This window comes from Paraburkholderia sp. ZP32-5, from assembly GCF_021390495.1.
GTDB lineage: Bacteria > Pseudomonadota > Gammaproteobacteria > Burkholderiales > Burkholderiaceae > Paraburkholderia.
Map to the genome: position 1 here is coordinate 457,543 of NZ_JAJEJP010000002.1, position 230,686 is coordinate 688,228.

Here is a 230,686-nt window from a genome sequence, read left to right on the forward strand (position 1 = left end):
CCGGCCCGTCTTCCGTCAGGTACAGACTCTCGCATGCAGGCAGGAACCACACATTTCGCGTTACCCCTGCGCGCCGAAGGGTGTCGGCCAGGAACGGAAAGCCGCCCACTTTCGGTCGACCGGACATCGCACGTTGCTGCGCGGCCTTCAGATTCTCAATCGCCTTGCTCATTGCTACTCTCCTCATTATCGGAACGCTGCGGCCGGAACGCGCGGCAGACGTCGCGTGTCACTCCGCGGGTATGTTGTGCATTTGATGAATATCGGCCAGCTTCTTCAGTAACTTTCGAAGCGTGGCTCGTTCGGTAGCACTCAGCGCACCGAAAAAATGCTCATCGTTGCCGTCGGCAATGGTTGTTAGTTCGGGCAAAGCGCGTTTGCCCTGTCGAGTCGGCGCAAGTAGCTGAACGCGGCTGTCTTCTGGACTCGTCGCGCGGGAAATCCATCCCTTGAGTTGCAATTTGTCCAGCACTTTTGAAATGGCCCCGCGAGTCATGCCCATGGCGTCGGCGAGATTGGCGGGAGTCAAGGCCGTCCCCCTCCCGATCTGATTCAGTGCGACCCACTCGGCGACCGACAGGCCTTGCTCCTGCAGCGCGCGGGCGAACTCGCCGGAAATGTGGTTAGAAACGAGTCTTAACCAGTAGCCCAAATGCGTTTCGAGAACGGGTGCCGGTTGTACCGAAGTCGCATTGTCCACGGGATATTTCCTTGCAAGTAATTTCCATGGAAACCATTATTGTTTCCGTGGAAACTATTGTCAAGGAAATCGGGGGTGTGCCGAGTGTGGTCGACCTTGATGTGATCTTGTCTCTACCTCGCGCCGATTCGAAAGAGCATGCCGGTCCTGCGTTGGCTGAAGCGGGCAAGAATCTGGCGGGCGATGATTGGAACTGCCGACCGGCAGTGTGAGCCCTGAGGCGCGGGTACAGGCGGCCCGTCGACGGCGACGTCCAGCGATGCCGAACTCGGGACGGTCCTGCGGACCGGAGGGCCATCATTCTATGGCTGCGTGTGCGACCTTCGATGTAGCGCATTTGTGCTACATCGGGCCTCGGCCTGGATCAATATAATCCGCCCCATTCCTTCATACGAAACGAACAACTTCGAACGACCGATTGCGCCAGCCGCGTTCGCCCGCGCGCTGACGCCGGTTCTGTCGCAGCCCGGAACGGCGTACCCGGGACGGCGGCGATCGATAAGAGCGGGACAAACCTCGCAGCGCTGACGGACATCAACGATCAACGCGCGCTCGCGAGCGCATCGACCAGACACCCGCCAGGCAACGAACAAGAATTCCTATACGTCTGCGTGCGGCGGCCGTCGTTATTGCGCATACACCTGCCGTGACAACCGCACCCAGCGCACCGGCAGTCTGTTGAAACTGCAGTGCAGTCGCAAAGATAAAAGCCACCAGAAGTCAATCAAGGCCACAACGCAATGAATCACGCATACCGTGTCGTCTGGAATGCCAGTCAGGGGATCTGGCAGGCCGTATCGGAACTGGCTCGTGCCTCGGGGGGCAAGAGCGGCCGTAGCAAGGCCGCGCGCCGGACTCGTGCCATGGTCGTGGCCTTGTTCCCGCTAGGCGTTGCGTTGCCCGCGTGGGCCGCCGGCATCGGCGCGACGGCTCTGCCCACGGGCGGGACCGTCACATCCGGCGCGGCCGGCATCAGCCGCAGCGGTTCGAGCCTGACCGTGAACCAGACGAGCCAGAATGCTTCGCTTGGCTGGCAGAGCTTCAACATCGGCTCGCAGGCGACGGTCAACTTCGTGCAGCCGAACGCGCAGGCGGTGGCGGTGAACCGCATCGGCGGCAGCAACGGCAGCGTGATCCTCGGGCATCTGAACGCGAACGGCCAGGTGTTCCTGATCAACCCGAACGGCGTGCTGTTCGGCAAGGGCGCGCAGGTCAACGTCGGCGGCCTGGTGGCTTCGACGCTCGATGTATCCGACGACAGCATCGGCAGCGGCTCGCTGACGTTCAGCGGCAGCGGCACGGGCAGCGTCATCAATCGCGGGACGATCACGGCGGCACCGGGCGGTTATGTGGCGCTGGTGGGCAATCGCGTGATGAACGTCGGCACGATCGGCGCGCAACTGGGCAGCGTGGCGCTCGCGGGCGGCAGCGCCGTGACGCTGAGCTTCGATTCGAACCGGCTGGTGAACGTGCTGGTCGATCAGAGCACGTTGAACAACCTCGTGAAAAACGGCGAATTGATCGAGGCCGACGGCGGGCACGTGTGGATGACGGCGGGCGCCAAGGACAGCCTGCTTGCGAGCGTGGTGAACAACACGGGGAAGATCAGCGCGCAAACGGTGCAGAACCGGAGCGGCACGATCACGTTGCTCGCGGGGATGGAGGCCGGCACGACGAGCGTGGGCGGCACGCTCGACGCGAGTGCGCCCCATGGCGGCAACGGCGGCGCGATCGAAACGAGCGGTGGCACGGTGCACGTGGCGGATGGCACGAAGGGAACCACGCTGGCGTCGTTGGGCCTGGCCGGAACATGGCTGATCGACCCGAACGATTTCACGGTCGCGGCGAACGGCGGCGACATGAGCGGAGCGGAACTGTCCAGCCTCATCGCGACAAATGGTGGCTTCACGATTGAATCGAGCACGGGCAGGACGGCGGGCAGCGGCAATATCAACGTCGACGACAACGTGAGCTGGTCGGCGAATACGCTGACGCTGACGGCCGCGAACAACGTCAACGTCAATGCGACGATGACGGCGAGTGGCTCCGGCGGGCTCGTCATCAACACGGCGACGGCTAACGGTTCGGATGCGGCCGTGGCTGGCGGCACGCTGAATGTCGGGATGGACGGCAACGGCTTCACGGGCCGAGTGCAGTTTACCGGCACGGATCAGACGCTGATGATCAACGGCAATACGTACACGCTGATCGGCGGCAATTACCTGAACGGGCAGTCGAGCGCGGCCGCGGCGTTGCAGGCCGTGGGGTCGACCGGGTACTACGCGCTGGCGAGCAATGTCGATTTGAGCAGTATTGCGAACTTCACGCCGATCGGGACTTTCATGGGCGTGTTCGACGGGCTCGGAAATACGATCAGCAATCTTACGATCAACAGCGGCGACCCGTACGTCGGCCTGTTCGGTCAGATCGGTCAGAACGGTGAGATTGGCGGCGTCGTACGCAACGTCGGGCTGGTAGGCGGCCGTGTGGCCGGCAGCGCTGGTAACTCATTCGTCGGCGCCCTGGCGGGCTGGAACTACGGCACGATCAGCAATGCCTACGCGACGGAGGCGGTCTCCGATGGGGCGTACATCGGCGGCCTGGCGGGCGTGAACTTCGGCACGATCAGCAACGCCTACGCGACCGGGGTGGTCTCGGGTGGTTCTATCGACGGTGGTCTGGTGGGTTGGAGCATCGGCACGATCAGCAACGCCCACGCGAGCGGGGCAGTCTCGGATGGTTCTGACACCGGTGGTCTGGTCGGCGCGAACGACGGCACGATCAGCAACGCCTACGCGACCGGGGTGGTCTCGGGTGGGGGAGGAGACACCGGTGGTCTGGTGGGCGAGAACGGCGGCACGATCAGCAACGTCTACGCGACGGGGGCGGTCTCGGGTGGGATGAACGTCGGCGGCCTGGCGGGCGAGAACGGCGGCACGATCAGCAATGCCTACGCGACGGGGGCAGTCTCGGCTGGGACGTACAGCGCCGGTGGTCTGGTGGGCAGGAACGACAGCACGATCAGCGACGTCTACGCGACGGGGGCGGTCTCGGAGTCGGGTGGACTCTGGGGCGTCGGCGGCCTGGTGGGCGTGAACTTCGGCACGATCAGCAACGCCTACGCGACCGGGGCGGTCTCGGAGTCGGGGCAGTCCTCCGGCGTCGGCGGCCTGGTGGGCCAGAACTACAGCGGCGGCACGATCAGCAACGCCTACGCGACAGGGGCAGTCTCGGCTGGGGCGAACTTCGCCGGCGGTCTGGTGGGCAACAACGACAGCACGATCAGCAACGCCTACGCGACGGGGGCGGTCTCGGTAGCATCGTATGCACTGGGCGGTGGTCTGGTGGGCGCGAACTACGGCGATGGCACGATCAGTAACGCCTACGCGACGGGGGCGGTCTCGGGGCCTTCGTCTGTCTATGTCGGTGGCCTGGTGGGCGTGAACAACGGCACGATCAACAACGCCTACGCGACGGGGGCGGTCTCGGGTGATTTCTTCTCAACTCTCGGTGGCCTGGTGGGCATGAACAACGGCGGCGGCACGATCAGCAACGCCTACGCGACGGGGGCGGTCTCGGGCGGGTTTGGTTCACTCGTCGGTGGCTTGGTTGGCTCGAACGGCGGCCCGGTCAGCAACAGCTACTGGGACATCACGACCACCGGTCAGAGCAATGGCAGCGGAGACGTCGTGCCGTTGTCTGGCGCGACAGGCCTGACTACCGCGGACCTCGAGGCGGCACTGCCAACCGGCTTTTCCTCATCGATATGGGGCAACGCAAACAACCAGACGACACCGTACCTGCTCGGCCTCGCGGGCAACCAGGTGTTCACCGTCAACGATACGACCGCTACGCTCTACACGGTTATCCAGAACGCCGCGCAACTGCAGGGCATACAGGGCAATCTTGCCGGGTATTACGTGCTCGGCAATGCAATCGACGCAGGCGCAACGAGCGGCTGGAACGGTGGCGCCGGATTTGCACCGCTGGGCAATGGCACCACCTCTTTCACGGGCGTATTTGACGGACTCGGCTTCACGATTGGCAATCTCACGATTAACGACAGCAGTGATCAGTTCGTCGGCCTGTTCGGTGAGATCGGCAGCGGCGGCATCGTACGCAATGTCGGGCTGGCAGGCGGCAGTGTGGCTGGCAGCGCTGCGAACGCAGACATCGGCGGCCTCGCGGGCGAGAACAATGGCTCGATCAGCAACGCCTACATGACGGGGGCGGTCTCGGGGGCTTCGTTTACGGAGGTCGGTGGCCTGGTGGGGGTGAACGGCGGCAGCGGCACGATCAGCAACGCCTACACGGCAGGGGCGGTCTCGGGTGGGATCTCGTCAGATGTCGGCGGCGTGGTGGGCATGAACAACGGCGGCGGCACGATCAGCAACGCCTACGCGACAGGGGCGGTCTCGGGTGGTATCTCGTCAGGGGCCGGCGGTCTGGTGGGCGAGAACAATGGCTCGATCAGCAATGCCTACGCGACGGGGTTGGTCTCGGGCCGGCAGGCTTCATCCGTCGGTGGCCTGGTGGGCTGGAACAACGGCACGATCAGCAACGCCTATGCAACGGGGGCGGCCTCGGGTGTCTCGTCAGATGTCGGCGGCCTGGTGGGCGTGAACAACGGCGCGATTAGCAGCAGCTACTGGGACATCACGAGCACTGGTCAAAACGTCGGAGTTGGCGGCGGAACGTCAGGCGGCACGGGCCTTACCACCACGCAATGGATGACAGACGGCCCGATCGCTACGGGTGCGAGCGGTTGGGACGCGGCCACCTGGGTGCCCGGTTATCCGTATCCGGTGCTGGCATCGCTGCCCTACATCGTGATCACGGCCTCGGGTACGCAAATCTACGGTGCGGCGAGCGCAACAGCCGCCATTTCCAGCATCGCCGACCAGAACGGCAACGACGCGAGCAGCGTTGTCGGCACCGGCAGTCTGATGTGGCTCGGCTTGTCCAGTAATGTCGGCACCGGCAATCTGGGCGGTGCCGGTGCGACAGCGAGTGGGTATCAGATAGCCTATGAAGGGGCGGACGCGATCACGCCGGCACCGCTGACGATCACGGCCAGTAGCGACACCATGACGTATGGCGGTGCCGTGCCGACTGTCACGGCAAGCTACAGCGGGTTCGTGAATGGCGATACGTCAGCGAGCCTGACGACTGCGCCAGGCGTATCGACAACAGCCACTGCATCAAGTTCGGTTGGCAGCTACGCCACGACGGCCAGCGGCGCCATCGACCCGAACTACACGATTACCTATCAGTCCGGCACGGTGGCGATCACCTCGGCGCCGCTGACGATCACGGCCAGTAGCGGCACCATGACGTATGGCAGTGCCGTGCCGACCTTCACGGCGAGCTACAGCGGGTTCGTCAATGGCGATTCGGCAGCGAGTCTGACGACGGCGCCGGGCGTATCGACGGCCGCCACTTCGGCGAGTTCGGTGGGGGCCTACGCCACGACGGCCAGCGGCGCCATCGATCCGAACTACACGATCACCTATCAGTCCGGCTCGCTGACGATCAACCCAGCACCGCTGACGATCACGGCCAGCAGCGGCACCATGACGTACGGCAGCGCTGTGCCAACCATCACCGCGAGCTACAGCGGGTTCGTGAATGGCGATTCGGCAGCGAGCCTGACGACGGCGCCGGGTCTGTCGACAACCGCCACGTCGGCGAGTCCGGTGGGGACCTACGCCACGACGGCCAGCGGCGCTGTCGATCCGAACTACACGATCACCTACCAGTCCGGCTCGCTGACGGTCAATCCGGCGCCGCTGACGATCACGGCCAGTAGCGGCACCATGACGTACGGCAGCGCTGTGCCGACCGTCACGGCGAGCTACAGCGGGTTCGTGAATGGCGATACGGCGGCGAGCCTGACGACGGCGCCGGGCCTATCGACAACAGCCACCTCGGCGAGTTCGGTGGGTAGCTACGCGACGACGGCCAGCGGCGCCATCGATCCGAACTACACGATCACCTACCAGTCGGGCGCGGTGACGGTCACGCCAGCACCGCTGACGATCACGGCCAGCAGCGGCACCTCGACGTATGGCAGTGCCGTGCCGACCTTCACCGCGAGCTACAGCGGCTTCGTCAATGGCGATTCGGCAGCGAGCCTGACGACAGCGCCGGGCGTATCGACAACAGCCACCGCATCAAGCTCGGTGGGCACCTACGCTACGACGGCAAGCGGCGCCCTCGACCCGAACTACACGATCACCTATCAATCCGGCACGCTGACGGTCAACCCGGCACCGCTGACGATCACGGCCGGTAGCGGCACCATGACGTACGGCAGCGCCGTACCGACCTTCACGGCGAGCTACAGCGGCTTCGTCAATGGCGATACCGCAGCGAGCCTGACGACGGCACCGGGCGTATCGACGACAGCCAGCGCATCAAGCTCGGTGGGTAGCTACGCCACCACCGTCAGCGGCGCCATCGATCCGAACTACACGATCACCTATCAGCCCGGCGCGCTGACGGTCACCCCCGCACCGCTGACGATCACCGCCAGCAACGCGAGCACAACCTATAACGGTACCGCCTACAGCGGCGGCAACGGTGTCACGTACAGCGGCTTCGTCAATGGCGACACCGCGTCGAGCCTGAGCGGCTCGCTGGTCTACGGCGGCACGGCGCAGGGCGCGGCGAACGCACGCAGCTACACGCTCACGGCGTCCGGCCTGTCGGACGGCAATTACAGCATCACGTATGTGGGCGGCACGCTGACGATTGCCCCGGCCGTGCTGACCGCGACGCTGACCGGCACGATCAGCAAGACCTACGACGGCACGACGACGGCGGCACTCGGCTCGGGCAACTACGTGCTCAGCGGATTCGTCGGCGGACAGGGCGCAACGGTGACGCAGACCTCGGGGGCGTACAACAGCGCCGACGTGGCAACCGCCGGCACCGTCACGGCAACGCTGGCCGGTGGCGACTTCATGGCCAGCGGCGGCACGAACCTCGCGAACTACGTGCTGCCGACCTCGGCCAGCGGCACGGCGAGCATCACGCCGGCCACGCTGACGGTGACGGGCACGAGCGTGAGCAGCAAGACCTACGACGGCACGACAGCGGCAGCGCTGACCGGCGGCACGCTGTCAGGCGTCATCGGAGCGGATAACGTCACGCTCGCCCAGTCGGGTGCCTTCGCATCGCGTGATGCAGGCACCGGCATCGCGGTCACTGCGTCGGATACGTTAGGCGGAGCTGCCGCGGGCAACTACACGCTGCTGGAACCCACCGCCCTGACCGGCACGATCACCCCCGCCACACTGACCTACACAGCGAACCCGGCGAGCACCCACACCGGCCAGCTTCCCGCGGACCTGGGCGGCACGGTCACCGGCTTCGTCAATGGCGACACACTCGCGAGCGCCACCACCGGGACGCTGGAGTGGACGACCCAGGCCACCGGCAGCAGTCAGCCGGGCCACTACGCGATCGACGGCGCGGGCCTCGTGGCCAACGACGGCAACTACGTCTTCACCGAGGCCGCCGGCAATACCGATGCACTGACGGTCAAGCCGGCCGGTCTGCCCATCGGCGCCGCCAACGCCGTCGCCACGCTCCAGCAGTTCGCCTTGAAGGGCAACGCTGGCGAGGCAGCGGAACAGACGGTGGAGCAGGCGTCCGCGGCGACTGCCACGCCGGACGACAGCCACGCCTTCAGATCGCTGCCCGGCATGCCGGCGGACCTGTTCTCGCCGGCGCTGCAGGTCGTCAGCGGCGGTGTGCGCATGCCGTGACGCCACGGCGCATGGACAGCGACGGCAGCGACTCAAACGACTACAACAACTTCGGCCTTTTAACGTGACCTCATCCGCTTTGCGTTTCCGTCCGCTCGCGCGGGCGTGTCTCGTCATGACTTGCGCACCGCTGTCCGTGCTCGCAGCGCCCGGCGTCCCCAACGCCGGCCAGCTTCTGCAACAGGTCCAGCCTGCCGCCCCCGCTGCGCCGAACACGAACCCGGACCTGACGATCACCGCGCCCGCCGCGACGAGTTCCACCGACACGACCCCGATCCCGGTCAAACGCATCGATCTGACCGGCAACACGGCGTTCGACACCGCGACGCTGCACGGCCTCATCGCCGACGGCGAGGGCAAGACGCTGACGCTCGCCGAACTCGACGCGCTCGCCCACCGCATCGCCGACTACTACCACGCGCACGGCTATCCGCTGGTACGCGCCTACCTGCCACCGCAGCAGATCGACGACGGTACGGTGCGCATCGCGATCCTCGAGGCGCGTTATGGCCAGGTCCGCGTCGAGAACCGCGGCCGCGTGAGTTCGCGGCTGGTCGACGCGACCCTCGCGCCGCTCGCCGCGGGCGCGCCGGTCGCCCAGGCGCCGCTCGACCGCAGTCTGCTGCTGCTCGGCGATATCCCGGGCGCGAACGCGCACGCGACACTTGGACCGGGCGCGGCACCCGGCACCTCGGACCTGAGCGTCGCGCTCGAACCCACGCCGCCGTTCGCGGGCCAGGTGCAGGTGGACAACGAGGGCGACCGCTACACGGGCCGCGTGCGCGGCAGCGCGGACCTCGCGCTCACGAACCTGCTGCACCAGGGCGACGTGCTTTCGCTCGACGCGCTGACAACCGGCCCCGGCATGACTTGGGGCCAGCTGGGCTGGAGCATGGTGCTCAATGGTCTCGGCACCCAGGCGGGCGCGTCGTGGTCGGCGCTGCGCTACCGTCTCGGCGATACGTTCGAGGCGCTCGACGCCCACGGCACGGCGCACGTGGCGAGCGCGTGGCTCACCCAGCCGTTGATCCGCGGCCAGACGCTGAACCTGAGCGGGCGGCTCGAGTTCGACCATCGCCAGCTCGACGACGACATCGAGGCGTCGTCGCTGCACGACGATCGCCATCTGAACAGCGTCACGGCGAGCCTGAGCGCCGACCGCAACGACACGTGGCTGGGCGGCGGCGTGACGCGCGCGACGCTCGGTGTAACCCAGGGCACGCTGGCCTTCGACAATGCGCCGGCACAGTCCGCCGATGCAGCGACGGCCGGCACACAGGGCAGCTATACGCTGTTCAATGCGGGCATCAACCGCCTGCAGCGGCTGACCGATGCGACGCGTCTGTATGTCGCGTTCAGCTACCAGCACGCGAACCGCAACGTGGACACGTCCGAGCAGTGGCTACTCGGTGGACCGGGCACGGTGCGCGGCTATCCGGTGAGCACGCTGGGTGGCGCGTCGGGGTTCCTCGCGACGGCGGAGCTGCGTCACGATTTCGTGTTGCCGGTGGTGGGCAAGGTGCAGGGCGAGGCGTTCGTCGACAGCGGTGAAGTCACGATCAATCAGGACCCGTGGCAGCCCGGCGTGAACCACGCGCATCTGACGGGCGCGGGCGTGGGGCTCGACTGGAGCGGCCCGCGCGGGATCGTGGCGAAGCTGCAGGTGGCGGTGCCGGTGGGCGCAACACCCGAACTGGCCGGACCGCGCCCGTCGATACAGGTGTGGGCGCAGATCGCGATGGGGTTCTGAGCGAAGAGATGGTGAAGCGGATCGGAGCGCCAACGCCGCGCTCCATCGTCAATTAATACCTTTTTCGACCTAATCGAGCCGAAAAAATATATTGGACGTCTTACTGGCGTTCTTGCACTATTCGATCCCAGCGCAGACCCTGCGCCCCTTTGCGATCCCCACCGCCCGCAAGCCAAACGCCACGGCGTCGCCGAGACCGGCATCCAGCGTTCAACCAAGGCCATTGCGGGCGCAAATCGAACCTAAAACAGCCATCCCTGAGGTACAGATGCCCCACTATCGCTCACGCACTTCGACCCACGGCCGCAACATGGCCGGCGCCCGCGCACTGTGGCGCGCGACCGGCATGAAGGACGACGATTTCGGCAAGCCGATCATCGCGGTCGTGAACTCGTTCACGCAGTTCGTGCCGGGCCACGTGCATCTGCGCGATCTCGGCGCGCTGGTCGCGAAGCAGATCGAAGCGGCCGGCGGCGTGGCGAAGGAATTCAACACGATCGCCGTCGATGACGGTATCGCGATGGGCCACGGCGGCATGCTGTATTCGCTGCCGTCGCGCGAACTGATCGCGGACTCGGTCGAGTACATGGTCAACGCGCATTGCGCGGACGCGATGGTCTGCATCTCCAACTGCGACAAGATCACCCCGGGCATGCTGATGGCCGCGATGCGTCTGAACATTCCGGTCGTGTTCGTCTCCGGCGGTCCGATGGAAGCGGGCAAGGTCAAGTCGCCGACCGACGGCCAGGTGATCGCGAAGATCGACCTGATCGACGCGATGATCAAGGCCGCCGATCCGAAGATCAGCGACGCGGAAGTCGCCGAAGTCGAGCGCAACGCGTGCCCGACCTGCGGTTCGTGCTCGGGCATGTTCACCGCGAATTCGATGAACTGCCTGACCGAGGCGATCGGCCTCGCGCTGCCGGGCAACGGCACGATCGTCGCGACGCACGCATGGCGCAAGGGCCTGTTCGAGCAGGCCGGCAGCCTCGTCGTCGATCTGTGCCGCCGCTACTATCAGGAAGAAGACGTATCGGTCCTGCCGCGCAGCATCGCGACCAAGCAGGCATTCGAGAACGCTATGACGCTCGACGTCGCGATGGGCGGCTCGACCAATACCGTGCTGCATTTGCTGGCCGCCGCGCAGGAAGCGGGCGTCGACTTCACGATGTCCGATATCGATCGCATCTCGCGCAAGGTGCCGTGCCTGTGCAAGGCCGCGCCGATGACCGACAAGTACCACATCGAAGACGTGCATCGCGCGGGCGGCATCATCGGTATTCTCGGCGAACTCGCTCGTGCGGAACTGCTCGATCTGTCGTGCGGTAACGTGCATAGCGGCACGCTCGGCAACGCGATCGCGAAGTGGGACGTGGCCGGTGACGCGGACGAGGAAGCGCGGAAGTTTTTCCGCGCGGCGCCGGGCGGCATTCCGACTACCGTCGCGTTCAGCCAGGAAGCAACCTTCACGACGCTCGATACGGATCGCAAGAGCGGCTGCATTCGCAGCAAGGAAAACGCGTATTCGAAGGACGGCGGTCTCGCGGTGCTGTACGGCAATCTCGCGGACAAGGGCTGTATCGTCAAGACCGCTGGCGTCGATGAATCGCAGTGGTTGTTCTCGGGCCGCGCGCGCGTGTTCGAAAGCCAGGACGATGCGGTCGATGCGATTCTCGGCGACAAGATCGTGCCGGGCGATGTCGTGGTGATCCGCTATGAAGGTCCGAAGGGCGGCCCCGGTATGCAGGAAATGCTGTACCCGACGTCGTATCTGAAGTCGAAGGGTCTCGGCAAGAGCTGCGCGCTGTTTACCGATGGCCGTTTCTCGGGCGGCTCGTCGGGCCTCGTGATCGGCCATGCGTCGCCGGAAGCGGCTGAGGGCGGCACGATCGGTCTGGTCGAAGACGGCGACGTGATCGAGATCGACATCCCGCAGCGCAAGATGCATCTCGTCGTATCGGACGAAGAACTCGCGCGCCGTCGCGCGGCGATGGAAGCACGCGGCGACAACGCATGGCAGCCGGTGAATCGCGAGCGTGTGGTGTCGCAAGCGTTGCAGGCGTATGCGGCGTTGGCAACATCGGCTGATCGCGGCGCGGTGCGTGATATCTCGCAGTTGAAGCGCAAGTAAGGCGCGAAGTGAAGTAAAAGGGCTTCGACGTGGCGACACGAGCGGAGCCGTAAAGAAGAGGCCGGTATGCGGGGGACTGCATACCGGCCTTTGTGTTTGTGCGGGCGAGCAAACGCCTGACGAATGAATGGCGTTGCGAAAAAAGACCAACAGCTCAACCCGCGTTTCACGATCACTTGCTCCGTGATCAGGAACGCTAAGGATCAGCTCGGCAATCGTATTGCAAATCGGCTGCTAAATCCGGGCATCGTTTGATACACGCGGCACACAGCCGCATTGATGCCGCGCTGATGCCGCGATACGCGGATTATTCACAATCCATCTGCGAATAATTCAAGTCGCCAGTCGGCCTGCGCGAGTAGACGCAAGACACATGAAATTGCCGCGAACGTGGGGGCTTCGTCAGCGAATCGGGGTGAAACGTAACGGATGGCTAAGCAATGTCGACAACTCGACATCGCCATCGTGGTGCTTCGCCGGGTTGTCGTCAAAAAATCGGAAACCTAATCTCGGCTGCAACTGAAAGGGCATGTGAATACACAGCCTCCGACTGCGCCATCGCGCACCGACTCAGTGCCTCTATATGTCGGCGCAATGCGCCGGCATAAGTTCATTCGCACCGTGAGGATCCAATGGAAGAGACCAAAACGATCGACGTTCAGGCGTTTATCAATGAACACCGTTTTTCGCCGTTTCAATGGCTGATTTTTGCAATGTGTTTTGTCATTGTTCTGATGGATGGCTTTGACACAGCGGCAATCGGCTTTATCGCTCCATCACTTCTGTCCGGGTGGCAAATCAGTAAAGCCGCACTGGCGCCGGTTCTCAGTGCCGCGCTGCTCGGGCTCGCGCTCGGTGCAATGACCGCGGGGCCGATAGCTGATGCATGGGGACGCCGTCGTGTGCTGATCGCCGCGGTGTTCCTGTTCGGCGCTGCCAGCTTCGTGTCCGGCTATGCGAGCAATCTGAGCGAGTTGACGTTGCTGCGCTTTGTCACCGGAGTTGGCCTGGGTGCCGCAATGCCCAACGCGCTTACCGTGATGAGCGAGTTCTGTCCCGATGGCCGCCGGGCCACGATCGTCAGCATGATGTTTTCAGGGTTCCCGTTGGGAGCCGCGTTCGGAGGATTCGTCGCGGCCTGGATGATTCCGCACGTCGGTTGGCGTGGCGTGCTGCAATTCGGCGGAGCCGTGCCATTGGTGCTCGCGATACTGCTGGTGCTGCTGTTGCCGGAATCGATTCGCTATATGGTCGCGAAACAGCATCCGGCGGAAAAAATCAGAAGCGTGCTCTCGCGCATCAGTGGCGACGCGCGCTTTGCAGCCTCCTTCACGATGAACGAGCGTATCGCGCACGATCGGCGCCGCGGCGGCATTCGTGTGGTTCTGTCGCGGTCGTACATCGTCGGCACGTTGATGCTTTGGATCACGTATTTCATGGGCCTCGTGATCTTCTACGGCTTCATGAACTGGATGCCGTTGCTGTTCAACGAAGCCGGCATTCCGGCTCAACGCGCGTCGATGATCTCCGCGCTGTTTCCGCTTGGCGGCGTGACGGCAATCTTCTGCGGCATGTTGATGGATCGCCTGAACGCCGACCGTGTAGTCGCGACATGCTACGCACTCGCCGCCGTCAGTGTCTATGCAATTGGACATGCGCTGGGCCAGATGGGTGTGCTGATCTGTTCCGTCATCGCCGCGGGCATTCTGGTCAGTGCGGCGCAGGCGTCATTGCCCTCTCTTGCCGCCAACTTTTATCCGACCGCCGGTCGCGGTACAGGCATCGCCTGGATGCTGGGCGTGGGCCGCTTTGGCGGAATCGCGGGATCGTTTCTCGTCGCCGAGTTGGCCCGTATGCAAGTCAGTCTTCCCGGTATTTTCGCGGTCTTTGCCGGCGCGAGCCTGATTGCCGCGGCCGCGCTCTGGGTCAAAAAGATGGCCACGAATACGGCATCCGTTGCCGACGTCCCGACGGAAAGCGAATCGCTCGCTCACTGAAAGCCCGCATCACCAATCGGTTGATGTTCCCACGCAGGACCACGCGTCTGAAATCGGGTGGGCGATACATCGCGCGACTTCGAATTACGAATCGGCGCGTGAGGTCTTCTAACAATTAAATGAAATCAGGTTCGGAGATATCATGAAAAGCAGCAGTATCGTTGTGATGCTGGCGGGTTTGGCCAGCATGCCTGCGTTCGCGCAAAGCAGCGTGACGCTCTATGGAATTCTCGATACCGGCATCGAATACGTTTCACATGCGAATGCCGCGGGCGATCATCTGATTCGTATGCCGGGTGTGACCGGGCAATTCCCCTCTCGCTGGGGCATTCGCGGTACGGAAGATCTCGGTGGCGGCCTTGCCACGACATTCGTGCTGGAGAGCGGTTTCAATCCGCGCGGCGGCGATCTGGGGCAGGGAGGACGACTCTTTGGCCGTCAGGCGTGGGTCGGGCTGCAGGGCAACTGGGGCACATTGAGCTTTGGCCGCCAGTACACGATGACTTATCAGGCGCTGACGGATTCGGACATTCTCGGTCCGGACATCCACGGCATTGGTACGTTGGATTCATATCTTCCCAATGCAAGAAGCGACAATACGGTCGCATACAAAGGCACATTTAAAGGACTGACAGTTGGCGCGACGTATTCGTTCGGACGCGACAGCGCCGGCACGGGTAATTCGCCCGGTCAGGGCACCTGCGCGGGACAGGTGCCGGGCGATATAAACCAGTGCCGCCAATGGAGCGCTATGCTCAAGTATGACGGTACCTACTTTGGGCTTGCGTCGGCCTACGACGAACAACGTGGCGGCACGAATGCCGCCGCCAACTTCTTCGATGGCGTTGCGCCGGCGGCGATTCCATCGAGCGGTGCAAAGGACGCACGTCTTCAGGCAAACGGCTATGTAAGGCTGTGGGACGTGAAAATCGGTGGCGGCTGGATTGGCCGTCGCGTCGAGCCGGATACGGCGGTTGCGAGCGTTCGCTCGAATCTCTTCTATCTCGGTGCGCAGTACTACGTCACGCCCGCGCTCGCGATCGATGGCGAGGCATATCGGGTTCTCGTGCAGCAACACGACACGAGAGCAACGTTGGCTACGCTTCGTGCCACCTACTTCCTGTCGAAGCGGACCGCGGTGTATGGAAATATCGCGTACCTGTGGAATAGCGCCAAGGCGCGCTTCTCGGTAAGCGCGGGCGGCGGAGGCACGACGCCCGCGGCGGGTGTTGGACAACTCGGCGCGATCGTCGGTATCCGGCACATGTTCTAACCTGGGAGTCCGCGAGACCGATGAGATCAAGGTCTCGCGCAGCGATCAATTGCACGACGAACCAGCACGCTACCGCGCATGCCGAAATCGCTGATTGACGCTAATTCGAAGCCCCCCGTTTTAGCAATCGCCGATTTAACAATTAAAGCAATTCAAATAACGGCCACCTAAAAAACTTTCATTTAGAAAGCCTTTGCAATTCAGGTAGCGATTGCATTTGCCATGCGCTACACTGCGCGAAATTAAGAAAGTAGATCATTACGGGGCAACCCAGCCGGGGGGCTTTGATGACTCAATTCAAGTACTAACGGCGATCGACGTTATCGCTGGTTCTTCCGCGTATATCTTTTCCGCGTGAACTCGAATATCACGCGGGAAGCGTAGCTGCGCGCGCGATTCGTCACATCCGACTTCAAACGGACATTCGCGGCGGGAATGCTGGTTCGCCACGATACCTGGCATACACGAACAAAAACATCCTTCGGGACACGTCATGCACCGCAAACAACAATCGCGTCCACGAATGACGCGTCTGGCCGCCAGTCTTCTTGTTGCCTTCGCGCCGCCGATGCTGTTGCTCGGCGTAAGCCGCAGCGCGTTCGCGGACTGTACGCTAACGGATGCCACCACGATTACCTGCGCGGCCGGCACGAATACCAATAGCCAGGCGTCGGCCACCAACGACGTGATTTACAACGTGGACCCGACCGCCGTCATCAGCGTTCCGCCGATCGTCGGTGGCGCGGCGCTGAACCTGTCCGGCAACGGCATCACGCTGAACAACCAGGGGTCCATCGACCCGGTGACCAACGGCGGCAAGAGCATCGTGGCGTCCGGCGCGGTGCTCGGCACCAGCGCGCCCAATGCGATCAACGTCAACAACGAGACGGGCGGCGTGCTCAACGGGTTGGTCAACATAGCGAGCCTGATGGGCTTTGGCGGTCAGGCACTGATAATTCAGAACGGCGCCGGCGCGACGGGCATTGCAATGATCGACAACGCCGGCTCGATCGGTATGTCGATCTTCGGCGTCGGCACGTTTACGGCGGCCGATGCACCCGCCATTCTCAGCTTCGGTGGTGGCGAAACCAGCTTGACCAATACCGGCACGATTACCGGTCGAATCGGCTTTGCCGCCCCTTCCACGTCCGGTCAGCACAATACCTTGACCAATGCCGGCACAATCAATGGCAGTGTCTATCTGGGCGACACCACGGGCGGCAACACATTTACCGCGGTGTCCGGGTCGCAGGTCGTCGATGCAGGCGTCGCAACCGCCGGCACGATGACCGTCGGCGCGTCGAGCGTCAAGTTCGCGGCGGCCGGGATCGTCGACGCGGGCAGCGGCAGCGGTAACACACTCATCCTGCAGAACTCCGCGAGCGGGACCGGCTCCGGCACGACGGGGCCAGTGACGACGATCAGTTCGAGCCAGTACCTCGATTTTCAGAATCTCGTCGTCAATAGCGGCACATGGACGCTGCAGGGCGATCTGGTCAGCGGCGGCGCGACGATCAACGATGGTCTGGTCAGCTTCAATAGCGCGGGCGCATTCGGCAGCTCGCTCACGGCAAACGGCGGCGGGATCGAATCCGCGACAGCGGGGGAGGATCTATTCATCCCTATCGCGCTGAGCGGAGCCAGTTTTTCGCTGCAAGGCACGAATCCATTTACGCTCAGCGGCAACATCACGGGCGGCGGCGCGTTGAACATCAGCGATACCGCACCGGTCACGCTGAACGGCGCTAATACGTTCGGCGGCGGCGTCACGCTGTCGAGCGGTGGTCTGGTGCTCGGCAACCCGGATGCATTGGGATCGGGCACGCTGACGGTCACAGGTACCGCGACGTTGGACACCACCGGCGCTTTCCCGCTTTTCAACGAGGTGGAGCTCGATCCAGGCGCGTCGCTGACACTGCTAGGCTCCCATCCGATAACGCTCCTGGGTTTGGTGGAGGGTAGCGGCGATCTTGGCTGGAGCGGCTCCGGCACGCTGAGCCTGTCTGAGGTCGATTTGTCGTCGGGCGCCTTCACCGTCCTCGACGGCACCCTCGCTGTCAGCGGGGGGGGCGAGCTTTCGCCGGTCGGTGCGTTGAGGCTCGCGCCCGGCACCACGCTGGATATTACGCTGGGCGGCAATCAGCGCGTCGGCTCGCTGGCCGGCGCCGGTGGCACGGTGAATCTCGGCGTCAATACGCTGACTTTGAATGGCTTCGGCGATACCGAATTCGACGGCACCATCGTGGGCCTGGGCGGGTTGATCAAGAACGGCAGCGGTACCCAGACGCTGGGTGGCGCCAACGTCTTCAGCGGCGGCGTGCAGTTGAACGCAGGCGGGCTGGCCGTCGGCAACAACGCCGCGCTCGGCAGCGGCGCGCTGAGCGTGAATGGTCCAGCGACGCTTGCCGCGAGCGTGAACGGCATCGATCTGACCAACACCATCACGATCGGCACCGGCGATTCGCTGACGGTGCAAGGCGGCAATGCACTGACGCTCGGCGGCACGATTCTCGGCAGCGGGACACTGAATCTGGCCGGCCCAGGAAGACTGACCTTGTCGGGCGTCAACAGTTATAGCGCGACCACACTGAGCGGCGGCACGCTGATGCTCGGTAACGCCAACGCTATCGGTGCGGGCGCCGTGACGGTCAACGGCAGTGCGTCACTCGACACGAGCACCGATCTCACGCTGAACAACGCGATCGCACTGAACGCGAACCTGAGCCTTACCGGCACGAACAATCTGACGCTGGACGGCGTGCTGTCGGGCACTGGCGGCCTGATCAAGAACGGCGCGGCGACTCTGGTGCTGGGCGGCACGAACACCTTCAGCGGCGCGCTGACCGTCGAGGCGGGAACGGTTCAACTGACCGCCACCGGCGCACTGTCCGCGTCGAACGACGTGAATCTGTTGAACGCGGGCGCCGACCTCGATGTGAGCGGCGTTTCCGCGCCGACGATCGGCGCGCTGAGCGGCGTCGGCGGCACGAGCGTGCTGATGACGAACGGGTTGACGCTGGGCAGTGCCGATAACGGCACATTCGCCGGCACGATCGATGGAGCAGGTGGCATCGTCAAACAGGGCAGCGGCAAGGAGACGCTAACCGGTACCAATAACTTCACGGGCACTGTGACGATCGCGGACGGCACGCTGGCGATCGGCGTGGGCGGCCTCATCTCGCCGGGCAACGCGGTGACGCTGACCGGCACGGGCGCGACGTTCGATATCAGCGGTGCGTCCGGTGATACGACGATCAGCGATCTGTCCGGCACGGCCGGCACCGTCGCGTTGGGCGCCCATACGCTGAGCTTCGGTACCAGCGCGGATCAAACGTTCGGCGGCGCGATTACCGGCACCGGCGGCATCATCAAGCAGGGCAGCGGCACCGAAACGCTGAGCGGCGCGAACACGTTGACCGGCACTGCAACGGTCGATGCCGGCACGCTCGCGTTATCCGGCGCGGGCACGCTGACGTCGACCACCGGCGTGAATCTCGTCAACGCGGGCGCGGCGTTCGACGTGAGCAACGCTACCGGCACACCGACGATCGGCGCACTCACCGGCGTGGCGGGCACGAACGTGACGCTCGGCGCCACGACGCTGACGCTCGGTGATACGGAGAACGCTACGTTTGGCGGCACGATCGACGGCACCGGCGGCATCATCAAACAAGGCAGCGGTACCGAGACGCTGATTGGCACGAACACCTACACCGGCGGCACGACGATCGATGCCGGCACGCTGGCGATCGGCGCGGGCGGCAACATCGCCGCCGACGGCGGCGTCACGTTGAACGGCACGGGCGCGAAATTCGACATCAGCGGATCGGGCGCGAATCAGACTGTCGGTGCGCTATCGGGCGTCGCGGGCAGCACGATCGCGCTGGGTGGCAACACGCTGACGTTCGGCGACGCGACGAACCAGACGCTGGCCAGCGATGTGACCGGCACCAGCAACAGCGCCGCGCTCGTTAAACAGGGCGCCGGCGACGAGACGTTGAGCGGCAACAACAACTTTAGCGGCGGCACCACGCTCGATGCGGGTGGCCTGATCGTCGGCAGCAACAATGCATTGGGCACCGGCGCGCTGACCGTCAATGGCGCGGCCACACTCGGCAGCAGCACGGCAGTCGAACTCGGCAACGATGTCGTGCTGAATGCGGGGCTGACGTTTGCAGGCGCGAACGACCTGACGCTGGACGGCGCGCTGTCGGGCACCGGTGGTTTGACGAAGCAAGGCACCGGCACGCTGACACTGAACGGCGCCAACACCTACACCGGCGGCACGGAAATCGACGTGGGCACGCTCGCGCTCGGCGCGAATGCCAGCCTCGCGGCGCTCGGCATCGTCGACATTGCGAGCGGCGCGACCCTCGACCTGTCGGCCGGCAGCGGCACGCAGACGGTCGGTACGCTGACCGGCGCCGGCACCGTCGATCTCGGTGCCGTGGTGCTGACAGTTGGCGGCGCAACCGACTCCACGTTCAGCGGATCGATCGGCGGCAGCGGCAGCCTCGACAAGGTCGGCACCAGCACCGAGACATTGACCGGCGCGAACACCTACACCGGCGGCACGACGATCGATGCCGGCACGCTCGCACTCGGCGCGGGCGGCAGCCTGGCCGCCGATGGCGCCGTGACGTTGAACGGCGCGGGCACCGCATTCGACATCAGCGGCTCGGGCGCGAATCAGACCATCGGCGCGCTCAACGGCAGCGGCGGCGACGTGACGCTCGGCGCCAATACGCTGACCTTCGGCGATGGGACGAATCACACCTTCGGCGGCTCGATCAGCGGCAACGGCGACATCGTCAAGCAGGGCGCGGGCATCGAGACGCTGACCGGCACGAACACCTACACCGGCGGCACGGCGATCGACGCCGGCACGCTGGCACTCGGCACTGGCGGCAGCCTCGCGAGCGGCAGCAACGTGACGTTGAACGGCACGGGCGCGGAGTTCGACATCAGTGGGTCGGGCGCGAATCAGACGGTCGGCGCGCTATCGGGCGTCGCGGGCAGCACGGTCGCGCTGGGCGCGAACTCGCTGACGTTCGGCGACGCAACGAACCAGACGCTGGCCAGCAACGTGACGGGAACCGGCGGCCTCGTCAAACAGGGCAGCGGCGTCACGACACTGAGCGGCAACAACAACTACAGCGGCGGCACGACGCTCGATGCGGGCGGCCTGATCGTCGGCAGCAATACGGCGCTCGGCACCGGCACGCTGACCGTGAACGGCGCGGCCACGCTCGGCAGCAGCACGGCAGTCGAACTCACCAACGACGTCGTGCTGAACGCAGGGCTGACCTTCACCGGAGCGAACAACCTGACGCTGGACGGCGTGCTGTCGGGCACCGGCGGCCTGACCAAGCAAGGCACCGGCACGCTGACGCTGAACGGCGCCAACACGTACAGAGGCGGCACGCAAGTCGACCAGGGCACGCTCGCGCTCGGCGCGAACGCCAGCTTGCTGGCGAGCGGCACCGTGAACATCGCGAGCGGCGCGATTCTCGACCTGTCGGCCGGCAACGGCACGCAGACGGTCGGCACGCTGACCGGCGCCGGCGCGGTCGATATCGGCGCGAACCTGACGACGCTCGGCGGCGCAACCGACGGCACCTTCAGCGGCTCGATCATCGGCAGCGGCAGCGTCGACAAGGTCGGTTCCGGCACCGAGACGCTGACCGGCGCGAACACCTACACCGGCGGCACGACGATCGACGCCGGCACGCTCGCGCTCGGCGTCGGCGGCAGCCTCGCGGCGAACGGCACGGTGACGCTCAGCACGGCGGGCGCGCGCTTCGACATCTCCGGCGGCGGCAACCAGACGATCGGCGCGCTGAGCGGCGTGGCCGGCACCACCGTCGATCTGGGTGCGCGGACGTTGAGCGTCGCGGGCAACGGCGCCGCGAACTTCGGCGGCTCACTGGCGGGCCTCGGCGGCTTTACGGTCGCCGGTGGCCAGCAAACGCTGTCCGGCCTGAACACCTATAGCGGCGCGACGTCGATCGCGAGCGGCGCGACGCTGTTGCTGACCGGCACGGGCAGCATCGTGCCGTCGAGCGTCGTCGCGGACGCGGGCACGTTCGACATCTCCGGGGCGACGACCGGCGTGGTAATCACGAATCTCTCCGGTGCCGGCGTGGTGAAACTCGGCAGCCAGATACTGACGCTGTCGAGCCCGAGCGGCACGTTTGGCGGTACGTTCAGCGGCACCGGCAGCCTGCGGCTGGCAGGCAATGATTCTCTGCTGCTCACCGGCAATAGCGGCGCGTTCGGCGGTTCGACGGTGCTGATGTCAGGGCAGCTCGAAGTGGGCGACGCCAGCACGCCTACGGCGGCGCTCGGCGGCACTGTGCGGATCGATCCGGGCGCGACGCTGCGCGGTCATGGCACCGTCGGCGGCGACGTGACGAATAACGGCACCGTGATGCCGGGCGGTTCGATCGGCACGCTGACCGTCGGCGGCAACTACACGCAGACCAACGGCTCGACACTCGCGATCGAGGTCAGCCCGACAGCCGCGTCGCAACTGAAAGTGAACGGCAGCGCGACGCTCAACGGCGTGCTGGCGATCACCTACGACCCGGGCACTTACACCGCGAAGTCGTACACGCTGGTGTCGGCGGCCGGTGGTGTAAGCGGTACGTTCAGCAGCACCACGAGTACCGGTACGTCGAATCTCGGCACGCTGGCGCCGAGCATCAGTTACGGTGCGAACGGGGTCGACCTGGCACTGGCGAATGCCGCGACCGGCACGGGCGGTTCCGGCGGATCGACACCGCAGGTCGTCGCGCCGGTCGATACCAGCATCTATACGGCGCTCGGCACGACGGCGATCCTCGGCGCGCACGCGCAGGGCGGCGCGCTGCTCGAACGGTTGAGCCATAGCGCGGTGGTCACTTCATCGGCCACCCCAGCAACGCCGACCGGCTGGGTCAACGCGACGGGCAGCCAGACGAACGTCGGCGGCACCAACGGCGCGCCGGGCTTCCAGAGCCAGCGTTATGGCTTCCTTGCCGGCCTCGAACGGAAGTTGGGCGACTACACGGTGGGCGTCGCGGCCGGTTACGACCATGCCGATATCGACGAACAGAACACCGGCGATTCAGGCACCACCGATACATTGCGGGCCGCGCTGTATGGCGCGCGCAGTGTCGGCGCGGTGAATCTGGCCGCCACGCTCGGCGTCGGGCTCGACTTCCTGTCGCAGAAGCGTCCGTTCGGCGCGCTCGACGCCGAAGGCGATCACATGGGCCAGGAGTTCAACCTGGGTGGCCAGGCCAGCCTGCCGATGCAGCTGGGCAGCGTCACGGTGACGCCGAGTCTCGGCCTGCGCTATGCGTACTTTCATGCGAACGGCTTCAGCGAGAGCGGCGCGGGCGGCCAGGATCTGAACGTCGGCACCGACAACGTCCGCAGTCTGCAACCGTATGCGCAAGTCGCGCTCGATCATGCGTTCGGCGACGCGTTCCGGCCGGTGCAGGTCGAGGTGCGGGTCGGCTACGCGCATGAACTGCTCGACGCCAATCGCGCGATCAGCGTGGCCGCGCAGGACGGCACGCTGTTCACCGCGCCCGGCACCACGCTGCCGCGCGGGTATCTGACCGCGGGCGCCGGCGTCACGATGCATCCGGCTGCGAACCTCGACGTATCGCTGAACTACGACGGCCTGATCAACACCACGCACGCGTCGGCGCAGCAGGGCAGCATTCGCGTGAATTACCGGTTCTGACGCCTTCGAAGAGGGTGGCCGGGGTGCTCGCCGGGCGTGGCGGGCACCCCAGGTGACGATCGTCAGTTGCTAGCGCGGGCTTATCCGGTTTGCGCCCGCTTATAGCAACACGGCGCTGTGGATGGCGGACAGCGTCTGCTGCCAGCCCGCGCTGTCCTGCTCAGCCTGGCCATTGGTAAGGAAAGGCTTCAGCAACGCAAGCAGATCTGTCGACTCGGACGTACTCGTTGGCGTAGTGACATCCGATACCAATACCGCGTGTTCGTATTGGGAGACTTCCGTGGATTGAGACGACGACCGATTGAGTGTTGCCTGGATGATGTTGTTGCGCTCCGTCGCGATGTTGACGGTGCTGCTCGAGTCGGCGTTGACCTGCACATACTGGTAGTTTTGCGACGCCGCCGATGTGGTGAGTGCCAGCGTGTTCCCGGCCAGCGGCTCGTGATAACTCGCTTTCAGATGCGCTTGCTGGGTTTGAGAAATCTTGCCGTTCATCAGATCGCCTTCGGTTTTGGTGTTCTGAGAGACCTGATAAGAAAAGTTATCCGTTTGATCCGGCACATACGGATTGGACGACACCGGATTATCGGTAATCGACGCGTTAAAGTCGGCGAGACCCGTCAACATCGCATGATCCGATTGCGCGAGCCAGGGCGAGTAAGTCGTACCCGGAAGCTGTTGCGACGACGTCCCATAGTTGCTGTTCATTTGCGTGAACGCGTCTTTGAACATCGACATCAGCGCGCTGCTTCCGTGGCCTTGCGCATCGGCTTTGTCGAACTGCGTCAGATAGCTCGCAATAGCCTGGTTCTGCTGCGCGCTCGACCCCCAAATGGCGGAATCACTCGTGTCGACGCTGACGTTAATCTTGCCGGTCGAATCCGCGAGTTGAATGCTTCTCGTCGAACTGTTCAGCGCAATATTGGCTGATACATCGTTGAATCCGTCGTTTGTGACATTGAACTGCATTTGCACCGACGACAGCACCGACGTGTCGTATTGCGTCAGACCGTTGAGATTGAGCGCCGGCGGCGAAGAGGTCAGACCGTCAATGGCCTGCTGAAAGCTGTCGGCCAGTTTGGCCACCGCGCTACGGTCGGCGTCGCTCAGCGGCCCGCTGCTTTTGACGTTGACCGATAGCGTGCCGTCCCCGCTATACAGTTCAATACCCACCGTCGCGCCGCTTTTGGTCTGAACGGTCAGTTTGATATCGCCTTGCGGAGTTAGACCGGATAGTTTCAGTGCATCGGGGCCGCCCACCGGGCCGACCGTGACCGACTGCGAGAAATTGCTGTCCGTGGTGTTGAAGCGATCGAGGACGGCGCTTCCCAGATCGTAGAACTGCCCGGACATCGTACCGGCCGCGTAGTCGCCCGCCATCACCCTGGAAACTGCATCGGTGTTGTTCTGCGCCCAGGAGACGGTCGGTTCCACTCCAGCGAGCGTTCCTTCCGGCGTGTACACGACGGGAGACTCGACCTGCGGTGAAGGAATCGTGACAACGGTCGACTCGGCGATGGCCTCGGCGGATAAGTTGCCGGAGGTTGGCGTAACACTCGCCGCGCCGGTCAACGAAGCCGTTGGAAGAATACCTGCGTTTAATGACGAAATAGTGGTCATGATGCGGTGCTTTGTGATTCCGCTGGGAGAGGGTGGACACCTGTGCGACAAATGCCCTTGTTCGAGATATCGGCAGTAAGTTGAGTATCTTTACTGAATTTATTCCGCATTTGACGATTGGGCGTGGCGGCTTCTTACTCCCGCTTCAATCGAGCGCTCCGCGAGCGCATTCGAACTCGCAAAGCGCGAGCCGTGCATTGATCGGCGGTTGTGATGAGTCGATAAAAAATCGCTGATTCCCCGCGCCTTAACGCTTGTTTACACTCGCCGCTGGAGACCAGCCGCCAGCCGAAGAATCGTGTTCGGCCCGGGCGGCACGCGCACGTGCCGCCGCCACGTCAAACCACAATTCCAAACATGTTATGACGCCCCATCTCGCCGCCGAGAGTCCCGATTCCATTGACGACGCAACCACGCAGCACGTGCCTGCGCATACCGTTGCACGTGCGCCGCGCGCGAAGGGCATGTCCCTGCAGGCACGGCTCGCATTCACGATCGGCCTGCTGGCCGCGCTGATGACCGGCATCGGCGCGCTCGGCCTCGTGGGCGCGTGGCGTGCGAACCGGGCGAATCAGGACACGTACCAGAACAAACTGACGGCGGCCGTGCATATCGGCAACGCGGAGCTGTTGATCGGCCGCACGCGTCTCGTGCTGGGCGGCGCGATGGCGCAACCCGACAGCACGCGCGCGCAGCAGCAGATCGCGCACGCGAGCGACTTCTTCACACAGTCGGACGACGAATGGCGCGCGTTCGTCGACGAACCGCACGAACCCGGCGAAGCGCCTTTGATCGAAGCGGCGAGCCAGAAGCGCGCGCCGATGCGCGACGCGATGCGCGCGTTCATCGACGCGTTGAAAGCGGGCGACCGCGACGCCGCGCAACGTATCGGCACCGTGCAACTGAGCCCGCTGTTCAACGCAATGAGCAGCGCGAACGACGAGTTGAAGCACACGCTCTATGCAAACGCGAAGCGCAGCTATGACGACGCCGAGCGCTACTTCCAGCTCTTTTTCGCGGTATCGGTGGCGATGATCGCGTTCGGTATCGCCGCCGCGGCGTTCAGCTGGATCGCGTTGCGCCGCGCGATCATGACGCCGCTGAACGAGGCGCTGACGCACTTCGAAGCGATCGCGGCGGGCGATCTGCAACGCACGATCGTCAGCCGTCGCGCCGACGAAATGGGCCGCCTGCTCGACGGCTTGCGCACGATGCAAACGCAACTCGCGCACACCGTCACCGCGGTGCGATCGAGTAGCCGTTCGATCGGCAGCGCGACCGCCGAGATCGCGGCGGGTACGCTCGATCTGTCGTCGCGCACGGAAGAGCAGGCGGCCTCGCTGGAGCAAACCGCCGCGAGCATGACCGAGCTGACCGAAACGGTGCGGCAGAACGCAACCCATGCGCAGCAGGCGCATGCGATTGCCGATAGCGCGGCGAGCGCCGCAAGCGAGGGCAGCGACGCGATCACACGCGTGAGCGGTACGATGGGGCGCATCGAAGCGAGCGCGCGCAAGATCGCGGACATCACCGGCATCATCGAGGGCATTGCGTTTCAGACCAATATCCTCGCGTTGAACGCGGCGGTCGAAGCGGCGCGCGCGGGCACGCATGGGCGCGGTTTCGCGGTGGTCGCTTCCGAAGTGCGTTCGCTTGCGCAGCATGCGGCAGCGGCTGCGAAGGACATCGGCGATCTGGTCGGCGATGCGGTTCATGCGGCATCGGATGGCACGACGATGGTTGGCGAGGCCGAGCGCTCGATCGAACGGATTCTCGACGCGGCGCGCAGTTTCGCGGACATGATGGGTGGCATCGTGTCGTCGGCCGAAGAGCAGCGCGCCGGTATCGAGCAGGTCGATACCGCGGTCAATCTGATGGATGCAATCACGCAGCAGAACGCCGCGCTCGTCGAGCAGGCAAGTGCCGCCGCGCAGGCACTCGATCAGCAGTCGCGCGAACTGGAGCGGCAAGTGGCGAGTTTTCGGGTCGCGTCGTAGCGCAAGGACTAGGACTAGGACTAGGACTCGCTGACCACGCCGCTCAGATTCGACAGATCGAACGGTGCCATTCTGCGCAGCGCGAGCCGAAAATCGCGTGCGATCGGTGACAGCGCCGCATCGCGCCGGCGAATCAAGCCGATGGTTCGCGCCACCGTCGGATCGACCAGCGGACGGATCGCGATACGCGCATGCGGGTCGCGCGGCGCCGCGCAACGCGGAATGATCGAAATGCCGAGCCCCGCTTCGACAAGCCCCAGCGACGTGGTCAGATGCTCGATCTCGATCAGCCGGTCGGGGCGCCAGTGAATATCCCTGAGCGCGGCATCGAGCATGCGCCGGTTGCCGCTCGATGAGCCCGACACGATCAGCGGCCACGGACGCAACTCGGGCCACGTCACATGTTCGTTCGCGGCCAGCGGATGATCGGCGGGGCACGCGAGCACATACGGATCGACGAGCAATTCGTCGACGGCGAACTCGGGTGAATCGTTGACCATGAATGCGATGCCGAACTCCGCATCGCCGAGCGCGACACGCTGCACGACCGTCGCGAGATTTGCTTCGATGAGCCTCAAGCGCACTTCGGGACGCCGCCGGTGATAACGGCTGACGATCGTCGGCAGCATGAATTTCGTCACCGTCGGAATGCAGGCGATGGTCAGTTGACCCATACCCATCCGCGTCGCTTCGCTGACCAGTTCGAGCGACGCCGCGAGATCGCGCAGCACGCCCTGTGCGCGCGGCAACAATAATTCCCCCGCATGAGTCAGCGCGACGCTGCGCGTGGTGCGCTCGAACAGCATCACGCCGAGCGCGTCTTCCAGACGTTTGATGCGGCGCGTCAATGCGGACGCGGACAGGTTCAATTCGATCGCGGCGTCATTGAACGACGCATGCGATGCGACCGCGACGAAGGCTCGCAATGCGTCGAGATCGACAGTCGGAAAACGGTTCATCGGTACTCCGCTGACTCTTGCACGTGACGCAATAATAATCACGTCGTGTGCAATTCACAAACGCCCTGGCGCTGCTGATACTGAATGCGCGGCATTTCCGTGCCAGCTCATTCATTCAACGGACGTTCAGGCAGATGAACCAGCACAACGACATAGGCGCAAACCCTTATACCGGCGGTATGGCCGCGTTCGTCGCGGGCTTGCGATACGAGGCGATACCGGACGAGGTGCGCGCGCGCATCAAGCTATTGATCCTCGATTCGCTGGGCTGCGCGATCTTCGGCGCGGGACTGCCGTGGAGCCGCATCCTTGCCGATACCTTGCAGCGCGTTGACAGTACGCAGGATTGCCGCGTGTGGGGCATGCCGTTGCGTTTGTCCGCGCCGCACGCGGCGCTCGTCAACGGCACGCTGATCCAGAGCTTCGAACTCGACGACGTGCATCGCGTCGGTGTGCTGCATGTCGGCGCGGTGACGTTGCCCGCGGTGCTCGCAGTCGCCGAGTTGTTGTCCGGCAATGCGCCGATGACAGGACGCGAATTCCTGCGGGCCTGCGTGGCAGGCTATGAAGTCGGCCCGCGCGTGGGCATGTGCATGGGACCGGAGCACATCGCGCAGGGCTGGCATTCGGGCGCGACGGTCGGCGTATTTTCCGCGGCGGCGGGTGCGGCTGCGGCGCTGCGGCTCGATGCGCAACAGACGGTGCATGCGCTCGGGATCGGCGGCACGCAGTCGGCCGGCTTGATGGCCGCGCAGTTCGGCGCGATGGTCAAACGTATGCATGCGGGCCGTGCCGCGCAAAGTGGCCTGTATGGCGCGTTGCTCGCGCAAAACGGCTTCACCGGTATCGTCGATGTATTCGAGAACCCGTATGGCGGGTTTTGCAGCACGTTCTCGCGTTCGTCGGACCGCTTCGATCTGATGCAACTCGTCGATGGTCTCGGCGAGCGCTTCGAGACGATGCGGATCGCGCTGAAGTTCTACTCGTGCGTGGGCAGCAATCACACGACGCTCGATGCGATCCGCGCGATGCAGGCACGTCATCCGTTCGGCGCCGACGACGTCGAGCGCATCGTCGTGCACGGTTCGCGCGTGACGGTCGATCACGTCGGCTGGAAGTACGTGCCGCAGGGGCTGACCTCGGCGCAGCTGAACCTGCCGTATTGCGTCGCCACACTGCTGCTCGAAGGCGACGTATTCGTCGACCAGTTCAGCGACGACATGGTTGCGGACCCTCAGCGCATGGCGCTGTCCGAGCGCGTTCAGGTGCTCGAAGATCCGGCGATCACCGCGCGCGGCGCACAGCTGCGGCATATGGTGCGTGTCGAGGTACTGCTGCGCGACGGCACGCAGCTCGAAGAAACGGTCGAGGCGCAACGCGGCAGCGAACACGCGTTCGCGAGCGAAGCGGAGATCGTCGGCAAGATGAGAAAGTTGGCCGAGCACCGGATCGACGCCACGCAAATCGCCCGCATCGTCGACTGGGTGATGCACGCCGAAGACCAGCCGGATGCCGGCGAACTCGCGCGGCTTCTCGCGCTCGCTGCCTGAGGAGCCGTCGTGGCCGCCAGCGCACATACTCTGACGTTATCCGCTACGCGCGCCACGCGGCGCGAGCAGTTGCGCTCGATCATCGGCGGCAGCGCCGGCAACGTGATCGAGTGGTACGACTTTCTCGCTTACTCGATCTTTTCCATCTACTTCAGCAAGGCGTTTTTTCCGGGCGGCAATCAGACCGCGCAACTGCTGAACGCGGCGGCCGTCGCCGCGATCGGCTATGTGGTGCGGCCGCTCGGCAGCTGGGCAATCGGCGCGCTCGCCGACCGGCATGGACGGCGCATCGCGCTGAGCCTGTCGGTTGCGATGATGAGCGTCGGCTCGCTGATCATCGCGGTGACGCCGACGTATGCATCGATCGGTGTGGCCGCGCCCGCCGTGCTGATCTGCGCGCGCTTGCTGCAGGGCTTCAGCATGGGCGGCGAAGCGGGCACCAGCGCGACCTATCTGAGCGAAATGGCGCCGACGGGCCGACGCGGCTTCTTCGTCGGCTTCGTGCAGGTGACGGTGGTGATGGGGCAACTGCTGGCGCTCGCGCTGATGCTGGTGCTGCAACGGCTCGTGCTGACGCCCACGCAACTCGAACAGTGGGGCTGGCGGATTCCGTTCGCGATCGGCGGTGCGCTGGCGGTGTTCGCGCTCTATCTGCGGCGTGGTATTGCGGAAACCGAAGCATTCACGAGAGAGCACAGCGGCGCTTCCGAAACGCAAACCCAAACGCAGCGTGGCAGTCTGCTCGCGCTGCTGATTCAGCACCGGCGGCAAACGCTGTGGACGATCGGCATCAGCATCGGCGGCACGGTCGCGTTCTATACGTTCACGATCTATCTGCAGAAGTACATGGTCAACACCAGCGGCTTCAGCCGCAATACGGCGACGCTGGTCGCGACCTTGTCGCTGTTCATTTATATGGGCTTCCAGCCGCTTTACGGCTTGCTGTCCGATCTGATCGGACGGCGGCCGGTGATGATGATCTTCGGTGTCGGCGGCACCTTCCTGACGGTGCCGCTGATGCATGCGCTCGGCTCGACTCATAGCGCGCTGACGGCGTTCGCGCTGAATCTCGCGGCGCTCGGCATTCTGAGCGGCTTTTCGTCGATCCACTGGCTCGTCAAGTCCGAGCTGTTTCCGGCCAAGGTTCGCGCGCTCGGCGTCGGCCTGCCGTTTGCGATCGTGTCGTCGGTGATGGGCGGCACCACCGAATATCTGGCGTTGCGCTTCAAGCACGCCGGGCACGAGTCGTGGTTCTTCTATTACGTCAGCGCGTGCGCGGCGATTTCGCTCGTCACTTATGTGCTGATGCCCGAGACGCGCCATCGGTCGATCATCGACGAGGAAGCGCGCCGCTAATCAACGGAGACGTTTGCATGCAACCGGCTTCATCCGCGGCACCCACCGCGGCACAGTCGTTGTCCGACTATGCGCTCGGCGTGCGCTTCGAGCAGTTGCCCGCCGACGTGGTGCGCCTCGCGAAAGACTGCCTGATCGATGCACTCGGCGCGGCGTTGTATGGACACGAAGTGGAGGCAGGCCAGGCCGCGCTGCGCTATGTCGCCGATGCGGCCGCGGGGCCGTGCGCGATTGTCGGCACGAGCCGGCGCGTCGCGCCCGATGCGGCCGCGTTCGCGGGCGGCGTGCTGGTCCACGCGGCCGAACTCGACAGCCTGCGGCAGCCCGGCGCCGGCGTGCATCCGGGCGCGGCGCTGGTGCCGGCCGCGCTAGCTGCCGCGCAGGCCGGCGGCGCATCGGGACGCGAGTTGCTCGCGGCGCTCGTGGCCGGTATCGAAGTGCTGTTTCGGATCGGCAGCGCGACGAAGCACTCGGCCGAAGCGCGCGGCTTTCATGCGCCGGGTTTGACCGGGCCATTTGGCGCCGCGATTGTCGCGGGCAAGCTGGCCGGTGTCGATGCGCCCACGTTGTGCCGCGCGCTGGGCATTGCCGGTTCGCTCAGCGGCGGGCTGCTCGAATTCGCGAAGTCCGGCGACGGCGGTCTCGTCAAACGTCTGCATCTGGGGCGCGCGGCGCAAGCGGGCATCGTCGCGGTGAAACTGGCGCGCGCGGGCTTCGACGGGCCGTCGAGCGTACTCGAAGGGCACCATGGTTTTCTGCACGCGTATTGCGAGTCGTCGGACGCCACGCGCCTGACCGACGGTCTCGGCACGCGCTACGAAATATCGACGTTGTGCCTGAAGCGCTACGCGTGTCACATCGTTGCGCACACGCCGGTCTACGCGGCGCAGCAGATGCGCGCCGCGCACGATGTCGACGCGCGCCGGATTGCCGCGATCCGTATCGAAGGCGCGCCGCGCCTGGCCGCGAATCACGATATCAAGCTGCCGGCCAATCAGGTGCTCGCGCAATACAGCGTGCCGGTTTGCGTGGCGGCGGCGCTGCTGCACGATGCCGACGATCCGACGACCTTCGGCGCGCGTCTGCTGCAGGACGAAGCGATCCGCGCGCTCGCGCAACGGGTGACGGTGGTCGCGACGGACGCTGTCGGCCTCGCGACTGTCACACGCATCACGCTTGATGACGGTACCGTCATCGAGCAAGCGCAAACGGACTATCCGGGCTGCCCGTCGACACCGTTCACCGCGGCGCAGTTGCGCAGCAAGTTCATGCGCATGACGAGACGGCTCGGCGCCGCGGCGGACACGCTGTTCGAGCGGCTGGAGCGGGTGGAACACGAAGCGGATCTGCACTGGCTCGACGCGATGCCTGTTTCACCGTCCGCTTTGGCGACAGAAGGAGAGCGTCGATGAGCATCGCGAACATTGCCGGCGTGCTGGGCGAACGCATCGCGGCGTTCGGCTGGAACGACGTGCCCGACGAAGCATTGCGTTGGGCGCGTATCGGCATCATCGATACGATCGGCGTGACGCTGGCCGGTGCGGCGGAACCGTGCGCGCGAATCGCGCGCACTGTAGCGGCGCCTTCCAACGGCGCGGCACTCGTGTTCGGCACGCGCGAGCGCATGAAGCCGAGCGACGCGGCGCTCGTCAACGGCACGGCCGCGCATGCGCTCGACTTCGACGATTGCAGCAACACGCTCGGTGGTCATCCGTCCGCGCCGATCCTGCCGGCGCTTTTTGCGCTGGCCGAAGACGCGCATGCGAGCGGCCGGCAACTCGTCACCGCCTACGTGGCGGGGTTCGAAGCGCAGGCCCGCATCGCGCACGCGGTCAACTTCCACCACTACGACAAGGGCTGGCATCCGACCGCGACACTCGGCGTGTTCGGCGCGTGCGCGGCGTCCGCGCATCTGCTCGAACTGGATGCGGCGCAGACGGCGACGGCATTGTCGATTGCCGCGTCGTTCGCGTCCGGCATCAAGGCCAATTTCGGCACGATGACGAAGCCGTTGCATGTCGGCCATGCGTCGCGTAATGGACTGATCGCGGCGTTACTAGCGCGCGGAGGATTCAGCGCGGGCGATGCGGCGTTCGAACATCGGCAGGGATTCTTCAACGTCTACAACGGTGCCGGCCATTACGACGCGGAAGCCGCATTGACGCATTGGGCCGAACCGCTCGACATCATCGAGCCGGGCATCGCGATCAAGCAGTACCCATGTTGCGGCAGCACGCATCCCGCCATCGACGCGATGCTGATGCTCGTCAGCGACTACGGCCTGAAGCCGGACGATGTCGAATCGGTAACGTCGTGGACGCATCCACGCCGCCTTCAGCATACGAATCGCCCGCAGCCGGCCAGCGCGCTCGACGCCAAATTCAGCGTGCAGTACTGCGTGGCCCGCGCGCTCGCGCACGGACGCGTGGTGCTGTCCGACTTCGAGGGCGACGCGTTCCTTGATCCAGCGATTCGTGCGTTGATGCAGAAGATCGTCGCCGAGCCCGATCCGCTGGCGGACCAGCAGCCCGATCATTTCGGCGCGGAAATCGTGGTGCAGTTGCTCGATGGGCGGCGTGTGTCACAACGCGTCGCGCGCGCGGCGGGCAGAACCTCGGCGAATCCGCTGCCGGATGCGCGGATCGAAGCGAAGTTTGTCGACTGTGCGAATCATGCATTGACGCCGGACGCGAGCCGCGACGTGTTGGGCATGCTGTGGCGTATCGATGGTCTGGACGACATCACCACATTGACCGCTTTACTCGAAGCTGGTTTGCGGCACTGACGCTTCCCGTCGGGCCCGGTGGACGGCTTCATCGGCAAGAACAACCGCGCGGCTATGACCGCCGGACTGAAAGGAGACAGGCATGAACGACTTACTCGTCGCCGCGCGCGTCGACCGTTTGCCGAACTCGCGGATGCATCGCGAGTGGATGTTTCTGTTCGCGATTCCGCTGTTCTTCGATAGCTGCGATATCAACACGTTTGCATCGGCGGCACCGGCGCTGGTGCGGCATTGGCATATTGCGATCAACGAGATTGCGCTGATCACGTCCGCGAGTTTCATCGGCATGTTCTTCGGCGCAACGCTCGGCGGCTTGCTGTCCGACCGGCTCGGACGCAAGCGCTCGCTGATGCTGTTCGTGCTGATCTCGTCGCTCGGTTCGCTGGCCACCGCGGTCGTGCCGAGCGTGCCGTATCTGTTCGCCGCGCGGGTCGTCACCGGCTTCGGCATTTCCGCGGGCATGGTGACGGTGATGACCTATATCGCCGAGCTGTTCCCGGCGCGCTCGCGCGGCACCTGGCAATCGTGGGCGATGGTGATCAACCTGTGCGCGATTCCGTTGACGAACCTGGTCGCGCGGTTGCTCGTGCCGTACGGCCCGGACGGCTGGCGCTGGGTGTTCGTATGGGGCGCGCTGGGCATCGCGTTTCCGCTGTTCGCGAAGCGGCTTCCCGAGTCGCCGCGCTGGAGCGTGCGAGCGGGGCGCTTCAGCGACGCGGAAGCGGCGCTCGCGGCGATGGAGGCACGCAGCATTGCCGAAGGCAATGTACTGACTTCGCCGCAGGTCGTCGCGCGAGCGCCCGAACCGCGCGAACCGTGGACGACGATGTTCAACTCCGTGTACCGCCGCCGCACGTTCGCGCTGTGCGCGATCTGGCTGCTGCAGACGATCGGCTTCTACGGTTTCGAAGCGTGGGTGCCGACCTTGCTGGTGCATCACGGCATCACGATTGCGCGCAGCCTCACGTATTTCACGCTGATCAACGTGGGTGCGCCGCTCGGCGCATTGCTCGCGGTTTATCCCGCCGATCGTTTCGAACGCAAGCATCTGATCGCGCTGGTCGCGTTGCTGATCGCCGGATTCGGTCTGCTATACGGATTGAGCTTTAAACCCGTGCTGATCGTCACGTTCGGCTTCGCGGTCGGCATGCTGACGCAAACCTTCGCGACGCTGCTCTATGCGTACACGCCCGAGCAGTTTCCGACCGGCGTGCGCAACAGCGCGACAGGTCTCACCTACGGCGCGGGCCGGATCGCGAACGTCGCGAATGCGTTCGTGATCGCCGCCGTCTATACGAACTACGGCTACGCGACGGTGTTTATGTATATCGCGGGCGCGTGGTTCCTGACCGCGCTGATCACGCTGGTGTTCGGCCCGAAGACGACAGGCCGCAGCCTCGAAACCTTGAACCCGGCCGTGGATGCCGAGGGCGACACGAGTGCGTTGTCGCCCATCGCCGAATACACGCGGCGCTAGGGTTTGCGTATATCTGGAACTGGAGAGCCAACTGATGACCATCGACACATTCAATGATATCGACGTACTCGTAATCGGCGCGGGCAACGCGGCGGCCAATGCGGCGTTGTCCGCGCGCGAAGGCGGCGCGAAGCGCATCGTGCTGCTGGAGAGCGCGCCGCAGGAAGCGCGTGGCGGCAACTCCGCATTTACCGGCGGCGCGTTCCGCTTCGTCTACGAATCCGTCGACGATCTGTTGAAGCTCGCGCCGGATATCGCGGAACTGGACTTGCCGAATATCGATTTCGGCACCTATACGAGCGAGCAGTATTTCGACGATATCGGCCGTCTGACGGAGTTTCGCGCCGATCCGGATCTGACCGAGGTACTGATCGGCAACAGCTATGACGCCGCGCTATGGCTCAAGCGGCACGGCGTGCGATTCCAGCCGGCGCTGGGGCGCCAGGCGTTTCGCGTCGAAGGCAAGTTCCGCTTCTGGGGTGGCCTTGCCTGCCACATTCTGGGCGGCGGCACGCATCTGGTCGAAACACTGCATCAGGCGTTGAAAGACGCCGGCATCGAAGTGGCTTATCGAACCCAGGCAATGGGCCTGCTGCATGGCGACACGGGTATCGAAGGCGTACGCGCGATGCGCGATGGCCGGCCGGTCGAAATCCGCGCGAAGGCCGTGGTGCTCGCCTGCGGCGGTTTCGAATCGAACCCGGAGATGCGCGCGCGCTATCTCGGGCCGAACTGGGACCTCGCGAAAGTGCGTGGCACCCGCTACAACACCGGCTGGGGCCACAAGATGGCGATGGAAATCGGCGCGGCGGTCACCGGCCACTGGTCGGGCGCGCATGCGGTGCAGTGGGACATGAACGCGCCCGAGTACGGTGACCTGACGATCGGCGATCGCTTCCAGAAACACAATTACCCGTTCGGGATTCTGGTGAATGCGAAGGGCGAGCGTTTTCTCGACGAAGGTCTCGACTTCCACAGCTACACGTACGCGAAATACGGGCACGAAGTACTGCGCCAGCCCGGACTTTTCGCGTGGCAGATCTTCGATCAGAAGGTCGTCAAGCTGCTGCGCGACGAGTACCGGATTGCACGCATCACGAAAGAAACCGCGAACACGTTCGAAGAACTCGCGCAGAAACTGACGGGCGTCGATCCGGAGGGCTTTCTGCGTACCGTGCGCGCGTATAACGATGCGCCACGGCCCGATGTGTCGTTTAATCCGAACATTCACGACGGTCTGCGCACGAAGGGGCTCGCGATCGATAAAACCAACTGGGCCAACCGGCTCGATACGCCGCCGTATGAAGCCTATGGCGTGACCACCGGCGTGACGTTCACGTTCGGCGGTCTCAGGGTATCGACCGAGGCCGAGGTGCTCGATGCGTCGGGTGCGCCGATTCGCGGGCTGTTCGCGGCGGGCGAGATCGTCGGCGGTCTCTACTATCACAACTACGGCAGCGGCACGGGGCTCGTCGCTGGCGTCGTGTTCGGGCGGCGTGCCGGCGCGGGGGCAGCGCGGCTCGCCGCGCGCTGATTCGCAAGCCCGGAGACTCGCTACGATGCTGCTGATAGATAACGATTGTGTGGCCCGTGTACTGACGATGCGCGCTTGCATCGACGTGCAGGAACTCGCGTTCGCCGGGTTGCCGGGGGGCGCGTCGATTGGGCGTCCGCGTATCGACACGTATGTGCCGACACGCGACGACGACAGCTATTACCGTTTCGGCTCGGTCGATGGCGCAACCGACGGCATTCTCGCGGTCCGCCTCAAATCGGACGTGATGGTATGGCCGCGCGACGCCGACGGCCGCGTGGGCAGCGAGCAGAAGTACTGCGTCGAGCCCGGCACGTACTGCGGGCTGGTGATGCTGTTCAGCACCGACAACGGCGCGCCGCTCGCGATGCTCAACGACGGCCATCTGCAACATATGCGCGTGGGCGGCGCGGCGGGGCTCGGCACCCGGCTGCTGGCGCGCGAGGACTCAAATGTGGTCGGCATGATCGGCTCGGGCGGCATGGCGGAGACCTTTCTCGAAGCGCTGATCGCGGTACGCGATATCCAGCGCGTGCGTGTGTTCAGCCGTCGCGAGGCGAACCGTGTGCGTTTTGCGCGCGACATGCAGGCGAAATTCGGCATTGGTATCGAAGCAGTGGGCTCGGCCGAACAGGCGGTGCGCGGTGCGGATATCGTCGCCACCTGCACCGACAGCATGACCCCCGTGCTCGACGCCGACTGGCTGGAGCCGGGCATGCATGTGGTCGCGCTGACGCCGCGCGAATTCGACGCAAAAGTGGCCGCGCGTTTCGACGTGTGTATCGCGCAAGGTCGCGAACGGTTGCCGCTGGCGGAGAGCGAGCGCTTCAGTCAACGCGTGTCTGGCAGCCCGAATGCGTTCATCGGTGGTAGTGATGAGGAGCGCAGGCGTTTGCCGGTGTCACGTGGAGAACGTGTGGATACGACGGACTGGCCGATTTATACCGATGTGATTAGCGGCCGTGCGCCTGGTCGTACGGATGATCGGCAGATCACGTTCTACTACACGGTGGGTAATTGGGGCGTGCAGTTCGCGGCGGTGGGCGGGCATGTGTATCGGGAAGCGTCGCGGCTGGGGCTCGGCATGTCGTTGCCGGATCACTATTTTTTGCAGTCGATCAGGAATTGAGTGGGTGTTGCTTGAGCACCACCTGAGCGCCGTCTGAACGCTTAACGACCATACTGACTTCATCCGGGCTTGCCGTCGGCTCGGGCGAGCACCAGCCACGGCGCGTATCGAACGCAATAGAGAATCAGCGCGGCTGCCCAGCATAGACCGGATGCGTAGATCCAGTTCATCGAGAATCGCGGTGCGAACCAGGGGCCGAACACGCGGATCAGCGTCGCCAGAATCAACAGGCCGTAGCAGGCGAGTTCGACGCTGCCGGCCACCAGCGGGCGTCCGGTATGTCCGCGTGCAGTGCGCGTGATCATCGCGATGATTGCGCAACTGATCACGCCGACCGTGAACATATGAATCGCGGCCGAATGCGGCGCGACGCCGAGCACGGCGAGTGCCAGCATCACGAAGCCCAATGGAATGCCCGCGTAGGCGATATGGAGAATGAGCAGGATCGGGCGATTGCCAACGCGCCATGAACGCCATCCGGCGAGCCGCAGGCCATGAACGAGCGCCGCCGCGGCGGACACGGCAACGATCGCCAACCACGGCGCGCCTAGCGCATCGAGCAGAAACGCCAGCAAAGTGGCCGGAATAACGGTCGCTTCGACGGCACGCCAGCGCTTTGCGCTGAAACCCGGCACCGCATTAGCCGTGAACGACGGAATGATGCGCCCGCCGATGATCGTCACGAACAGCACCAGCATACCGACCGCGAACCAGCCGCCGCGTAATGCCCAGTCGCTGTGACCATGGCTTGCCCATACGTGGAAGAGCACGTTGAGCAGCGCGAGCAAGCCGAGCGCGAGCGGCAAAAAGACATTGTGACGATTCTTCGCCGTTAGCAGCACGCGCAACAGAACGAGCGCAACCACGGGCAGAAACGCGACGTCCACGATGGCGCCGAGCGGATTCACGCCGCGCCACATCAGAAGCCGGCCCGCGAGCCAGAGCAGCCACAGCGCGGCAAGACCGGCGCCATGCGCGGGATTCACGCTGGTCCACGCGCGCACGGCAGTCAGCAAAAAACCCACGACGATCGCGGCGCCAAATCCAAAGATCATTTCATGCACATGCCACAGCGTTCCCGACATGTATGACGTGGAATTCAGCAGCGGCCAGCCGGCCAACGCGCCGAGCCACAGCAGCATCGCGATGCCGCCGAACAGCGCGCCGGCCAGGTAGAAAGGTCTGAATCCGAGTGCCCATAGCGCAATGCGTGGGGTGTTGTTGACTCGGTCCGATTCGATGTTGATGGCCGGCTTCATGGCTGCTCCAAACGGCGACTAGGCGTTGATTCATCTTATACGTCGGCGTTTTTCGTCGCATGCGACGAATGTTCGCGATAGGGCGCGCGGTGCAACGGGCATGTCGGTGTTCATCGGAGGGGCGTTTTGTCGGCGAGCTTCACGCCGTGCGTTGGGACGTAGTGCATTCAAAACCGCGAAAAGCCGGGGAAATTTTGTAGGCAAAATTGGCCAATCGCCGGCAATGGTAAGACGAGAAAATCAGGCAGCCAGCCCAGATGAATTCAATTCATCCGCTAAATAACGCGGGTAAACGATTGTCGATCTGGTCAAAACTCGTCTTGACCGGCCAATTTTTTGTCTACAAAATCGTCACTGAAATTGATAAAACACATCTCTTCCCCTCATCCGGTACTACGATGAAAACGCAATTCGCCGACATCGATGGCCTGATCACGCGGTATCTGATTGCCGGCGAAGGCCCGTTGCTGCTGCTCGTGCATCCGGTCGGTTATCCGGCCGAGATTTACGCGCGTAATCTCGATGCGCTCGCCACGCAGCGCACGGTCGTCGCGATGGATTTGCCGGGCCAGGGCTTTTCGGCCGCGCCTTCGGCCTGGGCACCCGCGCCGCAAGTCGTGATGGCGCGCCACGCGGCAGCGCTCGCGACGCATCTCGGTCACGAACGCTTCTCGATCGTCGGCAGCTCGCTCGGCGGACTGGTCGCGGCGCTGGTTGCATTGAATGCGCCGGAGCGCGTCGAGCGGCTCGTGCTGATCGGCACCGGTTCGGTGTTCAACGAGCCGCACGGCCAGCCTGAAGTGCTGCAGCGCGTGTATGCAAACGGCTCGCGCGTGTACGCGGATCCGTCGTTCGCGACGCTGCGCGCGCGTATCGCCAACACCTGCTTTATCGCGCCCGAAGCCGACGACATCCTGCTCGCGCATATGACTGCGTACGCGTGGCCGGGCGCGGCCGATCACTATCGGCAAATCGTCGACACGCTTGCCGCGACGATCGCCGATCCCGAATGCAACGCCTATCCGCATCTCGAACGTATGACGATGCCGACGCTGATCGTCGCCGGTGACGAAGACACGCGCACGTCGATCGACGCGCATCGGCGCGGCGGCGCGCGGATGCGCGATGCGCGCCTTCTGACCTTCGCGCGCTGCGGACATCTGCCGTTTCTCGAATGCGCGAGCGCATTCAACGAAGCCGTCGATACCTTCCTGCGCGGTGGCGAAGTAGGCGAACGTCTTGCTTGAATTCATGGTGACGCCTCGCGTCGCGCAACCTCGATAGCCTGTGGAGAACGATATGCAGCAAGCCGTAGTGCGACCGCCGACGCATAACAGCGCCGACGCGGACCTTGCAATCGACGATCTGGTGCGCGACGACCGCGTGCGCGCCGATGTGTACACCGACGCGCATCTGTTCGATCTCGAGATGGAACGCGTCTTCAATCGCGCGTGGATTTTCATGGCGCACGAGAGCCAGGTGCCGAATGCAGGCGATTTCGTGACATCGGCGATTGGGCGTCAGCCGGTGATCGTCGTGCGCGATGCGAAGGGTGCGATCAATGTGTTGTACAACCGTTGTCCGCATCGCGGGGCGATCGTGTGCCGTGAGTCGGAGGGCAATACGCACCGCTTCGCCTGCCCATATCACGGCTGGAATTTCCGCATCGATGGCGAGCTGTCCGGCATTCCATTTCGCTCCGCGTACGACGACGAATTCCTGCAAAGCGAGGACTTATCGCTCGCGCGCGTCGCGCGGGTCGAAAACTATCGCGGCTTCGTGTTCGCGTGCGCGTCGCACGACGGTCCTTCGCTCGTCGATTACATCGGCCCGCTAAAAGACGGCATCGACAATCTGCTCGACCGCTCGCCGAGCGGCGAGGTATTCGTGTCGGCGGGCGTGCATCGCTATCGCTACAAGGGCAACTGGAAGATGCAGCTCGAAAACGGGCTCGACGAATATCACCCGCCGTTTTCGCATGCATCGACGGTACGTCCCGGCGGTCAGCAACTGCAACGTGCGTATGCGGCGAAGACCGGCTACAAGGTGCTGTCCGACAAGGACCCGAACGAAGCCGATGCGAAGTCGCACTACGACCACGGCGAAGTGCACGGCGCGCGCTACGGCCAGGCCTATCTGACGATTCCCGATGCAACACGCCGCAGCGAACTCGAAGTGCCCGAATACCGGCAAGGTCTGATTGATCGGCATGGCGAACAACGCGCGCTCGAGATCATCGAGAACAGCAATATGAGCAACGCGGTGTTCTACCCGAGCCTGATCGTGCGCGTCAGCGGCAACATGCATATCCGCGTGGTGCGGCCGATTTCCGTCGGTGAAACTGAGGTACTGGTGTGGCCGATGCAAGTGAAGGGCGTGCCGGAGCAGGTCAACAAGGGCATCGTGCGCTACGCCAATGTGCACGTATCGGTCAGCTCGTTCGTGCAAACCGATGACCTCGAAATTTTCGAGCGCGTGTACGAAGGGCTGCAAGCGCGTCAGCCGCAGTGGGTGATGCTCGCGCGCGGTGTCGGGCGCGAATGGGACGGTCCGTATCCGGACGAGAAGGTCGGCTACGCGACATGGGAAACCGGCATGCGCGCGCAGTTTCGTTACTGGAAGCAACTGATGTCGGAGAACACGTGATGGCGACGCTGACCGAAGACGCACCGGCGATCCGCTTGCCGGTGCCCGCGAGTGCGGATGTGCAGGCGTTTCTGCTGCTCGAAGCCGATCTGCTCGATCGCCGCGAACTCGACGCATGGCTTTCGCTGTATACGAAAGACGCCGTCTACTGGATGCCCGCCGAGCCGGGCGAACCCGATCCCGAGCAGCGCATTTCGCTGTTCTACGACGATCGCTCGATTCTCGAAGATCGCGTCTGGCGGTTGGGTCATCCGAAGATGTTTTCGCAGAATCCGCCGGCACGTCAGGTGCGCGTGTTGTCGACACCAGTGCTTGCCGATGTAGATCCATGCGCAAACAGCGATACAAACGGCAACGCCTCGCGCGTAACCGTGCGCACCAAGTTCGTGATGTTCGAACATCGTCTGCGCGAGCAGCGCACATTCGGTGGCGAATACGTGCATACGCTCGTCGATCACGGCGACGGCTGGCGCATCGCGCGCAAGCTCGTGCATCTCGTGAATTGCGACGCGGTGTTGTGGAATATCGGCGTGCCGATCTGAACCGGAGATATCGATGACGATCCGCTTTCATCCGCGCCGGCTCGGCCACGTCAATCTGTGGGTACACGATCTGGAGCGCTCGATCCGTTTCTACGAAACCGTGTGCGGTATCGCGCTGGTCAGGCGCGAGCGCGACATCCTGATTGGCTTCCATTCGAACGGCAACACGCATCACGATATCGGTCTGATCGAGACGTCGAAGGGCTTTGATCGCATTGGCCGCGACGGCAGCGTGCAGATTCCGAAAACGCGCGGCGTTGCGGTCGGGCTCAATCATCTCGGCTGGGAAATGGAGAACGAGGCGGAACTGGTCGCCGCGTATCAACGTGCGCTAACAACAGGCGACAGGTACCGCGCGCTCGATCATCTGATTTCGCACAGCATCTATCTGTCCGATCCCGACGGCAACGGTCACGAGTTTTACGCCGATGCGATTCCCGACTGGCGCGTCGTGTACAACCTCGATCGCGACGACGAGGTCACCGCGCATTGGGATCCGCTCGCGCAGCCCGCCGACGCCACGCCGTTCTATGTTGAGCAGGCGCCGATTTCGCGGGTCGACGGCGCGCCGCTGCATCCATCGCATCTGTGCGGCGCGACGATCGCGACATCGAATTTCGAAGCGATGTGGGCATTCTTCGCCGAAGTGGCCGGCCTCACGCCGCTCGATACGCAACGCCGCGATGGCAAACGCCGCGCGCAGTTCGCGGGCGGTGTCGGCCGCGTCGATCTGACGCTCGCCGAAGTGGCGGGCGACGCGCGTCGCGGCCTGCAGTCGTTCACGTTCGAACTCGATGAGACCGGCGATCTGATGGCGCTAGGCCGCGCGTTGAGCGCACGCACCGGCATTGCCGCGCGCGTCGATCGCGATGAGCGGCGCGAAGCGCTGACATTCGACGATCCGGACGGCTTCGCGCTGCGCTTCGTCAATCCGCTGCACGCGCGGCAACGCGCGCCGGCCTGATACGTTCAATCGACTACGGGGTCCGCGATGAGATCAAAAACCACGATGATATGCAGCCTGTTCGCCGCATCGCTGCTGACGGTTGCGCAAGCGGCACGCGCGCAGGAGTACAAGGGGATGACGCTGCAGGTGCTCGGCGTCAATTCCGACATCAACGCGATCTATATGAAGACGGTCGGCGAGCCGTTCGAGAAACTGACGGGCGCAAAGCTCGTGATCGTCACCGGTTCGTCGACGGGCAATCTGTCGAAGGCATTGGTCGCGAAAGGCAAGACGCCGCCGTTTTCGGTGATCGCGCTGGAAAACCTGACACAGGCGCAAGCGATCTCCGCGGGCGCGATCCAGAAGCTCGACTACTCGAAGCTGCCGAACGCGAAAGACCTGGCACCAGGCGCGGTGCCGGTCGCCGGCTATGGTCCCGCGTTCGATTTCTTCCGCTTCGGCACCTGCGTGAACGTCGCGCAATACAAGGCGCACGATATCGCGTTGCCGAAGAGTGTCGACGACTGGTTCAACCCGGCGATCGTGGGGCACAACATCCTGCCGACGCCGTCGAATTTCTGGTGGTCGACGGGGATGCAGGCGATCGCCGAACATTACGGCATACCGTTGTCGGACCCGACGCCGCTGTTCACGAAGTTGAAGACGATGAAGCCGATCGAGCTTTACACCGCTTCCGGTGACGCACAGACGCAGTTGCAATCGGGCGCCGCGTGGCTCGCGCCCACTTCCGATGGCCGTTGTTACGCGTTGAAGCTCGCGGGTCAGCCGGTCGATTTCTTTCCGCTGAATCTGCATATCAAAGGCAAGACGTATCTGTACGCGATCGGCGTCGACACGTTCGAGATTCCATCCGGCGTGACCGGCAAACAGCTGGAACTCGCGCATATCTTCATCAACCTGAGCCTCGATCCGTCCGCGCAATTGCCGGTCACGCACCAGTTCGGCTATCCGCCCGCGAGTTTCACCGGCATCAAGCTGGCCGAAGCATTGCCGGAGGCGAAGAAAGCGAATATGTATGGCGACAGCTTTTCGTTCGACTCGCTGTATACGCCCGATGCCGCGCAATTCCTGCCGGTGATGAACCATTGGATCGAGCTGTGGAATCAGACCTTCGCGCAATAAAGCCGCGCGCGTGGGGGTATCATCGATCTTCCGCTTGTACCGCGCTGTATCGCGCGACGCCGCTTTCTTATCGTTCCGACATGACCCGAAACACTGCTCCTCAATCTCACGCCGATGCCGACGAACTCGCGCTCGCGGCCGACAACGATGCCGACGCGGAAGATCTGCTGCCGTCGCTGATCTACCGGCAACTGCATCAGGACATCGTGTCGGGCGTGCTCGCGTCGGGCAAGGTGTTGCGTCAGGAGGAACTGGCGCGCCGCTTTCGCACGAGCCGCGTGCCGCTGCGCGAAGCGCTGAGCCGTCTCGAAGCGGAAGGCCTGATCGAATTGCGGCCGCGGCGCGGCTATGCGGTGGTCGAACTCGATGCGCAGGCAATCGTCGAGATCTACGAACTGCGGATGGTGATCGAGGAGCATGCGGGCGCGATCGCGGCGCGGGCACGCACGCCGGAGGACATCGCGGAGGTCGAGCAATTGCTGATCGCGATGCGCAGGCTCGATCGTGCGTCGCCGAATTACGCGCAGGAGTGGACCGCGCTGAACTACCGCTTTCATTTGCGGATCATCGAAGCGAGCCGGCGCAAGCGGCTGCTCAGAATCGCGCGCAATCTGCGCGATTCGGTGGAGGCGTATCTTGCGGTCGATATTTCGATGATTGCGTCGTTCGAAGACGCCGACGAAGAGCACACCGATATCTTCGAAGCGTTTCGCGCGGGCGATGCAACGGGCCTCGCCGAACTGTGCCGCAAGCATGTCGAGGATGCGTCGCGGCGCCTGCTGAAAATGGTGCGCGCGAGAGCGATCGCCGCGCAGTCACGGGACCGCTAACGCGCGGCGGTCCGTCTTATTCGCGCACCAGCGCTCGCTCGTATTCGTCGCGCTCTGCTTGTGCTTCCGCATGCGCCCACGCACGAAACGCGGCAACCGCGTCGCGGCGTGCTACATGTTCATTCGACACGAGGTAGTACGTCGATTCGAGCGTCAGCTCGAACGGGAAAGGTTTGACGAGCTTGCCGGCTTTCAGATGTTCGCGTGCCAGCGCGGGCGTGCTGACCGTGATGCCGAGTCCATCGACGGCCGCTTCCAGCGCGAGGATCGAATGAGAAAAATGCGGACCCGGCTGCGTATCCACATTCATGATGCCTTGTGCTTCGAGCCATGCATTCCAGTACGACTGCGGTCCGTACATCAGGCCGCGATCATCGTGTAGCAACTGATGACGGCCCAGCGTTTCGAGCGTCAATTCCGGTGGCGTGTCGAGCAGTTGTGGCGCGCATAGCGCGGTAATCGACAGCGGAAATAGCGGCGTGACCGCAAAGCCCGGATAGTCGCCCGCACCGAAAGCGACGACCACGTCGAGTTCGTCGCACCACGATTGCAGCGAATCGGTTTGCACCGCGCGCGTGCCGCCGAGCGAGCGGTACGCAAATTCACGCGTGCGCGTCGACACGCGAATATCGACGCCTGGGTACTGCATCGCAAAGCGATGCAGACGCGGCATCAGCCAGCGCATCGCGAACGACGGCGGTGCGAGCACCGTCAGCACATCGCCGCCGCTCGCGCTGCCGATCAGCTCGATCGCATCCTTCAGCTTGCCGAAGCCGTCCTGCAGACACGGCAGCGCGACTTCGCCCGCGCTCGTCAGTTCGAGTCCGCCGGGCAGGCGGCGAAACAGCTTGGTGCCGAGCGTTTCTTCGAGATTCTGAATCTGATGACTGACCGCGGTCGGCGTCACGTTCAGTTCTTGCGCGGCTCGCTTGAAACTCAGCAGACGCGCGGCGACTTCGAAAGTTTTAAGCGCAGTGAGGGGTAGCGGACGGCTCATAGGCAGGTGAATTTTTCTTTATCAGCGGATGAAAAATGATCGGGTGACGCGAGCTTATTGCACCAATAATCTGATGCCTAGTTGAAGCGATTTTGAATCCAAAAATCGTCAGGCGTTCAACCGGGTCGTTGCGGATAGGGTTTTCACCAAGTCCCCTGTACGCAAGCATTTGCCGCGAGGCGGTGCGATCGGCGATCTGCCGTTGACGCTGAAACAGGCATGCGAGTACCGCGAATCTCTGTAGACAATATTCAGTGTACGCACTCGCAATCGGTCTTACACCTCATCACTCTGGAGCGTTGATGCTCGACGATCTGCCATTCGAATTCGAAGGACATGCGGTGGCCGGCTATACCGGCGCCGAGGCTGGACGTCTGCCCTTATTGCTGATGCACGGCCTGGGCCCGGGCGCGTCGATCGCCAGTGCGTTCGGTTCGGTGATGCCGTTTCTGACCGAGCACTTTCATGTGTTCGCAATGGACTGGATCGGCTTCGGGCGTTCGGCGCGCAAGCAGAGCGCGCCGTATTTCGATTTCGAGTTCTGGGTCCGTCAGGCACGCGCGTTGATCGAACGGATGCCGGCCGGGCGGATCGGCGTATTCGGTCATTCGATGTCGGGCGCGGTCGCGTTGCGGCTCGCGGCGAGCGAGCCGCGCGTCGCGGCGGTGATCACGACCGGCTCGGTCGGCACGCGCTTTCCGGTCAACGCGCATTTGCAGCGGCTGTGGACGTATCCGCGTTCGCTCGACGATCTGCGTATCAGTATGAAGAGTCTGATTCACGACACGTCCGCGATCACCGACGATCAGCTCGCCAAGCGCTGGGCGGTGCTGTCGAACGGCGACTATGGCGATTACTTCACACAGATGTTCGATCGACCGCAACCGCTGGCGGACACATGGGAAATCAGCGACGAAGATCTTGCGCGCATCCGCGTGCCGTACACGCTCGTGCATGGCCGAAATGATCTCGCGTGTCCTGCTGAAGAAACCTCGATCCGTCTGGCCGAGCGTATCCCTCACGCCGATCTCGCGCTGATCGCGCAATGCGGTCATGCGCCGTCGGTCGAACATCCGCAAAAGATCTGCGCGTTGGTGCGCAGCGCATTCAGCACGCTGGTGCAGTTCGATCGCGCAACGGCCTGAACGCGCGCACCGCGTACCTAATAGGAAAAAAGCAACCACCTTTCATGGGACCGGAGTAAGAGCTTTGCATGGGACCGGAGTAAGCGCTAAAGCGCCAACTCCGGATCGACAGCTAAAGCGCTAACTCCGGTCGACATAGGAGACACGTGATGTCCAAACTGGTAGCCGCGATCAGCATGTCGCACGCGCCCGGCATGCTCGGCTGGCCCGATCATCCGCCCGCCGACATGCGGCGCGACATGCAACGCGCGGTCGATGAGACAGCAGCCTATCTGGAGGCCGCAAAGCCGGATCTGATCGTCGCGATCCTCGACGATCACTTCGAGAACCTGTATCGCAACCTGATGCCGGTGTTCGCGATCGGCGTCGCCAACCAGCATGTTGGCCCGGCGAAGTACTGGCTCGAAGCGCTGCAACTCAAAAAGCAGACGGTATTCGGCGGCGCGCCGCGTGAAGCGGAAGCGCTGCTGCGCGCGATGGTCGAACGCGGCTTCGACGTCGCGCGGATGGGCGAGATCGAATACGGCAACAACCTGATGGTGCCGATCCAGTTCATTCGTCCGGCCGGCGATATTCCGATCGTGCCGGTATTCGTCAACGTATTCAGCGCGCCGGTCGCGACCACGCGCCGCGCGTATGGGTTCGGCGTTGCACTCGGCGAGGCGATCGAGGCATTGCCCGGCGATTTGCGCGTCGCGGTACTGGCCACCGGCGGGCTGTCGCACTGGCCGCCGTTCTGGCGCGATCGTCCGGAAGATCAGCAGGGCTTTCTGACGCGCATGAAGCGCTTTCAGACCGAAGGCCGCGCGGTGCTCGAAGACGATCCGCATCTGATGACCGACCTCGGCGCCTACGAAATCGACATGGCGCGCACGAGCACGGTGCCGCTCGTCAACGAACGCTGGGACCGCGCGATTCTCGATGCGTACGCGCGCGGCGACGTCGACTTCATCACGTCGCTGACCAATGACGAGATCGAATCGCAAGGCGGCCACGGCGGCCTCGAAATCCTCAACTGGACCGTGACGATGGGCGCGGTGCGCGGCAGGCGTGCCCGCGTGCTCGGCTATCAGCCGTGCGTCGAATGGATCTGCGGCATGGGCTTTCTGGTGTACGACCTGTGATTGTTTGACGGATACGAACCACGGCGCTTGATCAGCGCTTAATCGATACTGAATCGCCGATTAAGCCGCGCTTAACCGAAGCAAGGACATTTGATGAGCTACGACAACGATTATCTGCGCTCGCTGGTACGCGAAGATCGCGTGCACGGCAGCATCTATACCGATCCCGAGATCTTCGAGATCGAGATGGAGAAAATCTTCAAACGCGTGTGGATGTACGTCGGCCATGAAAGCCAGGTCGCGAATCCCGGCGACTACTTCTGCACCGAACTCGCGCGGATGCCGGTCGTGATGACGCGCGGCATGAACGGTCAGATCAACGTGATCTTCAACCGTTGCAGCCATCGCGGCGCGAAGGTCGTCAACAGCGAAGCGGGCAACGCGAAAGTGCTGCTGTGCATGTATCACGGCTGGGGCTTCGGTCTCGACGGCGAATTGAAGGGCGTGCCGTTGCGCAAGGACTTTCCTGAGCAGTGTCTGGATCGCAAGGAAGCCGGCATGGGCGTGCTGCCGCGGGTCGAGAACTATCGCGGCTTCGTGTTCGCGAGTATGAATCCAGATGTCGCGCCGCTCGCCGACTATCTCGGTGAAGCCGCGCGCGGTATCGACGAGATCGTCGATCGCGCGCCGGACGGCGCGATCGAACTGTCGGCGGGTTGCCATCGCTATGTGTACGACGGCAACTGGAAGCTGCAAACGGACAATCTCGCCGACATGTATCACCCGGTCGCATGCCATATGTCGACCGTCGATGAAGACGGCATGCAGTTCAAGCGCCGTCCGGGCGCGGAGGGCGGACGCGCGGCATTTCTCGGCGCCGATGGCGAGCCGGTCGCGATCAAGACCGGCGTGCGCGGTTTCGCCAACGGCCATAGCTCGGAAGCGAGCCTGTTCGGCGATACGCAGGGTGGTCCGGAGTCGCATCAGCGCGGCGGTGTGATCGACGAATACCGCAACAGCCTGATCGCGCTGCACGGTCAGGACAAGGCCGACGACATCCTGAAAAACCGCCGCCACAGCATGACGCTGTTTCCGAATCTCGACATCCTTATGGTGCAGACGGCGGTGCGCGTGGTGATTCCGCTCGCGCACGACCGCACCGAAGTGCGCATTTACCCGGTACGTCTGAAGGGCGCGCCGGAGGAGCTGAACAAACAGATCATCCAGTTCTGCAACATCACGCATTCGGCGGCGTCCTTTATCCAAACCGACGACCTCGAAGCATTCCGCCGTCAGCAACAAGGGCTGACGGCGCCGGGACCGGAATGGGTGCTGGTCGCGCGCGGTCTTGGCGATGAAATCGACGAAGGCAATGGCGTGTTCTTCGGCCCGCGCGCGAGCGAAGTCGGCCAGCGCATGCGGCATTACGCGTGGCGCGATCTGATGTCCGCCTGAGCGTCGAATTGAGAGCCGATTAGACCTTCGAATGCAGAGGAAATGACATGTCCACTTTGATGCAAGATGCGCCCCCCCCGGTAATGGATCAATCCGTGACGCAGCAGTTGATCCGCTTCGTCGAACGCGAGGCGCGCCTGCTCGACGCGCGCGAATTCCGCGCGTGGCACGCGCTGTTCGCCGACGACGGCTGCTACTGGGTGCCCGCGTCGAAAACGCACACCGACCCGGCGCGCTACGTATCGCTGTTCTACGACGAGCCGGTCGCGTTGCAGACCCGCGTTCAGCGGTTGCTGCACTCGGAGATCCACAGTCAGATTCCGCCGTCGGCAACGGTGCGCGTGATCGGCAATTACTGGATCGAACCGACCACCGAGCTGGGTGCAGAGTATCGCGTCGAGAGCAAGTTCGTGATGCTCGAAGATCGGGCCGCGACGCCTCGCCACGTGTACGGTGGCACCTACACGCACTACCTGAAGCGCAGCGGCGACGCCTGGCGTATCCGCATGAAGCGCGTCGATCTGACTAATTGCGATCAGGCGTTTTCGACGCTTACCCAGCCATTCTGAGGTCAGCCATGTTCAAGCCACTGTTCCTGAAAGCCGCGGGTCGCGCGATGCATGCGGTCAGCGCGGCGAGCGTCGGCGGCGCGGCGCCCGTCGATGCGTTGCGTACGAACGGCACGCCGCGCGCAAGCCAGGCCGCGCAATCGACCACCACGTCCGGCCACGCGCTCGCGGTCCAGGATCTGGTGATCGCGTACGGCGGCAAGCCGGTCGTCAACGGCGTCAGCTTCACGATCGGACACGGCGAGTTCGTGACGCTGCTCGGGCCGTCGGGATCAGGCAAGACCAGCGTGCTGCGCGCGGTCGCGGGATACGTCGAGCCGGCCTCCGGCGATATCCGCATCGGCGCGCGCAGCATGATCGGCGTGTCGCCGCGGCTGCGCAACTGCGGCATGGTGTTTCAGAGCTACGCGCTGTTTCCGCACATGACGGTCGCGCAGAACATCGCGTATGGGCTGAAGACCCGCAATGTGACTGGCGAGCAATTGCAGGCGCGGGTGGCCGAGATCGTCGACGCGATGCATCTGGGCGGCTTCGAAGGCCGCTATCCGCACGAGATGAGCGGCGGTCAGCAGCAACGTGTCGCGCTGGCACGCGCGTTGGTGATACGGCCTGATCTGCTGCTGATGGACGAGCCGCTCGCCGCGCTCGATCTGCGTTTGCGCGAGCAGATGCAAGTGGAGATTCGCCGCATCCAGCAGCAGTTCAATATCAGCACGCTGTACATCACGCACGATCAGGGCGAAGCGTTCACGATGTCCGATCGCATCATGGTGATGAATCGCGGCGACATCGTTTCGTCGGACCGGCCGCGCCAGGTGTATCTCGCGCCGAATTGCAGCTTCACCGCGCGCTTCGTCGGCAGCAGTTCGCTGATGGAAATCCCGCTCGCGGACGCCCGCGCGCAGTCGATCACCCTGCCGGGCCATGCCGAGCCTTTCGCACTCGATCGCCCGTTGAACGACGATGTCGGTCATCTGTTCGTGTCGCTGCGGCCCGAAGTAGTGCGCGTGCAGACCGAAGCCGCGCCCGGCTGGAGCGAGGGTGTGGTCGTGTCGCGGCGCTTCGCCGGCATGAGCGTGATGGTGTCGATCCGCGCGGGCGAGCATGAACTGCTGGCGGTCGATCCGAGCGGCGAGATGATGCCCGACCAGCCGGTGTGGATTCGCTGGTCGCTCGACGACGCGCATGTGATCGCCGAGAATGCGGCCGGCTTGCCGTGCGATGGCGCGCCGCTGCGGCTCGTTGAACTTGCAAACGAAGCATCGGCCGCTGCGCAAACCACACCGGGAGCGAGCCATGCATAGCAAACGCTGGCGTTACGGCATCGCACCGCTGATCATCGCGTACCTGATCTTCTTCGTGTTTCCGCAGTTCACGTTCCTGATCGTCAGCGTATTCAAATCGACCGGGCCAGGCAGCTTCGATAGCGTCGTCACGTTTGCGAACTATCGCGCGATTGCCGGCGATGGCTACTTCACGCGCGCGATCGTCAACACGCTCGAACTGAGCGCGTTGACCGGCATCGGCAGCGTCGTGCTCGCGTTTCCGGTTGCTTATGCAATCGCGCATTCGGCACGTTATGGTCGGGCGCTATTTGCGCTCGTCGTCGGCGTGATGTTCAGCAGCGCGGTGGCGCTTGCGCTCGGCTGGCAGACGCTGCTCGGCGCGAGCGGCGCATTCAACCGCGTACTGCTCGGGCTCGGTGTGCTGTCGTCGCCGTTGCCGGTCGGCTCGAACTTCGCGGCGATCGTGGTCGGCACCGTGCACGGCGCGATTCCGGTGGCGGTGCTCGGTTTGTTGCCCGCGTGCGAAGCGATCCCGGCGCGGCAGCTCGAAGCATCGATCGGACTCGGTGCATCGCAATGGCGCACGTTCTGGTCGGTGATCGTGCCGCAGACGTATCGCAGCGCGCTCTCCATCGCGCTGATCGTGTTCGCAACGACGACCTCGGTATTTACGACGCCCGCGCTGCTTGGCGGTGGCCGTGTCGCACTGGTGTCGCTGGCGATTCGCGACCAGTTGCTGACCGTGTTCGACTATCCGAAATCGGCCGCGCTGTCGGCGATTCTGATCGTGCTGACCCTCGCGATCACCGCGCTCGCGAAGTCGATTATCCGCACGCGGCGCGTCAAGAAGCACGCGCCGTCAGCCAGCGAATCCGCTCTCGCAGGAGCCGCGTCATGACTACGACCACGTTGCCTCCTCACACGGCGCGCGAGCATGTGCCGTTCACGGTCAGCGCCGCGTCGCGGGCTGGCGATATCGCGTGCCGCTGGGGCTTGCGCGTACTGCTCGCGCTCACCGTGCTGTTTCTGATCGCGCCGCTGGTGTCGGTGATCGGCACCGCGTTCAACGCACCGCCACTGATCCTGTTTCCGCCGCAGCACTGGAGCCTCGAATCGTTCCGGCAGATCCCCGACATCTGGTATCAGGCGTTTTATACGAGCCTCGAAGTCGCGCTGGCCGCGGCGCTGATCGGCTCGCTGATCGCGGTGCCCGCTGCGTTTGCGTTGGTACGCGGCGCGCTGCCGGGCAAGGGCGTGTTCGAGTCGCTGTTCCGCAGCCCGCTGCTGGTGCCGCAGATCGTGCTGTCGGTCGGCATGTACCAGTACTACGCGGCGCTCGCCGCGTGGAGCGACAAGCTCGCGATCGGCGGCTTCACCGGGCTCGTGATCGCGCACACGATTCTCGTCACGCCGTACATCGTCGGCACGACGCTCGCACGCATCGCGGCGATCGATCCGGCGCTGGAGGAAGCATCGGCGGGGCTCGGCGCGTCGGCGATGCGCACGTTTCGCGGCGTCACGCTGCCGCTGGTGCGACCCGCGCTGACAGCAAGCTTTATTCTCGCGTTCGTCGTGTCGTTCGATAACGTGACGCTGTCGCTGTTTCTATCCGCCGATTCGACCAGTTCGACACTGCCCGTCACGTTGTTCTCGGCGATCGAACTGTCCGCGTCGCCGGTGATTTTCGCGGCGGCCGCACTGACGGTCGGCCTGTCGGTCGCGGTGACGTTCCTGCTCGGCCGCGTGATCGGCATACGCGCGGTCGCCACGCGCTAATACGTTGTCTTTTGTTTTGATCCAACCATACGGGGGAGTTTTGCACACCATGTCGAATCAGAAGAGTTGCATCGTGCGGGGCGCGTCGGCTGCCGCGATGCTCGCGTCGCTGATGTGCGGCGCGGCGCACGCGCAGGAATTCACGGGCATGACGCTGACCGTGCTCGGTGTGAATTCGGATCTGAACCAGATCTATATGCAGACGTACGGTGAGCAGTTCGAGAAGGAAACCGGCGCGAAGCTCGTGATCGTCACCGGCTCGTCGAACGACAATCTGTCGAAGGCGCTGGTGGCGAAGAACCGTAAGCCGACCTTCCAGGTGATCGCGCTCGAAGACCTCGCGCTCGCGCAGGCGATCAAGGCGGGCGCGGTGCAGAAGCTCGATTACGCGCAGATGCCGCGCTCGAAGGATCTCGCCAAAGGCGCGGTGCCGGTCGCCGGCTACGGCCCGAGCTTCGACTTTTTCCGCTTCGGCACCTGCATCAACGTTGCGCAGTACAAGGCGCACAACATCAAGATTCCGACCGGCATCGACGGCTGGTTCGATCCGGCGATCGCCGGTCACACGATCCTGCCGACACCGTCGAACTTCTGGTGGGCGACCGGCATGCAGGCGATCGCCGACAGCGAGAACATGCCGCTCGCCGATCCGAAGCCGCTGTTCACGAAGCTGCAGGCGATGAAACCGACTTCGCTCTATACCGCATCCGGCGATGCGCAGGCGCAGTTGCAATCGGGCTCGACATGGCTCGCACCGACCTCCGATGGCCGTTGCTACGCGATGAAGATCGCCGGGCAGCCGGTGGAGTTCATTCCGCTGAATCTGAAGATCGGCGGCAAGACTTATGGCTGGGCCTTCGGCGTCGATACGTGGCAGGTGCCGTCCGGTGTCAGTGGCAAGGAACTCGCGCTCGCGCACAAGTTCATCGACGCGGCGCTGACGCCGGAAGCGCAACTGGTGATCGCGCGCAAGTTCGGCTATCCGCCGACCACCAACGCGGGCCTGAAGATGGCGATGGATCTGCCGGAAGCGAAGCGCGTGAACATGTATGGCGATCACTTCTCGTTCGACGACATGTATTCGCCGGATCCGCAGAAACTGCTGCCGTATCTGAACCAATGGGTTGCGCAATGGAACGCGATGTTCGCGAAGTAAATGTGTTGCCGGCGCTGTCCGGTCTCGCCGAGATCACGCCCGCGCTGCTGCCGTCGGTGATCTACCGGCAACTGCATGCGGACATCGTGTCGGGCGTGCTGGTGTCGGGGCAGCCGCTGCGCCAGGAAGAACTGGCGCGCCGCTTCAACGTGAGCCGCGTGCCGTTGCGTGAAGCGCTGACGCGGCTCGAAGCGGTCGGGCTGATCGAGCAGCGGCCGCGGCGCGGCTATGCGGTCGCCGAACTGGATGCGAGTGCAATCGTCGATGTGTTCGAGCTTCGGATGGTGATCGAGCAGCACGCCGGCGCGGTCGCGGCACGCTCGCGCGGCGCCGAAGATATCGCGGCGGTCGGCGAGTTGCTGGAGCGCATGCGCACGCTCGATCGCGCGCGAGCGGACTACGCGCAGCAATGGACCACGCTGAACTATCAGTTTCATCAACGCATCATCTCGTCGAGCCGGCGCAAAACGCTGGTGCGCGTTGCCAGCAATCTGCGCGATTCGGTCGAGCCTTACGTGAATATCGAAGTGTCGATGACGCATTCGTTCGATGCGTCGGAAGTCGAGCATCGCGAGATTTTCGAAGCCTTCAAGGCGGGCGATGCCGACGGTCTCGCCGAATTGAGCCGCAAGCATGTCGAGAGCACGTCGCGTCGACTGTTGCAGGTTTTGCGCGAAAGCGCGCTGAAGCCGCGCCGCTGAGCGGGCGTGGATGTCCTTACTTTTCAGGGAAATAGCAATCACCATGACAGCGAACCTCGAATATCTGAATCCCGAATCCGCTTGCCCCGCGCAGGGACTGTATTCGCATATGACGCGCGTGAAAGCCGGCGACATGTACTATGTGGCCGGCCAACTGGCGGTAGGCTCGGACGGCAGTGTGGTCGGCGTCGGCGATTTCGATGCGCAGTTTCGCCAGGTCTTCAAGAACCTTTCGGATGTGCTTGAAGCGGTTGGCTGCGATTTCAACGACATCGCGAAGTTCACGACCTACCTGTCGAACGCCGACGATATTCCCCACTTCATGCGTCTGCGCGCCGGATACTTTCCGACCAAATTCCGCACCAGTGATTTCGCGCCGAATACACTGCTGATCGTCAACCGGCTGGTCAAGCCCGAGTTCCTGCTCGAAGTGGAAGCGATCGTGCGGGCGCGCGACTGACGATTGACGCTATTGATCAAGGACTCTCTATGAAACTGGTTACCTTCCGACACCCGAAGCATTCGAACGAACCGCGCGTCGGCGCGGTGAGCGGCGATCGCGTGATCGATCTGCACGGCGCCGCGGGCGGACGCGACATGAACCGCGTGATCGACGATTTCGCGGCGCTCGCGCCCGAACTCGCCGCGGCGATCAACGCTGCGCGCGAAACCTTCGCGCTCGCCGACGTCAAACTCGCCGCGCCGATTCCACTGCCGCGCCGCAATGTGTTCTGCGTCGGCAAGAACTATCACGAGCATGCGCGCGAATTCGCCGGCAGCGGCTTCGATTCGAGCGCGGCGCAAGGCGCGGTGCCCGCGCATCCGATCATCTTTTCGAAGCCGCCGAGCGCAGTGAGTGCGCCGGGCGATGCGATCGATACGTCGCTCGATCCGATGAATAGCGTCGACTACGAGGCGGAGCTGGCAATCGTCATCGGCAAGGCGGGACGCTGCGGCGAACACGATGATCCGCTGTCGTTCGTGTTCGGCTATACGCTGATCAACGACGTGACGTCGCGCGGTTTGCAGAAGCAGCACAGTCAATGGCTGCTCGGCAAGGGTATCGACGGCTTCTGCCCGATGGGTCCGACGCTCGTGACCGCCGATGAGATCGGCGATGTGCGCAAGCTGACAATCTCTTGCGAGGTGAACGGCGAGCGGCGTCAGCATGCGAGCGTCGCGGATCTGATCTTCGACGTGCCGACGCTGATTCGCACGATCGGCCGTTCGATCTCGTTCGTGCCCGGTGATGTGATCGCGACCGGCACGCCGGCGGGCGTCGGCATCGGCTTCACGCCGCCGAAGTATCTGAAGAAGGGCGACACCGTGCGCGTGATGCTCGACCCGATCGGCATGCTCGACAATCCGGTGGTGTGACGTGGCCTACGCTCGTGTGCTGACAGGCGCGCATCTGGCCACGCTCGCGGTCGGCGTGGTCGAATGCGTGCGGGGCGAAGCGGCCATCGGCACGCTGTTGCTGTGCGTCGCGGTGCTGATGTTGATGCTGATGCGCGTGCAGGACATCACGAGCATGTAGAGAGAGGCGGCCCGGTTTGTGGAACGCCGCCTTGATGCGGCGCACAAACCACGCGCAAGCCACGTGCAAACAGCGCACCAGCAACGCGCAAACCACCTTCAAAAGCGGCCGTCATCCCGAGCCAGCAGCCCATTACGGGCGCGCTGAACCTCGGTGATGACGGCCGCTTTGCCATTGGGAAACGCGTTTGTGTATTTATCGTCCCCATCGATCAATCTGCTTAATTTCCTTGTTTGTGTCTTAAAAATGTGTCGCATAACATCATTCGAACCGATCTATCAGCCCGGAGGATTGTGTGACGTCGATGATGAAAGTGATGGCCCTGCAGCAACACGGCGGGGTCGAGCAATTGAAGCAGGATGAGTGGCCGATGCCCGTTCCGACGGCCAATCAGGCAGTCGTGGAAGTGAAGGCCTGCGGTCTGAACTATATGGATGTCTTCGTGATGCACGGCATGCCCGACGTCAAGACGGAGATGCCGCGCATTCCCGGTGGCGATATCGCGGGCATCGTCCGCGAGGTCGGCGCCGAAGTATCGAAGGACTGGATCGGCAAGCGCGTCGTGCTGTTCCCGCGTTTTCCGCAAGGCGGCGTGCTCGGTGAAAACGGCAATGGCGGCCTGTGCGAATTCATCGCGGCCGATCAACGGCAACTGATCGAGATTCCCGAAGGCGTCAGTTTCGACGATGCGGCGGCGCTGCCGATCGCGTACGGCACCGCGCACCGCATGCTGTTCACGCGCGGCAAGCTGCAGGCCGGCGAGAAGATCATGGTGCTCGGCGCGAGCGGTGGCGTGGGTGTCGCATGTCTGCAGTTCGGCAAGATGGCCGGCGCCGAAGTGTTCGTGTGCACGAGCACCGAAGAGAAAGCGCGCAAGCTGCGCGAGCTGGGCGCCGATCACACGATCAACTATGCGGAGAACCCGGATTTCTCGAAGGCGGTGTGGGCGGCGAGCGGCAAGAAGGGCGTCGACGTCGCGGTGAACTTTACCGGCGGCGATACGTGGATTCCGACCCAGCGCTGCATGGCAACCGGCGGACGCATCCTCACGTGCGGCTCGACGATCGGGCACATCAGCGAAATCGACGTGCGCTATCTGTGGCATCGCGAGGTCGACATCATCGGCTCGCGCGCGTATGTGCCCGACGACATCAAGGCGTGTCTCGACTTCGTCGCCAGCGGCAAGCTGCAACCGGTGATCGAATCGCAATTCCCGCTGGCGCAGGCAGGTGAAGGTATCCGCCTGCTCGAAGAACGACGCATTTTTGGAAAGGTCATTGTCAAGCCATGAGTCAGATCCTGAAGAATCTCGGCAGCATCGGCGACGAGTACCGGCACGAAGCACGGCCCGTCATCATCGACCTGTGGGACAGCGAGCATCCGCGCGAGGTCGACTATCCGACCTTCCATGCATCGTGCGATGCGGTCGCACGCGGCTTCGTCGCGCGCGGTTTCGTGAAGGGCGACCGGGTCGGCATCTACTGTTCGAACCGGCTCGAATTTCTCGAAGCGTTCTTTGGCGCGATGCGCGCCGGTGTGATTCCGGTGCCGATGGGCATCCTGCTGCCGAAGGACACGATCGAATGGATCATCAGCGACGCTACGCTGAAGCTGGTGTTCTGCGATGCCGATCTGAGCCACAAGCTGCCGGATTCGATTCCGCGCATCGTGGTCGACGGTGACGAGTTTGCCGCGTTCAAAGACCCGGGACCGTTCGAAGCGGTGACGGTGTCGGGTGACGACATCGCATTCCAGCCCTACACGTCCGGCTCGACCGGGCGCCCGAAGGGCGTGGTTCTGTCGCACCGCGCGCACGTGTGGGTGGCCGAGACGATCTCGCGCGATCGCGACTTCTGCCGCGACGACCGCATGATCGTTGCCGCGCCGCTCTATCACAAGCACGCGATGAATGCGATCAAGTCGGTGCTGGTCGGCGGCTCGACGGTCGTGCTGATGAAGAAGTTCGAGCCGCGCGCGTATCTCGAAGCGGTGAGCCACTATCAAGTGTCGGTGCTGTCCGGCGTGCCGACCATCTTCGCGATGATTCTGCAGCAGCGCGATCTGCTCGACGGCAAAGACTTTTCGTTCGTGCGTCTGGCCACACTGGGTGGCGCGCCGGCCTCGGATGAACTGATCGACGCGGTCGCGAATCGCCTGCCGAATGCGGAGATCATCTGCATCTTCGGCATCACCGAGACGAGTGCCGCGCTGTTCGGTTCGCATCCGCGCAAGGAGCCGCGTCCGCGTCACTCGGTCGGCTTTCCGATCGCGGGTAACGAGTTCAAGCTGGTGGGCGGCCCCGATGCGGACTTCGGCGTGCTGCACGTGCGCGGTCCCGGCATGATGAACGGCTATCACAACAATCCGGCGGAGATGGAGCGCCGCCTGAAGGACGGCTGGTTCAATACCGGTGACGTGCTGCGGCGTGACGCGGATGGCTGGTACTACTTCATCGGCCGCTCGGACGATATGTTCGTGTGTAGCGGCAACAACATCTATCCGGGCGAAGTCGAACTGATGCTCGAACGTCATCCGGATATCGAGCAGGCAGTCGTGGTGCCGGTGCCGGACGAGATCAAGCATCAGATTCCGTATGCGTACATCGTCGCGCGCAAAGGTTCGACGCTGTCGGAGAAGGACGTGAAGGACTATGCGCTGCAGAATGCGCCGCCTTATCAGTACCCGCGCCGCGTGATCTTCGTCGAGCAGTTGTTGCTCAATGGTGTCGGCAAGATCGACCGCAAGTCGATCAAGGCGCTGGCGCTCGAGTTCAGTCTCGCGGAGCGTAATTCGAGCGCGAGTGCAGGTGCGAGTGCAGGCGCCGAAGTTCGCGCGGAGGGCGCATGACGCTCGACGAAGCTCAGCAGATCGTTTCGCGCGGACCGTATCTGCGCTGGCTCGGGCTGCAGGTGCTCGAACTGGGTCCCGACACCATCACCGCGAAGGCGAGCTGGCGCGAGGAGTGGGTCGCCAATCCGGTGCTTGGCCAGACGCATGGCGGGATTCTCGCGGCATTGATCGATTTCGCCGCCGATTTCGCGCTGCTCGGCAGCATCGGTCACCCGGTGCCGACGATCGACATGCGGGTCGACTATCACCGTCTGACGAAACAGTGCGATCTGATTGCGAAGGGACGCGTTGTCAAGCTAGGCAAACAGTTTTCAGTGTGCGAGGCTCAGCTTTACGACGATAATCAGCGTCTCGTCGCCAGCGGCCGTGGCGCCTATGTCACCGCGCCGAAGGGAGACTGATGCACTGATCCGGAGGCCGTTCGTCCCTGTCGTTCCTGTTGTTCATCACGGGACGAACACCTCCTTCTCCTCTGCAATCTTGAACGAAGAGTGACCCATGTCGAACAGCGGGGGCAGGCGTTTCATGATGGAGTACACGCGCGATTACTACGGCGGCGCGTTGATGGTGCTGATCGGCCTCGGTGCGGTCGCTCAGGGTATGACGTACGGCGTCGGCACATTGACGCACATGCAAAGCGGCTTCTTTCCCGTTGCGTTGGGATGTGTGCTCGCACTGCTCGGCGTCGCGATCGCGGCCAGCGCGAAGCGGGAGGAGACGGCCGATGCCGGCGAAGACGAGCCGCCTGAATGGCGCGGCTGGATCTGCATCACGCTCGGCATTCTCGCGTTTCTCGCGCTCGGCCGCTTCGGCGGATTGTTGCCGGCCACGTTCGCACTGGTCTTTATTTCGGCTCTCGGCGACCGGGACAACAGCGTCCGCGCGGCGCTGATTCTCGCCGTCGCAATTTGCGCGGTCAGCGTCGCGGTGTTCTGGTGGGCGCTGAAGCTTCCTTTCCCGCTACTCAGTTGGGGTTAACCGATGGTCGTGCAATCTCTGACTGACCTGTGGCACGGTTTCGGCGTTGCGTTCGAATGGCACAACTTCATGTGGTCGTTCTTCGGCGTCGTGATCGGCAATCTGATCGGCGTGCTGCCGGGCATGGGCCCACTGTCGGCCATTTCGCTGCTGCTGCCGCTTACGTATTCGATGCATCCGGTCGCGGCAATCCTGATGCTGGCCGGTGTGTTTTACGGCTCGCAATATGGCGGCGCGATCGGCGCGATTCTGCTGAACCTGCCTTGCCATCCGCCGCACGCGGTCACCTGTCTCGACGGCTATCCGATGACCCGCAAGGGTCGCGGAGGTGCCGCGCTCGGCATCACGATGATGTCGTCGTTCTTCGCGGCTTCGATCGGCATCATCGTGATGATCTTCCTGTCGCCGTTGCTGGTGAAGCTCGCGTTCAGCTTCGGCCCGGCCGAACTGTTCTCGATCATGCTGCTGGGGCTGCTCGCGGGCGGCACGATGTCGACCGGTTCGCCGCTCAAAGGCGTCGCGATGACCGTGCTCGGGCTGTTGATCGGCGCGGCGGGTATCGACATCAATTCCGGCACGATCCGCTTCACGTTCGGCTTTCCGGAACTGGCCGACGGCTTCCAGCTGGTTGCGCTCGCACTGGGGCTATTCGGCGTCGCGGAGTTTCTGCGCAACGTGAACCGTATGCATGTGGTGGGTTCGGGCATGCGGGTACGACTGCGCGACATGCGGCCGACGCGCAGCGAGATGAAGCAGTCGTTCTGGCCGATGATTCGCGGCACGGCGGTCGGCACGATCTTCGGCGCGATGCCCGGCACCGGACCGACGATCACGACCTTCATCGCCTATGCGCTGGAAAAGAAGATCTCGAAGACGCCCGCACGCTTCGGCACCGGTGCGCTCGAAGGCGTCGCGGCACCGGAGGCCGCGTCTCACTCGAAGACCCAGGTGGACTTCATCCCGACGATGAGCCTCGGCATTCCCGGCGATCCGATCATGGCGCTACTGCTCGGTGCGTTGCTGATTCACGGCGTGCAGCCGGGACCGCTGCTGATCAGCCATCACGCGGATATCTTCTGGGGACTGGTGGCGAGCTTCTGGATCGGCAACGTGCTGCTGGTGCTGCTCAACGTGCCGCTGATCCAGATCTGGGTGAAGGTGCTGCAGGTGCCGTACCGCTTCCTGTATCCGTCGGCGCTGCTGTTCATCATGGTCGGCGTGTACTCGACGAACAACAGCCTGTTCGAAGTCAGCGAGGTACTGTTCTTCGGCCTGTTCGGCGCGCTGCTGCTGGCGCTGCGGTTTCCGGTTGCGCCGATTCTGCTCGGCTATGTGCTCGGGCCGATGCTGGAGGAAAACTTCCGGCGCGCGCTGCTGCTTTCGCATGGAAAGCTGGCGGTGTTCGCACTGGAGCCGGTGAGCGCGGCATTTCTCGCGGCGAGTGCGCTGCTGGTTCTGGCGCAGGTCTATTTCGCGGTGCGTGCGCGCCGGCACCGCAAGCGTATGCCGGCGCAGTCATCGGCCGCGGCGCCCGCTGCTACGTCCAACTCCGCGCCTGGTTCAGCGCCTGATACAGCGCGCCGCGACGAAGCCGGCCCGGACGATACGAATCACTTTCTCAATGTGCGTTGACGCCGCTCGCGAGGTCACGTCACTCCACTCCGTTGGTGAAACATAAGAGGCATCGAGGATGAAGAAAATACAGCTGACACTGGCCGTCGGCGACTACGAAATTACGCGGCCGCTGAAGGACGGCACGGTGCAGGCGGAGGGCATCGATCTGACGGTGCTCACGAGCATGGATTCGATTACGCGGCACTGGCGGTTTCTGCGCAACAACGAATTCGATGCCGCGGAGATCTCGGCATCGTCGTATATCGTGTCGAAAGACCGCGATCTGCCGTTCTGCGCGATTCCCGTTTTTCCGCATCGCCGTTTCCGGCATGGCTTTATCTATATCAACAAGAATAAGGGTATTGAGAAGCCGACCGATCTGATCGGCAAGAAGATCGGCGTGAAGGCCTATCAGGTGACCGCGGTGCTGTGGCTGCGCGGCATGCTGGAACACGAATATGGCGTGCCGCACCGCTCGATCGACTGGTACTCGGATCTCGACGAGGATCTCGATTTCACGCCGCCGGAAGGCCTCAGGCTGACGCGCGTGCGCGATGACCAGTCGGTCGAGAAGATGCTGGCCGAAGGTGAGCTGGACGCACTGCTGCATCCGGACATCATCGAGCCGATCGTGAACAAGGACCCGCGCGTCGGCCGTCTGTTCGACAATCCGAAGGCCGCCGAGATCGAGTACTACGAGCGCACCGGCATCTTCCCGATCATGCACTTCGTCGGTCTGAAGCAGGAGGTGGTGGAGCGCCATCCGTGGATTCCGCGCAGTCTCGCGAAAGCCTTCGAACAGGCGAAGGCCATCGGCATGCGCCGCATGCGCAATCCGCGCGTCGCGCCGCTTGCGTGGTATCAGGAAGCACTGGAAGAACAGGAGCGTCTGCTCGGCCCGGATCCGTGGCAGTACGGACTCACGCCGGAGAACGTGAAGAACATCAATACGCTGATGGGCTATTCGCACGAGCAGGGTCTGATTCGACGCATGATTCCGATGAATGAACTATTCGTCGATCTGTCGGAAGGGACGAAGCGCGGTACGTTCCGCACCTGAACGATCGACGTCGAGCTGTAAGCGGTTGCCGTCGCGACGCATTCTTGCGTTGCGGCGGCAACCGGTGAAATCCGTTTTCCTGCCGGCACGTGACTGACTGATTGCCGGCTTTATTCCGTGTCATTGCTTATTCGATGTTGCGTATCGGCGCGACAGGGTTTGTCATTGCCTTTTGCGTTTATCTATCGAATAAAGAGAACAATAAGCCGATATAAGTTGTGTTTATTTTCCGCGAATGAGCGCACCTATAATCGGGCCGAACTTCAGTCGCATGTGCCCCCGCGTCAGTATGGCTAACTAAAAAGTCGATTCGTTCGACTGGCCCGCTCGCGCGCATACCAATCAGATTCGCAAATGAATACGGGAAAGGAGATTACGAATGAAAAAGCGCGTTGTTGCCGTCGCCGCATTGGGTTGTGCCGTCATTGCGCCAGTGCATGCCCAGAGTTCCGTCACGCTGTATGGCGTGATCGATGAAGGGCTTCAATTCAATACGAACAACAAGAACGTGGTCGGCGGTCGCAATGTCGGCGGCCGTCTGTGGAATCTCGACTCGCTCGCGGGTCCGTCGGGCAGCCGTTGGGGGATCAAGGGCTCCGAGGATCTCGGTGGCGGACTGAAAGCGGTATTCACACTCGAGTCGGGCGTGAACATCAATAACGGCAATCTGGGCCAGGGCGGCACGTTTTTCGGCCGCCAGGCGTACGTAGGTTTGAGCAGCAGTCGCTTCGGTAGCGTGCTGCTCGGGCGGCAGTACGACAGCGTCAACGATTACATCGGCTTCATGACGTTCGGCCTCGCGTCGTATGGCAGCGGTATTTCGCACCCGGGCGACGTCGACAACACGACGCACACTTCGCGCGCGAACAACACGATCAAATACACCTCGCCGGACTTCAGCGGGTTCACGTTCGGCGGCACGGTGTCGCTCGGCGGCGTGGCGGGCTCGATATCGCAGAGCAGCGGCTTTACCGGCGGGGCCGGCTATCGGAACGGTCCGACCACCCTCGGTGTCGTGTATCAGCTGTTCAAGAATCCGTCGAATGCCGGCGCGATCCTGAACGGCAATTCGAACGCCGTCGCTCCCGCGACGACCACCGCGTTCGCGTCGCTGAATTCAGGCTATCTGGCGGGCACCCGTCCGGCGACGTCATGGCAGGTGATCGGCGCGGCTGGTTCGTACAACTTCGGCAGCGTGACCGTCGCCGGTGCGTGGACGAATGTTCGCTACGGCAATATCGGACGCTACAACGGTGCCACTGCATCGTTCAACGACGTCGAAGTCAACGGTATGTACCAGCTCAATCCGCAGGTGTTTTTCTCGCTTGCGTACAACTACCTGAAGGGCAATGCGGTGAGCGGCGACATCGGCGATCAGACCTATCACCAGGTGTCCGCGATGGGCGACTACGTGCTGTCCAAACGCACCGACGTGTATGTGACCGCAACGTTCCAGGCCGCGAGCGGTACGAACTCGCTCGGCGCGCCGGCGGTCGCGAATATCTCGCAGGTCGGCGACTCCTCCAATAACCGCCAGGCGCTGTTTCGCGTCGGCTTGCGGCACCGGTTCTAACCAGGCCCGATCATGAACAGACTCGATGCAGGGGTTAAGCGCGCGCCGTTCGTGCGCGGCGCACTCGTCGTGCTCGCCGCGGTGGCTTCGCCGGCGCACGCGCAAAGCAGTCTCACGCTGTATGGCGTGCTCGACGAAGCGCTGCAGTTCAACACGAACAATACGAACATCGTGAACGGACACAACGTCGGCGGCCGGCAATGGAGCATGAATTCGTTGTCCGGTCCGCACGGCAGTCGCTGGGGTTTCAAGGGCTCCGAGGATCTGAGCGGCGGCACGCGCGCGGTGTTCACGTTGGAGTCGGGCATCAACCTGAACAACGGGCAGTTCGCGCAGGGCGGCACCGCGTTCGGCCGCCAGGCGTTCGTCGGCCTCAGCAACCGGCAGTACGGCAGCCTGTTGCTGGGCCGTCAGTACGACAGCGTGAACGACTACGTGGCTCGCCTCGGCTTCGGTCTGTCGGGTTATGGCGGGATCGACCATCCGGGCGATCTCGACAACATGGGGCACACGTCCCATATCAACAACACGATCAAGTACGCGTCGCCGACCATGAATGGCTTCGCGTTCGGCGGCACCTTCTCGCCGGGCGGCGTGCCGGGATCGGTGGTCGAGAACGGCGGCTTCTCGCTCGGTGCGCGGTATGCGAACGGGCCGCTCAAACTGGGTGCCGCGTATGAAGTGTTCCGCAATCCGTCGGCGGTCGGCGGCGCGCTGAACAGCAATGCGAATGCAGTCGCGCCCGATCGCACGACGATTTTCGGCACGCTCAATAGCGGCTATCTCGCGGGCGAGGCACCGGCGACCACGTGGCAGCTTGCCGCCGTCGCGGGCACCTGGACCGCGGGCGCGGCAACCTTCGGTCTCGCGTGGACCAACGTGCGCTACGGCAATATCGGTCAGCTGCACGGCGCGACGGCGACGTTCAACGACCTCGAGACGCACGGCATTTACCGCTTCACGCCGACGCTGTCCGGCGCGTTCGAATACAACTATCTGAAGGGCAATGCGGTGTCCGGCGATATCGGCGATCAGACTTATCACCAGGTCAGCGTGATCGGTAATTACCAGTTGTCGAAGCGCACGAATGTCTATGCGTCCGCGACGGTCCAGCTTGCGTCAGGCATCAATTCCGTCGGCACGCCGGCGGTCGCGAATATCTCGGGCATGGGCGATTCGTCGAATGATCGGCAGGTGCTGTTGCGGCTTGGGATGCGGCATACGTTCTAAATCGTCGAGCGCGGTGCGCGGCACGGCATGTGGCACAAGCATGCCGCGCACCGCGCTCGATGCGCTTGACGCGGCCGCGAAAGCTCAAGCCGCCTTGCTCTGCTCGCCCTGAGTCGCATTCCAGCGATAGTTGTCCGGAATGGTCTCGATCAGCGCATCGACGAGCCGTTGCGTATTCGGCGAGAACGAGCGCAACTGCCGCGTGATCAGACACACCTCGCGCGTAATCACCGGGTCCGTCAGCTCACGGAACGTGAACGACTTCAGTGGTCCGGTGTGCACCGCGAGTTCGGGCAGCACCGAGATTCTGCCGCCGAGCGTCAGCATCGCGTACAGCGACGTCGTGCTCGACGCACGATCCTGCAGGCTCGCATGATGGTGATGGTCCAGCGCGGGATGCGAGTCGAGGAACGCGCCGATACCGGTATCGTTCGCGAGCGAGATCGTCTTGAAGTCCGTAATGTCGGCCCAGCGCAATGGGCGCTCGATCGCGCCGAGCGGATGATCGCCCGGAAACAGCACGCCGAAGCGGTCGCCGACGATCGGCATATACGCCAGATCGGGGAAATTGTTCAGACGGCTGGCGATGCCGAAATCCACCTCACCCGACAGCACCGCGCGCTCGACCTTGTCGGCGCTGCCGTCGCTGACCGAAATCGTGATGTTCGGATAAGCGCGTTGAAACGACGCGAGCGCGGGCGTCAACACGTGTTCGATCATCGACGGCACCGCCGCGATACGCGCATGGCCGCGATGACTCAGCGAAATCGCCTGCAGATCGCCCACCGCGGTATCGAAATCCTGCAGCACCCGGTCCGCCACCGACTTGAAACGCGCGGCGTCCGCGGTCATCACGACCCGGCGCGTGGTTCGGTCGAACAGCTTCAGTCCGACTTCTTCCTCGAACTGCTGGATCGTCGCCGTCAGCGACGACTGGGTCTGATACAGCCGCGCGGCAGCGAGCGTGAACGAGCCGGTCTCGGCCACCGCAACGAAACAGCGAAGATGGCGCAGCGATATTTTCCGGGTTGCCATAGGTTCCTGTGACCTCGTCAGAATCGGGGCGCCGCGTACCGCGTACCGGTGTTGCGGCGCACGAGTTGTGCGCCGGTTTCCCGCGACGGCGGCGGCAATTGCGCGGCGCACTGCAGCCGCGTTTGTCTCCATCACAGGAAGATATGCCTGGTTTCTTATGGCGACAAGTAATCAAAAAAAAGCGATTGTTATCTTTTACCGATCAATCGATGGGTAGCAGCAAAAGGCGCGTCGGCCGACGTCATGTAATCCATCGAAAAAATATAACAATGGGCAAAAATTAATTGTGTTTTTTTCTCACTCGTAGCCGAACCTATAATCGTTTCAAGGCAGTTTTCTGACTCTGAATTATCGACGTAGCTTCGGCGAGCGATGCATCAATGCCGGCCGGCGCGCGAATCATTCATCACGAAGGAGGCAATGGCGATGGCGGCTGAGCGGGGCACGAACGGGAGTGGTGAAACGTGCCGGTCGACGGGCGGCAGGCCGCGGCGTTGGGCGCGTTGGTCGGGCATCGCGTTGCTTGCATGGTCGACGTTGATGCCGCTCGCACATGCGGGTTCGGACGATGCCGCGAGCTATCCCGACAAGCCGATCCGGATCGTCGTTGCGTACGGCGTGGGCGGCGTGGCCGACAACATCGGCCGCGTGCTTGCCGCGGGGCTGACCCAGGCGCTCGGCCAGTCCGTGTATGTCGATAATCGCGGTGGTGGCGGCGGCACGATTGGCGCGACGATCGTCGCGAAAGCGGCGCCCGACGGTTATACGCTGCTGCTGACGAGCCCGCCGATGATCGCGGTCGCGCCGTTGCTGATTCCGGATCTCTACTACAACCCGAAGAAAGACTTCGCGCCGATCGGCACCTTCGCGACCACACCGAACATTCTCGTTGCCAACACGGCGTTGCCGGTGCATAGCCTCGCGGAACTGGTGTCTTATGCGAAGGGCCCGGGCAAGGGCGACGTGAGCTTTGCATCGGGCGGCACCGGCAGCACCGGTGATCTATCGGGGCAGATTCTGAACCGCACCGCGGGCATCGACATGACGCCGATTCCGTACCGCTCGTCGGCGCTGGGCTTTCCCGATGTGATCGCCGGACGCGTGTCGTTCATGTTCGATTCGATTCCGTCGACGCTCGGCTTTATCCGTGCGGGCCAGGTGCGGCCGATCGTCGTGATGTCGGATCAGCGCTCGCCGCTGTTGCCTAATGTGCCGACCGCGGTCGAAGAGGGCTACCCGGCCGCGACGATGCAGTTCTGGATGGGACTCGAAGGGCCCGCGGGCTTGCCGGCGGGAGTCGTCGCGAAGCTCAACGCGGCGATGCACGCGGCGATGAAGTCGCCGCTCGTGATCCGCAGTCTCGAGCATCTGGGCGCGCAACCGTTCCTCACGTCGCCGGCCGAATTCGGCGCGTTGCAGGAGCGCGATATCGCGCGATACAAGCCACTCGTGCGCGAAATCGGCTTGCACGCGGCAAATTAGTCACGACACACGACACACCACGCACGACGCACCACCTGTCACCAGCCAGCGGCACGGCGCCGCGGGGTGACGCTCGGCCGTCGCGCCAACCATCGAATTCGATCGATATTTCTGGAGACCGCTAGATGACATCGGGGATGACCATCACGGTAAACGGCAAGCAGCACGAGGTTCAGGCCGACGCCGAAACACCGCTGGTTTACGTGTTGCGCAACGAGTTGGGTTTGCACGGCACCAAGTTCGGTTGCGGCGTCGCGCAGTGCGGCGTCTGTTCGGTGCTGCTCGACGGCCAGGAGATCCGCTCCTGCATCATGCCGGTCGCGATGGTGGTCGGGCATGAGATCACGACGCTCGAAGGGCTAGGTCCGTTGTGGCAGCAGAAAAAGAAAACCGCGCCTGCTGCAACGGCCAAGGAAAGCACTAACGCCGATCTGCATCCGGTGCAGCGCGCGTGGATCGATCATCAGGTGCCGCAGTGCGGCTATTGCCAGAGCGGCATGATGATTCAGGCGGTGAGTCTGCTCGAGACGAACCCGCAGCCGAGCCGCGCGGATATCGTCGCGTCGATGCAGGGGCACATCTGCCGGTGCGGCACGCATATGCGGATCATCGCGGCCATCGAACAGGCCGCCACGCAGATGGGCAAGGAAGGATAAGCGATGACCATCAACGAGCTTCAGTCCTCGACGGACCATGTCGCATCGCTGAAACGGCGCGGCTTTCTGAAGGCCGGCGGCGCGCTGGTGGTGGCGTTCTGCCTGCCGTTGTCCGCCTCTTGCGCCGAATCGGGCGAGAGCTTTCCGAAAGTGCCCCCCGAACAACTCGATTCGTGGCTGGCGATCGGCCAGGACGGTTCGGTGACCGCGTTCACCGGTCGCATCGATATGGGCACCGGCGTGCAGACCGTGTTCGCGCAGGCGGTGGCCGAGGAACTCGATGTGAACGTCAACGCGGTCACGGTGATTCTCGGCGATACCGTGCGCACGCCTGAACAGGGCAAGTCGACGGCCAGTAACAACATCGCGCGCAATCTGCCGCCGATGCGCCAGGCGGCCGCGGAAGCGCGCATGACGCTGCTCGGCCTCGCCGCGGAGAAATTCAACGTGCCCGCGGCGCAGCTCACTGTGAGCGACGGCGTCGTCAGCATGCCGGGCAATACTCGCAAGCTCAGCTATGGCGAGCTGATCGGCGGCGGGCGTTTCAACGTCACGCTCGGTGTCAAGGGTACGGGCAACCAGACGAAACTGATCGGCCGCGCGCCGTTGAAGAATCCGAAGCATTTCAAGGTGCTCGGCACGTCGGTGCCGCGCGTGGATATTCCGGCCAAGGTACGCGGCGAGTGGAAGTACGTGCACGACGTGGTCGTCGACGGGATGCTGCATGGCACGGTCGTGCTGCCGCCCGCGCGCGGCATGAAGCTGGTTTCCGTCGATGGCTTTCCGCAGCCGGTGCCCGGTGTCGTCAAGGTGGTCACGCGCGGCAATTTCGTCGGCATCGTCGCGCAGACCGAGCAGGCCGCGGTGCGCGCGCGCAATTCGCTGCGCGTCACGTGGACGCCCGTCACGCACGAGAACTTCGACGACGTGTACGCGGCGGTCGACCGTACGCGCATCATCCAGGAACACGTCGAAGGCAACGTCGGCGACGTCAAAACCGCGTTCGCGAACGCGGCCAATATCGTCGAGGCCACTTACCGGCTGCCGGTCAATTCGCACGGCATGATGGGGCCGTCGTGCGCGATCGCCGATTTCCGCGACGGCGCGCTGACGATGTGGTCCGGCACGCAGTGGCCGGACGGCACGCGCCGTGACGTCGCCAAGATGCTGGGTCTGCCGGTCGACAAGGTCCGTGTGATCTGGGTGCAGGGATCGGGTTCGTATGGCCGCCTCGGTGTCGACGACGCGGCCGGCGATGCGGCACTGCTGTCGCAGGCGGTCGGCGCGCCGGTGCGCGTGCAGTGGCAGCGCGCCGACGAAAACCAGTGGTCGCCGTTCTGTCCGGCCGCGGTGATCCAGGTGAAGGCCGGTCTCGATGCGCACGGCAATATCATCGCGTGGCAATTCGAAAACCGCACGCCAGGGCATTCGACCGCCGAGCGCGGCAATATCCTCGCGTGGCGCGCGCTCGGAACCAACCCGGGACACGACCGCCTGAGCGGCGGCGCGGACAATCCGAGCTACAACATTCCGAACCTGCACGTCGTCACGCATTACACCGACGAGGTCGTGCGCGCGATCTACATGCGTTCGGTGGCGGGCATCCAGAACGCGTTCGCGATCGAATCCCATATGGACGATCTGGCCGCGAAGGCGGGCATCGATCCCGTCGAATTCCGGATCAGGCATACGGCCAATGCGCGTTCGCGCCACGTGATCGAAACGGTGGCGCGCAAGGCGGGCTGGAAAGCATTGCAAAAGCCCAAGGTGGACGGCGATCTGATCGAGAGTCGCGGTATCGCGGCGTTGTGCGCCGGCGACGGCAAGCTCGAAAACCACGGCGCGTGGGGCAACCTCGCGACGATCGTCGATATCGTGCTGAACCGGCGCACCGGCACGATCCGCGTGAAGCGCGTGTTCGTCGCCTTCGACGCGGGCCGGATCGCCAATCCGGACGGCCTGCGCGCGCAGGCGGAGGGCGGCACGCTAATGGGCATCAGCCGCGCGCTGAAGGAGCAGGTGCTGTTTCGCGGCGGCGCGGTCGCGTCGGCGGACTGGCTCACCTATCCGGTGCTGCAGTTCAACGACGTGCCGGAGTCGCTCGAAGTCGAGCTGATCAATACCGACAATCCGCCGCTCGGTGCGGGCGAAGTGCCGAACGTCACGCCGGCTGCGGCGATCGGCAATGCGGTATTCGCGGCAACCGGCGTGCGCATACACGAATTGCCGCTGACGCCGGAGAAGGTCAAGGCGGCGCTCGCCACGACGTGATCGTTGCCCGCTGCTGTATGCGCGGGCACATCCGTTGGGCACATCCGCTATTGGCCGCTTCTTTATTCAAGTTATCTGCTTCACGTTACTCGCCGGGCCGCCGCGGCGTGATCGCGCGCGAGCCCCTTACGTCAGCACGAGTCAGCATGAAAATCATAAGGCACGCATGAAACCGCTGAATCTGATGCACGCCATCGCTGTGGGGGCGGCGATGGCCTTTGCGATGATCTCCCCCGCGTCGGCCGCGCAGCCCGAAGCGATGTCGCGCGGCGCTTATCTCGCACGCGCCGCCGATTGTGTGGCCTGCCACACGGTTGCCGACGGCAAGCCGTTCGCGGGCGGGCTGAAGATGGGCACGCCGTTCGGCAACATCTACAGCACCAATATCACGCCCGACAAGCAGACCGGCATCGGCGGCTACACGCTGGCCGATTTCGATCGCGCGGTGCGCCACGGCGTCGCGCAGGACGGCCATCAGTTGTATCCGGCGATGCCTTATCCGTCGTACGCGAAGATCAGCGACAGCGATCTCGCGTCGCTGTATGGCTACTTCATGCACGAGGTTGCGCCGGTGCATCAAGCGAACCGGCCGGGCGAGATCAAATGGCCGCTGAACATCCGTTGGCCGCTCGCCATCTGGAACCGGATGTTCGTCGATATGCATCCGTATGCATCGGACGCCGCGCACGATGCCGCATGGAATCGCGGCGCGTATCTGGTGCAGAGTCTCGGACACTGCGGCGCGTGCCATACGCCGCGCGGTGTCGGCTTCCAGGAGCAGAGCACCGGCGGCGGCAGCGAATTTCTCGGCGGCTCGACGCTCGACGGCTGGACGGCCAGCGATCTGCGCGGCGACCAGGCGGCGGGGCTCGGTCGCTGGAGCCATGCGGACATCGTCGCGTTCCTGAAGGACGGGGGCAACGCGCACGCGTCTGTGTTTGGTTCGATGATCGACGTGTACAACAACAGCTCACAGTTCCTGACCGACGACGACCTGAGCGCGATTGCCACTTATCTGAAGTCGCTGCCGCCGTCGCATCCGGACGCGCCGGGCTGGACCTACGACGATACGACCGCGCAGGCGCTGAAGCACGGCGATTTTTCGAGCGCGCAGGGTCTCAGCGGCAGGGCGGGCGCGCAAGTGTTTCGCACGCAATGCGCGAGTTGTCACGGCGTCGACGGCAAGGGGCTCGGCGATCGGCTGCCGTCGCTTGCCGGCAATCCGAACGTGCTGGCGGAGGATCCTTCATCGGTCGTCAATCTGATTCTGAACGGCTCGCAGCGCGTGGTTCGCCACGGCATGCCGGACTCGTACCGGATGGCGCCGTTCAGACTGCAGTTGAGCGATCAGGAAATCGCGGATGTCGCCACGTGGATTCGTCATGCGTGGGGCAATCGCGCGGGCGCGGTGACTGCCGCCGATGTCGCGAAGCTGCGCGCGTCGACCGATATGAGCAGCAATCAGGTGATCATTCTGAAGATGAGATAAGCGTGTGGTGCCCCCCGCGTGAGAATCGCGGGGGCATGTGTGCACGACGCGAAGCAAAGCACGAAAGAAGACGCAAACAAAGCACATAGCAAAACGGCCGCACCCGTCGATCCTCCCGACGCGTGCGGCCGTTTCAATTGAACTCTGCGAATCAGTCCGACTTCAGTTGAAGATTGCTCGGCTGGCGCTTCTCGATCGAGTACTTCAGCAGCGCGGCCGAACGGAAAATCCCGTGAGCGAATTTGCCGTACGGCAGCGTCAGGAACAGCCCCATCACGATGCCGAGGTGAACGGCGAGCAGCAGGCTCATCGCCGTGCTATCGCGCATCACGAGCAACAGCAGACCAGTCGCCGCGGTGAGCAGCAGCAACGCGATAAAGCCGCGATCCATCGGACGCTGGTTCGGGTCACCCTGACGCGCGTCGCGCCGCAGATTGAGCCACAGCAAACCGGCCGGCCCGATCAGCAGCCCGAGGCCGCCGAGCGTGCCCAGCAGCACCGGCACACTGAAGAACGGATACGGTGCGGGGTAGTCCAGCAGATAGTCGTACAGCGTGCCCACACAGGTCGCCGCGAAGCACAGCATGAAGCCGTAGAACGTCAGATGATGGAAGCGCCGGCGCGCAAGCGAGAACGAGTCGTCCTCGTTGTTGCAGCCCTTGCCGTGACCACCGCCGAGATAGCGCAGGCGCAGCGCGTCGTGCGCGGCTTCGGCCACCGCCGCGCCGCTTGCCGAGCCCGGCGTGATGCCGCGCCAGAAGCGCGTGACGCCGATGCCCAGCGCGAGGATCACATACAGAAACACCGCGCCGAACATCTGCGCGAGCAGGTTGTGCGGAAACACCGCATAGAAGTTGCCCGCGAGCGGTTCCCTCAACCAGCCTCCGCCGATGCCCGCCGCCAACGCGAGGAACAACGCGAGGCCACCGGCGAGCGCCAACGCGACCGTCAGCCCGTTGTGTCGATACAGCTCGCCGAACGGTCGCGGCCACGCGAAATCGGCGTAGGTGTCGACGCGAACCTTCGCCATCGCTTGCGGCACGTTGACGCCGAATTCGTGCGGCGGCGCGTACTGGCACGCATGCAGGCAGGCCCCGCAGTTGTGGCACAGATTCGCCAGATAGTGGACGTCGGCCTTGCTGAATGCGAGGCGCCGGTTCATCGCCGGAAACACCGCGCAGAAGCCCTCGCAATAGCGGCACGCATTGCAGATCTGCATCACGCGCGCGACTTCGCTTTCGTTGTCCGTGCACTCGCCTTGCAGAATCTGCGTCTGCGAGCGGAAGGTGATCGGCTGCTCGCGTACGCCGGCGGCCGTCATTGCGGCGTCGTGGATCAGGTCGTCAAGCGGCTGCATGGTGGGCTTCCTTGTTGTTCTGGGTATCGGGGGTGTCGGGTGTGTTCTGTGCGCGCTGACCCGGCCGCGCGGCGCGTGCCGCCTGAGCGCCGGCGATGCGTCCGAACGCGGTACCGATCGACATGCCCACACCGGCCGTATAGCCCTTGCCGAGCACGTTGCCGGCCATCATCTCGCCGGCCACGAACAGGTTGTCGCTCGGCTGGTCGTTGAAGCGCACCGCCGCGGTATCGTCGACTTTCAGGCCGAGGTAGGTGAAGGTGATGCCGGGACGCACCGCATACGCGTAGAACGGCGCGGTATCGAGCGGGCGGGCCCAGTGTGTTTTCGCGGGCTCCAACGCCTCCGTGTGGCAGTCGTCGAGCACGGTATGGTCGAACTGGCCGACGCGGCAGGCGGCGTTGTAGTCGCCGACGGTTTGCATGAACTGCGCTTCGTCGACGCCGATCTTGCGCGCGAGTTCGGGCAGCGTATCGGCCTCGATGCCGGGAAACACCGGCGGCATGAAGCGGCCGATCGCCTTCGCGTCGATGATCGAATAGGCGATCTGACCGGGCTGCATCGCGGTGAGGCGGCCCCAGATCGCGTAGCGCTTCGGCCAGAAGTCCTCGCCTTCGTCGTAGAAGCGCTTCGCTTCCCGATTGACGACAATGCCGAGCGACACGCAGTCGATGCGCGTGCAGATGCCGCCATCGTAGAGCGGCGCGCGCGCATCGATCGCCACGCAATGCCCTTGCGACGGATCGCCGATGATGTCCGCGCCGTGCTCCATCATGAACTTCAGCAACGTGCCGTTGTTAAAGCGCGTGCCGCGGATCAGGATTTTCTCGCCCGGCCATTCGCCGCGTTCGTTTTGCCCCCACGCTTCGCGCAGCCATTCGCGATTCGATTCGAAACCGCCGCAGGCCAGCACGCAGCTGCGTGCTTCGATCCGCTCGCCATTGCAATAAGCAGCGATGAAGCGGCCACCGTCGCCGAGTTCCAGCGAATCGACCGGGCTCTCATAGCGGATCTGCACGCCGAGCGCTTCGGCGCTGCGGTAATACGCGTTCACGAGTGCCTTGCCGCCGCCCATGAAAAACGCGTTGGTGCGCGACAGATGCAGCGTGCCCGACAGCGGCGGCTGGAAATTGACGCCGTGCTTACGCATCCAGTCGCGGCACGACGACGAATGACGAATCACGAGCCGCGCCAGATGCTCGTTCGTGATGCCGCCCGTCACCTTCAGCAGGTCTTGCCAGAATTCCTCTTCGGGGTACGCGTCGACCAGCACGTCTTGCGGCGCGTCGTGCATGCAGCGCAGGTTACGGGTGTGTTGCGAGTTGCCGCCGCGCCATTCGCGCGGCGCCGCTTCGAGCAGCAGCACGCTTGCGCCTGCCTCGCGGGCGGTCAGGGCCGCGCAGAGGGCGGCATTGCCGCCGCCGATTACGAGAACGTCGATCATGGGGGGAAGTGTGGTTATAGCCAGCTTCCCACTGTAGAGACGACGCCGCGCCGCGGCCATCCGGCGCGGCGCAAGGGGTCTTCACGATTCGTGAAGGGTCGCTCCGGGCCAGCGGCCGTCCCTGACCTGCGCGGCGGCGACCTGCGCGAGCAGCACGCGGGTCGCGAGCGCGGCGGGCGATAGTTCGTCGTCGGAGAGGCTCACCAGCAGATTCGGCCGATGCAGGAAGCCGTCGCGGATCAGCCGCACGTCGAACGCTTCGCTGCCGAGGCGCGCAGTGGCGGCGCCCGGCTGAATGGTCGCGCCGAAGCCGTCTTGCACGAGGTCCATCAGCACGGTCAGGCCATCCACTTCGGCGACGATTTCCGGCGCCGCGTGGGTGCGCGCGAACGCGGCATCGAGCAGCGCGCGCAGGCCGTGGCTATTGCTCGGCAGCACCAGCGGCACGCCGGCGAGATCGCGCAGACGGATCTCCTTGTCCGGCGGCATGCCCGCGAAGCCGGGCTTGGCAATCAGAAACAGCCGCTCGTCGAGCAGCGGCAGCACGCTCCAGCGGCGCGCGGTGTCGGCGCGAAACATCACGGCCAGATCGAGCTGGCGCGCGTTCAGCATGTTGCCGAGATGGCCCGATAGCGTCTCCACCAGATGAACCCGCACGCCCGGGTAGCGCTCGCGCATCGCGTGCAGCAGCGGCAGCGCCAGCACCGACGCGGTGGTCGGCGCGAGTCCGACGCTGACGTGGCCGCTCAGCCGGGCTTCGTGCGCGCTGTGGATCGCATTGTCTGCATGACGCACCGCGAGCTGCGCCTGGCGCAGGAACGCGATGCCGGCATCGGTCGGAATCACGCCGGTGGCGGTGCGCGTCAGCAGCCGGGTCGCCAGTTCGCTTTCGAGGCGGCTGATCTGCTGGCTGAGCGCCGACGTCACCATGCCGAGGTCCGCCGCCGCGCGGCCGAGTCCGCCGTGCTCGACGACCTTGATGAAATAACGCAGCTGCCGCAATTCCATGTATCGGGTTCCAGAGGTTGCTTCGGGATCGAGCCGGAAGTGTCGCATACGGGGCGCGCGTGGGGGCGTCCGTGGGCACGCGTGGCGCCTATCAGCGCCCATCCGCGCCCGGCGGTGAGGGTTTCCCAGCAGGTTTGCCAGCCGTTATCGCCGCCCGGACGGCGCTTCGTGAACTTATCGCGCGCATCGATTAATGGGCAAAAACTACTTGTTTGTGCTGATGAAATGGCGGACTTAGCATGCGTCTATCGCATCGGCAGCCGTTGCCGTGCAATACGAGGCATCCAGAAGAGGAAACCGAATGTCTGTCCAAACACCCGACCGGACCTGGGCCGAAATCGTCGTCCAGGCATTGAAAGCCAATGAAGTGCGTCTCGTCACCTACGTACCCGACAACGTGCTCAGGCCGTTGATCGACGCTGTGCATGCCGATCCGTATTTCACGGTGGTCTGCCCAGCGCGCGAGGAGGAAGCCGTCGGCATCACCGTCGGCGCTTATATGGCCGGCATGCGCGGCATCACGCTGATGCAGACCAGCGGCTTCGCGACGCTGCCCAATGCGCTCGCGTCGCTGGTGCGTCCTTATCAGCTGCCGCTCGTGATGCTGATTTCCGAGCGCGGCACACTCGGCGACTTCCAGCTCGGCCAGGCGGTCGTGTGCCGCACGATGCGCCCGGTGCTCACGTCGCTCGGCATCGAGCACTTCGCGATCGAACGGCTCGACGACGTCGAGTTCGTGGTCGACCGCATGATCAAGCAGGCGTTCTCCACGCTGGAGCCGGCCGCGATCATCCTTTCCCCGCTGCTCACGAAAAAGAGCAACACGTCCCACTGAAGGCGGATTTTCCATGACCTCAACCGAAAACCACATGGTGGCGCGTAGCGACGCCCGCGTGATGAACCGCTCGGAGCTGACGCGCAGGCTCGTCGCCCGTCTGAAAGCGAACGAGGCCGTGATCGGCGGCATCGGCAACACCAACTTCGATTTGTGGGCCAGCGGCCAGCGGCCCGAGAACTTCTACATGCTCGGCAGCATGGGGCTCGCGATTCCGATCGCGCTGGGCGTCGCGATCGCGCAGCCCGAACGCCGCGTCGTCGCACTCGAAGGCGACGGCTCGTTGCTGATGCAACTGGGCACGCTCGGCACGGTTGCGACGCGCGCGCCGAAGAATCTGCTGATGGTGGTGTGGGACAACGGCATCTATCAGATCACCGGCTCGCAGAAGACGCTGACCTCCAGCACCGTGGATCTGGTGGCGATCGCGCGCGGCGCGGGTATTCGCCAGAGCGCGTGGGCCGCCGACGAAGCGCACTTCGACGCGCTGGTCGAAAGCGGGCTGGCGTCGCAGGAACCCACCTTCATCGCGGTCCACACGGACGGCGCGAAACCCGCCGGCGTGACCGAGCGCGATCCCGCGAAGATTCGCCAGCGCTTCATGGCGGGCATCGCTGCTTGATTCATCCGATAAGGCACCCGAGGAGTATCCGATGTCACAACTGCTGATTGGCGGCAAGTGGGTCGACGGCGAGTCGTCCCAGCCGCTCACCGACAAGTATCACGGCAGGGAATATGGGCGCATGGCGGTCGCGTCGCCCGAGCAGGTGAACCGCGCGGTGGATGGCGCGCTGGCCGGCTTGCGCGAGTCAACGCTGTCGCCGTACGAGCGCTACCGGATTCTGCTGGAAGCAGCGCGCGTGATCGATAGCCGCCGCGCGCTGCTGATCGAACTGATGCGCGACGAAGCAGGCTTTACGCGCGCCGACGGCGAAAACGAAGTAAGCCGCTGTGTGCAGACGCTCGAACTGTCCGCTGAAGAGGGCAAGCATCTGGCCGGCGAACTGGTGCCGATGCAGGCCGCCGCTGGTGTGAAGAATCGCCTCGGCTTCACGATTCGCGTGCCGCGCGGCGTGGTGTGCGCGATCACACCGTTCAACTCGCCGTTGAACACGCTCGCGCACAAGGTCGGCCCGGCGATCGCGGGCGGTAACTCGGTGGTGATCAAGCCGTCGAACGTGACGCCGCTGTCCGCGGTGGAGTTATGCAAGGCGCTGATCGACGCGGGCTTGCCCGCGAATCTGCTGGCCCTCGTGCATGGCTCGGGCAGCGCGATCGGCCGGCAGTTGCTCGCCGATCCGCGCATCGCGTTCTATGCGTTCACCGGCAGCACCCAGGTGGGACGCGAGATCCAGCAGGCGGCCGGCTTGCGCGGCATGCAGCTCGAACTGGGCAGCATCGCCAGCACGATCGTGTGCGCGGATGCCGACATCGACATGGCGATCCCGAAGATCATCAACGCCGGTTTCCGCAAGGCGGGCCAGGTGTGCACGTCGGTGCAGCGTCTGTTCGTCGCGCGCTCGATCGTCGATACGTTCATCCCGAAGTTCGTCGCCGCCGTGAAGGCGACGCCGTGCGGCGACCCGGCCGATCCGAAAACGGTGATCGGCCCGATGATTTCGCAGCACCACGCAGAGCGTGCCGAGTCATGGGTACGCGACGCGGTGCAAAGCGGCGCGCGAATCCTGACCGGCGGCCGGCGTGAAGGCGCGCTGTTCGAACCGACGGTACTGCATGGCGTGCGCGACAGCATGAAGGTCGTGTGCGAGGAAATCTTCGCGCCGGTCGTGTCGATCATCGAGTTCGACCGGATCGAGGAAGCGGTCGCGGGCGCCAATGCGAGCGATTTCGGCCTCGCCGCGGGGCTCTTCACGCGTGACCTGCAAACGGCGCTGCGCACGGCCCAGCAGCTCGCGTTCGGCGGCGTGCATATCAACGAGGCATCGAGCGCGCGTATCGATGCGATGCCCTTCGGCGGCGTGAAGGACAGCGGCTTCGGCCGCGAAGGTCCGGCCTGGGCGATTCGCGAAATGACCGAGGAGCGTCTGATCACCGTCGCTTATTGAAGCGGGTATCGATGCAGGCATTGATGCAGGTATTGATGCGGTGGGCGCGAGCTGTTGGTGATCCAACGGCGGGCCTGCTGTACGAGCCATCTGACTGACTGAACCGGAATCAACATCTTGGATACATCCCTTTCGACGAACAATGTGCTGCGCATTGCCGTGGACATTGGCGGTACCTTCACCGACGGCGTGGCGACGCTCTCGCCGGCGGGGCGCATCTGGGTCGGCAAGACCCCCACCACGCCCGACGATCCAGGCGAAGCGGTATCGACCGTCGCGCTGAACCTGCTGAAGCAGGTCGCCGATTCGATGGGCGACGCGGCGCCGCAACTCGCTGAAGTCGTGCACGGCACGACGCTGATCACCAATACGCTGATCGAGCGCAAGGGCGTGAAGACGGGCCTGATCACGACGCAGGGCATGCGCGACATGCTCGATATCGGCCGCGAGTGGCGCTACGACATCTACGATCTCGACATCGTGATGCCGACCCCGCTGGTCGCGCCGGAACAGCGCGTCGAGGTCGACGAACGGCTCGATGCGCGCGGCGAAGTACTGACGCCGCTAACGGAAGCATCGCTGGACCGCATGATCAACGCGCTCGGCTCGCTCGGCGTCGAATCGGTCGCGGTGTCGCTGCTGCATTCGTATGCGAACGAGACGCACGAAAAGCGTATCGAGGCGGCGCTGAAAAAGGCGTTGCCGAATCTGTCGGTGTCGGTATCGGCCGATCTCGCGCGTGAGATCAAGGAGTTCGAACGCACGTCGACGACCGTTGCGAATGCCTACGTGAAGCCGATCGTCGCGACGTATCTGCATGAGCTGGAGAACCGCATTGCGCGCATCCAGCCGGATATTCCGCTGCGCGTGATGGTGTCGAGCGGCGGCTTTACGTCAGCGAAAGCCGGCGCGGAATCGCCGATCCTGCTGCTCGAATCCGGCCCGGCGGCGGGCGTGCTGTCGGCGCTGAACACCGCATACCAGAACGACATCAAGCGTGTGCTCGCGTTCGATATGGGCGGCACCACCGCGAAGGCTTGCGTGGCCGTCGACGGTGAAGCGCCGGTTGCGCATAGCTTCGAATGCGCACGCGTCGAGCGCTTCAAACGTGGATCGGGCCTGCCGATCCTGATTCCGAGTATCGAGCTGATCGAGATCGGCGCGGGCGGTGGATCGATCGCGTATTGCAACCGGCTGGGTCTGCTGAACATCGGGCCGGAGTCGTCAGGTTCGGTGCCGGGGCCGGCGTGCTATGCGCGCGGCGGCACCGATGCCACCGTCACCGATGCGGACCTGTTGCTCGGCTATCTGAATCCGTCGAACTTCCTTGGCGGCGAAATGAAGCTCGACACCGATCTCGCCACCGCCGCGATGGAACGGCTCGCGAAGCAACTGGGCATGGCCACGACCGATGTCGCGTGGGGCATCTACAACATGGTCAACGAGAACATGGCGAGCGCCGCGCGTATCCATATCGCCGAAAACGGCCACGATCCGCGCGAGTTCGCGATGGTCGCGACCGGCGGCGCGGGACCGGTGCACGCGGTCGAAGTGGCCCGCAAGCTGCGCATTCCGCGCGTGCTGATCCCGATCGCGGCGGGCGCCGGTTCGTGCCTCGGCATGCTGGCCGCGCCGGCGCGTGTCGATCGCTCGTTCTCGAATCCGCAACTGCTGGCGGACACCGAGTGGACCCAAGTTGCGGCCAATCTCACGGCGCTTCGGCGCGAAGGCGAGGCCGAGCTGGAGTCGGCCGGCGCGACCGACGTCGAGTGGCGCATCGGTGCGGAAATGCGCTATTTCGGCCAGGGTGCGGACGTGTCGGTATCGATTCCGTACGAAGCGGTGACCGATGCGACCGGCGCGAAGGTGCTGCAGTCCTTCGAGCAGCAATACGAGAAGCTGTACGGACGTCTGGTGCCGAATGCGCGGCCGCAAGTTGTCACGTGGCGTCTCACCGGCCGCGAGCGCACATCGGGCCAGCATTTCGAATGGGGCGACAACCGCGTGAAGGCGACCGACGCGCTGCGCGGCAGCCGCCCGGTTTATCTGCCGCTGCGCGGCGAATACGCGGATGTGCCGGTCTACGACCGCTATTCGGTGCAGCCGGGGCAGACCTTGCAGGGGCCGCTGATTCTCGAAGAGCGCGAGTCGACCATCGTGGTCGCGGTGAAGTCCGACGTCACGGTGCTGGCCGACCTCACCACTTCCGTCACCATCAAGGAGTTTGAATAAATGACTCAGCTCTCCACGGCGCCGTCCGCGGTGCCCCAGAAGCGGGCCGCCACGTTCGATCCGATCGAACTGGAAATTTTGTGGAAGCGCCTGATTAGCGTGGTCGACGAGGCCTCCGCCGCGTTCGTGCGTACCTGCTTTTCGACACTGGTGCGCGACGGTAACGACTTTGCGATCGTGCTGACCGATTCGCAGGGCCGCTCGCTCGCACAATCGACGATGAGCCTGCCGGGCTTTATCGGCTGCCTGCCCGCTACTGTGCGCCACGTGATCGACAAATATCCGACGCCGACGATGAAAGAAGGCGACGTGTTCATCACCAACGATCCGTGGAAGGGCTCCGGCCATATTCACGATGTGACCACCGTTACGCCGATTTTCCGCGACGGCAAGGTGGTGGCGTTCGCGGCGGTGGTGTCGCATCTGGTCGATATCGGCGGCAAGCTGCGCAGCAATAGCAGCCGCGAGATCTACGAGGAAGGCCTGCAGATTCCGATGATGAAGCTGCTCGACGCGGGCACGCCGAACGATGTGCTGATCGAGATGATCATGCAGAACGTGCGCGCGCCGGAGCAGGGCATGGGCGATATCTGGGCGCAGGTATCGGCGTGCCGCAAGATGGGCGAACGTCTGCAAGGTCTGCTCGATAGCGTCGATCTCGATGCGCTCGGCGCCGAGGTGCGCCGTCGCTCCGAGCAGGCGATGCGCGACGCGATCTCGAAGATCCCCGACGGCGTGTATGAGTCCGTCGTGCTGCACGATGGCTTCGAGAATCCGATCGAACTGCGCTGCAAGCTCACCGTGACCGGCGACCGCATCGACATCGACTACGCGGGCACCAGCGCGCAACTCGCACGCGCGGTCAACGTGGTGCCGATCTATACGTTCGCGTACACGGTGTATGGGATCAAGACGCTGCTGTGCCCGGATATTCCGAACAACGAAGGCAGCTTCGTGCCGATCACGACGACCGCGCCGCTCGGCTCGCTGCTGAACCCGACCTATCCGGCTGCGTCCGGCGGGCGCAGTGCGATCGGCCATCTGCTGCCGGCTTGCGTATTCCGCGCGCTCGGCGACGTGATGCCGGACAAGGTATGGGCGGGCGGCTCGCCGAATTCATCGATGACGATGTCCGGCGAACATCGCGGCCAGCGCTTCGCGGTGGTCAATTTCGTCAACGCGGGGCAGGGCGCCAACGCGTGCCGTGACGGTTTTTCGGCGATGAGCTTCCCGGCCAACCTCGGCAATACACCAGTCGAGATGATGGAGTCGCTGGCGCCGATCAAGGTGCTACGGCGCGAAATCCGTCGCGGCAGCGGCGGTGCGGGCCAGCATGCGGGCGGCTGCGGGATCAGTTTCGAATATGAACTGATGCCCGATGCGTCCAACGTCAGCGCGTCGTTCCTGATGACGCAGCTCAAGTCGTCGCCGCCGGGACTCGCGGGCGGCGGCGCGGGCAAGCCGGGGCAACTGCTGATCAACGGACAGGTCGTCGATCCGACCGAGCCGCGCGTGCTGAATGCCGGCGACCGCGTGCTGATGGAAACGGCCGGTGGCGGCGCATACGGCGCGCGCTGACTTAACGAGCGCGGCGAGCCTGGGTGGGCCGCCGCGCGCACCTGTTCCTCTCGAATCAAAGGAAATTCATGACCGACATTATTCGCATCGACCAGAACGCCCGGCGCAGCCGCGCGCTGATTCATAACGGGCTGCTGTATATCTCCGGCCAGGTGCCCGATGAACGCGGCGGCGATGTTGCCGACCAGACGCGTCAGGTACTGGCGAAGATCGATGCGCTGCTTGCCGAAGCGGGCACGTCGAAGGAGCGCCTGCTCAGCGCGCAGATCTGGCTCAAGACGATGGACGACTTCAAGGCGATGAACGCGGTATGGGATGCGTGGGTCGTGCCGGGCCAGACGCCGACGCGCTGCTGCGGCAAGGTCGAACTGAACGATCCGCAGTGCCGGGTCGAGATCGTCGCGGTGGCGGCCTGCTGATGGCCTGATCGCGCGAACTGAAAGTACGCGAAAGCTAGGTGTAAGTGCGTCGAATGGCTGCCCTGAGAGGCGGCCTTTCGGCTTTCCCGCAAGAAGCGGGAAAGCCGCGGCAGCGGGGGAAATGAAGCGAAAGCAGAGGCCAAAGTACAGGCCAACGTGCTCGCCACGGCGAATCCGACAAACGGCGTATTCGTCTTCAGATTTCCCCCCAAAAGCCGTAAAACAGACGTGGGAGTATTCAAGCTTTTGCGGTACGGAATCACGCGCAAATCTGGCAAAACAATACGGGGACCTCATGTTTTCACGTCTTTCCATTTCGGCCCGGTTATGGGCGAGCGTTGCGGTACTGGGCCTGTTGATCGCGATCGTGGGCCTGCTCGGACAGATCGGTATGAAGCATTCGAACGATGAGCTCGAATACGCGTATTCGAACCAGTTGCAGGCCGCAATCGACGTCGGACGCGCGAACCTCGAACTGATGGTGTCCCGGGTTGGACTGGACCGGGTGCTGCTGCATCCGGACGAGCCCAACCGGCCCGCGGCGATTACGAAGGCGCTCGGCCATCTGGAAGTATCCGACCGCGCATGGCACGCATACCGTGCCCTCACTCACGGAGATGACGAACAGGTACTGGCCGACCGTGTCGATGCCGCGCGCACGGCGCTGGTGCAGCAAGGGCTGATGCCGATGGCCGACGCGCTCAAGCGTGGCGACCGCGACACCGCCGACACCATCGCGATGAAGACGATGTCGCCGCTGTCGCTCGCGCTGACCGACAGCACTTCCGCGCTCGACCACTGGCAGGACGCGCATGGTCAGCAGGCATTTGTCGACGCGCGGCGCTTCTACCGGGATTTGAGCATTGCCGGCTTCGTGCTGCTTGGCGTGGGCTTCGTGGTGTGTGTCGTGTGCGCTTACGGGCTGCGCCGATCGATCTCGATCCCACTCGCGGGTGTGTTGTCGGCGCTTCAGAGCATTGCACGCGGCGACCTGACGACCGCGCTCGAGGTGCGCTCGCACGATGAAATGGGCAGCCTCGTGGAAGGGCTTCAAACGATGCAGGGCGGCCTGGAGCAGACCGTCAAGCAGGTCACGCGCAGTTCGGAGTCGATCGCCGCCGCGACCCGGCAGATTGCGGCGGGCAATAGCGATCTGTCGCAGCGTACCGAGGAGCAGGCCGCATCGCTGCAGCAAACGGCGGCGAGCATGGAAGAACTGACCGCGACGGTCCGGCAGAACGTCGACAATGCGCGCAGCGCGCAAAACCTGACCGACTCCGCGCATAGCCTCGCCGAGCGTGGCTCGCAAGTCGTCGCCGATGTAGTGCAGACGATGGGCGAGATCGACAGCAGCTCGCAGAAAATCGCTGATATCACCGGCGTAATCGAAGGCATCGCGTTCCAGACCAATATCCTCGCGTTGAACGCGGCGGTCGAGGCTGCGCGCGCCGGTGATCAGGGGCGCGGCTTCGCGGTGGTCGCCGGTGAGGTGCGTCTGCTCGCGCAGCGTGCCGGCGCGGCGGCCAAGGAGATCAAGGCGCTGATCGACGATTCGGTCGGCCGGGTGGCGTCGGGTTCGCAGCGCGTGCAGGTCGCGGGCGGCACGATGCAGGAAATCAGCGAGTCGATCACGCGGGTCGCGACGATCATGCGCGAGATCGTGCATGCGTCCGACGAGCAGCGCGACGGTATCGAACAGGTCGGGCTCGCGGTCGCGCAGATGGATCAGGTCTCGCAACAGAACGCGGCGCTGGTCGAGCAGGCCGCTGCTGCGGCGGCTTCGTTGAACGATCAGGCTGCCGCGCTGAGCGAGGCGGTGGCGGTGTTCCGGTTGAAGTAATACCGCCTACCGCCTCTGCTTACGCCAATGTGATGTGATTGTGCGAAGCGCGGGGAACGCCGCGCTGATGCGTGACGAAGGGTTGCCCGACTTCGACAGGCACTCAGAAGAAATGCCGCATACCCACGCGCACGATCGTCTGATTGCCGTTCGACGAGGGTCCGGCGGTATCCAGAATCCACGCCTTCGCGGTATTGCCGTCGCCGCTCGCATGCTGGTACGCCGCGCTGATATAAACGTCCGAGCGCCGCGATAACGCGTAATCGAGCAGCAGGTTCAACTGATGAGCCTGATTGTTTTCGAGTACTTCGTTGCCTTTCATGTACTGGTAAGCCGCGGCAATCGTCGTTGCGCGCATCAGCGGATAAGAGCCGCCGACTTCAACCACATTGATCGTTGCGCCGGTAAAGGTATTGCGCGTGTTCGTATAAAGCGCGTCGGCCCAGCCCTTGAGTACCGCAATGCGCCCGCCGAAGCCGAAGTTGCGGATACCGTCATTGCCGTTATTGATCTGCGCGTACTTGACCATCGTATAGGCGGCATTGAGCGAGAACGTGCTTTGCGAATAGTCCGCGCCGAAGCTGTATGAATTGCCATTGTTGAAGACGCCGGCCTGGTTGCTGAAGCCGTACATACCGCCGAACGTGAAGCCGTTGAAGTCCGGTGCCTGATAACGCACCGAATTCGCCACGCGCTGCGCGCCCGCGGTCCGATCGAAGTCGAAATCGCCGCTCGGCACGAGCGGCTTGCCGAGCGCATCGAATGGACCTTGCCGCAAATTGGTCAGCGAAACGAAGGCGATTTCCGGCCCGAGCCGCCTTTCCGAGAGCGACGTGAACATATAGTCGTACTGGTTGCCGGCGGTCAGCGTACCCCAACGCTCGCTTTGCAGACCCACCCAGGCCTGACGTCCGAACAGATCGCCAATCAGTCCACCGGTCGCCATTTCAATTTGACCTTCGAGCTGGAAGATCGCTTTCAGACCGCCGCCGAGATCTTCGGTGCCGCGAAATCCAAAGAGGTTCGGCGACAGCACGCCGGTGTCCATCACGACGTTACGATGACCGCCCTGATTCGATAGCGCGGTCACGCCGACATCGAGCAGGCCGTAAAGCGTCACCGAGCTTTGCGCATGAGTGAGCGGCGCATGGCACGCGACGCACAATGCGCTCAGAACAAGCTTCTTCATTCAATATCTCCAGGTCTGTGTGGGGCACCGTTCGCGACGGCGCATTTGTAATGAGAGGGAATTGCTTCAGGGCAGGCGGATTCTTCGGGTGCCGAAAATACCGATCTATCCACTACGCGCAGGAACGGACGAAAACCTGGCCAGTTCTGGCAAACGTCGGCAGTCGGGCAGAGGGCCGAGTTTTTGACGGCCATCGCAAAAGGGGTAAAGTGGCGCTTCATCTCTGGCAGATGCGCGAAGACCTCTATTCGCGCACGCCCCGCCCCGCAACAGCCCGACGAGTGCCCATGCGATGACGCCGTCCCCCTTACAGATCGAGCCGAGCGCCCTTCACAGGTACCGTTATTTCGAGTCGGCGGATATCGACGACGCGCGCCAGCGCATCGCAACGGTGCTGCAGCCGCATCGGCTGACACCCGGCTCGACGTGGCCGGGACACCTCGCGCACATGAACTACGTGCGGCTCGAAAATCTCGCGTTCGGCTCGCTTGGGTATGGCGGCGCGATGGGGGTCGAAGCGGGCGAGCTCGAGGATTACTACCTCGTCATTCTCAGTTTGAGCGGCTATGCGGACGTGTCGGTGGGCGGCCGGCGGACCATCATCGGCCAGTCGCAAGGTGTCGTGATCGGGCCGGCAACCAGTTTCGGCGGCACGTTTTCGGGGGACTGCGAGCAGTTCATCGTTCGCGTGGACAAGCAGGCGATCCTCAATCATTCGGGCTTCGAGCATCTGCAGATGGAGCCTATCGTCGACCTTTCCCGGCCGGAACTGGCGCCATGGCTCGCGCAATTGCAGGTGCTGACGTCGTCGCCGGAGACCGTTGCGTTGGCGCAGCGTGACAGGCGTGTCGCGGTCGAGATCGAGCGGTTACTGGTGATGCTGCTGCTCGCCGGGCAGCCGCACCATAGCCAGCAGCGCACGGCTTCCGCGGTGCTGCTGCCGCGCACCGTGCGGCGCGCCGAGGCATTCATCGTCGAGCATGCATGCGAACCGCTGACGCTCGCCGATATCGCGAACGCCGCAGGGGTGCCGGTCCGCACGCTGCTGCATAGCTTCCGGCGCTTTCGCAATGTCAGTCCGATGCAACTGGTGCGCGAGGCGCGCATCGACCGGTCCCGCGAAATGCTGCTGAGCGCAAGCGAAAACGCTCGCGTGGTCGATATCGCGCTGCGTTGCGGTTTCGTCAATCTCGGCCGCTTTGCGAGTGCGTATCGCGAGAAATTCGGCGAAGCGCCATCCGACACGCTACGTGCCGCGCGTCAGGGCTAATGCTTGTTGCGAAGATGTAATCGGATTCCGGCCGCTGACGGCCGGAATTCTTCGTCACGCCCGACCGGGCGGCTCGTTTCCTTTCCATTTCCTTTCTCTTTCCCTGTCCGCGTGCGCACAGAAAGCTGCGTGTTCCGGATAGCGGCTGCGTTCAACGGCTATAGGCCAAAAAAACGGCGTCTTACAGTCGATCCGACTGATCCAACTCGCCAAGGAATTTCACGGATGACAACGCTGCGCATGCGCGTCGAGCAGATCGACGCGTTGACGCCGACGATACGGCGTTTGCTGCTGATCGCGGCGGACCGCCAACCGCTGCCGGCCTTCAGCGCCGGCGCGCATATCGGGCTGCAGGTGCCGATCGAAGGACGCACCCAGCGGCGCGCTTACTCGCTCGTCAACGCGCCCGCCGACACCGGCCACTACGAAATCGCGGTCCAGCTCGAAGCCGCCAGCAGCGGCGGCTCGCGCTGGGTGCATCAACTCGGCACCGGCGCCGAACTCGACGTGACGCCGCCGCGCAACGACTTTGCACTCGACCCGGCCGCGCGCAGTGCATTGCTGATCGCGGGCGGCATCGGCATCACGCCGATCCTCGCGATGGCGCGCGCGCTGAATGCCGCCGGCACGCAGTACGAACTCCACTACGCGGCGCGCGAGGCCGCGATGATGGCCTATCGCGACGAAGTCGCCGCGCTGCCCGGCGCGACCTGTTGGCTCGACGGCGGCGACCCGCGCCAGGGCATTCCGCTCGCCGCGACGATCGGTGCGCCGCAACCGGACCGGCATCTTTACGTATGCGGACCGCGGCCGCTGATCGACGCGGTGCTGTCGCACGCGAAAGCACTTGGTTGGCCCGATGCGCAAGTGCATAGCGAACTGTTTGCCGCGAACCAGCAGGGCGCGGACGACAACACCGATACGGCGTTCGACGTGCTGCTGAAGACAAGCGGACTCACGCTCAGCGTGCCGGCCGGCAAAACCATTCTCGACGTGATGATCGACGCAGGACTCGATCCGATGTTCGATTGCCGGCGCGGCGACTGCGGTGTCTGCACGACACGGGTGCTCGACGGCACGCCGGATCATCGCGATATCTGCCTTTCGAGCGCGGACCACGCGCGCGGCGATTTCTGCCCGTGCGTGTCGCGCGCCGCGTCGCCGCGGCTCGTGCTCGACCTCTAACCTTTCTTCTGCAAACACACCGATGAGCATTTCGAACGAGACCATCGCGAGTCTGGTGCGCGCGGACAGCGTGCACAAACGTGTCTATACCGACCCGGAAATTTTCGGGCTGGAAATGAAACGTATCTATGGGCAGGCCTGGATTTACGTCGGCCATGAAAGCCAGGTGAAGCATCCCGGCGACTATCACACGACCCGGATCGGCGATCAGGACGTCGTGATGGTGCGTGCGAGCGACGGCCAGATTCATGTCGTCTATAACCGTTGTCCGCACAAGGGCTCGAAGGTCGTGCCGGATGGCGACGGCAACACCGGCAAGTTCTTTCGCTGCCCGTATCACGCATGGACCTTCAGGCTCGACGGCACGCATCTGTCGGCGCCGCTGAAGAACGGTTTGCAGGACACCTGCTTCGATCCGAAGCATCCGGACTTTTCGATGCGCAAGCTCGCGCGTGTCGGCGTCTATCGCGGCTTTGTGTTTGCGAATCAGTCGGAACATGGTCCGGATTTGCGGGACTTTCTGAACGGCGTCGCGTCGTCGATCGACAACCTGTGCGATCGCTCACCGACCGGCGAAGTCGAAGTGACGGGCGGCGTTTTCCGCGTGTTGCAGCGCTCGAACTGGAAGGTGTTCTACGAGAACCTGCATGACACGATGCATGCGCCGGTCACGCATGAATCGTCGGTCGTGTCGGCGCGTTCGCAGGCCGAGGCGTCCGGTTCATTGCCGTTCGAGTTGCTGATCATGGAAGGCAATGGCGAGCCCTACGAGTTCTGGGAAAAACTCGAATTGCGCGCTTATGAAAATGGCCACGGCTATATGGAAGGCATTTTCGATCCGGCCGCCGCGCAACGCGATCCGGTGTCGAGCGCGCACTTCGATGTGCTGGCGAACGCATACGGCGAACAACGCGCGCGCGAAATTCTCGGTATGAACCGGCACAACACCGTGATTTACGGCAGCGGCTCGCCGCATACGGTGTTCCAGCAATTTCGCGTGATCCGGCCGCTGGCGGTCGATCGCACGCTGGTCGAGATTCAGTTGTTCCGGCTCAAGGGCGCGCCCGACAGCGTATTCGAACGCGCGCTGACTTACGCCAACGTGATCAATTCGCCTTCGTCGAATGTGATGCCCGACGACGTCGAAGTCTATGCACGCTGCCAGCAGGGCAATCAGACCGATGGCGGCGACTGGGTCAGCATGCATCGCTATGCCGGCACCGATCGCGTTGTCGAGGACGGCATGGTGTCGATCAACGGGACCAGCGAGTTGCCGATGCGCAACCAGTTCGTCGCATGGAAACGCTTCATGCTCAATGAAACCGGCACGCAACAAGGAGCGGCCTGATGCTGTTCAATCCCACATTCGAACTGTCGACCACGACCGTCAATCCGATTCGCGCGAACGACGCGTTGCGCGTCGACATCGAACAGTTTCTGTATCGCGAGGCACGTCTGCTCGACACGCGGCAGTTCGACGGCTGGCTCGATCTATGGACACCGGACGGCATGTACTGGATGCCGCACGAACCCGATCAAAGCAGTCCGCGCGACCACATTTCGCTGTTCTGGGAGGACGCGACGCTGCGGGAAGTGCGCGTGCGGCGCATCACGAATCCGCGCAACTGGTCGCAGCAACCGCCCACCCGCACCGCGCGCGTGGTCGGTAACGTGATAATCGACGGCACCGATGGCGATGGCCGTCTGATCGTGCATTCCACGTTCACGCTGACCGAATGGCGCAACGGCCAGCGCCAGCTTGCCGGGCTGACCACGCACAAACTGGAGAAGCAGCAAGACGACGGCTGGAAGATCTATCTGAAGCGTGTCGATCTCGTCAACGCGGCCGATGTGTTTGCGAACCTCGAGGTGTTCGTCTGATGCCGGCCGCCCGTCTGCATGCGACGGCCGTGCTCGCGCTGCATTACCAGAACGATGTGTTGCATCCGGATGGCTGCATTCGCGTGGGTTTGTCCGCCAACGATCCCGCGCGCGAACGCGTGATCGCGGCGGCCGGTGAGCTGATCGCGGGCGCGCGGCGCGCCGACGTGCCGCTGATTCATATCCGCATCGCGTTTCGTGCCGATTACGCCGATCTCGTGCAGAACTGTGCGGTGTTTCGCAAGACCGCCGAACTCGGCGCGGTGAAAGACGGCACGTGGGGCGCCGCGTTCTACGCGGGGCTGGAGCCGGATGAAACGCGCGAGCATGAATTCGTGATCCGTCATCGGCGCACTAGCGGCTTTATCGGCACACCACTTGAACTGATGCTCGGCAAGCTCGGCGTCCGGCATCTGATCATCGCGGGCGTCGCGACTCACTCGACCGTCGAGATGACCGCGCGGCATGCGGCCGATCTCGGTTACGAAGTCACGGTCGCCGCCGATGCGTGCGCGGCGGCTTCTGCCGCCGTTCACGAAGCCTCGCTCGACAGCATGCGGCTGATCGCCGAAATCGGCACGGTGGCTAGTGCGCTGGCCGCGTTGGAGCACACACGATGAACCATCCCGATTGCACTTCTTCATCACCGGGCCGGCTTGCCGGCAAGGTGGCGATCGTCAGCGGCAGCACGCAAAGTCTGGGCGCGGACATCGCACGCGGACTCGTGGCGGCCGGCGCTCGCGTGATGACGCTCGGCCTCGGCGCCGAGGCCGGCGAGTCGATTGCGCGCGAACTAGGCGAAGCCGGTGCTTTCATCGAGACCGATATCACCGACGACGCGCAGATCGATCGCGCAATCGCCGCGACGTTGCGACGCTTCGGCCGGCTCGATCTGCTCATCAACAACGCGTGCATTTACGCGGACGACGGGCTCGCTTCGACACGCGAGCAATGGGCCCGGCTGCTCGACGTCAATCTCGTCTCGGCCGCGATCTTCGCGCAGAAGGCCGCGCCGCTGTTGCCGCGCGGCGGGGTGATCGTCAACCTCGGCAGCACCGGCGGCAAGTTTGGCGCGGCGGGGCGTGCGCTTTATCCGGCATCGAAGGCGGCGCTGCAGCAGTTCACGCGCAATCTCGCCGTCGCGCTCGCGCCCGACGGGATTCGCGCGGTGACGGTGTCGCCCGCGTGGACCTGGTCGCCGTCGCTCGAACAGCTTGCCAGCGGCTCGATCGATATCGCCGATCGTGTCGGCGCCGCGGTTCATCCGCTCGGACGCGTCGGGCGCGGCCATGAGATTGCGCAGGTGGTCGCGTTTCTGTGTTCGGTCGAAGCATCGTGGATTACCGGCGTCGATATACCGGTGGACGGTGGCTTCTCGATTCTCGGACCGGACCAGGGCGTGTCGCCTCGCGAGTGGTTCAACCGGCTCGGTTGACACGCGTCGACCTCGTTACGTTTTTATTCAGACTCGATCTCACCCACGAAGGGAATCTTATGTCGAACAGAATCAGCATCAACTCGGGCGATAGCCGGTTCGATGCGTGGCTCGCGTTGCCCGAAAGCGGCAGCGGCCCCGTCGTCGTGCTGCTGCAGGAAATCTTCGGCGTGAATGCCGAGATGCGTGAAGTCGCGGCGCTCTATGCGAGCGAAGGCTATGTGGTACTCGTGCCCGATCTGTTTCATCAGTTCGAGCCGAATATCGAACTCGGTTATAGCGACGCCGATCACGCGAAGGCGTACGACTACTATCAACGTTTCGATGTCGCGCGCGGGGTCGCCGATATTCGTGCGACCGTCGACTACGCACGCCATATGCCGGAGTCGACCGGCAAGGTCGGGGTGCTCGGCTTCTGCCTGGGCGGCAAGCTCGCTTATCTCGCCGCGGCCGAGTGCGGGGTGGACTGCGCGGTCGCCTACTATGGCGTCGGCATTCAGGACGCTTTGGATCTCGCCAGCAAAATCACCTGTCCGATTGCGCTGCACTTCGGCGAAACCGATCCGCTCAATCCGCCGCAAGCAGTCGATGCAATCAAGGCCGCGTTGGGCGACGTGCCGAACGTCAAGCTTCATGTTTATCCGCAAGCCGGCCATGCGTTCAACCGTAGCGGCCCGACCTTCGTCAGAACGGCGGCGATGCCCGCGCATACGCGCAGCCTCGACGTGTTCCGCAAAACGATCGGCCCGGACTACGACCTGAGCGCGCTCGCCGATCATCACTTCTTCCTCGAATTCGGTGCGCGCGACCCCGAAGCGACGATGCAAACGATGGTGCCGCAGCCCTACGTCAATCACGTGCCGACGATGACGGGCGGTACCGGCTATACCGAGTTGAAGCGTTTCTACGCGAATCATTTCATCCACGCCAATCCCGCCGATATGACGATGGTGCCGATTTCGCGCGTCGTCGGCGTCGATCGGATGGTCGATGAATTCGTGCTGTGCTTTACGCACGATCGTGAAATCGACTGGCTGCTGCCCGGTGTCGCGCCGACCGGCAAGTGCGTCGAAATTCCGATGCTGGTGGTGGTCGCGTTCCGTGGTCCGAAGCTTTATAACGAGCACATTTACTGGGATCAGGCGAGCGTGCTCGTGCAGATCGGTCTGCTCGATCCGGCGGGTTTGCCGGTGGCCGGCGTCGATGCGACCAGAAAGCTGCTGGATGAAACCTTGCCTTCGAACACGCTGATGGCGCGCTGGAAAGAGAGCGCATTGGCGAGCTGAGCGTGTGTGGCTCCGAGCTAAGTCATTCGGGCGGCGACGGCCATCAAGGCCGCCGCGTCGACACCGCGACACCTATAAGCGAACACCTGTAAGAGTGAGTGCATAAAACATGAACGCATCATCGAGTACGGCGGACATTCATTATGGCGAATACGACGCCGATGGTATCCGCGTCGAACATTTCACCGCGGCATCGAAGCCGGACGCAGCGCGGCAAACGCCGTTGATCTGCGTGCATGGCGGCTGCCACGCTTCGTGGTGCTGGCAGGAGCATGCGGCCGTCTATGCGGCCGCCGGCTATGACGTGCACGTGCTCAACTGGCGCGGCCGCAACGGTTCGACGGCGCTGGCCGATGCGGATCTCGCGCGTATGTCGATTGCCGATGTCGCCGAGGATATCGGCCGGGTTGCACGTCGCTTCGATGTGCGTCCCGTTATCGTCGCGCATTCGATGGGCGGCCTCGCGGCGCAACTCTATGCGTCGGCGCATGACGTCAGCGCGCTTGCGCTGCTGACGCCGGTGGTGCCGTCGAATGTCGGCGCGCAGCAGATACCGCTGCCGATCGAAGACATGGATTCGCAGTGGGGACCGCCGCCCGCCGAAGTCGCACGGCAGCTGTTTTTTCAGGGCCTGGACGATGCGCAAGCGGCGCATTTTCAAAGCCTGCTCGTGCCGGAATCGCCACGCCGCGTTTATGAAGCGACACGCTGGACGCTAGCGGTGGACGCGGCGAAACTGACCATGCCGATCCTGATCGTGTCGGGCGCGCTCGACGGACTGACACCGCCGGAAACCGGCGCGGCACTCGCAAAGCTGTATGGCGCGACCTATCGGCTCGAACCGGAGCACGGCCACAATGTGCTGCTTGGCAGCGGAGCAACGCGTATTGCTGGCGATGTCGTCGCGTGGATCGGCGATCAGCTCAGCCGTTGATTCGGCCTTGGCGCGTATGTTACTCACGCATGCGCTGTTGCAACGCTAGAACGAGTCCGCGTCGCAATAGCGGGAGAAACTAGAGACACCGAACGGTGGCCCCGGCAATGCCGCAAGCCACCGTACCGCCAACTTTATCGACTTACTCCTTCGGCCACCCCAGCACACGAGCCAACCCGGCGCCCATCACCTCGTTCAGTTCATCCGTCGTCAGGAAGTCGCTTTGCTCGGTAAACATCGTGACGCTTTGACGATACGACGAGTTCTCCGGCAGGCGCGTCATATCTGAACCCCAGAAGCAGCGCGTGACGCCGAATGCATCGATCACGCGGCGAATCGGATCGCGCAGATTCAGATATGGGTAGGGCTCGGTTGAGTACGCGGGCATCGTCGACACCTTCACCGATACATTCGGATGACGTGCCAGCGCGATCAGCCGATCGGCCGCGGGACCGGTGGCCGCATCGATCGTCGCGCGCGCAAAGCCGAGGTGATCGATGATGAAATTCAGGCCCGGATAACGCTCGGCGAGTTTGCCGATTTCCGGCAGACGCTCGGGCGCATGAACCATCGCCGGAATGCCGTGACGCTCGGCTTCGGGCCAGAACCAGTCCATCGATCCGTCAGTCAGATGCGGCCGGTTGCCGTCGCGATGAAACGTAAGCCGCACGCCGAGCATGCCCGGTTCCGACTTCCAGTTTTCCAGCAGCGGTTTGCCTTCGCTTTCGTTCAGCGGCACGCGTCCCATCACCGCGAAGCGATCGGGATGCGCGCGCAGCGCCTCGATCACGTAGTCGTTATTCGCGCCGTTGAACGAACGCGGCACGAGGATCGCCTTGTCGACGCCGGCTTCGTCCATCGCGGTGATAAGGCTCTGATACCTGAATGCCGCCGGCTCGAACGGATTGGCCGCGGCGAATGCGGCGGGTACTGCGCTCCAGATATGTACTTGTGAATCGATAATACGCATGACCTGCCTCTCCTGGTTTTATCCCACCACTACCTTGTTGCGCAGCACGCCAAGGCCCGAAATCGCGATCTCGATCTCGTCGCCATCGACCAGATTTCTCGGCAGCTCGTCGGTGCCGAGCCAGACGACGTCGCCTGGGTGCAGCGTGTTGTAACGCGAAATCGCGCTGATCACTTCGCCGGGGCTGAACAGCATGTTGCCGGTCGCGAATTCGTGGATCTGCTCGCCGTTCAGACGCACGGTCGTCGTCATGTCGGCGAGACTCAGGCCGGTGGTGATCCACGGCCCCATCGGTTTGAACGTATCGGCATTCTTGCCGCGCAGATTGGTCGGGTCGTTTTTCTGCCAGCTACGCTCGGTTATGTCGTTGCCGATCGTCCAGCCGAAGATGCACTGTTCCGCTTCGGCCGGCGTCACGTTCTTCGCGCGCTTGCCGATCACCGCGACGAGTTCGCCTTCGTACTGAAAGTCCGGTCCCGCGTCGCGCGGCTTCACGATGTTATGGCCGCTCGCGACGAGCGCACTGTTCGCGCGATAGCCGACGCGCGGCTCGTCATAGAACTTCGGTGTGCCGCTTTTGAACTCCGCGCGCGCGAGCACGTGATTGCGATAGTTCGAACCGATCGCGTAGAAGGTTCCCGGTATCACCGGCACCAGCAGCTCGACGTCCCGCCAGAACGTTTTCTTCGTGCCGACACGGTATTCACCAAACGGCGAGCCTTCCACCTCGACGATGAAATCGCCTTCGCGCAGGCCAAAGCTTTCCTTTTTGCCGTCGGAAAAACGGCACCAGATTTGCGTCAATTGAATCTCCTCAAACATTCAGGTCGCCGCATGAAGATCACCGCATGCGGGGCACGGCATTCAGATGTTCGCTTCAGGTACCGATATCGTGTGACACCGGCGGGCGCCACTTCAGCAAGCGTTTTTCGAGGCTCGTCAGCAGCGCGTCGGCGGTGAGCGCGATCGCGGCGAGCACGATCATCGCGGCGAACACACCGTCCGCGTGAAAGAGCCCTTGCTCGGTGACGACCAGCAAACCGAGTCCTTCGCGCGCGCCGAGAAATTCGCCGACCACCGCGCCCACCAGCGCGAAACCGAAGCTCACGTGCAGGCTGGCGAGAATCCAGCTCATCGCGGACGGCACGATCACCGATGTAGTGACTTGCCAGCTGCTCGCGCCGAGAATCTGGGTCTTTTCGATCAAGGCCTTGTCGGCTTCGCGCGCGCCCTGGAACGCGTTGGTGAACACGACGAAGAACACCATTACCACCGCGAGCGCGACTTTCGAACCGATGCCGATGCCGAACGCGATGACGAAAATGCTGCCGAGCACGATGCGCGGAATCGAATTCGCGACCTTGATATAGATGCTGAAGACGTCGGCGAGATAGCGGTTGCGTCCGAGCACGATGCCGCACACGATGCCGAGCACCGAGCCGATCAGAAAGCCGAACACGGTCTCGCGCAACGTGACCCACACCTGCAGCAGCAACGAGCCTTGTGAGGTGCCGTTGCTGAACCAGTCGACGAGACGCGCGAAGATCGCCGACGGCATCGAGAAGAAGAACGGATCGATCCAGCCCGCGCGCGCCGCGGCCTCCCAGCCGCCGGTGAACACGATAAAGATCAGAACCCGCACCAGCAGGATGCTGTTGCTGCGTTGGCGGCGCTTGCGGGCGGCGCGGCGGCGGGCGTCATCGAGGCGCTGTGCCGCGGTCGCTGCCGTTGCGGGGCTGGCCGCCGGATGTACGGTGGCGGAACGGGTCGCCGGATTGCCGATAGTCATCGAATCGGTCTCCATCACGAATTGGGGGTGAGAGCGGCGTGAGGATCGGCGCTCACGGTGGAGCCGTCCATGCCGGCCTGCGCTTCGTCCTTCAGATCGGCCCAGATGGTTCGGCACATTTCCATGAAGCGCGCGTCGTAGCGGATGTCGCCCATCACGCGCGGCCGCGGCAGATCGATCCGGTACGACGATTTCACGGTGGCCGGCCGCGCGGTCAGCACGACGACGCGGTCCGCGAGCGCGACGGCCTCTTCGAGATCGTGCGTGACGAACACGACGGACGCACCGAGGCTCGACCACAGATTCAGCAGCTCGTCCTGCATGAAGGTGCGCGTTTGCACGTCGAGCGAACTGAACGGCTCATCCATCAGCAGGATCTTCGGCTGCGAGATGAATGTCTGCGCGAGCGCGACGCGCTTTCTCATGCCGCCCGACAACTGATGCGGATAGTGATTGGCAAAGCGCTTGAGTCCGACTTTCGCGATCCAGTCGAGCGCGGCTTCGTTTGCTTCTTTCTTGCTCACGCCGCGATAACGCAGTCCCGCGCTGACGTTGCCGAGTACGCTGCGCCATGGGAATAGCGCATCGACCTGGAACACGAAGCCGACGTCGGGATCGATACCGTCGACGGGACGTCCGAGCACCTTCACGCGGCCCGCGTCGGGCCGGGCGAGACCGGTGATCAGGTTCAGCGTGGTGGATTTGCCGCAGCCAGTCGGCCCGACGATGGCGACGAATTCGCCCGGCGCGACGCTCAGATTGAAGTTGCTTAGCGTCTGCACCAGCGTGCCGTCGGGGATCTGGAACGAGCGGTCCACGCCGCTCATTTCGATGGCGGCCGGTTGTGCCGCCGGCCGTGCGAGCGACAGCGGCGCGCCGGCGGTTTCCTCACGTGTCATGACGGCGCTCCTCATTGCGATGCCTTTGCTGTCGTTGCTGTCGTTGCTGTTGTTGCAGCGGCGGCGGCGACCAGATCGTTGGTGTACGTTTTGTTCAGGTCGATTTTTGCCGCGCTGACGCCGGCGCCGAAGTGCGTCAATACATCGAGCACCGTTTTCGGGCCGTCGGCGGGCATTTTTCCATCGGGGGTAAACGAGGCCTTGCTTCTTGCGAGCGCTTCGACGTATAGCGCCTTGTTGCCGTTGTAGTAGCTGACCGGCATCTTGTCGGCGATCTGTTCGGCGCTATGCGTCGCGATGAAGCGCAGCGAGCGCGCGAACACGTTGGCCAGCTTCTGCGCGGTGTCCTTGTGTTGCTGCAGCCAGTCGGCGCGCACGTACACGCACGAGCCCGGATAGTCGCCGCCGAGTGCCGCGCGCGCTGTTTCGGGCGTACGCAGATCGGCGAGAATCTTTGCGTCGTTGTGATCGAGCAGCACCGACACGGTCGGCTCCTGCGTCATGCCCGCATCGATGCGGCCGTGGCGCATCGAATCGACGAAGGTATTGCCGGCACCGGCCGACAGATAGTGCACGTCGCTGGGCTTGAGGCCGGCGTGCGCGACGAGGTCCTGAGTCAGAAAATGGGTCAGCGTGCCGAAGCCGGTCACACCGACCACCTTGCCCTTGAGGTCCGCAACCGTTTTCACGTTGGCGGCCTGAGCAGCCGATACGAGCAGCACTTCCTGCGGGCTCGCGGAAAGCTGGACGATCGACGTCACGTATTTGCCCTGCGCCTGCAGATGGATCGATTGCTCATAGGCGCCCACCGCAGCCTGTGCGGAATTGGAGATCAGTCCGGTATCGGTCACCGATCCCGACGCCACCGAGACCAGTTCGGCGTCGATCCCTTCGTCCTTGAAGTAGCCAAGCTGCTGCGCCAATTGAACCGGCAGATAGAGAATTTTCTCGACACCGCCGACCAGAATCGTCAGTTTTTCGGCCGCCTGTGCCGGCGTGCAAAGCGCCGCGCTGCACGCGATCGCGCCGACGAGTGCGCTCAGGCGTTTCCGCCAGGGTTGTGTACCTCTCATGCAAGCCTCCTGTGCGGCAGAGCGAGCGCAGGCCTGTCGTGATGCGCCATGCGCTGTCTGCCAGTTTCGAATTGCGTCGTCTGATTCTTATGATTTATCAACGAGTATCGCCCGCTGTGCGCGTGCGCGACCAATACGGTTTGCTGGTCAGGCGATGCTTTCTGCTGATACCCCTGCGAGTTTTTGTCTGACTAAAAGTCGTGGTTGATACCGATCGACATGCCGAACTGATTCGAATGCCCGGACGGGTTCAGCTTCAGGTTGCTCACATAGCCGCCGCTGTAGTGCGTGTTGTCGACGTCCGCGTAGAGAAACGTGGTCTTCGACAGCAGATACGTGACGCCGGTGATCGCGACATCCTTCTTGCCGTCGATGCCGGCGGTCGTGTTCCTGTCGTCGTAGTACGCGGCGATCAGTTCGATGAACGGATTGATCTGATAGCGCAGGCCGCCCCACGTATAACGGTCGACGGTATTGCCGTGCGCCGACGATGTGGCGGTCGAATCGCGCGCGTAGCCGGCCATCGCCGCGACGGGGCCGAGCTTGTAGGCCGCGCCGAACGTGTAGTGGTTTTCACCGAAGAACGGCGGTGTGCCGGCCACCGCCGACACCGATTTGTGCGTGTAGGCGCTGCCGAAACTGAGGCCGCCGATCGCATAGCTGAAGCCGACCGCGCGCACCGCGCCGTCCGCAATGCTGCCGGCGACGCCGCCTACGCCATAGGCCGCGCGCAGCTTCAGCTTGTCGAACGTGCCGTTGTAGCGGATCACGTTGTCGTCGCGGCCGTTGCCGGCGACGCCGGCCGATGCCGCTCCGGCGAGCGTGATGCTCAGGTACTGCAGCCGGAACGGTTCGTAGCCCGCGAGCGTGTCGTGCGCGACGGTGTACATGTGGCCGAGATCGACCGAGCCGAACGGTCCGCCGATACCGACCTTGTCGGTGCGGTTGAAGATCTTGTTCGCGGTGTTGTCGAGCGCGCCGGTGCCGACGTTGAAGCCGCCTTCGAGGTTGAAGTGCGCGTTGTAGCCGCCGCCGAGGTCTTCGACACCCTTGAAGCCGAAACGATTCGACTGGTAGGTGCCGGAACCGAGCGACAGTTTCCGTCCGCCGGCGGGCGTCGTATTGCCGACGTCGCGAAGGCCCGAATCGATCGAGCCGTATAGCGTCACGCTGCTCTGAGCATGAACGGCGGCCGATAGCGGCGCGAGCGCAAGGGTTGCGAGAAGCAGTTTTTTCAAGGTTGTCTCCGACTGGTTTTTTGTACTTTGGGCAATTCGCGTCTGCTGGCATCGCGGACGGAATGGCTCTGACCTACTGGGTTGTCAGGCACCTGAGAAACTTCGGGATCCGTGACAACGGCACGAAGGTTCGCCGAAATTAACAACCGTGACTAATACCGATAGGAGACAAGTCGATGCGTTTTGCTGATAGGGTGAAGAGAGGGCGCAGGGGGTGCCCGGTCCCTTGCCGCGCTGGGGCGCAGTGGAGTGGCGTTTTCGAATTAGGTCAGGGACGACCCTGGTGAGAGCGTTGCGGGCGGCGCGTGGACGCGGCTGCGCGAGAGGGGAGGCTCAGGCGGGATGGGTCATTCCGCCGAAACCGTACGCAGTGCGTCGAGTAACGCCAGCATGCCCGGCGACGGTTCGCTGTTGCGCAGCCGCGCAATCCCGATGGTGCGGCGCGTGAGCTTCGCATCCACCGGCACGATCGCCAGAAGGCCCTGCTGCAATTCATTGCGGAACTGCCGGTGAGACACCAGTGCGAGCCGGTCGCTCGACAGCAGCACCGCGCGCACGATCGTCGGACTATTGGTTTCGAGCTGCATGATCGGCGGTTCGCTCGATTCGGCGCGAAACGCCCGCTCGAATTGCTCGCGCAGCGGTGTTTCCGCGAGCGGCACGACCCATTCATGCTGGCGCAGGCTGGCGAGGCTTCGGATCTTTTTCTGCCGCAGCAACGGATGCTGCGCGCGCACCATTACGCTCGGCACGTCGTCGAATAGCGGCTCGTGGATCGAGTACGGCTCGCGCTCCTGCGGACGCAGCGCGCCGATGATCATGTGAATGTCGGCGCAACGCAGGCCGACGCTGAGCGTTTCATAAGCGCCGTCGACGATCCGGATTCTGAGCCCCGGATGCTTGCGCAAGGTCTGTTCGACCGCGAGCGGCACGATCAGTCCGCTCGACACCGCGGCGCCAACCACGACGACACCGCCCAGTTCGCCTTGCAGCGACGTGAGTTCTTCGTCCGCGATGCGGATTTCGCCGAGCGCAAGCTTTACGTGCATCAACAGCAGGTTGCCGGGCTCGGTCAGTTGCGTGCCGCGCGCCGAGCGGCTAAAGAGCGGTACGCCGGCAAGATGTTCGAGCAGATGCAGATTGCGATTGAGGGCCGGCTGCGTCACGCCGACGATCGCGGCCGCGGCTTTCTCGCTGCCGCTGCGTGCGACGGCCAGCAGCGCCGCGAGCATTGCCTCGGTGATGGTTTGCGACAGGCGTTCGGCGGCCTGCGCATGATGGCGCTTCGATGCGGAGTCCCCGAGGATATTGCTACCGGCGATGTGCAGCTCGTCGAACGCGCGGCTTACACGCCGGTATGCACAGTCACCCGATGCGGTCAGACGCATGCCCTTGGTGGTGCGCTCGAACAACGCGGCACCGATCGATGCCTCCAGTTGCCGCACCGCGCGGGTCACCGCGGGCTGCGACAGATGCAGCGCTTCGCTGGCGCGGTGGACGTTGCCGTAGTGCGCCACCGCGGCGAACGCGCGCAAGCGGTTCATTTGCGCGAGCCGCGGCAGGGTGGTCGGAGGCTCGCTCATGGTGTCGGACGGATTACTGATCGCGCGTTGCGCGGCGTGATTCGGTGGCGGTTCATCGGGCGACGTAGAGCGGGATTCGGCGCGTTGTGGCGAACGTCGGCGCAAGCGGCCCGCGTCAGGATGACGGAATTGTCGTGGAACTTACCATGTCGGGACCGAGTAGGGGAGACGGGAAGGCGCTGATAGCGCGCCTTCCCGTAGTCGAGGCAGGGACATCAACCTCGGGGGAGGAGGTCGTGTTTTTTGGGGCGGTGCAATCCGGGATGATGCGGCCACGTCTTTAACGTGGCAGGGGGCGTTACGTCGGTTGATTAGTCGCTGGAAGTCGCGGCAAGCTGTTCTTCAAACGCAGCGAGAAAGTTAGGGTCACTGAGTCGCGCCAGCGCGATATGCAGTGCCTTCGTCTCGGCTTTGCCGATCGTCGCTTCGAACGCGGTTTGCGCCTGAGTCCAGAGCTTTTCCGTTTCGGTCAGTTTGGCCCGGCCCTGCGGCGTCAGGCTGATCAGCCGATGGCGGCGGTCGTCCGGGTTGGCGCTACTGCAAACATAGCCGTCGCGTTCCAGCGGCTTTAGCGTGTGCGCGAGCGCGCCCGCGTCCATCACCAGCGTTTCCGCCAGCGCGCCCACCGCGGTGGGCATCGAGCGGCCTATCTCGGCAAGAATCGCGCGCTGCGTGATTTTCAGGCCAGCCGGGGCCAGCGCGGCATCGTATATCAGCGACAAGCGGCGGCTCGCCTTGCGAAGCGAGGTGCAGCTGCAGGAGCTTTTATTGGCGGGTTTTCGCTTGTTCATCGTCATTTTCCTTGCTGGGCGGTATCCGCTGACCACGACAAGTGTAGGGCAAAGCGGGTGTCATCGAAATACTAGCATATGCATGGGAATTGCTATATTGTCTGCATATGCCAGTATCTGGATAACTTCCCTACCGTGGAGAATAGCGATGCCCCTCGTGCGTATTGAACTGTTGAAAGGCAAGAGTGCCACTTACCGTCAGGAACTCGGCCGCGTTGTGTATGAGGCTATGTTGGGCGCGAATGTGCCGGTGAACGATCGCTTCGTGATCGTCAGTGAGCACGAAGCGGACAACTTCCAGTTCGATGAAACCTATCTCGGCATAGCGCGCAACGACGACCTGGTGATCATTCAGATCACCTGGAACGAGGGTCGTACGGTTGAGCAGAAGAAAGCCCTCTATAAGGCCATCGCCGAGGGTCTCGCGATTTCACCGGGTGTGCAACCCGAGAACGTTTTCATCAACCTCGTCGAGGTCAAAAAGGAAAACTGGTCGTATGGGCATGGCATTGCCCAGTACGTTGTGTAGAGCAACAACCGCCGCCGCGATCAGCGCGGCTGCTTGCCGTTACTTTGGCAGCAGTCCGCTTGCGCGGTAGCTATCGATCAATGCATCGAAGAGGCCGATATCCGAGCGGCCTCGCGCCATTAACTGCGCGCCGACGATCGCAGCGAAGATCGCGCCCGCCCGTCGCTTTGCTTCTTTCGGGCCGGCGATCTTCGCAGCGCGCAGCATCTTTGCCAGCCATTCGATATTGACGTCCGAGAAAGCCTGGACTTCCTTCTTCACGACCTCGGGCAAATCGTCGTACTCCGCCGTCATGAAGCTCGCGAGACACATGCGGTTATCGTTTTCAAGCGACTTCCGGAAGGTCTCATCGGGGTATCGGCGCAGGCTCTCGACCGGGTCTTGCGTTTCATTGCTCAGCGCTTCCAGCATCGCAGCCGTGTCTTCCCAATAGCTCCTCGCCACCGCGGCGGCAAGATCCGCCTTGCTTGGGAAGTGATGGTAGAGGCTCGCAGCCTTGATACCGACATCCTCGGCGAGGCTGCGGACATTCAAACCGCCGTATCCATGTGCCTGAGCGATTCGGGTGGCGGCGGCCAGGATCTTGTCGCTCGAATTCGTGCCTGATTCCTTCACGGGATCGCCTTGATAAAAAGCTGTTGACGAACCGTAGTATAGCGCCTACGATTCGAGCCTAACAAACGTTAGGTAAATAAATCGCCTGGCTTTGTATCTTTCATCTACGATCGTCAGAGGCAATCCATGAAATCCGAAATCTTCCGTCAAGACGCAACGAAGCTTGCAGAGCTGATCCGTACCAAAGAGGTGTCGCCCGTAGAGGTCGTGAAGGCACACCTCGAACGCATCGACGCGACGAACCCGAAGATCAATGCAATCGTCTCGGTCGCGAACGACGCACTGAACGCCGCAAAGGCCGCGGAAGCCGCGGTACTGGCAGGCGAGGAACTGGGCCCGCTGCATGGCGTTCCGTTCACGGCGAAGGACTCCATCGATACCGCCGGTGTATTGACTCAACTGGGCTCGCCGATCTTTAAAGGCCGTATTCCCGACGTCGACGCGCCTACGGTGGCGCGCATGAAAAAGGCCGGCGGCATCCTGCTGGCGAAGACCAACCTGCCGGAATTCTCTTACTGGATCGAGAGCGACAACCTGTTGTCGGGCCGCACGCTGAATCCGTGGAATCTCGAGCGCACGCCGGGTGGATCGAGCGGCGGCGAGTCGGCGGCAATCGCGGCGGGTATGTCGCCGATCGGGCTTGCTACCGACGTCGCGATTTCGATTCGCGGTCCGGCCGCATTGACCGGCGTGGTCGGACTCAAAGCGACGCACGGGCGTATCCCGATGACGGGTATCTGGCCGCGGGTACCGCGCCGCTTCTGGCACGTTGGCCCGATTGCGCGAACGGTTCGTGACGTGGCGCTTGCCTACTCGCTGCTTGCTGGTCCCGACGGCGCCGACGGCTTTTCGACGAGCCCGGTTACGCTGGATGCGGGTATCGGCGCGAAGCCGAGCCGGCCGATTCGAGTGGGCTGGCTCGTGGAGCCGGGCTTTGGCCTCATCGATAACGATGTCGCCGCAACGGTGCAAGCGGCGGCCGAAGCATTGAAGGGCCAGGGCGTCATCGTGGAGCCGGTACGTATCCCCGTGCTGGAGCAGATCAACGCGCTCGAACTGCTTTGGAAACTCCAGGCCATGGAGACCAAGCCTGCGTTCCGCAAGGCAACGGCTGGCCACGAAGACCTGATCTACAAGCACGCGCAAGGCGTTTTCGACACGCCCGATACGTCAATCGAAGACTTCGTTCTGGCCGAGCAGCAGATCGAAGCAATGCGGGACGGCTTCGCTCAATACTTCCAGCGCTACGACGCATTGCTTTGCCCGGTGACGCCGGTGCCGGCGCATGCGCACGACGCGTCGGAATTCATCATCAACGGTCAGTCGGTGTCCTCTTTGCACGTGATGGATGCAACCGCGCCGCTTAGCGTGACGGGTTTGCCGGGCCTGTCGTTGCGCTTCGGCACGAGCCATGAAGGTCTGCCGGTCGGTGTGCAACTGGTTTCGCCGTGGTTGGCGGAATCGACGATTCTGCATCTCGGTGCGCTGCTGGAGTCGGTCAGCCCGGTTCGGGATCTGCATCCGGAGTAATCCAGTCCAGCAAGCGGAATTGGCGCATCACGCCCGGTTAAAACGTTGGGTGTGATGCGCCGCACACGCACGCGCGCACGTCATTGTCTTTGAACACGCTTACCTCGCTGGACCTGGCGGATCCGCGAAGAGCTTCGCCGGGGCGCAAATCAGCTATGCCGGGCGACCGGTGTCTACCTGGTCCTTCGGGCCGATTCGCCAGATGCGGCCGCGCGGCAAACATTGCCGCCGAAATTCAAGTTCGACGATGCCACGTTCGTGAAGATGTGATCGGACTATCCTGACGCAATCTCCTCATTAATCGTGCATGGAAAGGCGCGCGGCGGTCCATGGCGACTGCAAACGCGCGCGCTCCACCGGTGACCGGAATCGCCGTTTTTACGACATTTGAGGCGCGTATCTCCGTGCTAACTTTTGATGCATCAAAACCGGGTGACGAGTAGAACCATGGCGATCAAGGGCGAACCTCGCGACATGCTTTGAGCACGCTTACCCAGCCACTTTTCTAATTTCAGACATGTCGAAACCACAGAACCCGCAGCGCCGTCGTATGTTGGGCAACACCTCCGCCTTCGCCGCGCTGACCTTGCTGGATCTGGCCGCATCCGCAAAGAGCTTCGCCGGGGCGCAAATCAGCTATGCCGAGCGACCGGTGTCTGCCTGGTCCTTCGGCCCGATTCGCCAGATCGATGCCGGCAAACTGAATATCGGATACGCCGAAGCAGGTCCTGCGAATGGGCCGGTGGTGATTCTGCTGCACGGGTGGCCTCACGATATCCATAGTTTCGTTGAGGTGACGCCGATCCTCGCCGCAGCGGGCTATCGCGTCATCGTTCCTTATCTCAGGGGCTATGGCCCGACGCGTATCGTTTCGTCGGACACGCCGCGCAACGGGCAGCAATCGGTGTTCGCCGCCGACATCATTGCATTGATGGACGCACTGAAGATCGACAAGGCAGTACTCGCGGGTTTCGACTGGGGCGGTCGCGCGGCAAACATCATCGCCGCGATATGGCCTGAGCGTTGCGTGGCGCTCGTATCGGCAAGCGGTTATCTGATCGGTAGCCAGCAAGCCTATCGCAAACCATCGGCGCCTCAAGGTGAGCTACAGGCGTGGTTTCAATACTACTTCGCGACCGAGCGTGGTGCCGAAGGTTACGCGGAGAATCGCAACGACTTCAACAAGCTGATCTGGCAGAACGCGTCGCCGAAATTCAGGTTCGACGATGCCACGTATTTGCGTACGGCCCAGGCCTTCGACAATCCCGATCATGTGGCAATCGTCATTCATAACTACCGTTGGCGGCTCGGGCTTGTTCAAGGCGAATCGCAGTATGACGAACTGGAAAAGAAACTGGCGCTGACGCCCAGCATCTCGGTGCCGACCATCACGTTGGAAGGCGATGCCAATGGCGCGCCGCATCTGCCGGCCGCCGCGTACGCAAAGCTGTTCACGGGCAAGTATCAACACCGTGAAGTGAAAGGAGGGATCGGCCATAACTTGCCGCAGGAAGCACCGAAGGCTTTTGCCGACGCAGTGCTGCAGGTCGTGAAGATGTGATCGAACGGCCGGAATCGCCGTCTTTACGACATTTGAGTCGCGCATCACCGTGTTAACTTTGATGCATCAAAAACCGAGTAAGGAGTAGCACCATGGCAATCAAGGGCGAACCTCGTGACATGCAACGCTGGAAGGATGTCGTATTGAACCCGGCCTTGCGATTTCCCGGCGAATCGGACGAATACCGTATTGCGCGCGATGAACTGCTAAAGAGTGAGGACGAGTTGCGGCAGTTGAACGACAAGGTCGTTGCCCAACGCCGTGCTCTTCCGCCGGGAGGTCTGATCAAGGAAGACTACGTCTTCGAACTCGCGGGCGACGGTAAAACTATCAGGTTCTCTGAGCTATTCGGGCCGGGAAAAGATTCTCTGGTGATCTACAACATGATGTTTCCACGTTGGCCGGAGGACAAACGAGCGGGCGCGTCTTGCGGAAAGACCGCCGAGTTGCCGCTCGTCGAGCAGCCATGCCCGTCGTGCACATCCGTGGTGGACGGCCTCGAAGGCGCCGCATTTCACGTTGCCGAACGAACCAACCTCGTCGTGATCGCAAAAGCGAGCCCCGAGCGACTGGGTGCCTACGCACGCGAGCGCGGGTGGAATAACCTGTGCCTGCTTTCGTCGCGTAACAACACCTTTAACCGCGACTATTACGCGGAGAACGCCGAAGGTGTTCAACTTGCCGTTCTCAACGCTTTCGCGCGGTACGAGGATGGCATTCGACATCATTGGACGAGTGAACTCGCGTTCAAACACGGTACGACCACGCCACTCGAATCGATCTGGCCGATCTACGGCATCCTGGGGGTGACGCGCGAAGGCCCCGGCGACCGGGCTGCTTACCCTAACTTGCAATACTGAGTCCCGTCATCCAACGGCTATCTGTCGTTGGAGAAAGCAGCGCGGGCGTCGATGGCTGTCATACCGGCGGCTTGCGACGCCCGCGCGCGAAATGAGTCATCGCCAAAGAGTTCTTCAGATGCTGATGCCTGCCTGGCTGCTCGGCAGTCTGACAACAGTCATGCTTGGGCTGGCTTTAGTCAATACCTGTCGTTTGTTACTTCGACTGCTGCCGTTATATAGCCGATCGATTGCCGGGTCGGCACGCACGCATACTCAATGGCACGACATTGCCGGTCTCGATGCAGAACTTGCGCAATGTTTGATGGCCATCTCGATGGCTGGTGTGCTGATACCGCGAATTGCAGTGTTGCCGGCTTTGACGTGGCAGGTCGTGTTCGTAGGCCTTGCCGCATGGTTCGGCTTGCAATGTCTTGACGGAGTTCGCGCAAATGGAGCAGATGGACTTTGGCATCGGCATGGCGTCATCCATCTGCTTCATTGTCTGGCAACCGTCTATATGTTTTCCAACGCGCAGATCGGCCCATTGTGTTCGCAACAAAGCGGCGTGGCCGGATATCTGACGCTTGCCCACATCATTGCTTTTGTTATCGGCGGTGAATGTGTCTGGAGTCTATTCCGCGCTAGCGCGAACAGACGGTTGGCAGCTCGTGCCGAGGCCAGCACTCAGAGTCTCGTATGCCGGTGCGCGATGGCTATGTCGATGGCCATCATGCTGCTAACGATGAACTGAGCCGAACAACGAGCCCTCGATTGGCGCCGGACTAAACCGGTTCGCTCTCAGTGACAGCATCGCGATGCGGCTGGCGAGGCATTACACGCGACGACTTGCCGAAAGTCCGCGTCAACGCGCGGCGCATGCGGTCGCGGTCGCCGAAGCCGGTCATGCGCGCGACGACATCGAGCGGATGATTGCTGTCTTCCAGTAATCTGCGCGCCTCTTCCAGTCGAAGACGTTCGATGGCTTTGGCCGGTGTCTGGCCGGTTTCCGACTGAAATACCCGGCTGAATTGTCGTGGCGACAGATTGGCAATGTCCGCCAATTCGCCCACGCTCAAGCGCTTCGTGAGGTTCGCGCGGGCATAGTTCAACACGACCTGAATCCGGTCTGAACTGCCCTCCAGTTCAAGAAGCGCGGAGAACTGCGACTGGCCGCCTGAGCGTCGGTGGTAAAGGAGCAGGCGCCGCGCGACGTTGCGTGTTGCCTCCACGCCCAAATCCTGTTCGATCAATGCCAGCGCGAGGTCGATGCCGGCGGTCATACCGGCGGATGTCCAGATGGGACCATCCGAAATGAAGATGCGATCTTCGTCGACCTTTACCGTGGGATAACCGGCGCGCAGATCCGCCGCCCGGTCCCAGTGCGTCGTCGCTCGTCTGCCATCGAGCAGACCCGCTTCGGCCAGCACGAACGCTCCATGACAAGTCGCGGCGATCCGTCGACAAAACGACGGCGTCGCGCGAATCAACTCGATCAACTCGGCGGAAGGTTCTTCGAGGCTTGCGCCAACGACAATCAGATCGTAATGACCGGTGGCAATCGGCTCGGTCATGATCTCGAAGCCAAGCGAGGTCCGCACGAGTCCGCCATGCATCGACACCATCCGCACGTCATAGATGGGCCTGGCCGCCTGCAGGTTTGCTATTTCGAACGGAGCCGTGACGGCGATTCCCATCGGCTGGTATCCGGGATAGATCAGAAAGCCGACTTTACGCATTCGTTTCTCCGCGCTCTACTCATCCGAATAGAACTTTGGCTGCGCAGCTCACGCTTCAATCCAGCAAAGCATTGGCCGGACTCTCGCTCGACACCGCATGGGGCGCCGTCTCATTCGCATCCGTCAGCCACCACGTCAGTACGACTGCGATAAGCGCGACGGCGGCGGCAACGCTCAGAACGGCGTGATAGCCATGAGCCAGGCTTTCGACCAACACGGCGGCATCCACGTGTTGATTCGTCAGCACATGCGCGGCACCCGCGAAATCTCCGTTGGCGGTCAGCCGTGTCATCAGTGCCAGGTCTTGCGCGGACGCGAACGGAAAGTGCAGCGCGATATCGCCCGCAACGCTCGTGAACAGCACGGCGCCCAACGCGGCAAAGCCGAGCACCAGGCCGCTGAAACGCACCGTTCCCGCAATGCCCGATGCCATACCGGCCCGTTCAACCGGGATCACCGTCATGCTGACTTTAGGCACCTGACCATTCAGGATGCCCGCACCCAACGACGCGATAAACATCGGTACCAGCACCTGCAGATAATCCAGCCTTTCGATAACCATGGACGTCAGCACGAGACCAACCGCGACAAGACCCAGGCCAATCGACAGCAGCGCCCGTCCGGACAGCCGATGATCCAGTTGCGCCGACACGATGCGCGGCACGATAAACAGCGGCGCCGCCAGTGGCAGCATCATCAAGCCGGCGTTGAGCGGCGTCTGGTGAAGGGCGCTTTGAAAGAAGAACGGCAGATAGGTCAGCATCGTCAGGAACGTCACCGGATAGGCGACGCCAGCGATATTGGCGCCGAGAAAGGTGCGCTTGGTGAAATAGGACAGATCGACCATCGGCCGGGACTCGCGCCGCTCGACGATGATGAACGCAATCAATAGCAGCACTGCGATGCCGGCGCGCCACAGTACGCCGTGGCTGCTCCAGCCTTCGCGATTGCCGGAAATCAGCGCCCAGGTCAGCAATCCGAGGAAGCCGCTGAACAGCACCACACCCATCAGATCGATGCGGCTGGCAACGGGATCTTTGGATTCAGTTACGGCAAACAGCGTAAGCCCGATCATGATGACCCCGATCGGCAGGTTCACGTAAAACGCCCACTGCCAGCCCAGCGTTTGCGTGATGAATCCGCCGGCCACGGGCCCGAGCATCACCGCGATACCGATGACGGAACCCCAGAAGGCAAATGCTTTCGCGCGCTCTTTACCGTGGAAACCATGCGACAGCACGGCCAATGCAGCGCTCAGCAACAGTGCCGCACCAACGCCCTGGACCGCCCGCGCGACGTTCAACAGAAGCGCCGAGTTGGCCGCGCCGCAAAAGAACGACGCCACTGTGAATATCGCGAGCCCGAGCACCAGAATGCGCTTGCGTCCAAACCGGTCCGCCAGCGCGCCCGCCGGCATCAGCAGGCTGGCGAAGGTCAGCGTGTAGGCCGAGATCACCCATTCGATCGATGCGAAGTCCGCGTGCAGCGATTGCGCGATCGGACTCAGCGATACCGCGACGATGTTGGCGTCCATATTGAGCATGAACGACGGGACCGATACGCACAGCAGAAGCAGCAACTTTCGATTCATAAAATCCACTTGATTCAGATGGGGTGATGCGAGTCAGCTGCCACGCGGCGGGGCGACGCGTAACTCCGCATCACGTGCTGACGCTGCGGAGTTACGCCGCGCGCGATGCGTCTATCGCCTTATCGACCGGCATCGCCGCGGCGATACTCGACGGTGAGATCGTCGAGTCGCGCTTTGAGGTCGGCCGACAGGTCGTAATCGATGGCGGCCAGCGTGCTATCGAGATGCTCCGCGCGGCTGGCGCCGAGGATCACCGACGTGATGTCCGGATTGCCTAGCACCCACGCGACCGACAGCGTCGGCAACGGCACGCCTCGCGAGTCCGCCAGGTTCGTCAGTTCATCGATCGTCGCGAATTCGCGGTCATGCCAATAGCGCTGCATATACATCGCGCCGAAGTTGCCGAGTTCCGCGGAGAAGCGGCCGGTGGTCGGCGTGTGATCGCGTTTGTACCGTCCGCTCAGAAGACCGCCGGCGAGCGGATTGAACGGGGTAATGGCGAGGCCTTCTTCGCGTGCGAGCGGAAACAGATCGCGCTCGATCTCGCGAAACAGCAGGTTGTAGCGCGGCTGCGCCGAAGCGAAACGCACCAGCCGCGCCGTTTCCTGTTTGCCGATCGCGCGGGCGAGGCGATACGCGAGGAAGTTCGATACGCCGATATAACGTGCTTTACCGGACCGGACGATGGAGTCGAGCGTTTCGACCGTCTCGTCGAGCGGCGTTGTCATATCGTCCATGTGCAACTGGTACAGATCAATGTAGTCGGTGTCCAGGCGGCGCAACGACGCGTCGATCGCGTCGAGCAGGTGCTTGCGCGACGAGCCCTTGTTCCACGGCAAAGGCCCCATCGGACCGCCTGCTTTCGTGCCGACGATATATTGGTCGCGCCTGCCCTTCAGCCATCGGCCGGTAATCACTTCCGAGCCGCCGAGCCCGTCCGCGGTCGCGCCGGCCGGGTACATATCGGCGGTGTCGATGAAGTTCACGCCTGCGTCGGCCGCCTTCCCCAGAATGCGGAAAGCCTCGTTTTCATCGGTCTGATGACCGAATGTTCCCGTTCCGATGCAAAGGCGGGACACCGTGAGACCAGTACGGCCGAATTGCTTGAACTGCATGACAACCTCCGTCGAAAGAGTCGCGAAACCGCGCGCGGCGGCAAATGTAACGGTTACTATATTTGCGCGACGAAAGGCTCGTCAAGAAGATTCTGTAGGGAATGCTATATTTGACGCTGATGTGAATTGGAAAGGTGATGCATGGCACGGGCAAGGGGCTTCGATATCGACGAAGCGATCAGAACGGCGACGAACATGTTCTGGCGTCAGGGTTATGAAAGGACTTCGCTCGCCGACCTGACGGCCGCGATGGGGATTACGCCGCCCAGCTTCTATTTCGCGTTCGGCAACAAGGAGGGACTCTTCAGGCAGGTCCTCAAGTACTACGTCGAGACGCGCCTGGCTAGCGCGGAGCAGGCATTGGATGAACCGACCGCGCGTGGCGTCGCCGAGTCGCTGCTGCATCGGCTGCTGGATCTGTATACCGATGAAACCTGTCCGCCGGGCTGTCTGGTCGTGAATTCCACGCTGTCGCGCACCGACGAGACGGCGTCGATACGCGCGGAACTGGCGGCGTCCCGCAACGAGCGCAGAAAGCGTCTAAGCGCGCGCTTTCAGAAGGCCAAGGACGATGGCGATCTGCCGCCCGAAGCTGATCCGGACGAACTCGCGCGCTATCTGATGGTGGTGGGCTGGGGGTTGGCCTTTGCCGCACAGGCCGGGATGACGCGGGAAGAACTGCGCGGCACGATCGCACTCGCGCTGGACAGCTGGCCGCGTTGAGTTGGCTTGAGCCGGCTCGCGCGGCAGAACAGAATTTGTGGACAAGCGGAAGTTGAACCCGGGTTCCAACTTCCGCTTACCGCGTTACTCCTTCACACACCGAAACCCTGCATAAACGTACTGGTAGTGCGGTTGAAACCAGTTGCGGAATTCCGGTCGCAGCATGCATGACGCGGTGCGCGCCGAACCGCCTTTGAGCACGTAATGCTGCCCATCGAAAAAGTTGGCCGAGTAGCCGGGGTAGAACGGAAACGCCTGGAAATCCGGCAATGCGTCGAATACCGTCGATGTCCACTCCCAGCCATTGCCGAACTGGCCTTCCACGCCGAATGCGCTGACGTTGTCCGGATACGCATCGACCGGCTGCGGATCCCAGCTGCGGAAATCGAAATTGCCCGACGCCGCCTGGGGCGCGCCGTGCGCGGCGCGTTGCCATTGCGCTTCGCTCGGCAAGCTCTTGCCGGCCCAGCGCGCGTAGGCGCTCGCTTCGGCGTGACTGACATAGACGGGCCAGTCGAGCGGCAGCGGCACCTCGTCGAACATCGTGCGCAGCATCCACTCGTGCTTCCCATCGTCGCTCGCGGTGCGTTGCGACCAGCCCGCCGGATGCGCGATCTGCTCGGCTTCCTTCCACGCCCAATCTTTCGGCGACCACCACTTCGATTCGCGATAACCGCCATCCTCGACGAACGCGAGAAATGCGCCGTTCGTCACCATATGACGATCGATATCGAAAGCGGGCACGTCCACCCGCATTTCGCCGAATTCGTTGTCCCAGCCGAAGCGGCCGGCCTCGCGCGGCATCCCGAGCACGGCCTGACCAGCCGGCACGCTGACCATCGACGACAACGCATCGCGCGGCTCCGGCCGCGTGACCACCGGCTTGCGCAACGCGGTGTCCTTTTGCGCGATCGGCAGCTGATGCAGCATGTACGCGAGTGTTTCCGCATGCATCAAGCGATGTTCGATCGCGACGTTCAGCAGCTGCTCGGCCGCGTCGGCCCGCGCGGGGCTGCCGAGTTCGTCGAGCGCGGCATCGATCTGGCTGCGCGCCCGCGCGGCGTAGTCGCGTACGATGTCGAGCGACGGCCAGTCGGCGGGCTGATCGGTCGGAAAGCCGCCGCCGACCGGATCGATGCCGAACGCGAAAAGCTGGTCGAGCTCGGGGGCGAACGCCGGCAGATCGAACAGGCGCTGATCGAACAGATTGCGATCGAACGCTTCCAGATGGCCGATATAGAACACGATCCGGTGACGTTCGCGGATCGGGCGTTCATACAGAAAGTCGGGTTTAACGACGGCAAAAAGAGCGTCGCTGATTCGACGCGCGTCGATCAGGCGCTGCACGAGTGGGTGATGCGGGGCGGGGTCGCGATTCATGTCGCCGGGGCTCCTGTGTCGATCGGAGTGGGCGCTCGTGCCCACTCCAGTCCCATCAATCAGGTTACTGGGGAATCCGAAAACTGTACCTGCTTGCAGGGGCTGTGCCAAGGCGCAAAGCGCGCTCGACGAGCGGGGGAGCCGGGCCGATCGGCAAAGCGGCGAAACATGCGCAAGGCAAACTGAACGCGCCGGCGAAGGCCCCAAACAGCGGCCGATGGGCGATCTGGCGTGGTGGGCGCGTATGGGCAGCAGCAAGCGCTCGCGCGAGCACTCGCCGTGCAGAAGCGGCCTAGACCTGCCGCAGCCCTTCCAGATCGACGATCCTGATGCGCTTGCCTTGCGTGTCGATCAGGCCGCGCTTTTGAAATCTTGACAGGGTGCGGCTCACGGTTTCAAGCGTCATGCCGAGGTAGCTGCCCATGTCCTCGCGGGTCATGCGCAGATTGAATTCCGACCACGAATAGCCGCGCTGCGCATTACGCTGCGATACGTCGAGCAGGAAAGCCGCGACGCGTTCGTCGGCGGATAGCGAACCGAGCATCATCATCTGCGCGGCCTCGCTGACGATCTGCGCGCCGAGCAGCTTGTGCATGCGCTCCTGCATCGAGCTGATCTCGCGGCACAGCAGCTTCAGCGCGCTGTACGGAACGATGCAGACGGTGCTGTCCTCCAGCGCGACTGCGCTGCATGCATAGACATCCGTGCTGATGCCGTCGAGCCCAAGGGCTTCGCCCGCAAGCCGCAAACCGGTGACCTGCTCGCGGCCATCGCGATGGGTCATCACGGTTTTCATCGAGCCTGAGCGCACTGCGTAGATGCTGTCGAAATGGTCGCCGCTACGATACAGCGCCTCGCCGCGCTGCAGCGTGCGCGCCGAGCAGATCAAGGTTTCGAGCTTCGGCAGTTCCTCCGCCGACAGTCCCTGCGGCATGCAGAGCTGCCGCATCGAACAGCTCGAACAGCGCGCGGCGGTACGCGCAGCCGCGCGTGGCGCCGCGGCCCGCCGGCTGACACGCGCGGCTGGCGCGCTGGTGGGGTGCTCCGTCACCTCTGTTACGCCGGGCGAACGAATCATGGAAGGGATAACAGCGGAAGGAGTCGACATGGTCTGCGCGCGATTGTCGTAGTAATGGTGGATTGTCCCATCCGCTATGGCGCGCGCCAGATGGCAAAGCGCCGCGTCCGTCAGCGGATATCCGGGGCGATGGAGCGTACTCGCGCGGGAGCGGAACGATGAACCGCCGCGGTTTGCGTCAACGTTCGTGGTTGATGCGTTTGGCGGCCGAGGCGATTCACGTTGGGTGATTCGGCTTCGGCCCGGCGGCGCATCGGGCGCTGCCGGGCGCGGGGCGCGTGCTGCGAAAGCTCAGGCGGGCTCCTTCGCGGTGCCCACGGCGGAGGGGATCAGCAGCACGGGAAGGGTGGCCTGGCGCACGCAGCGCTCGGCGACGCTGCCGAGAATCAGCCGCTGGAAGCCGCGCCTGCCGTGCGTGCCCATCACCAGCAGATCGGCGTTGAACTCGGCCGCGGCCTTCAGCACGATCTCCGACACATCGCCGAGCGACGATGCCTCGGCGACTGCCGGGTCGCCCTTGACCCCCTGTTCGGCCATCACCTTCGAGAACTCCGCGCGCAGTTCCTTGCCTTCTTCGACCAGCCGGTCGCGCAGGATAGTCGGATCGTAGCCGGGCGCTTCGAAATACATCGGCGTGTTTTCGACGACATAGAAAGGCCGCAGAACCGCGCCGTTGGATTTGGCGAGATCAAGCGCCGCTTCGAACGCGCGACGCGACGTGTTGCTGCCGTCGACCGCGACAAGGATGCGTGTGTACATATCGACTCCGCGTCTGAAAGTGCGCCTACCGTGACTATTGTTGCGGCAGGGTTTATTGATCTTTTGTACCAGCGAAGCTTAGATGATCGCCGGAAAAGATGTATTCGACCAGGATGTAAATCAAACTTTTGCCAAATTTTCCCGGAATAGCGTGCAGCTGCCGGACAGCGTGATGGCGGCCTTCACGGGCAATCCTGGGTGCATAAGTTTGCTGGGGCGAACAGGGTTGGCCTTACAATCACGCCATATTCAGACAAGCTGCCCAGTCCGCTGATGAACGACCGCAAAATCAAGGGCTTGCCCGACCAGATTTACAGCGACATTCTCAACCGCATTCTCGAAGGCGAGTACAAGGAAGGCGAACGCTTGCCGACCGAGCATGCGCTTGCCGAGCGTTTCGCGACGTCGCGACCGACTGTGCGCGAAGCGCTTGCGCGGCTGCGGGCGGACGGCATCATCTCGACGCGGCACGGCTCGGGCACGACCGTCGCCCGGCGGCCCGATCCGGACGTGCGCCGGTTCGCGCCGCTCGAAACGCTGTCCGATATCCGCCGCTGCTACGAATTTCGCATCGTGACCGAGGCGGGCGCGGCCGCCCACGCCGCGCTGAAGGCCGATGCCGACGACATCGCCGCGATCCAGCATGCGTGGGACGAGCTGGAGCGGATCATCGAGGCGCAGGGGATTGGCGCGAAAGACGACTTCATGTTCCACCTCGCGGTCGCGCGCGCGTCGAAAAACCCGTTTTTCATCACGGTGATGTCGTTTATCGAAGAGCAGATCGTGTTCAGCATGAATCTGTCGCGCAACCTGTCGCTCGTGAAGACGATCGAGCGGCAGCGGCTCGTGCAGGCCGAGCATATGGCCGTGCTCGACGCGATCCGCCGCAAGGACGCGGCGGCCGCGGGCGCGGCGATGCGCTCGCATCTCGAAAATGCGCTCGAGCGGATGTTCGGGTCCTGAGTCCGCTCCCCGCGGTTCGCCGCTGCTACTGCTACTGACGCTGCTGAACCGCCGCTGGCCAGACAGGCCGCAAATCGGATCGCAAGGCTGTTGTGACCGACCTGGGATCGACCCGCGACCTGCTCACCAGGCCGTGACGCCGTCCGTCAGGCCGCAGCGGCAACCGGTCCGAACAGCGAAGTCAGCGTCTTCGCGCTCACCGCGACATCGAGTGCCACCGCCCGTTCCACGCCGATCTGCAGCGGCTCGCCAAGCCGGCTGATATCGAGCCCGGCCCGCCGCAGCATCCGTTCGATCGGTGTAGTCGTCACCGTCACGTAGTGTGTGATACCCATGCGCTGCGCGAATCGCATGACTTCCTGGATCGCGCGGATCGTCATGTCCGTGAAGCCGAATGACTGTCCCTCACCGCCGGTTTCGATCGCCCACCGGCTCAGCTCCCAGATATGCCGCCCGACCGGCGCCGCCGCGCCGTGCAGCAGTTGCGGGAAGGTGTCCTTCAGCATGTTGGGGCCTTCGGTCGGCATCAGCCGCCAGCAGCCGCGCAAGCGCTGATCTTCGTCCTGAATCAGCATGTAGTGCGGGCCGAGCGCGTCGTAGCCGTCGATCTCCATTCCCGCGATAGTCGGGATTTCCCAGCCGAGCCGGCCGTGAAATACCCGCGCCCGCAGGCGGTACATCTCGTTGATGAGTTCGTTGTCAAATTCCTGACGCATTCCAATACGGATCGTAGTTTGCATGACGTTCTCCTGAACGTGTTGGGGTTGCCAATACGCTGGAAAACTTATGCATTTTGAATCTCTCTGCCACCTACCTACCTGGATAGGTGTGCATGCTTATCGGGTAAAGCAGAATTCGAACACGTATCCGCCCATAACCTACAAGGCTCGAAAATGGAACTTCTCGACAATCACTGGCAACCGCAAACTCCGCTCCAGTCGCGTCCGGCGGAGGTTTCCACGGCTGTGGACCGTGTTCTGATCATCGCTTACCGCAAAAAGAAAAAAGAGAGCCAACGTCGCTTCTGGGCGCGTTTCGGCGTCACGCAGTCGCGCGGCAGCCGCTTCGAATCGGGCGCTGAGATTCCGGCGCCGGTGTCGATTTTGCTGGGTCTGTATTTCACGAAGACGGTTTCCGACGCCGACCTGGGGCGCGCCGAACGCGTGATGTACAGCCGCGACGCCGCCGCGCTGCTCAACCCGGGTCAATAAGCCCGAGCTGAGCCGCGATCACGGCTGCCGCACGTCGCGAATTCACCCCGAATTTCGTCCTGATGTTTTTCATATGGAAGTTCACCACGGCTTCCGAGCAGCTCAGGATGTGGGAGATCTCCCAGGTGGATTTGCCGCGTGCGGTCCATTTCAGGCATTCGCGTTCGCGCGGCGTCAACTTCGGCAATACCGTCTTGGCATGCGTGTTCAGATGCCGCTGACTGGTGTCGATCACGAGATCGCGCAACAACACGAGGTTCGGCAACGCCGAGTTGACATGGCGCTGAAACTTGTCGGACAGATTGCTCTCGTTGACGAAGCACATCATGCCGGCTTCCTGATTCGGCCCGTGAATCGGCAGCGATACGCCGGAGCGCAGGCCGTATGAGCGCGCTTCCTCGAAAAGCGACCGCTGCTCCTTGCTGGAGCAGATGTCTGGCGTCCAGATCAGCGGCGCGGAGTGCGACAGGCAATGCGCGACCGTCGGGTCGTAGTGGGCCATGCCTTCCTCGTCATACATCTGGCGCCATGCCGGCGCATAGGTGCTGCGCAGGTAAGCATCCTCCAGACGCATGGTGGGGCGCGGCAGCATCGCGACCAGGATTCTGTCGAATCCCCATGTGTCGGCAAGGCCCGCGATCGCGCCAAACCATTCCGTCTCGTCGGCAGCGTCCAGCAGCGGTGCCATCTGCTCGATAAAATGTAGCGACAATTTTTGGCTCTCTCAGGCTCGCAAACGTGCCATTTACGGTTAATCGCAGGTCGGTATTTCGACCGCCCGTTTTATCCGCATAATCTATCACTAAAAAACGGTTTCGCAATGCTGCAAATCCCTGTGCAGCAGGCGAAAACCGCAATATGTCGGTCAGCGTTCGGCGAACCGAAATACTTTTCTTAGCTTGCCCAGGATTCGCGCGTCATTGAAAAGGCTAATCGTCGGCGGGCGCCGCATGTTAATGCGCGTTATTGACAGCATTATGGCCATCCTCTCTTTTATTAATCGTCAGCGTTCGATTATCTGTAAAGCGGATTATTGCCCGACCGGCCGGTTATGCCCTGAAAAGCGGCTGCGGCGAGCGCCCCGTGTGTTGCCCTCAGCCGCTATTGTCATACGAAATTAAGACAGACCTATCTCAACTTTGCATCTGCCGATGGGGGGCGGTTGGATGCCGCTCCGGGTCCAGGTTGTTTGACGACATCGGAACGCCGATGCTACCGTGCAACTCCCGCCTCGCGCGCCCCTGCGTGGACCACCATGAACGAATCTCCGCTCAACGCCGATGAATTCGCCGCGTCGGTCATGGCCGTGCCGCCCCTCGCGCGCCGCGCCGATTACACGCTCGACGCCGCGCAGAATCGTGCGCTGATCCGCCATATCGAGGCCGGCGGCGTGCGTACGCTGCTATACGGCGGCAACGCGAACCTCTATCACGTCGCGCCGAGCGAATACCGCGAATTGCTCGATCTTCTCGCCGAGGCTGCGGGCCCCGCGACTCGCGTGATTCCGGCGATCGGTCCCGACTACGGCAAGATGCTGGATCAGGCGCGCATCCTCGCGCAAACGCGTTACCGGACCGCAATGGTGCTGCCGCTCGGCGGTTTCACGACATCCGAGGGCGTGGCGGCGGGGCTTGCCCGCATCGCGGATACGGCGGGGATGCCGCTCACGCTGTATGTGAAGAGCGAAAACTACGTGGAGGTCGATACGCTTGCGCGGCTGGTCGAGCGCGGCACGCTAAGCGCAATCAAATACGCGATCGCGCGCGACGATCCCTCTCACGACCCGTATCTGCGCCGGCTGCTGCAACAGGTGCCGGCCGCGAAAATCGTATCGGGCATGGGCGAGCGGCCGGCGCTCGTGCATCTGCGCGAGTTCGGTCTGGCCGCGTGGACCACCGGATCCTGCTGCATCGCGCCGCGCATGGCGATGGCGTTGCTGCGCGTGGTCCAGGGCAAGCAAGGCAACGAAGCCACCGCCCAACGTCTATACGAAGCATTCCTGCCGCTCGAAACGCTGCGCGAACAGATCTCGCTGATTCGCGTGCTCCACGATGCGGTGAGCTTCTCGGGCATCGCCGCGATGGGCCCGCTGCTGCCGTTGCTCAGTTCGACGCCGCCCGAGCATCATGCGAAGATCGCGCACGCCGCGCAAACGCTGCTCGCGCTCGAACGCGAATTCGCGCAATCCCATCCGAACCTCTCCGACACCCAGGCACCCGCATGACCAACGACAGCCGACGTTATCCCGATCCGTCCATCCGCGTATTCGATCCGCGCTTCAAGCCGCTGATTCTCGCGTCCGCATCCGTCGAGTGTCTGTACCAGGGCACGCGCTGGTCGGAAGGGCCCGTGTGGTTCGGCGACGGCCGCTATCTGCTATGGAGCGACATTCCGAACGACCGCATTCTGCGCTGGGACGAAACGACCGGCGCGGTCAGCACGTTCCGCCAGTCGTCGAACAATGCAAATGGCCATACGCGCGATCGCGAAGGGCGTCTCGTCAGCTGCGAGCATCTGACTCGGCGCGTTACACGCACCGAATACGACGGCTCGATCACCGTGCTAGCCGACCGCTATCAGGGCAAGCGCTTTAATTCGCCGAACGACGTGGTCGTCAAATCGGATGGCTCGATCTGGTTCACCGATCCGACCTTCGGCATCGACAGCTTCTACGAAGGCGAGCGCCAGGAATCGGAATTGAAGGCCTGCGTGTATCGGGTCGACGGCCAATCGGGTGAAGTCACGATGGTCGCCGACGACATACTCGGCCCGAATGGCCTCGCGTTCTCGCCGGATGAATCGTTGCTGTATATCGTCGAATCGCGCGGCGAGCCGCGCAAGATCCGCGTGTTCGACGTCGCCACCGACGGTAAAGGCAAGGGCAACGGCGCGCCGCTGTCGAACAATCGCGTGCTGATCGATGCGGGCCCGGGCACGCCGGACGGCTTCCGCGTCGATGTGCATGGCAACCTGTGGTGCGGTTGGGGAATGGGCACCGATGAGCTCGACGGCGTGCGTGTGTTTAGCGCGCAAGGTGAACCGCTCGGTCATATCGCATTGCCGGAACGCTGCGCGAACGTGTGCTTCGGTGGCCGGCATCGCAACCGGCTGTTTATGGCCGCGAGCCACGGGCTGTATTCGTTGTATGTGAATACGCAGGGTGTGCGCGGCGGTTGATCGCGTGAAGCGGGCCTGCATTCCAGAGGCGGCAGCGGGCCGACGCCGGCGCCGCCGGTAAAGCCCTCACCGAGCCAGTCGTCCGCTGGCCTGACAACGTCCGCCGTCCGCGCATCGCATGCTCGGGTTTGTCCCTGGATGCACCATGCAAACCATTGCGCGACAAGGATTTTCCTTGAAAAAGGCTGCTTTCGCGCACCCTACGCGACCAGGACTATTTGCTTGACATCGGCTGTTGCGCTTCGCTATGTTCCATTGGTAGAAAGACCCTGCCCGCGGCGCATCCAGGCGGCGGGCTTCCATACCAAAAAGCGAGGAGACGCAATGACTGTTTCGCACAGGTTGTCGCTCAAGCTGGTATCCGCATGTATCGCGGCGAGCGCCGCTTTCACCCCTATCGCGCACGCGGCCGATCCGGTCACGATCAATATCGTCGACGTGGCCGGCGATCTGCAACTCACGCAAAAAGGTTTCGAGGCGTTCAAGGCGAAGTATCCGAACCTCGTCTCGAACATCACGTTCACGAATGCCCCCGCGCCTCAATTGCCCGGCAAGATCAAGGCGATGCAGGGCGCGGGCCGCTCCGATATCGACCTCGTGCTGACCGGCACCGACGCGCTCGCGGCCGGCATCGAGCAGAACCTGTGGATCAAGCTGCTGCCCGACAATGCGGCGCAGTTCCCCGGCGTGCTCGATAAATACGCACCCGGCCCGCGCAAGATGCAGGATCTCGCCCAAGGTTATGGGCTCGAAGTCGCCTATATGCCGGCCGGTCCGCTGCTCGAATACAACCCAGCCAAGGTCAGCGATCCGCCGAAGACGCCCGAGCAATTGCTGCAATGGTGCAAGGCGCATCCCGACAAGCTGATCTACGCGCGGCCGGCGAATTCCGGTCCGGGGCGCACGTTCCTGATGGGCTTGCCCTACATCCTCGGCGATAAGGATCCGCAGGATCCGGTGCATGGCTGGGATAAAACGTGGGCGTTTCTGAAGCAGCTCAACGATTGCATTCCGTACTATCCGGGCGGCACCGCCGCGGTGATGAAGGAACTCGGCGAGGGCACCCGCGATATGACGGTGACCGTGACGGGCTGGGACATCAATCCGCGCGCGCTCGGCATCGTGCCGGCCGAATTCCGCGTGCAGCCGTTCGACAATATGACGTGGGTCAACGACGCGCACTACATGGTGATTCCAAAGGGCGTGCCGAAAGAAAAGCTCGACGTGCTGTACAAGATGATGAACTTCATGCTGGAGCCGGCGCAGCAGGCGTTGACCTACGACGACGGTTATTTCTATCCGGGCCCGGCGATCAAAGGCGTGACCGTCGAACAGGCACCCGCGCATAGCCAGGAGGTGCTGCAGAAGTATGGCCGGCCTGAGTACGCGAAGATGCTGGCCGATCATCCGCATGCGTTGCCGCTTAATGCGGCCGCGATGGTCGCGGCTTTCAAGAAGTGGGATAGCGACGTCGGCGCGCAGAAGACCCGCTAGGTTTTGCCGTCGCGTTCACGGCACCTCGCAACATCCGTTGCGCCACGCGGATCAGGAAACCGCCATGAAGCATCACTTTGAGCAATTGCGGCTCGATTCGGTGAGCCGCAGTTTCATGAATGCGCAAGGCCACGCGATTGCGGCGCTACGAGGCCTCGATCTGACGATCCGGCGTGGTGAATTTATCGCGTTGCTCGGGCCGTCGGGCTGCGGCAAGTCGACGGCGCTCAATTGCATCGCCGGCTTGCAGCCGCTCACCGGCGGTGGCATCTGGCTCGACGACCGGCGTATCGACGTGCTGCCGCCGGAGAAGCGCGGCTTCGGCATGGTGTTCCAGAACTACGCGCTGTTCCCGCATATGAGCGTGCTCGACAACGTCGGTTTCGGGCTGAAGATGCGCGGCGTCGGCAAAAGCGAAATCGCGCGCCGCGCCCGCGACGCATTGCAACTCGTGCAACTGGTCGGCCATGAACACAAACTGCCCGGCCAGCTATCCGGCGGTCAGCAGCAGCGCGTCGCGATTGCACGTGCAATCGTGATCGAGCCGCCGCTGATTCTGATGGACGAGCCGCTGTCGAATCTCGACACCAAATTGCGTATCGAAATGCGCGCGGAGATTCGCCGCATTCATACGCAGCTCGAACGCGCAACGCTCTATGTCACGCACGATCAGGATGAAGCGCTGTCGATGGCGGATCGCATCGTCGTGATGAAGGAGGGCGTCGTGCAGCAGGTCGCGACGCCGAAAGAGGTCTATACGCGGCCGCGCAATCTGCATGTCGCGCGTTTCATGGGTTATCGCAACGTGGCCGAATTCACGCTCGAAGGCACCCAGGGCGATGGCGTGATCGTCAGCGCGGACGGCGTGCGGCTCGTCGGCACGCCGATGGCGGGCTTCGACAGCAAACGCGTCAGCGTCGCGCTGCGCCCCGAAGACATGGAGCGTGCCGAGCCCGGCGCGGACAATACCTTCGACGCGTTGATCGACGCGGTCGAATACGGCGGCCACGATTCGCTGCTGCGCGTAAAGACCTCATTTGGCGACGTATGGGCACGTGTGAGCGGCGAATTCGTGCAAGGCGAGCGCATCAGCCTGCGCGTGCGGCCGTCGTGCGTGCTGGTCTACGAAGCCGAGGCCGCATGAATACGCCGACGCTGTCGCCACCGCTGACACCGCGAGCGCCACGCGACGCGAAGGCATGGCTCGTCACGCCCGCGCTGCTGTTTATCGTCGCGCTATTCATCTATCCGTTCGCCTATGGTCTCGCGCTGTCGTTCCGGCCGATGAACGGCGGCAGCGTATGGGCCAACTATCTGACATTCTTCACCGATATGTCGATGTGGCCGACGATCCTCGTCACGCTGAAGCTCGCGGTGCCCGCGACGCTGATCAACGTCGGCGTGTCGGTGCCGGTCGCGTTCGCGCTGCGCCGCTATTCGCGCTATCAGAAGATCGTCACGACGTTGCTGGTGATTCCGGTCACGCTCGGCACGGTGCTGATCGCCGATGGCATGCTCACCTATTTCGGCCCGCACGGCTGGCTGCCGCAGGCATTGCAGGCGCTGCATCTGTACACGCGGGAGGTGCGCCTCACGCATAACTTCACCGGCGTGCTGTTGTCGTTGATCGTGTCGGGGTTTCCGTTTGCGTTTCTATTGACGCTGTCGTACGTGACCGGCATCGACCCGACGCTCGCGAGCGCGGCGGCCACGCTCGGCGCGAGTCCGTGGCAGCAGTTTCGCCGCATCTATTTTCCGCTGCTGGTACCGGGGCTGACGATGGCCGCGTGTCTGTCGTTCGTGCAGGCGTTCTCGGTGTTTCCGTCGGCGGTGCTGCTGGGTGCGCCCGCCGGGCCGACGCGCGTGATGTCGATTGCCGCCGCCGAAGCCGCGTTCGAAAGCTACGATTATTCGCTTGCGTCGGCGATCGCGATGGTGATGGGCTTCGTGCAACTGATCGTGGTCGCCGCGCTGCTCGGCGCGCGCCGCTGGTTCTATCGCGGCCCCGCCACCGGAGGCAAAGGCTGATGACGACCGATCATCAACCGGCGCGGCATGCACGCCAGCACGCCAGCATCGCCGGCCGTATCTGGCAGGTGCTGGTATGGGCGGTGATGGCGTTCTTCCTGATCAACGTCGTGCTGCTGATCGCGACCGTCGCGGTCAATTCGATTGCGACGCGCTGGTTCGGCACCGCGTTGCCGCAAGGCTTTACGCTGCACTGGTACGCGCAGGCATGGAGCGATTTCCAGCTGGCCAGCGTGCTATGGGTGACCGTGCAGGTGGTCGGCGCGGTGGTGCTGCTGTCGATCGCACTCGGCGTGCCGGCCGCATATGCGCTCGCGCGCGTGCAATTTCGCGGCAAACGCATCGCGATGCTGATCTTCCTGTTGCCGTTGATGGTACCGCCCGTCACCTACGGCATTCCGATGGCGACCGTAATGTACAAGGTCGGGCTCGCCGGCACGTTGTGGGGGGTGATTCTCGCCAACCTCGTGCCGGCGTTGCCGTTCGTGATTCTGGTGATGACGCCGTTTATCGAACAGATCGACCCGAATCTGGAGTCGGCCGCGCGTATTTTCGGCGCCAATACGCTGCGTTATTTCCGTTATGTGCTGCTGCCGCTGCTGGTGCCCGGTATGCTTGCGGCTGGGCTGCTCGTGCTGGTGCGCACGATCGGCATGTTCGAGCTGACGTTCTTTACAGCCGGTCCCGCGACCCAAACTCTGGTGGTTGCGTTGTACTACGCTGTATTTTCAACCGGCGTGCGCGCTCCGCAGTCGATCGATGCGATGGCGATGATCTATATGGCGATTACGCTGATCTGGGTGCTGATCGCGCTGCAATTCGTGAGCCCGACGCAGATCGTCTCGCGCGTGAAGGAAGAACGGCACTGACGCGCATTCGGCGATACCCTGGAGCAGACGTTGACGAAAAGAAAGACCCCCGAGGAATTACGCAGCCATCGCTGGTATGGCGTGAACGATCTGCGTTCGTTCGGACATCGTTCGCGCACCGCGCAGATGGGCTATAGCCGTGAAGAATATGCGGGCAAGCCGGTCATCGCGATTCTCAATACATGGAGCGAGATCAGCCCGTGCCACACGCATTTCGCGCAGCGCGTGGAGGAAGTGAAGCGGGGCATCTGGCAGGCCGGCGGCTTTCCGATCGAGTTGCCGGTGCAGACGCTTTCCGAGCCGTTCCAGAAGCCCACCACGATGCTGTATCGCAACTTCCTTGCGATGGAGGCGGAGGAAACGCTGCGCTCGTATCCCGTCGATGGCGCGGTGCTGATGGGCGGCTGCGACAAGACCACGCCCGCGCTGCTGATGGGCGCGATCTCGATGGATCTGCCGGCGATCTTTCTGCCCGCCGGGCCGATGCTGCGCGGCAACTGGAACGGCGTGACGCTCGGCTCCGGCTCCGACTCGTGGAAGTACTGGGCCGAACTGCGCGCCGGCACGATTACGCAGGACGACTGGAGCGGCATCGAAGGCGGCATTGCACGCTCGCCGGGCCACTGCATGACGATGGGCACCGCATCGACGATGACGAGCGCGGCCGAAGCGCTCGGCTTTACGCTGCCGGGTTTCGCGTCGATCCCGGCACCGGATTCGCGTCATGCGCAGTTCGCCGCGAAGACCGGCATGCGCATCGTCGAGATGGTGTGGGAGGATCTGAAGCCATCGGACCTGCTGACGGCCGCGGCGGTCGATAACGCGGTGACGACCTGCGTCGCGCTGTCCGGCTCGACCAATGCGGTCGTCCATATGATCGCGGTCGCGCGGCGCGCGGGTATCGCGTTGACGCCCGATCGCTTCGACGAGATCGCGCGCCGCACGCCGGTCCTCGCGAATATCCGGCCGACCGGCGCGTATCTGATGGAAGACTTTTTCTACGCGGGCGGCCTGCGCGCGCTGCTCGCGGAACTCGGCGAGTTGATCGATCGATCGCAGAAGACCGTCAATGGCCGCACGCTCGGCGAAAACCTCGAAGGCGCGCAGATTTTCAACGACGAGGTGATTCGCCGCCGCGACAAACCGCTGCTGCCGCATAGCAGCCTGGCGGTGCTACGCGGCAATCTCGCGCCCGCCGGCGCGGTGATCAAACCCGGTGCCGCCGAGCCGCATCTACTCGTGCATACCGGCCGCGCGGTCGTGTTCAGCGACTACAACGATATGGCCGCGCGTATCGACGACGACGCGCTCGATATCGACGAGACCTGCGTGCTCGTGCTGCAGCATGCGGGGCCGGTCGGTGCGGGGATGCCCGAGTGGGGGCAGTTGCCGATTCCGCGCAAGCTGCTGCAAAAGGGTGTGCGCGATATGGTGCGCATCTCGGATGCGCGGATGAGCGGCACGAGCTACGGCGCGTGCGTGCTGCATGTCGCGCCGGAATCGTTCGTCGGCGGCCCGCTTGCTCTGGTGCAAAGCGGCGATCTGATCGAACTCGATGTGCCGCGCCGCGCGCTGAACCTGCTCGTATCCGACGATGAACTCGCGCGCCGCAAGGCCGCGTGGGTCAAACCGGCGCCGCGCTTCGAGCGCGGCTATGGCGCGCTGCATCAAGCGCATGTGTTGCAGGCGGACCTGGGCTGCGACTTTGATTTTCTGCAACGTGACGGCGGCGCGCGCGACGCCGTAGCGCAGGCGGCGCATCCAACGAAGGACGGCCATGCGGACGAGCCGGAGATTCACTGAAGCTAAATCGGCCGTCACGTGGATTGTCGGATCAGCACGATATTTTTTATCCGCGATGCCGTTGAAGTAACCAGTCAAAGATAAACAAGGCAAAGCACGCACCGAAATTGAAACGGTGCGTGCGGCGTTATTTACTGATTATTAGGAATAAACCCGGTGTTTCAAACGCCGGGCTCGCCGCGCGAGAACCGCGGGCATGCTTATTTCAGCCGATGTAATTCGATCACGCGCGTGGGCCGTAAATGATTGAGCGCGTAGTGGATACGGCCACGGTCCCGGCGTTGCCCCACCGGACGCGGGTCGTCGTACTGATGATCGGCTGAATACACACCTTGCGGCTCGGCCATGCCCTTGTCGACCACCGCATACCCCGGCGTGAGCGCAAGCAGCAGATGATTGCCGCCGACCCGGCTATCGAAGCCGGCCATGCCGTCGAGCGCCTCGGGCACGCTGTTGTCCAGCGTCGCGTTGCTGGTGGTGATCTCGTCGGGCGAGATCGGGCTGTGCCCCGCGATACGCGCGGCTTCGTGGTTCTTGCCGTCGGTATCGACAGTGCTGTCGTGGGTGCGGTCGTTGTGCAGGTCCGTGGTGAGCGGGTCCTTCCGGTCCGGTTGGGTGCCGGCGTTTTCTGGCCTGGTGATCGCGCTGTTCATCGTGCATTCTCCTGAAGAGGACATGGTTGAAGTCAGCAAAAGCCGTTCCGGGTGGCACGGCGCCTCTCTGTCCAGCAGTCGCGAATCGCATCAAAGCCGTGCTGTTGCGACCCGCGTTTCCGTTTGCGATTGATTGACGATTGCGTCCGGGTTTCTTTTCGTTTTTTTTAATGGACGAGCATTTTCTACAGAGTATGATCTTACTCCGGCGAGCGATGCGCGGTTAAATTGACGACATGCTCCGACCCGTTCCACTATGGTCGGAAATAACGAACAACAAAATGGCCGCGCGACTGAAAACATGTTACGGGGCTGTCAGGGGCGGGTGACACATGCACTTTGATGCTGCATTTACACATCGCGGCTATCTGTTGAATTGTGAACCGGCGCGCACGGGCGACGGCTCGTGGCAGCCGTATGTGGTGATCTCGCGCTCGAGCGACGGCGAACTGGTCGCCAACCGTTTTTTCCCCACCGACTTGCGCTTTTCCGACGAGGCCGCCGCGATCGCGCACGCGCGCGACTGGGCCGTGCGCTGGATCGATGCGAGCAGCGTGACCATCTGAAGAGCGGACGAACGCGGTGCGTGGCTCGGTTAGCGCGCACGCCGCATCGCTCCACCGGCCCATGCCACCCATTCGGCTGATCGCGCCATGCCGCGCGAGCCACGATAAAACGCGGTAATCTCTGCGCGTAACCACTTCGAACCGTGCTCGACGCACGGCGCCGTTCCCTATGTCCAACGTGCCTACCCAGAACTGGGGCCTCGAACAGATCGTCGCGGACCTGCGCGCGTCGCGCGAACAGTTGCATCGCACGCGGCATCCGCTTGGCATTCGTGAATTGCCGTCGCGCGAGGCCGTGGTCAACATCGTGACCGGCCTGCGCGCGGCGCTGTTCCCGACGCATTACGGCGCGCCCGATCTGACTGACGAGACCGTCGACTACTACGTCGGCCATATCCTCGAAAGCACATTGCGTCTGCTCGCCGAACAGATTCGCCGCGCGCTGCGCTTTCTGCCCGAGTTCGGCGCGACGCCGGATGCCGAGTTGCGGGAGCGCGCGTTCGCGGTGGCGCGCGAATTCGCGCAGCAGCTGCCGGGCATTCGTGCACTGCTTGTCAGCGACATTCAGGCGGCGTTCACCGGCGACCCCGCCGCGCAGCACATCACCGAAATCCTGCTGTGCTATCCGGGCGTATGGGCAATGACGCATCACCGTCTTGCGCATGCGCTGCATCGCCTCGGTGTGCCGCTGCTCGCGCGCTTTATCAATGAGATCGCGCATTCGGCGACCGGCATCGATATTCACCCAGGCGCTACGATCGGCCCGAGCTTCTTTATCGACCATGGCACCGGCGTCGTGATCGGCGAGACCGCGATCATCGGCGAGCGCGTGCGTGTGTATCAAGCGGTGACGCTCGGCGCAAAGAGCTTCGCGGCCGATGAGGACGGGGCGCTGATCAAGGGCAATGCGCGGCATCCGATCGTCGAGGACGACGTCGTGATCTATGCGGGCGCGACGATCCTGGGACGCGTGACGATCGGGCGCGGCTCGGTGATTGGCGGCAATGTGTGGCTCACGCATAGCGTGCCGCCGGGCAGCAGCGTGTCGCAAGGCAAGATCCGCGAAGGCGAGCGCGCGGCCGAGGGGCCGAAGTGATACGCCGCTTGATGCCCGCGCGCGGCTCTGCCGCCGCGTACCTTTCTGCGTGAGCGGCGAAGCATGTGCCGCGGCCGCGTACTGATGCGTCGTTGCGCGATTGCCGGCGTCGAAGCGACGGTGGCCGATACCGCGCATTCGTTTCCGCGCCATTCGCACGATCGCTTTGGCGTCGGCGTGATCGTCAGCGGCGGGCATCGGTCGGCGAGCGGGCGCGGTGTCGTCGAGGCGCGCGCGCACGATGCCATCATGGTCAATCCCGGTGAGGTCCACGACGGCAGTCCGCTCGATGAACGCGGGCGTGCGTGGCGCATGCTTTATTTCGAGCCGTCGATAGTGGCCAGCGTTGGCGCTGAACTAACCGATACCGTGGCGCGCGACATCGAACTCACGCAGCCGGTCGTGCACGATCCGTTGCTGACGCGGCTGTTCGAGCGGCTGTTTGCGGTATCGGTGCTGGCACCCTGCCTACCCGACGATCTGATGACGGAAGAGGCGCTGCTCTCTCTGCTTGCGCATCTGGTGCGCGTTCATGCGACGAAGTCCGCGCGAGCGCGTGTCACCGCGGCGAATGGACCGATTGCACGAGCAAGAGCACGCATCGACGACGATCCGGCCGCCGCGCTGAGCCTCGCCGATCTCGCCGCCGAGGCGGGCGTGAGCCGCTTCCAGTTGCTGCGTGCGTTTGCGCAGCAGACGGGCTTGCCGCCGCACGCGTATCGGATGCAGCGACGCGTGTCGCTGGCGAGGCGATCGATCGCGAGCGGTGCGACGCTCGCCGATGCGGCCGCCGTCGCGGGCTTTGCCGATCAAAGCCATATGACGCGCGCGTTTGTGCGTCTGCTCGGCGTGACGCCCGCGAACTATGCGACGGCGATTCGGTAAGCACTGCAGGGGTGGGCATTGAAGCCGGGAAATTTTGCGCACTGCTTTCGCTTTGTGAAGCGCGCGGCTCGCGTCATCCCACTCACCAATGCCGCAACCATGGCAATTGGTATGCGCGATGCAGCCATACATGTGCGCCGATAAACCATGCGACTGCCCACGACATCGCGACGACGATCAGATCGCAATGCCCGCTGTTCCACAGATTCAATGAATGCCGTCCGGCAATCCACGGCACGCCGAGCGGATTCGGCCAGTCGGCGAGCAGATGCATGAGGCCGCCGCACGCGAAGCCGAATGCCGGCGCCGCGTAAACCGAATGCCCGAGCATGTGATACGACACCGCGAGCAGCACGAGCCAGCCGATGCCCCAATGCGTGAGCGTGCGATGCGTGATCCACAGCCGCCGCGCGCGCGACCACCATGCAACTTCGAGCCAGTCCGGCGCGGTGCTGCCGGCTACGCCCGCGATAAAACTCAGCAGCACGCCCACGTGAAACGGACCACCGCCGATGCGTGCGACGGTTGCCGCCGCGATGACGCCGGCTGCGAAACCGGTTGCATGATGTGCTTTGCTGGATGCCATCGGCAGTCGCGGCACGAGCGCCGCATGAAAAACAAAGGGCGGCTATGTTCGCAGATGAGCGGATAAAAAAATAGCCGATACGCGAGGTAAAAATCGCGCATCGGCTAGATGTTTACGACGCCGTGTGTGTCAGCGTGCGATCTTTTAACAGGCAAGGTCTCAGGATGCGCAGCGCGCGATATCGAAGCGCAGTTCTGATTCAGGTGGATCGTCGGGCGCATTGGCCGGATGCATGACCTTGATCACCGTGCTGCCGTTCAGCGGTGTCAGCGTGACGAAATACGAGTTGTTCGAATCGGCGCCGACCGCAAGCTCGGTCGCGTTGCCTGCACGCGATGTGCGCACGCGCGGCAGACGGTCTTCGAGACAGGTGGCAATGGAGTCGACCGTGCGCGACGACGACACGTACACCATCGGTACGGACGCATCGCGCGCGGGGCCGCTCGACGAACCGCAGGCGGTGAGAACGGCAGTGATGGCGATAGCGGGGGTAAGCAGCAGAAGTCTTTTCATGATCCGATCGTCGGCGTTCCCGGTCATGCATGGGAAAGTGAGGCGCGGGCGAAGCGCGATGCGCTGGCGTGCAGCGCGATGCTTCGCGACGAAGCCGCCTGGCATCGGTCGAGAGATCGTGGCGTCTTGACGTGTTGATCTCGCGGCGAGTGCGGCGGCCGGGGCAGTATACCCAGCGCGGATGGGCATCGTCACTATGCGTGGCTATCCGGCTGGCGAGATGGCGGCAAATCGTAAGGTCGATCAAAAGGAGGCGTGAGGTTGACCATCGACAGCCGGTGCGTGGAATCGGGCTGGTTTTCGATCCGACAAATATCTTCCGATTTAACGAAGATAATTACCGCTGCATGAATATCTAATTGCAAAACATATAACAATCGTTAATTCCGGAATTGCGGGGTTAATTGCGCCAGTGCGGATCGGAGAAAAGGAAAGCGTTGTTTGCATCAGCGAACGGATGCTCAGGCAAGCATGGACATGTTGCGTGAAGGTGACGGCGTCCGTCGCCCAGACCTGACAGAACGTAATAAGCGGCTGTGGTGGCCGTCGATTCCTGCTGTTTTTCGCAACGTATTGTTCCGTGACTGTCGTTTAATTCGGATAAGTCGGCCCATTTATAATTTCGTTTGACACCTTCGACCAAGGGTGTCTTTTTCATTTTTACACGCGACCTTCGGGTCGCGTTTTTTTATACAAATTTAAATCCCGTTTATATCTCGTGGAAAATCGCGCAATAGACTTATCCGGCCGGTGCGTGGCTTTGTCGTTCCGGTTGGGGCTTGTCCATTCGTCATAGTGAGCCCGGCAATGCGCGCCGGGCGGGTAAAATCGCAGGTTCGAATGTATTTGCGCCTCGCGAAGTGAGTGAACCTGTGATGAACGACACGCCTTTTTCCACGTCCGGCGAAACGAACGCCGATCCGCTGCCGGAAGATTCCTCCGCGCCGCATGACAGCGTGCACGAAGATCGTCTGTGGTGCGATAACGGCTGGACCGCACGCATCATCAAGAATGAAGACGACGAAGGCTGGGCCGTCGAAATGATCAAGGACGGAGAGGCGGAGCCCGCGCTCGTCGGACCATGGACGATGGGCCGCAACAAGAAAGACCCGAAGCCGCTCGACGTATCGGCGTTCAACACGCTGGTGAAAACGGCGTCGGAAGTGCTGCGCCGCCATGAACAGCAACTGCGCGCGCAACTCCATAAGGCGGTGCGGGTGCCGAGCGCGGATGGCAACGATGAACTCGATATCACGCTCGATATCGTGCCCGACGAAGACGAGCCCTATGCGTTGCTGAGCGCGCTCGATAGCTTGGGCGAGCAGCTTGCGCAGGTGCAGGTCGCGCCGACGTTCAAGCTCAGCAAGGCCAGCGCGACGGCATGGGTAGAAAACGAATTTCGCCGGCCCGGCGGCTAAAGCCTGAAGAAACGGAATCGAAGCCGGCGAGGCCAGAGGTGTTATCCAGCTGGCGAACGCCGCGCTCGCAAACTCATTCGCGCTTGCAGAAAATCGCCGTGATTAGCGGCGCGACATGATGGACGATCGCCGTGCTGCCGGCATCCGCAATCGCGGCACGGACTTTCTCTTCGGCACCGAACACCACCGCGCCGTACGCGGATTGCGCGAGCGGCTCGCCGTCGCCGACCCGGAATAGCGGGTCGTCTTTCTGGAAGCCGACCACCGCGAATACGCGAAAACCGAAGGCGGTCAGATTGGCATCATGCGTCGGCGAAAACGCGTTGATCGAGTTGCGTTCGACATGCGTTGGCTTCGGGTCGATCAACTGCTGATCGAGAAGGTCGGCAATAAACTGATGGCCGCTTTCATTGCAAACGAGCGGCGCGTCGAGCGTGACGGCGAAACCAGAAACCGGCAGTCCGGCGGCCGCGACGAATAGTAGTAGCGAGGTAAAAAAGCGATTCATGAGCTTAGACGGCAATCCTGATTCGATGTCGTGGATTCGCAACGGCCGGCGGCGCGGCCTGACGGCCCGCGTGGCGCGCGTACCGAGGGAATTCCACATGGCAGGCGCGACAGGATTCGCACTTTATCGTGATTCGACGGATCCCGCTTCATGACGGACACACAATTGTCATTGGCAATCTTCAAGGAAACGTTCGGGAGGAAAGCAATCTTTCTCGATCCCGTATATATTTCCGGGTTATGACTTCGAAAGCTAAATCTCCAGTTAACGTTCCGCCGCCCCGCACCTGGGACGCCCGGCTCGCCCGCCGGCTCGTGACACCGCTGGTCAATACCTGGGTCACACCGAACCATCTCACCACATTGCGCCTGCTGATCGGCGTCGCAGGCGCTTTGTGCCTTGCCCACGGCGAATTCGCGTGGGCCAATGCCGGCGCATTGCTGATCGTGCTGTCGAATTTCGTCGATCACACGGACGGCGAACTCGCGCGGATCAGCGGCAAATCGAGCCGTATCGGTCATTTTTACGATCTCGCCTGCGATGCGCTCGTCACCGTGATGCTATTCGTCGGTATGGGCATCGGTGTCGGCGGCACGCAGATCGGCGGACTGAAAGTCTCGCCGGGCGTGCTCGGCGCGGTGGCTGGCGTGGCCGTTGCGTTGATCTTCTTTCTGCGCATGCGTATCGAGGAAATGGTTGGCAAGGCCGGCACGAAGCAGGCGTCGGTCGGCGGCTTCGAAACCGAAGACGTGCTGTATCTGCTACCCATCGTCACACTGACCAGTGTCGTGATGCCGTTCGTCGTGGTGGCGTCGATCGGCGCGCCGCTATTCGCCGTGTGGGTGGTGATCGACTACTGGCGCGTCGCGCGCCGTACCGCCAGCCCGGCGGCCAAGGCCTCCGAAAAAAGTCAACTCTGGGCCAGCGAATGAGTACGCAAGCCGAAGACCCGATTACGTCCGCATCCGCGCAAACAACCGCATCCGCAGCATCTGCCGTGCCCGCGCCGGACGCCGACCGCGCGGTCGCGAGCCGCACGCGCACGTTCGACAATGCGCGTCTGCGCAAGGATTTTTCCACGCAGGGCGCGTTTCTCTACCTCGACGATTTTCTCGCGCCGGAAGTTACCGCGCAACTGATCCACAGTGCGCGCTCGATGCTCGACGAGGTGAACCGTAACTATCTGCCCGGGCATAAGCAGGGCGGTAGCGTAAGCCGCCATACGATCGATCGCCTCGCGCCGTTTATCGCCGAGCTATATCGGTCGAAGGAACTGATCGGCTGGCTCGAGCAGATGAGCGGCGACAAGCTGCAGGTGTCGCCTGCCGACGATCCCCACGCCTACGCGCTCTACTACTACACGCGGCCGGGCGACCATATCGGCTGGCACTACGACACTTCGTATTACGACGGCCGCCGCTATACGGTGCTGCTCGGTGTTATCGACGAATCGTCGTGCCGGCTCGACTACGAGCTGCATACGCGCAATCCGGATATGCCCGATCAACCGGGCTCGGTGCAGATTCCGCCGGGCGGCCTGGTGTTTTTCGACGGCGACAAACTGCGCCATCGCATTACGCCGGCAGGCGCGAACGAGATGCGTGTATCGCTGACATTCGAGTACGTCACCGACCCGAATATGCGGCCGTGGCGCCGCTTTATTTCCAATATGAAGGACGCGATCGCGTACTTCGGTTTCCGCCAGGTATTCCGTCAGATGACCTCGCGGGGCAAGGGCGCCGCATGAGTCGCGCCGCGCTGCTTCTGCTGTCGATCGGCACGGCGCTGTTTGTCGGCCTGCTCGCGTGGCAGGGGTTCGGCTCGGTCGCTTCTACCTTGCTCGCGGCCGGCTGGGGGCTCGCGGTCGTCGCGGCGTTTCATATCGTGCCGCTGGTGATCGATGCCGGTGCGATTGCGGTGCTGTTCAGGCGTGATGGCAGCGGCGGTGCGCCGCGCGATGTGTCGTTGCGCGACGCGCTGTCCGCGCGCTGGATCGGCGAATCGGTAAATAGCCTGCTGCCGGCCGGCCAGATCGGCGGCCCGGTCGTGATGGTGCGGCAGCTGTCGCAGCGCGGCATGCTGCTGCGCGATGCGGCCGCGGCAATCACGGTCAGCACGACATGGCAGGCGCTGGCGCAAATCATTTTCGCGCTTAGCGGCCTGCTGCTATTCGGCGCCTATGCCGCGCACGGCGCGCTGCGCGATCTGCAAACCGCGACGCTGATCGCGACCTGTGTGCTTGGCGCGATGATCGCCGGTTTTTACTTTGCACAGCGGCGCGGTCTGTTTGGCCGGCTGCTCGGCGTGGTGTCGAAGGTATTCGGCAAGCGCGACTGGTCGTCGCTGATGACCCGCGCGGAAGCCGTCGATGCCGCCGTGCAGTCGCTTTACGGCGAACGGCGCCGGGTGGTGGCGAGTTTCGTGTTGAGTTTTGTCGGTTGGGTCGTTGGCACTGTCGAAGTCTGGCTCGCGCTGCGCTTTCTCGGCCATCCGGTCGGCTGGATCGACGCGCTGCTGCTCGAAAGCATCGGCCAGGCGATTCGCGGCGCGGCGTTTATGATTCCGGGCTCGCTTGGCGTGCAGGAGGGCGGCTATCTGCTGCTTGCACCGCTGGTGGGTTTGCCGCCCGACGCGGCGCTGGCGTTGTCGCTCGCCAAGCGCGCGCGTGAAATCCTGCTGGGCCTGCCGGGCCTGCTGGTTTTGCACTTCAGCGAAAGAAGCTGGCAACGGCGACGCGCCCTACGGCGCATGCCCGTTGCCGATTGATCTCCGTATTTTTTCAAAGGACCGCGCATGCGCGCCATTATTCTCGCAGCGGGCCTCGGCCTGCGTCTTCAGCAGCCGCCGCAAGCCCAGTTTCCCAAGTGCCTGTTGCAGTTCGACGGGATGAGCCTGCTCGAGCGGCATCTGCAGATGCTGGAAACCGCCGGCGTCACCGACGTCGTGCTGGCGCTCGGTTTCCAGCCGGAATCGGTGCAGGCGGAACTGGCGCGTATCAACTGGCCGCATAAGGTCGAGACCGTAATCAATCCGCGTTTCGATCTCGGCAGCGTGCTGACGGTACATACGGTTGCTGACGCGCTGACGCGCGGCGGCGATGTGCTGTTGATGGATGCCGATGTGCTCTACGACGAGCGGATTCTGAATGCGCTGGTGACGGGGGAATCGGTTAATCGGCTATTGATTGACCGCGATTTCGAAGCGGGCGACGAGCCGGTCAAGCTGTGTCTGAAAAACAGCGTGCCGGTCGAATTGCGCAAGCAGCTCGCGGTAAATCTCGAGTACGACATGATCGGCGAATCGGTTGGCTTTTTCCGCTTCCGCGAGGAAACAGCGCAACGCTTTACGCAGATCGTTGCCGGCTATATCGATAGCGGCCGCGCAAATATGCCGCATGAAGAAGCGGTGCGTGACCTGCTGCTCGAGCGCACTCAGGTATTCGATACCGCCGATGTCACCGGTGCGCCGTGGATCGAAATCGACTTTCCGAACGATGTCGCGCGCGCAACCAATGAAATCCTGCCGCAATTGCAGCCGCTCGTGAGCGCATCGCGCTGAGGCGTTATTCAGCGCGCGAAATTGGTCAGGCGGCGAGTTCTGTTTGAAACATCGAAGCAGGCCGCCGCCGTCATTCCTCAAGCAGCACGTTTGCGCTATGCCGCACGGCGCTTGACTGGTCATTGCCGGTCAGGCACGCGCCGCGCCGCGGTCGCATAGCAAAATCCCCCGCGCAACAACATTTGTTGCCGCCGCAATGCCATAATCCAAGCTTTCAATCGATGGCCTAGCGGCTTGTCGTCACGCCAATGCCTCTCGCTTTGGGCACTTTTATCGTTCCGCTGATCGTCGCATGCGCGATGTTCATGGAAAACGTGGACGGCACAGTTATCGTCACGTCGCTGCCGACTCTGGCACGCGATCTCGGGCAGGATCCCATTACCCTCAAGCTTGCCGTCACATCGTATGTGATTGGCCTCGGCGTATTTATCCCGATTTGCGGCTGGGTCGCCGACCGTTTCGGTTCGCGCACGGTATTTCGCACGGCCATCGGTATTTTTATGGCGGGATCGCTGATGTGCGCGGCCTCCACTTCGCTCGATACCTTTGTGGTCGCCCGTTTTGTACAGGGTGTCGGCGGCGCGCTGATGGTACCGGTGGGCCGCATTATTATTTTCCGTTCGGTGCCGAAATCGGAATTTATCCGCGCGATGAATTATCTTTCGGTACCGGCTTTGCTCGGTCCGGTCATCGGGCCGCTGCTCGGCGGTTTTATCACGACCTATCTGCATTGGCGTCTGATTTTTGTCATCAATATTCCGATTGGTCTGCTCGGCATCTGGCTGACGAATAAACATATTGCCAATACCCGTGAGCTGTATCCGGGCCGGCTCGACTGGATCGGCTTTGTGCTGTCGGCGAGCGGCGCGTCGCTATTTATGCTTGGGCTTTCGCTGGTCGGCGGTGAGTTGGTATCGACGCATAACTCGGTCGGTATGTGTGTGATCGGCATCGTGCTGCTGGCGATCTATGTGCTGTATGCGAGCCGTGTCGCATTGCCGGTGCTCGATCTGCGTCTGCTGCGTATTCCCAGTTTTCATGCGAGCGTGATTGGTGGCTCGATGTTTCGTATCGGCCTTGGAGCCGTGCCGTTTCTATTGCCGCTTGCGTTGCAGGAAGGGCTCGGCATGACCGCATTTAGAGCGGGTGCGATTACCTGCGCGTCCGCATTCGGCTCGATCTTTATGAAGACGGTGGCCTCGCGCATTCTCCGACACTTCGGGTTTCGTACCGTGCTGATGGTCAATGCCGCTTGCGCGGGGCTTGCGATTGCGGTGTATGGATTATTTTTCCCGGGCACGCCGCATTGGTTAATCTGGTGCGTCGTGCTGGTGGGTGGCTTCTTTCCGTCGTTGCAATTTACGTCGCTCAATACGCTTGCGTATGCGGATATTCCGAGCAGCGATGTGGGTCGCGCAACGAGCGTAGCGAGCGTGATTCAGCAGATGTCGCTGGGCCTTGGTGTAACGATCGCCGGTATCGTGCTGCAGATTTCACATGCGGTGCAGGGGCATCCGAAGATCGTGTTTTCCGATTTCTGGCCGGCGTTCCTGGTGGTGGGGCTGTTCTCCTGCCTGTCGATACCGATTACCCGGCGCATGCCGCCGGATGCGGGCGATGAGATTGCGCGCGGCAATCACGGGCGTGCGTAGGTGATCGATTTGTTGCGCTTTCAGGCGGTGGTGTCAGGTAATCGAAGTGGTCTGCTGGCTTTGTTGGGCGGCTTCGTTGGCTGTGCGCGATTTACGTTCTTCGGGAAATAACGGCTCGAACGAAACGATGGTCGTCATAGCGGACGGTAGGCTTCCATGTAGGGTTGCGTATCTGGCATCCACGGCCGCCCGGCCGGCCGCATCGCGGCCCGCGCCGGCAAACCGGCTCAACCCGCCTGCTCGACCGGCGTCAATATCAATTCCAGCCGCTGCGCGCCGCGCAGCACGGTTACGCCGACTGGCTTATCGATACGCGATGCGTCGAGCGCGCGTTGCAAGCTATCCACATCCTGTACCGGCTGCATATCGATTGCGACGATCGTATCGTCGGTACGCAAGCCGCCCAGCGCGGCCGGACTGCCTTTGACGATTTCCATGACATGCACGCCGCTTTGCGCGCTTAGACCGAAATAGCGCTGCACCCGGCGCGATAACGGTGTCGTGGTGCCGGCCACGCCGATATACGCTCGCCGCACGCGGCCATGCGCAAAGATCTGCATGATCACCCATTTGGCGGTATCGATCGCGGTCGCAAAGCAGATCGCCTGCGCGCCGGGGATGATCGCGGTATTGACGCCGATTACCTGGCCCGCCGAATTGATCAGCGGGCCGCCCGAGTTGCCTGGATTAAGCGCGGCATCGGTCTGGATTACGTCGTAGATCATACGGCCGGAGTTCGAGCGCAACGAACGGCCGAGCGCCGATATCACGCCGGTGGTGACGGTCTGCTGCAGACCGAGCGGATTGCCGACCGCGATCGCGATCTGTCCGACACGCAGCTTCGACGATTCGCCAAGCTCGACATGTGGCAGCGGCTCCGGCGAGCCGATACGCAGCACCGCGAGATCGCTGCCGGGGTCGTCGCCGACCAGATCGGCATCGAATTTCGCGCCGTCGGCGAGCGTAACCTGAATATGCGTCGCGCCATGCACGACATGGCTATTGGTCAGCAGATAGCCATCGGGCGTAAAGATAAAACCCGAACCGGTGCCGCCGCACGCGCCGCGGCTATGCCCTGGCGGCTCGCCGGACATGCGGCGTTCGACGGCAATAAACGCCACTGCTTGTTGGACCCGCTCCAGTGCGCCGATTACGGTGCGGGAGTAGGCGTCGAGCAGGGCATCGTCGTGGCGAGTCAGAAGTTCGGTGGATTGCGGCCCGGGGGCGTCGGATGCGGCGCCCGACAGGTCATCGATGAAGCGTGGGCGGCTTCCCATAGCGATGCTCCGGATAATCGGGCTGCGAGATGCGGGGCGCGGCAGGCGTTTTCAAGGGCATCCGCGGGGGCGGCGCCGGGACGGCAGGCCTTTGCCTATGAGACACTTTTCGAGGTAACGGAACGGTCCGCCGCTGTCCGTATCGCTCTATCGAGCCGGCGGCCCACCATCACCGGCCCGTAACTGCCCGTACCCGCCGCGACTCTGTCGCCAGCCCCCGCGCCACGGAGACAACCCGATGTCTACCTCCAACCCCCCAGCCCCGCAAACTACGCCCCCTGAGCCGCTCATCGAATCAGTGAGCGCAATCACGCTGGCCACCAGCGATATGCAGCGCGCGGTGCCGTTCTATGAAGCGCTCGGTTTCCCGCTTAGCTATGGCGGCCCGCAGCAGGCATTTACGTCATTTGCATTCGGCGGCACCTATCTGAACCTGATCGCCGACGCGCGCGCGCCGGTTGCCTGGTGGGGACGCGTGATCATCTATGTATCGGATGTCGATGCGATCTATAACAAGGCGCTGGCGGCGGGGTTGCAGCCGTCGTTTGCCCCGTCCGACGCCTCATGGGGCGAGCGCTATTTCCATATCACCGATCCGGATGGCCATGAACTGAGCTTTGCGCGGCCGCTCTGCTAGCGTCGGATATTCGCGCAAAACTCGCTATCATAAATAGCGCCGCATGTTGCGCATGCCGGAATCGAGCCGATAGAGTCGTGGCGAGCCCGTTATCGGAGCTTCGCCAGTCCGTCGGCCTGCGTGGTAACACGGCTGACACCTCGCGCTTCGATAATCGAACGCGTCCGCGTCGCGCTTGCCGCCGCGCGCCATCCCATTCCTGTTGCGAGGAGAGCCGCAATGAAAGAGCCGGACCCGAGATCTGAAACCGAATTGATGGCGGAGCGCCAGCGTCGTTTCGAGGAAGACCTTATCGACGCCTATGACGAAGAACTCGAAATGGAAGTCGACGACCGTATCATCGACGGTGCGGCCGGCTTGACGAGCGAACATCGCGAAGCGCGCAAGCAGTATTTCCGCGAGCTATTCCGGCTGCAAGGCGAACTGGTCAAGCTACAGGACTGGATCGTAAAGACCGGCCATCGGCTCGTGGTGATCTTCGAAGGGCGCGACGCAGCCGGCAAGGGCGGCGCGATCAAACGCATTACGCAGCGGCTCAATCCGCGGGTATGCCGCGTGGCGGCGCTGCCGGCGCCGAATAATCGCGAGCGCACGCAATGGTATTTCCAGCGCTATGTTTCGCATCTGCCCGCCGGCGGCGAAATGGTGCTGTTCGACCGTAGCTGGTATAACCGCGCGGGCGTCGAACGCGTAATGAATTTCTGCACGGACGACGAATACGAAGAGTTTTTCCGCTCGGTGCCCGAATTCGAAAAGATGCTGGTGCGCAGCGGCGTGCAGATCATCAAGTACTGGTTTTCGATTACCGACGAAGAGCAGGAAATCCGCTTCCAGAATCGTATCCACGATCCGCTGAAGCAATGGAAGCTGAGTCCGATGGACCTGGAAAGCCGCCGCCGCTGGGAAGCGTATACGCTGGCGAAGGAAGTGATGCTGCAGCGCTCGCATATTCCCGAGGCACCGTGGTGGGTCGTGCAGGCCGTCGACAAGAAGCGCGCGCGCCTGAACTGTATCCAGCATCTGCTGAGCCAGGTGCCGTATCACGAGATCGAGCATCAGCAGATCGAATTGCCGTCGCGCGTCCATCATGAAGACTATAGCCGCCAGCCGGTGCCGCAATCGATGATCGTGCCCGAGGTGTATTGATCGGCGTTGCTGTTGCGAGAAACGGAAGCACCAAATAAAAAGCCGCTTTTTAAAGCGGCTTTTTTTATTCGCGGACCGATCATCGTGCAACTGATCGGTCTGCCGATCTGCTCGCGAAATACGCGAGCAGACTAAGCGCAGATCGAGCGAGCTTAGAACACCGTCCGGAACACCCAGTACAGGCCAGCCGCAAGCCCGATCGATGCCGGCAGCGTCAGCACCCATGCGAGTATCAGGCTGCGCACCGTGCCCCATTGCAGGCCCGAACCGTTCGCGGCCATCGTGCCGGCCACACCGGATGACAGCACATGAGTCGTCGAAACCGGCAGACCGTAGACGTCGGCGGCGCCGATCGTCACCATCGCGACGACTTCCGCCGCCGCGCCTTGCCCATAGGTCAGGTGCTGCTTGCCGATCTTTTCGCCGACTGTCACGACGATGCGCTTCCAGCCGACCATCGTGCCGAGCCCCAGCGCGATCGCGACCGCCACCTTGACCCAGGTCGGAATAAATTTGGTTGCGTGATCGAGCTGCGTTTTGAAGTTGCCGATGACCTTCGCGTGTTCCGGCGAGAACGGCGGCTGATTGGCCTTTTGCATCAGACGAATCGCTTCGGACGCCACATACATATTGTTGCGCACGTTATCGACGACGTTTTGCGGCACCGCGGCCATCGAGCCCGAGTCGCCCACCTGGCGACCGATCTGCGCGGTCAGCTGCTGCAGTGCCGGCACCGTGGCAGGCGTCAGTTGACGCGTGCGCACGAATTCCTCGACATCGGCACGCGGATTCGCGGAAGGCGCCACGCCTTGCGTGTAGTTCGCGAGCGTCGCCGCGGTTTGCTGGGAGACCGCGATAAAGTTCTGCGTTTCCGCGGGAGTGACCGCCTTGTTCAGCGCATAGGCGGTGGGCACCGTGCCGATCAGGATCAGCATGATAAGGCCCATGCCCTTCTGGCCATCGTTCGAACCATGCGCAAACGACACCCCCGTGCAGGTCAGAATCAGCAGACAGCGAATCCAGAACGGCGGCGGTTCCTTGCCTTTCGGCTCGGCATACAGCGCGGGCACGCGTACCACCGCTTTCAGGATCAGCAGCAACAAGCCCGCGAGCAGAAAGCCGACGATCGGCGAAAACAGCAGCGACTTGCCGACGCCGAGTGCCTGATTCCAGTCGACGCCGCTGGTGCCGTTCGCACCGTGCATCAGCTGATTCATCAGGCCGACGCCGATGATCGAGCCGATCAGCGTATGCGAGCTGGAGGACGGCAGGCCGAAATACCAGGTGCCGAGATTCCAGATAATCGCGGCGATCAGCAGCGCGAATACCATCGCGAAGCCGGCGCTGCTACCCACCTGCAGAATCAATTCGACAGGCAGCAATTGCAGAATGCCGAACGCGACCGCGCCGGTCGATAGCAGCACGCCGAGAAAATTCCAGGCGCCGGACCAAACGACCGCGAGATTCGGCGTAAGCGAGTGCGTATAAATAACGGTCGCGACTGCATTGGCCGTATCGTGAAAGCCATTGACGAATTCAAAGCCAAGCGCAATCAATAGCGCGACACCCAGCAGCAGATACGGTAGGACCGAGCTTTCGCGTACCGGCTGCAAATCGTCGAGCAGATTTACGGCGCAATACACCACGCCGGCAACGAGTAGGGCGAGAAAGATAAACAGGCCGAAATTGCGCCCTTTGCCGCTGGCAGCGCCTGGTTGCTGATAGGAAAGTTCCGGCATGACGTGAGCCCCAAAAGTTTGTCGCGGGACTCACGATGCTGCTGGCGTGGCATGTCGTAATGATGACAAACGCGTGACGCTAGCCGGGTGCGCCAGCAGCCACGCGTGGCGCGGGTTTGACGCCGCGCCACGAGGATTTGACGCCACTGGATGGCGAGCCGGGATAGTCAAATGTCCGAAAAGAGCGGCGGAAAATCGTCAGTCAAAATGCGCTGGTATATGGCTACCAAAACGGCTAAAAAGCGGGCGACGAAGCGGCTAAGAAGAGGACCACAAAACCGGGCTACGAAGCATTGAACACTTCACCGCTAGCGCTGCCGCCAAGGCTACGTTTATAGGCCTGCGCAACGATCGAGGCAGGTACGCCCTGGGCCGGATCGCGGCCCATCGATTCGAGCGTTTCCGCGACCCAGCCCGGGCTCACCACATTGACGCGTGCTTTACCGCGCAGCTCGAGTGCCGCCGAGCGCGCGAACGCTTCGACGCCCGCATTGACGATACTGACCGCCGCGCTGCCTTCGATCGGCTGTTGCGCGAGTACGCCGCTAGTCAACGTAAAGCAGCCGCCCTGCGAGATATGCGTGGCGCCGCAGCGCAACAGATTGACCTGACCCATCAGTTTGTTGGCGAGGCTAAACGAGAAGTCTTCGTCGGCGAGCGATGCGAGCGGCGCGAATTTTGCCGAACCGGCGGTGCACACGATCGCATCGAGCGTACCGGCTTGCGCGTACATCGATTCGATGCTGCGTTTATCGGACAGGTCAACATGCAGATCGGATCCCTTACGACTTGCGGTGACGATATCGTGTTCGGCGGCCAGCAGTTTGACGACTTCGGAGCCGAGCAGGCCCGTTGCTCCAACCACAAGTACTCGCATATATCCTCCTTGAGGTTTCCCGCCGCATAGGCGGACGAGGCCGCCGGGACCGGTCACGCAATAAGCGGCGGCGCGCCTGTTACGTACAGGTTCAAGATAGCCGCTTTACACGTTCGGTGCGGACGGTTTCATCAAGTCGAGTGACCCCCAAGCGCGCCGTTATCTGCCAGAGGTGTTTTGTGCGCGCTTTTGCGCTTACTCAATAGATCGAATGCCCGGCAAATATACTGTGGGGATTATTTTTTGCTACGCTAAAAGTCAAGTCGTGTTTCGGAGTCGTCGCCCATGAAGCAAGACAGCGAAGCAGTTCTCCAGCCGGCCGGTGAACCTTCGGCGCAGCAGGCTTTTGCGTCTTATGCCGCGCCGCTTGTCCATCATGCGATCGAGCTTGCCGAGGCAGTCCACGAAGACGCATCACCCGAAGCATTGCACCAGTTGCGCGTATCGCTAAGGCGATTGCGATCGCTGTGGTGGGCCTTCGCGCCATTGCTCGACAAGGGCGAAAATGGCCGCCAGCGCGCGGTCTATAAGTTCCTCGCGACGGCGGCCGGCAAGACGCGCGACTGGGACATCCTGATCGAATTGCTGGCGCAGCAGGACGACGCCTCGCGCGAGGCGCTGATGCCGAAGCTCGAGCAGGCGCGCGCCGACACGCTCGCCGTCAGCCGCGAAACGCTGTTGAACGCCGACGTCAAGCATCTACTGCGCGATGCGCTTACCAGCACATCCGCCGAATTGAACGTCGCGCATCTACCGCGCATCGCACTGCACAAATTTGCCGCTAAACGCGTAAGGGCATCGGAGCGGTCGTTGAAGAAGCGCATCCGCCACGCAAGCCATGCGAAGCGCTCGAACTATGCCGCGTTTCACGATGTCCGCAAGGCCGGCAAAAAGCTGCGTTATCTATTCGAGTTTTTCGGCCCGGTGCTCGAAGGTGGTCATAAACGTACGCTCAAGCATCTGAAGAAAATCCAGAAGCGTTTTGGCGAGCTCAACGATACCGTGGCAAGCGAGGAACTGTTGCGCGAGAATGCCGAAGTCCTCGCCGGCCCCGGAGATACGGAGGCCGCGCTGGATTGGCTCGGCAAGCAGCGCAAGCGCCGCATACGCGCGGCGGCGCGCTTGTTGGACTGATGCTGGACCGATCGGGGGCAGTGGGATTGCGGCTTTGTCTTTCGCCGTGTCGCGCGTCGATACCAGCGTCGCGACAGTACCGGCATGCTGCGCCGCAACGGCGGTGCGACAGAATAGTCCGCAAAAGGAGACGATAAGCGTGGCACAGCAGACGCTTTCGATGCAGCGCCGGCTGCGCGGGATGCCGCATGTGATCAGAGCCGCGTTGACGCGGCATCTAGGCAATCGGCCATGGCTCGCCGGTGTGGCGGGCACCGTGGTTGCCGCGGCGATGGCGGGGCTCACGCTATTGACGCTCGACGCGGGCCGCACCGAAGCGCTCGATCACGCGAGCCAGACGTCGCAAAACCTCGTCTCGATCATCTCCACCGATCTCGCGCGTAACTTCGAAATCTATAACCTGTCGCTGCAATCGATGGTGGACGGTGCGCGCGATCCGGCCATGCAGGCGCTACCCGCCGGCGTACAGCGCGAGATACTGTTCGACCGCGCGACCACCGCGGCCTATCTCGGCGGCGCGTATGTGCTTAGCGCGGACGGCACCGTGGCGGCCGCCCAGTACGACGACGCCAATACGGCAATCCATCTCGACGATCGCGAATATTTTCGGGTGCAGAAGCGCGATCCTTCAGTCGGGCTGTATTTTTCGCATCCGTACCACTCGCGGTTGCGCGACAACAAACTGTCGATCGCGCTTACGCGTCGCATCGACGATCCGCGGGGCGACTTTGCCGGCATCGCGCTGCTTGCCATTCGCATCGAATATTTCCAGCATCTGCTCGATCGCATCGACACCGGCGCGCAAGGGTCGGTCTTTATCGTGATGAACGATGGAACGCTGCTTGCGCGCAAGCCGTTTCTCGCCCGCGATATCGGCGCGAGTATCGCCAAATCGCTGACTTTTCAGACGATGGTCTCGCATGACTCGGGCACTTATCTATCGATCGCGGCGGTCGACGGCGTGCGCCGCATCTATACCTACGCGCATGTGCCGGGCACGCCGCTGATCGCGGTAGTCGCGCCCGCCGTCAACGATGTGCTCGCGCCGTGGCGGCATCGCAGCAATATCGCCGGCGTGCTGACGATTGCGTTCGGCGTGGTGTTCGTGCTGGTGTCGTGGCTGCTGGCATTTGCGCTGCGCGACAAGCAGCGCGCGCAGGCCGCGCTGGTGCGGCTTGCCGCGACCGATCCGCTGACCCGGCTCAGCAATCGCCGCGTGCTCGATCAACGGCTCGACGAAGAATGGCGGCGCGCGCGACGCGAGCAAAAGCCGCTGTCGGTGCTCTTTCTCGATATCGATCATTTCAAGCATTTCAACGATACGTATGGTCATGCGAGCGGCGATGAGGCGCTCGTCGCGGTGGCCGATTGCATTGCGTCGGTGGTGCGGCGCCCGGCGGATCTGGTCGCGCGCTACGGCGGCGAGGAATTCGCGGTGGTGCTGCCGGATACGATGCCGGAAGGCGCATTCGCGATGGCCGAGAAGATACGCCGCAAAGTGGAAAGCCAGGTGATCGTGCGCGGACCCGACGGCGCGCTTGCAGTAACGGTCAGTATCGGCTGCGCGACGGCGAGGCCGGAAGATCGCGGCAGCGGTGTCGATCTGCTGGCGGCCGCCGATCGGCAGCTCTATATCGCGAAGGAGCAGGGACGCAATCGCAGCTGTTCGGCGCAGTGGGATGGCTGTTCGCTCGTGCACGGAGCGGTGAAATAGGCGGGTAGGCAGGCGGCGGCGTGGCGCGCTTTACGCATGCTGGCGGCTCAGCGGCGCGCCACGCGGCGCAAAACCGCGCAACGTAATCGCGCCTTGCGCGTCGCTGCCTGGCGACTCGATAGGCCCCAGACGCCCGCTCGACCGCATCGGCCGGTCCGTGTCTGCTCCATCCGTGGACGTCAGCAAGCCGACCGGGAAGCCGCGCCGATGCCACGCATCGAGTCCGCCGCGCAGAGCGCGAATCCGCGTATAGCCATTGCTGCGCATATATTGCGAGACTTCGAGCGCGGTCGCGCTATCAGGGCAGATGCAATAGATCACCATGTCATGCGTGCGCAGCGCGCCATCGAGCTGTTCGGGCGAATGCGGATCGAGCGCGAGCGCGCTGGGGATATGGCGTTGCAGCTCGGGCATCGGCGCGCCGGGGCGCGCATCGAGCACTCTCGACGGCGCCATCCGTCGCCAGCCTCGCGTCGTATTCGGTCCGGCCAGCGCCGGCGTGGCGCGCGCGACTATGCGCCGCGCGCGGTAGCGCTGATACAGGCGGTACAGCAGATAGATCAGTGCCACGGCAATCAGAATATCGGCCAGCGTGCCGCCACGCGCCTGCACGAACGCATGCAGCATGTGCAGTTCGCGTTGCACCGCGGCGCCGCCGAGCAGCCAGAAAGTCGCCCATGCGATGACGCTCGCGCATTCCCAAAGCAGATAGATGCGGACATCGACAGCGGTCGTGCCCATTAGCGGTGGTGTGATGAGTCCGAGTCCCGGCACGAACTTCGACACCGATACGAGCGGCACGCCGTAGCGCTCGAATAGCGAGCGCGCCATGTCGAGCCGCGTATCGACCGCTGGAGACAAACGGCCGAGCCACGCGAGCAGCCTGCGGCCATAGAGACGGCCGGCGGCGAACCAACTGCAGTCGCCGATCAGCGCGCCCAGCACCGCGGCGCCGAGCACCGGCCAGAACGACAGGGTGCCCGCGGCGATCGCCGAGCCGGCGAACAGCAGCATCGGCACGGCTGGAACCGGGATGCCGAGACGCGTCAGTAATACATTGACGAAGACGACCGCGCCGCCCCAGGTCGACACCGCCGATGACGGAAACTCTACCAATTGAGGCGCTCCTTGTTGTTGCTGCGATTGAGCAGGCATCTATGAGCGACGGCCGCGCGCAAAGCAGCTTCTCGCGATGCCGTTTGCTCAGCATAACCGATGGCTCGTAGGCTGGCTCGCGCGTCCATCGCATGCCGGCGCTGCAATTTCGTTCAAGACCGTAAGCAATGCGCGCGCCTAATCTGCGGGCTCGATCAACCGCATGGACAGGAGCGCACGATGAATTCGCGCTATACGGGCTACCTCTTTTGCGCACTCGCGATGATCGGTGTCGGCAGCACGGTCGTGGTCAGCAAGACCATCGCGGCCGGCCTGCCGCCATTTAGCGCAACCGCGCTGCGCTTTGCGATCGCGTTTGCGCTGCTGGTTATCGCGATGCGTTGGCGCGGCGTGCGCTGGCCGCGCCTCGACCGGCGCGACACATTGCTGGTGATCGCGCAGGCCGGCGCGGGCAGCGTCGGCTACACGGTGCTGCTGATCAGCGGGATGCGGCTCGCGTCGGCCGCCGATGCTGGTGTCATCTTGGGCACATTGCCGGCGGTATCGGCGGCGGTGGCGATGCTGGCGCTCGGCGAGCGTCCCGCGCCCGCGCTGCTCGGTGCGATCGTGCTGGCGACGGCCGGTGTGCTCGCCTGTACCGTGCATCTCGATGAACTGCGCGCGCCGCGCGTGTCCGCTTCGCTGCCAGGTAACGCGCTGGTGTTTGCTGCGGTGATCTGCGAGGCGCTATTTATTCTGCTGAACCGCAAGCTGCGCACGCCGGTCGCGCCGTTGCCGCTATCGGCATTGATGTGCGGTATCGGACTCGCGGTGGCGCTGGTGCCGGCGTGGCTGGAAAGACCGTGGACCTTACCCGTCGATGCCGCCGCATTGCTCGGCGTCGTGTATTACGCGTTGGTGCCGACGCTCGTGGGTTTCGTGCTGTGGTACGCGGGGGCCGCGCGTATCAGCGCTGCGGAGGCTGGGCTTACGACCGCGCTCGTACCGGTGAGCGCGCTGGCGTTTGCCGCGCTGCTGCTGCACGAGCGGATCGGCGCGGCGCAACTGATGGGCGCCGCGTGCGTGCTGGGGGCGGTATTGCTGGCGAGCTTCGGACGGATGCGCACGGCGCGCGCGGTAGTTTCACAGGGGCCGTGAGCGCCGGCCCAATCAGGCGCGGGCACACGCAGCAAAGCCCACGCGCAAACCCTCAGGCATTCGGTACCGCGACGACTCCCGGGCTGCCCACGATCGACAGAAACTCGCGACGCGTCGACGGATCGGTGCGGAACGTGCCCAGCATGCGCGACGTAACCATCGTGACGCCGGCCTTGTGCACGCCACGCGTCGACATGCACTGGTGCGCGGCTTCGAGAATCACACCGACGCCGGCCGGTTGCAGTACATCGTTCAGCGTATCGGCGATCTGCACGGTCATCTTTTCCTGGATCTGCAGCCGCTTGGCGAAGGCGTCGACCAGACGCGCCAGCTTCGAGATACCGACCACGCGATGTTGCGGAAGATACGCGACGTGCGCGCGTCCGATGATCGGCACCATATGGTGTTCGCAATAGCTTTCGAAGCGGATGTCCTTCAGCACGATCATTTCGTCGTAGCCGTCCACTTCGGAGAAGGTGCGGGCAAGAATTTCGCGCGGATCGATCTGGTAGCCCGCGAAGAACTCGTCGTATGCGCGCACCACGCGTGCCGGCGTGTCGATCAGACCTTCGCGCTGGGGATCGTCGCCGGCCCAGCGCAACAGCACGCGAACGGCTGCTTCAGCTTCTTCGCGGCTCGGGCGCTCCACGGCCGCTGCGGGTTTGGTTTTCTTTGCCTTGCTGCTGCTCATGCGTCGTTCCTCCTGGATCGCGCGTCGACGCTGCACTGGCGCGCGGGGTCTGTAACTGCGGCCATTGTTCCATGTTTTGCGCACGGATGTGCCGATCTCCCTTTCGCCGGCGGGGCGGGTCCGGCTATTTGGGCCATTCATCCATCGCGTCGTTGAACAGCTCGGCGACCAGACCTCGCAGCCAGCTACCGCGCGGATCGTTATGAAACTTGCGATGCCAATGCTGCCGCAGATCGAAGCGCGGCAGTTGCAGCGGCGGCTCGACGAGCATGATCGACGCGTGCTCCGATACATACGCGAAGCCGATCGCATGCGGCACCGTCGCGAGCAGATCGGTGCGCGCGAGGATAAACGGCAGGCTCATGAAATGCGGCGTTTCGAGCACCGCGCGGCGCTTGATGCGCTTCTTTTCCAGGTACTGCTCGAGCACTTCCTGGCTGCGTCCCTCGGCGCGTACGACCGCATGCCCCGACGCGACGTACTGCTCGAGTGTGAGCGGTGCCTTCGACAGCGGATGGCCGCTGCGCATCAGGCAAATGAAGCGATGCGTAAACAGCCGCTGCTGGAAGAAGTTATTGCCGGCCAGGTCCGGGAAATAGCCGACGGCAAGATCGACGTCGCCCGATTCGAGCCCGCGTTCCACCTGCGACGGCGATACGGATACCGAGCGCAGATTCGCGCACGGCGCGCGTTCGGCAAACATCTGCAAAAGCCGCGGCAGAAACACGATCTCGCCGACATCCGATAGCGCGATCGAAAACGTATGGGTGCTGGTGGCCGGATCGAAGTCCTGCACATCGAGCATGCCTTTTTCGATGCGCAGCAGCGCGTCGCGCGCGGCGGGCAGGATCGCGAGCGCGCGCGGCGTCGGCTCCATGCCTTTGGAGGTGCGCACGAACAGCGGATCGTCGAAATATTCGCGCAGACGGCCAAGCGCGGTGCTGACGCGCGGCTGGCTGACGCCGAGCTGTTCGGCCGCGCGGCTCACGTTGCGCGTGTCTTCCATCGCGACCAGATAAGGGATCAGGTTCAGATCCAGTTGGGTGTCGGCCATGCAGTGTTACCGGGTGCGGGCAAGCGCGGCCGATTCCACGCTTATGCCGTATTGCGATAGAGGGTAGTTCAAAAATCGGCCATAAGCATAGTGGCAATGCGTGCGGCCGGCTTGTTCTCGGCAAACACAGGCTCTCGATGCCGCGCGGCGAGACCTATCATGAAGGGGGTTTCCCTGCCTTGACAACGTGCCCAAAGGGCAACCATAATCGCCGAAGCGTTCGCTAAACGAATCACTGTTCATGTAACGAACATTTCGGCCGATTCGGCGGTGAACCAACCGAAGGCGCCAGCCCGCTATCCACGTCGCGAGCCGTCGCCAGCATGCCCGGAGACCGTTTCCGGCGCGAGCATTGCCAGTCGCGACTGTCAGCCCAGCGGCACGTAGCGCCCCCAAAGGAAATTCGACATGATCAACAAGATTTTCGAGTCACTTCAATCGGCCGTCGCCGATGTCCACGACGGCGCCACCGTCATGATCGGCGGCTTCGGCACGGCCGGCATGCCGTCCGAGCTGATCGACGCGCTCATCGAGCAGGGTGCGCGCGACCTGACCATCGTCAACAACAACGCAGGTAACGGCGATATCGGCCTCGCGGCGCTGCTCAACGCGAAGCGTGTGCGCAAGATCATCTGCTCGTTCCCGCGCCAGACCGACTCGTATGTATTCGACGCGCTCTATCGCGCCGGCGAAATCGAACTCGAACTCGTGCCGCAAGGCAATCTCGCGGAGCGTATCCGCGCGGCGGGCGCGGGCATCGGCGGCTTCTTCACGCCGACCGCGTACGGCACCAAGCTTGCCGAAGGCAAGGAAACCCGTCTGATCGACGGCAAGCACTATGTGCTGGAGTCGCCGCTGCATGCCGACTTTGCGCTGATCAAGGCGTATAAGGGCGACCGCTGGGGCAACCTGATCTATCGCAAGACCGCCCGCAACTTCGGGCCGATCATGGCAAGCGCGGCAAAAACCGCGATCGTGCAGGTGTCGGAAGTGGTGCCGCTCGGCGCGCTCGATCCTGAAGTGATCGTCACGCCCGGCATTTTCGTGCAACGCGTGATCGAAGTGCCGCAAGCGGCACACGCCCCGGCGGCCAATCCTCACGACGCTGCTGCCTGAACCGGAGACCGACATGAAAAAACTGACCCGCGATGAAATGGCCAAGCGCGTCGCCCAGGATATCCCCGAAGGCGCGTACGTGAACCTCGGCATTGGCGTGCCGACGCTGGTGGCCAATCACCTGGCCGCCGACAAGGAAATCTTCCTGCATAGCGAAAACGGTCTGCTCGGCATGGGCCCGGCACCGGCAAAGGGCGAGGAAGACGACGAATTGATCAACGCCGGCAAGCAGCATGTCACGCTGCTGACGGGCGGCGCGTTCTTCCATCACTCGGATTCGTTCGCAATGATGCGCGGCGGCCATCTGGACTTCTGCGTGCTCGGCGCGTTCCAGGTGTCGGCCAAGGGCGACCTCGCGAACTGGCACACCGGCGCACCGGACGCGATTCCGGCGGTCGGCGGCGCGATGGATCTCGCGATCGGCGCGAAGCAGGTCTACGTGATGATGGAGCACCTGACCAAGCAGGGCGAAAGCAAGATCACCGCCGAGTGCTCGTATCCGGTCACCGGCATCGGCTGCGTGACCCGTATCTATACGGACCTCGCGATGATCGACGTGACGAAGCAAGGCCTCGTCGTGCGCGAGATCTTCACCGATATCGGCTTCGACGAACTGCAGAAGCTGACTGGCGTGCCGATGACCGACGGCACGCAGGCCGCGCGCGCGGCCTGATGGCCGGCTTCAGGCGCGGCCGCCGGCTGGCTGTCCGCCTGAAGCAGTACCGACGCGACGCGGCACGCCGCGCGAACGGGCCGGTGCTGGCGAGGCAAATGCCTGGTCGGCGCTGGCCTGCGACTTCGGCGGCGTGCATGCCCCGGTTGGCGCACAATACGCGGCAACATATGCGGCATTACGCGCGACAACCTGCACGGCGCCGCATGCATCAGTACCGCACGCGGCTCAGTTCTTTCATCTCCGACTCCCTCGAACATCGACGTCATCATGCTCGACTCCAGCGCCCGTCTGACTGGCCTTCTTTGCGGCACACAGCCGATGAACGATATCTGGGCGCCGCGTGCCACGCTGCAACGGATGCTCGACGTCGAAGCCGCTCTTGCGCGCGCTTCGGCCGCTCATCAAGTCATTCCCGAATCCGCCGTACCCGCGATCGAAGCCGCTTGCCAGGCCGATCGGCTCGATGCCGATGCGCTCGCGCGCGATGCTGCGCTCGGCGGCAATCTGGCGATTCCGCTCGTCAAGCAGCTGACCGCGCTCGTCAAGGCGGCCGATGCCGAAGCCGGCAAATACGTGCATTGGGGCGCGACGAGCCAGGACATCATCGATACGGCGCTGGTGCTGCAGTTGCGCGACACCTTCGACCTGCTCGACAGCGGCCTGCAAGCCACCTGCGACGCCGTCGCGAAACTCGCGGCCACCCATCGCGCGACGCCGATGATCGGCCGCACCTGGCTGCAGCAGGCGCTGCCCATTACGCTCGGCCTTAAATTCGCGCAATGGCTCGATGCGTTGCTGCGCCATCGCGAGCGGCTCGCCGCGCTGCGCGAGCGCGTGCTGGTGCTGCAATTCGGCGGTGCGGCCGGCACGCTGGCCAGCCTGCGCGACGCGGCGCCACAGGTGACGCAAGCGCTGGCCAAAGAACTCGGCCTCGCGGTGCCGACCTTGCCGTGGCATACGCAGCGCGACCGCATCGCTGAAACGGCATCGGTATTCGGCATGCTGATCGGCACGTTCGGCAAGATCGCGCGCGATATCTCGCTGCAAATGCAAACCGAAATCGATGAACTCGCCGAGCCCGCCGCAGCCGGCAAGGGCGGCTCGTCGACGATGCCGCATAAGCGCAACCCGGTCGGCTGCGCGGCCGTGCTGACCGCCGCGACGCGCGCGCCCGGCCTGGTGGCAACCATATTCGCCGGCATGGTGCAGGAGCATGAGCGCGCGCTCGGCGGCTGGCAGGCCGAATGGGATGCGCTGCCCGACCTCGCGCGTCTGGCGGGCGGCGCGCTCGCGAATATCGAACAGATCGCGGCGGGTCTTAACGTGAACGTCGCGCGCCTCGCCGCGAATCTCGATGTCACGCATGGCCTGATTCTCGGCGAAGCGGTGATGCTCGCGCTCGGCGACAGCATCGGCCGGCTCGACGCGCATCATCTGGTCGAACGGGCATCCAAAGCGGCGATCGCCGACGGCAAAACGCTTTACGACGTGCTTGCCGCTGATTCCGCCGTCACCCAACATCTTCCGCTCGAGCGCCTGAAGCAGCTGCTCGATCCCGCTCAATACGTCGGCCAGGCGCACGCATATGTGGATGCCGCGCTGGCGCTTCATACCACGCGCGCGCAGCGCGCCCCTACCAAGGAGTAACCGGCATGCCTTACGCCGCAGTCAACGGCACCGAGCTTCACTACCGCATCGACGGCGACCGTCACGGCCACGCGCCGTGGCTCGTGCTGTCGAATTCGCTCGGCTGCGATATGTCCATGTGGGCGCCGCAAGTCGCGGCGTTGTCGAAGCATTTCCGCGTGCTGCGTTACGACACGCGCGGCCACGGCCATTCGGAAGCGCCGAAGGGTCCGTACACGATCGAGCAGTTGACCGGCGACGTGCTCGGTCTGATGGATACGCTGAAGATCGCGCGCGCGAATTTCTGCGGCATCTCGATGGGCGGCCTGACCGGCGTCGCGTTGGCCGCGCGTCATGGCGACCGCTTCGAGCGCGTCGTGCTGTGCAATACGGCCGCGCGTATCGGCTCGCCGGAAGTATGGGTGCCGCGCGCCGCGAAGGCTCGCAGCGAAGGCCTGCTCGCGCTCGCCGACGCAGTGCTGCCGCGCTGGTTCACGGCCGATTTCATCGAGCGTGAGCCGGTCGTGCTGGCGCTGATTCGCGACGTGTTCGTGCATAACGACAAGGAAGGCTATGCATCGAACTGCGACGCGATCGACGCGGCCGATCTGCGCCCCGAAACGCCGGGCATCAAGCTGCCGGCGCTCGTGATCAGCGGTACGCACGACCTCGCCGCGACGCCCGCGCAAGGCCGCGAACTCGCGCAGTCGATTCCGGGCGCGCGCTATGTCGAACTGGACGCATCGCATATTTCCAATATCGAAAAGGTCGACGAATTCACGAAGACCGTACTCGACTTCCTGACGGAGACGAAATGAACGACGAAGATCGCTATGAAGCCGGCCTTGGTGTGCGCCGTGCGGTGCTGGGCAGCGCGCACGTCGACCGGTCGCTTGCGAACCGTAACGAGTTCACCGAGGAATTCCAGAACTTCATCACGCGCTATGCATGGGGCGAAATCTGGACGCGCGACGGCCTGCCGCGCCATACGCGCAGTCTGGTAACGATCGCGATGATGGTCGCGCTGAACCGCAGCGAGGAACTCGCGCTGCATCTGCGCGCCGCGAAAAACAACGGCGTGACGCGCGAACAGATCAAGGAATTGCTGCTGCAGACGGCGATCTACGCCGGCGTGCCGGCGGCGAATTCGGCCTTCCATCTGGCCGACAAGCTGTTCCGCGAGGATGACGTGGCGGCAGCCAAGCCGTAAGCGCGCTGCCAAACGCTGCCAGACGCCTTCAAGCGCTTTCCAGCCAGGCCCCAAAAGTTGCCCGCCAACTTTTGGGGCTTTTTCAATGGCCTGTCGGGTGTGCGGGCTTCACCGCCATGCCCGGCACGGATGCCGGCTTCGGCGTAGATTGGGTGTGGCTTGTTATGCGGGTTGATTCACTGGTAGTGTCCTGCCTTTGACGCGGGCGCGCAGGGTGCCGCCCGCGCTCCAACGCCTGCCGCCCGGGCCGCCGCTCCCGTCGTGCTGGCGCCGTCCGGCAAGCTGCCGAGGTCGTGATGCTTTCGAATCTGCTGGTGCAACTGGTTAACGGACTCGCCGACGCGTCGACGCTATTTCTGGTCGCCGCCGGTTTGTCGTTGATCTTCGGCGTGACGCGCATCGTCAACTTTGCACACGGCTCGTTCTATATGCTCGGGGTCTACGTCGCGTACAGCATCGCGAGCCGGTTTGGCCAGACCACGGGCGGCTTCTGGCTGTCGGTGCTGGCCGCCGCGCTGGCGGTCGCGGTGCTGGGCGCGCTGGTCGAAATCGTCGTGCTGCGGCGGATCTACCAGGCCCCCGAGCTGTTCCATCTGCTCGCCACTTTTGCGCTGGTGCTGATCTTTCGCGACGCCGCGCTATGGCTGTGGGGCCCCGACGATCTGTTCGGCCCGCGCGCGCCGCATCTTGCCGGCGCAGTCGATTTTCTCGGCCATCCGTTGCCCACCTACGATATCGCGCTGATCGTGATCGGCCCGCTGGTTCTGCTGCTGCTCTGGTATGCGCTGACGCGCACGCGCTGGGGCACGCTGGTGCGCGCCGCGACGCAGGATCGCGAGATGCTCGGCGCGCTCGGTATCAACGAGGCATGGCTATTTACCGGCGTGTTTTTCGTCGGCGCCTTTCTCGCAGGGCTGGGCGGCGCGCTGCAAGGGCCGCGCATGTCGGCGAACCTGTCGCTCGATCTGGATACGATCGGCAATGCGTTCGTCGTCGTGGTGGTCGGCGGCATGGGTTCGATTCCGGGCGCGTTTATCGCCGCGTTGCTGATCGCCGAGATCAAGGCGCTATGTATCGGCATCGGGCATGTGACCGTTTTCGGGTTTGGCCTGTCGCTGAGCCGCTTTACGCTGGTCGCGGAATTCGCCGTGATGGCGGTCGTGCTGGTGGTGCGGCCATGGGGGCTGCTGGGCCGTGCGAGCGCGCTCGTGCGGGGTCTCGGCGCGCCGGAGACGCCATTGCGGCCGGCCGGCAAGCGTCTGAAATGGCTGGCCGCGCTGGTGTTGCTCGCGCTCGTGTTGGCGCCGCTCGCGGCCAACGCGTTTCCGTATATGCCGGTGCTGCTCGTCGAAATCCTGATCGCGGTGCTGTTCGCGGCGAGCCTGCATTTCATCATGGGGCCGGGCGGCCTGCATTCGTTCGGCCACGCCGCGTACTTTGGACTCGGTGCGTATGGCGCGGCGCTGTTTCTGAAGGTGCTGAATCTTCCGATGGAAGCCGCGCTGGTGCTGGGCCCCTTGCTCGCGGTATTGGGCGCGCTGCTGTTCGGCTGGTTCTGCGTGCGCCTGTCGGGCGTCTATCTGGCGATGCTGACGCTCGCGTTCGCGCAGATCGTCTGGTCGGTCGTATTCCAGTGGGACGACGTCACGGGCGGCAGCAATGGCGTGCTCGGCTTATGGCCGTCGAACTGGCTGTCGTCGCCGGTCGCGTTTTACTACCTGACGCTCGCGTGCGCGGTGCTCGGTGTGTGGCTGCTGCGCCGCATGCTGTTTTCGCCGCTCGGATATGCGATGCGCGCAGCACGCGATTCCGCGCTGCGTGCCGAGACGATCGGTATCGACGTCAAGCGCGTGCAATGGGCATCGTTCGTGATCGCCGCGCTGTTTTGCGGGCTCGCCGGATCGCTATATGCGTTTTCGAAAGGCAATATCTCGCCTGAGGCGATCAGCGTGAGCCGTTCGGTCGACGGCCTCGTGATGGTGCTGCTCGGCGGCTTGCAGACGTTGAGCGGGCCGATCGTCGGCGCGGCGGTATTCACATGGCTGCAGGACACCGTCGCGCGTCAGACCGACTACTGGCAGGCGCTGCTCGGCTTCGTGATCCTGTTGCTGGTGATCGCGTTTCCGCAGGGCATCGTCGGCTTCGTGCGCGAGCGTTTCGGCGATACCGCCTTCGATCAAGCCGACGCGACCTACGACAGCGGCGCAGCGCCGTCGCAACGGGCGGCCACGGTCGAGGAGGGGCGATGAGCCTGCTGCGCGTGAGCGGTCTGTCGAGATCGTTCGGCGGCGTCAAAGCCGTCGATGACGTGTCGTTCGAGCTGCAAGCCGGCGAACTGCTGGCGTTGCTCGGACCGAATGGCGCGGGCAAATCCACCTGCTTCAATATGGTCAACGGCCAGTTGCAGCCGTCGGCGGGCTCGATTCTTCTCGATGGTCATGAGCTGGTCGGCATGCGTCCGCGCGATATCTGGCGGCGCGGCGTGGGCCGCACGTTCCAGATTGCCGCCACGTTCAATTCGATGACGGTGCTCGAAAACGTGCAGATGGCGCTGGTATCGCACGAGAAAAAAACCTTTGGTCTGTGGAAACCGGCACGCGCCCGCTATGCCGACGAAGCGTTCGCGCTGCTCGAACAGGTCGGTATGAACGCGCACGCAAGTCGCGCCTGCGCTGTGCTCGCGTATGGCGACGTCAAGCGCGTCGAACTGGCGATCGCGCTTGCGAACCGTCCGAAGCTGCTGCTGATGGACGAACCGACCGCCGGCATGGCGCCGCGCGAGCGCAACGAACTGATGGCGCTGACGCGGCGCCTTGCGACCGAACACCGTATCGGCGTGCTATTTACCGAGCACAGCATGGATGTCGTATTCGCGTACGCCGATCGGCTGATCGTGCTTGCACGCGGCAAGCTGATCGCCGAGGGCGATGCCGAAACGATCCGCAACGACGCGCGCGTGCAGGAAGTCTATTTCGGCACCGGCAAGACTTTTCGTCCGCATCTGCCGCTGCCGGATGCGGCGGCCGGCACGCGAGAACGCGGAGTGCCGCAATGAGCGAACCGATGCTGAAAGTCGCCGGCCTCAATGCGTTTTATGGCCGCGCGCATATTCTGTTCGACGTCGGCTTTGAAGTCGGCCGCGGGGAAGTGGTCGCGTTGATGGGCCGCAATGGCGCGGGCAAATCGACGACGCTCAAAGCGGTGATGGGCATGCTGCCGCAGCGCCGCGGCGAGGTGATATTTCGCGGCCGGCCTATCGGCGCGCTGCCGCCGCACAGGATCGCGCGCATGGGCGTCGGCTTCGTGCCCGAAGATCGCCGCGTGTTCGCCGACCTGACGGTGATGGAAAATCTCGACACCGGCCGCCAGCCGCCGCGCGACGGCATGCCGCAATGGACGCCGGAAAAGCTGTTCCAGCTGTTTCCGAATCTCGGCGAAATGCCGAAACGCCCGGGCGCACAGATGAGCGGCGGCGAGCAGCAGATGCTGACCGTCGCGCGCACGCTGATGGGCAATCCGTATCTGCTGCTGCTCGACGAGCCATCCGAAGGCGTTGCGCCGGTGATCGTCGAGCAGATGGCGAATATGATTCTCGAACTCAAGCGCGCGGGGCTGTCGGTTCTGTTGTCCGAGCAGAATCTGCACTTTGCCGAACTGGTCAGCGACCGCGCGTATGTGCTTGAAAAAGGGCAGATCCGCTTTAGCGGCACGATCGGCGAACTCGCGCGCAATGAGACCGCGCGGCACGCTTATCTCGGCGTATAAGCGCATCGCGCCCGCCATTCATATGCGATTAAAACCCAGCAATCCTTCTGATAACGGAGCAACACATGACCACACGCGCAGGATGGATCTCTCGTCTTATCGTGTCGGCCGTGTGCTCGTTGAGCGCCTTCGGCGCGAGCGCACAGCAGACCATCAAGATCGGCGAGATCAATAGCTATAAGGCGCAACCCGCCTTTCTCGGGCCTTATAAAAACGGCTGGAATCTCGCGCTCGAACAGGTGAACGCGGCGGGCGGCGTGCTCGGCAAGCAGCTCGAAGTGATCTCGCGCGACGACAACGGCAACCCTGGCGACACGGTGCGCGTCGCGCAGGAGTTGATCGCGCGCGAGCAGGTGCAGTTGCTGTTCGGCGGCTTTCTGTCGAACACCGGCCTTGCGCTGACCGATTTCGCCAAGCAGAAGAAGATTTTCCTCCTCGCCGCCGAGCCGCTGACCGACAAGATCGTCTGGGCCGACGGCAATAAATACACGTACCGTCTGCGTCCTTCGACCTATATGCAGGTCGCGATGCTGGTGCCCGAGGCGGCCAAACTGCACAAGAAGCGCTGGGCAATCGTGTATCCGAACTACGAGTACGGGCAATCGGCGGTGGCGACCTTCAAGAAACTGCTGAGCGCGGCGCAGCCCGACGTGCAGTTCGTCGTCGAACAGGCGACGCCGCTCGGCAATGTCGACGCGGGCGCGGTCAGCCAGGCGATCGCCGATGCGAAGCCGGATGCGATCTTCAACGTGCTGTTCAGCGCGGATCTCGGCAAGTTCGTGCGCGAGGGCAATACGCGCGGGCTATTCAAGGATCGCGCGGTGGTGTCGTTGCTGACCGGCGAGCCCGACTATCTCGATCCGCTCGGCGCCGAAGCGCCGACCGGCTGGATCGTGACCGGCTACCCGTGGTATTCGATCGATACGCCGGCCAACAAGAAATTCGTCGACGCGTATCGCGCGCGGTATCACGACTATCCGCGAGTCGGTTCGGTGGTCGGCTATTCGGCGCTGATGTCGATCGCCGACGGTATCAAAAAGGCCGGTTCGACCGATCCCGACAAACTCGCCGCCGCATTCAAGGGGCTCAACGTCGAGACGCCGTTCGGGCCGATCATGTATCGCCCGCAGGACAACCAGTCGACGATGGGCGCGTATGTCGGCGTGACCGGCGTGAAGGACGGCAAGGGCGTGATGACGTCGTATCGCTATATCGATGGCGCGAGCGTGCAACCATCGGATGCCGAAGTAAAGAAGCTGCGGCCGGCGGATTGAACGCGCGGCGCGCGTCGGCTTGCCGTGACGGGTGCTTTGGCGCTGTGTGAGCGCCACCCGATCCGGCAGCCGGCGAGAACCCGCGGCTTGTGCCACGGGTGAGTAGGAAAGCGGGCTAGCGCGACGTCCAGTCCACTGCGCTAGCCCGCGAAAAACTACTCTTCAGCGTCGTGCTCGGTGACAAAGCGTTTCAGATAAGCGAGCACGGCGGCCTCCATCGCCCGATGATCGGCGGTGCTCTTCGAACCCGCGTTTTCCTCATCGCCGAACAGCGTGGACGGCGCGTTATGCACGTCCACCTCCTGCCCCTCGCGAAACACGCGAATTTCATGGACGTCCTCGGCGTATTCGGCGATCCAGTGCACGCCTTCGATATGCGCACCCGCGCGAACGTTAGCTATCTTCATGGATATCTCCAAGGCTGCCGGGACGGACCCTGCGCCGACCCTTGCTCACCACCATACGCCGTCCCGCTGATGCGCGCGAGCCCCGGTCTCCAAATTCCCGGCACGGCCGTTGCTGCACGTTGAGTCCGTAGTCGCAACCTCAACCGGAGAACTGTCATGCCAGAGCAGAAAACCTTGAAACGTGCCGCGGCCGATAAGCGCGCCGGCAAGTCGGCGAGTACTCAAGCCGGCGAGTTCGTGAAGGAACAGGTGGACAAGGTGCGCGCCGGCAAGCACGGCGTCAGGTCGCCGAAGCAGGCGATCGCGATCGGTTTGTCCGAGGCGCGCCGCGCGGGCGTCGATGTGAAGCCGCCGAAGAAGGGCGCGACGAGCGAGGCGACCCGCAAGAAAGCGCAGAAGGATAGCGCCGCGGGCAAGCACGAAGGTACCGCGAAAAAGAGCGCGAGCAAGGAGTCGAGCGCGAAACGCTCGCGCGTGTCGGAGAACGTACTGAAGCGCGAGAGTAGGGCGGGGGCGTCGCCGGCCGCGATGTCGAAGCAGGCGAAATCGGCGGCGGCCAAACGGCCCGCGGCCAGCCGCTCGGCCGCGGCGAAAAAGGCTGCGGCGACCAAAGGCGCGGCTGGCCGTTCGGCGGCCGCGAAGAAGGCCGCGCATACGCGGGCTTCGCGCGCGCATCATTGAGGCTGGTGGGGGGGCTAGTAAGGGCGCTGCGAAGTGAAGCGCCTGAAACGAGGTGCCCGTAGCGAAGTGCCCGAAGCAAGGCGCTGGAATCAAGGTGCCTGAAGCAAAGCGCACAAAGCAAAAGAGCGGCGCACGCATCCACGTGCCACCGCTCTTTTGTGTTTGTCCCCACGTGGAGAGCTGCCTTACGCACTCTCTCCCACAAGCATTCGCTCGCTGCGCTTACTGCACAGTCGCAAGCACATCACCGACCGTCTTGAAGATATGCGCGATCTGCTCTTCATCGATGATCAGCGGCGGCGAAAACGCGAGGATATCGCCGGTGAAGCGGATCAGCACGCCCGCTTCGAAGCATTTGACGAACGCCTCGTAAGCCCGCGCACCCGGCGCGCCCTCTCGCGATTCCAGCTCGATGCCCGCAACCATGCCGAGGTTGCGCACGTCCTTCACATGCTTCGCGCCGCGCAGCGCATGCGCTGCGGCTTCGAACGACGGCGCGAGCCTTGCCGCGCGCTCGAACAGATTCTCGCGGCGATACAGGTCGAGCGTCGCGATGGCCGCGGCGGCGGCCGCCGGATGCGCCGAATACGTATAGCCATGGAACAGCTCGATCGCGCCCGGCGCGCCGTTGCCGACCACCGTGTCATGAATCGTGCGGCTTGCCGCGACCGCGCCCATCGGGATCGACGCGTTGTTGATCGCTTTCGCGAGCGTGATCAGATCCGGCGTGACGCCGAAGTATTCGCTCGCCGTCGCCTTGCCGACGCGCCCGAAGCCGGTAATGACCTCGTCGAAGATCAGCAGGATGCCGTGCTTCGTGCAGATGTCCCGCAGCTTTTGCAGATAGCCTTGCGGCGGAACCAGCACGCCGGTCGACCCGGCCACCGGTTCGACGATCACCGCGGCGATCGTCGACGCGTCGTGCAGCGCGACGATGCGCTCCAGTTCGTCGGCCAGATGCGCGCCCCACGCCGGCTGGCCCTTCGAGAACGCGTTGTGTTCGAGATCGTGCGTATGCGGCAGATGATCGACTGCCGGCAGCAACGCGCCCGAGAAGGTCTTGCGATTCGGCGCGATACCGCCGACCGAAATGCCGCCGAAGCCGACGCCGTGATAGCCGCGCTCGCGCCCGATCAGACGCGTGCGCTGTCCTTCGCCGCGCGCGCGATGGTAGGCGAGCGCGATCTTCAACGCGGTGTCGACCGATTCCGAGCCCGAGTTCGTGAAGAAGATGCGGTCGAGGCCGGCCGGCATCAGTTCGGCGACTTTCGTGGCTGCTTCGAACGCGAGCGGGTGGCCCATCTGGAAGGTCGGCGCGAAATCGAGCGTCGACAACTGTTGCGTGATCGCGGCGACGATTTCGTCGCGGCTATGGCCGGCGTTCACGCACCACAGGCCCGCGCAGCCATCGAGAATCTCGCGCCCGTCGCTGCTGCGGTAGTACATCCCTTTTGCCGATTCCAGCAGGCGCGGCGCGGCCTTGAACTGGCGGTTGGCGGTAAAGGGCATCCAGAAGGACGACAGATCGTCGATGACGGGGCGCGAAGTCATGGAATTTCCTCGAAATGGGTTGGGGAGGCCGTCCCCGATGAGGAAAGGGACTTCCTGCGTAGCCAAAACTGTAGCGCTCGGGGTTTAATGGCGGCATAAACAGTTGCCGAAGTGTGGTGCTAACTGTGCTGGCGAATTCGTAGGGACTGTATTGTTCCGTGCGAACCGCGCATTTCGGCATCGATTGGCATCGACAGCGGCATTGCACGCATGCGTCCGGCCGCCCGCCGCGGCCGTTTTCTGTCCGGATTTTTCGTCCGCATCATGATCGAACTCGAACTTCAGCGCGACCGGCGCGCGTCTTCGACGCTCGTCGAGCAGGTCGTCCAGGGCTTCGCGCGCGCGATCGAAGCGCAATCGCTGCGCGCGGGCGCGCTGCTGCCGTCGGTGCGGCAGCTGGCACAAAGCCATGCGCTGAGCACCTTCACGGTGACCGAGGCCTACAACAGGCTGGTATCGATGGGGCTGGTGGTCGCGCGACGCGGCTCCGGCTACCGGGTCGCGGCGCGCGGGCCGGCCACGCGCGCGGCGGTCGCCGACTGGCAGCCGCCGAGCCTGACCGCGAACTGGCTGCTGTCCGATGTGTTCGCCGATCATTCGGTGCCGATCAAGGCGGGCTGCGGCTGGCTGCCGGGCGAGTGGATCAACGAGGCCGGGCTGCAACATGCGTTGCGCGCGCTGAGCCGGGTACCGGCCGCGCGTTTCGGCGACTACGGTCATCCGTATGGCTTTGCGCCGCTGCGTGAGCGCATCGCGGAACAGCTCGACCGGCGCGGTCTGCCGGTCGAGGTGACGAACGTGCTGCTGACGCAGGGCGCGACCCAGGGGCTCGATCTGATCGTGCGCACGCTGCTGCGCGCGGGCGACGCGGTGATCGTCGAGGATCCGGGCTACGGCAATCTGCTGCAGATCCTGAAGCTCGCCGGCCTCGTCGTGCATGGCGTGCCGCGCACGCCGGCCGGCGTCGATACCGATGTACTCGACGCGCTGGTCGCGCGCCACAAGCCGAAGGCGATCTTCGTCAACACGACGCTGCAGAATCCGACCGGCGCGACCTTCGGGATGTCGGCGGCGTTCCGCTTGCTGCAGATCGCCGAGCGCGAGCGCATCTGGGTCATCGAGGACGACGTCAGCCGCGAACTCGCGCCGCCCAGCGCGCCGCTTTTCGCCGCGATGGAGGGGTTGCGGCGCGTGCTGTATCTCGGCGGCTTTTCGAAGACGGTGACGCCGGCCTTGCGTTGCGGCTATGTGGTTGCCGAGACCGCGGTGCTGCGCGAACTGGCGCGCACGAAGATGGCGGTGGGGCTGACGTCGTCGGAGGCGATCGAGCGGATCGTCGACAAGGTGCTGATCGAAGGGCGCTACGCGCGCCATGTCGACACGGTCAACGAACGGCTGAAGCTCGCGCACGCGGCGCTGGAAGAACGCTTCGACGCGCTCGGGCTCGAGATGTTTCACCGGCCGCGCGGCGGCCTGTTCGCGATGGCGCGTCTGCCGATCGAAGCGGAGCAGGCCGGCGCGGTGACGACGGCCGCGCTCGCGCACGGCATCTGGCTTGCGCCGGGTTCTTACTTTCGTCCCGACGATGCGCCGAGCGCATGGTTTCGCTTCAACGCACCTTATTCGACCGACGATGCGCTGTGGCGCTTTATCGAGCGGGTCGGGCAGGGAAAGCTGTAGGCGCCGGCGGCAGCGAGCCGCTTGGCGAGACTGATCACGCATTGCCGAACACCCTGGCAATCACATCACCCTCAGCGTGCGCTGTCCAACAGTGGTGGCGCACCAGCCTGCCTACATTGGGCACAACCGGCTCACATCTGAAATCCAATATCGCCGGCCAAGCGCAGAAGCAGATCTCGATGCTTCGGGTAATGCGTTAGAAGGGGGGACCATGAACGATAAAAAATATCAGCCCGTGTATGCGCGTCGTCGCGCGAAGCGGGTAAGCCAACCGGCACAGCGCGGCGCGGCGGCGGTGGAATTCGCGATCGTGCTGCCGTTCCTGCTGCTTGTCGTATTCGCGATCGTCGAGCTTGGCATCGCGCTGTACGACAAAGCGGTGATCACCAATGCCAGCCGTGAAGGCGCGCGCGCCGGCGTAGTGCTGAAAAGTCCCAAGCCCACCACAACCGACGTCCAGACCGTCGTGACGAACTACACGTCGAGCTATCTGCTGACGTTCGGCACGAAGTCCGCGCCCTCGGTGACCACCACCGGCGCGGGCGGCACGTTCGGTCAGCCGCTGTCGGTGACGGTCTCCTATCGATACACGGGGCTCGGCCTCGGCCGGATGCTGTCGGTCTTCACCGGTCCGGTCACGCTGTCCGCGACCACCGTGATGAACAACGAATGAGGGGGCCATCATGCGCACGGGGAGCAGAAAGAAGGAGCGGGGCGCCGTAGCCGTGATGGTGGCGTTGATGCTGATCGTCCTGCTTGGGATCGCGGCGCTTGCCGTCGATATCGGCAATCTGATGGTTGCGCGCAACGAGTTGCAGAACGCCGCCGATGCGGCCGCGATGGCGGGAGCGGGTTGTCTGAAGCCGCGCACCGAGTGCGGTAACAGCACCGCCGGCCAGCCGGACTTTACGACCGCGCAGGCCACGGCATCGACGTTCTCGACGTCGAGTTCGACCAACCAGGTGCAGGGCGCCTATGTGAAAGCCAGTACCGTATCGACCGGCTACTGGAATGCCACCGGCACGCCGTATGGCATCGAGGCGCTGCCGTTCACACCGGGAACCAGCGATATGCCCGCGGTGCAGGTGACCATTCTGAAGGACGGCTCGAATGCGAACGGCTCCGTCGCCGCGTTTCTCGGCCGGGTGTTCGGCGTCCGGGCACTGAAGGCGAGCGCGGTGGCGACGGCGGTGCTGTCGTCGCCGGGCAGCGTGGGGCCGCACGGGCTGTTTCCGATCGCGATGTCGAAGTGTCTGTACGACAACTACTGGAATTCGACAACCAATACGCCGAAGAACGCGCCGAATAACGGTGTCGTGGCGGGGATTTCGTGGCCGAATCAGGTCGCGGGGCAGCCGTATATTTTTCAGATCGGCTCGTCTTACCACTACGGCACGTGCAATTCAGGGCAGTGGACGACGTTCAGCGTCAGTAATCAAAGTGCCAGCTACTTAAACGGCCTGTTGACGAGCGGTAATCCGACGACGCTCTCCATCGGATCTTCGCCGGGGACGTGGATGCAGAGCGGCACTGAAAACTCGCTTTTCAACGCCACATCCGCCTGCAGCGCCGCGGGCAATGGGCAATGCGCGTGGGCGACGGTGGCGGTGGTCAGCGATCCGTCGGCAAGCGGATTTCAGCCTGTCGTGGCGTTTGCCTGCCTGCATATCCTGGATGCAGCAAAGGGCAAGGACCCGTATGTGCTCGTGCAGATGTCCAACGATATGAGCCACTGCGAAACGATCGCCTCGGGCGGCGTCGGGCCGAACTACGGCGCTTATACGCCGCCGAGGCTGGTGCAGTAGAACGCATCCAGCGCGCTCACGCTCACGCGCCGTGGCCCAATAGCTTCAGCGCGATCGGATACAGCGAGAACACCAGCAGCAGCGCCATCGCGACATTGAAAACACGCAGCCGCTTCGGATTCGCCAGCACCTGACGCATCGCCGTGCCGAACCCTGCCCACAGGCAGATGCACGGAAAGCCGATCACATAGAACACCACGGCCATCGCCACGACGTTCATGCCGTAGCTCTCGCTGAGATGAATCGTCGTGGCGGCGGTCAGCACCATCATCCACGCCTTCGGATTGACCCACTGGAACGCGATCGCCTCGTGAAAGCGCATCGGGCGGCGTTCGCCCTTTTTGAGTTCGAGCCCGCCCGACGTGCCGATTTTCCACGCCAGATACAGCAGATAAGCAACGCTGACGACTTCGAGCACCGTGTACAGCACCGGGAAATGCATGAACGCTTCGCCGAGCCCGATGCCGACCGACAGCATCAACAGCACCACGCCGGCACTGATACCCGACAGATGCGGCAGCGTGCGGCGAAAGCCGAAATTGACCCCGGAAGCCAGCAGCATCGTGTTGTTCGGACCGGGCGTGATCGAGGTGACGAGCGCGAACAGAATGCCGGCGGGCAGCGCGCTGAGAGTGACAGAGGACATGGAGGGCTCCGGTGTCGGCGGAAATGGGTGAAGGTCATTCTAACGATGTGGGCCGGTACAGTACCTGTACGGTTTCGGGGATGCTGTCCGGTACGGATAACCGTGGCCGCAACGAAGACCATCGGGCGATGCTGCAATCGCGGTTGTGACTCAGTAGTTAACATATGTTGTCGATTATTTTTTAATGGCAACATATGTAGACGGTTCGCGTAGAAGCCGGCAATTCCTGACACAGATACCGCACGATTGGAGAGAGCCCATGAAAGTAATGAATTGGCCCGCTGTCGCGGTGCTCGCCGCCGCGATATCGGCGAGTCCCGGCGCGTTCGCGCAGGACGCAACGTCCACGCTCGCGAAAATCCAGCAAAGAGGCGTGATCGCGATCGGCCATCGTGAAACGTCGGTGCCGTTTTCGTATGTCGATGCAAACAATCAGGTGATCGGGTTTTCGCAGGATCTGTGCAACAAGGTGATCGACGCGGTGAAGGCGAAAACCCGACGCGCCGATCTGAAGGTGCGCTTTATTCCGGTCACGTCGCAAAACCGTATTCCGCTGGTGCAGAACGGCACCGTCGACCTCGAATGCGGCGTGACGACCAATCTCGCCGCGCGCCAGAATCAGGTGACGTTTGCCGATACGTTCTTCGTCGCGACGACACGTCTGCTCACGCGCAAGGATTCCGGCATCAAGGACTTCCCGGATCTCGCGGGCAAAACCGTGGTGACCAATCAGGGCACGACGTCCGAGCGCATCCTGCGCAAGATGAATGAAGAGCGGAAGATGAACATGCAGATCATCAGCGCGAAGGACTATGGCGAGGGGCGTCTCACGCTCGAAAGCGGGCGCGCTGCTGCGTACATGATGGACGACGTGCTGTTGGCCGGCACGCGCACGCTGACCGCGAAGCCGTCGGACTGGATCATCACCGGCACGCCGCAGTCGTCGGAAGCGTATGGCTTTATGCTGCGCCACGGCGATACCGAGTTCAAGAAACTGGTCGACGGCACGCTCGGACAGGCGATGAAAGGGCCGGAAATCCAGACCATGTACGACAAATGGTTTATGAAGCCGGTGCCGCCGAAGAACATCAGCTTCGACTTTCCGATGACCGATTCGCTGAAGCAGCTCTATGCGGCGCCGAACGACAAGGCGCTCGAATAACGATGCTTTCGGCTTGAAGATAGCGCGCTCGTTGTCGCGAGCGCGGTCCGCTTCGACGATTGCCGTTGTACGCGCAAAACGGGAACAGCGTCTTTTCACGTGACATCCAACTCCATATCAACCGGCACATTCGCGCCCCGGTTCTGGAGACATGTGAAACAGGGCCGCGACGACAATCTTGCCCAATTGAAAACGCTGCAGGGCGCGGCGTTCGACCGGGCCTATATCGATCATGAAGTGGCCTATCATGAAAGTGTGCTCGATGCGCCCGACAACACGCTGATTCCCAGCGCGCGGAACCGCGAATTGAAGGTGCTTCTCGTCAAGGTGCGGCCGGCTTTCGTCGCGCATCTGGAGCATGCGAAGCATCTGCAGGCGGAACTGGGCAAGCGCATGGCTAAGCATCATCGATGCGGCGCTGGTATCGCCCGCGCGTGAAGGGCTTCGCGGGCCATGCGTGGGTGATCGCATTCATCGGCATATCCATCGGTGCATTGACGGCCATGATGTCGCCGGCCAACAGCATTGCCGCGCCCAAAACCTGCTACATCGTGATCGGCGGATGCGCTTCAATCCGCCGATGTTGACGGTGCATCGCGGCGACAGGATCGAGTGGATGAACAAGGATCTATTCGCACACACGGCGAGCGCGACATCGCGCATTCGGCCGGGCTCGATTCGAGCGCGGCGTGTTTTAGCGTGCACCGATCGCGCCGCGCGACTGGCCAGGAGGTGCAAAGTGATTACGTTGAATCGCCCTACGAAAGGCAGGCCTGTTTTCGTCGGCGGAATCATTCGCTGCATGCCGCTTATGTTGGGCATGTTTGTGCTGGCCGCGAATGTCGGCGCCGAACAGCGCACGATCACGATCGTATCCGGCACCTATGGGCAGAACTGCGGCGCGGCGCGCGGCAACCTGACTCGCGATGTCGCGCGTCATTGCAACGGTCGCGAGAGTTGCGGCTATGCGGTGCCGGGACTGCAGGCGGGGCCGCATAAAGACAGCATCGCCGGTACGTGCCGGCGCGATTTTCTTGCCGAATGGCATTGCGATAACGCCGAGTTTCATAGCGCGGCACTGGGCGCTGGCGCGAAATCGGGCGATACACTCGTGCTCAGTTGCGTCGAGTCGCGCGGTGCCGGCAAATAGTGGCAGTCGCAACGAAGAGTACTGCTCTGCCATCACCCGGCACACAAACAGAAAGGCCGAGACCATCACTGGCCTCGGCCTTTTATTCGCCCATTGCAGTGCTTTTAGCCGGCTTTGCGAACCGGCGCAAAGCGCCGTTTTCCAAGCGACGGCCCGATGCGCCGGAAGCGCTCACGCTTGTGCTCTTCCTCGAAGTGCGCAAGCGACGGCTTGACCAGATCGCTGCGCGACACGATGCCGACCAGATGCATGCTCTTGCGGTCGGCCACTACCGGCAGACGTTCGAGGCCAAGTACCGCGAGCCGCGTTGCGACGAGCCGGCAGGTTTCGGATGGCAATGCAAAAGCAGGGTTCTGCTGCGCGAATACGTCGGCGAGCGTCATCGCGCGCTTGTGTTGCGCGTCGTCGGCGCAGAACTGTTCGAGCAGCGCGCGATCGGCCACGCCGATCACCGCGCCGTCGCGCACGACAGGGTAGGCGCGACGCAGCTGGTTTGCACCGAACAGCGTTTGCAGCGTGTCGCCGACCGTCTTGCCGGAGTCGATCGATTCGACCGATGCGGTCATCACTTCATCGACATAGTGACGCTCCAGCGGATCGACGCCGTACTCGCGATAGATGTGATAGCCGCGGCGCGCGATCTTCTCGGTCATGATCGAACGGCGCATCACCACCGTCGAGAAGCCGTGCGCGATCAGCGTGGCGGTCAATAGCGGCAGCAAGGCATTGCTGTCGTGTGTCAGGCCGAAGGCGAACACGATGGCGGTGAGTGGCGCGCCGAGCGTCGCACCGAGTGTCGCGGCCATGCAGACGAGCGGCCACAACGCCGGTTCGCTGCCAGGCAACCAGTGCGCGAGCACGGTGCCGAGGCCGGCGCCGAGCATCAGCAGCGGCGCGAGCACGCCGCCCGAGGTGCCGGAGCCGAGCGCGATGACCCACATCACGGCCTTCACCGCGAGCAGCAGCAGCGCGACTTGCACCGCAATGTGCTGATGCAGCAGATCGCCAATTACGTCATAGCCGACACCGAGCGCGCGCGGTTCGAGCCATCCGCCGATCCCGACGACGATGCCGCCGAGCGCCGGCCACCACATCCAGTGGATCGGCAGTTTGCCGAACAGGTCTTCGACTTTATAGAGCGCGGCGGACAGGCCCGATGCGAGCGCGCCCGACAGCACGCCGGCAATCGCGCAGGAAACCAGCGACCAGCCGTCCGGCGCGGCGGTTTGCAGCGGAAACAGCGGACCGGTACCGAAGAAAAGCGCGCGCGCGAAACCGGCGACCGCGCAGGCGATCGCGACCGGCAGGAAACTGCGCGGGCGCCATTCGAACAGCAGCAGTTCGACGGCGAGCAGCACGGCCGCCACCGGCGTGCCGAACACCGCGGTCATGCCCGCGGCGGCGCCGGCGACGAGCAGCGTCTTGCGTTCCGCCGAGGTGACCTTCACGCACTGCGCAATCAGCGAGCCGAGAGCACCGCCGGTCATGATGATCGGGCCTTCGGCGCCGAACGGTCCGCCGCTGCCGATCACGATGCCCGACGACAGCGGTTTGAGCACGGCGACCTTCGGCGACATCTTGCTCTTGCCGAACAGGATCGCCTCGATCGCTTCAGGAATGCCATGGCCGCGGATTTTCTCGGAGCCGAAACGCGCCATCATCCCGACGATCAGCCCGCCGATCACCGGCACGCCGATCACCCACAGCCCGAGCGTATTGGTGGCAGGCGAGCGTTCGACGAACGACAACGTGCCGAAGAAAAACAGATTGGTGAACAGCCGGATCAGGTTCAGCAAGACGAAAGCGGCAAGCGTGCTGATCAAACCGATACATGCAGCCAGCGCGAAAATGCCGGGCAGCCGCGCGTTGGCCGAAAAGTCGCGCTTGTGGGAATCCATACTCATGGTTATTCGAAGTCGATCTGTGGAATCTGAAAGGAACCTTCGAGCGATTTCAGCTCCGCGCGGTGCAACTCCGCGAGCCGCTCGAGTACTCGTTCGCCTGCTTTTTCGAGGTGAACCTCGACCTGCCGGCGGTCGGTTTCGCTGATCTGCCGGCGCACGAGATTCAGCGCCTCGCAGCGCGACACCAACGCAACGACGCCGTGATGCTGCGCCTGAAGCCGCTCGGCCAGTTCGCCGACGGTTGCCCAATCGCGCTCCGGGTAACCTTTGATATGCAGCAGCAACAGGTATTGCAGCGGCGTAATGCCTTCGTTTTGCGCGGCCTGTTCAGAAAACCGCTCGAAACGCCGCATCTGATAGCGAAACTCCGACAGCTGCTCGAAGTCGCGCTTGTTCAGTCCGCGAGTCCGTACTTTCATTGGATGTCCCGCCATGTGAGGAAATCCAAAAATGTATCACATAATGATGTATATGCGGAATCTCTTTCGGTGCGCTCGCTTTAGCGTTGGTGTTTAGCGTTTAGCGGCGCGGCCTGCTTCGCGTGATGCTTTCGGTCTGCTTTCGCGGCGTGTTTCGCTTTCGCGAAATCACGCTATCCGGCGGGCTGTCGCGACGGTTTGCCGGTAAAGGCCGGCGATCAGATCCGCCTGCGTGATCATGCCGACTACCCGCTCCGCGTTGTCGAGTACCGGTACGTGGTGGTGGCCGAAGTTCGCGAACATCGGCACGAGTTCGGTAATCGGCTCGGTCGCCTTGACGCAGCAAACTTCGGTGGTCATCACGTTGCCGATGTTTATTGTGCGAAGCGTGTCGCCGCGCAGCCAGCCGTCGAGGTAACGGATGATCGGCCCGAGGGGCCCAAAACTTCTCTTGTCGACGAAATCGACGCGCGTGACGATGCCGACCAGCTTCTGGCCGGCGTCGACCACCGGCAGCGCCTTCACCTTGTTGCGCTTGAACAGGGCCCACGCGATGCTGGCGCGCGTAGTCGCCGATACCGACACGACATGGCGCGACATGATGTCTTCGCAGCGCAGTTCGTCGAAGCTGCGCGAAAACGCCTGCAACTGCGTTTCGCGCAACAGCGAATAGAGGTCGTCGGGATCGATGGGGAGCAGTTCATCGCGGCGGCCGAGCACGGCTTTCACATCGGCGCGCGTGAAGCCGACGCGCGACGCTTCGTCGGCGGCCTGGCTGGCGGTGGCGCGATCCTGTCCGCCCACGTGCGGATAGCGATGGCCAGTGGCCGCGTGATAGAGGAGCGCCGCGAGCAGCAGCGCGGCCGACTGGATCGCGATGGGTTCGAGCACGAACCGATAGCCGAGCGCATGAATGACGGGGCCGCCGAGCACCGCGGTCAACGCCACCGCTCCCGACGGCGGGTGTACGCAGCGCAGCGCGAACATCCCGCCAATCGACAGCGCAACCGCCGACGCGGCGGCAAGAGTCGGATCGCCGATCAACAGCGCGCAGGTTACGCCGATCGTCGAGGACACCAGATTACCGCCGATGATCGACCACGGTTGCGCGAGCGGACTCGCGGGCACCGCAAATAGCAGCACGGCGGACGCGCCCATCGGCGCGACCAGCAGCGGAATATTCGCGCTGGGCCCAAGCAGCAGGTACATGAGCCCGCCGGTGAACGCGATACCGAGCAGTGCGCCGACACATGAACGCGCACGCTCGTGCCATTTCACGGCGACCGGTGCGGGCAGGAAACTGGAAAGCCAGCCAAGAACGAGGGTACGGGACAAGATGAGTGCGGAAGTAGTCGATTGTGCCGGGGCCGACATTACCGGGGAAACCCTGGCAACGCGAATACAGTGTGGTCATGATTATATTTCAATATGATATAAAACCGCGCTTTCGCATGATGCGCTGCGGAAGAATGGGCCGTTGGGCTCTCTTATCATGTTGTGATATAAAATATCGACAAGGGGCGACACAAGCTGCATTCGGTTTGTTTCGTACATCGATAAAGGAGCCATCATGATGATCACTTTTCAATCGACGGCGTCACCGGATGTCGTGATGCTCAGAGACCTCGCTCAATATCTGCTGGGACTGATCGGCAAGCGGCTCGGCGAACGCGGCGTCATTACGCACGATGAACTCCCGCACGCAATCGATCGCCTCGAAGCGGCGATCACCGATGACGCGACCGTGGAAGCCACCGCGGAAGCGTTGCATTGTTCGCCCGGCAATCATCGCGAGTCGCATAACCGGCTTTCGCAACGCGCATGGCCGTTTCTCGACATGATGCGCGCGGCGCGCGAACGCGATGTGGACATCATCTGGGGACTTTGAACCTATTGCGCAGGGCTTTTTTATCCGCCCGGTCCGGTTTGCGTGACGGCAATGAAGCCAACGTAGCCGATAAAGGATCGACGATGAAACGACGTTCATCGCGGCGACGTTACGCTGTCGCGCTCGCGGCGGCTTGCGTTGTTCCCGCAGCGTACGCGTGCGAACCCGCGCGCTTCAGCGGCCGATACGAACGACCGGCAGGCGCGCATGATCAATGGACGCGTTTTGCAGCGGGCGGCTCCAGGCTGGCCACCGAATATTCCGCTGGTGTTCCGATCACCGTGATCGGCAGCTACGGCGGCACCGTGCTCGATCTTCTATCCGATGGCAACGTGGTGCTCGTGAAATGGCCGGAAGATTCGCCGCACGAAAAATGGCGCGGGCAATGGCACAGCACACCCGTCAATTCCGAAGCAGACGGGGCTCATATTTTCTTTCTCTGGCCCGACTCATAGCGCCACCTCGCCGCGACCCGCCAACTCAGGTAAACAGCGGCACCGCTTCAATCAACGCAAATCCGAGCAGCGCGCCCAGTGTTGCCCCCACTAGCCGGGGATGCAACCGCTGGAGGTGGAGTCTGTCGAGCAGTCCGCCGATCAGAATGATGCCGAGAAACGCAAAGGCAAACACCAGGTAGCTGATTTCGAAGTCGTTGTTGATGACCATCGGGCACCTCCCGTGCGTAGTGCAATACGAACACGCAATCGCGCGTGCTGGCTTGTTACGTCGATTGCTTACCGGTTAGTATATATCACAGCGTGATCTATATCGAGCAATAGCAACGGCGAGCAGATCGAGGCTTTTCATCCCGAGAACGAGGAGCGGCAGTGCAGATGAATGAGTCAAAAGGCGATTTCGCCACCGATACCCGGCTTCTGCGAATCACGGTCATTGCCGCTGTCGTCGGCATGCTGAGCACGTTTGCCGCCGAGTTCCTGCTGCATCTGATTCGCCTGTTTACCAATCTGTTCTTCTTTCAGACGCTCTCGATCGCGAATAACTCGCCCGCCGGCAACACGCTGGGGCTTTGGGTAATCGCGATGCCCGTCGTGGGCGGTCTGATCGTCGGCTTTATCGCGCGCTACGGTTCGGAGCAGATTCGCGGCCACGGTATCCCGGAGGCGATCGAGGCCATCCTGTTCGGCAAGAGCAAGATGTCGCCGAAAGTGGCCGTGCTGAAACCGCTGGCCTCGGCGGTCGCGATCGGCAGCGGCGGACCGTTCGGCGCGGAAGGGCCGATCATCATGACGGGCGGCGCGCTCGGTTCGTTGATCGCGCAGTTCTTCCATCTGTCGAGCGGCGAGCGCAAGACGTTGCTGGTGGCCGGCGCGGTCGCCGGCATGACCGCGGTATTCGGCACGCCGGTGGCCGCCGTGCTGCTCGCGGTGGAGTTGCTGCTGTTCGAATTGAGGCCACGCAGCCTGCTGCCTGCCGCGGTTTCGTGCGCGGTGGCGGGCTTTTTACGACCGCTGCTGATGGGCAGCGGCCCGCTTTTTCCACTGCAGACGCTGCCGCTCGGCGCGCTCGGACTCGCTTCGTGCGCGCTCGCGGGGCTGATTGCCGGCGCGCTGTCGTGGGGATTGTCGACGTGGCTCTATAAGGTCGAAGATGCCTTCGCACGGTTGCCGTTTCACTGGATGTGGTGGCCCGCGCTCGGCGGTCTCGCGGTCGGAATCGGCGGCTATTTTCAGCCCCGCACACTGGGCGTCGGCTATGACGTGATCGGCGATCTGCTGATGAATCACCTGGCCGTCGGTGTCGTGCTGGCGATCGTGCTGGTCAAGGCGGTGATCTGGGTGATCGCGCTGGGCTCGGGCACGTCGGGCGGCGTGCTTGCACCGTTGCTGATGATGGGCGCGGGCGTCGGCGCGCTGCTGGGTCCGGCGATGCCTGGCGGCGACCCCGCGATCTGGCCGTTGATCTTTATGGCGGCGTCGCTCGGCGGCATGATGCGTGCGCCGATCATGGCCGTCGTGTTCGCGTTCGAACTGACGCACGACGCGAATGCATTGCTGCCGCTGCTGACCGCCGCGGCGGTTTCGTACGGCTTTACCGTCGTCTTTATGCGCCGCTCGATTCTGACCGAGAAGATTGCGCGACGCGGCTACCACATCTACCGCGAGTACGGGATCGATCCGCTCGAACGTCATCACGTGAATGAGGTCATGACGCGTACCGTCAAGACGATCGATGCCGATCTTGGCGTCGCCGACGCGCTCGCGCAGCACTTTGGCCCGAGCCAGGCGCATCGCGCGTATCCGGTGGTGCGGGCGGGCCGCCTCGTCGGCATGGCGGATCGGCAGCGGCTTGCCGATGCGCTCGAAAATGGCCAGGCGACACTAGCGGTTGGCGATCTGTACGCCAATGAGCGGCTCGAAATCGCGCTGCCGGATGAGACCTGCCGGCATGTCGCCGCGCGTCTTGCCGCGCGTTCGCTGGATCGCGTGCCGGTGGTGGCCGACGAATCCGCTTATCAACTGGTCGGCATCGTGTCGCGGCACGATCTCGTCAAGCCGTCGTTGTCCATTTTCAACGAGGAGCGCCAGCGCGAGCGGTTCCGTCATATCTCGCTGCTTCATGGACGCGAGTCGGCTACCGCCGAGCACCACGAATAGTGCCTGCCTGGTGGAGCTTCGAGAGATTCTTTATGTACTTGCGTGGCATTTTCGTCCGGCCGTATGTATCAAGGATTGACATATACTGAATTGATGATGTGCCCGCGAAGACGGTGCAGGGAGACATGATATGTCGTGCTTTAATCGCATTCTTCTCTGTTATGACGGAACGCGTGAAGGACAGCACGCGTTGAAAGACGGCGCCGTTCTCGCGCAGGATCTCAACGCGGAAGTCCATCTGCTTTCCGTGCTCAACAATTCCGCCTGGATGCAGGGCGCCGACATCACCTCCGCGGTGCCGATGGATTTCATCAACGAGTCCGCCAAAAGTCTGCTCGACGAAGGATTGCAAAAGCTCGCCGCGAGGGGAATTCGCGCGGTGGGGCACCTCGCGATCGGCGAGCCGCTGGATCAGATTCCGTTCTTTGCCAAAGAGCTGAATGTCGATCTCGTCGTGGTGGGGCATCGTCGCGCTCATGGACTCGCACGCTGGTGGGGCGGTCGCAACGATGGTCTGCTGCTGGACAGGGTGACGTGTAGCGTGCTCGTGACGATGGGCGCGGTGGCCGATGCACCGGTGGCGGCCGCGGGTGCCGCGGGTGCAACAGGTACCGGCGAGACCGAGCGGTCCGCCGAGCATTCGTAATGCCTTGCACTAGCGTTGCATTAATGCGCTAGTGCGTTCGAAAGCGTTCGTGCGCAGCGGCTATCTTCCCGTGCTAAATCGCCCAGCTAATGTCCGCTTGACGCAGCTCGGCTTCGCGCATCATGTCGAGAAGCGGCCGGGCGCGTTGCGCGAGTCCGCTGCCGCGTTCACGCGATGCAGCCTGAGCGATGCAGTTCAGCGCGTCTTCCGCGATTTCTGCTTTTTCTTCGTTGGAAATGGCCTGCTCGATCCGGCTGATCGCGAGCGGCAGCTTGTCGTGCTGGATCACGCCGCGCTTGTCGAGGCGTTTGCCAAGCAGGCCCAGCAGATACTGCGCGAGTTCCGTCAACAACTGCACGTCGGCTGTGGCGGCCGACTGAAACGTGACCGGCATGACTGCTCCTCGAAATTGTCCGCGCCATGCGGCCACCATGACCCGGGCAAGGCCTTACGCGTGACGGACTATTCCGCTGCGAAGCTGGACGCGGTCGACTTGGGGGCGCGCGTGATCCACGTGAGCCATTCCTGTACTCAGCCGCGGACTGCTCCGCGCACGGTACTCCGCCACGTGAAGGCTCTTTTCCATAGTATGTCATAGCGTGATATGTTCAAGCGCAGCGCTTGATCGGCTGCATGACATGGAGGCACACCATGGTAGACGTCGATGAGCAATTCAAGCATCCCCAGCCCGTGAAGCACAGCGACAACGAAAAGAGCAAGCTGCCGCAGCGCGAAGACGATCAGCAGAAGCCGAGGAAGAAACCGGAGGGCGAGCCGCCGGTTGAATGAGGCGGGGCGGCGGTTGGCGATTTGCCCGGTTTGAATGATCGGCCATGATCCCGAGCGATGCATCGATTGGCGCAGCGGCTTCGTTGTGCGCGAGATCAAATTAGATAGGGGCGGAACGTGCCGGCGTGGATTTCCCGTTAAGCGGTCGACGCGGTACAGCACTTGCTACTCGCCTGATTAATTTTTGTCGCAGGCTGCCACGCATGTCCCGAATCCCGTCGACCTGTCACAGATGGAGTGCCCGAGAGGTTAAGCTATTGCATGAAGTGCCACGCGTCCTTGTCGTCGATGACAACGAAAACGCGGCCGAAGCGCTTGCCACCTTCCTTTCCTTTGAAGGGGTCGAAGCGCGGGCCGCGACCGGCTTTGCTCAGGCGCTGCGCTGCGTGAAAGACTGGGTGCCCGACATCGTCGTGCTCGACATCATGATGCCGGAGCACGACGGCTACGAAACCGCGAGCGCGCTGCGCGGCTATCTGCCGACGCAAAGCCTCGGCATCGTCGCGTTTACGTCGCTCGATGAGCATCACGTGAAGGAAACCGGCCGGAGCCCGCATAACTTCGATGGCTATTGCCAGAAGGGCACGACGCCGATTGCGCTGCTCGCGCTGATACGGGAGATTTGCGCGGACAAGGGGGGCGGACCCCAGCCGAGGTGGATCGCGCACTGATTTGCAACGCCAGCGATCCGATTCGCCAAAAAGCGCGCATCGATAAAAAAGCGGCGGCGTGGAGTTCGTTCCACACCGCCGCGTAAAACCGCGCTATCTACCTGCTGCCTATCGCTACTGACCGCGTTCAGCTTTTCTGCGCAGTCGAAATCCAGCCATTCTCAACGCCCATCTGCGAGATCTGTTTCGCGACCGCATCGCCGAGATGTTTCGCATCGGCCGATACACCGGCGCGTTTCGTTTCGCTGACGCCGTGCAGACCCGCGCCCGCCGCCGCGGCGGTCGCGACCGTGCCGGCCGCCGCGCCCACGCCCGCGGTTTCAACGACGCCCGGCATCTTGCCGCTGTCCGCATTGGCGTTGAAGCTTTGCACGACACGCGGCTCGCCGCCGGCCGGCTTGTAGAGGATCTGCACCGACGTCGTCACTTCGCTCTTGCCCGCGCCGAAGCCGATCAGCATGCGGCGGCGGCGGTTACCGGAGTCGATCGTCTGGAAGCTGCCTTGCACGAGCAGCACGTTCTGGTCGGCGGGCACCGGCGCATCGGTGCGCACCGCGTGCAGACCTTGCGCCTGCAACTTCTTGACGATTTCGTCGGCGACCTGTTCGCGGACTGCGTCGGCGTCGGCAACCTGCTGCTGCGCGTCGGACGAACCCGACATCTGCGTTTTCAGCTTCTGCAGCATGCCGCTATCGAGCTTGACCTGCTGCGGATCGGCCGCGAACGTGTACACGTAGATCGTGTCCGGATGCATCGTCGACTGTACGCCTGCCTGCATCGTCGCCGGTGTGTTCGCCGCGCTCATATTCGTGACGCTGGCGCCGGCGCAGCCGCTCAACAGCGCGCTGCCGCAAACAAGCGCGGTACCGATAAAACGGGTGGCGTTCTTTTGGATGAAGTTCACTGAAGTCAACATGATGATCCTGTCGTCGGCACGCGGTGCCAGTAGTCGCGAAGCCATCCGCCGATGATCGGGCAACCGTGTGATCTTCGATCATCGGCGAACGTATTCGCACGTGAAGCACCTTGATCTCATGCGTCGTTTGATTCGTAACGCACCGGCAGCGAACGAAGTATCGTCGAGTCGCCTGGGGAACTCCATTCAACAATTATTTCGCGCGATGTCACGATGAAATGAGGCCCGCGCGGCGGCCTTCGCGGCGCGGTACGACGCGAAAAAAAGTACGTCCGGCAAGGGGGAATACGTTCAGTTCAAGGCGAGCTTGATGATGCAGCAGAGGACAAACACGAGCAGAGCGGCGGCAATGGCCATGTCCAGCGGATAGCGCATTCCTTCACCCTGCACTGATGTTGCGGTGCTCCTATCCTAATCACCTGACGGAAGATGAAAAGCGCCAGTGAAGCGGCAATGTGGGACAGCCAACGTAGGCCGCCAAAGCCACGCCGGGCGGGGTTTTGGGAGCGCTTCCAGAGCTGGCGCGTACCGCGCGCCCGCTGGCGCAACGCAGCCGGATAGCGCATCATTGACCCCGTTATTCAACCGCAAGGAGGATCTCGCATGGACCGACCTGAAGCCGCCAATCCGTTTGGCGATCTCACCAAAATGCTGGAGCAGTTCAAGCTCCCGGGCTTCGACGTGCCGGCCATCATGGAAGCGCGCCGTAAGGACATGGAAGCACTGGTTCAGGCGAACCAGACGGCTTTCCAGGGCATGCAGTCGCTCGCGCAGAAGCAGGCCGACATGCTGCGCTCCACGCTCAACGAGCTGCAGGCGATAACGACACAACTGGCGGCGGCCGGTACAACACCGTCGACGAAAACCGCCGAGCTGATCCAGCAGAGTCTGCACAAATCGCTGGCCGATATGCAGCAGCTCGCGCAAGCCGCGTATCAATCGCAAGCGGAGTCGTATGCGGTCATCGCGAAACGCGTAGAGGAAAACGTGCAGGAGTTGAAATCGCTTCTGGATCAGCAGAAGAAGTAACAGCGCGCTTGCGTCTGGACAATCGATGCCGCGGACAACCCACCGGTTCTCCGCGGTATTTTTTTCAATTTCAGAAGCCGCGCGCAATGCGTTCGTAGTCAGAGGAATAAACGCGCCGGATCGCTATTTTTCGGCAGTTGCTTACATCGCGCGAATGATCCGTGAAGCGTTCGTATTTTTTACGCGACTCATTGACGTTTTTTCCCGTCGCACCGCGTTAAATATCTTCCGAAGTAGAAAGAGACGCCAAGCCATTGTCAGCTAAAGGTTTAACGTTCTTTTCACCTGCCAAATCCAGCAGCGTTCAGCGACGTCACCGCGTTCAAGTACTTAAATCACAGCGCAAACGATTGGCGCGCGGCGCGTCCTACCGCTAAAGTTTCGTCCCGTTCATCCGTAGACGCATTCACGCAGCCCGACCCGCATCGACGCAACGCGCTTTGTCCGGCCGGCTGCGTCCACTTTTAGTTTCGCGTTTTGCGATCGGTTCGATCCGCGTCGCAGGCGTTTCACCTCGAAGGGACATCTGTTGAAACCGATGCTTGTTACCCGCATTGCGTGCGCAATGCTCGGGGCGAGCTGCGCGTTGCCGCTCGCCGCGCACGCGACGCTCGGCCAGAACGCCAGCACTATCGACAGCGATCAGTCGCGGCTCCATGCAGTGGCTCGCGCGGCGACTACGCAGCATGCGTATTCGGTGCATCGGCTGACGCTGCCGTCCGGCACACAGGTGCGCGAGTACGTGGCGGCCAATGGCATCGTATTCGGCGTCGCGTGGGACGGTCCGACGCTGCCCGACCTGAAGGCGATGCTCGGCGCTTCCTTCGATACCTACGTCGCCGCGAACGCAACCCGGCGCGGCGCGCCGCTCGCGGTGTCGAACGGCGATCTGGTGGTGTTCTCGAGCGGTCATCTGCGCGCGTTCACCGGCTACGCGTATTTGCCGCGCGCGGTGCCCGCGGGCGTCGACGTCAGCGTCATCCAGTAACGGGGCGAAGCATGCGATCCAGGTCTTCGTGGATGACTCTGCTGGGCGCGACGCCGCTCGTGATTCTGGCGCTGCTGGTCAGCGCGTGCGGTGGCGGGGGTGGCGGCTCCAGCGGCGCGAGCCCGACCGCCAATTCGAGCAGCGGCTCGACTAGTTCGGCGGCCGGCCCGGGCGTCACCAACGCGTCGCCGTCGCAGCAGGCGCTGGCCGCGAACGCGGTGCGTGTGACGGTCGATTCGGGCGTGAGCAATGTGCCGAACATGCCGTTCGTCAGCATCACGATCTGCGCGCCCGGCACGAACAACTGCCAGACGATCGATCACGTGCTCGTCGATACCGGCTCATGGGGCCTGCGCATATTTGCGTCGCAATTGCCCGCGTCGATGAACCTGCCGCAGCAGAAGGACGGCTCCGGTAATCTCGTCGCCGAATGCATGCAGTTTTTCGACGGCTATACATGGGGTTCGGTAAAGCTCGCCGACATGCAGATTGGCGGCGAGAAAGCCACGTCGTTGCCGATCCAGGTGATCGACCCGGCTTACGCGTCGCTGCCCACCGATTGCGCGGCTATCGGCGCGGCGCGCAACACGCCGGCCGCATTGCAGGCGAACGGCATTCTCGGCATCGGCGTGTTCAAGCACGACTGCGGCTCCAACTGCGCGCAGCAGGCGATTCCCGCGACGTACTACGGTTGCGGCGGCGCGAACTGTACGTCGATTCCGCTTGCCGAGCAGTATCAGGTCGCCAATCCGGTGCCGTACTTTACGACCGACAACAACGGCTCGTTTCTGAGCCTGCCGACGGTTTCCGGCGGCGCGCCTTCGGTGTCGGGGCAACTCGTATTCGGTATCGGCACGCAGAGCAACAATGGGCTCGGCAATGCGCAGGTGATCGGCGTGAGTCCGTCGAACGGCACGTTCACGACCGTGCAGAACGGCACGACGTACACGCACAGTATTCTCGACAGCGGTTCGACGGGTGTGTTCTTTCAGACCACGCTGATGCCGGCCTGCGCGAATCCGAACGGTGCGTATTACTGTCCGGTGTCGATGCAGCAGTTGAGCGCGATGATCGAGGGCGTGAATGGCGCGACGAGTTCGGTGACGTTCAGCGTCGGCAATGCGGCGTCGATTGCGCAGACGTATGGCGGCGATGCGGCGTTGCCGCTGCTCGCCGGGCCGGCGTTCGTGACGTCGGCCGTGTTCGACTGGGGACTGCCGTTCTTCTATGGCCGCAATGTGTATGCGGCGATCGAGCAGCAGTCGACGCCGGGTGGTACTGGGCCTTATGTCGCGTATTGAGTGTGAGTGGGTGGTGCAAGACTGAGAAACACCCGCTACCGGTTATCGGGTAGCGGGGTTCCACCGGCCGGCGCTAACGCACAACTTCTCCCACAACCGGCGTACGTTTCACTTCCGATAGATAAATCAAAATCAGCGACACCCAGACGATGCCGTAAAGAAACATAAAGCACGTCGAGCGGATCTTGAACAGGTCGAGCAGTATGCCGAACAGAATCGGCAGCAGAAAGCCGCCCAGTCCGCCCGCGAGGCCGACGATGCCGGTCACCACACCCATGTTGTCGGCGAAATCATCGGCGACGTATTTGAATGTCGACGCCATGCCGAATGCAAACACGCCACCCAGTATGAAACTCAGCAGCACGAACGCGATCAGCGTCACGCGAATGTGCAGCGTCAGCGTGCCGTCTATCGTGTGAATGACGAAATCAGTGGGCGGATACGACAGCAGAAACAGGCATATCCACGCGACCCACAAGCCCCACCACGTGACGCTGTGCGCGCCGAAACGGTCGGCCAGTCCGCCGCCCACCGCACGCAGTATCGCGCCCGGCAGCGAAAAGCCGGCAGCGAAAGCGGACGCCATCACCAGCGACATCCCGTATTCGGCCTTCAGATACTGCGGTATCCACAGCGAGAGCGCGGTGAAGCCGCCGAACGTGATTGAGTAGTACTGGCATAGACGCCATACATGCGGATTGCGCAGCACCTTGAATGAATCAAACAACGAGCCCTGGTTTTTGCCGGCGCCGGGATCGCGCGCTGACGCGAACCAGAAGATCACGGCAGTCACCAGCAGCGCGATCGCATAGACGCGCGGCACGAAGCGCCAGCCATAAGCGGCCTGCAACGACGGCGTGACGAACAGATTCACCGCCGCGCCGACCGTACCCGCGCCGAAAAAGCCCATCGCGAAGCCGCGCCGTTCAGGCGGAAAGAAACGCGCGACATACGGCGTGCCTACCGCGAACGACGCGCCCACGCAGCCAAGAAAAAGCCCGATCAACAGAAACTGCCACAACGCGTTGGCATAGCTGACGATATAAACCGGGATCGCGCAGACGACCAGCAGCGCCGTCATCACGATGCGTCCGCCGAAACGGTCGGTCCACAAGCCGAGCGGCAGACGCATCAATGCACCCGTCAGAACGGGTGTCGAGGTCAGCAGGCCGAATTCGGTGCTGTTCAGTTGCAGATCCTCGCGCAACTGGACGCCGAGCACGCCGAACATCATCCACACGACGAAGCAGACCAGAAACGCGAGCGTGCTCGCCAGCAGTACCGACCACGCCTGCGCGGTGACACCGGGCGTCGCGCCCGGATTGTTCATGCCGCTTTGGACGCTCATAATTTTCCCTCGTTTATTGAACCAGCGGGCCGTTGACTTCGCCCAGAACCGCGCCTTCGATTCGCGCCCGCGAGGCCAGCACGTTCACATACTGCTGGATCGCCTTATGGCGCACACGCTCGCCGAGAAAGCGGGCGATATCGGCTTCGACCGATTCGAATGGAAGCCGCTCGCCTTCGACTCGCCGATCGATACGCACGATATGAAAGCCGAAGCGCGTATTGACGAGCGCCGGCAGTACGCCGATGCCTTGCGTGTCGAACAGCGAACGTTCGAATTCGGGCACGCTATCGCCGCGCAGCAACTGCCCGAGGCTGCCGCCGACTTTCGCCGAAGGACAGTTCGATAGCTCGCGCGCCGCGTCTTCGAATGTGTCCGGCGCACTGAGTACTTGTTGCAACGCGGTCTCGGCCTTGTGCCGCACCAGCGCGAGCGGCGCGCGATCGGTGACCGCGAAAAGAATGTGACTCGCGAATACGATGTCGTTGTGTCTGAAGCTCGCGGGGTGGCTTTCGTAATAGCGCTCGCAGTCCGCGCGCGTCGCCGTCGGCACGTTCAGTTCGAGTTCGAGCAATGCGTCGAGCGATGCATCGTCGAGCGTGGTGCCGTCGGCGGTCAGCTTCAATTCGAGCGCGCGTTGCCGTAGCAATTCGCGGATCACGAGCGCATGTCGTGCGGCCATTTGCGGATCGGCGGCGTCCGCTTGATGCGCGATTTCATCGTCGATCGCGGCTGTTTCGATTGCGACGCCGTTCACGCTCAATGGGTGACCGCTGGCCAGCGCGCTCTGGTCGATCGTGCTCATTGCCAGTCCCCCTTAGCGCTTGCGCACGAGTTGATACGGACGGATCAGATAAGCCACCGACGCGAATCCGCTCCAGATATGCACCATCCGCGTGAACGGCGATACGAGGAAAATCGTGAAGCCGAGCGCGATATGGATCTGATAGGTAAGCGGCACACCGACTAGCAGCCCCGCGATATTCGGCCGGAACGTGACCACGCCTTTTACGTAGTCGGTCAGTTGCTCGAACATCACGCCGTCCATATGCCGCATCGACAGCACGACCGTGCCGAGCCCGAGTGCGAGCTGCGCCCACAGCATCAGCACGATGACGATATCGGACACGCGGCTATTGCGGCGGATGCGGACATCGCCGAGGCGGCGGTGAATCAGGATCGTCAGCCCGATGATCGCGACGATGCCCGCCGTGCCGCCCGCCACCATCGCGAGCAGCTGATGCATCGACGCCGAGATAAACGGCGCGACCAGCCAGTGCGGCGCGAGAAAGCCGACGAAATGACCGCCCACCACGATCAGGATGCCCCAGTGAAACAGATTGCTGCCGAGGCGCAACGCGCCGTGCCGCAGCATCTGCGACGAATCGCTTTTCCATGTGTATTGCTCGCGGTCGAAGCGCACGAGACTGCCGAGCAGCAGCACCGCGAGGCAGATATACGGGTAGATGCCGAACACGAACTGATGGAAGTAGTCGCTCATGACCTGTTCTCCCGAGTGGTACCGCGTCCCGCCGGCGATGGGGCGCCCGGACGGCTGTCGTAAAAGTGAATGGGCGCGCTTTCGCCGCTGATGGGCGTCGCGGCGCCGACGAAGCGCACCGGCTCGTCGGCCCAGGCGGCATCGAGCGCGCGATAGTCGGCGGCGGAGGGCGGCGATTGCGCATCGTCCTCGTTCAGCGTGTCGGGTTTTTCGCCGCGGCCGAGCCCGGCGAGCGGCAACAGCGCACCGACGACAAAGCTGTACGGGCTGCCGCGTTTGGCGAGATGCGCGGTGATCGATTGCAGGATCTCGCCGGTTTCCGCGAGCAGATCGCGTGCTTCGCGCACGGGCAGACGCGACAGATATTCGAGGAACACCGGCAGATAGTCGGGCAGTTCACCCGTGCCCAGATACAGGCCATGTTCTTCGTACATCCGCTTCAGATCGACCATGGCCTGGCCGCGATCGCGCGATTCGCCATGGACATGTTCGAACAGATAAAGCGAGGTGCCACGCCCGCGATCGAATAGCGCCACGTAGTTTTCCTGCAGCGTGAACAGATCGCGTTGCGCGCAATAGTCGATGAACCGGTCGAGGCCGCCGCGCGCGTCGCGGGTCAGGCCGCGTTCGCCGTGCAGCAATTCTTGCGCTTCGGGCAATGCATCGAGCAGCGGCTGCTCCGGATAGCCGAGCAGCGCGCCCAGCACCGCATAGGTTGCGCCGGGCGGCGTGGCGTCACGAGAAGCCATGTCAGAACTCCTGGCGAATCGGGATCTTGCGGTTGCTCTTTTTCGTCGTGAACAGACTCGCTTCGGATCGTCCGTCGGAACAACCATTGCCGAATGAGAAACCGCACGACGAGCGCAGATCGAATGCGTCTTCCGCGTATTCACGGTGCGAGGTCGGAATCACGAAGCGGTCCTCGTAGTTGGCGATCGCCAGATAGCGGTACATGTCCTCGACTTGCGCGACCGTCAGACCGGCCTGCTTTAGCACGCCAGGCGCTTCGACCTGATCGACGTGGCGCGAGCGCATGAACGCGCGCATCGCGAGCAGCCGTTCGAGCGCGAGCTTGACCGGTTCTTCCTTACCCGCCGTCAGCAGATTCGCGAGATAGCGCAGCGGAATACGCAGCGATTCGATATCCGGCAGATAACCGTTCATGCCGAGATCGCCGCTATTGGCGGCCGCGTTGATTGGCGACAGCGGCGGCACGTACCAGACCATTGGCAGCGTCCGGTATTCCGGGTGCAGCGGGAAAGCGATCTTCCAGTCGATCGCCATCTTGTAGACCGGCGAACGACGCGCGCCTTCCAGCCACGCGGCGGGTACGCCGTCGCGTTCGGCCTGCGCGATTACTTCAGGATCGTTCGGGTCGAGGAACACCGACAACTGTGCTTCATACAGATCGGCTTCACTCTCGACGCTCGCCGCCTCGCTGATACGATCCGCGTCGTACAGCAGCACGCCGAGATAGCGGATGCGGCCCACGCAAGTTTCCGAGCAAACGGTCGGCTGTCCCGCCTCGATACGCGGATAGCAGAAGATGCATTTCTCCGCCTTGCCGCTGTGCCAGTTGAAATAGATCTTCTTGTACGGGCAACCGGACACGCACATACGCCAGCCGCGACACTTGTCCTGATCGATCAGCACGATACCGTCTTCCTCGCGCTTGTAGATCGACCCGGACGGACACGCGGCGACGCAGGCGGGATTCAGACAGTGCTCGCACAGCCGCGGCAGATACATCATGAAGGTGTTTTCGAACTGCCCGTAAATATCCTTCTGTATGTTCTCGAAGTTGTAGTCCTTCGAGCGTTTCTCGAACTCGCCGCCGAGAATTTCTTCCCAGTTCGGCCCCCACTCGATCTTTTCGAGCCGTTCGCCGCTGATCAGCGAGCGCGGACGCGCCACCGGCATTGCCTTCGTATCGCCGGAATCCTGCAGATGCGCGTAATCGAAAGTGAAAGGCTCGTAGTAGTCGTCGATCTCGGGCAGATGGGGATTCGCAAAGATCTGCGCGAGCAATCGCCACTTGCTGCCGAGGCGCGGTTCGATCTTGCCGTCGGCCTTGCGCTTCCAGCCGCCGCGCCAGCGGTCCTGGTTCTCCCAGTCTTTCGGATAGCCGATGCCGGGCTTCGTCTCGACATTGTTGAACCACGCGTATTCCATGCCCTCGCGGCTCGTCCACACGTTCTTGCAGGTGACCGAACAGGTATGGCAACCGATGCACTTGTCGAGATTCAGCACCATCGCAATCTGTGCGCGCACCTTCATGAGGTTTCTCCCTGTCGATGTTGATGCTCGGTAGCGGGATTGACGGGATCGGGCGGCGCATCGTCGAGCCAGTCGACGTTTTTCATCTTGCGCACGATCAGGAATTCGTCGCGGTTCGAACCGACGGTGCCGTAGTAGTTGAAGCCATAGGCCAGTTGCGCATAGCCGCCGATCATATGCGTCGGTTTCAGCGCGACGCGCGTGACGGAGTTGTGAATGCCGCCGCGCGTGCCGGTAATTTCCGAGCCCGGCGTATTCACGATCTTTTCCTGCGCGTGATACATCATCACCATGCCGTGCGGGATGCGCTGACTGACGACGGCGCGCGCGCACAACGCGCCATTGGCGTTGTAGCACTCGATCCAGTCGTTATCGACGACGCCGATCTGCCGCGCGTCGGTCTCCGATAGCCAGACGATCGGGCCGCCACGCGATAGCGTCAGCATCAGCAGATTGTCCGTGTACGTGCTGTGAATGCCCCATTTCTGATGCGGCGTAATGAAATTCAGCGCGATCTCCGGGTTGCCGTTCGAACGCGTGCCAAGCATCGTCTCGTAGTTGCCGGTTTCGATCGGCGGCTTGTACACGCATAGCGATTCGCCGAACGCGCGCATCCACGTATGGTCCTGATAGAGCTGTTGGCGGCCGCTGATCGTGCGCCACGGAATCAGCTCATGAACATTGGTGTAGCCCGCGTTATACGACACGTGTTCGGATTCGATGCCGCTCCATGTCGGCGATGAAATGATCTTGCGTGGTTGCGCCTGGATGTCGCGAAAGCGGATCTTTTCATCGGCGCGCGCGTCGGCCAGATGCGCGTGCTCGATGCCGGTCAGCGCCGATACCGCGTCCCACGCTTTTACCGCGACCGCGCCGTTGGTTTCGGGCGCAAGCGACAGGATGACCTCGGCGGCGTCGAGCGCGGTGTCGATGCGCGGTCGGCCGGCCGTGCTGTTGCCGCTATTGCCGCCGTTGCCATTACTGCCATCACTTGCGACGCGATAGTTCAGTTCGCCGAGCAGTTTGACTTCTTCCTTCGTGTCCCACGAGATGCCTTTGCCGCCGTTGCCGAGTTTGTCCATCAGCGGCCCGAGCGACGTAAAGCGGTCATACGTGGCGGGGTAATCGCGCTCGACGACGATCACGGACGGCATCGTCTTGCCCGGCACGGGTTCGCATTCGCCGTGTTTCCAGTCGCGTACCTCGAATGGCTGCGCGAGTTCTCCCGGGCTATCGTGCGCGATCGGTGCCAGCACGACATCGCGTTCGACGCCGAGTTGCCCCTCGCTGAGTTCCGAAAACCGTTTGGCGATGCCTTTGAAAATCTCCCAGTCGCTCTTCGATTGCCATGCGGGATCGACTGCGGCCGACAGCGGGTGAATGAATGGATGCATGTCGGACGTGTTCATATCGTCCTTTTCGTACCATGTCGCGGTGGGCAGCACGACATCCGAATACATGCAGGTGGTCGACATGCGGAAGTCCAGCGTGACGAGCAGATCGAGCTTGCCGCGCGGCGCCTCGTCATGCCACGCAATTTCCTCGGGGCGCTTATGGCCGGATTTAAATACCTCGTCGCCCTGCACGCCATTGGTCGTGCCGAGCAGATGTCTAAGGAAGTACTCGTGCCCCTTGCCTGACGAGCCGAGCAGGTTCGAACGCCATACGAACAGATTGCGCGGAAAATTCGCGGGACTATCGGGGTCTTCGCACGCCATGCGCAGACTGCCCGCTTTCAGTTCGCCGGCGATCTTCGCGCCGGCTTGCGCCGGGTCGTTCAGCGTGCGGCCGACATCGAGCGGATTGACCGTCAGTTGCGGCGCGGACGGCAACCATCCCATGCGCTCGGCGCGCACGTTGTAGTCGATCGGCGCGCCGTGAAAGCGCGTCTTGTCTTCGAGCGGAGAGAGCAGCGCGGTCGGATCCATCGGGTCATAGCGCCATTGGTCCGTGTGTGCGTAGAAGAACGATGTCGCGTTCATCTGGCGCGGCGGCCGGTTCCAGTCGAGCGCGAATGCAAGCGCGGTCCAGCCGGTTTGCGGACGCAGCTTTTCCTGCCCGACGTAATGTGACCACCCGCCGCCGGATTTGCCGATACAGCCGCACATGATCAACATATTGATGATCGCGCGGTACGACATGTCCATATGGAACCAGTGATTGATCCCCGCGCCGATGATGACCATCGACTTGCCCTGCGTCTTATGCGCGTTCTCCGCGAACTGCCGCGCGACATTGATCACGTCCGCGCGTTTTACGCCGGTGATCGCTTCCTGCCATGCGGGCGTGTACGGCAGATCGTCGTCGTAGCTGGTAGCAATGTGCTCGCCGCCGAGCCCTTGATCGAGACCGTAGTTCGCGACGAACAGGTCATAGACGGTGGCGACCAGCATGTCGCCGTTGCGGGTCGCGATTCGGCGCGCGCCGATCTTGCGCGACAGTGTCGACGCATGCGCGGTGTGATTGAAGTGCGGATGGCGGATATTGCCAAAGTATGGGAAAAGCACGTCGAGCGCTTCGTCGTGCGCGTCGACGAGCGTCAGCCGCGGCACGATTTCGGCACCCGTTGCCGACTGTTCTTGCAGATTCCATTTGCCCTTGTCTTCGCCTTCTTTCTGTCCCCAGCGAAAACCGGCGGAGCCGACCGGCACGACGACATCGTTGGTCCGCGTATCGATCACGACGGTTTTCCAGTCAGGATTGTTCGCCTGACCGAGCGCGTCGTCGAAGTCCGACGCACGCACGAGCCGCTCCGGCACATAGCGGCCATCGCGTTCGACGAGACGCACGAGGCACGGCATATCGGTAAAGCGGCGGCAATAGTCGGCGAAGTAATCGCTCTTGCCCGCGAGGTGAAACTCTTTGAGGATCACATGGCCCATCGCCAGAGCCAGCGCCGCGTCGGTGCCTTGCTTCGGATGCAGCCAGATATCGCCGAACTTCGCGCCTTCCGCGTAATCGGGGAAGATCGACACGATCTTGGTGCCCTTGTAGCGGACCTCGGTCATGAAGTGCGCATCGGGCGTGCGCGTTTGCGGCACGTTGGAGCCCCACATCATGATGAAGGTGGAGTTGTACCAGTCGGCCGATTCGGGCACGTCGGTCTGCTCGCCCCAGGTTTGCGGCGAGGCCGGCGGCAGATCGCAGTACCAGTCGTAGAAGCTCAGGCATACGCCGCCGATCAGCGACAGATAGCGCGAGCCCGCCGCATACGACACCATCGACATCGCGGGAATCGGCGAAAAACCCACCACGCGGTCGGGGCCATGATGCTTGACCGTATAGACATTGGCGGCGGCGACGATCTCGTTGACTTCATCCCATGTGGAGCGGATAAAACCTCCGAGCCCGCGTCGCATCTGATAGCCGCGCCGCGCGGCTTCGTCCTCGACGATCGATTGCCACGCTTGCACCGGATCTAGCGTCTGGCGCCGCTCGCGCCATAGCTTGACGAGCGCGCTGCGCACCAGCGGATATTTGAGGCGGTTCGCGCTATACAGATACCACGAGTACGACGCGCCGCGGGAGCATCCGCGCGGCTCGTGGTTGGGCATGTCGGGGCGGGTGCGCGGATAGTCGGTCTGCTGGGTTTCCCACGTGACGATGCCGCCTTTCACGTAGATTTTCCAGGAGCACGAACCCGTGCAGTTCACGCCATGGGTGGAGCGTACGATCTTGTCGTGCTGCCAACGTTGTCGATACGCGTCTTCCCACTTTCTGTCTTCATCGGTGACGGCGCCGTGACCGTCCGAAAATTGCGTGCGGGTCGTCGTGAAGTAACGCAACCTGTCCAGAAAATGGCTCATGGCAATCCTGTGCCGGTTGGGGAACGTTCACAAACATTAAAGGATGGGGAGCCAGATAAGTAAAGTTGACGTGGGAATTAACTGGATGCTTTGATCCTGATTCAATTACTTCATGTTTTGCCATCATCGAGATGGCGTTGAAACGTCGCAGCGTGTAGGTATTGCCGCGGACGCGGTGTGGTGGGCCGATACGGTCGTGTTACGGTTGTCTTGCGGTCGACTTGCGACATGCGGAATGAATTTGAGTATCGCTGTTCAGACAGGAGCGACCGCTGCCGTCAATTCCTTTCAGGCCGCATCAGGGGGCGGTCCCATTTGCTTTCGCGCTTCGTCGATCAACGCGCGCGAGGCGGGCCAGTCCTCCATCACGCGATCCGCTTTTTCATGGATACGCTCCGGGGTGGCCTGATGAAACGCCATCCACATGCGGGAGGATGCCGAAGCAACGCGATCGGCGGTGAGTAGAACGTGCCCGATAATGCCGCGGGCTGCCCAGTGCGCGACTTTCAATGCCTCGAGTTCTCTGACCAGTGGTTCTTCGTTGGTCCACATCCAGTTCGCAATCGGCAGGCGGAGGTCGTCGACGATGCTGTATTGCCCCGTTCCGCGATCCTCGACAAACGAGAGTTTGGCGAACTCCTTGGCGCCCGCCGCGAGCGGATAGCCAGTCTGGAACGGACCGCCGATCAGCACGCGAAACAGTGGCTCGTCGTAGATGAGCGTCGTCGATAATTGTTTGAGCGTTTGTATCTCGCTGTGAGTGAGCCTCGCGGACAACACATTCAGCAGCTCTTCTTCCACCAGGCCGTTGAATTCCTGATTTCCATCGGGCTGATCGCGAAGTCTCAATGCGATTTTCTCTAACCAGAACGGGTGGCCGAACGTGGCAGCGCTGATCGCGCGCTGAAGGTCGCGATTTGCAATGCCGAAGCTCGCCAGCAACTCGTGTGACGCAGCATCCGAAAGCGGCTCAAGCTCGATAAATTTGACCTCGATTTTGCGGGCCAGACGATCCCATCGACTCAGGCAGGCATCGGCCATCACGAACAGTGCATCGCTACGGGAAGCGATCAGCGTGTCGATTGCGTTGTCCAGTGGGAACGCGGTCCGCATCTTCTGTTCGGTTTCGTTGCCCCAAAACGGTTGATGCCGCGATGACAGGATGACGAGCCTGACAGGCTGATTCGTGATGAGGTACAGCTTGATATCGTCAGCGAGAAACCGCGGCAGCGAGGCTGCAATGGCAGTGGGCGATTGCTTTGAAAGGGCTTGCAGGGAGTTCAGAAGTTCGGTCTTGCGCTCCGGGTTCAGTTGGCTCTTCGCGTTCAGCACGCCGATATAGCTGGCGAATTTTTCTACCCTTTTTTCAAACTGTTTATCCAGCGACTTCAGAATCTGTTTTCTGCACCACTCCGCGACCGGTCCGGCAGCGAGGGCAAGAGGGCCATGAGCCATCGCGACGGACGCTGCCAGCCCCAGCGATGAAGTCAGCAGCGTTCTGAAGATGGTCGAACCGAACGAAGCGGACAACGCCTTGAAATCGGTGGCCTGCGCACTGGCCTTTGCTTTTCCATACAGTTTTCTTTTGTACTGGTAGGCGGCGAGGTCGAAAAATTCGGCACGGAAAATCGCTCCTTTGTCTTTTGCGGCGGCCGCTATGCGCATGCGCAGATCGATCATCGCGTCTTGTGGCTTGTCGAGATAGCTGGTTTGCCAGTCCTCCCGGATCACGATCACATTGTCCCGAACCTTGAGATCGCTCTCCAGGTTGTCGAGCAGCCAGCGTTTCCCTATTCCGTGAGGGCCGTGTACGACGATCAGGCGCGGATACTCGAAATGATCGACGTGCGTGAGAATGCTTTGCCGTACTTCGCTTCTTTCGAGTTCCTGGCTCATAGGATCACCACGCTGCGTGGTTCGACATGCCTGTTACGGTGATGGGAACGTCTTCGGCCAGGAGAGAGGCTGGCCAGACGTGCGGGCCTCGCGGCGGCCGTTGCATGCGGCGGCCCTTCGATGGCCGATTGAATGTCGGCGCCGCTGTGAATCAGGCGTATCGGGAAAGATAGGTGATTAACGTCGCCGCAATAGGCGAGATGCGGTCTGAAAGTATGACGTAATGTGTGTTGCCGAACATAGCGATCCGTGAAGCGCTCGCAAGCCGGTCGCTGTCAGTCGTCGGCATGACCTGTTCCAACATCGCGGCGTCGCGGTGATCTCTTTCAAACCACAGAAAAACTTGACACCGTGCATATGCACACCTACACTCCGTTTCCATGAACCGTCCTCTTGCCTACGATGAATGTAACTGCTTCGCGCTGCGCCAGGCGGCGCGGCACGTTACGCAGATCTACGAGCGCCACCTCGGCGCCGTAGGGCTCACCGCTGCGCAGTTCACGATTCTTGCCAAGCTCGCGCGTACGCCGAATCTGCCGATCGCCGATCTGGCCGAATGGATGGTGATGGAACGCACCACGCTGGTCCGCGCGATGAAGCCGTTGCAGCGCGACGGCCTCGTGACGGCCGAAGCCGCGGAACACGACGGCCGCACGTTCCTGTTCAGTCTGACGGAAAAGGGCGAAACGACGTTCGACGAAGCGTCGATTGCATGGCGCGCGGCGCAGGACGAATTCGAGCAGAAGTTTGGCAGTGCGCGCGCGAAGACGCTGCGCGCCGAACTTTTCGGCATCAAAGGCTAGACCGCGTATATGAACCCGCTTCGGCGGGTTTTTCTACGCCGATTTATGTGCATATGCACTCGCGAGTAAAGGGAAGCGCAGCAATGGAAACACTGCTTGACGACGACTGTTTTGCGATTCGCCAGGCGGCACGTCATGTGTCGCAGATCTACGACCGGCATCTGGCGAATGTCGATTTGACCATCACGCAGTTCTCGCTGCTGAACCGACTCAAACGCACCGGCCCGATGACGATGAAGCAGATCGCCGAACTGATGCGAATGCAGCGCACGACGTTGGTTCGCACGATCCAGCCGTTGCGCCGCGATGGCCTGGTGACGAGCGAGGCGACCGGTGCGGATGCCCGCGCGCTGTCGATCTCGCTGACGGCGGCCGGCGCGGAGCGGCTGAGCGCGGGACTTCCGCACTGGTATGCCGCGCAAGCTGAATTCGAACATAGCTTTGGTGAGCAGCGAGCGGCGTCGTTACGCGGCGAACTGTTCGCCATCACCGGCGATTCGCTCTGAGATTAAAGGCAGTGGAGGCTGGCGCGTCGCGCCATTTTTTTCAACCTGACGAGTGCATACGCACATATAAACATCATGTCCACAACTCCTTCGACAGTCGCGCCGCCGGGCGCGGTACAACCGGCCAGCCAGGCGCGGCGCATTCCGTGGATGCTGCTGGCGGTCATCTCGGTTCTGGTGGCGCTGGCGCTGGCCGCTTCGTACTGGTTCTTCGTCGGCCGCTTCGTCGAGACGACCGATGACGCGTACGTCGGCGGCGACGTCACGGTGATGGCGCCGAAGGTGAACGGCTTCGTGACCGAGGTGCTGGTGCGCGACAACGAGTTCGTTCACGCGAACCAGGTGCTGATACGCCTCGATTCGCGCGACTACGACGCACGGCTCGCGCAGGCGAACGCCGAAGTCGAAGGCGCGCAGGCCGCGGTGACCGAACTCGAAGCGAAGAAATCGCTGCAACTCGCGACGATCAATGAGCAGGCCGCCGAGGTCCGCGCGTCCGGTGCCGAGTTGACGCGCAGCGCCGCCGATCAGGCGCGCTACCGCGAACTCGTGAAGGACGAAGCGGTATCGAACCAGGTGGTCGAGCGGGCCGACGCCGATCTGACCAAAGCGCATGCCGCGGTCGATCGTAGCAACGCATCGCTAATCGCCGCGCAACGGCAGTTGACGGTGCTCGATGCGCAGATCGGCGACGCGAAGGCACGCATCGCGACCGCGCAGGCAGCACAGCGCGTCGCCGCGCTGAACGTCGAATACACGACGATCCGCTCGCCGATCGACGGCTATGTCGGCAATCGCACCGCGCGCGTCGGCTTGCTCGCGAACACCGGCGTATCGCTGCTGACGGTGGTGCCCGCGAGCGGTCTGTGGATCGATGCGAACTTCAAGGAAGACCAGCTGAAGAAGATGCATGCGGGCGATAGCGTCGACGTCGATCTCGATGCGTCGAGCCGTGGCCTGCATGGCGTGGTCGAAAGCCTGGCGCCGGCTACCGGTGCGACGTTCAGCGTATTGCCGGCCGAGAACGCGACCGGCAACTTCACGAAGATCGTGCAGCGCGTGCCGGTGCGCGTGCGTCTCGATGTGCCGAAGGATATGCAGGGCGTGCTGCGTCCGGGCCTTTCGGCGACCGTGAAGGTGCATATCGATTCGGGCAAGACCGCCGCGCAGGGATAAGCCGATCATGACCTCCGTTCCCGACAATCCCGCCGACCTGCCGATGCGCACCAAGGTTTTCGCGTTCGTGCTGATGTGCGTCGGCTTTTTCATGGCGACGCTCGATATCCAGATCGTCGCGTCCTCGCTGCGCGACATCGGCGGCGGACTGTCCGCGAGTCAGGATGAGCTGTCGTGGGTGCAGACCTCGTATCTGATCGCGGAAATTATCGTGATCCCGATGTCAGGCTGGCTCACGCGGGTGTTCTCGACGCGCTGGCTGTTCACGTTCTCCGCGTTCGGCTTTACGGTGACCAGCATGCTGTGCGGGATCGCCTGGGACATCAACTCGATGATCCTGTTCCGCGGTCTGCAAGGCGCGCTCGGCGCCGCGATGATCCCGACGGTGTTCACGACCGCGTTCGTGTTGTTCCCCGGCCGGCAGCGTCTGGTTGCGGCCACCACGATCGGCGCGCTGGCGTCGCTCGCGCCGACCATCGGCCCGGTGATCGGCGGCTGGATCACGTCGCAATGGTCGTGGCACTGGCTGTTCTATCTGAACCTCGTGCCGGGCGTGATCGTTACCGTGATGGTGCCGAGGTACGTGCATATCGACAAAGTGGATCTGTCGCTGCTGAAGAAGGGCGACTACGTCGGCATTCTGCTGATGTCGGTGTTTCTCGGTTGCCTCGAATACGTGCTGGAAGAGGGCCCGCGCAAGAACTGGTTCGGCGACGACGTGATCCTGATCTGCGCGTGGGCGGCGGCCATCGGCGGGTTTCTTTTCATCGTGCATGCCTTCACCGCGAAGGAACCGATCGTCGACTTGCGCGCGCTTGCGGTGCGCAACTTCGGCATCGGCAGTCTGTTGTCGTTCATTACCGGTATCGGGATCTTCTGCACGGTGTTTCTGACGCCTGTGTTTCTGGCCCGCGTGCGTGGCTTCGATTCGTTGCAGATCGGCCTGGCGCTGCTGTCGGTCGGCTGTTTCCAGCTGATTTCGCTGACCGCCTATTCGATCCTTGCTCGCTTCATCGACATGCGCAAGCTGATGGTGTTTGGCCTCGTGCTGTTCGGCCTCGGCTGCTATCTGTATGTGCCGTTGACGAGTCAGTGGGGCTGGCAACAGTTGCTGATTCCGCAGGCGCTGCGCGGCATCGGCCAACAGTTCTGTATTCCGCCGATCGTCACGATGGCGCTCGGCTCGCTGCCGCCGTCGCGGCTGCGCTCCGCGAGCGGCCTGTTCAATCTGATGCGTAATCTCGGCGGGGCAATCGGCATCGCGGTCAGCAGCACGATGTTGAACGATCGGCTGAACCTGCATTACGAACGGCTCGACGAGCATCTGAACGCCGGCCGCCCCGCGGTCGAATCGATCTTGCACAAGCAGGCCGCGTATCTGTCGGCGGTCGGCGGCGACGTGCTGAACGCCGCCAGCGCGGGGCTCGCCGAACTGAACGCGCTGCTGACCCGCGAGGCGCTGGTGCTTGCATTCTCCGACGCGTTTCTGGCCGTGTCGCTTTGCTTCGTGGTGGGCTTGCTGAGCGTGCTGTTTTCGCGCCCGTTCGGCGCCGGCGCGCCGCCCCCCGATGCCCATTAAGGAACCCAACATGAAGCGGATTGTAATGAAGGTAGTGGCGAGCGCGGCATGGCTGACGCTTGCGGCGTGCGCGGTGCAACCGGCCACGCACGCGGATCTGCCGCAAACGGTAACGACGCTCGCGCCGGCCGCCTGGAGCGTCGACGCGCCGCAGGACAGCGTCAGCACCGATGCCTGGTGGGCGCGTTTCGGCGACCCTGTGATGCATCAACTGGTCGAGTCGGTGCTGACCGGCAATCTGGATGTGCAGGCTGCGGCGGAGCGCGTCAAGCAGGCGCAGGATCTGGTCACGCAGAATCGCGCGGCACTGGTGCCCGAATTGAACGCCCGCGCGGGTGCCTCGGACTCGCGCCAGAACACGCCGCCGCCGCTTGGCTATGTGCGGCAGGCGGGCTTCGGTGTCGCGGCAAGCTGGACGCCCGACGTGTTCGGCGGCGAACGGCTGGCGGTGTTGACGTCGCAGGCGCAGGTGTCGGGCCGCGAGGCGGCGCTGCAGGAATTGCGGCTCGCGCTCGCCGCCAATACGGCGGCCGCGTATATCGATCTGCGCTGGGCGCAGACGCAATTGCAGATTCTCAGCGACAACGAACAGATTCGCAGCCGCGCGCTGAAGCTGACGCAGGAGCGTTTGCATTACGGACTGTCGACACAGCTCGACGTCGCGCGCGCGCAGAATCAGCTCGAGGATCTGCAGGCGCAGATTCCGCGCATGCAATCGACGGTGCAGCATCAGCTGAGTCTGATCGCCGTGTATTCGGGGCGCACGCCGGAGAGCGTCGACAAGCTGCTGCTCGCCGACGCGCGCGAGATTCCGGTGCCCGCGCAAAGCGCGCCGCAGGCGCTGCCTTCCGAGGCGTTGCTGCATCGGCCGGACGTGCGTACCGCGTATGCGCTGGTCGAACAGCGCGCGGCCGAAGTGGGGGTGTCGAAGGCGCAGCGTTATCCGCAGTTCCGGATCGATCTGACGAACGGCTTGCTGGCGTCGTCGTATCTCGGTCTGCCGACGCTGACCGACAATCTGTTTAGCGCCGCGCTGAACGCGACGAGTCCGATTTTCAACGCCGGGCGTATCACCGCGAATATCGATGCAAGCGAGAGCCGCATGCGCGAATCGCAGCTCGGTTTGCAGCAGACGATGCTGCAGGCGTTGAAGGAGGTCGAGGACAACCGCAGCGATCTCGTCAGTGGCGCGGTGCAGGTGCAGCGGCTGGGCGGCGCGCTCGATGCGTCGAACCACGCGCTGCGTCTGTCGACCGAGTTGTACAAGGGCGGCGCGTCGAGCTTCCTCGACGTGCTGGCCGCGCAGGAGGCGTATCTGCGCGACTCGGAATCGCTGAATCAGGCGAAGCGCGAGCATGCGCTGTCGGCCATCGCGCTGTATCGCTCGCTCGGCGGCGGCTGGGACGAGCACGACACGGTGGCGTCGACGGCGGCGAATCCGTAACGCGGCCGGCGCGACGTGTCGATGCGATGACACGTCGGCGTGGCGCTGCCGTGCGGCGCATCAGCGAGCCCGCTGCGCGGGCCGCCAGCACCGTTGCGTTGCAGCACGCAGCGCATTGCGCGGGTATGGCCGGAAGCAATCCGCGATCTTTGCTACATTCCTGCACACGCACCGCATACGCGGCACAGTGGGAGTGCGTCGAACGTCGCGGCATGACCGGTGAGATCGAAATCCTTTGAAGAGGCTCAAGATGCGAATTCTGGTGGTAGGGGCGGGCGCGGTAGGCGGATATTTCGGCGGACGTCTCGCCGAGGCGGGGCAGGACGTGACCTTTCTGGTGCGTTCCGGCCGCGCGGAGCGGCTGCGGCGCGACGGCCTCGTGATCGACAGTCCGCGCGGCAACCTCGTGCTGCGCGACGTCAAGACGATTCTGGCCGGCGTGAGCGCCGAGCCGTTCGATGTCGTGCTGCTCAGCTGCAAGGCCTACAGCCTCGACGACGCGATCGATTCGTTCGCGCCGCTGGTCGGCGAATCGACGGTCATCCTGCCGATGCTCAACGGCATGCGCCATATCGACGTGTTGTCCGCGCGCTTCGGCAGGGAGCGCGTGCTCGGCGGCCAGTGCGTGATCGCCGCGACGCTGAATGCCGAACAGCACATCGTGCATCTGAACGACATGCAGACGATGACGTTCGGCGAACTTCCCGGCGGCAACTCCGAGCGCGTCGAGGAGATCGCGCGGGCGATGGCGGACGCGAACTTCGACGCGTCGGTCAGCGACAACATCCTGCTGCGTATGTGGGAAAAATGGGTGTTCCTCGCCACATTGGCGGGCAGTACGTGCTTGATGCGCGGTTCGGTCGGCGATATTCTGGCTGCGCCCGACGGCAAGCGCGTGATCGAGAATCTGCTCGGCGAGTGCCGCGCGGTGGCGGAGAGCAACGGCTTCACGATGGTCGCGGATTTCGATGCGCGCGCCACGCAGACGCTGCTGACGCCGTCGCCGCTAACGGCATCGATGCTGCGCGACGTCGAAAACCGCTCGCATACCGAGGCCGATCATATTCTCGGCGATCTGATCGCGCGCGGCGGCGACGCGCAAAAGGGCGAGCACGGCCTGTCGCTGTTGCGCATCGCCTATAGTCATCTGAAGACATACGAAGCACGCCAGACCCGTACCTCCTGACCACCCGCCGCGGAGCCGGTGCCGAAACGGATGGCGGGCATTAGCGCAGTCCAACGACGTTTCGGAGGTGAAGCATGCCGGCTCCAATCGGATCGGTTCCCGCGCTCAGTGCTGCGTCGGCGACGGTATTCTCGATCGGTATCATCTTTCTCGGCTACTGGGGCATGTATGAGCCGACCACATGGCGCGCGGCCGACGTGGTGGTGTTCGTGCTCGCGCTAGCCGGCTTCGCGTGCCTTGGCCTCGTGCCGTGGATGGCGACCAGCCCGGTCGAGCCGGAGACCAGCGACGCCCGCATCCGCATTGCGCGGCATCTGTTTCTGAGCGGCGTGATATCGATCTGGCTCGCGGTGGCCATCTCCGTGGTTTTCTGAAAACGTCCGAAGCCCGAATGGACATCCATATTGCGGTCGAAGGACATCACGATCTATCCGGACAAATCTATCGGCAGTTGCGCGCGGGCATCGTCGAAGGACGACTTGCCGGCGGCACGCGGCTGCCATCCACGCGCGATCTCGCGACCCAGCTCGGCGTATCGCGCAAAACCACGCTCGACGTATTCGAACGGCTGCTGTCCGAAGGCTATCTGAGCGCGCGCGCCGGTTCCGGCACCTTCGTCGCCGACGGGCTCGCGCGGCTGCCGGCCGAGCGCTCCGCGCATGCCCGCACCGCCGATGCGTTGCGCGCCCGGGCCGCCGCGAAAACCAAAGCCGCCGCACGCGCGCAACCGCTGTGGGAGCAGATGCCGGACAGCGTGCCGCTGCCGCAGCCTTCGGTGGCCTCGCCGTTGGACTTCGTGTGCGGCGCGACCGACAAGACACTGTTTCCCTTCGACGTGTGGCGCCGCTGTATCAATCACGCGCTGCGTACCCAGGCTCGCAGCCCCGCCACCTATCGCGACGCGGCCGGCGACCAGCAACTGCGGCTCGCAATCTCGCGCTACCTCGCCTTTAACCGCGCGGTGACCAGTAACTGGGAAGACGTGATCGTCACGCAGGGCGCGCAGCAGGCGCTCGATCTGATTGCGCGCGTCATGTTGCGGCCCGGCGAGATCGTCGCGATCGAGGATCCCGGCTATCCGCCCGCGCATGCGTGCTTTTCGGTAACGGGCGCGCGCGTCGTGCCGGTGCCTGTCGATCGCGACGGTCTGATCGTCGGCAAGCTGCCCGACCACGCGCGGCTGGTTTACGTGACGCCTTCGCATCAGTTTCCGCTCGGCATGCCGATGAGCCTGGAGCGCCGCGTCGAACTGCTCGAATGGGCGCAAAAGCGCGGCGCGGTCATCATCGAAGACGATTACGACTGCGAGTATCGTTTCGAAGGGCGGCCGATGGAGCCGCTCAAAAGTCTCGATCACGCCGGACTCGTTGCCTACGTCGGCACTTTTTCGAAGACCATCTTCCCCGAACTGCGGATCGGCTACGTCGTGCCGCCCGCGTCCTTGCACGCCGCGCTGCTGAAGGCACGTCAGATTGCCGATTGGCACGGCTGTACGCTGACGCAAACCGCGCTCGCGTCGTTCATGCTCAACGGCGACTTCGCGCGGCACTTGCGGCGCATGCACAAGGCTTACGCGGCACGGCGCGCGATGCTGCTCGATCATCTGCGAGGCGACCTGTCGCGCTGGATCGAACCGATCGTGCCGACTGCGGGTATCCACCTGGCCGCGCGGCTGAAGGCGCCGCTCGCGTCGCTCGGCGAAGACGCGCTCGTTGCCGCCGCGCGCGAAGCGTCGATCGGCCTGTATGGGCTCGCGCCGTTTCACCGCCGGGTAACACCGCAGCCGGGGCTGATGTTCGGCTACGGCAACATCGCGGTCGAACATATCGACACCGCGCTCACGACGCTTGCCGGCATCCTGGCGCGTCTCGTACGCTGACCCAAAGCTTGCCGCAAGCCGGGCGTTGGCCTCGCTAAAGTCTGGCGGTATACGGCCGGCTCCTCGGGAAAATGACGAAAGTGCCCTGAATCAAGGGGTGAAAGCGCCTGGGCCGGTCGCATCCGGCGTCGGAAAGCGGCCGCCGAAACGAACTGTAACGTGCGTTACGTGTGCATGTTAATGCCTGGCCGGGTGCGTTTTACCCCCTAAAACAGGCACTAAAACGCGTCGACCTGTTGGCGCCGCGCAAAAAACTTCGTCTCGACACATAAAAGAGTCGCGCAAATCGCGCGAGCGCTTGTAGAATCCGGCGTTGAAGCGTGCACATACGGTGTGCGCTTCGAGCAATTCACTGACCACAACAGGTAGGAGAAACATGCCGACTTCCGCAAAAAAGGTGGCCAAGAAGGCTGCTGCCCCGGTACCGACCAAGAAGGTTGCTGCAAAGAAAGTTCCTGCGAAGAAAGCCGTCGCAGCCAAGAAGGTCGCCGTGAAGGCGTCTGGCGCACCGTCGCCGATCAAGGACACCTTCACGAAGGCCTCGTTGGCAGCGCACATCGCTGAACGTGCTGCTGTTGAACCGAAGACCGCCAAGGCCGTGCTGGCCGCGCTCGAGGACACGATCCTCGGCACGGTGCACAAGAAAGGCGCTGGCGAATTCACGCTGTCGGGTCTGTTGAAGATCGTCGTGCAGGCTGTGCCGGCGAAGAAAAAGCGCTTCGGCAAGGACCCGTTCACGGGTGAAGAGCGCTGGTTCCCGGCCAAGCCGGCAAGCGTGCGCATCAAGGCACGCGCGCTGAAGAAGCTGAAGGATGCAGCGGCAGCCTAAGCGCACGGGCAATGCTTCAGGCGTTGGTGTGGTTTCGACCTTCGAGGTTTAACCATCCCTGACGTTTGAGTGCTTGTTTTAGTGCTTGCAAACAGGTAGTCCGAGTCCCCGTGGATGAAAATCCACGGGGACTTTTTTATGCGTGTGCTTCGTTATGAACGTCGTCATGAGCGTTACTGAGCGTCCAATTCTTCGGTGCATAGTGTGCGCCCTGATGGCGCGCGCGCACCGGAGTGGCGCATTATCAATTCACGGCAGTGCGATCGACACGAACGACGCCTTCCTGATGCGCCGTTAGCGTGTACGCAAACGTGCTTCAACACGTAAAACTCAATGGCATAACGCTTGCTTGATCGCTTGTCGAGTACCGAATGCGCAGCGCATTCGCCTTCTATTTCGACAAAAAGAGTGGGGCTGACATGCGATGCTATGACGAGATGCGTCATCACGACGATGGCGTACGGCCGCATTACGCGCGCTTTGAGCGATGGTTGACGCGCCAGGGCGAAGAGGCGATTGCACGCAAACGCGCGGAAGCCGACCTGCTGTTCCGGCGAGTCGGCATCACGTTCGCGGTGAACGGCGACCTGTCCGGCACCGAGCGGCTGATTCCGTTCGATCTGATTCCACGCATCATTCCGCGCGCTGAATGGCAAACGCTCGAAGCGGGTTTGCGGCAGCGCGTGCAGGCGCTCAACCAGTTCATCCACGACGTCTATCACGATCGCAACATCGTGCGCGCGGGCATCGTGCCGGCCGCGCAGGTCTATACCAATGCGCAGTATCGTCCCGAGATGCAGGGCGTCGACGTGCCGCTCGGTGTTTACGCGCATATTGCCGGCGTCGACGTGGTGCGAGCCGGCGACGCCGGTGAGTTCTACGTGCTCGAAGACAACCTGCGCGTGCCGTCGGGCGTGTCGTACATGCTGGAAAACCGCAAGATGATGATGCGGCTTTTTCCTGAGTTGTTCGTACAGAACCGTATTGCGCCGGTCGCGCATTATCCCGATCTGCTGCTCGATACGCTGCGCTCGGTGGCGCCCGAAGGTGTCGACGATCCGGTCGTCGTCGTCCTTACGCCCGGCATGTACAACTCCGCCTATTTCGAACACACGTTCCTCGCGCAGCAGATGGGCGTCGAGCTCGTCGAAGGCAAGGATCTGTTCGTCGACGACAACTATGTGTTCATGCGTACCACCCAGGGGCCGCGGCGCGTCGACGTGATCTACCGGCGCGTCGACGATGACTTTCTCGATCCGCTCGCGTTCCGCGCGGATTCGGCGCTCGGCGTGCCGGGGCTATTGACGGCCTATCGCGCCGGCCGCGTCGCGCTCGCGAACGCGATGGGCACCGGCATCGCCGACGACAAATCGATCTATCCGTACGTGCCGGAAATGATCGAGTTCTACCTGGGCGAAAAGCCGATTCTGAACAACGTGCCGACCTATCAGTGCCGCAAGCCGGACGACCTCGCGTATACGCTCGCGCATTTGCCGGAACTGGTCGTCAAGGAAGTGCACGGCGCGGGCGGCTACGGGATGCTCGTCGGCCCCGCGTCGACGCAGGCCGAAATCGAGGCGTTCCGTGCGCGTCTCGTCGCGCGTCCGGCCGGCTATATCGCGCAGCCGACGCTCGCGCTGTCCGCGTGTCCGACCTTCGTCGAAGCGGGTATCGCACCTCGCCATATCGATCTGCGGCCGTTCGTGCTATCGGGCAAGACCACCACGATGGTGGCGGGCGGCCTCACGCGTGTCGCGTTGCAGGAGGGCTCGCTCGTCGTCAATTCTTCGCAGGGAGGCGGCACCAAGGACACGTGGATGGTCGACTGACGCGGGTGCCGCCGTGCGTCGCTCGCAAGCCGATGCTTAAGAACCACCCGCGCGGGCCTTCGATACCGACCAAGGCCCCGGGTAATCAGCTTTCAGACAGGGAACGCCATCATGCTTAGCCGAACCGCCGATCACCTTTTCTGGATGGCCCGCTATATGGAGCGTGCGGAGAACACCGCCCGCATGCTCGACATCAATCTGAAGGCGCAACTGTTGCCGCAGACGCCGGAACAGGAGGCCCGCGCGCAGCGCTCGGTGCTGCGCATCTCGGAGCTCGAAGGCGCGTTCGCGCAGCGCCATGCGGAGCCGACGCACGAGCATGTGCTCGATTTCATGGTCGCGGATGCCAGCAATCCTTCGAGCATTCATTCGTGTTTGCAGGCCGCGCGCGAAAACGCACGCGCGGTGCGCGGCACGCTGACGACCGAGTGGTGGGAAACCATCAACGACACGTGGCTCGAATTCAACGAGCGGTTATCGAGCGGACAGGCCGCGAGCAATCCGGACGCGCTGTTCGAATGGGTCAAGTTCCGCTCGCATCTGTCGCGCGGCGTGACGATCGGCACCGCGCTGCAGGACGACGCGTTCTTCTTCACGCGGCTCGGCACCTATCTGGAGCGCGCCGACAACACCGCGCGGATTCTCGACGTGCGTTTTGCGAACGTCGAGCCGAATTCGCGCGATGCGGCGCGCCAGCTCGAAGACTTCTATTACTGGACCTCGATTCTGAGTTCGGTGTCGGCGCTGGAGATCTATCGCAAGGTGTATCGCGACGTCGTGACGCCCGCGCGCGTGGTCGAGCTGATGATCCTGAACCAGCAGATGCCGCGTTCGCTGCTGGCGTCGCTCGATGGCGTGTGCGCCAATCTCGCGATGCTGCGCACGGCGGGCTCGAACCCGTGCGAACGGTTCGCCGGCAAGCTGCGCGCCGATCTGCTGTATGCCGACATCCGGCAGATTTTCGAAACCGGCCTGCACGCCTATCTGACGCAGTTTCTTGCGCGCGTGTTCAATCTGGGCAACCTCGTTGCGCAGACCTATTCGCTGCTGCCGGTGGCCTGACGGAGTTTTGCCATGTACCTGACGATCCGCCATAACACGTCGTATCGCTATGAAGCGACGGTTCACTATTCGATCCAGCAATTGCGCCTGACGCCGGCGAGCGGCGCCGCGCAGACGGTGCGGCGCTGGAGCATCGACGCGCCGGGCAAGCTCGACGCGACCCAGGACGCGTACGGCAACGTGCTGCATACGCTCGTCATCAACAAGCCGCACAACGAGATTCATCTGCTCGTGACGGGCGAAGTGGAGACGGTGCCGCTCGTCGACGGCGTGCTGCGCGATTCCGCCGGCCCGATTCCGCTCGAACATTTCACCTGCGCGACGCGTTTGACCGAGGCCGACGCGGCGATTCGCGAGCTGGCCGCGACGGTACCGGATCTCGCGACTCAGGCGAGCCTGCTCGCGTTGTCCGAGCAGATCGTGCAGCGCGTGCAATACCGGCCCGGTGTGACGGCGGTCACGAGCACGGCCGCCGAGGCGCTCGCGCTCGGAAATGGCGTGTGCCAGGACCATGCGCATCTGATGCTCGCGTGTTGCCGCGCGCGCGGCGTGCCCGCGCGTTACGTGAGCGGCTATATCGAGCCGGGCGACGTGCCGCATGCGGCGAGCCATGCATGGGTCGATGTCTGGCTCGACGGCACGGGCTGGGTTTCCATCGACGTCACGCATGCCGCGTTTGCCAGCGACATCTACTGCCGGCTCGCGGTCGCGCGCGACTATGAAGCCGCGGCGCCGGTGCGCGGGCGGCGCATCGGCGGGCTCGGGGAGGAACTCGACGTGGCGGTGACGGTGAGCGCGGAGATGCCGCAATAAGCGCTGCGGTGATGCGGGCAATCAATCGCCCGGGATCACGCCGCCGGAGCGCCGTTAATACGGATAAAAGGCGCTTCCGCGCCGCATTACAATAGCGCCGTTCATGTGCTTTTCGCGGATTCCCTATGACCTATTGCGTGGCGATGGCCGTCGACGACGGCCTCGTGTTCCTGTCGGACACACGCACCAATGCCGGCGTCGATCACATCAGCACCGCGCGCAAGATGTCGGTGTTCGAGCAACCCGGCGAACGTCTGCTGGTGCTGCTGGGCGCCGGCAATCTGTCGCTGACGCAGGCGGTGTTGCACGAGCTGTCCGAGCCCACCGATGCCGCGCAGCCGACGCTGTGGAGCGTGCCGACGATGGCGGACGCCGCGCGCGTGGTCGGCGACGCGGTGCGTCGCGTGCATCAGCGCGAAGCGGACGCGTTGCAGAAGTTCGGCGTCGATTTCAATTGCAGCTTTATTCTCGGCGGGCAGATCGCGGGCAACCGGATGCGCCTGTTCATGATTTATGCGGCCGGTAATTTCATCGAGTCGTCGGCGGCGAATCCGTATTTTCAGGTCGGCGAGGCGAAGTACGGCAAGCCGATCATCGATCGCGTGCTGACGCCGTCCACACCGCTCGACGAAGCTGCGAAGTGCGCGCTGATTTCGATGGACTCGACGCTGCGTTCGAATCTGTCGGTGGGGCTGCCGCTCGATCTGCTCGTGTATGAAAAGGACGCGCTGTGCGTCACGCGTTTCGTGTCGATCGATCGCGACAATGGCTACTTCGACATGATTCACCGCACGTGGGGCGAGCGCTTGCGTCAGGTGTTCGCGGAGATTCCCGACCCGGACTGGCGCGATTCGCCGGGCATGCAGCCGTTGCAGCCCGAGCGGGCGCTGGTGCGGTATCAGGCGCCGATAGGCGCCGATGGGATCGAGCACGAGAGCGCGGTGAAGCCAGCTCAGACGCTCGCGCAGGCCGACAAGGGCAAAGTGCAGCGGCGTTAGGACTTCGGCGAAAACCACGGGGCGAAAAAAAACCAGCCATCGGCATTGCCTCTGGCTGGTTTTGATCTACGCGGCTCGCAAGCCGCGTAGTCACTCCGATTCGAAGTCCGATTAGAACTTGTGACGGATACCGACGCTGACCATGACCTGGTTCTCGGTGCCCGACTGGTTGCCGTACGAACCGATCGAAGCCGTTGCCGGCACGAGCGCGCCGGTGGTCGGATCACGCTGATCGCCGCTCGCATGTTGCCATGCGCCCACTGCGTACAGGTCGGTGCGCTTCGACAGCGAGTAGTCCGCGCCGAGCGAAACCTGGTTGTACGTCGCCGTTGCGTCGCCCGTGCCGCGCGTGTACGCGTAGCCGATACCCAGCAGCGCTGCCGGCGTGAGCTGGTAGCCAACGTAAGCGCGGCCGACGTTGAACTTCTGCGTCGTCAGGAAGCCCGAGTTCGCATCCGGCTTGTATTGCGCGTTGCTGTAGCTCAGGTTCGCCGTCCACGGACCCGTCACGTACTGAACGGCTGCCGAAGCGATGCCGATTGACTTCGAGAATGCGTACGCGGCGTTGATGCCTGCGTTATCCGGGAAAGACGAATCGAACGTGCCGCCTGCCGTGCCAGCCCAGCCGCCTGCCGCGGTACGTGCTGCGAGCGTGTTGGCGTTGCTTGCGTGCAGGTAGCCGGCAGCGACGCTGAACGGACCCGTTGCGTACGTTGCCGCGCCCGACCACGTCTGGCCCGAACCCGTCGAACCAGCGGTGCCGCCCAGTGCGTACAAGCCTTCGATCTGGAAGCCCGACCACACCGGCGAAACATACTTGACTGCGTTGTTCACGCGGAAGCTGTTGTCGTTGTTGTCGACGTCACCCGGCGTTGCGAACGTGCTGCCGAAGTAGTTGTCGCCCGTCAGCGGCTGGACCATGTCGACCAGCGGGTCATACTGACGGCCCAGCGTCACGGTGCCCCATGTGTCGCCGGTCAGACCGACATAAGCCTGACGACCGAACATCAGGCCACCCTGACCGAGCTTGCCGTTGTTGACGTCAAAGCCGTTTTCCAACTGGAAAATCGCCTTCAGGCCGCCGCCGAGGTCTTCCGTGCCCTTCAGGCCGAAACGGCTACCTTGCAGGTTGCCCGAATACAGTTGCACGAGGGCGCCGCCGTGCGGCGTAGCGTTGTTCACGTACTGGACCGATTCATCGATCAGGCCATAGAGGGTCACGCTGCTTTGCGCGTGAGCCATACCGGTGACGCCGAGCAGCGCCAGCGAAAGGGTAGACAGTGCGATTCGTTTCATCTATTTCTCCACGCAGATGATGTTTTCTTTGTTGCGGAAAGCAGAATAGCTCACTGTTCGAATTGACAAGAACAGGAAAAAAAAGACTGTCGCCAAAAACTGACAAACCGTCGAAAGCCTTGTGTATCAGGCCGAACAACGATTGTTGCTATTTGTGAAATATTAGTTGTCATGTTATGCATTATTGTTGTTTTGTCGATAGTGACTGATTCACTAACTGCACTTTTGGCATGATTTCGAATATGCAACTTAATCGAGTCGTCTAATTGAACGGCTGATTTTGTAGAAAACGCCTAAGAAATAGGCGTGCATCAGGCGGCTTGCCAGGCTAGACAGAATCGGAGCGTTGTGCACCAGCGCAACCCGGGCGTCACCTTGAGGTGCAACCGAACGGTTGCAATGGCGATGACGATCGCGATTGCGTGTGGATCGCGGAAGAGGTGAGCGGATAGCTGGTGGTGCGCATGCCATGCGCGCGCGATGCGTTGCTCCCCCGGCGTCAGCGTTTCTCCACGCTACGGCGCGGGCGCGCCACCGCGGCGGCGGTCAGTCCGGCGGCTGCGGCGAGCAGTACTGAGGTCCATGGATTGCGCCGCACGTAGCGGTCGGCGGCCACTGCCTGGCGGCGCGCTTCGACGAGCGCGGTGGCGGCCATTCGCGTGGCCTGCGCTTCCGCTTCGATCATCTTGCGGGCGATCTGCACAGCGCTCGCGTGCGTAGCCGTTTCGCCACGCGTGTTTGAGTCCAATGCCGTCGAGTGCGCCGCGCCAACAGCGATCGCACTGCGCGTCGTGCTCTTGAGCGGCGCCGCATGCCGTGCCGCATCGCTGCCGACCGTCGATGCCGCCAGCACCGATGCAAGCATCGCGCGGCTGCCCGGCGGCGCGGCCGGCTGCATGCCCCAACCGCCGCGTGGATCATGCAGCCGGCCGCGCGCGGCGGCAAACTCAGCGCCAAGCAGCAGCACCACCGCCGAGAAGTACAGCCACATCAGCAGTACCGCCAGCGAGCCGGCCGCGCCGAACGAACTGGCCATCCCGGCGTGCGCGAGATAAAGCGCAAACAGCTTTTTACCCGCGGTAAACAGCACGGCCGCGGTGATGCCGCCGACCAGCGCGTCGCGCCACAGCACTCTCGCATCGGGCAGGAACTTGAGCAGCCCGGCGAACGCAAACGCCAGCACGAGCAGCCCGACGCCAAGTTGCAGCAGATTGCCGATCACGACATACGGCGAGTCGCCCCACAACCAGTTGCCGATGAAAACGATGACCGTATCGAGCACGAGCGACACGATCAGCAGGAACGCGACGCCGAGCACGAGCCCGAACGAAATCAACCGCACCCGCACCAGCGCGAGCACGCTCGACGCGCGCGGCCCGCTATACGGCCACACGATATTGAGCGCGCTATTAAGAGACGAGAAGGTGGCCGACGCACCGATCACCAGCAGCGAAAACGAGATGATCGCCGCGATGCCGCCTTTGCTGCCCGCGTGATGCGCGTTCTCGACGATCGTCTGGACACCCGCGGCCGCCTGGTCGCCGATCAATCCGTTGATGTGTCCAAACAGTTCGCCGCGCGCGGCCGCGGGGCCGAAGAACCAGCCGGCCACCGCGATCACCATTACGAGGGTCGGCGCGAGGGAAAACGCCGCATAGAACGCGATGCTTGCCGCCAGCGCCGGGCAGCGGTTCTCCGAGAACTGCCGGAGCGCGCCGACTGCCCAATTGGCCTGCTGACGGGCCGCTTGTTGAAGGTTCTCGGTGGAGAGGGAATCCATGTCCGTGGTCGTCCTTCGCAAGAGTGCCGGCGCGCTGCGCTTGGCGGGGCTTTTGTCTTCGTGCGATGCGCAAGCCTTGTGCCCGTCACTATACAAGCTAACCGGCGTGGTCTCGGCCGTTTGCGGCGCGTGCCGTTAGAATGCAGCGGGTTCCTCTCACATTCCTGCCTACCATGTATTCGCACGAATTCGCTCAGCAACTGGACGTGATCGCTATCGATCAATGGAGCGCGCATCTGCCCGCGCACGTCGTCGAACAATTGCCGACGCAGGGCGTCACGGTATTCGCCGTGACCGACGACGCGTCCGACACCGCCGCGTTCAGCGAGCGCTATGGCTTCGGTCTCGAAGACTGCGCGAACACGATCGTGGTGCGCTACAAGAAGGATGGCGGCGAGCATTACGCGGCGCTCGTATCGCTCGGTTCGCTGCGGCTCGACATCAACGGCGCGGTCAAGGCCGCGCTCGGCGCGCAACGGCTATCGTTCGCGAAGCGCGAGGCGGCGGTCGAACATAGTCAGATGGAGTTCGGCGGCATTACCGCATTCGGCTTGCCCGCCGACTGGCGCGTGCTGGTCGATGCCGCGGTGATGGAGCGCACGCAGATCGTGATGGGCGCCGGCGTGCGCGCGGCCAAGCTGCTGCTGTCGCCGGACGTGCTGCGGCAGTGGCCGCGTTGCGAGGTTGCGCCGATGACGTTGCCGGCGGAGTGACGAGCGCGACGCTTCTTCAGGCGACGTCTCAAGCGAAGCCTCAAGCGAGGCTTCAAGCTAGGCCGATGCCCGCGCGGCTCAGCAACTGCCGGTTACGCTCCGACAGATTTTTCATCCGCAACTGTTTGCCGGCTTTGCGATAACGCTCGGCCAGCCCCTGCAATGCGGCGAGTGCCGAATGATCGGCGAGCAGCAGATGACTGCAATCGACGGTCACGCTCGCCGGGCCTTGCGCCGGATCGAACAGTTCGTGAAAGCGCGTGGTCGACGCGAAAAACAGCGTGCCGCGCGGCACATAAGTTCTGTGATCGTCGCGATCTTCCGCATGCGCGTGAATTTCGCGCGCGTGCTGCCACGCGAAGTTGAGCGCGGCGATCACGATGCCGCACATCACCGCGATCGCCAGATCGGCAAACACGGTGATCACCGTCACCGCGACGATCACCAGCGCGTCATTGCGCGGCACCTTGCCGAGCACGCGCAGTGATCCCCATGCGAAGGTCTGCTGCGCGACCACGAACATCACACCGACCAGCGCCGCGAGCGGAATCCGCTCGATCAGCGGCGACAGAAACAGGATATAGAGCAGAATCATCACGCCGCTGACGACGCCCGATAAGCGCGAACGTCCGCCCGAATTCAGGTTGATCATGGTCTGGCCGATCATCGCGCAACCGCCTATTCCGCCGAACAGGCCCGAGGCAATATTCGCCGCGCCGAGCGCGATGCATTCGCGATTCGGCTGGCCGCGCGTTTCGGTGATCTCGTCGGTCAGATTGAACGTCAGCAGCGTTTCGAGCAAACCGACGATCGCGATCAGCACCGCGTACGGCAGGATCACACGCAGCGTGTCGAGATTCAGCGGCACGTCCGGCAGATGCAGCGACGGCAGATTGCCGGCAATGTGCGCCATGTCGCCGAGCGTGCGCGCCGGCAGATGCAGCAATTGCGTAAAGAGCCCGACGCCGACGATCGCGACCAGCGCCGGCGGCGCCGCGCGCGTGAGCCGCGGCAGCAGGTAGACGATCGCCATCGTCAGCACGACGAGCGCCGCCATGCTCGCGAGCGCGCCGCCATGCAGCCATTGCTCGCCATGCGGCGTCAGTACCTTGAAGTGCGCGAGTTGCGCGGTCGCGATCACGATCGCCAGTCCGTTGACGAAGCCGAGCATCACCGGATGCGGGACCATGCGGATCAGCTTGCCGAGCCGCAGCGCGCCGAACAGCACCATCAGCAGGCCGCTCAGTATCACCGTCGCGAGCAGATACTGCGCGCCGTGCTCGACCACCAGCGCGACGATCACGACGGCCATCGAGCCCGCGGCGCCGGAAATCATGCCGGGCCGTCCGCCGAACAGCGCGGTGATCGTGCAGATAAAGAACGCGCCGTATAAGCCCATCAATGGATTCAGATGCGCGACGAGCGCGAAGGCGATGCACTCGGGCACCAGTGCAAATGACGAGGTCAAGCCTGCGAGCACATTGCCGCGGATGTCGGCAAGCCGCGCGGGCCGACCGTGAGCGGGACTAGCGGTGTTCATGTTGTACGAGGTGGGCGCGCAAGCGCGTGATGCCGGCGCTGGTGTGGGCCGGCTGGCGGCACACATGGAGGTGCGAAGGGGGCGTCCGTTTGACGCGGACCGTTCGCGAAAGGCGTGGATTCTACCGTAGTGCGATGAAGGGCACCGACGCCTACGCCGCGTTAGGCGTTAGCGTGGCGCCCGCAGGTGATTCGCTCAGATGATCAGCCGCGATACCTTCGTGCCTTCGAGCGACACGCCGGCCATCAGGCCGCCGTTGGTCAGTACGAACGCCTGTACCGGGTTCGTCGCGGTCGACGTATCGACCGCGCCGTTCGCGCCGACCTTCAACACCGCGACCGTCGCATTGGCGCCGACCGCCCATCCCTGGCTGTGCAGGAAATCGTCGAGGGCTTCCTGCGTCATGAACAGGAAGATGATCGCCTTCGACTGCGCACCGATCTGCAAACCGAACGAACCTGCCGCCGTGCTGTAGTAGCCGGCGGTGCGACCGTCGATGCGCAGCGCGCCTTCTCCATACTGGCCACCGACCCAGAAGCCGGCCGAGATCACCGAAGGAAACACCAGTACGCCGCGCGCTTTGCCGACCAGTTCGCGCGAACCGGCGACGTTGTCGTAAAGCCGCGCCAGCGTCGAGTCGACTCCCGCGTTGATCGTGTCGCGCTTGCTGGCGTTATCCGACGATGAATTACTGGAGGACAGCGAAGTCGTCGTGCAACCGGTGAGGCTCAGGCCTGCGACGGCCAGTGCAGCGCTGCCGGTCATGATGAACTGTCGTCTGCGCATGACTGTTTTCCTTTGCGTTTGTTACGCGTTTTGTACGTTATTGGAGAGCGCGGTGATGACGCCCGCTTTGCATTTGTGCTCTTTTGCGCGCGGGAGGTTCCGCGCGCGCGGGAGTTGTTGCATGCGGCGAAGCGTGCAGGGTCGATTATCGACGACCGCGCGAAACAACGGGCAGCAGCTAACGTGCCCAGGCGCCGCGCCGCCGTGAACGGCGGGCGGCGTGGACGATGAAGGGGCAACGATTCGAGGATTGTTTGTTTGTCGACAGCCGATGCTCAATGCAGTGGTGCATCGGCTGATCGCGGCTAAACCGTCGGACGAATGTTCTGGTTATTGCGGAACAGATTGCCCGGGTCGTAGCGATTCTTGGTTTCGACGAGCCGCGCGTAGTTCGTTCCGTACGCCTGCTCGATGCGGCCGCTTTCCTCCTGCGTCATGAAGTTCACGTACACGCTGCCGAGCGCGAACGGCTGCGCGGCATCGAAGAACGCGCGCGACCAGGCGATACAGCGATCGTCGTCGCGCGCATCGTCCCAACGACCGTGAACGTTCATCGCGTAGAGCGTGTCGCGCGCCGGGTAGGCGGTTGCGTCGGCCGCCACGCGCTGCGTCTGACCGCCGATCAGCCCGAAGAAGATCTCGCATTGCGGCGACGGCAGCGTATCGATTGCCTGAATCAGCGCATCGATCAGACCGTCGTCGATGCCGGCGAGATTGTGCGACTTCCAGTAATTGCGCGCGCCCGGCGTGAGCAGCGGGTCGAATGCCTGCTGCCACATTTCATACGGCATCGGGCCGAGATGTTCGCCAAGCGGAGTGCCGAAGCGGCGCGCGCTTTCGACTGCCGCCGGCCCGTCGTCGACTGGCCCGGTGTAGCACATCGCGAGCACGAGTACCGGTTTGCCATGCACGTCGGGCGGCAGGAACGGCAGCGGCGGCGCGAGCCGCGCGACCGCCCACACGGCCAGTTCCTCGGGCATCGCTGGCGCCGCCGCGCGGTATTTGACGAGCGCGTCTTTCGCCTCGGCGAACGGCAGCACGACGAGGCCGCCATAGACGAGCGGCCCGACCTCGTGCAGCGCGTATTCGAACTGCGTGACCACGCCGAAATTGCCGCCGCCGCCGCGAATCGCCCAGAACAGGTCCTCGTTCGAACTGGCGCTCGCGCGGCGCAATTCTCCGTCCGCGGTGACGATGTCGGCGGCGACGAGATTATCTATCGTCATCCCGAAGCGGCGGCTGAGCCAGCCGAAGCCGCCGCCGAGCGTCAGGCCCGCGACGCCGGTCGTCGAGTTGATGCCGAGCGGCGTCGCGAGTCCGAACGCCTGCGCTTCGTGATCGAAGTCGTGCAGCGTTGCGCCTGGCTCGACATACGCGCGCCGGGCTGCCGGATCGATGCGCACGGATTTCATCGACGACAGGTCGAGCACGACACCGTCGTCGCACAGCGCGCTGCCGCCGATATTGTGGCCGCCGCCGCGAATCGCGAGCGGCAGGCCGTTGTCGCGCGCGAACGCGATGCCCTGACGGATGTCGGCGACACCGGCGCAACGCAGAATCATCGCCGGATAGCGGTCGATCATCGCATTCCAGATGCTGCGCGCTTCGTCGAAGCCGGGCGTGTCGGGTAGCAGAAGCGGACCTCGCAGGCCGGATTTCAATGCGTCGACAGCGCTGCTGGACAGAGTAACCATGGCGTACCTCATCGAACGGGAAAGAAGCGCCCAGCACACTATTGCGTAGATCAGACAAGCGAGCGCGGTGAATGAAAGCAAATTGAGAGGTTGGTGTGCGTCCAGTAAACGGGGCAGTGCGCCGAAGTCAAACAAAGGTAAACCCGCGCGTGTGAGCGATGGCGCGCAACGGCTTATGTGACAGGCATTTGCGGGCGGCGCCGGCCGCGTTGGCTGCCGCCCGGACGCGGATGTTGGAAGTGTTTTTAAAAGAATTTCCGCGCTGAAGTGTTGGGTGCGCGCCGTGCTGGTGGTCGCGTAGCGACACTTTGCAGCGCGAGCGTGAGTACGACGCGCGGTCCGGGGCGAGCCGCGCGCGCGTGGATGACGTGTGTGAGCTAGCGCACGCCGCGCGCAAGCATTTTTTCGGGACGCGGCGAGGATTGCCGACATGTCGTTTCAGAAGCGGTGCGGCGCTTTTACGTCGCATTGTCTGTGGGATTACGCTCATTCGTCTTTTGGCTTTTACTGATTTATGTGCGGATAAACACACGAATAAAGCAGCCGCCATGTAAATGCGTGTGTTGGGGTAAGAAGAAACCCTGATTATTTTCATAATATAAATTTCATTTGGCTTTCTTATTGTTTATTTTTCGTTAAATGAACATAGCAATAAGCGAAGTTTCTGATGTCGTCACGATTAACAATGGTTAACAGTTCGATTGCCACGGGTATTTGGCAAATACCCGTGATATCTCCTTGCGTGGTCTAGCGCACGGTCCCGTCTGGGCGCTGCGAATAACTTCAACGTCCATCAAGCCTCGCTGTGCCGTTCTTAATAAGAATGTTCGCGCACAGCCAGCCGATTCTCTCGAAACACGCCAAATCGGACCGGGGATTTTCCGCGAGAGATATGTCCAGTGCGAATGGATTTAATTCGCACGAGGCGAAGCCGGCTGGGCTTTTGAATTTTCTGTTATCTGGTGAACAGAAAATTCAACTGTTATTGGGCCGGTCGTTCAGGGTGAAATAATCAGGAGCTTCAAATGAAAAAGCAAAACGGGGACGCGTGGATATTGGGTACGCGGCGGGCGGCTTTGGCGGCAGCCGTCAGTCTTTATGCGGCGATGGCCGGTGCGCAGACGACTCCTGCGGGAGCCACCGCGGAGACGGCGAATTCCAATGTGATGGTGCTCGCGCAGGCGAGCGGCGGATGCCCGGCAGGCAGCGGACCCGGCTGCACGTCCGGCGGCTCCGGCATGGCGCCGGGCGGAGTGGGCGTTGCAGCCGCGGGCCTCGGCCTCGGCTCGCAGTCGGGCGGCGGAGCGCCGTCGACGGGTCCGGGTACGGGCAGCAGCGGCGGAAACAGCTCGGCGAACTCGGGCTCGGGTGGCCTCGGCTCGGGAAACAGCGGCAATAACAACGGCAATGGCGGCGCCAACAACGGTGGCGGCGACAACGGGTCTGGAAATGGTGGTACGGGTGGGGATGGCGGTGATGGTGGCGGTGATGGTGGCGGTGATGGTGGCGGGGATAGTGGCGGTGATGGCGGCGGTGATGGTGGTCACGGTCATGGGCATGGACACGGTGGCCATGGGCATGGTGACGGCGGTCATGGTCACGGCGACGGTGGTCATGGAGATGGTGGCCACGGTGACGGCGATGGCGGTCATGGAGATGGTGGCCACGGTCACGGCGATGGCGGTCATGGGGATGGTGGCCATGGTGACGGCGATGGTGGTCATGGCGATGGTGGCGATGGTCACGGTGACGGCGGTCATGGAGATGGTGGCCATGGTCATGGCGACGGTGGTCACGGCGGTGATGGCCACGGCGACGGCGGCCACGGAGATGGTGGCCACGGAGATGGTGGCCATGGTGATGGCGGTCATGGCGACGGTGGCCACGGCGATGGCGGTCACGGCACCAGCGGTCATGGAGACGGTGGTCACGGTGATGGCGGTCACGGCGATGGTGGCCAAGGCGACGGTGGCCATGGTGATGGTGGTCACGGTGATGGCGGCCATGGCGATGGCGGTCACGGCGATGGCGGTCACGGCGACGGTGGTCATGGCGACGGTGGTCATGGCGATGGCGGCCATGGTGATGGCGGCCAAGGCGACGGTGGTCATGGCGATGGCGGTCACGGCGCCAGCGGTCATGGAGATGGTGGTCACGGTGATGGCGGCCATGGCGATGGCGGTCACGGCGATGGTGGCCATGGTGATGGTGGCCATGGTGATGGTGGTCACGGTGATGGTGGTCACGGTGATGGCGGCCATGGCGATGGCGGTCACGGCGACGGTGGTCATGGCGATGGCGGTCACGGCGCCAGCGGTCATGGAGACGGCGGTCACGGCGACGGCGGCCAAGGCGATGGCGGTCACGGCGCCAGCGGTCATGGAGACGGTGGTCACGGTGATGGCGGCCAAGGCGACGGTGGTCACGGTGCCAACGGCAATGGTGGCGGCGAGGGCCACGGCGGCAAGGGTGGTGGCCAAGGTAATGGCGGTTCCGGGAACGGCGGCCAAGGCAACGGTGGCTCTGGAAATGGCGGCCACGGCGGTAGCGGTGGCGGAGGCAACGGGGGTAACGGCGGCGGCCAAGGCAATGGCGGTAATGGCGGTGGCCAAGGCAACGGCGGCTCCGGAAACGGTGGCCACGGCGGTAACGGTGGTGGAGGCAACGGAGGCAACGGCGGAGGCCAAGGCAACGGTGGCAATGGCGGTAACGGTGGTGGCCAAGGCAACGGCGGCTCTGGAAATGGCGGCCACGGCGGTGGCCAAGGCAATGGCGGCTCTGGAAACGGCGGCCACGGCGGCCACGGCGGTAACGGTGGTGGCGGTAACGGAGGCAACGGCGGCAACGGCGGCGGCCAGGGCAATGGTGGTAATGGCGGTGGCCAAGGCAACGGCGGCTCTGGAAATGGCGGCCACGGCGGTAACGGTGGTGGAGGTAACGGCGGCAACGGCGGCGGCCAAGGCAATGGCGGTAACGGCGGTGGCCAAGGCAACGGCGGCTCTGGAAATGGCGGCCACGGCGGTAACGGTGGTGGAGGTAACGGTGGCAATGGCGGCGGCCAAGGCAATGGCGGTAACGGCGGTGGCCAAGGCAACGGCGGCTCTGGAAATGGCGGCCACGGCGGTAACGGTGGCGGAGGTAACGGTGGCAATGGCGGCGGCCAAGGCAATGGCGGTAATGGCGGTGGCCAAGGCAACGGCGGCTCCGGAAACGGCGGCCACGGTGGTAACGGCGGTGGAGGCAACGGCGGCAACGGCGGCAATGGCGGCAATGGCGGCAATGGCGGCGGCCAGGGCAATGGCGGCAACGGTGGCGGCCAAGGCAACGGCGGCTCCGGCCACGGCGGCGGCTTCGGTGGCGGTTTCGGCGGCCACGGCGGAGGCTTTGGCGGCGGCTTCGGCGGCCATGGCGGTGGCTACGGTGGCGGCAATGGTGGAGGCAACGGCGGCGGTCACGGCGGCGGCAACCACTAACCGGTGGGCGATCCCTGCATCACGCGGGGCACCCACCGGGTGCGGAGACCGGCTTGCCGGTTTCCGCACCAACACCCGTCGACGGCAACGAAGCCGTAACAACGAAGCTGCAACAACGAAATCGCACCAACGACCCAGCAGCAAAAGCAACTACGCAACTGCAAAGCAGCAAAGCAACCAGGCACGCAAAAGCACTCGAAACCGTGGACGGCCACGCGCCGTCCACTTACCCCGCCAGATCGATCACCTTGTCCTGCGCGACAACAAAAATCCTCTCCCCAGCGACGCGCGCAGTTTCACGCGCTCCTCCCGTAAAGCTCCCAAAAGCGGGCAATACCCCGCAGTCGACGCCAAACCGGAAACACGGCACCCGCACCGAATCGGTCCGCGTCGCGATCCGGTAGACCGGATGCACATGCCCCGCAAGCACGTACGCGCCGTCAACCACGCGCGGGTGATGACACAGCGCCCACGGTCCGGCATGCCACGGCTCGCGCGCGTATTCGACATCCAGCGTGTGGGGCAACGCGCCCGCATGCCGGTCGTGATTGCCTTCCACCAGCACGACCCGCATATGCGCATGCATCGCGCGCCATGCATGCAATGCATCGAGCGTGAGCGCCGTCAGCGATTCGCGCGCGTGCAGCAGGTCGCCGAGAAACACCAGCATCGCCGGTTCGAATTGCGCGATCAGCTGATCGATACGCAGCAGGTTGTCCTCGGTCGAACCCGTCGGCACTGGAATGCCGCGCGCGCGAAATACGGCGTCCTTGCCGAAATGCGCATCGGCGATAAACAGCGCGCGCAGCACCGGATCGAAACTCGCGCGCAAACTCGACAGCACGAGTGGCTGTCCGGCGATCTCGATCGCAAGCGACGAAGGCGTCATCGTTGCGCCGCCTTTTCGAGTTCGGCCAGCATCCGCTCGACGCGATCCGCGAGCTTCTCCGTGCTGACCTTTTCGCGCAGGCGTCCGACGATCAATGGAAAGGCGAACGGCGTCGGCTTCTTCGGATGCGTCATGACGACGCGGCTCGCGTTCATTCGTTCGAGTGCTTCGCGGATGCGCCGCACGTCGAGTTCCTGCAGCAGTACTTCGGTATCGGCCTGGTTCAACAGCAGATTGGCGCGGTCATGCTGACGGAAGATTTCGTAGAAGAGTCCGCTCGATGCCTGCAATTGCCGCGCGCTTTTCTGCTGTCCCGGATGCGCCTGAAACACGAGCCCCGACACGCGCGCAATCTCGCGAAAACGCCGCAACGACAATTCGGATGAATTGAGGCTCGCGAGAATATCGTGATCGAGTTCTTCGGCGGAAAGCAGACCACGCTGCAATTGCTCGTCCCAATCGAATGGTTGCGAGCACAGCAACTCGAAACCGTAGTCGTTCATCGAAATCGAAAACGTACCGGGCTTTTCGCGCGCGACTCGCCAGGCGAGCAACGCACCGAGACCGATATGCGCGGTGCGCCCCGCGAATGGATAGCAGAAGAAATGATGCCCTTCGCGCGACTTCAGCAATTCGACGACGAGTACTTCCGGCGCCGGCAACGCCGACCATTTCTGCTGCAATTCGAGCAGTGGACGCACCGCGCGCATTTCCGGTTCGTCATAGATACCGTCGGCAGCGCGCGCGAGCATCGTCAGCGTGGCCTCCGCGAGTTCGGACGAAAGCGGCATGCGGCTGCCGGCCCATTGCGGCATCGCTCCGCGTGACGAGGTCGCGCGTCGCACCCACGCGGTCATGTCCTGCACGCGGATCAATTCCAGCGTGCGGCCGCCGAATGAGAAAACGTCGCCGGGTTTGAGCCGTGAAATAAACGATTCCTCGATTGCGCCAATTCGGCCGCCCGACAGATACGCGACATTCAACGTACCGCCCGCGACGATCGTGCCGATATTGTTGCGATGCCGCCGCGCGAGATCATCGCGCGGTACCCGATACAGACCGTCGTCGCCGCGCGCGACGCGGTGGTAGTCCGGATAGGCGCGCAGTGTCGCGCCACCGCCTTCGACAAAGCCGACTGCCCAGTCGAACTCCGTCTGCGTGAGATCGCGGTATGCATAGGTACGCGAGATTTCGCGGTATAGATCTTCCGCGTCGAAGCCGCCGCCTATCGCCACGGTGACCAGATGCTGCACCAGAACATCGAACGGCTTTTCGGGCGTATCCCGGCTTTCGATGTGCCGCCGCTCGACGGCCTCGCGTGCCGCGGCGGCTTCGATCAGTTCGAGCGCATGCGTGGGCACGATCGTTACGCGCGACGGCAGACCGGGCGCGTGTCCCGAGCGGCCCGCGCGCTGCATCAAACGCGCGACGCCTTTCGGCGAACCGATCTGGAACACGCGTTCGACCGGCAGAAAATCGACGCCAAGATCGAGACTCGACGTACACACAACCGCTTTCAGCAAGCCATTTTTCAGGCCGCGTTCGACCCATTCGCGCACCTGTTGATCGAGCGAGCCATGATGTAGCGCGAGCGAACCGGCCCATTCGGGCCTTGCTTCGAGCAGCGCCTGATACCAGAGCTCGCATTGCGAGCGCGTATTGGTAAAGACGAGCGAGGTACGCGCTTCGTCGATTGCACGCGCAACGGCATCGACCTGACGCATACCCATATGACCGCCCCATGGAAAGCGCTCGATCGTCTCCGGAATGATCGTATCGACGATCAGCGCTTTCGGCAGCGCGCCGTGTATGTTCACGCGCGGCGTCGCGACCGGTGCGAGCAAAACCTGTTCGGCAAACGACAGATTGCCGAGCGTCGCCGACAACCCCCACACCTGCAATGCGGGCCGCCAATGCGTGAGCCGCGCGAGCGCGAGCTGGGTCTGCGTGCCGCGCTTATTGCCGAGCAATTCGTGCCATTCGTCGACGATCACCAGCCGCACGTGCGCGAGTACTTCGCGTGCATCGGCGCGGGTCAAGATCAGCGTCAGACTTTCGGGCGTCGTGACGAGCGCGGACGGCATGCGCCGGTTTTGCCGCTCGCGTTCGGCCGATGACGTATCGCCGGTCCGCAGTCCGACGCTGAAGGGCACCGCCAGTTCGGCCGCCGAGCTTTGCAGTGCGCGCGCGGTGTCGGCGGCGAGCGCGCGCATCGGCGTGATCCATAACACGGTGAGCGGTTCGGGTTGCTTGCGCGCCGCGGCCGCTTCGTTCGTGAACGCGGCGAGCGCGCCGAACCATACGGCCCAGGTCTTGCCGGCGCCGGTGCTCGCATGCAGCAGGCCGCTCGCGCCGTCGGCGATTGCGCGCCAGACCTCGCGCTGAAAATCGAATGGCTGCCAGCGGCGCGCGGCAAACCATGCGTCGAGTTTGTCCGTGAAAGGGCGACGAGCCTGTTCCGGCGTATAGGACGGAAACGGCAATGGCTCGAAAGCGGGCTCGCGCGCATCGAGCCGCGCCTGCTGCGCGCGACTGCGCGGGATCCGGCGTGGCCGTGGCGCGCGGCGCGACGCGTCGGCCGTCGCTAGCGGCGGGGTGGCGGGGTCGTCGGGGTGGGCCGGCTCGGTCATCGAAAGCGCTCGATAGCAATGGATTCGCGTGCCGGCAAATGGCTCGCCGGGAATATTCACATGGACTTCGGAAGGGCCGCCGTGGTTCAGCGAAAGCCCGCGTCACGGTGATGCTTCGCCGTGTCTGCGCCACCCGATCCGCTACAATGCGGCGACCCACCCCCCACTGGAGATTCGCCTTGAAATCACTCGTTGCATTGCTGGCCGCAACCCTTCTTTCCTCGACCGCAATGGCCGCCGCGCCGACCACGGAAAAACTGCCCTCCGGCGTTGTCATCGAACATCTGACGCAAGGCACGGGCCCGCAACCGTCCGCGACCGATGTCGTCAAGGTCAACTATCGCGGCACGCTTCCCAACGGCACCGAATTCGACAGCTCCGCAAAGCATGGCGGCCCGGCCACGTTCCCGCTCAATCGCGTGATTCCGTGCTGGACCCAAGGCGTGCAGAAAATGAAAGTGGGCGGTAAGGCACGCCTCACCTGCCCGTCGGCGACCGCTTATGGCGATCGCGGCGTGGGTCCGATTCCGCCGAATACCGACCTGACGTTCGAAGTAGAACTCGTCGACATCGTCAAGTAATAGCGCAAAAATGCGCTTAATGCGCTGAACCCCAGGCCTCGCTACGGAACTCGCAGCGAGGCTTTGTTTTTTGGGCCGGCGAAATAGGGCGCCCTGGAGACTCGGCATGAAACGCGACCAGAGTGCGGTGCAGGTGGCCAGCATCGGCTTCACCGGTAAGCCCGCGCGGAAGTTCTTCGACTTGCTGAAGGGGGCCCATGTCCGCACGGTGCTCGACATCCGCCTGAACAACACGTCGCAACTCGCCGGCTTTGCGAAAAGGCAGGATCTGCCGTACTTCCTGGAGAACCTGTGCAATACGGCGTATGTGGAAGTGCCGGAGTTGGCGCCCGAGCCGGATCTGCTCAAACGCTACCAGGCCAAAAAGCTGAGTTGGGAGAACCTGCGCGATGAGTATTTCGAGCTGATTGCAAGGCGCCGGGTGGAAAGCAATCTGGATATCGCGCTATTTGAGTCCGGCTGCCTGCTTTGCAGTGAACATTTACCACATCATTGTCACCGGGCGCTGGCGCTCGAGTACCTGAACAGTCATTGGAATAACCGGCTTGCCATTACGCATCTGACGTGACGGGCCGGTCCGCGGACGGCTCGAACGGTACGTCGCGGGATCTTTTCCTACGTATTTCTCCGTACTTTCGCTATTTAGTAGGGCGGGTCATCTCCTGCCGCCTTTGTTTGCGCCTGGCGGGCAAACCTCGGCCAAACACCGGCCAAACGTTTGACTGGCTCAAAACGCGGAAAAGCGCGTCTTTTTCAAGTCCGGCGCTGGTGGCTCGTTTACTATCTACTCACACGCGACCCCCTCCACCTTCTCGGCCGCCGGGAATACGCCCGCCGGTCTTCTTTGCGCGCCAGGAGCGCCTGCCATGAATATCGACTTTCACTACGGTGTGGTCTACATTGCTGCGCGAATCGGCGGAATGAAGCCCGGCGATGCATTGACCGTTGCCCATGCATGCCAGTATGTCGACGATGCGACAACGAGCGGAATACTGCGCTTTAAAGGCGGCGAGACATTCGAGCGTTTCGCGACCGCGCACAAATTATTCGATTACGCCAATACCGAGAATGACCAGAACCGCCTCGTCTGGGCGCCATTTCATTTTCTGCCGGCCGGAGTCGGTGAGAGCCTGGAAGAAAAAGCCATTTGCCGGCCGGATAGCGAAGTGGCGCGTGAAGTCGTGCGGCGCGCAATCCGGCAACGCGATTCGGAGACGGCATTGCACCGGCTCGGCGTGACGCTTCATACGTATGTCGATACCTGGGCGCACCAGGGGTTCGCCGGAATCGAAAGCCCGTGGAATCGCGTGCATTCGCTGGAGGCCCAGGATTGCACGCACGAGGGCTGGCTGGCGAGCCTCAAGCAGGCGGTCAACCATCTGATCGAACATATCGAGGAAGACGTGGTGGCGATCGCGCTGCCGGTCGGCCATGGCGCCGCATTGCATTATCCCGATCAACCGTGGGCGCACTGGCACTATCTCGACGGCCGGAACAACCGCGTCACGCGACACAATCTGCCGGATTTCGTGCAGGCGGCGGAAATGGCATGCCGCGCGGTACGCGGTTTTCTGGCCGGGAAAGAGGACTTCGAAAACCAGCCCGGCATGCCTGACGAAGTGAAAGAAGCGGTCACCACGCTGCTCGACACCAACCGGAATCTCGACGACAACATCCGTTTGCGAACAGTCCGCGAATGGGTGAAAGCCGGCCGCATTCCGGGTCTGGAAGAACAGGTGCCGGTTTATATCGGCAAAGGACACGGCTCGTGGAAGTACCTGGCCACCGGTCTGGCGTGCGATGACGATACCGGCGACCGCCCGGTATGGAGCAGTGACTTTGAGAAAAGCGACTATCGTCTCTTTCACGATGCAGTCAAACAGCACCGTTTCGTGATCACTCAGGAGATCCTGCCCGCTCGCGGATTACGCATCGCGTAAGCGCGTGGGGTAAGGTGTTTTGCCGCCGGATCGATTGCAGCTCCCGGCATGTGATCGAGCGGCGGCGCCTCGCATATTTCCCTGACTATTGCATTGCTGCCTGCTGATGCCCACCGCGCTGTAGCGGGGGTTGTACAGCGGCAGCCTGTTCTTCGGCATGCTTTTTCGCCAGATGCCGCCCGACCAGACATCCGCCCACCGCGCCGACCACTGCATGATGTCCCGCGTAATGTCCGGCAACCCCTCCCACGACCGCGCCTTTCAGGCAACCAGCCGCGTTTGCGGTGCCGCTCATTGCCGAAGTGAGTGCGATTGCCGCGAGGGCGGCTCGAATAAAACCAGCTTTCATTGCAAAGTACCGTAGTGTTGAGTGGGTCGAAAATGGCGTAGTCCGGCCTCTTTTCAAGAGCTTCCGGGCAGCTTTCTTCCCGAGCCTCGCTATTGATCGCGGGTGCGCCGCCGGCTACGCACATGCAGTGTAAGAGCATCGGCCCCGGCGCAGGCGAACAGATCCTGCAAGTTTGGTAACGGGTGGTTACCGGCTGCATCGAGCGTATTGGTTGGTGCGAGGTTGGCGCAAAAAGCCCTGTCCTCGTCTTTTTCAATGTACTGGTCTATAGCGGGGCGCCAAAAAACAGCGCTTCCAATTAAAAAAATGAACCGGTCTCCTTTGAATATTCAAATGCTTGCCTATAGTAGAAGCGGTTATTGCCGCGAACGACGGCAGCGGTCTTTTCGTCGTCGATGCGGGTGACGGGGAAACCGAAATGACGCCATCGAATGCTGCGATCTATCAGGCCGGGACTTGCACGCCGGAGTCGTTACGGACACTCGCGGGATACCTCGAATTGGCTCTCGACGAAGGAGAGAGCGTCGTCGTGATGCGAATTGGCAGCCAGGTACGCAGCGTTTATGTGGGAAATCCGTCGCGCGCATTGGAGGATCTAATGGAGTCCGGTGTTGTCGATGCCTTTCAGGCGGATGAAATGCTGCTATTGACCCGTCTTGGGCTCAACCGGATAACGGCGGACGGTCAACACTACCGCTTTATACGCAGTGTGAGGTACATCGACGACCGTCAGGCCGTCGTTTTTACTCCAATTTGAGCGGTGGCATCAGGAGCAGCGGGAGAAGAATCGGGGGGAAAGGAAAAGGAAGAAAGACAGGACGAGGTAGTAGAGAAGCTGAAAGAATCGTACTTGTACGGCGTCAAAGTGATCGCATCGATGTACTGAAGTTGCAAATAGTCCAATAGTCTGCCTTTCTTGCTTCATTCATGGCATAGTTCGACGATTACCACATAAGGAGGAACCAAATGCCTTCGTTAGAGCAAATTCAAGCAAAGCTTAAGAAACTCCAGGCGCAAGCCGACGTTCTGCTTGCCAGGAAAGCACAGGCTGCAGTCGACCAGATTCGCGAGTTGATGCTCAAACATGGTCTGACTACCGCCGATATCGAAGATCGCGCGAGAGCGAGACGCGCGGCGCGCGGTCTGAATGGTGTCAGCGGAAATGGCAGAGGTAGACCCGCCGGTGTGGCAAAGGCGGCTAAATCCGTTGGCGCGGCGAAGTACCGTGATCCGAAAACCGGCGCAACCTGGACAGGCCATGGCCGCGCACCGGGCTGGATTGCCAATGTGAAGGACCGTACGTCGTTCCTCGTCAGCGGTGCGAGCGAAGCGAAGTCGGTGGCAGCACCGAGCGGACGCGGCAAAGGTCAGCCGAAAGGCGCACAGCCGCCGAAGTACCTGAATCCGAAAACCGGTGCGACCTGGAGCGGCCGCGGTCCGGCGCCCGCGTGGCTGGCGGCGGTTAAGGACCGCAGCAAATTCCTGATCGACGGCGCGTCGGCGGCTCCGCAAGCGGTTAAAGCAGCGGCTAAAACCGTTAAGGCCAAAGCGACAGCGGCCAAAAAGGCAGCGAAAAAAGTAGTCGCGAAGAAAGCCGGCGCGGCACGCAAGGCGGCGGTGAAAAAGACGGCGGCGAAAAAAGCGGTGCCGGCGAGTAGAAAAGCGGCGGCAAAGAAAGCCGTCGGTCGCAAAGGCCCGATGAAAACAGCGAGAAAGGCTCCGGTGCGCAAGGCTGCCGCGAAGAGTACCGCGGCCCCTGCCGCGGTTGCCTCGCAAACTCCGGCAGCGGAAGCAGGCGCGTAATTCGCGGAGCCGTGAAGTAGATGGTTAGCACGCTCGATGTACCCCAGCAGGAGGACCTGGTCGTCCTGCTGGACTCTATTCCTCATCCGGCAACCGATGCCGCCGACCCGTTCATCGTCGCGAGCGACCGCCGCGTGATTCTGACGTATCCGATCGCGGAGTCGGACTTTGAGCGGTTCGGACCATTCGATCCCGACGACGATCCCTTTTGCGCGGTGCTGTTTTCCGACACCGTGTTTCATCGGCTCGGTCCACCGGGCGACACCGATCTCGCGATTCATCCGCTAGCCGCGCAAGGCTTGTGCGGTTATTCGGCGCATGAAGTCGTCAATTCATCGTTGTGCGCGGAAATTGCCGCGGCCTCGGCCGTTGCGCCGGCACAGCGTCATTTCGTGATTACGTTTCTCGAATCGACGTTCGAATGCGTGGCGTCGGACTATACGGTAATCGGCGTATTTGGCGCGGGTGAAATAGCAAGCCGCGAAGCATTCGCGTTGGTCAGATAGAGCAGCAGGCTGGACAGCAAGCCGTGGGCCCATAACGGGCACGCGGCGTGCGTGTCGTGGGTCACAGCGAAAGCCCGGCGTGAGTCCGGCACTCCGCGTCGAACGCGGGGCGCCGCGTATTCCGCCGGCTGGCCTTGAGGACAAGAATGCTGACTATTCCCATTACCGCGCTCGTCACGCTCGTCATTGTTCTGGTTATTGCCAATCTGTCGAGCGGCGAAAAGAAAATAGAACATAAGATCGAACGGCTCTACCGGAGCGACGATCCGCAATTCCTGCGTTCAATGGGCTTGCTGCTCGGGCCGCCTGTGGTTCCCGGCAATCGCTTCGACATGCTGCTCAATGGCGACCGTATTTTTCCGTCGATGCTCGAAGGCATTCGTTCGGCGCGCCAAACCATTACGTTTGAAACGTTCATTTACTGGTCAGGGGAAATTGGCGAGCAGATCGCCCATGCGCTTGCGGACAAGGCGCGTGAAGGCGTCGCCGTGCATGTGCTGCTCGATTGGGTCGGCTCATCGAAAATGGACGGGCGCTATCTGGACATGCTGCGCTTGGCCGGGGCCGAGGTGGTCAAGTATCACAAGCCGCATTGGACCGGTCTTGGCCGCATGAACGATCGCACGCATCGCAAGCTATTGGTGATCGATGGCCGGATCGGCTTTACCGGCGGTGTCGGCATTGCGCCCGAATGGACCGGCAATGCGCAGGATGAAAAGCATTGGCGCGATACGCACTTTCGCGTGACGGGTCCGGTGGTCGGCCATATGCAGGCGGTCTTTATGGACAACTGGATCAAGGCGACCGGTAATGTGTTGCATGGTCCCGCCTATTTTCCCCATATCGAAGCCGAAGAAGGAGAAGGCGAGGGGCTCGCGCATATGTTCAGCAGTTCGCCGTCGGGCGGCAGCGACGATATGCAGTTGATGTATCTGATGGCCATTACCTCCGCCACGCACAGCCTGCATCTTGCAAGCGCGTACTTCGTGCCGGACAAGCTGACCATCAACGCGATCGTCGAAGCGGCGAAGCGCGGCGTGAAAGTGCGGATCGTCACGCCGGGCAAGCATATCGACACGCATACGGTGCGTGAAGCATCGCGTGCATGCTGGGGCGATCTGCTCAAAGCCGGGGTCGAAATATTCGAGTATCAGCCCACGATGTTTCATTGCAAGCTGCTGGTGGTCGACGAGTACCTGGTCTCGGTCGGCTCGACCAACTTCGATAGCCGTTCGTTCAAGCTCAACGACGAGGCTAACCTGAACATCTACGATCGCGACTTTGCGAAGCAGCAGACCGCTGTTTTCGCCGACGACATCGCGAAATCGCGGCGCGTCACGCTCGAAGCGTGGATGCACCGGTCATTCAGTGAGAAGCTCATTGAAAAATTCGTGCGGTTGCTGGACACACAGCTTTGAAGCGACGCTAAAGGTCGGGCCGCCAGTGCCGATCGAGTTATCGACGTTTTCCGATATAAGCGCGCGCAATGAAAACCCTCACGCTCATTCGCGTTGCACCTCGCTAATTACCGGGCTCGAGCA

198 protein-coding genes and 1 pseudogene (2 of these 199 running past the window's edge) are annotated in these 230,686 nt (G+C 63.1%); 135 read left to right on the forward strand and 64 right to left on the reverse strand.

Annotated features, from left to right (window positions below; genetic code table 11):
- Together L0U82_RS20930 and L0U82_RS20935 are read right to left on the reverse strand one after the other, a co-directional pair.
- On the reverse strand, window positions 1–172 hold the beginning of the coding sequence (locus L0U82_RS20930; protein ID WP_233834114.1) for a DUF1398 domain-containing protein. The gene continues 245 nt to the left of window position 1, outside the view; the window shows 172 of its 417 coding nt (coding positions 1–172); the start codon lies at window positions 170–172; the stop codon falls past the left edge of the window.
- Between the two features lie 57 nt (window positions 173–229).
- The gene (locus L0U82_RS20935) at window positions 230–700 is read right to left on the reverse strand and encodes a MarR family winged helix-turn-helix transcriptional regulator (protein WP_233834116.1); all 471 of its coding nucleotides are present in this window, start codon (window positions 698–700) and stop codon (window positions 230–232) included.
- A gap of 26 nt (window positions 701–726) precedes the next feature.
- Here L0U82_RS20935 and L0U82_RS20940 point away from each other — a divergent pair, with 26 nt between their 5' ends.
- The 7 genes from L0U82_RS20940 (at window position 727) to L0U82_RS20970 (ending at window position 23,358) form a co-directional block, all read left to right on the forward strand.
- Entirely contained in the window at window positions 727–912 is a 186-nt protein-coding gene (locus L0U82_RS20940; RefSeq protein WP_233834118.1) for a hypothetical protein, read from the forward strand.
- A gap of 528 nt (window positions 913–1,440) precedes the next feature.
- Window positions 1,441–8,472 carry an MBG domain-containing protein gene (locus L0U82_RS20945; protein WP_233834120.1) on the forward strand — a complete coding sequence of 2,344 codons (7,032 nt, stop codon included), beginning with the start codon at window positions 1,441–1,443 and terminating at the stop codon, window positions 8,470–8,472.
- A gap of 115 nt (window positions 8,473–8,587) precedes the next feature.
- Entirely contained in the window at window positions 8,588–10,222 is a 1,635-nt protein-coding gene (locus L0U82_RS20950) for a ShlB/FhaC/HecB family hemolysin secretion/activation protein (protein ID WP_233834122.1), read from the forward strand.
- 268 nt (window positions 10,223–10,490) lie between these two features.
- Window positions 10,491–12,353 carry a dihydroxy-acid dehydratase gene (gene ilvD / locus L0U82_RS20955; RefSeq protein WP_233834124.1) on the forward strand — a complete coding sequence of 621 codons (1,863 nt, stop codon included), beginning with the start codon at window positions 10,491–10,493 and terminating at the stop codon, window positions 12,351–12,353.
- A gap of 632 nt (window positions 12,354–12,985) precedes the next feature.
- A complete protein-coding gene (locus L0U82_RS20960) occupies window positions 12,986–14,350 on the forward strand; it encodes an MFS transporter (RefSeq protein WP_233834126.1) in 1,365 nt (454 codons plus the stop codon).
- A gap of 142 nt (window positions 14,351–14,492) precedes the next feature.
- Window positions 14,493–15,623, forward strand: coding sequence for a porin (locus L0U82_RS20965; protein WP_233834128.1), 1,131 nt, complete (start codon window positions 14,493–14,495; stop codon window positions 15,621–15,623).
- A 523-nt stretch (window positions 15,624–16,146) separates the two neighbouring features.
- Window positions 16,147–23,358 (forward strand): autotransporter-associated beta strand repeat-containing protein, encoded by a 7,212-nt coding sequence (locus L0U82_RS20970; protein ID WP_233834130.1) that lies wholly within the window; start codon window positions 16,147–16,149, stop codon window positions 23,356–23,358.
- Window positions 23,359–23,457: 99 nt separating this feature from the next.
- Here the strand turns inward: L0U82_RS20970 and L0U82_RS20975 are convergent, their stop codons facing one another.
- Entirely contained in the window at window positions 23,458–24,978 is a 1,521-nt protein-coding gene (locus tag L0U82_RS20975; protein WP_233834132.1) for a hypothetical protein, read from the reverse strand.
- Window positions 24,979–25,340: 362 nt separating this feature from the next.
- On the opposite strand from L0U82_RS20975, the gene L0U82_RS20980 reads away from it, so the two are divergent.
- Window positions 25,341–26,975, forward strand: coding sequence for a methyl-accepting chemotaxis protein (locus tag L0U82_RS20980; RefSeq protein ID WP_233834134.1), 1,635 nt, complete (start codon window positions 25,341–25,343; stop codon window positions 26,973–26,975).
- 20 nt (window positions 26,976–26,995) lie between these two features.
- On the opposite strand, the gene L0U82_RS20985 is transcribed toward L0U82_RS20980, so the two are convergent.
- Window positions 26,996–27,934 (reverse strand): LysR family transcriptional regulator, encoded by a 939-nt coding sequence (locus tag L0U82_RS20985; RefSeq protein ID WP_233834135.1) that lies wholly within the window; start codon window positions 27,932–27,934, stop codon window positions 26,996–26,998.
- A 134-nt stretch (window positions 27,935–28,068) separates the two neighbouring features.
- Between L0U82_RS20985 and L0U82_RS20990 the strand changes: the two genes are divergently transcribed.
- From L0U82_RS20990 to L0U82_RS21020, 7 genes are all read left to right on the forward strand, one after another.
- Window positions 28,069–29,484, forward strand: a complete 1,416-nt coding sequence (locus L0U82_RS20990) for an MmgE/PrpD family protein (protein ID WP_233834137.1) — start codon at window positions 28,069–28,071, stop codon at window positions 29,482–29,484.
- Between the two features lie 9 nt (window positions 29,485–29,493).
- The gene (locus tag L0U82_RS20995) at window positions 29,494–30,840 is read left to right on the forward strand and encodes an MFS transporter (RefSeq protein ID WP_233834139.1); all 1,347 of its coding nucleotides are present in this window, start codon (window positions 29,494–29,496) and stop codon (window positions 30,838–30,840) included.
- A 17-nt stretch (window positions 30,841–30,857) separates the two neighbouring features.
- On the forward strand, window positions 30,858–32,252 hold the full coding sequence (locus L0U82_RS21000) for an MmgE/PrpD family protein (RefSeq protein WP_233834141.1): 1,395 nt from the start codon (window positions 30,858–30,860) through the stop codon (window positions 32,250–32,252).
- Window positions 32,249–33,625 (forward strand): MmgE/PrpD family protein, encoded by a 1,377-nt coding sequence (locus tag L0U82_RS21005; RefSeq protein ID WP_233834143.1) that lies wholly within the window; start codon window positions 32,249–32,251, stop codon window positions 33,623–33,625. The genes L0U82_RS21000 and L0U82_RS21005 overlap by 4 nt, the downstream gene beginning before the upstream one ends.
- 82 nt (window positions 33,626–33,707) lie before the next feature.
- Entirely contained in the window at window positions 33,708–35,102 is a 1,395-nt protein-coding gene (locus L0U82_RS21010) for an MFS transporter (protein ID WP_233834144.1), read from the forward strand.
- Window positions 35,103–35,136: 34 nt separating this feature from the next.
- Window positions 35,137–36,636, forward strand: coding sequence for an FAD-dependent tricarballylate dehydrogenase TcuA (tcuA, locus tag L0U82_RS21015; protein WP_233834146.1), 1,500 nt, complete (start codon window positions 35,137–35,139; stop codon window positions 36,634–36,636).
- A 25-nt stretch (window positions 36,637–36,661) separates the two neighbouring features.
- Window positions 36,662–37,765, forward strand: coding sequence for an ornithine cyclodeaminase family protein (locus tag L0U82_RS21020; protein ID WP_233834148.1), 1,104 nt, complete (start codon window positions 36,662–36,664; stop codon window positions 37,763–37,765).
- Window positions 37,766–37,824: 59 nt separating this feature from the next.
- On the opposite strand, the gene L0U82_RS21025 is transcribed toward L0U82_RS21020, so the two are convergent.
- Window positions 37,825–39,024 carry an NnrS family protein gene (locus tag L0U82_RS21025; protein ID WP_233834150.1) on the reverse strand — a complete coding sequence of 400 codons (1,200 nt, stop codon included), beginning with the start codon at window positions 39,022–39,024 and terminating at the stop codon, window positions 37,825–37,827.
- Between the two features lie 398 nt (window positions 39,025–39,422).
- Here L0U82_RS21025 and L0U82_RS21030 point away from each other — a divergent pair, with 398 nt between their 5' ends.
- The 6 genes from L0U82_RS21030 (at window position 39,423) to L0U82_RS21055 (ending at window position 45,131) form a co-directional block, all read left to right on the forward strand.
- Window positions 39,423–40,271 carry an alpha/beta fold hydrolase gene (locus tag L0U82_RS21030; protein ID WP_233834152.1) on the forward strand — a complete coding sequence of 283 codons (849 nt, stop codon included), beginning with the start codon at window positions 39,423–39,425 and terminating at the stop codon, window positions 40,269–40,271.
- 52 nt (window positions 40,272–40,323) lie between these two features.
- Window positions 40,324–41,670: an aromatic ring-hydroxylating oxygenase subunit alpha gene (locus tag L0U82_RS21035; protein WP_233834154.1), complete on the forward strand. Its 1,347-nt coding sequence runs from the start codon at window positions 40,324–40,326 to the stop codon at window positions 41,668–41,670.
- Complete coding sequence (locus L0U82_RS21040; RefSeq protein ID WP_233834156.1) at window positions 41,670–42,212, forward strand: aromatic-ring-hydroxylating dioxygenase subunit beta; 543 nt, start codon at window positions 41,670–41,672, stop codon at window positions 42,210–42,212. The genes L0U82_RS21035 and L0U82_RS21040 overlap by 1 nt, the downstream gene beginning before the upstream one ends.
- 13 nt (window positions 42,213–42,225) lie before the next feature.
- A complete protein-coding gene (locus L0U82_RS21045) occupies window positions 42,226–43,176 on the forward strand; it encodes a VOC family protein (protein WP_233834158.1) in 951 nt (316 codons plus the stop codon).
- Window positions 43,177–43,203: 27 nt separating this feature from the next.
- Window positions 43,204–44,301, forward strand: a complete 1,098-nt coding sequence (locus tag L0U82_RS21050; RefSeq protein WP_233834160.1) for an extracellular solute-binding protein — start codon at window positions 43,204–43,206, stop codon at window positions 44,299–44,301.
- Between the two features lie 80 nt (window positions 44,302–44,381).
- On the forward strand, window positions 44,382–45,131 hold the full coding sequence (locus L0U82_RS21055; RefSeq protein ID WP_233834162.1) for a GntR family transcriptional regulator: 750 nt from the start codon (window positions 44,382–44,384) through the stop codon (window positions 45,129–45,131).
- Between the two features lie 16 nt (window positions 45,132–45,147).
- Here L0U82_RS21055 and L0U82_RS21060 read toward each other — a convergent pair whose 3' ends face one another.
- Complete coding sequence (locus tag L0U82_RS21060) at window positions 45,148–46,128, reverse strand: LysR substrate-binding domain-containing protein (protein ID WP_233834163.1); 981 nt, start codon at window positions 46,126–46,128, stop codon at window positions 45,148–45,150.
- A gap of 302 nt (window positions 46,129–46,430) precedes the next feature.
- Between L0U82_RS21060 and L0U82_RS21065 the strand changes: the two genes are divergently transcribed.
- The 20 genes from L0U82_RS21065 (at window position 46,431) to L0U82_RS21160 (ending at window position 66,122) form a co-directional block, all read left to right on the forward strand.
- Window positions 46,431–47,273, forward strand: coding sequence for an alpha/beta fold hydrolase (locus L0U82_RS21065; RefSeq protein ID WP_233834165.1), 843 nt, complete (start codon window positions 46,431–46,433; stop codon window positions 47,271–47,273).
- A gap of 149 nt (window positions 47,274–47,422) precedes the next feature.
- Window positions 47,423–48,397, forward strand: a complete 975-nt coding sequence (locus L0U82_RS21070; RefSeq protein WP_233834167.1) for an extradiol dioxygenase — start codon at window positions 47,423–47,425, stop codon at window positions 48,395–48,397.
- A gap of 93 nt (window positions 48,398–48,490) precedes the next feature.
- Window positions 48,491–49,792 (forward strand): aromatic ring-hydroxylating oxygenase subunit alpha, encoded by a 1,302-nt coding sequence (locus L0U82_RS21075; protein ID WP_233834169.1) that lies wholly within the window; start codon window positions 48,491–48,493, stop codon window positions 49,790–49,792.
- Window positions 49,793–49,887: 95 nt separating this feature from the next.
- Entirely contained in the window at window positions 49,888–50,361 is a 474-nt protein-coding gene (locus tag L0U82_RS21080; protein ID WP_233834171.1) for an aromatic-ring-hydroxylating dioxygenase subunit beta, read from the forward strand.
- Window positions 50,362–50,369: 8 nt separating this feature from the next.
- The gene (locus tag L0U82_RS21085; protein ID WP_233834173.1) at window positions 50,370–51,665 is read left to right on the forward strand and encodes an ABC transporter ATP-binding protein; all 1,296 of its coding nucleotides are present in this window, start codon (window positions 50,370–50,372) and stop codon (window positions 51,663–51,665) included.
- Window positions 51,658–52,545 carry an ABC transporter permease gene (locus tag L0U82_RS21090; RefSeq protein ID WP_233834175.1) on the forward strand — a complete coding sequence of 296 codons (888 nt, stop codon included), beginning with the start codon at window positions 51,658–51,660 and terminating at the stop codon, window positions 52,543–52,545. The genes L0U82_RS21085 and L0U82_RS21090 overlap by 8 nt, the downstream gene beginning before the upstream one ends.
- Window positions 52,542–53,423 carry an ABC transporter permease gene (locus L0U82_RS21095; protein WP_233834177.1) on the forward strand — a complete coding sequence of 294 codons (882 nt, stop codon included), beginning with the start codon at window positions 52,542–52,544 and terminating at the stop codon, window positions 53,421–53,423. Before L0U82_RS21090 ends, L0U82_RS21095 begins: the two co-directional genes overlap by 4 nt.
- A gap of 49 nt (window positions 53,424–53,472) precedes the next feature.
- Window positions 53,473–54,579: an extracellular solute-binding protein gene (locus tag L0U82_RS21100; RefSeq protein WP_233834179.1), complete on the forward strand. Its 1,107-nt coding sequence runs from the start codon at window positions 53,473–53,475 to the stop codon at window positions 54,577–54,579.
- Window positions 54,555–55,280 (forward strand): GntR family transcriptional regulator, encoded by a 726-nt coding sequence (locus L0U82_RS21105; RefSeq protein WP_233834181.1) that lies wholly within the window; start codon window positions 54,555–54,557, stop codon window positions 55,278–55,280. Before L0U82_RS21100 ends, L0U82_RS21105 begins: the two co-directional genes overlap by 25 nt.
- A gap of 43 nt (window positions 55,281–55,323) precedes the next feature.
- Window positions 55,324–55,740 carry a RidA family protein gene (locus L0U82_RS21110; RefSeq protein ID WP_233834183.1) on the forward strand — a complete coding sequence of 139 codons (417 nt, stop codon included), beginning with the start codon at window positions 55,324–55,326 and terminating at the stop codon, window positions 55,738–55,740.
- 29 nt (window positions 55,741–55,769) lie between these two features.
- Complete coding sequence (locus L0U82_RS21115) at window positions 55,770–56,657, forward strand: fumarylacetoacetate hydrolase family protein (protein ID WP_233834185.1); 888 nt, start codon at window positions 55,770–55,772, stop codon at window positions 56,655–56,657.
- Between the two features lies 1 nt (window position 56,658).
- Entirely contained in the window at window positions 56,659–56,817 is a 159-nt protein-coding gene (locus L0U82_RS21120; RefSeq protein ID WP_233834187.1) for a hypothetical protein, read from the forward strand.
- A gap of 304 nt (window positions 56,818–57,121) precedes the next feature.
- Complete coding sequence (locus tag L0U82_RS21125) at window positions 57,122–58,108, forward strand: quinone oxidoreductase family protein (RefSeq protein ID WP_233837437.1); 987 nt, start codon at window positions 57,122–57,124, stop codon at window positions 58,106–58,108.
- Window positions 58,105–59,664 (forward strand): class I adenylate-forming enzyme family protein, encoded by a 1,560-nt coding sequence (locus L0U82_RS21130; protein ID WP_233834189.1) that lies wholly within the window; start codon window positions 58,105–58,107, stop codon window positions 59,662–59,664. The genes L0U82_RS21125 and L0U82_RS21130 overlap by 4 nt, the downstream gene beginning before the upstream one ends.
- Window positions 59,661–60,068 (forward strand): PaaI family thioesterase, encoded by a 408-nt coding sequence (locus tag L0U82_RS21135; protein ID WP_233834191.1) that lies wholly within the window; start codon window positions 59,661–59,663, stop codon window positions 60,066–60,068. The genes L0U82_RS21130 and L0U82_RS21135 overlap by 4 nt, the downstream gene beginning before the upstream one ends.
- Window positions 60,069–60,165: 97 nt before the next feature.
- Entirely contained in the window at window positions 60,166–60,645 is a 480-nt protein-coding gene (locus tag L0U82_RS21140; protein ID WP_233834193.1) for a tripartite tricarboxylate transporter TctB family protein, read from the forward strand.
- A gap of 3 nt (window positions 60,646–60,648) precedes the next feature.
- Window positions 60,649–62,277: a tripartite tricarboxylate transporter permease gene (locus tag L0U82_RS21145; RefSeq protein ID WP_233834195.1), complete on the forward strand. Its 1,629-nt coding sequence runs from the start codon at window positions 60,649–60,651 to the stop codon at window positions 62,275–62,277.
- 58 nt (window positions 62,278–62,335) lie between these two features.
- Entirely contained in the window at window positions 62,336–63,319 is a 984-nt protein-coding gene (locus L0U82_RS21150; RefSeq protein WP_233834197.1) for an ABC transporter substrate-binding protein, read from the forward strand.
- A 379-nt stretch (window positions 63,320–63,698) separates the two neighbouring features.
- On the forward strand, window positions 63,699–64,892 hold the full coding sequence (locus L0U82_RS21155) for a porin (RefSeq protein ID WP_233834199.1): 1,194 nt from the start codon (window positions 63,699–63,701) through the stop codon (window positions 64,890–64,892).
- 12 nt (window positions 64,893–64,904) lie between these two features.
- The gene (locus L0U82_RS21160; RefSeq protein ID WP_233834201.1) at window positions 64,905–66,122 is read left to right on the forward strand and encodes a porin; all 1,218 of its coding nucleotides are present in this window, start codon (window positions 64,905–64,907) and stop codon (window positions 66,120–66,122) included.
- 84 nt (window positions 66,123–66,206) lie between these two features.
- Here the strand turns inward: L0U82_RS21160 and L0U82_RS21165 are convergent, their stop codons facing one another.
- The gene (locus L0U82_RS21165; RefSeq protein ID WP_233834203.1) at window positions 66,207–67,157 is read right to left on the reverse strand and encodes a LysR family transcriptional regulator; all 951 of its coding nucleotides are present in this window, start codon (window positions 67,155–67,157) and stop codon (window positions 66,207–66,209) included.
- A gap of 540 nt (window positions 67,158–67,697) precedes the next feature.
- On the opposite strand from L0U82_RS21165, the gene L0U82_RS21170 reads away from it, so the two are divergent.
- The 4 genes from L0U82_RS21170 to L0U82_RS21185 all read left to right on the forward strand — a co-directional run bounded on the left by L0U82_RS21170 (window position 67,698) and on the right by L0U82_RS21185 (window position 73,055).
- On the forward strand, window positions 67,698–68,639 hold the full coding sequence (locus L0U82_RS21170; RefSeq protein ID WP_233834205.1) for a Bug family tripartite tricarboxylate transporter substrate binding protein: 942 nt from the start codon (window positions 67,698–67,700) through the stop codon (window positions 68,637–68,639).
- Between the two features lie 137 nt (window positions 68,640–68,776).
- Window positions 68,777–69,295: a (2Fe-2S)-binding protein gene (locus L0U82_RS21175; RefSeq protein WP_233834207.1), complete on the forward strand. Its 519-nt coding sequence runs from the start codon at window positions 68,777–68,779 to the stop codon at window positions 69,293–69,295.
- 3 nt (window positions 69,296–69,298) lie between these two features.
- The gene (locus tag L0U82_RS21180) at window positions 69,299–71,566 is read left to right on the forward strand and encodes a xanthine dehydrogenase family protein molybdopterin-binding subunit (protein WP_233834209.1); all 2,268 of its coding nucleotides are present in this window, start codon (window positions 69,299–69,301) and stop codon (window positions 71,564–71,566) included.
- Between the two features lie 166 nt (window positions 71,567–71,732).
- Window positions 71,733–73,055: a c-type cytochrome gene (locus tag L0U82_RS21185; protein ID WP_233834211.1), complete on the forward strand. Its 1,323-nt coding sequence runs from the start codon at window positions 71,733–71,735 to the stop codon at window positions 73,053–73,055.
- 151 nt (window positions 73,056–73,206) lie between these two features.
- Here L0U82_RS21185 and tcuB read toward each other — a convergent pair whose 3' ends face one another.
- From tcuB to L0U82_RS21200, 3 genes are all read right to left on the reverse strand, one after another.
- Window positions 73,207–74,412: a tricarballylate utilization 4Fe-4S protein TcuB gene (tcuB, locus tag L0U82_RS21190; RefSeq protein ID WP_233834213.1), complete on the reverse strand. Its 1,206-nt coding sequence runs from the start codon at window positions 74,410–74,412 to the stop codon at window positions 73,207–73,209.
- The gene (gene tcuA / locus L0U82_RS21195) at window positions 74,399–75,856 is read right to left on the reverse strand and encodes an FAD-dependent tricarballylate dehydrogenase TcuA (protein ID WP_233834215.1); all 1,458 of its coding nucleotides are present in this window, start codon (window positions 75,854–75,856) and stop codon (window positions 74,399–74,401) included. The genes tcuB and tcuA (L0U82_RS21195) overlap by 14 nt, the downstream gene beginning before the upstream one ends.
- 81 nt (window positions 75,857–75,937) lie before the next feature.
- Window positions 75,938–76,864: a LysR family transcriptional regulator gene (locus tag L0U82_RS21200; RefSeq protein WP_233834216.1), complete on the reverse strand. Its 927-nt coding sequence runs from the start codon at window positions 76,862–76,864 to the stop codon at window positions 75,938–75,940.
- 301 nt (window positions 76,865–77,165) lie between these two features.
- Between L0U82_RS21200 and L0U82_RS21205 the strand changes: the two genes are divergently transcribed.
- The 7 genes from L0U82_RS21205 to L0U82_RS21235 all read left to right on the forward strand — a co-directional run bounded on the left by L0U82_RS21205 (window position 77,166) and on the right by L0U82_RS21235 (window position 85,834).
- Window positions 77,166–77,699, forward strand: coding sequence for a thiamine pyrophosphate-binding protein (locus L0U82_RS21205; RefSeq protein ID WP_233834218.1), 534 nt, complete (start codon window positions 77,166–77,168; stop codon window positions 77,697–77,699).
- Window positions 77,700–77,712: 13 nt separating this feature from the next.
- Window positions 77,713–78,321: a thiamine pyrophosphate-dependent enzyme gene (locus L0U82_RS21210; protein ID WP_233834220.1), complete on the forward strand. Its 609-nt coding sequence runs from the start codon at window positions 77,713–77,715 to the stop codon at window positions 78,319–78,321.
- Between the two features lie 31 nt (window positions 78,322–78,352).
- A complete protein-coding gene (locus tag L0U82_RS21215; protein ID WP_233834222.1) occupies window positions 78,353–79,765 on the forward strand; it encodes an aldehyde dehydrogenase family protein in 1,413 nt (470 codons plus the stop codon).
- A 117-nt stretch (window positions 79,766–79,882) separates the two neighbouring features.
- Window positions 79,883–81,997, forward strand: a complete 2,115-nt coding sequence (locus tag L0U82_RS21220) for a hydantoinase/oxoprolinase family protein (protein ID WP_233834223.1) — start codon at window positions 79,883–79,885, stop codon at window positions 81,995–81,997.
- Window positions 81,998–83,575 carry a hydantoinase B/oxoprolinase family protein gene (locus L0U82_RS21225; protein WP_233834224.1) on the forward strand — a complete coding sequence of 526 codons (1,578 nt, stop codon included), beginning with the start codon at window positions 81,998–82,000 and terminating at the stop codon, window positions 83,573–83,575.
- Between the two features lie 68 nt (window positions 83,576–83,643).
- The gene (locus tag L0U82_RS21230) at window positions 83,644–83,994 is read left to right on the forward strand and encodes a RidA family protein (protein ID WP_233834226.1); all 351 of its coding nucleotides are present in this window, start codon (window positions 83,644–83,646) and stop codon (window positions 83,992–83,994) included.
- A 295-nt stretch (window positions 83,995–84,289) separates the two neighbouring features.
- Window positions 84,290–85,834, forward strand: coding sequence for a methyl-accepting chemotaxis protein (locus L0U82_RS21235; RefSeq protein WP_233834227.1), 1,545 nt, complete (start codon window positions 84,290–84,292; stop codon window positions 85,832–85,834).
- A 103-nt stretch (window positions 85,835–85,937) separates the two neighbouring features.
- On the opposite strand, the gene L0U82_RS21240 is transcribed toward L0U82_RS21235, so the two are convergent.
- Window positions 85,938–87,023 (reverse strand): porin, encoded by a 1,086-nt coding sequence (locus L0U82_RS21240; protein WP_233834229.1) that lies wholly within the window; start codon window positions 87,021–87,023, stop codon window positions 85,938–85,940.
- A 292-nt stretch (window positions 87,024–87,315) separates the two neighbouring features.
- Between L0U82_RS21240 and andR the strand changes: the two genes are divergently transcribed.
- From andR to L0U82_RS21280, 8 genes are all read left to right on the forward strand, one after another.
- Window positions 87,316–88,293 (forward strand): anthranilate 1,2-dioxygenase regulatory protein AndR, encoded by a 978-nt coding sequence (gene andR / locus L0U82_RS21245; protein WP_233834230.1) that lies wholly within the window; start codon window positions 87,316–87,318, stop codon window positions 88,291–88,293.
- Between the two features lie 225 nt (window positions 88,294–88,518).
- Window positions 88,519–89,478: a PDR/VanB family oxidoreductase gene (locus tag L0U82_RS21250; protein WP_233834232.1), complete on the forward strand. Its 960-nt coding sequence runs from the start codon at window positions 88,519–88,521 to the stop codon at window positions 89,476–89,478.
- A 22-nt stretch (window positions 89,479–89,500) separates the two neighbouring features.
- Window positions 89,501–90,826, forward strand: a complete 1,326-nt coding sequence (locus tag L0U82_RS21255; protein ID WP_233834234.1) for an aromatic ring-hydroxylating dioxygenase subunit alpha — start codon at window positions 89,501–89,503, stop codon at window positions 90,824–90,826.
- Window positions 90,826–91,359, forward strand: coding sequence for an aromatic-ring-hydroxylating dioxygenase subunit beta (locus tag L0U82_RS21260; RefSeq protein ID WP_233834236.1), 534 nt, complete (start codon window positions 90,826–90,828; stop codon window positions 91,357–91,359). Before L0U82_RS21255 ends, L0U82_RS21260 begins: the two co-directional genes overlap by 1 nt.
- Window positions 91,359–91,979, forward strand: coding sequence for a cysteine hydrolase family protein (locus tag L0U82_RS21265; RefSeq protein WP_233834238.1), 621 nt, complete (start codon window positions 91,359–91,361; stop codon window positions 91,977–91,979). The genes L0U82_RS21260 and L0U82_RS21265 overlap by 1 nt, the downstream gene beginning before the upstream one ends.
- Entirely contained in the window at window positions 91,976–92,794 is an 819-nt protein-coding gene (locus L0U82_RS21270) for an SDR family oxidoreductase (protein ID WP_233834240.1), read from the forward strand. The genes L0U82_RS21265 and L0U82_RS21270 overlap by 4 nt, the downstream gene beginning before the upstream one ends.
- Before the next feature lie 59 nt (window positions 92,795–92,853).
- On the forward strand, window positions 92,854–94,080 hold the full coding sequence (locus L0U82_RS21275) for a dienelactone hydrolase family protein (protein WP_233834242.1): 1,227 nt from the start codon (window positions 92,854–92,856) through the stop codon (window positions 94,078–94,080).
- A 109-nt stretch (window positions 94,081–94,189) separates the two neighbouring features.
- Window positions 94,190–95,014 (forward strand): alpha/beta hydrolase, encoded by an 825-nt coding sequence (locus tag L0U82_RS21280; protein ID WP_233834244.1) that lies wholly within the window; start codon window positions 94,190–94,192, stop codon window positions 95,012–95,014.
- A 142-nt stretch (window positions 95,015–95,156) separates the two neighbouring features.
- On the opposite strand, the gene L0U82_RS21285 is transcribed toward L0U82_RS21280, so the two are convergent.
- The 8 genes from L0U82_RS21285 to L0U82_RS21320 all read right to left on the reverse strand — a co-directional run bounded on the left by L0U82_RS21285 (window position 95,157) and on the right by L0U82_RS21320 (window position 103,363).
- Window positions 95,157–95,984, reverse strand: a complete 828-nt coding sequence (locus L0U82_RS21285; protein WP_233834246.1) for an amidohydrolase family protein — start codon at window positions 95,982–95,984, stop codon at window positions 95,157–95,159.
- A gap of 18 nt (window positions 95,985–96,002) precedes the next feature.
- Window positions 96,003–96,788, reverse strand: a complete 786-nt coding sequence (locus L0U82_RS21290) for a fumarylacetoacetate hydrolase family protein (RefSeq protein ID WP_233834248.1) — start codon at window positions 96,786–96,788, stop codon at window positions 96,003–96,005.
- Window positions 96,789–96,861: 73 nt separating this feature from the next.
- Window positions 96,862–97,773, reverse strand: coding sequence for an ABC transporter permease (locus L0U82_RS21295; RefSeq protein WP_233834250.1), 912 nt, complete (start codon window positions 97,771–97,773; stop codon window positions 96,862–96,864).
- Window positions 97,774–97,787: 14 nt separating this feature from the next.
- Complete coding sequence (locus L0U82_RS21300) at window positions 97,788–98,600, reverse strand: ABC transporter ATP-binding protein (protein WP_326489772.1); 813 nt, start codon at window positions 98,598–98,600, stop codon at window positions 97,788–97,790.
- A gap of 83 nt (window positions 98,601–98,683) precedes the next feature.
- Window positions 98,684–99,745 (reverse strand): ABC transporter substrate-binding protein, encoded by a 1,062-nt coding sequence (locus L0U82_RS21305; protein ID WP_233834252.1) that lies wholly within the window; start codon window positions 99,743–99,745, stop codon window positions 98,684–98,686.
- A gap of 191 nt (window positions 99,746–99,936) precedes the next feature.
- Window positions 99,937–100,983 (reverse strand): porin, encoded by a 1,047-nt coding sequence (locus L0U82_RS21310; protein WP_233834254.1) that lies wholly within the window; start codon window positions 100,981–100,983, stop codon window positions 99,937–99,939.
- Between the two features lie 347 nt (window positions 100,984–101,330).
- Window positions 101,331–102,566, reverse strand: a complete 1,236-nt coding sequence (locus tag L0U82_RS21315) for a LysR family transcriptional regulator (protein WP_233834255.1) — start codon at window positions 102,564–102,566, stop codon at window positions 101,331–101,333.
- Between the two features lie 311 nt (window positions 102,567–102,877).
- Window positions 102,878–103,363 (reverse strand): MarR family winged helix-turn-helix transcriptional regulator, encoded by a 486-nt coding sequence (locus tag L0U82_RS21320; RefSeq protein ID WP_233834257.1) that lies wholly within the window; start codon window positions 103,361–103,363, stop codon window positions 102,878–102,880.
- Between the two features lie 142 nt (window positions 103,364–103,505).
- Between L0U82_RS21320 and L0U82_RS21325 the strand changes: the two genes are divergently transcribed.
- A complete protein-coding gene (locus L0U82_RS21325) occupies window positions 103,506–103,886 on the forward strand; it encodes a tautomerase family protein (protein ID WP_233834259.1) in 381 nt (126 codons plus the stop codon).
- A gap of 39 nt (window positions 103,887–103,925) precedes the next feature.
- Here the strand turns inward: L0U82_RS21325 and L0U82_RS21330 are convergent, their stop codons facing one another.
- The gene (locus tag L0U82_RS21330) at window positions 103,926–104,501 is read right to left on the reverse strand and encodes a TetR/AcrR family transcriptional regulator (RefSeq protein ID WP_233834260.1); all 576 of its coding nucleotides are present in this window, start codon (window positions 104,499–104,501) and stop codon (window positions 103,926–103,928) included.
- 126 nt (window positions 104,502–104,627) lie between these two features.
- Here L0U82_RS21330 and L0U82_RS21335 point away from each other — a divergent pair, with 126 nt between their 5' ends.
- The 4 genes from L0U82_RS21335 (at window position 104,628) to L0U82_RS21350 (ending at window position 109,185) form a co-directional block, all read left to right on the forward strand.
- Window positions 104,628–106,031: an amidase gene (locus L0U82_RS21335; RefSeq protein ID WP_233834261.1), complete on the forward strand. Its 1,404-nt coding sequence runs from the start codon at window positions 104,628–104,630 to the stop codon at window positions 106,029–106,031.
- 517 nt (window positions 106,032–106,548) lie between these two features.
- A complete protein-coding gene (locus L0U82_RS21340; protein WP_233834263.1) occupies window positions 106,549–107,592 on the forward strand; it encodes an alpha/beta fold hydrolase in 1,044 nt (347 codons plus the stop codon).
- 92 nt (window positions 107,593–107,684) lie between these two features.
- Window positions 107,685–108,452 carry a DUF899 family protein gene (locus L0U82_RS21345; protein ID WP_233834265.1) on the forward strand — a complete coding sequence of 256 codons (768 nt, stop codon included), beginning with the start codon at window positions 107,685–107,687 and terminating at the stop codon, window positions 108,450–108,452.
- Window positions 108,453–108,570: 118 nt separating this feature from the next.
- Window positions 108,571–109,185 (forward strand): DUF5134 domain-containing protein, encoded by a 615-nt coding sequence (locus tag L0U82_RS21350; RefSeq protein WP_233834266.1) that lies wholly within the window; start codon window positions 108,571–108,573, stop codon window positions 109,183–109,185.
- A gap of 31 nt (window positions 109,186–109,216) precedes the next feature.
- Here L0U82_RS21350 and L0U82_RS21355 read toward each other — a convergent pair whose 3' ends face one another.
- The 3 genes from L0U82_RS21355 to L0U82_RS21365 form a co-directional block, all read right to left on the reverse strand.
- Window positions 109,217–110,170, reverse strand: coding sequence for a GlxA family transcriptional regulator (locus tag L0U82_RS21355; RefSeq protein ID WP_233834268.1), 954 nt, complete (start codon window positions 110,168–110,170; stop codon window positions 109,217–109,219).
- 55 nt (window positions 110,171–110,225) lie between these two features.
- Complete coding sequence (locus L0U82_RS21360) at window positions 110,226–111,761, reverse strand: MFS transporter (RefSeq protein WP_233834270.1); 1,536 nt, start codon at window positions 111,759–111,761, stop codon at window positions 110,226–110,228.
- A gap of 119 nt (window positions 111,762–111,880) precedes the next feature.
- On the reverse strand, window positions 111,881–112,876 hold the full coding sequence (locus tag L0U82_RS21365) for an aldo/keto reductase (protein ID WP_233834272.1): 996 nt from the start codon (window positions 112,874–112,876) through the stop codon (window positions 111,881–111,883).
- Between the two features lie 141 nt (window positions 112,877–113,017).
- Here L0U82_RS21365 and L0U82_RS21370 point away from each other — a divergent pair, with 141 nt between their 5' ends.
- Window positions 113,018–113,599: a TetR/AcrR family transcriptional regulator gene (locus L0U82_RS21370; protein ID WP_233834274.1), complete on the forward strand. Its 582-nt coding sequence runs from the start codon at window positions 113,018–113,020 to the stop codon at window positions 113,597–113,599.
- 84 nt (window positions 113,600–113,683) lie between these two features.
- Here L0U82_RS21370 and L0U82_RS21375 read toward each other — a convergent pair whose 3' ends face one another.
- The 3 genes from L0U82_RS21375 to L0U82_RS21385 form a co-directional block, all read right to left on the reverse strand.
- Entirely contained in the window at window positions 113,684–114,979 is a 1,296-nt protein-coding gene (locus L0U82_RS21375) for an SUMF1/EgtB/PvdO family nonheme iron enzyme (protein ID WP_233834276.1), read from the reverse strand.
- Window positions 114,980–115,271: 292 nt separating this feature from the next.
- Window positions 115,272–115,928 carry a helix-turn-helix domain-containing protein gene (locus tag L0U82_RS21380; RefSeq protein ID WP_233834278.1) on the reverse strand — a complete coding sequence of 219 codons (657 nt, stop codon included), beginning with the start codon at window positions 115,926–115,928 and terminating at the stop codon, window positions 115,272–115,274.
- Between the two features lie 420 nt (window positions 115,929–116,348).
- Entirely contained in the window at window positions 116,349–116,816 is a 468-nt protein-coding gene (locus L0U82_RS21385; protein ID WP_233834280.1) for a universal stress protein, read from the reverse strand.
- Window positions 116,817–117,089: 273 nt separating this feature from the next.
- Here L0U82_RS21385 and L0U82_RS21390 point away from each other — a divergent pair, with 273 nt between their 5' ends.
- Entirely contained in the window at window positions 117,090–117,779 is a 690-nt protein-coding gene (locus L0U82_RS21390; protein WP_233834281.1) for a FadR/GntR family transcriptional regulator, read from the forward strand.
- Window positions 117,780–117,925: 146 nt separating this feature from the next.
- Here L0U82_RS21390 and L0U82_RS21395 read toward each other — a convergent pair whose 3' ends face one another.
- Window positions 117,926–118,519, reverse strand: a complete 594-nt coding sequence (locus L0U82_RS21395) for an acyl-homoserine-lactone synthase (protein ID WP_233834282.1) — start codon at window positions 118,517–118,519, stop codon at window positions 117,926–117,928.
- Between the two features lie 153 nt (window positions 118,520–118,672).
- Here L0U82_RS21395 and L0U82_RS21400 point away from each other — a divergent pair, with 153 nt between their 5' ends.
- A complete protein-coding gene (locus L0U82_RS21400; RefSeq protein ID WP_233834284.1) occupies window positions 118,673–118,990 on the forward strand; it encodes an XRE family transcriptional regulator in 318 nt (105 codons plus the stop codon).
- Here L0U82_RS21400 and L0U82_RS21405 read toward each other — a convergent pair.
- Window positions 118,974–119,678 carry a helix-turn-helix transcriptional regulator gene (locus tag L0U82_RS21405; RefSeq protein ID WP_233834286.1) on the reverse strand — a complete coding sequence of 235 codons (705 nt, stop codon included), beginning with the start codon at window positions 119,676–119,678 and terminating at the stop codon, window positions 118,974–118,976. The genes L0U82_RS21400 and L0U82_RS21405 overlap by 17 nt on opposite strands.
- A gap of 567 nt (window positions 119,679–120,245) precedes the next feature.
- On the opposite strand from L0U82_RS21405, the gene L0U82_RS21410 reads away from it, so the two are divergent.
- From L0U82_RS21410 to araD, 7 genes are all read left to right on the forward strand, one after another.
- Window positions 120,246–121,214 carry a dihydrodipicolinate synthase family protein gene (locus L0U82_RS21410; protein ID WP_233834288.1) on the forward strand — a complete coding sequence of 323 codons (969 nt, stop codon included), beginning with the start codon at window positions 120,246–120,248 and terminating at the stop codon, window positions 121,212–121,214.
- The gene (locus L0U82_RS21415; protein WP_233834289.1) at window positions 121,211–122,167 is read left to right on the forward strand and encodes an SMP-30/gluconolactonase/LRE family protein; all 957 of its coding nucleotides are present in this window, start codon (window positions 121,211–121,213) and stop codon (window positions 122,165–122,167) included. The genes L0U82_RS21410 and L0U82_RS21415 overlap by 4 nt, the downstream gene beginning before the upstream one ends.
- A gap of 324 nt (window positions 122,168–122,491) precedes the next feature.
- Complete coding sequence (locus L0U82_RS21420) at window positions 122,492–123,661, forward strand: extracellular solute-binding protein (protein ID WP_233834291.1); 1,170 nt, start codon at window positions 122,492–122,494, stop codon at window positions 123,659–123,661.
- 64 nt (window positions 123,662–123,725) lie between these two features.
- Window positions 123,726–124,805, forward strand: a complete 1,080-nt coding sequence (locus L0U82_RS21425; protein ID WP_233834293.1) for an ABC transporter ATP-binding protein — start codon at window positions 123,726–123,728, stop codon at window positions 124,803–124,805.
- Complete coding sequence (locus tag L0U82_RS21430) at window positions 124,802–125,689, forward strand: ABC transporter permease (RefSeq protein ID WP_233834294.1); 888 nt, start codon at window positions 124,802–124,804, stop codon at window positions 125,687–125,689. The genes L0U82_RS21425 and L0U82_RS21430 overlap by 4 nt, the downstream gene beginning before the upstream one ends.
- A complete protein-coding gene (locus L0U82_RS21435; RefSeq protein ID WP_233834296.1) occupies window positions 125,689–126,558 on the forward strand; it encodes an ABC transporter permease in 870 nt (289 codons plus the stop codon). The genes L0U82_RS21430 and L0U82_RS21435 overlap by 1 nt, the downstream gene beginning before the upstream one ends.
- Window positions 126,559–126,588: 30 nt before the next feature.
- Entirely contained in the window at window positions 126,589–128,361 is a 1,773-nt protein-coding gene (araD, locus tag L0U82_RS21440; protein ID WP_233834298.1) for an L-arabinonate dehydratase, read from the forward strand.
- Window positions 128,362–128,561: 200 nt separating this feature from the next.
- Here the strand turns inward: araD and L0U82_RS21445 are convergent, their stop codons facing one another.
- Window positions 128,562–129,014 (reverse strand): DUF3005 domain-containing protein, encoded by a 453-nt coding sequence (locus L0U82_RS21445; protein WP_233834299.1) that lies wholly within the window; start codon window positions 129,012–129,014, stop codon window positions 128,562–128,564.
- Between the two features lie 332 nt (window positions 129,015–129,346).
- Between L0U82_RS21445 and L0U82_RS21450 the strand changes: the two genes are divergently transcribed.
- The 3 genes from L0U82_RS21450 to L0U82_RS21460 all read left to right on the forward strand — a co-directional run bounded on the left by L0U82_RS21450 (window position 129,347) and on the right by L0U82_RS21460 (window position 131,561).
- Window positions 129,347–129,580, forward strand: coding sequence for a hypothetical protein (locus tag L0U82_RS21450; RefSeq protein WP_233834301.1), 234 nt, complete (start codon window positions 129,347–129,349; stop codon window positions 129,578–129,580).
- Window positions 129,581–129,749: 169 nt separating this feature from the next.
- Window positions 129,750–130,676 carry a serine O-acetyltransferase EpsC gene (gene epsC, locus L0U82_RS21455; RefSeq protein WP_233834303.1) on the forward strand — a complete coding sequence of 309 codons (927 nt, stop codon included), beginning with the start codon at window positions 129,750–129,752 and terminating at the stop codon, window positions 130,674–130,676.
- A 63-nt stretch (window positions 130,677–130,739) separates the two neighbouring features.
- Window positions 130,740–131,561 carry an AraC family transcriptional regulator gene (locus L0U82_RS21460; protein WP_233834305.1) on the forward strand — a complete coding sequence of 274 codons (822 nt, stop codon included), beginning with the start codon at window positions 130,740–130,742 and terminating at the stop codon, window positions 131,559–131,561.
- Window positions 131,562–131,643: 82 nt separating this feature from the next.
- Here the strand turns inward: L0U82_RS21460 and L0U82_RS21465 are convergent, their stop codons facing one another.
- On the reverse strand, window positions 131,644–132,147 hold the full coding sequence (locus L0U82_RS21465; RefSeq protein ID WP_233834306.1) for a metal-dependent hydrolase: 504 nt from the start codon (window positions 132,145–132,147) through the stop codon (window positions 131,644–131,646).
- Window positions 132,148–132,306: 159 nt separating this feature from the next.
- Window positions 132,307–132,660 carry a hypothetical protein gene (locus L0U82_RS21470; protein WP_442793646.1) on the reverse strand — a complete coding sequence of 118 codons (354 nt, stop codon included), beginning with the start codon at window positions 132,658–132,660 and terminating at the stop codon, window positions 132,307–132,309.
- Window positions 132,661–133,535: 875 nt separating this feature from the next.
- Between L0U82_RS21470 and L0U82_RS21475 the strand changes: the two genes are divergently transcribed.
- The gene (locus L0U82_RS21475; RefSeq protein ID WP_233834309.1) at window positions 133,536–134,078 is read left to right on the forward strand and encodes a hypothetical protein; all 543 of its coding nucleotides are present in this window, start codon (window positions 133,536–133,538) and stop codon (window positions 134,076–134,078) included.
- Between the two features lie 73 nt (window positions 134,079–134,151).
- Here the strand turns inward: L0U82_RS21475 and L0U82_RS21480 are convergent, their stop codons facing one another.
- Window positions 134,152–134,586 carry a hypothetical protein gene (locus tag L0U82_RS21480; protein WP_233834311.1) on the reverse strand — a complete coding sequence of 145 codons (435 nt, stop codon included), beginning with the start codon at window positions 134,584–134,586 and terminating at the stop codon, window positions 134,152–134,154.
- A 239-nt stretch (window positions 134,587–134,825) separates the two neighbouring features.
- On the opposite strand from L0U82_RS21480, the gene L0U82_RS21485 reads away from it, so the two are divergent.
- The 5 genes from L0U82_RS21485 to L0U82_RS21505 all read left to right on the forward strand — a co-directional run bounded on the left by L0U82_RS21485 (window position 134,826) and on the right by L0U82_RS21505 (window position 139,796).
- The gene (locus L0U82_RS21485; RefSeq protein ID WP_233834313.1) at window positions 134,826–135,518 is read left to right on the forward strand and encodes a CDP-alcohol phosphatidyltransferase family protein; all 693 of its coding nucleotides are present in this window, start codon (window positions 134,826–134,828) and stop codon (window positions 135,516–135,518) included.
- Window positions 135,515–136,333, forward strand: a complete 819-nt coding sequence (locus L0U82_RS21490; RefSeq protein WP_233834314.1) for a HalD/BesD family halogenase — start codon at window positions 135,515–135,517, stop codon at window positions 136,331–136,333. Before L0U82_RS21485 ends, L0U82_RS21490 begins: the two co-directional genes overlap by 4 nt.
- Window positions 136,330–137,352 (forward strand): lysylphosphatidylglycerol synthase domain-containing protein, encoded by a 1,023-nt coding sequence (locus L0U82_RS21495; protein ID WP_233834316.1) that lies wholly within the window; start codon window positions 136,330–136,332, stop codon window positions 137,350–137,352. Before L0U82_RS21490 ends, L0U82_RS21495 begins: the two co-directional genes overlap by 4 nt.
- A 27-nt stretch (window positions 137,353–137,379) precedes the next feature.
- The gene (locus L0U82_RS21500; RefSeq protein WP_233834317.1) at window positions 137,380–138,144 is read left to right on the forward strand and encodes a phosphocholine cytidylyltransferase family protein; all 765 of its coding nucleotides are present in this window, start codon (window positions 137,380–137,382) and stop codon (window positions 138,142–138,144) included.
- A 248-nt stretch (window positions 138,145–138,392) separates the two neighbouring features.
- Window positions 138,393–139,796 carry an MFS transporter gene (locus tag L0U82_RS21505; RefSeq protein ID WP_233834319.1) on the forward strand — a complete coding sequence of 468 codons (1,404 nt, stop codon included), beginning with the start codon at window positions 138,393–138,395 and terminating at the stop codon, window positions 139,794–139,796.
- A gap of 227 nt (window positions 139,797–140,023) precedes the next feature.
- Here the strand turns inward: L0U82_RS21505 and L0U82_RS21510 are convergent, their stop codons facing one another.
- Window positions 140,024–141,073 (reverse strand): S1C family serine protease, encoded by a 1,050-nt coding sequence (locus L0U82_RS21510; RefSeq protein ID WP_233834321.1) that lies wholly within the window; start codon window positions 141,071–141,073, stop codon window positions 140,024–140,026.
- A gap of 238 nt (window positions 141,074–141,311) precedes the next feature.
- On the opposite strand from L0U82_RS21510, the gene L0U82_RS21515 reads away from it, so the two are divergent.
- Both L0U82_RS21515 and ppk2 read left to right on the forward strand, forming a co-directional pair.
- Window positions 141,312–141,710 carry a VOC family protein gene (locus tag L0U82_RS21515; RefSeq protein ID WP_233834323.1) on the forward strand — a complete coding sequence of 133 codons (399 nt, stop codon included), beginning with the start codon at window positions 141,312–141,314 and terminating at the stop codon, window positions 141,708–141,710.
- Between the two features lie 219 nt (window positions 141,711–141,929).
- Window positions 141,930–142,856, forward strand: coding sequence for a polyphosphate kinase 2 (gene ppk2, locus L0U82_RS21520; RefSeq protein ID WP_233834325.1), 927 nt, complete (start codon window positions 141,930–141,932; stop codon window positions 142,854–142,856).
- A gap of 152 nt (window positions 142,857–143,008) precedes the next feature.
- Here the strand turns inward: ppk2 and L0U82_RS21525 are convergent, their stop codons facing one another.
- Both L0U82_RS21525 and L0U82_RS21530 read right to left on the reverse strand, forming a co-directional pair.
- Window positions 143,009–144,595, reverse strand: a complete 1,587-nt coding sequence (locus tag L0U82_RS21525; protein ID WP_233834327.1) for an inorganic phosphate transporter — start codon at window positions 144,593–144,595, stop codon at window positions 143,009–143,011.
- A 283-nt stretch (window positions 144,596–144,878) separates the two neighbouring features.
- Window positions 144,879–145,472 (reverse strand): short chain dehydrogenase, encoded by a 594-nt coding sequence (locus tag L0U82_RS21530; RefSeq protein WP_233834328.1) that lies wholly within the window; start codon window positions 145,470–145,472, stop codon window positions 144,879–144,881.
- Between the two features lie 285 nt (window positions 145,473–145,757).
- Between L0U82_RS21530 and L0U82_RS21535 the strand changes: the two genes are divergently transcribed.
- Both L0U82_RS21535 and L0U82_RS21540 read left to right on the forward strand, forming a co-directional pair.
- Window positions 145,758–146,606, forward strand: coding sequence for a CHAD domain-containing protein (locus L0U82_RS21535; RefSeq protein ID WP_233834329.1), 849 nt, complete (start codon window positions 145,758–145,760; stop codon window positions 146,604–146,606).
- Window positions 146,607–146,745: 139 nt separating this feature from the next.
- Complete coding sequence (locus L0U82_RS21540; RefSeq protein ID WP_233834330.1) at window positions 146,746–148,320, forward strand: sensor domain-containing diguanylate cyclase; 1,575 nt, start codon at window positions 146,746–146,748, stop codon at window positions 148,318–148,320.
- A gap of 30 nt (window positions 148,321–148,350) precedes the next feature.
- Here L0U82_RS21540 and L0U82_RS21545 read toward each other — a convergent pair whose 3' ends face one another.
- On the reverse strand, window positions 148,351–149,436 hold the full coding sequence (locus L0U82_RS21545) for a VTT domain-containing protein (RefSeq protein ID WP_233834331.1): 1,086 nt from the start codon (window positions 149,434–149,436) through the stop codon (window positions 148,351–148,353).
- Between the two features lie 219 nt (window positions 149,437–149,655).
- Here L0U82_RS21545 and L0U82_RS21550 point away from each other — a divergent pair, with 219 nt between their 5' ends.
- Entirely contained in the window at window positions 149,656–150,573 is a 918-nt protein-coding gene (locus L0U82_RS21550) for a DMT family transporter (protein ID WP_233834332.1), read from the forward strand.
- Between the two features lie 52 nt (window positions 150,574–150,625).
- Here L0U82_RS21550 and folE read toward each other — a convergent pair whose 3' ends face one another.
- Both folE and L0U82_RS21560 read right to left on the reverse strand, forming a co-directional pair.
- The gene (gene folE, locus L0U82_RS21555) at window positions 150,626–151,264 is read right to left on the reverse strand and encodes a GTP cyclohydrolase I FolE (RefSeq protein ID WP_233834333.1); all 639 of its coding nucleotides are present in this window, start codon (window positions 151,262–151,264) and stop codon (window positions 150,626–150,628) included.
- Window positions 151,265–151,388: 124 nt separating this feature from the next.
- On the reverse strand, window positions 151,389–152,318 hold the full coding sequence (locus L0U82_RS21560; protein WP_233834334.1) for a LysR family transcriptional regulator: 930 nt from the start codon (window positions 152,316–152,318) through the stop codon (window positions 151,389–151,391).
- A 408-nt stretch (window positions 152,319–152,726) separates the two neighbouring features.
- On the opposite strand from L0U82_RS21560, the gene L0U82_RS21565 reads away from it, so the two are divergent.
- From L0U82_RS21565 to L0U82_RS21605, 9 genes are all read left to right on the forward strand, one after another.
- A complete protein-coding gene (locus L0U82_RS21565; protein WP_233834335.1) occupies window positions 152,727–153,434 on the forward strand; it encodes a 3-oxoacid CoA-transferase subunit A in 708 nt (235 codons plus the stop codon).
- A gap of 13 nt (window positions 153,435–153,447) precedes the next feature.
- Entirely contained in the window at window positions 153,448–154,107 is a 660-nt protein-coding gene (locus L0U82_RS21570; protein WP_233834336.1) for a 3-oxoacid CoA-transferase subunit B, read from the forward strand.
- Between the two features lie 270 nt (window positions 154,108–154,377).
- On the forward strand, window positions 154,378–155,757 hold the full coding sequence (locus tag L0U82_RS21575) for a 3-carboxy-cis,cis-muconate cycloisomerase (RefSeq protein WP_233834337.1): 1,380 nt from the start codon (window positions 154,378–154,380) through the stop codon (window positions 155,755–155,757).
- Window positions 155,758–155,762: 5 nt separating this feature from the next.
- Entirely contained in the window at window positions 155,763–156,554 is a 792-nt protein-coding gene (gene pcaD, locus L0U82_RS21580; RefSeq protein WP_233834338.1) for a 3-oxoadipate enol-lactonase, read from the forward strand.
- Window positions 156,551–156,946, forward strand: coding sequence for a 4-carboxymuconolactone decarboxylase (gene pcaC / locus L0U82_RS21585; protein WP_233834339.1), 396 nt, complete (start codon window positions 156,551–156,553; stop codon window positions 156,944–156,946). Before pcaD ends, pcaC begins: the two co-directional genes overlap by 4 nt.
- Window positions 156,947–157,242: 296 nt before the next feature.
- Window positions 157,243–159,195 carry an ABC transporter permease gene (locus tag L0U82_RS21590; RefSeq protein ID WP_233834340.1) on the forward strand — a complete coding sequence of 651 codons (1,953 nt, stop codon included), beginning with the start codon at window positions 157,243–157,245 and terminating at the stop codon, window positions 159,193–159,195.
- Window positions 159,192–160,001 (forward strand): ABC transporter ATP-binding protein, encoded by an 810-nt coding sequence (locus L0U82_RS21595; protein WP_233834341.1) that lies wholly within the window; start codon window positions 159,192–159,194, stop codon window positions 159,999–160,001. The genes L0U82_RS21590 and L0U82_RS21595 overlap by 4 nt, the downstream gene beginning before the upstream one ends.
- Window positions 159,998–160,711 carry an ABC transporter ATP-binding protein gene (locus tag L0U82_RS21600; RefSeq protein WP_233834342.1) on the forward strand — a complete coding sequence of 238 codons (714 nt, stop codon included), beginning with the start codon at window positions 159,998–160,000 and terminating at the stop codon, window positions 160,709–160,711. The genes L0U82_RS21595 and L0U82_RS21600 overlap by 4 nt, the downstream gene beginning before the upstream one ends.
- A 65-nt stretch (window positions 160,712–160,776) precedes the next feature.
- The gene (locus tag L0U82_RS21605) at window positions 160,777–161,985 is read left to right on the forward strand and encodes an ABC transporter substrate-binding protein (protein ID WP_233834343.1); all 1,209 of its coding nucleotides are present in this window, start codon (window positions 160,777–160,779) and stop codon (window positions 161,983–161,985) included.
- A 155-nt stretch (window positions 161,986–162,140) separates the two neighbouring features.
- Here the strand turns inward: L0U82_RS21605 and L0U82_RS21610 are convergent, their stop codons facing one another.
- Window positions 162,141–162,392 (reverse strand): hypothetical protein, encoded by a 252-nt coding sequence (locus L0U82_RS21610; protein WP_233834344.1) that lies wholly within the window; start codon window positions 162,390–162,392, stop codon window positions 162,141–162,143.
- A 156-nt stretch (window positions 162,393–162,548) separates the two neighbouring features.
- Here L0U82_RS21610 and L0U82_RS21615 point away from each other — a divergent pair, with 156 nt between their 5' ends.
- Window positions 162,549–163,073 (forward strand): DUF6496 domain-containing protein, encoded by a 525-nt coding sequence (locus L0U82_RS21615; RefSeq protein WP_233834345.1) that lies wholly within the window; start codon window positions 162,549–162,551, stop codon window positions 163,071–163,073.
- A 222-nt stretch (window positions 163,074–163,295) separates the two neighbouring features.
- On the opposite strand, the gene L0U82_RS21620 is transcribed toward L0U82_RS21615, so the two are convergent.
- Window positions 163,296–164,624, reverse strand: coding sequence for an aspartate aminotransferase family protein (locus L0U82_RS21620; RefSeq protein WP_233834346.1), 1,329 nt, complete (start codon window positions 164,622–164,624; stop codon window positions 163,296–163,298).
- A 264-nt stretch (window positions 164,625–164,888) separates the two neighbouring features.
- On the opposite strand from L0U82_RS21620, the gene L0U82_RS21625 reads away from it, so the two are divergent.
- The 3 genes from L0U82_RS21625 (at window position 164,889) to L0U82_RS21635 (ending at window position 168,109) form a co-directional block, all read left to right on the forward strand.
- Window positions 164,889–166,304 (forward strand): aminotransferase-like domain-containing protein, encoded by a 1,416-nt coding sequence (locus L0U82_RS21625; protein ID WP_233837438.1) that lies wholly within the window; start codon window positions 164,889–164,891, stop codon window positions 166,302–166,304.
- Between the two features lie 211 nt (window positions 166,305–166,515).
- Window positions 166,516–166,977 (forward strand): TadE family protein, encoded by a 462-nt coding sequence (locus L0U82_RS21630; protein WP_233834347.1) that lies wholly within the window; start codon window positions 166,516–166,518, stop codon window positions 166,975–166,977.
- A 10-nt stretch (window positions 166,978–166,987) separates the two neighbouring features.
- Window positions 166,988–168,109: a TadG family pilus assembly protein gene (locus L0U82_RS21635; protein WP_233834348.1), complete on the forward strand. Its 1,122-nt coding sequence runs from the start codon at window positions 166,988–166,990 to the stop codon at window positions 168,107–168,109.
- 22 nt (window positions 168,110–168,131) lie between these two features.
- Here L0U82_RS21635 and L0U82_RS21640 read toward each other — a convergent pair whose 3' ends face one another.
- Window positions 168,132–168,755, reverse strand: coding sequence for a LysE family translocator (locus L0U82_RS21640; protein ID WP_233834349.1), 624 nt, complete (start codon window positions 168,753–168,755; stop codon window positions 168,132–168,134).
- A 259-nt stretch (window positions 168,756–169,014) separates the two neighbouring features.
- On the opposite strand from L0U82_RS21640, the gene L0U82_RS21645 reads away from it, so the two are divergent.
- The 3 genes and pseudogenes from L0U82_RS21645 to L0U82_RS21660 all read left to right on the forward strand — a co-directional run bounded on the left by L0U82_RS21645 (window position 169,015) and on the right by L0U82_RS21660 (window position 171,067).
- Window positions 169,015–169,917 (forward strand): glutamate/aspartate ABC transporter substrate-binding protein, encoded by a 903-nt coding sequence (locus tag L0U82_RS21645; RefSeq protein ID WP_233834350.1) that lies wholly within the window; start codon window positions 169,015–169,017, stop codon window positions 169,915–169,917.
- Between the two features lie 153 nt (window positions 169,918–170,070).
- A pseudogene (locus L0U82_RS21650) lies at window positions 170,071–170,355 on the forward strand (DUF4142 domain-containing protein); the annotation flags it as partial.
- Between the two features lie 373 nt (window positions 170,356–170,728).
- Window positions 170,729–171,067 carry a hypothetical protein gene (locus L0U82_RS21660; RefSeq protein WP_233837439.1) on the forward strand — a complete coding sequence of 113 codons (339 nt, stop codon included), beginning with the start codon at window positions 170,729–170,731 and terminating at the stop codon, window positions 171,065–171,067.
- 104 nt (window positions 171,068–171,171) lie between these two features.
- Here the strand turns inward: L0U82_RS21660 and L0U82_RS21665 are convergent, their stop codons facing one another.
- The 3 genes from L0U82_RS21665 to L0U82_RS21675 form a co-directional block, all read right to left on the reverse strand.
- Window positions 171,172–172,971 carry a chloride channel protein gene (locus tag L0U82_RS21665; protein WP_233834351.1) on the reverse strand — a complete coding sequence of 600 codons (1,800 nt, stop codon included), beginning with the start codon at window positions 172,969–172,971 and terminating at the stop codon, window positions 171,172–171,174.
- A gap of 2 nt (window positions 172,972–172,973) precedes the next feature.
- The gene (locus L0U82_RS21670; RefSeq protein ID WP_233834352.1) at window positions 172,974–173,390 is read right to left on the reverse strand and encodes a MarR family winged helix-turn-helix transcriptional regulator; all 417 of its coding nucleotides are present in this window, start codon (window positions 173,388–173,390) and stop codon (window positions 172,974–172,976) included.
- Window positions 173,391–173,558: 168 nt separating this feature from the next.
- The gene (locus tag L0U82_RS21675) at window positions 173,559–174,725 is read right to left on the reverse strand and encodes an HPP family protein (RefSeq protein ID WP_233834353.1); all 1,167 of its coding nucleotides are present in this window, start codon (window positions 174,723–174,725) and stop codon (window positions 173,559–173,561) included.
- 235 nt (window positions 174,726–174,960) lie between these two features.
- On the opposite strand from L0U82_RS21675, the gene L0U82_RS21680 reads away from it, so the two are divergent.
- Window positions 174,961–175,278, forward strand: coding sequence for a DUF1840 domain-containing protein (locus L0U82_RS21680; protein ID WP_233834354.1), 318 nt, complete (start codon window positions 174,961–174,963; stop codon window positions 175,276–175,278).
- Entirely contained in the window at window positions 175,275–175,733 is a 459-nt protein-coding gene (locus L0U82_RS21685; RefSeq protein ID WP_233834355.1) for a hypothetical protein, read from the forward strand. The genes L0U82_RS21680 and L0U82_RS21685 overlap by 4 nt, the downstream gene beginning before the upstream one ends.
- Window positions 175,734–175,758: 25 nt before the next feature.
- On the opposite strand, the gene L0U82_RS21690 is transcribed toward L0U82_RS21685, so the two are convergent.
- The gene (locus L0U82_RS21690; RefSeq protein ID WP_233834356.1) at window positions 175,759–175,944 is read right to left on the reverse strand and encodes a hypothetical protein; all 186 of its coding nucleotides are present in this window, start codon (window positions 175,942–175,944) and stop codon (window positions 175,759–175,761) included.
- 167 nt (window positions 175,945–176,111) lie between these two features.
- Here L0U82_RS21690 and L0U82_RS21695 point away from each other — a divergent pair, with 167 nt between their 5' ends.
- Together L0U82_RS21695 and L0U82_RS21700 are read left to right on the forward strand one after the other, a co-directional pair.
- Window positions 176,112–177,893, forward strand: a complete 1,782-nt coding sequence (locus tag L0U82_RS21695) for a chloride channel protein (protein WP_233834358.1) — start codon at window positions 176,112–176,114, stop codon at window positions 177,891–177,893.
- 130 nt (window positions 177,894–178,023) lie between these two features.
- Window positions 178,024–178,539 carry a universal stress protein gene (locus tag L0U82_RS21700; RefSeq protein ID WP_233834360.1) on the forward strand — a complete coding sequence of 172 codons (516 nt, stop codon included), beginning with the start codon at window positions 178,024–178,026 and terminating at the stop codon, window positions 178,537–178,539.
- A 73-nt stretch (window positions 178,540–178,612) separates the two neighbouring features.
- Here the strand turns inward: L0U82_RS21700 and L0U82_RS21705 are convergent, their stop codons facing one another.
- Window positions 178,613–178,933: a DUF1840 domain-containing protein gene (locus L0U82_RS21705; protein WP_233834361.1), complete on the reverse strand. Its 321-nt coding sequence runs from the start codon at window positions 178,931–178,933 to the stop codon at window positions 178,613–178,615.
- A 257-nt stretch (window positions 178,934–179,190) separates the two neighbouring features.
- Here L0U82_RS21705 and L0U82_RS21710 point away from each other — a divergent pair, with 257 nt between their 5' ends.
- Complete coding sequence (locus L0U82_RS21710; protein WP_233834363.1) at window positions 179,191–179,328, forward strand: hypothetical protein; 138 nt, start codon at window positions 179,191–179,193, stop codon at window positions 179,326–179,328.
- Between the two features lie 203 nt (window positions 179,329–179,531).
- Complete coding sequence (locus L0U82_RS21715; protein WP_233834365.1) at window positions 179,532–179,999, forward strand: response regulator; 468 nt, start codon at window positions 179,532–179,534, stop codon at window positions 179,997–179,999.
- A gap of 127 nt (window positions 180,000–180,126) precedes the next feature.
- On the opposite strand, the gene L0U82_RS21720 is transcribed toward L0U82_RS21715, so the two are convergent.
- The gene (locus L0U82_RS21720; RefSeq protein WP_233834367.1) at window positions 180,127–180,915 is read right to left on the reverse strand and encodes a DUF4410 domain-containing protein; all 789 of its coding nucleotides are present in this window, start codon (window positions 180,913–180,915) and stop codon (window positions 180,127–180,129) included.
- A 603-nt stretch (window positions 180,916–181,518) separates the two neighbouring features.
- Here L0U82_RS21720 and L0U82_RS21725 point away from each other — a divergent pair.
- The 3 genes from L0U82_RS21725 to L0U82_RS21735 all read left to right on the forward strand — a co-directional run bounded on the left by L0U82_RS21725 (window position 181,519) and on the right by L0U82_RS21735 (window position 184,233).
- On the forward strand, window positions 181,519–181,944 hold the full coding sequence (locus tag L0U82_RS21725) for a phasin family protein (protein ID WP_233834369.1): 426 nt from the start codon (window positions 181,519–181,521) through the stop codon (window positions 181,942–181,944).
- 538 nt (window positions 181,945–182,482) lie between these two features.
- Window positions 182,483–182,932, forward strand: a complete 450-nt coding sequence (locus L0U82_RS21730) for a DUF2844 domain-containing protein (protein WP_233837440.1) — start codon at window positions 182,483–182,485, stop codon at window positions 182,930–182,932.
- 32 nt (window positions 182,933–182,964) lie between these two features.
- On the forward strand, window positions 182,965–184,233 hold the full coding sequence (locus L0U82_RS21735) for a DUF3443 domain-containing protein (RefSeq protein ID WP_442793648.1): 1,269 nt from the start codon (window positions 182,965–182,967) through the stop codon (window positions 184,231–184,233).
- A 73-nt stretch (window positions 184,234–184,306) separates the two neighbouring features.
- On the opposite strand, the gene L0U82_RS21740 is transcribed toward L0U82_RS21735, so the two are convergent.
- The 7 genes from L0U82_RS21740 to L0U82_RS21770 form a co-directional block, all read right to left on the reverse strand.
- Window positions 184,307–185,581, reverse strand: coding sequence for an MFS transporter (locus L0U82_RS21740; protein ID WP_233834371.1), 1,275 nt, complete (start codon window positions 185,579–185,581; stop codon window positions 184,307–184,309).
- Between the two features lie 13 nt (window positions 185,582–185,594).
- Window positions 185,595–186,386 (reverse strand): peptidylprolyl isomerase, encoded by a 792-nt coding sequence (locus tag L0U82_RS21745; RefSeq protein WP_233834373.1) that lies wholly within the window; start codon window positions 186,384–186,386, stop codon window positions 185,595–185,597.
- 12 nt (window positions 186,387–186,398) lie between these two features.
- Window positions 186,399–187,082, reverse strand: a complete 684-nt coding sequence (narI, locus tag L0U82_RS21750; protein WP_233834375.1) for a respiratory nitrate reductase subunit gamma — start codon at window positions 187,080–187,082, stop codon at window positions 186,399–186,401.
- A complete protein-coding gene (gene narJ, locus L0U82_RS21755) occupies window positions 187,079–187,831 on the reverse strand; it encodes a nitrate reductase molybdenum cofactor assembly chaperone (RefSeq protein WP_233834377.1) in 753 nt (250 codons plus the stop codon). Before narJ ends, narI begins: the two co-directional genes overlap by 4 nt.
- 1 nt (window position 187,832) lies before the next feature.
- Window positions 187,833–189,359: a nitrate reductase subunit beta gene (gene narH, locus L0U82_RS21760; protein WP_233834379.1), complete on the reverse strand. Its 1,527-nt coding sequence runs from the start codon at window positions 189,357–189,359 to the stop codon at window positions 187,833–187,835.
- Window positions 189,356–193,165: a nitrate reductase subunit alpha gene (locus L0U82_RS21765; RefSeq protein ID WP_233834381.1), complete on the reverse strand. Its 3,810-nt coding sequence runs from the start codon at window positions 193,163–193,165 to the stop codon at window positions 189,356–189,358. The genes narH and L0U82_RS21765 overlap by 4 nt, the downstream gene beginning before the upstream one ends.
- 288 nt (window positions 193,166–193,453) lie before the next feature.
- Window positions 193,454–195,061 carry a hypothetical protein gene (locus L0U82_RS21770; RefSeq protein ID WP_233834382.1) on the reverse strand — a complete coding sequence of 536 codons (1,608 nt, stop codon included), beginning with the start codon at window positions 195,059–195,061 and terminating at the stop codon, window positions 193,454–193,456.
- A gap of 380 nt (window positions 195,062–195,441) precedes the next feature.
- Between L0U82_RS21770 and L0U82_RS21775 the strand changes: the two genes are divergently transcribed.
- From L0U82_RS21775 to L0U82_RS21835, 13 genes are all read left to right on the forward strand, one after another.
- The gene (locus tag L0U82_RS21775; RefSeq protein ID WP_233834384.1) at window positions 195,442–195,864 is read left to right on the forward strand and encodes a MarR family winged helix-turn-helix transcriptional regulator; all 423 of its coding nucleotides are present in this window, start codon (window positions 195,442–195,444) and stop codon (window positions 195,862–195,864) included.
- An 83-nt stretch (window positions 195,865–195,947) separates the two neighbouring features.
- The gene (locus L0U82_RS21780) at window positions 195,948–196,370 is read left to right on the forward strand and encodes a MarR family winged helix-turn-helix transcriptional regulator (RefSeq protein WP_233834386.1); all 423 of its coding nucleotides are present in this window, start codon (window positions 195,948–195,950) and stop codon (window positions 196,368–196,370) included.
- 75 nt (window positions 196,371–196,445) lie between these two features.
- Window positions 196,446–197,546, forward strand: coding sequence for an HlyD family secretion protein (locus L0U82_RS21785; RefSeq protein ID WP_233834387.1), 1,101 nt, complete (start codon window positions 196,446–196,448; stop codon window positions 197,544–197,546).
- A gap of 7 nt (window positions 197,547–197,553) precedes the next feature.
- Window positions 197,554–199,125, forward strand: coding sequence for a DHA2 family efflux MFS transporter permease subunit (locus tag L0U82_RS21790; RefSeq protein WP_233834389.1), 1,572 nt, complete (start codon window positions 197,554–197,556; stop codon window positions 199,123–199,125).
- Between the two features lie 10 nt (window positions 199,126–199,135).
- Complete coding sequence (locus L0U82_RS21795; RefSeq protein WP_233834391.1) at window positions 199,136–200,569, forward strand: efflux transporter outer membrane subunit; 1,434 nt, start codon at window positions 199,136–199,138, stop codon at window positions 200,567–200,569.
- 250 nt (window positions 200,570–200,819) lie between these two features.
- Window positions 200,820–201,755, forward strand: coding sequence for a 2-dehydropantoate 2-reductase (panE, locus tag L0U82_RS21800; RefSeq protein ID WP_233834393.1), 936 nt, complete (start codon window positions 200,820–200,822; stop codon window positions 201,753–201,755).
- Between the two features lie 74 nt (window positions 201,756–201,829).
- A complete protein-coding gene (locus L0U82_RS21805) occupies window positions 201,830–202,129 on the forward strand; it encodes a hypothetical protein (RefSeq protein WP_233834394.1) in 300 nt (99 codons plus the stop codon).
- A 17-nt stretch (window positions 202,130–202,146) separates the two neighbouring features.
- Window positions 202,147–203,634 carry a MocR-like pyridoxine biosynthesis transcription factor PdxR gene (gene pdxR / locus L0U82_RS21810; protein ID WP_233834396.1) on the forward strand — a complete coding sequence of 496 codons (1,488 nt, stop codon included), beginning with the start codon at window positions 202,147–202,149 and terminating at the stop codon, window positions 203,632–203,634.
- A 376-nt stretch (window positions 203,635–204,010) separates the two neighbouring features.
- Window positions 204,011–204,463, forward strand: a complete 453-nt coding sequence (locus L0U82_RS21815; protein WP_233837441.1) for an HU family DNA-binding protein — start codon at window positions 204,011–204,013, stop codon at window positions 204,461–204,463.
- A 419-nt stretch (window positions 204,464–204,882) separates the two neighbouring features.
- Complete coding sequence (locus L0U82_RS21820; RefSeq protein WP_233834398.1) at window positions 204,883–206,292, forward strand: circularly permuted type 2 ATP-grasp protein; 1,410 nt, start codon at window positions 204,883–204,885, stop codon at window positions 206,290–206,292.
- A gap of 111 nt (window positions 206,293–206,403) precedes the next feature.
- Window positions 206,404–207,354 (forward strand): alpha-E domain-containing protein, encoded by a 951-nt coding sequence (locus tag L0U82_RS21825; RefSeq protein WP_233834399.1) that lies wholly within the window; start codon window positions 206,404–206,406, stop codon window positions 207,352–207,354.
- 12 nt (window positions 207,355–207,366) lie between these two features.
- Window positions 207,367–208,167, forward strand: a complete 801-nt coding sequence (locus L0U82_RS21830) for a transglutaminase family protein (RefSeq protein ID WP_233834401.1) — start codon at window positions 207,367–207,369, stop codon at window positions 208,165–208,167.
- A 125-nt stretch (window positions 208,168–208,292) separates the two neighbouring features.
- Window positions 208,293–209,165, forward strand: coding sequence for a proteasome-type protease (locus L0U82_RS21835; protein ID WP_233834402.1), 873 nt, complete (start codon window positions 208,293–208,295; stop codon window positions 209,163–209,165).
- A 111-nt stretch (window positions 209,166–209,276) separates the two neighbouring features.
- Here L0U82_RS21835 and L0U82_RS21840 read toward each other — a convergent pair whose 3' ends face one another.
- Window positions 209,277–210,461 carry a porin gene (locus tag L0U82_RS21840; RefSeq protein WP_233834404.1) on the reverse strand — a complete coding sequence of 395 codons (1,185 nt, stop codon included), beginning with the start codon at window positions 210,459–210,461 and terminating at the stop codon, window positions 209,277–209,279.
- A 499-nt stretch (window positions 210,462–210,960) separates the two neighbouring features.
- Window positions 210,961–212,241 carry a YihY/virulence factor BrkB family protein gene (locus L0U82_RS21845; protein ID WP_233834405.1) on the reverse strand — a complete coding sequence of 427 codons (1,281 nt, stop codon included), beginning with the start codon at window positions 212,239–212,241 and terminating at the stop codon, window positions 210,961–210,963.
- Between the two features lie 173 nt (window positions 212,242–212,414).
- Here L0U82_RS21845 and L0U82_RS21850 point away from each other — a divergent pair, with 173 nt between their 5' ends.
- The gene (locus L0U82_RS21850; RefSeq protein WP_233834407.1) at window positions 212,415–212,954 is read left to right on the forward strand and encodes a YbaK/EbsC family protein; all 540 of its coding nucleotides are present in this window, start codon (window positions 212,415–212,417) and stop codon (window positions 212,952–212,954) included.
- Window positions 212,955–213,006: 52 nt separating this feature from the next.
- Here L0U82_RS21850 and L0U82_RS21855 read toward each other — a convergent pair whose 3' ends face one another.
- The 6 genes from L0U82_RS21855 to L0U82_RS21885 form a co-directional block, all read right to left on the reverse strand.
- Window positions 213,007–214,494 carry a SulP family inorganic anion transporter gene (locus L0U82_RS21855; RefSeq protein ID WP_233834408.1) on the reverse strand — a complete coding sequence of 496 codons (1,488 nt, stop codon included), beginning with the start codon at window positions 214,492–214,494 and terminating at the stop codon, window positions 213,007–213,009.
- 195 nt (window positions 214,495–214,689) lie between these two features.
- Window positions 214,690–215,280, reverse strand: coding sequence for a BPSL1445 family SYLF domain-containing lipoprotein (locus L0U82_RS21860; protein WP_233834409.1), 591 nt, complete (start codon window positions 215,278–215,280; stop codon window positions 214,690–214,692).
- A 305-nt stretch (window positions 215,281–215,585) separates the two neighbouring features.
- Complete coding sequence (locus L0U82_RS21865) at window positions 215,586–216,974, reverse strand: FAD-binding oxidoreductase (RefSeq protein WP_233834411.1); 1,389 nt, start codon at window positions 216,972–216,974, stop codon at window positions 215,586–215,588.
- 998 nt (window positions 216,975–217,972) lie between these two features.
- Complete coding sequence (locus L0U82_RS39750; protein WP_267929666.1) at window positions 217,973–220,429, reverse strand: hypothetical protein; 2,457 nt, start codon at window positions 220,427–220,429, stop codon at window positions 217,973–217,975.
- Window positions 220,430–220,673: 244 nt separating this feature from the next.
- Window positions 220,674–221,336 carry a ligase-associated DNA damage response endonuclease PdeM gene (pdeM, locus tag L0U82_RS21880; protein WP_233834412.1) on the reverse strand — a complete coding sequence of 221 codons (663 nt, stop codon included), beginning with the start codon at window positions 221,334–221,336 and terminating at the stop codon, window positions 220,674–220,676.
- Window positions 221,333–223,966, reverse strand: a complete 2,634-nt coding sequence (locus L0U82_RS21885; protein ID WP_233834414.1) for a ligase-associated DNA damage response DEXH box helicase — start codon at window positions 223,964–223,966, stop codon at window positions 221,333–221,335. Before L0U82_RS21885 ends, pdeM begins: the two co-directional genes overlap by 4 nt.
- Before the next feature lie 230 nt (window positions 223,967–224,196).
- Between L0U82_RS21885 and L0U82_RS21890 the strand changes: the two genes are divergently transcribed.
- From L0U82_RS21890 to L0U82_RS21900, 3 genes are all read left to right on the forward strand, one after another.
- A complete protein-coding gene (locus tag L0U82_RS21890) occupies window positions 224,197–224,547 on the forward strand; it encodes an FKBP-type peptidyl-prolyl cis-trans isomerase (RefSeq protein ID WP_233837442.1) in 351 nt (116 codons plus the stop codon).
- Between the two features lie 106 nt (window positions 224,548–224,653).
- Entirely contained in the window at window positions 224,654–225,115 is a 462-nt protein-coding gene (locus L0U82_RS21895; protein WP_233834416.1) for a DUF488 domain-containing protein, read from the forward strand.
- A 298-nt stretch (window positions 225,116–225,413) separates the two neighbouring features.
- A complete protein-coding gene (locus tag L0U82_RS21900; protein ID WP_233834418.1) occupies window positions 225,414–226,487 on the forward strand; it encodes a DUF6765 family protein in 1,074 nt (357 codons plus the stop codon).
- An 85-nt stretch (window positions 226,488–226,572) separates the two neighbouring features.
- On the opposite strand, the gene L0U82_RS21905 is transcribed toward L0U82_RS21900, so the two are convergent.
- Window positions 226,573–226,836, reverse strand: coding sequence for a hypothetical protein (locus L0U82_RS21905; RefSeq protein WP_442793649.1), 264 nt, complete (start codon window positions 226,834–226,836; stop codon window positions 226,573–226,575).
- A 337-nt stretch (window positions 226,837–227,173) separates the two neighbouring features.
- Here L0U82_RS21905 and L0U82_RS21910 point away from each other — a divergent pair, with 337 nt between their 5' ends.
- The 4 genes from L0U82_RS21910 to cls all read left to right on the forward strand — a co-directional run bounded on the left by L0U82_RS21910 (window position 227,174) and on the right by cls (window position 230,563).
- The gene (locus L0U82_RS21910) at window positions 227,174–227,593 is read left to right on the forward strand and encodes a hypothetical protein (protein WP_233834422.1); all 420 of its coding nucleotides are present in this window, start codon (window positions 227,174–227,176) and stop codon (window positions 227,591–227,593) included.
- Window positions 227,594–227,802: 209 nt separating this feature from the next.
- Window positions 227,803–228,639 carry an H-NS family nucleoid-associated regulatory protein gene (locus L0U82_RS21915; protein ID WP_233834424.1) on the forward strand — a complete coding sequence of 279 codons (837 nt, stop codon included), beginning with the start codon at window positions 227,803–227,805 and terminating at the stop codon, window positions 228,637–228,639.
- A gap of 20 nt (window positions 228,640–228,659) precedes the next feature.
- Window positions 228,660–229,145 carry a hypothetical protein gene (locus L0U82_RS21920; RefSeq protein ID WP_233834425.1) on the forward strand — a complete coding sequence of 162 codons (486 nt, stop codon included), beginning with the start codon at window positions 228,660–228,662 and terminating at the stop codon, window positions 229,143–229,145.
- A 146-nt stretch (window positions 229,146–229,291) separates the two neighbouring features.
- A complete protein-coding gene (cls, locus tag L0U82_RS21925) occupies window positions 229,292–230,563 on the forward strand; it encodes a cardiolipin synthase (protein WP_233834427.1) in 1,272 nt (423 codons plus the stop codon).
- A 103-nt stretch (window positions 230,564–230,666) separates the two neighbouring features.
- Here cls and L0U82_RS21930 read toward each other — a convergent pair whose 3' ends face one another.
- Window positions 230,667–230,686 carry the final stretch of a hypothetical protein gene (locus L0U82_RS21930; protein ID WP_233834429.1) on the reverse strand. It continues 520 nt past the right edge of the window, so the window shows 20 of its 540 coding nt (coding positions 521–540); its start codon lies off the right edge, out of view — the gene reads right to left on this strand; it ends in the stop codon at window positions 230,667–230,669.

What these genes read in the sequence shown, in the direction of transcription:
- L0U82_RS21640 (WP_233834349.1), bottom strand. Translation starts at nt 168,755, where the DNA reads ATGTCCTCTGTCACTCTCAGCGCGCTGCCCGCCGGCATTCTGTTCGCG.
- L0U82_RS21620 (WP_233834346.1), bottom strand. Translation starts at nt 164,624, where the DNA reads ATGACTTCGCGCCCCGTCATCGACGATCTGTCGTCCTTCTGGATGCCC.
- L0U82_RS21700 (WP_233834360.1), top strand. Translation starts at nt 178,024, where the DNA reads ATGTCGTGCTTTAATCGCATTCTTCTCTGTTATGACGGAACGCGTGAA.
- L0U82_RS21420 (WP_233834291.1), top strand. Translation starts at nt 122,492, where the DNA reads ATGACTGTTTCGCACAGGTTGTCGCTCAAGCTGGTATCCGCATGTATC.
- L0U82_RS21085 (WP_233834173.1), top strand. Translation starts at nt 50,370, where the DNA reads ATGTTCAAGCCACTGTTCCTGAAAGCCGCGGGTCGCGCGATGCATGCG.
- L0U82_RS20950 (WP_233834122.1), top strand. Translation starts at nt 8,588, where the DNA reads ATGACTTGCGCACCGCTGTCCGTGCTCGCAGCGCCCGGCGTCCCCAAC.
- L0U82_RS21110 (WP_233834183.1), top strand. Translation starts at nt 55,324, where the DNA reads ATGACAGCGAACCTCGAATATCTGAATCCCGAATCCGCTTGCCCCGCG.
- L0U82_RS21715 (WP_233834365.1), top strand. Translation starts at nt 179,532, where the DNA reads ATGTCCCGAATCCCGTCGACCTGTCACAGATGGAGTGCCCGAGAGGTT.
- L0U82_RS21710 (WP_233834363.1), top strand. Translation starts at nt 179,191, where the DNA reads ATGGTAGACGTCGATGAGCAATTCAAGCATCCCCAGCCCGTGAAGCAC.
- narJ (WP_233834377.1), bottom strand. Translation starts at nt 187,831, where the DNA reads ATGGCTTCTCGTGACGCCACGCCGCCCGGCGCAACCTATGCGGTGCTG.
- L0U82_RS21400 (WP_233834284.1), top strand. Translation starts at nt 118,673, where the DNA reads ATGGAACTTCTCGACAATCACTGGCAACCGCAAACTCCGCTCCAGTCG.
- L0U82_RS21730 (WP_233837440.1), top strand. Translation starts at nt 182,483, where the DNA reads ATGCTTGTTACCCGCATTGCGTGCGCAATGCTCGGGGCGAGCTGCGCG.
- cls (WP_233834427.1), top strand. Translation starts at nt 229,292, where the DNA reads ATGCTGACTATTCCCATTACCGCGCTCGTCACGCTCGTCATTGTTCTG.
- L0U82_RS21055 (WP_233834162.1), top strand. Translation starts at nt 44,382, where the DNA reads ATGACCCGAAACACTGCTCCTCAATCTCACGCCGATGCCGACGAACTC.
- L0U82_RS21590 (WP_233834340.1), top strand. Translation starts at nt 157,243, where the DNA reads ATGCTTTCGAATCTGCTGGTGCAACTGGTTAACGGACTCGCCGACGCG.
- L0U82_RS21825 (WP_233834399.1), top strand. Translation starts at nt 206,404, where the DNA reads ATGCTTAGCCGAACCGCCGATCACCTTTTCTGGATGGCCCGCTATATG.
- L0U82_RS21150 (WP_233834197.1), top strand. Translation starts at nt 62,336, where the DNA reads ATGAAGAAAATACAGCTGACACTGGCCGTCGGCGACTACGAAATTACG.
- L0U82_RS21200 (WP_233834216.1), bottom strand. Translation starts at nt 76,864, where the DNA reads ATGGAATTGCGGCAGCTGCGTTATTTCATCAAGGTCGTCGAGCACGGC.
- L0U82_RS21530 (WP_233834328.1), bottom strand. Translation starts at nt 145,472, where the DNA reads ATGCGAGTACTTGTGGTTGGAGCAACGGGCCTGCTCGGCTCCGAAGTC.
- pcaC (WP_233834339.1), top strand. Translation starts at nt 156,551, where the DNA reads ATGAACGACGAAGATCGCTATGAAGCCGGCCTTGGTGTGCGCCGTGCG.
- pdeM (WP_233834412.1), bottom strand. Translation starts at nt 221,336, where the DNA reads ATGACGCCTTCGTCGCTTGCGATCGAGATCGCCGGACAGCCACTCGTG.
- L0U82_RS21265 (WP_233834238.1), top strand. Translation starts at nt 91,359, where the DNA reads ATGCCGGCCGCCCGTCTGCATGCGACGGCCGTGCTCGCGCTGCATTAC.
- L0U82_RS21275 (WP_233834242.1), top strand. Translation starts at nt 92,854, where the DNA reads ATGTCGAACAGAATCAGCATCAACTCGGGCGATAGCCGGTTCGATGCG.
- L0U82_RS21145 (WP_233834195.1), top strand. Translation starts at nt 60,649, where the DNA reads ATGGTCGTGCAATCTCTGACTGACCTGTGGCACGGTTTCGGCGTTGCG.
- L0U82_RS21855 (WP_233834408.1), bottom strand. Translation starts at nt 214,494, where the DNA reads ATGAACACCGCTAGTCCCGCTCACGGTCGGCCCGCGCGGCTTGCCGAC.
- L0U82_RS21725 (WP_233834369.1), top strand. Translation starts at nt 181,519, where the DNA reads ATGGACCGACCTGAAGCCGCCAATCCGTTTGGCGATCTCACCAAAATG.
- L0U82_RS21360 (WP_233834270.1), bottom strand. Translation starts at nt 111,761, where the DNA reads ATGAATCGAAAGTTGCTGCTTCTGCTGTGCGTATCGGTCCCGTCGTTC.
- L0U82_RS21180 (WP_233834209.1), top strand. Translation starts at nt 69,299, where the DNA reads ATGACCATCAACGAGCTTCAGTCCTCGACGGACCATGTCGCATCGCTG.
- L0U82_RS21720 (WP_233834367.1), bottom strand. Translation starts at nt 180,915, where the DNA reads ATGTTGACTTCAGTGAACTTCATCCAAAAGAACGCCACCCGTTTTATC.
- L0U82_RS21385 (WP_233834280.1), bottom strand. Translation starts at nt 116,816, where the DNA reads ATGTACACACGCATCCTTGTCGCGGTCGACGGCAGCAACACGTCGCGT.
- L0U82_RS21885 (WP_233834414.1), bottom strand. Translation starts at nt 223,966, where the DNA reads ATGACCGAGCCGGCCCACCCCGACGACCCCGCCACCCCGCCGCTAGCG.
- narH (WP_233834379.1), bottom strand. Translation starts at nt 189,359, where the DNA reads ATGAAGGTGCGCGCACAGATTGCGATGGTGCTGAATCTCGACAAGTGC.
- L0U82_RS21785 (WP_233834387.1), top strand. Translation starts at nt 196,446, where the DNA reads ATGTCCACAACTCCTTCGACAGTCGCGCCGCCGGGCGCGGTACAACCG.
- ilvD (WP_233834124.1), top strand. Translation starts at nt 10,491, where the DNA reads ATGCCCCACTATCGCTCACGCACTTCGACCCACGGCCGCAACATGGCC.
- L0U82_RS21020 (WP_233834148.1), top strand. Translation starts at nt 36,662, where the DNA reads ATGCTGCTGATAGATAACGATTGTGTGGCCCGTGTACTGACGATGCGC.
- L0U82_RS21315 (WP_233834255.1), bottom strand. Translation starts at nt 102,566, where the DNA reads ATGAGCGAGCCTCCGACCACCCTGCCGCGGCTCGCGCAAATGAACCGC.
- L0U82_RS21895 (WP_233834416.1), top strand. Translation starts at nt 224,654, where the DNA reads ATGAAACGCGACCAGAGTGCGGTGCAGGTGGCCAGCATCGGCTTCACC.
- L0U82_RS21665 (WP_233834351.1), bottom strand. Translation starts at nt 172,971, where the DNA reads ATGAGTATGGATTCCCACAAGCGCGACTTTTCGGCCAACGCGCGGCTG.
- L0U82_RS21060 (WP_233834163.1), bottom strand. Translation starts at nt 46,128, where the DNA reads ATGAGCCGTCCGCTACCCCTCACTGCGCTTAAAACTTTCGAAGTCGCC.
- L0U82_RS21300 (WP_326489772.1), bottom strand. Translation starts at nt 98,600, where the DNA reads ATGAGCGGCGTGGACCGCTCGTTCCAGATCCCCGACGGCACGCTGGTG.
- L0U82_RS21215 (WP_233834222.1), top strand. Translation starts at nt 78,353, where the DNA reads ATGTCACAACTGCTGATTGGCGGCAAGTGGGTCGACGGCGAGTCGTCC.
- L0U82_RS21355 (WP_233834268.1), bottom strand. Translation starts at nt 110,170, where the DNA reads ATGCGTAAAGTCGGCTTTCTGATCTATCCCGGATACCAGCCGATGGGA.
- L0U82_RS21615 (WP_233834345.1), top strand. Translation starts at nt 162,549, where the DNA reads ATGCCAGAGCAGAAAACCTTGAAACGTGCCGCGGCCGATAAGCGCGCC.
- L0U82_RS21065 (WP_233834165.1), top strand. Translation starts at nt 46,431, where the DNA reads ATGCTCGACGATCTGCCATTCGAATTCGAAGGACATGCGGTGGCCGGC.
- L0U82_RS21445 (WP_233834299.1), bottom strand. Translation starts at nt 129,014, where the DNA reads ATGAACAGCGCGATCACCAGGCCAGAAAACGCCGGCACCCAACCGGAC.
- L0U82_RS21850 (WP_233834407.1), top strand. Translation starts at nt 212,415, where the DNA reads ATGTATTCGCACGAATTCGCTCAGCAACTGGACGTGATCGCTATCGAT.
- L0U82_RS20990 (WP_233834137.1), top strand. Translation starts at nt 28,069, where the DNA reads ATGAACCAGCACAACGACATAGGCGCAAACCCTTATACCGGCGGTATG.
- L0U82_RS21170 (WP_233834205.1), top strand. Translation starts at nt 67,698, where the DNA reads ATGCCGCTCGCACATGCGGGTTCGGACGATGCCGCGAGCTATCCCGAC.
- L0U82_RS21175 (WP_233834207.1), top strand. Translation starts at nt 68,777, where the DNA reads ATGACCATCACGGTAAACGGCAAGCAGCACGAGGTTCAGGCCGACGCC.
- L0U82_RS21845 (WP_233834405.1), bottom strand. Translation starts at nt 212,241, where the DNA reads ATGGATTCCCTCTCCACCGAGAACCTTCAACAAGCGGCCCGTCAGCAG.
- L0U82_RS21205 (WP_233834218.1), top strand. Translation starts at nt 77,166, where the DNA reads ATGTCTGTCCAAACACCCGACCGGACCTGGGCCGAAATCGTCGTCCAG.
- L0U82_RS21610 (WP_233834344.1), bottom strand. Translation starts at nt 162,392, where the DNA reads ATGAAGATAGCTAACGTTCGCGCGGGTGCGCATATCGAAGGCGTGCAC.
- L0U82_RS21835 (WP_233834402.1), top strand. Translation starts at nt 208,293, where the DNA reads ATGACCTATTGCGTGGCGATGGCCGTCGACGACGGCCTCGTGTTCCTG.
- L0U82_RS21025 (WP_233834150.1), bottom strand. Translation starts at nt 39,024, where the DNA reads ATGAAGCCGGCCATCAACATCGAATCGGACCGAGTCAACAACACCCCA.
- L0U82_RS21130 (WP_233834189.1), top strand. Translation starts at nt 58,105, where the DNA reads ATGAGTCAGATCCTGAAGAATCTCGGCAGCATCGGCGACGAGTACCGG.
- tcuB (WP_233834213.1), bottom strand. Translation starts at nt 74,412, where the DNA reads ATGCAGCCGCTTGACGACCTGATCCACGACGCCGCAATGACGGCCGCC.
- L0U82_RS20960 (WP_233834126.1), top strand. Translation starts at nt 12,986, where the DNA reads ATGGAAGAGACCAAAACGATCGACGTTCAGGCGTTTATCAATGAACAC.
- L0U82_RS21625 (WP_233837438.1), top strand. Translation starts at nt 164,889, where the DNA reads ATGATCGAACTCGAACTTCAGCGCGACCGGCGCGCGTCTTCGACGCTC.
- L0U82_RS21470 (WP_442793646.1), bottom strand. Translation starts at nt 132,660, where the DNA reads ATGAAAAGACTTCTGCTGCTTACCCCCGCTATCGCCATCACTGCCGTT.
- tcuA (WP_233834215.1), bottom strand. Translation starts at nt 75,856, where the DNA reads ATGATCGACGTTCTCGTAATCGGCGGCGGCAATGCCGCCCTCTGCGCG.
- L0U82_RS21510 (WP_233834321.1), bottom strand. Translation starts at nt 141,073, where the DNA reads ATGGGAAGCCGCCCACGCTTCATCGATGACCTGTCGGGCGCCGCATCC.
- L0U82_RS21075 (WP_233834169.1), top strand. Translation starts at nt 48,491, where the DNA reads ATGAGCTACGACAACGATTATCTGCGCTCGCTGGTACGCGAAGATCGC.
- L0U82_RS21860 (WP_233834409.1), bottom strand. Translation starts at nt 215,280, where the DNA reads ATGCGCAGACGACAGTTCATCATGACCGGCAGCGCTGCACTGGCCGTC.
- L0U82_RS21160 (WP_233834201.1), top strand. Translation starts at nt 64,905, where the DNA reads ATGAACAGACTCGATGCAGGGGTTAAGCGCGCGCCGTTCGTGCGCGGC.
- L0U82_RS21500 (WP_233834317.1), top strand. Translation starts at nt 137,380, where the DNA reads ATGCGCGCCATTATTCTCGCAGCGGGCCTCGGCCTGCGTCTTCAGCAG.
- L0U82_RS21125 (WP_233837437.1), top strand. Translation starts at nt 57,122, where the DNA reads ATGATGAAAGTGATGGCCCTGCAGCAACACGGCGGGGTCGAGCAATTG.
- L0U82_RS21210 (WP_233834220.1), top strand. Translation starts at nt 77,713, where the DNA reads ATGACCTCAACCGAAAACCACATGGTGGCGCGTAGCGACGCCCGCGTG.
- L0U82_RS21240 (WP_233834229.1), bottom strand. Translation starts at nt 87,023, where the DNA reads ATGAAGAAGCTTGTTCTGAGCGCATTGTGCGTCGCGTGCCATGCGCCG.
- L0U82_RS21525 (WP_233834327.1), bottom strand. Translation starts at nt 144,595, where the DNA reads ATGCCGGAACTTTCCTATCAGCAACCAGGCGCTGCCAGCGGCAAAGGG.
- L0U82_RS21255 (WP_233834234.1), top strand. Translation starts at nt 89,501, where the DNA reads ATGAGCATTTCGAACGAGACCATCGCGAGTCTGGTGCGCGCGGACAGC.
- L0U82_RS21295 (WP_233834250.1), bottom strand. Translation starts at nt 97,773, where the DNA reads ATGACTATCGGCAATCCGGCGACCCGTTCCGCCACCGTACATCCGGCG.
- L0U82_RS21135 (WP_233834191.1), top strand. Translation starts at nt 59,661, where the DNA reads ATGACGCTCGACGAAGCTCAGCAGATCGTTTCGCGCGGACCGTATCTG.
- L0U82_RS21370 (WP_233834274.1), top strand. Translation starts at nt 113,018, where the DNA reads ATGGCACGGGCAAGGGGCTTCGATATCGACGAAGCGATCAGAACGGCG.
- L0U82_RS21340 (WP_233834263.1), top strand. Translation starts at nt 106,549, where the DNA reads ATGTCGAAACCACAGAACCCGCAGCGCCGTCGTATGTTGGGCAACACC.
- L0U82_RS21280 (WP_233834244.1), top strand. Translation starts at nt 94,190, where the DNA reads ATGAACGCATCATCGAGTACGGCGGACATTCATTATGGCGAATACGAC.
- L0U82_RS21185 (WP_233834211.1), top strand. Translation starts at nt 71,733, where the DNA reads ATGAAACCGCTGAATCTGATGCACGCCATCGCTGTGGGGGCGGCGATG.
- L0U82_RS21345 (WP_233834265.1), top strand. Translation starts at nt 107,685, where the DNA reads ATGGCAATCAAGGGCGAACCTCGTGACATGCAACGCTGGAAGGATGTC.
- L0U82_RS21305 (WP_233834252.1), bottom strand. Translation starts at nt 99,745, where the DNA reads ATGAGAGGTACACAACCCTGGCGGAAACGCCTGAGCGCACTCGTCGGC.
- L0U82_RS21515 (WP_233834323.1), top strand. Translation starts at nt 141,312, where the DNA reads ATGTCTACCTCCAACCCCCCAGCCCCGCAAACTACGCCCCCTGAGCCG.
- L0U82_RS21095 (WP_233834177.1), top strand. Translation starts at nt 52,542, where the DNA reads ATGACTACGACCACGTTGCCTCCTCACACGGCGCGCGAGCATGTGCCG.
- L0U82_RS21600 (WP_233834342.1), top strand. Translation starts at nt 159,998, where the DNA reads ATGAGCGAACCGATGCTGAAAGTCGCCGGCCTCAATGCGTTTTATGGC.
- L0U82_RS21795 (WP_233834391.1), top strand. Translation starts at nt 199,136, where the DNA reads ATGAAGCGGATTGTAATGAAGGTAGTGGCGAGCGCGGCATGGCTGACG.
- L0U82_RS21405 (WP_233834286.1), bottom strand. Translation starts at nt 119,678, where the DNA reads ATGGCACCGCTGCTGGACGCTGCCGACGAGACGGAATGGTTTGGCGCG.
- L0U82_RS21830 (WP_233834401.1), top strand. Translation starts at nt 207,367, where the DNA reads ATGTACCTGACGATCCGCCATAACACGTCGTATCGCTATGAAGCGACG.
- L0U82_RS21465 (WP_233834306.1), bottom strand. Translation starts at nt 132,147, where the DNA reads ATGGCATCCAGCAAAGCACATCATGCAACCGGTTTCGCAGCCGGCGTC.
- L0U82_RS21775 (WP_233834384.1), top strand. Translation starts at nt 195,442, where the DNA reads ATGAACCGTCCTCTTGCCTACGATGAATGTAACTGCTTCGCGCTGCGC.
- L0U82_RS21565 (WP_233834335.1), top strand. Translation starts at nt 152,727, where the DNA reads ATGATCAACAAGATTTTCGAGTCACTTCAATCGGCCGTCGCCGATGTC.
- L0U82_RS20945 (WP_233834120.1), top strand. Translation starts at nt 1,441, where the DNA reads ATGAATCACGCATACCGTGTCGTCTGGAATGCCAGTCAGGGGATCTGG.
- L0U82_RS21605 (WP_233834343.1), top strand. Translation starts at nt 160,777, where the DNA reads ATGACCACACGCGCAGGATGGATCTCTCGTCTTATCGTGTCGGCCGTG.
- L0U82_RS21140 (WP_233834193.1), top strand. Translation starts at nt 60,166, where the DNA reads ATGTCGAACAGCGGGGGCAGGCGTTTCATGATGGAGTACACGCGCGAT.
- L0U82_RS21450 (WP_233834301.1), top strand. Translation starts at nt 129,347, where the DNA reads ATGCACTTTGATGCTGCATTTACACATCGCGGCTATCTGTTGAATTGT.
- L0U82_RS21425 (WP_233834293.1), top strand. Translation starts at nt 123,726, where the DNA reads ATGAAGCATCACTTTGAGCAATTGCGGCTCGATTCGGTGAGCCGCAGT.
- L0U82_RS21780 (WP_233834386.1), top strand. Translation starts at nt 195,948, where the DNA reads ATGGAAACACTGCTTGACGACGACTGTTTTGCGATTCGCCAGGCGGCA.
- L0U82_RS21745 (WP_233834373.1), bottom strand. Translation starts at nt 186,386, where the DNA reads ATGAGCACGATCGACCAGAGCGCGCTGGCCAGCGGTCACCCATTGAGC.
- L0U82_RS21415 (WP_233834289.1), top strand. Translation starts at nt 121,211, where the DNA reads ATGACCAACGACAGCCGACGTTATCCCGATCCGTCCATCCGCGTATTC.
- L0U82_RS21050 (WP_233834160.1), top strand. Translation starts at nt 43,204, where the DNA reads ATGAGATCAAAAACCACGATGATATGCAGCCTGTTCGCCGCATCGCTG.
- L0U82_RS21000 (WP_233834141.1), top strand. Translation starts at nt 30,858, where the DNA reads ATGCAACCGGCTTCATCCGCGGCACCCACCGCGGCACAGTCGTTGTCC.
- L0U82_RS21765 (WP_233834381.1), bottom strand. Translation starts at nt 193,165, where the DNA reads ATGAGCCATTTTCTGGACAGGTTGCGTTACTTCACGACGACCCGCACG.
- L0U82_RS21475 (WP_233834309.1), top strand. Translation starts at nt 133,536, where the DNA reads ATGAACGACACGCCTTTTTCCACGTCCGGCGAAACGAACGCCGATCCG.
- L0U82_RS21660 (WP_233837439.1), top strand. Translation starts at nt 170,729, where the DNA reads ATGTTGGGCATGTTTGTGCTGGCCGCGAATGTCGGCGCCGAACAGCGC.
- L0U82_RS20940 (WP_233834118.1), top strand. Translation starts at nt 727, where the DNA reads ATGGAAACCATTATTGTTTCCGTGGAAACTATTGTCAAGGAAATCGGG.
- L0U82_RS21560 (WP_233834334.1), bottom strand. Translation starts at nt 152,318, where the DNA reads ATGGCCGACACCCAACTGGATCTGAACCTGATCCCTTATCTGGTCGCG.
- L0U82_RS21435 (WP_233834296.1), top strand. Translation starts at nt 125,689, where the DNA reads ATGACGACCGATCATCAACCGGCGCGGCATGCACGCCAGCACGCCAGC.
- L0U82_RS21815 (WP_233837441.1), top strand. Translation starts at nt 204,011, where the DNA reads ATGCCGACTTCCGCAAAAAAGGTGGCCAAGAAGGCTGCTGCCCCGGTA.
- L0U82_RS21495 (WP_233834316.1), top strand. Translation starts at nt 136,330, where the DNA reads ATGAGTCGCGCCGCGCTGCTTCTGCTGTCGATCGGCACGGCGCTGTTT.
- L0U82_RS21690 (WP_233834356.1), bottom strand. Translation starts at nt 175,944, where the DNA reads ATGGTCATCAACAACGACTTCGAAATCAGCTACCTGGTGTTTGCCTTT.
- L0U82_RS21915 (WP_233834424.1), top strand. Translation starts at nt 227,803, where the DNA reads ATGCCTTCGTTAGAGCAAATTCAAGCAAAGCTTAAGAAACTCCAGGCG.
- L0U82_RS21905 (WP_442793649.1), bottom strand. Translation starts at nt 226,836, where the DNA reads ATGAAAGCTGGTTTTATTCGAGCCGCCCTCGCGGCAATCGCACTCACT.
- L0U82_RS21790 (WP_233834389.1), top strand. Translation starts at nt 197,554, where the DNA reads ATGACCTCCGTTCCCGACAATCCCGCCGACCTGCCGATGCGCACCAAG.
- L0U82_RS21900 (WP_233834418.1), top strand. Translation starts at nt 225,414, where the DNA reads ATGAATATCGACTTTCACTACGGTGTGGTCTACATTGCTGCGCGAATC.
- L0U82_RS21225 (WP_233834224.1), top strand. Translation starts at nt 81,998, where the DNA reads ATGACTCAGCTCTCCACGGCGCCGTCCGCGGTGCCCCAGAAGCGGGCC.
- tcuA (WP_233834146.1), top strand. Translation starts at nt 35,137, where the DNA reads ATGACCATCGACACATTCAATGATATCGACGTACTCGTAATCGGCGCG.
- L0U82_RS21070 (WP_233834167.1), top strand. Translation starts at nt 47,423, where the DNA reads ATGTCCAAACTGGTAGCCGCGATCAGCATGTCGCACGCGCCCGGCATG.
- L0U82_RS21890 (WP_233837442.1), top strand. Translation starts at nt 224,197, where the DNA reads ATGGCCGCCGCGCCGACCACGGAAAAACTGCCCTCCGGCGTTGTCATC.
- L0U82_RS21595 (WP_233834341.1), top strand. Translation starts at nt 159,192, where the DNA reads ATGAGCCTGCTGCGCGTGAGCGGTCTGTCGAGATCGTTCGGCGGCGTC.
- L0U82_RS21045 (WP_233834158.1), top strand. Translation starts at nt 42,226, where the DNA reads ATGACGATCCGCTTTCATCCGCGCCGGCTCGGCCACGTCAATCTGTGG.
- L0U82_RS21390 (WP_233834281.1), top strand. Translation starts at nt 117,090, where the DNA reads ATGAACGACCGCAAAATCAAGGGCTTGCCCGACCAGATTTACAGCGAC.
- L0U82_RS21325 (WP_233834259.1), top strand. Translation starts at nt 103,506, where the DNA reads ATGCCCCTCGTGCGTATTGAACTGTTGAAAGGCAAGAGTGCCACTTAC.
- L0U82_RS20965 (WP_233834128.1), top strand. Translation starts at nt 14,493, where the DNA reads ATGAAAAGCAGCAGTATCGTTGTGATGCTGGCGGGTTTGGCCAGCATG.
- L0U82_RS21090 (WP_233834175.1), top strand. Translation starts at nt 51,658, where the DNA reads ATGCATAGCAAACGCTGGCGTTACGGCATCGCACCGCTGATCATCGCG.
- L0U82_RS21350 (WP_233834266.1), top strand. Translation starts at nt 108,571, where the DNA reads ATGCTGATGCCTGCCTGGCTGCTCGGCAGTCTGACAACAGTCATGCTT.
- L0U82_RS20985 (WP_233834135.1), bottom strand. Translation starts at nt 27,934, where the DNA reads ATGAACCGTTTTCCGACTGTCGATCTCGACGCATTGCGAGCCTTCGTC.
- L0U82_RS21695 (WP_233834358.1), top strand. Translation starts at nt 176,112, where the DNA reads ATGAATGAGTCAAAAGGCGATTTCGCCACCGATACCCGGCTTCTGCGA.
- L0U82_RS21865 (WP_233834411.1), bottom strand. Translation starts at nt 216,974, where the DNA reads ATGGTTACTCTGTCCAGCAGCGCTGTCGACGCATTGAAATCCGGCCTG.
- L0U82_RS21250 (WP_233834232.1), top strand. Translation starts at nt 88,519, where the DNA reads ATGACAACGCTGCGCATGCGCGTCGAGCAGATCGACGCGTTGACGCCG.
- panE (WP_233834393.1), top strand. Translation starts at nt 200,820, where the DNA reads ATGCGAATTCTGGTGGTAGGGGCGGGCGCGGTAGGCGGATATTTCGGC.
- L0U82_RS21920 (WP_233834425.1), top strand. Translation starts at nt 228,660, where the DNA reads ATGGTTAGCACGCTCGATGTACCCCAGCAGGAGGACCTGGTCGTCCTG.
- andR (WP_233834230.1), top strand. Translation starts at nt 87,316, where the DNA reads ATGACGCCGTCCCCCTTACAGATCGAGCCGAGCGCCCTTCACAGGTAC.
- L0U82_RS21365 (WP_233834272.1), bottom strand. Translation starts at nt 112,876, where the DNA reads ATGCAGTTCAAGCAATTCGGCCGTACTGGTCTCACGGTGTCCCGCCTT.
- L0U82_RS21010 (WP_233834144.1), top strand. Translation starts at nt 33,708, where the DNA reads ATGAACGACTTACTCGTCGCCGCGCGCGTCGACCGTTTGCCGAACTCG.
- L0U82_RS21805 (WP_233834394.1), top strand. Translation starts at nt 201,830, where the DNA reads ATGCCGGCTCCAATCGGATCGGTTCCCGCGCTCAGTGCTGCGTCGGCG.
- L0U82_RS21115 (WP_233834185.1), top strand. Translation starts at nt 55,770, where the DNA reads ATGAAACTGGTTACCTTCCGACACCCGAAGCATTCGAACGAACCGCGC.
- folE (WP_233834333.1), bottom strand. Translation starts at nt 151,264, where the DNA reads ATGAGCAGCAGCAAGGCAAAGAAAACCAAACCCGCAGCGGCCGTGGAG.
- L0U82_RS21410 (WP_233834288.1), top strand. Translation starts at nt 120,246, where the DNA reads ATGAACGAATCTCCGCTCAACGCCGATGAATTCGCCGCGTCGGTCATG.
- L0U82_RS21740 (WP_233834371.1), bottom strand. Translation starts at nt 185,581, where the DNA reads ATGAGCGTCCAAAGCGGCATGAACAATCCGGGCGCGACGCCCGGTGTC.
- L0U82_RS21480 (WP_233834311.1), bottom strand. Translation starts at nt 134,586, where the DNA reads ATGAATCGCTTTTTTACCTCGCTACTACTATTCGTCGCGGCCGCCGGA.
- L0U82_RS21575 (WP_233834337.1), top strand. Translation starts at nt 154,378, where the DNA reads ATGCTCGACTCCAGCGCCCGTCTGACTGGCCTTCTTTGCGGCACACAG.
- L0U82_RS21705 (WP_233834361.1), bottom strand. Translation starts at nt 178,933, where the DNA reads ATGCCGGTCACGTTTCAGTCGGCCGCCACAGCCGACGTGCAGTTGTTG.
- pdxR (WP_233834396.1), top strand. Translation starts at nt 202,147, where the DNA reads ATGGACATCCATATTGCGGTCGAAGGACATCACGATCTATCCGGACAA.
- L0U82_RS21645 (WP_233834350.1), top strand. Translation starts at nt 169,015, where the DNA reads ATGAAAGTAATGAATTGGCCCGCTGTCGCGGTGCTCGCCGCCGCGATA.
- L0U82_RS21490 (WP_233834314.1), top strand. Translation starts at nt 135,515, where the DNA reads ATGAGTACGCAAGCCGAAGACCCGATTACGTCCGCATCCGCGCAAACA.
- L0U82_RS21260 (WP_233834236.1), top strand. Translation starts at nt 90,826, where the DNA reads ATGCTGTTCAATCCCACATTCGAACTGTCGACCACGACCGTCAATCCG.
- L0U82_RS21375 (WP_233834276.1), bottom strand. Translation starts at nt 114,979, where the DNA reads ATGAATCGCGACCCCGCCCCGCATCACCCACTCGTGCAGCGCCTGATC.
- L0U82_RS21820 (WP_233834398.1), top strand. Translation starts at nt 204,883, where the DNA reads ATGCGATGCTATGACGAGATGCGTCATCACGACGATGGCGTACGGCCG.
- L0U82_RS21680 (WP_233834354.1), top strand. Translation starts at nt 174,961, where the DNA reads ATGATGATCACTTTTCAATCGACGGCGTCACCGGATGTCGTGATGCTC.
- L0U82_RS21100 (WP_233834179.1), top strand. Translation starts at nt 53,473, where the DNA reads ATGTCGAATCAGAAGAGTTGCATCGTGCGGGGCGCGTCGGCTGCCGCG.
- L0U82_RS21535 (WP_233834329.1), top strand. Translation starts at nt 145,758, where the DNA reads ATGAAGCAAGACAGCGAAGCAGTTCTCCAGCCGGCCGGTGAACCTTCG.
- L0U82_RS21105 (WP_233834181.1), top strand. Translation starts at nt 54,555, where the DNA reads ATGGAACGCGATGTTCGCGAAGTAAATGTGTTGCCGGCGCTGTCCGGT.
- L0U82_RS21165 (WP_233834203.1), bottom strand. Translation starts at nt 67,157, where the DNA reads ATGGCAACCCGGAAAATATCGCTGCGCCATCTTCGCTGTTTCGTTGCG.
- L0U82_RS21005 (WP_233834143.1), top strand. Translation starts at nt 32,249, where the DNA reads ATGAGCATCGCGAACATTGCCGGCGTGCTGGGCGAACGCATCGCGGCG.
- narI (WP_233834375.1), bottom strand. Translation starts at nt 187,082, where the DNA reads ATGAGCGACTACTTCCATCAGTTCGTGTTCGGCATCTACCCGTATATC.
- L0U82_RS21235 (WP_233834227.1), top strand. Translation starts at nt 84,290, where the DNA reads ATGTTTTCACGTCTTTCCATTTCGGCCCGGTTATGGGCGAGCGTTGCG.
- L0U82_RS21570 (WP_233834336.1), top strand. Translation starts at nt 153,448, where the DNA reads ATGAAAAAACTGACCCGCGATGAAATGGCCAAGCGCGTCGCCCAGGAT.
- L0U82_RS21735 (WP_442793648.1), top strand. Translation starts at nt 182,965, where the DNA reads ATGACTCTGCTGGGCGCGACGCCGCTCGTGATTCTGGCGCTGCTGGTC.
- L0U82_RS21320 (WP_233834257.1), bottom strand. Translation starts at nt 103,363, where the DNA reads ATGACGATGAACAAGCGAAAACCCGCCAATAAAAGCTCCTGCAGCTGC.
- L0U82_RS21285 (WP_233834246.1), bottom strand. Translation starts at nt 95,984, where the DNA reads ATGCGTATTATCGATTCACAAGTACATATCTGGAGCGCAGTACCCGCC.
- L0U82_RS21770 (WP_233834382.1), bottom strand. Translation starts at nt 195,061, where the DNA reads ATGAGCCAGGAACTCGAAAGAAGCGAAGTACGGCAAAGCATTCTCACG.
- L0U82_RS21155 (WP_233834199.1), top strand. Translation starts at nt 63,699, where the DNA reads ATGAAAAAGCGCGTTGTTGCCGTCGCCGCATTGGGTTGTGCCGTCATT.
- L0U82_RS21840 (WP_233834404.1), bottom strand. Translation starts at nt 210,461, where the DNA reads ATGAAACGAATCGCACTGTCTACCCTTTCGCTGGCGCTGCTCGGCGTC.
- L0U82_RS21035 (WP_233834154.1), top strand. Translation starts at nt 40,324, where the DNA reads ATGCAGCAAGCCGTAGTGCGACCGCCGACGCATAACAGCGCCGACGCG.
- L0U82_RS20980 (WP_233834134.1), top strand. Translation starts at nt 25,341, where the DNA reads ATGACGCCCCATCTCGCCGCCGAGAGTCCCGATTCCATTGACGACGCA.
- L0U82_RS21460 (WP_233834305.1), top strand. Translation starts at nt 130,740, where the DNA reads ATGTGCCGCGGCCGCGTACTGATGCGTCGTTGCGCGATTGCCGGCGTC.
- ppk2 (WP_233834325.1), top strand. Translation starts at nt 141,930, where the DNA reads ATGAAAGAGCCGGACCCGAGATCTGAAACCGAATTGATGGCGGAGCGC.
- L0U82_RS20970 (WP_233834130.1), top strand. Translation starts at nt 16,147, where the DNA reads ATGACGCGTCTGGCCGCCAGTCTTCTTGTTGCCTTCGCGCCGCCGATG.
- L0U82_RS21670 (WP_233834352.1), bottom strand. Translation starts at nt 173,390, where the DNA reads ATGAAAGTACGGACTCGCGGACTGAACAAGCGCGACTTCGAGCAGCTG.
- L0U82_RS21030 (WP_233834152.1), top strand. Translation starts at nt 39,423, where the DNA reads ATGAAAACGCAATTCGCCGACATCGATGGCCTGATCACGCGGTATCTG.
- L0U82_RS21395 (WP_233834282.1), bottom strand. Translation starts at nt 118,519, where the DNA reads ATGCAAACTACGATCCGTATTGGAATGCGTCAGGAATTTGACAACGAA.
- L0U82_RS21550 (WP_233834332.1), top strand. Translation starts at nt 149,656, where the DNA reads ATGAATTCGCGCTATACGGGCTACCTCTTTTGCGCACTCGCGATGATC.
- L0U82_RS21230 (WP_233834226.1), top strand. Translation starts at nt 83,644, where the DNA reads ATGACCGACATTATTCGCATCGACCAGAACGCCCGGCGCAGCCGCGCG.
- L0U82_RS21040 (WP_233834156.1), top strand. Translation starts at nt 41,670, where the DNA reads ATGGCGACGCTGACCGAAGACGCACCGGCGATCCGCTTGCCGGTGCCC.
- L0U82_RS20975 (WP_233834132.1), bottom strand. Translation starts at nt 24,978, where the DNA reads ATGACCACTATTTCGTCATTAAACGCAGGTATTCTTCCAACGGCTTCG.
- pcaD (WP_233834338.1), top strand. Translation starts at nt 155,763, where the DNA reads ATGCCTTACGCCGCAGTCAACGGCACCGAGCTTCACTACCGCATCGAC.
- L0U82_RS21485 (WP_233834313.1), top strand. Translation starts at nt 134,826, where the DNA reads ATGACTTCGAAAGCTAAATCTCCAGTTAACGTTCCGCCGCCCCGCACC.
- epsC (WP_233834303.1), top strand. Translation starts at nt 129,750, where the DNA reads ATGTCCAACGTGCCTACCCAGAACTGGGGCCTCGAACAGATCGTCGCG.
- L0U82_RS21430 (WP_233834294.1), top strand. Translation starts at nt 124,802, where the DNA reads ATGAATACGCCGACGCTGTCGCCACCGCTGACACCGCGAGCGCCACGC.
- L0U82_RS21335 (WP_233834261.1), top strand. Translation starts at nt 104,628, where the DNA reads ATGAAATCCGAAATCTTCCGTCAAGACGCAACGAAGCTTGCAGAGCTG.
- L0U82_RS21635 (WP_233834348.1), top strand. Translation starts at nt 166,988, where the DNA reads ATGCGCACGGGGAGCAGAAAGAAGGAGCGGGGCGCCGTAGCCGTGATG.
- L0U82_RS21505 (WP_233834319.1), top strand. Translation starts at nt 138,393, where the DNA reads ATGCCTCTCGCTTTGGGCACTTTTATCGTTCCGCTGATCGTCGCATGC.
- L0U82_RS21630 (WP_233834347.1), top strand. Translation starts at nt 166,516, where the DNA reads ATGAACGATAAAAAATATCAGCCCGTGTATGCGCGTCGTCGCGCGAAG.
- L0U82_RS21270 (WP_233834240.1), top strand. Translation starts at nt 91,976, where the DNA reads ATGAACCATCCCGATTGCACTTCTTCATCACCGGGCCGGCTTGCCGGC.
- L0U82_RS21380 (WP_233834278.1), bottom strand. Translation starts at nt 115,928, where the DNA reads ATGCGGCAGCTCTGCATGCCGCAGGGACTGTCGGCGGAGGAACTGCCG.